The sequence below is a fragment of the Ruegeria sp. YTSC106 genome (assembly GCF_059609765.1).
In genome coordinates this window covers 57,672-272,806 of the sequence record NZ_JBXWMI010000006.1, presented here as the reverse complement: position 1 = coordinate 272,806, position 215,135 = coordinate 57,672, and the positions used below count along the sequence as shown (strand labels likewise).

General features: G+C 56.6%; 186 protein-coding genes and 2 pseudogenes. 86 read left to right on the top strand and 102 right to left on the bottom strand.

Features of this window, described 5'->3' with window-relative positions:
* Positions 1-260 precede the first annotated feature (260 nt).
* From tal to AC2FEB_RS10885, 19 genes are all read right to left on the bottom strand, one after another.
* The gene (tal, locus tag AC2FEB_RS10975; RefSeq protein WP_496884058.1) at positions 261-1,208 is read right to left on the bottom strand and encodes a transaldolase; all 948 of its coding nucleotides are present in this window, start codon (positions 1,206-1,208) and stop codon (positions 261-263) included.
* Positions 1,205-1,561 (bottom strand): transketolase-like TK C-terminal-containing protein, encoded by a 357-nt coding sequence (locus AC2FEB_RS10970; protein ID WP_496884061.1) that lies wholly within the window; start codon positions 1,559-1,561, stop codon positions 1,205-1,207. The genes tal and AC2FEB_RS10970 overlap by 4 nt, the downstream gene beginning before the upstream one ends.
* 214 nt (positions 1,562-1,775) lie before the next feature.
* A complete protein-coding gene (locus tag AC2FEB_RS10965) occupies positions 1,776-2,504 on the bottom strand; it encodes an SDR family oxidoreductase (protein ID WP_496884057.1) in 729 nt (242 codons plus the stop codon).
* Complete coding sequence (locus AC2FEB_RS10960; protein ID WP_496884056.1) at positions 2,501-3,229, bottom strand: AAA family ATPase; 729 nt, start codon at positions 3,227-3,229, stop codon at positions 2,501-2,503. Before AC2FEB_RS10960 ends, AC2FEB_RS10965 begins: the two co-directional genes overlap by 4 nt.
* Complete coding sequence (locus AC2FEB_RS10955) at positions 3,220-3,990, bottom strand: SDR family NAD(P)-dependent oxidoreductase (RefSeq protein ID WP_496884055.1); 771 nt, start codon at positions 3,988-3,990, stop codon at positions 3,220-3,222. The genes AC2FEB_RS10960 and AC2FEB_RS10955 overlap by 10 nt, the downstream gene beginning before the upstream one ends.
* Complete coding sequence (locus tag AC2FEB_RS10950; protein WP_496884054.1) at positions 3,983-5,077, bottom strand: ABC transporter ATP-binding protein; 1,095 nt, start codon at positions 5,075-5,077, stop codon at positions 3,983-3,985. The genes AC2FEB_RS10955 and AC2FEB_RS10950 overlap by 8 nt, the downstream gene beginning before the upstream one ends.
* A complete protein-coding gene (locus AC2FEB_RS10945) occupies positions 5,077-5,979 on the bottom strand; it encodes a sugar phosphate isomerase/epimerase family protein (RefSeq protein ID WP_496884053.1) in 903 nt (300 codons plus the stop codon). Before AC2FEB_RS10945 ends, AC2FEB_RS10950 begins: the two co-directional genes overlap by 1 nt.
* Positions 5,980-6,182: 203 nt before the next feature.
* On the bottom strand, positions 6,183-6,983 hold the full coding sequence (locus AC2FEB_RS10940) for a carbohydrate ABC transporter permease (protein ID WP_496884052.1): 801 nt from the start codon (positions 6,981-6,983) through the stop codon (positions 6,183-6,185).
* A 13-nt stretch (positions 6,984-6,996) separates the two neighbouring features.
* Positions 6,997-7,926, bottom strand: a complete 930-nt coding sequence (locus tag AC2FEB_RS10935; protein ID WP_496884051.1) for a carbohydrate ABC transporter permease — start codon at positions 7,924-7,926, stop codon at positions 6,997-6,999.
* Positions 7,927-8,015: 89 nt separating this feature from the next.
* A complete protein-coding gene (locus tag AC2FEB_RS10930) occupies positions 8,016-9,353 on the bottom strand; it encodes an extracellular solute-binding protein (protein WP_496884050.1) in 1,338 nt (445 codons plus the stop codon).
* A gap of 135 nt (positions 9,354-9,488) precedes the next feature.
* Positions 9,489-10,568 carry a LacI family DNA-binding transcriptional regulator gene (locus AC2FEB_RS10925; protein WP_496884049.1) on the bottom strand — a complete coding sequence of 360 codons (1,080 nt, stop codon included), beginning with the start codon at positions 10,566-10,568 and terminating at the stop codon, positions 9,489-9,491.
* Between the two features lie 468 nt (positions 10,569-11,036).
* Complete coding sequence (locus AC2FEB_RS10920) at positions 11,037-12,650, bottom strand: FGGY-family carbohydrate kinase (protein WP_496884048.1); 1,614 nt, start codon at positions 12,648-12,650, stop codon at positions 11,037-11,039.
* Between the two features lie 20 nt (positions 12,651-12,670).
* Positions 12,671-13,351 (bottom strand): class II aldolase/adducin family protein, encoded by a 681-nt coding sequence (locus AC2FEB_RS10915; protein WP_496884047.1) that lies wholly within the window; start codon positions 13,349-13,351, stop codon positions 12,671-12,673.
* Complete coding sequence (locus AC2FEB_RS10910) at positions 13,344-14,771, bottom strand: FGGY family carbohydrate kinase (RefSeq protein ID WP_496884046.1); 1,428 nt, start codon at positions 14,769-14,771, stop codon at positions 13,344-13,346. The genes AC2FEB_RS10915 and AC2FEB_RS10910 overlap by 8 nt, the downstream gene beginning before the upstream one ends.
* A 13-nt stretch (positions 14,772-14,784) precedes the next feature.
* Positions 14,785-15,633, bottom strand: a complete 849-nt coding sequence (locus AC2FEB_RS10905; RefSeq protein ID WP_496884045.1) for a sugar phosphate isomerase/epimerase family protein — start codon at positions 15,631-15,633, stop codon at positions 14,785-14,787.
* Positions 15,634-15,635: 2 nt separating this feature from the next.
* Positions 15,636-16,628 carry an ABC transporter permease gene (locus AC2FEB_RS10900; RefSeq protein WP_496884044.1) on the bottom strand — a complete coding sequence of 331 codons (993 nt, stop codon included), beginning with the start codon at positions 16,626-16,628 and terminating at the stop codon, positions 15,636-15,638.
* Positions 16,625-17,626, bottom strand: coding sequence for an ABC transporter permease (locus AC2FEB_RS10895; protein ID WP_496884043.1), 1,002 nt, complete (start codon positions 17,624-17,626; stop codon positions 16,625-16,627). The genes AC2FEB_RS10900 and AC2FEB_RS10895 overlap by 4 nt, the downstream gene beginning before the upstream one ends.
* On the bottom strand, positions 17,619-19,124 hold the full coding sequence (locus AC2FEB_RS10890; protein WP_496884042.1) for a sugar ABC transporter ATP-binding protein: 1,506 nt from the start codon (positions 19,122-19,124) through the stop codon (positions 17,619-17,621). The genes AC2FEB_RS10895 and AC2FEB_RS10890 overlap by 8 nt, the downstream gene beginning before the upstream one ends.
* A 63-nt stretch (positions 19,125-19,187) precedes the next feature.
* Positions 19,188-20,168 (bottom strand): substrate-binding domain-containing protein, encoded by a 981-nt coding sequence (locus AC2FEB_RS10885; RefSeq protein WP_496884041.1) that lies wholly within the window; start codon positions 20,166-20,168, stop codon positions 19,188-19,190.
* A gap of 132 nt (positions 20,169-20,300) precedes the next feature.
* On the opposite strand from AC2FEB_RS10885, the gene AC2FEB_RS10880 reads away from it, so the two are divergent.
* The gene (locus AC2FEB_RS10880) at positions 20,301-21,350 is read left to right on the top strand and encodes a LacI family DNA-binding transcriptional regulator (RefSeq protein WP_496884040.1); all 1,050 of its coding nucleotides are present in this window, start codon (positions 20,301-20,303) and stop codon (positions 21,348-21,350) included.
* A gap of 324 nt (positions 21,351-21,674) precedes the next feature.
* Here the strand turns inward: AC2FEB_RS10880 and AC2FEB_RS10875 are convergent, their stop codons facing one another.
* Together AC2FEB_RS10875 and AC2FEB_RS10870 are read right to left on the bottom strand one after the other, a co-directional pair.
* On the bottom strand, positions 21,675-25,043 hold the full coding sequence (locus tag AC2FEB_RS10875) for a hypothetical protein (RefSeq protein WP_496884039.1): 3,369 nt from the start codon (positions 25,041-25,043) through the stop codon (positions 21,675-21,677).
* Positions 25,044-25,082: 39 nt separating this feature from the next.
* Positions 25,083-25,766 carry an IS6 family transposase gene (locus AC2FEB_RS10870; protein ID WP_496677608.1) on the bottom strand — a complete coding sequence of 228 codons (684 nt, stop codon included), beginning with the start codon at positions 25,764-25,766 and terminating at the stop codon, positions 25,083-25,085.
* Between the two features lie 99 nt (positions 25,767-25,865).
* On the opposite strand from AC2FEB_RS10870, the gene AC2FEB_RS10865 reads away from it, so the two are divergent.
* A protein-coding gene (locus AC2FEB_RS10865) for an IS5 family transposase (protein ID WP_496884038.1) occupies positions 25,866-26,623 on the top strand; the annotation gives its coding sequence in 2 pieces (ribosomal slippage) (positions 25,866-26,202 and positions 26,202-26,623; 759 coding nt in all).
* A gap of 17 nt (positions 26,624-26,640) precedes the next feature.
* On the opposite strand, the gene betI is transcribed toward AC2FEB_RS10865, so the two are convergent.
* On the bottom strand, positions 26,641-27,285 hold the full coding sequence (gene betI / locus AC2FEB_RS10860) for a transcriptional regulator BetI (protein ID WP_496884037.1): 645 nt from the start codon (positions 27,283-27,285) through the stop codon (positions 26,641-26,643).
* 162 nt (positions 27,286-27,447) lie between these two features.
* On the opposite strand from betI, the gene AC2FEB_RS10855 reads away from it, so the two are divergent.
* The 8 genes and pseudogenes from AC2FEB_RS10855 to AC2FEB_RS10820 all read left to right on the top strand — a co-directional run.
* A complete protein-coding gene (locus AC2FEB_RS10855) occupies positions 27,448-28,521 on the top strand; it encodes a quaternary amine ABC transporter ATP-binding protein (RefSeq protein ID WP_496884036.1) in 1,074 nt (357 codons plus the stop codon).
* A gap of 9 nt (positions 28,522-28,530) precedes the next feature.
* Positions 28,531-29,493 carry an ABC transporter permease gene (locus AC2FEB_RS10850; protein WP_496884035.1) on the top strand — a complete coding sequence of 321 codons (963 nt, stop codon included), beginning with the start codon at positions 28,531-28,533 and terminating at the stop codon, positions 29,491-29,493.
* A 67-nt stretch (positions 29,494-29,560) separates the two neighbouring features.
* On the top strand, positions 29,561-30,553 hold the full coding sequence (proX, locus tag AC2FEB_RS10845) for a glycine betaine/L-proline ABC transporter substrate-binding protein ProX (protein ID WP_496673171.1): 993 nt from the start codon (positions 29,561-29,563) through the stop codon (positions 30,551-30,553).
* Positions 30,554-30,650: 97 nt separating this feature from the next.
* Entirely contained in the window at positions 30,651-31,475 is an 825-nt protein-coding gene (locus AC2FEB_RS10840) for a 3-methyl-2-oxobutanoate hydroxymethyltransferase (RefSeq protein WP_496884034.1), read from the top strand.
* 29 nt (positions 31,476-31,504) lie between these two features.
* Positions 31,505-32,533, top strand: coding sequence for a sterol desaturase family protein (locus AC2FEB_RS10835; protein WP_496884033.1), 1,029 nt, complete (start codon positions 31,505-31,507; stop codon positions 32,531-32,533).
* A 55-nt stretch (positions 32,534-32,588) separates the two neighbouring features.
* Positions 32,589-33,683 carry an alcohol dehydrogenase family protein gene (locus AC2FEB_RS10830; RefSeq protein WP_496884032.1) on the top strand — a complete coding sequence of 365 codons (1,095 nt, stop codon included), beginning with the start codon at positions 32,589-32,591 and terminating at the stop codon, positions 33,681-33,683.
* The gene (locus AC2FEB_RS10825) at positions 33,680-34,783 is read left to right on the top strand and encodes a mandelate racemase/muconate lactonizing enzyme family protein (RefSeq protein WP_496673182.1); all 1,104 of its coding nucleotides are present in this window, start codon (positions 33,680-33,682) and stop codon (positions 34,781-34,783) included. Before AC2FEB_RS10830 ends, AC2FEB_RS10825 begins: the two co-directional genes overlap by 4 nt.
* Positions 34,784-35,040: 257 nt before the next feature.
* Positions 35,041-35,316, top strand: a pseudogene (locus AC2FEB_RS10820) (IS110 family transposase); the annotation flags it as partial.
* Between the two features lie 52 nt (positions 35,317-35,368).
* Here AC2FEB_RS10820 and AC2FEB_RS10815 read toward each other — a convergent pair.
* From AC2FEB_RS10815 to AC2FEB_RS10775, 9 genes and pseudogenes are all read right to left on the bottom strand, one after another.
* Complete coding sequence (locus AC2FEB_RS10815; protein WP_496884031.1) at positions 35,369-36,328, bottom strand: IS5 family transposase; 960 nt, start codon at positions 36,326-36,328, stop codon at positions 35,369-35,371.
* Positions 36,329-36,718: 390 nt separating this feature from the next.
* Positions 36,719-36,943, bottom strand: a pseudogene (locus tag AC2FEB_RS10810) (hypothetical protein); the annotation flags it as partial.
* Between the two features lie 454 nt (positions 36,944-37,397).
* Entirely contained in the window at positions 37,398-38,042 is a 645-nt protein-coding gene (locus tag AC2FEB_RS10805; protein ID WP_496884030.1) for an IclR family transcriptional regulator, read from the bottom strand.
* Between the two features lie 11 nt (positions 38,043-38,053).
* Positions 38,054-39,322, bottom strand: a complete 1,269-nt coding sequence (locus AC2FEB_RS10800) for a substrate-binding domain-containing protein (RefSeq protein WP_496884029.1) — start codon at positions 39,320-39,322, stop codon at positions 38,054-38,056.
* A gap of 66 nt (positions 39,323-39,388) precedes the next feature.
* Complete coding sequence (locus tag AC2FEB_RS10795; protein ID WP_496884028.1) at positions 39,389-39,688, bottom strand: putative quinol monooxygenase; 300 nt, start codon at positions 39,686-39,688, stop codon at positions 39,389-39,391.
* Positions 39,688-40,257, bottom strand: a complete 570-nt coding sequence (locus AC2FEB_RS10790) for a flavodoxin family protein (RefSeq protein ID WP_298852728.1) — start codon at positions 40,255-40,257, stop codon at positions 39,688-39,690. Before AC2FEB_RS10790 ends, AC2FEB_RS10795 begins: the two co-directional genes overlap by 1 nt.
* Positions 40,258-40,430: 173 nt before the next feature.
* A complete protein-coding gene (locus tag AC2FEB_RS10785; RefSeq protein WP_496884060.1) occupies positions 40,431-41,111 on the bottom strand; it encodes an IS6 family transposase in 681 nt (226 codons plus the stop codon).
* Positions 41,112-41,773: 662 nt separating this feature from the next.
* Positions 41,774-42,883, bottom strand: a complete 1,110-nt coding sequence (locus tag AC2FEB_RS10780; RefSeq protein ID WP_496672561.1) for a ParB/RepB/Spo0J family partition protein — start codon at positions 42,881-42,883, stop codon at positions 41,774-41,776.
* Positions 42,880-44,187: an AAA family ATPase gene (locus tag AC2FEB_RS10775; RefSeq protein WP_117873962.1), complete on the bottom strand. Its 1,308-nt coding sequence runs from the start codon at positions 44,185-44,187 to the stop codon at positions 42,880-42,882. The genes AC2FEB_RS10780 and AC2FEB_RS10775 overlap by 4 nt, the downstream gene beginning before the upstream one ends.
* Positions 44,188-44,883: 696 nt before the next feature.
* Between AC2FEB_RS10775 and AC2FEB_RS10770 the strand changes: the two genes are divergently transcribed.
* From AC2FEB_RS10770 to AC2FEB_RS10760, 3 genes are all read left to right on the top strand, one after another.
* Complete coding sequence (locus AC2FEB_RS10770) at positions 44,884-45,339, top strand: DnaA N-terminal domain-containing protein (protein ID WP_496818349.1); 456 nt, start codon at positions 44,884-44,886, stop codon at positions 45,337-45,339.
* A 40-nt stretch (positions 45,340-45,379) separates the two neighbouring features.
* The gene (locus tag AC2FEB_RS10765; RefSeq protein ID WP_496672567.1) at positions 45,380-46,519 is read left to right on the top strand and encodes an aminotransferase class I/II-fold pyridoxal phosphate-dependent enzyme; all 1,140 of its coding nucleotides are present in this window, start codon (positions 45,380-45,382) and stop codon (positions 46,517-46,519) included.
* Positions 46,520-46,597: 78 nt separating this feature from the next.
* Positions 46,598-47,206: a helix-turn-helix domain-containing protein gene (locus tag AC2FEB_RS10760; RefSeq protein ID WP_117873956.1), complete on the top strand. Its 609-nt coding sequence runs from the start codon at positions 46,598-46,600 to the stop codon at positions 47,204-47,206.
* 53 nt (positions 47,207-47,259) lie between these two features.
* Here the strand turns inward: AC2FEB_RS10760 and AC2FEB_RS10755 are convergent, their stop codons facing one another.
* A complete protein-coding gene (locus AC2FEB_RS10755; RefSeq protein WP_117873954.1) occupies positions 47,260-48,030 on the bottom strand; it encodes a transporter substrate-binding domain-containing protein in 771 nt (256 codons plus the stop codon).
* Between the two features lie 121 nt (positions 48,031-48,151).
* Here AC2FEB_RS10755 and AC2FEB_RS10750 point away from each other — a divergent pair, with 121 nt between their 5' ends.
* Genes AC2FEB_RS10750 through AC2FEB_RS10735 form a run of 4 tightly spaced genes read left to right on the top strand, consistent with a single transcriptional unit; the run spans position 48,152 to position 51,061 of the window.
* Positions 48,152-48,892, top strand: coding sequence for an amino acid ABC transporter ATP-binding protein (locus AC2FEB_RS10750; RefSeq protein ID WP_117873952.1), 741 nt, complete (start codon positions 48,152-48,154; stop codon positions 48,890-48,892).
* A 9-nt stretch (positions 48,893-48,901) separates the two neighbouring features.
* Positions 48,902-49,660, top strand: coding sequence for an amino acid ABC transporter permease (locus AC2FEB_RS10745; RefSeq protein WP_496672572.1), 759 nt, complete (start codon positions 48,902-48,904; stop codon positions 49,658-49,660).
* A gap of 10 nt (positions 49,661-49,670) precedes the next feature.
* Complete coding sequence (locus tag AC2FEB_RS10740) at positions 49,671-50,006, top strand: carboxymuconolactone decarboxylase family protein (RefSeq protein ID WP_496884027.1); 336 nt, start codon at positions 49,671-49,673, stop codon at positions 50,004-50,006.
* A gap of 5 nt (positions 50,007-50,011) precedes the next feature.
* The gene (locus tag AC2FEB_RS10735; RefSeq protein WP_496672576.1) at positions 50,012-51,061 is read left to right on the top strand and encodes an aromatic ring-hydroxylating dioxygenase subunit alpha; all 1,050 of its coding nucleotides are present in this window, start codon (positions 50,012-50,014) and stop codon (positions 51,059-51,061) included.
* On the opposite strand, the gene AC2FEB_RS10730 is transcribed toward AC2FEB_RS10735, so the two are convergent.
* The gene (locus tag AC2FEB_RS10730) at positions 51,062-52,168 is read right to left on the bottom strand and encodes a hypothetical protein (protein ID WP_496672579.1); all 1,107 of its coding nucleotides are present in this window, start codon (positions 52,166-52,168) and stop codon (positions 51,062-51,064) included.
* A gap of 153 nt (positions 52,169-52,321) precedes the next feature.
* Between AC2FEB_RS10730 and AC2FEB_RS10725 the strand changes: the two genes are divergently transcribed.
* Positions 52,322-52,903: a carboxymuconolactone decarboxylase family protein gene (locus AC2FEB_RS10725; RefSeq protein ID WP_496672582.1), complete on the top strand. Its 582-nt coding sequence runs from the start codon at positions 52,322-52,324 to the stop codon at positions 52,901-52,903.
* Positions 52,904-52,952: 49 nt separating this feature from the next.
* On the opposite strand, the gene AC2FEB_RS10720 is transcribed toward AC2FEB_RS10725, so the two are convergent.
* On the bottom strand, positions 52,953-53,885 hold the full coding sequence (locus AC2FEB_RS10720) for a hydrogen peroxide-inducible genes activator (protein ID WP_496672585.1): 933 nt from the start codon (positions 53,883-53,885) through the stop codon (positions 52,953-52,955).
* Positions 53,886-53,992: 107 nt separating this feature from the next.
* Between AC2FEB_RS10720 and katG the strand changes: the two genes are divergently transcribed.
* Complete coding sequence (gene katG, locus AC2FEB_RS10715; RefSeq protein ID WP_496672588.1) at positions 53,993-56,173, top strand: catalase/peroxidase HPI; 2,181 nt, start codon at positions 53,993-53,995, stop codon at positions 56,171-56,173.
* Between the two features lie 210 nt (positions 56,174-56,383).
* Here the strand turns inward: katG and AC2FEB_RS10710 are convergent, their stop codons facing one another.
* The 13 genes from AC2FEB_RS10710 to AC2FEB_RS10650 all read right to left on the bottom strand — a co-directional run bounded on the left by AC2FEB_RS10710 (position 56,384) and on the right by AC2FEB_RS10650 (position 69,318).
* Complete coding sequence (locus tag AC2FEB_RS10710) at positions 56,384-57,898, bottom strand: malonate--CoA ligase (protein WP_496672591.1); 1,515 nt, start codon at positions 57,896-57,898, stop codon at positions 56,384-56,386.
* A 5-nt stretch (positions 57,899-57,903) separates the two neighbouring features.
* Positions 57,904-58,188, bottom strand: coding sequence for a malonyl-CoA decarboxylase domain-containing protein (locus AC2FEB_RS10705; RefSeq protein ID WP_496672594.1), 285 nt, complete (start codon positions 58,186-58,188; stop codon positions 57,904-57,906).
* A gap of 227 nt (positions 58,189-58,415) precedes the next feature.
* Positions 58,416-59,930: an aldehyde dehydrogenase (NADP(+)) gene (locus tag AC2FEB_RS10700; protein WP_496884026.1), complete on the bottom strand. Its 1,515-nt coding sequence runs from the start codon at positions 59,928-59,930 to the stop codon at positions 58,416-58,418.
* A 72-nt stretch (positions 59,931-60,002) separates the two neighbouring features.
* Positions 60,003-60,683 (bottom strand): GntR family transcriptional regulator, encoded by a 681-nt coding sequence (locus AC2FEB_RS10695; protein WP_117874114.1) that lies wholly within the window; start codon positions 60,681-60,683, stop codon positions 60,003-60,005.
* Between the two features lie 315 nt (positions 60,684-60,998).
* On the bottom strand, positions 60,999-62,024 hold the full coding sequence (locus AC2FEB_RS10690) for a trans-3-hydroxy-L-proline dehydratase (protein ID WP_496672599.1): 1,026 nt from the start codon (positions 62,022-62,024) through the stop codon (positions 60,999-61,001).
* Between the two features lie 7 nt (positions 62,025-62,031).
* Positions 62,032-63,135 (bottom strand): cis-3-hydroxy-L-proline dehydratase, encoded by a 1,104-nt coding sequence (locus tag AC2FEB_RS10685; RefSeq protein ID WP_496884025.1) that lies wholly within the window; start codon positions 63,133-63,135, stop codon positions 62,032-62,034.
* Between the two features lie 15 nt (positions 63,136-63,150).
* Positions 63,151-64,401, bottom strand: coding sequence for an NAD(P)/FAD-dependent oxidoreductase (locus tag AC2FEB_RS10680; RefSeq protein ID WP_496884024.1), 1,251 nt, complete (start codon positions 64,399-64,401; stop codon positions 63,151-63,153).
* 66 nt (positions 64,402-64,467) lie between these two features.
* Complete coding sequence (locus AC2FEB_RS10675) at positions 64,468-65,400, bottom strand: 4-hydroxyproline epimerase (RefSeq protein WP_496884023.1); 933 nt, start codon at positions 65,398-65,400, stop codon at positions 64,468-64,470.
* Positions 65,391-66,350, bottom strand: a complete 960-nt coding sequence (locus AC2FEB_RS10670) for a dihydrodipicolinate synthase family protein (RefSeq protein WP_117873928.1) — start codon at positions 66,348-66,350, stop codon at positions 65,391-65,393. Before AC2FEB_RS10670 ends, AC2FEB_RS10675 begins: the two co-directional genes overlap by 10 nt.
* Positions 66,351-66,389: 39 nt before the next feature.
* Positions 66,390-67,112, bottom strand: coding sequence for an amino acid ABC transporter ATP-binding protein (locus tag AC2FEB_RS10665; protein ID WP_117873926.1), 723 nt, complete (start codon positions 67,110-67,112; stop codon positions 66,390-66,392).
* Positions 67,109-67,771 carry an amino acid ABC transporter permease gene (locus AC2FEB_RS10660; protein ID WP_117873924.1) on the bottom strand — a complete coding sequence of 221 codons (663 nt, stop codon included), beginning with the start codon at positions 67,769-67,771 and terminating at the stop codon, positions 67,109-67,111. Before AC2FEB_RS10660 ends, AC2FEB_RS10665 begins: the two co-directional genes overlap by 4 nt.
* 11 nt (positions 67,772-67,782) lie before the next feature.
* Positions 67,783-68,412: an amino acid ABC transporter permease gene (locus tag AC2FEB_RS10655; protein ID WP_299638424.1), complete on the bottom strand. Its 630-nt coding sequence runs from the start codon at positions 68,410-68,412 to the stop codon at positions 67,783-67,785.
* Positions 68,413-68,517: 105 nt separating this feature from the next.
* Positions 68,518-69,318, bottom strand: coding sequence for a transporter substrate-binding domain-containing protein (locus tag AC2FEB_RS10650; RefSeq protein WP_299638427.1), 801 nt, complete (start codon positions 69,316-69,318; stop codon positions 68,518-68,520).
* Positions 69,319-69,584: 266 nt separating this feature from the next.
* On the opposite strand from AC2FEB_RS10650, the gene AC2FEB_RS10645 reads away from it, so the two are divergent.
* Together AC2FEB_RS10645 and AC2FEB_RS10640 are read left to right on the top strand one after the other, a co-directional pair.
* Positions 69,585-70,289, top strand: coding sequence for an ArsR/SmtB family transcription factor (locus AC2FEB_RS10645; RefSeq protein WP_299638429.1), 705 nt, complete (start codon positions 69,585-69,587; stop codon positions 70,287-70,289).
* Positions 70,290-70,368: 79 nt separating this feature from the next.
* A complete protein-coding gene (locus AC2FEB_RS10640) occupies positions 70,369-70,836 on the top strand; it encodes a YqfO family protein (protein WP_496672613.1) in 468 nt (155 codons plus the stop codon).
* A 61-nt stretch (positions 70,837-70,897) separates the two neighbouring features.
* Here AC2FEB_RS10640 and AC2FEB_RS10635 read toward each other — a convergent pair whose 3' ends face one another.
* From AC2FEB_RS10635 to AC2FEB_RS10605, 7 genes are all read right to left on the bottom strand, one after another.
* Complete coding sequence (locus AC2FEB_RS10635) at positions 70,898-72,133, bottom strand: Tm-1-like ATP-binding domain-containing protein (RefSeq protein WP_117873915.1); 1,236 nt, start codon at positions 72,131-72,133, stop codon at positions 70,898-70,900.
* A gap of 13 nt (positions 72,134-72,146) precedes the next feature.
* A complete protein-coding gene (locus AC2FEB_RS10630; protein WP_496672615.1) occupies positions 72,147-73,088 on the bottom strand; it encodes a phosphotransferase enzyme family protein in 942 nt (313 codons plus the stop codon).
* Entirely contained in the window at positions 73,085-74,380 is a 1,296-nt protein-coding gene (locus AC2FEB_RS10625) for an aspartate aminotransferase family protein (RefSeq protein ID WP_496672617.1), read from the bottom strand. Before AC2FEB_RS10625 ends, AC2FEB_RS10630 begins: the two co-directional genes overlap by 4 nt.
* A 15-nt stretch (positions 74,381-74,395) precedes the next feature.
* Complete coding sequence (locus AC2FEB_RS10620; protein WP_496672619.1) at positions 74,396-75,880, bottom strand: aldehyde dehydrogenase; 1,485 nt, start codon at positions 75,878-75,880, stop codon at positions 74,396-74,398.
* A 6-nt stretch (positions 75,881-75,886) separates the two neighbouring features.
* Positions 75,887-77,407, bottom strand: a complete 1,521-nt coding sequence (locus AC2FEB_RS10615) for a tripartite tricarboxylate transporter permease (RefSeq protein ID WP_170345164.1) — start codon at positions 77,405-77,407, stop codon at positions 75,887-75,889.
* A gap of 7 nt (positions 77,408-77,414) precedes the next feature.
* Positions 77,415-77,951 carry a tripartite tricarboxylate transporter TctB family protein gene (locus AC2FEB_RS10610; RefSeq protein ID WP_496672621.1) on the bottom strand — a complete coding sequence of 179 codons (537 nt, stop codon included), beginning with the start codon at positions 77,949-77,951 and terminating at the stop codon, positions 77,415-77,417.
* A gap of 63 nt (positions 77,952-78,014) precedes the next feature.
* On the bottom strand, positions 78,015-78,944 hold the full coding sequence (locus AC2FEB_RS10605; RefSeq protein WP_496672623.1) for a tripartite tricarboxylate transporter substrate binding protein: 930 nt from the start codon (positions 78,942-78,944) through the stop codon (positions 78,015-78,017).
* A gap of 108 nt (positions 78,945-79,052) precedes the next feature.
* Here AC2FEB_RS10605 and AC2FEB_RS10600 point away from each other — a divergent pair, with 108 nt between their 5' ends.
* Both AC2FEB_RS10600 and AC2FEB_RS10595 read left to right on the top strand, forming a co-directional pair.
* Positions 79,053-79,832 carry an IclR family transcriptional regulator gene (locus AC2FEB_RS10600; protein WP_496672625.1) on the top strand — a complete coding sequence of 260 codons (780 nt, stop codon included), beginning with the start codon at positions 79,053-79,055 and terminating at the stop codon, positions 79,830-79,832.
* Positions 79,833-79,866: 34 nt separating this feature from the next.
* Positions 79,867-81,219, top strand: a complete 1,353-nt coding sequence (locus AC2FEB_RS10595) for an aminotransferase class III-fold pyridoxal phosphate-dependent enzyme (RefSeq protein ID WP_496672627.1) — start codon at positions 79,867-79,869, stop codon at positions 81,217-81,219.
* 33 nt (positions 81,220-81,252) lie between these two features.
* Here AC2FEB_RS10595 and hpaR read toward each other — a convergent pair whose 3' ends face one another.
* Positions 81,253-81,693: a homoprotocatechuate degradation operon regulator HpaR gene (gene hpaR / locus AC2FEB_RS10590; RefSeq protein WP_117873900.1), complete on the bottom strand. Its 441-nt coding sequence runs from the start codon at positions 81,691-81,693 to the stop codon at positions 81,253-81,255.
* 105 nt (positions 81,694-81,798) lie between these two features.
* Here hpaR and AC2FEB_RS10585 point away from each other — a divergent pair, with 105 nt between their 5' ends.
* Genes AC2FEB_RS10585 through AC2FEB_RS10555 form a run of 7 tightly spaced genes read left to right on the top strand, consistent with a single transcriptional unit; the run spans position 81,799 to position 88,777 of the window.
* Positions 81,799-82,197, top strand: coding sequence for a 5-carboxymethyl-2-hydroxymuconate Delta-isomerase (locus AC2FEB_RS10585; protein WP_496672630.1), 399 nt, complete (start codon positions 81,799-81,801; stop codon positions 82,195-82,197).
* A 3-nt stretch (positions 82,198-82,200) separates the two neighbouring features.
* Complete coding sequence (gene hpaE / locus AC2FEB_RS10580) at positions 82,201-83,709, top strand: 5-carboxymethyl-2-hydroxymuconate semialdehyde dehydrogenase (RefSeq protein WP_496672633.1); 1,509 nt, start codon at positions 82,201-82,203, stop codon at positions 83,707-83,709.
* Positions 83,710-83,763: 54 nt separating this feature from the next.
* Positions 83,764-84,606 carry a 3,4-dihydroxyphenylacetate 2,3-dioxygenase gene (hpaD, locus tag AC2FEB_RS10575; RefSeq protein WP_496672636.1) on the top strand — a complete coding sequence of 281 codons (843 nt, stop codon included), beginning with the start codon at positions 83,764-83,766 and terminating at the stop codon, positions 84,604-84,606.
* A 58-nt stretch (positions 84,607-84,664) separates the two neighbouring features.
* Entirely contained in the window at positions 84,665-86,062 is a 1,398-nt protein-coding gene (locus AC2FEB_RS10570; RefSeq protein ID WP_496884022.1) for a pyridoxal phosphate-dependent decarboxylase family protein, read from the top strand.
* A complete protein-coding gene (locus AC2FEB_RS10565) occupies positions 86,059-86,913 on the top strand; it encodes a fumarylacetoacetate hydrolase family protein (RefSeq protein WP_496672641.1) in 855 nt (284 codons plus the stop codon). Before AC2FEB_RS10570 ends, AC2FEB_RS10565 begins: the two co-directional genes overlap by 4 nt.
* On the top strand, positions 86,910-87,710 hold the full coding sequence (gene hpaH, locus AC2FEB_RS10560) for a 2-oxo-hept-4-ene-1,7-dioate hydratase (RefSeq protein WP_496672644.1): 801 nt from the start codon (positions 86,910-86,912) through the stop codon (positions 87,708-87,710). The genes AC2FEB_RS10565 and hpaH overlap by 4 nt, the downstream gene beginning before the upstream one ends.
* A gap of 11 nt (positions 87,711-87,721) precedes the next feature.
* On the top strand, positions 87,722-88,777 hold the full coding sequence (locus AC2FEB_RS10555) for an aldolase/citrate lyase family protein (RefSeq protein WP_496884021.1): 1,056 nt from the start codon (positions 87,722-87,724) through the stop codon (positions 88,775-88,777).
* Positions 88,778-88,875: 98 nt separating this feature from the next.
* Here AC2FEB_RS10555 and AC2FEB_RS10550 read toward each other — a convergent pair whose 3' ends face one another.
* Genes AC2FEB_RS10550 through paaG form a run of 4 tightly spaced genes read right to left on the bottom strand, consistent with a single transcriptional unit; the run spans position 88,876 to position 92,024 of the window.
* Positions 88,876-89,472, bottom strand: a complete 597-nt coding sequence (locus AC2FEB_RS10550; RefSeq protein WP_299897484.1) for a TetR/AcrR family transcriptional regulator — start codon at positions 89,470-89,472, stop codon at positions 88,876-88,878.
* Positions 89,473-89,475: 3 nt separating this feature from the next.
* Complete coding sequence (gene paaK / locus AC2FEB_RS10545; protein WP_117873882.1) at positions 89,476-90,786, bottom strand: phenylacetate--CoA ligase PaaK; 1,311 nt, start codon at positions 90,784-90,786, stop codon at positions 89,476-89,478.
* A gap of 24 nt (positions 90,787-90,810) precedes the next feature.
* Positions 90,811-91,236 carry a hydroxyphenylacetyl-CoA thioesterase PaaI gene (paaI, locus tag AC2FEB_RS10540; RefSeq protein ID WP_496672943.1) on the bottom strand — a complete coding sequence of 142 codons (426 nt, stop codon included), beginning with the start codon at positions 91,234-91,236 and terminating at the stop codon, positions 90,811-90,813.
* Positions 91,237-91,238: 2 nt separating this feature from the next.
* Positions 91,239-92,024, bottom strand: coding sequence for a 2-(1,2-epoxy-1,2-dihydrophenyl)acetyl-CoA isomerase PaaG (gene paaG / locus AC2FEB_RS10535; protein WP_496884020.1), 786 nt, complete (start codon positions 92,022-92,024; stop codon positions 91,239-91,241).
* Between the two features lie 103 nt (positions 92,025-92,127).
* Between paaG and AC2FEB_RS10530 the strand changes: the two genes are divergently transcribed.
* The 6 genes from AC2FEB_RS10530 to paaZ all read left to right on the top strand — a co-directional run bounded on the left by AC2FEB_RS10530 (position 92,128) and on the right by paaZ (position 100,500).
* Complete coding sequence (locus AC2FEB_RS10530; RefSeq protein WP_496884019.1) at positions 92,128-94,161, top strand: FAD-dependent oxidoreductase; 2,034 nt, start codon at positions 92,128-92,130, stop codon at positions 94,159-94,161.
* Positions 94,162-94,231: 70 nt separating this feature from the next.
* Entirely contained in the window at positions 94,232-95,251 is a 1,020-nt protein-coding gene (locus AC2FEB_RS10525; protein WP_299897476.1) for a TRAP transporter substrate-binding protein, read from the top strand.
* A gap of 57 nt (positions 95,252-95,308) precedes the next feature.
* A complete protein-coding gene (locus AC2FEB_RS10520; RefSeq protein ID WP_496851081.1) occupies positions 95,309-95,812 on the top strand; it encodes a TRAP transporter small permease in 504 nt (167 codons plus the stop codon).
* A complete protein-coding gene (locus AC2FEB_RS10515; RefSeq protein ID WP_496851079.1) occupies positions 95,812-97,164 on the top strand; it encodes a TRAP transporter large permease in 1,353 nt (450 codons plus the stop codon). Before AC2FEB_RS10520 ends, AC2FEB_RS10515 begins: the two co-directional genes overlap by 1 nt.
* Positions 97,164-98,351 (top strand): cytochrome P450, encoded by a 1,188-nt coding sequence (locus AC2FEB_RS10510; RefSeq protein WP_496672660.1) that lies wholly within the window; start codon positions 97,164-97,166, stop codon positions 98,349-98,351. The genes AC2FEB_RS10515 and AC2FEB_RS10510 overlap by 1 nt, the downstream gene beginning before the upstream one ends.
* A gap of 118 nt (positions 98,352-98,469) precedes the next feature.
* Positions 98,470-100,500 (top strand): phenylacetic acid degradation bifunctional protein PaaZ, encoded by a 2,031-nt coding sequence (paaZ, locus tag AC2FEB_RS10505; protein ID WP_496672663.1) that lies wholly within the window; start codon positions 98,470-98,472, stop codon positions 100,498-100,500.
* Between the two features lie 325 nt (positions 100,501-100,825).
* Here the strand turns inward: paaZ and AC2FEB_RS10500 are convergent, their stop codons facing one another.
* Positions 100,826-101,278 (bottom strand): Lrp/AsnC family transcriptional regulator, encoded by a 453-nt coding sequence (locus AC2FEB_RS10500; RefSeq protein WP_171233299.1) that lies wholly within the window; start codon positions 101,276-101,278, stop codon positions 100,826-100,828.
* 115 nt (positions 101,279-101,393) lie between these two features.
* On the opposite strand from AC2FEB_RS10500, the gene AC2FEB_RS10495 reads away from it, so the two are divergent.
* From AC2FEB_RS10495 to AC2FEB_RS10450, 10 genes are all read left to right on the top strand, one after another.
* Positions 101,394-102,593, top strand: a complete 1,200-nt coding sequence (locus tag AC2FEB_RS10495) for a methionine gamma-lyase (RefSeq protein WP_496672666.1) — start codon at positions 101,394-101,396, stop codon at positions 102,591-102,593.
* Between the two features lie 14 nt (positions 102,594-102,607).
* The gene (locus tag AC2FEB_RS10490; RefSeq protein ID WP_496672668.1) at positions 102,608-105,043 is read left to right on the top strand and encodes a thiamine pyrophosphate-binding protein; all 2,436 of its coding nucleotides are present in this window, start codon (positions 102,608-102,610) and stop codon (positions 105,041-105,043) included.
* 333 nt (positions 105,044-105,376) lie between these two features.
* Positions 105,377-107,353 carry a DEAD/DEAH box helicase gene (locus tag AC2FEB_RS10485; RefSeq protein ID WP_496672671.1) on the top strand — a complete coding sequence of 659 codons (1,977 nt, stop codon included), beginning with the start codon at positions 105,377-105,379 and terminating at the stop codon, positions 107,351-107,353.
* Positions 107,354-107,577: 224 nt separating this feature from the next.
* Positions 107,578-109,635, top strand: coding sequence for an adenylate/guanylate cyclase domain-containing protein (locus AC2FEB_RS10480; RefSeq protein WP_496672674.1), 2,058 nt, complete (start codon positions 107,578-107,580; stop codon positions 109,633-109,635).
* A gap of 265 nt (positions 109,636-109,900) precedes the next feature.
* The gene (locus AC2FEB_RS10475; protein WP_117873857.1) at positions 109,901-111,484 is read left to right on the top strand and encodes an ABC transporter substrate-binding protein; all 1,584 of its coding nucleotides are present in this window, start codon (positions 109,901-109,903) and stop codon (positions 111,482-111,484) included.
* Between the two features lie 68 nt (positions 111,485-111,552).
* Positions 111,553-112,647 (top strand): M24 family metallopeptidase, encoded by a 1,095-nt coding sequence (locus tag AC2FEB_RS10470; RefSeq protein ID WP_496672677.1) that lies wholly within the window; start codon positions 111,553-111,555, stop codon positions 112,645-112,647.
* Positions 112,647-113,654: an ABC transporter permease subunit gene (locus tag AC2FEB_RS10465; RefSeq protein ID WP_117873853.1), complete on the top strand. Its 1,008-nt coding sequence runs from the start codon at positions 112,647-112,649 to the stop codon at positions 113,652-113,654. The genes AC2FEB_RS10470 and AC2FEB_RS10465 overlap by 1 nt, the downstream gene beginning before the upstream one ends.
* Positions 113,654-114,556, top strand: coding sequence for an ABC transporter permease subunit (locus AC2FEB_RS10460; protein ID WP_496672680.1), 903 nt, complete (start codon positions 113,654-113,656; stop codon positions 114,554-114,556). Before AC2FEB_RS10465 ends, AC2FEB_RS10460 begins: the two co-directional genes overlap by 1 nt.
* A 4-nt stretch (positions 114,557-114,560) precedes the next feature.
* Positions 114,561-115,538: an ABC transporter ATP-binding protein gene (locus AC2FEB_RS10455; RefSeq protein ID WP_496672683.1), complete on the top strand. Its 978-nt coding sequence runs from the start codon at positions 114,561-114,563 to the stop codon at positions 115,536-115,538.
* Positions 115,535-116,488 carry an ABC transporter ATP-binding protein gene (locus tag AC2FEB_RS10450; protein WP_496672685.1) on the top strand — a complete coding sequence of 318 codons (954 nt, stop codon included), beginning with the start codon at positions 115,535-115,537 and terminating at the stop codon, positions 116,486-116,488. The genes AC2FEB_RS10455 and AC2FEB_RS10450 overlap by 4 nt, the downstream gene beginning before the upstream one ends.
* Before the next feature lie 452 nt (positions 116,489-116,940).
* Here AC2FEB_RS10450 and AC2FEB_RS10445 read toward each other — a convergent pair whose 3' ends face one another.
* Both AC2FEB_RS10445 and AC2FEB_RS10440 read right to left on the bottom strand, forming a co-directional pair.
* Complete coding sequence (locus AC2FEB_RS10445) at positions 116,941-118,725, bottom strand: ABC transporter ATP-binding protein (protein ID WP_496672687.1); 1,785 nt, start codon at positions 118,723-118,725, stop codon at positions 116,941-116,943.
* A 453-nt stretch (positions 118,726-119,178) separates the two neighbouring features.
* Positions 119,179-120,114, bottom strand: coding sequence for a c-type cytochrome (locus AC2FEB_RS10440; RefSeq protein WP_496672690.1), 936 nt, complete (start codon positions 120,112-120,114; stop codon positions 119,179-119,181).
* 84 nt (positions 120,115-120,198) lie between these two features.
* Between AC2FEB_RS10440 and AC2FEB_RS10435 the strand changes: the two genes are divergently transcribed.
* Genes AC2FEB_RS10435 through AC2FEB_RS10425 form a run of 3 tightly spaced genes read left to right on the top strand, consistent with a single transcriptional unit; the run spans position 120,199 to position 122,596 of the window.
* On the top strand, positions 120,199-120,735 hold the full coding sequence (locus AC2FEB_RS10435; protein WP_496884018.1) for an RNA polymerase sigma factor: 537 nt from the start codon (positions 120,199-120,201) through the stop codon (positions 120,733-120,735).
* A complete protein-coding gene (locus tag AC2FEB_RS10430) occupies positions 120,732-121,469 on the top strand; it encodes a hypothetical protein (RefSeq protein ID WP_496672695.1) in 738 nt (245 codons plus the stop codon). The genes AC2FEB_RS10435 and AC2FEB_RS10430 overlap by 4 nt, the downstream gene beginning before the upstream one ends.
* A gap of 47 nt (positions 121,470-121,516) precedes the next feature.
* Positions 121,517-122,596 (top strand): helix-turn-helix domain-containing protein, encoded by a 1,080-nt coding sequence (locus AC2FEB_RS10425; RefSeq protein ID WP_496761306.1) that lies wholly within the window; start codon positions 121,517-121,519, stop codon positions 122,594-122,596.
* Here AC2FEB_RS10425 and AC2FEB_RS10420 read toward each other — a convergent pair.
* Complete coding sequence (locus AC2FEB_RS10420; RefSeq protein WP_496672700.1) at positions 122,569-123,459, bottom strand: LysR family transcriptional regulator; 891 nt, start codon at positions 123,457-123,459, stop codon at positions 122,569-122,571. The two genes, AC2FEB_RS10425 and AC2FEB_RS10420, sit on opposite strands and share 28 nt — an antisense overlap.
* A 107-nt stretch (positions 123,460-123,566) precedes the next feature.
* Here AC2FEB_RS10420 and AC2FEB_RS10415 point away from each other — a divergent pair, with 107 nt between their 5' ends.
* Positions 123,567-124,568 carry a sterol desaturase family protein gene (locus tag AC2FEB_RS10415; RefSeq protein WP_496672702.1) on the top strand — a complete coding sequence of 334 codons (1,002 nt, stop codon included), beginning with the start codon at positions 123,567-123,569 and terminating at the stop codon, positions 124,566-124,568.
* Between the two features lie 72 nt (positions 124,569-124,640).
* Here the strand turns inward: AC2FEB_RS10415 and AC2FEB_RS10410 are convergent, their stop codons facing one another.
* Together AC2FEB_RS10410 and AC2FEB_RS10405 are read right to left on the bottom strand one after the other, a co-directional pair.
* Positions 124,641-125,945 carry a UDP-glucose dehydrogenase family protein gene (locus AC2FEB_RS10410; protein WP_496672704.1) on the bottom strand — a complete coding sequence of 435 codons (1,305 nt, stop codon included), beginning with the start codon at positions 125,943-125,945 and terminating at the stop codon, positions 124,641-124,643.
* A gap of 372 nt (positions 125,946-126,317) precedes the next feature.
* Positions 126,318-127,205 carry a LysR substrate-binding domain-containing protein gene (locus tag AC2FEB_RS10405; RefSeq protein ID WP_496672706.1) on the bottom strand — a complete coding sequence of 296 codons (888 nt, stop codon included), beginning with the start codon at positions 127,203-127,205 and terminating at the stop codon, positions 126,318-126,320.
* A gap of 229 nt (positions 127,206-127,434) precedes the next feature.
* Between AC2FEB_RS10405 and AC2FEB_RS10400 the strand changes: the two genes are divergently transcribed.
* Both AC2FEB_RS10400 and AC2FEB_RS10395 read left to right on the top strand, forming a co-directional pair.
* Positions 127,435-128,790, top strand: coding sequence for an MmgE/PrpD family protein (locus AC2FEB_RS10400; RefSeq protein WP_117873830.1), 1,356 nt, complete (start codon positions 127,435-127,437; stop codon positions 128,788-128,790).
* An 18-nt stretch (positions 128,791-128,808) separates the two neighbouring features.
* Entirely contained in the window at positions 128,809-128,958 is a 150-nt protein-coding gene (locus AC2FEB_RS10395) for a hypothetical protein (protein WP_162896902.1), read from the top strand.
* 162 nt (positions 128,959-129,120) lie between these two features.
* Here the strand turns inward: AC2FEB_RS10395 and AC2FEB_RS10390 are convergent, their stop codons facing one another.
* The 8 genes from AC2FEB_RS10390 to xdhA all read right to left on the bottom strand — a co-directional run bounded on the left by AC2FEB_RS10390 (position 129,121) and on the right by xdhA (position 141,539).
* Positions 129,121-129,858 (bottom strand): maleate cis-trans isomerase family protein, encoded by a 738-nt coding sequence (locus AC2FEB_RS10390; protein WP_117873828.1) that lies wholly within the window; start codon positions 129,856-129,858, stop codon positions 129,121-129,123.
* Positions 129,855-130,922, bottom strand: coding sequence for a pyridoxal phosphate-dependent aminotransferase (locus AC2FEB_RS10385; RefSeq protein WP_117873825.1), 1,068 nt, complete (start codon positions 130,920-130,922; stop codon positions 129,855-129,857). Before AC2FEB_RS10385 ends, AC2FEB_RS10390 begins: the two co-directional genes overlap by 4 nt.
* Positions 130,919-132,583 carry a hydantoinase B/oxoprolinase family protein gene (locus tag AC2FEB_RS10380; RefSeq protein ID WP_496672710.1) on the bottom strand — a complete coding sequence of 555 codons (1,665 nt, stop codon included), beginning with the start codon at positions 132,581-132,583 and terminating at the stop codon, positions 130,919-130,921. Before AC2FEB_RS10380 ends, AC2FEB_RS10385 begins: the two co-directional genes overlap by 4 nt.
* Complete coding sequence (locus AC2FEB_RS10375) at positions 132,583-134,679, bottom strand: hydantoinase/oxoprolinase family protein (RefSeq protein WP_496672713.1); 2,097 nt, start codon at positions 134,677-134,679, stop codon at positions 132,583-132,585. The genes AC2FEB_RS10380 and AC2FEB_RS10375 overlap by 1 nt, the downstream gene beginning before the upstream one ends.
* 535 nt (positions 134,680-135,214) lie before the next feature.
* Positions 135,215-136,816: a xanthine/uracil/vitamin C permease gene (locus AC2FEB_RS10370; RefSeq protein ID WP_496672715.1), complete on the bottom strand. Its 1,602-nt coding sequence runs from the start codon at positions 136,814-136,816 to the stop codon at positions 135,215-135,217.
* A gap of 43 nt (positions 136,817-136,859) precedes the next feature.
* The gene (xdhC, locus tag AC2FEB_RS10365; RefSeq protein ID WP_496884017.1) at positions 136,860-137,738 is read right to left on the bottom strand and encodes a xanthine dehydrogenase accessory protein XdhC; all 879 of its coding nucleotides are present in this window, start codon (positions 137,736-137,738) and stop codon (positions 136,860-136,862) included.
* Between the two features lie 3 nt (positions 137,739-137,741).
* Entirely contained in the window at positions 137,742-140,060 is a 2,319-nt protein-coding gene (xdhB, locus tag AC2FEB_RS10360) for a xanthine dehydrogenase molybdopterin binding subunit (RefSeq protein WP_496672721.1), read from the bottom strand.
* Between the two features lie 15 nt (positions 140,061-140,075).
* Positions 140,076-141,539, bottom strand: a complete 1,464-nt coding sequence (gene xdhA / locus AC2FEB_RS10355; protein WP_496672724.1) for a xanthine dehydrogenase small subunit — start codon at positions 141,537-141,539, stop codon at positions 140,076-140,078.
* Positions 141,540-141,693: 154 nt separating this feature from the next.
* Here xdhA and AC2FEB_RS10350 point away from each other — a divergent pair, with 154 nt between their 5' ends.
* Entirely contained in the window at positions 141,694-142,596 is a 903-nt protein-coding gene (locus tag AC2FEB_RS10350; protein WP_117873814.1) for a LysR family transcriptional regulator, read from the top strand.
* 56 nt (positions 142,597-142,652) lie between these two features.
* Here AC2FEB_RS10350 and AC2FEB_RS10345 read toward each other — a convergent pair whose 3' ends face one another.
* Positions 142,653-143,885, bottom strand: coding sequence for a urate hydroxylase PuuD (locus AC2FEB_RS10345; RefSeq protein WP_496672727.1), 1,233 nt, complete (start codon positions 143,883-143,885; stop codon positions 142,653-142,655).
* A 101-nt stretch (positions 143,886-143,986) separates the two neighbouring features.
* On the opposite strand from AC2FEB_RS10345, the gene AC2FEB_RS10340 reads away from it, so the two are divergent.
* A complete protein-coding gene (locus tag AC2FEB_RS10340; RefSeq protein WP_117873810.1) occupies positions 143,987-144,907 on the top strand; it encodes a LysR family transcriptional regulator in 921 nt (306 codons plus the stop codon).
* A 5-nt stretch (positions 144,908-144,912) separates the two neighbouring features.
* On the opposite strand, the gene uraH is transcribed toward AC2FEB_RS10340, so the two are convergent.
* Positions 144,913-145,266, bottom strand: a complete 354-nt coding sequence (gene uraH / locus AC2FEB_RS10335) for a hydroxyisourate hydrolase (protein WP_117873808.1) — start codon at positions 145,264-145,266, stop codon at positions 144,913-144,915.
* Positions 145,267-145,394: 128 nt separating this feature from the next.
* On the opposite strand from uraH, the gene puuE reads away from it, so the two are divergent.
* The 3 genes from puuE to AC2FEB_RS10320 are packed head-to-tail and all read left to right on the top strand — an operon-like array spanning position 145,395 to position 148,785.
* Positions 145,395-146,825: an allantoinase PuuE gene (puuE, locus tag AC2FEB_RS10330; protein ID WP_496672732.1), complete on the top strand. Its 1,431-nt coding sequence runs from the start codon at positions 145,395-145,397 to the stop codon at positions 146,823-146,825.
* Positions 146,822-147,307: an ureidoglycolate lyase gene (locus tag AC2FEB_RS10325; protein ID WP_496672735.1), complete on the top strand. Its 486-nt coding sequence runs from the start codon at positions 146,822-146,824 to the stop codon at positions 147,305-147,307. The genes puuE and AC2FEB_RS10325 overlap by 4 nt, the downstream gene beginning before the upstream one ends.
* 53 nt (positions 147,308-147,360) lie before the next feature.
* Entirely contained in the window at positions 147,361-148,785 is a 1,425-nt protein-coding gene (locus AC2FEB_RS10320; protein ID WP_299897373.1) for a uracil-xanthine permease family protein, read from the top strand.
* Between the two features lie 166 nt (positions 148,786-148,951).
* Here the strand turns inward: AC2FEB_RS10320 and bhcD are convergent, their stop codons facing one another.
* The 4 genes from bhcD to bhcA form a co-directional block, all read right to left on the bottom strand.
* Positions 148,952-149,917, bottom strand: coding sequence for an iminosuccinate reductase BhcD (bhcD, locus tag AC2FEB_RS10315; RefSeq protein ID WP_496672738.1), 966 nt, complete (start codon positions 149,915-149,917; stop codon positions 148,952-148,954).
* Positions 149,918-150,033: 116 nt separating this feature from the next.
* Positions 150,034-151,197, bottom strand: coding sequence for a 3-hydroxy-D-aspartate aldolase BhcC (gene bhcC, locus AC2FEB_RS10310; RefSeq protein ID WP_496672741.1), 1,164 nt, complete (start codon positions 151,195-151,197; stop codon positions 150,034-150,036).
* A 27-nt stretch (positions 151,198-151,224) separates the two neighbouring features.
* Complete coding sequence (gene bhcB / locus AC2FEB_RS10305; RefSeq protein WP_496672744.1) at positions 151,225-152,193, bottom strand: beta-hydroxyaspartate dehydratase BhcB; 969 nt, start codon at positions 152,191-152,193, stop codon at positions 151,225-151,227.
* Complete coding sequence (gene bhcA / locus AC2FEB_RS10300; protein WP_496672747.1) at positions 152,193-153,383, bottom strand: L-aspartate--glyoxylate aminotransferase BhcA; 1,191 nt, start codon at positions 153,381-153,383, stop codon at positions 152,193-152,195. Before bhcA ends, bhcB begins: the two co-directional genes overlap by 1 nt.
* 169 nt (positions 153,384-153,552) lie before the next feature.
* Between bhcA and bhcR the strand changes: the two genes are divergently transcribed.
* A complete protein-coding gene (gene bhcR, locus AC2FEB_RS10295) occupies positions 153,553-154,401 on the top strand; it encodes an HTH-type transcriptional regulator BhcR (protein ID WP_496672750.1) in 849 nt (282 codons plus the stop codon).
* Here bhcR and AC2FEB_RS10290 read toward each other — a convergent pair.
* From AC2FEB_RS10290 to AC2FEB_RS10270, 5 genes are all read right to left on the bottom strand, one after another.
* Complete coding sequence (locus AC2FEB_RS10290; protein WP_299897355.1) at positions 154,382-155,251, bottom strand: bifunctional allantoicase/(S)-ureidoglycine aminohydrolase; 870 nt, start codon at positions 155,249-155,251, stop codon at positions 154,382-154,384. The two genes, bhcR and AC2FEB_RS10290, sit on opposite strands and share 20 nt — an antisense overlap.
* Positions 155,252-155,575: 324 nt before the next feature.
* Positions 155,576-156,709: an N-acetylglucosamine-6-phosphate deacetylase gene (gene nagA, locus AC2FEB_RS10285; protein WP_496672753.1), complete on the bottom strand. Its 1,134-nt coding sequence runs from the start codon at positions 156,707-156,709 to the stop codon at positions 155,576-155,578.
* Entirely contained in the window at positions 156,706-157,734 is a 1,029-nt protein-coding gene (locus AC2FEB_RS10280; RefSeq protein WP_496672756.1) for an SIS domain-containing protein, read from the bottom strand. Before AC2FEB_RS10280 ends, nagA begins: the two co-directional genes overlap by 4 nt.
* A 12-nt stretch (positions 157,735-157,746) precedes the next feature.
* Positions 157,747-158,502 carry a GntR family transcriptional regulator gene (locus AC2FEB_RS10275; protein ID WP_117873786.1) on the bottom strand — a complete coding sequence of 252 codons (756 nt, stop codon included), beginning with the start codon at positions 158,500-158,502 and terminating at the stop codon, positions 157,747-157,749.
* On the bottom strand, positions 158,489-159,376 hold the full coding sequence (locus tag AC2FEB_RS10270) for a glucosamine kinase nucleotide-binding domain-containing protein (protein ID WP_496884016.1): 888 nt from the start codon (positions 159,374-159,376) through the stop codon (positions 158,489-158,491). Before AC2FEB_RS10270 ends, AC2FEB_RS10275 begins: the two co-directional genes overlap by 14 nt.
* 164 nt (positions 159,377-159,540) lie before the next feature.
* Here AC2FEB_RS10270 and AC2FEB_RS10265 point away from each other — a divergent pair, with 164 nt between their 5' ends.
* The 6 genes from AC2FEB_RS10265 to AC2FEB_RS10240 all read left to right on the top strand — a co-directional run bounded on the left by AC2FEB_RS10265 (position 159,541) and on the right by AC2FEB_RS10240 (position 165,560).
* The gene (locus tag AC2FEB_RS10265; protein WP_496884015.1) at positions 159,541-160,458 is read left to right on the top strand and encodes an N-acetylmuramic acid 6-phosphate etherase; all 918 of its coding nucleotides are present in this window, start codon (positions 159,541-159,543) and stop codon (positions 160,456-160,458) included.
* Complete coding sequence (locus AC2FEB_RS10260; protein ID WP_496672765.1) at positions 160,455-161,705, top strand: ABC transporter substrate-binding protein; 1,251 nt, start codon at positions 160,455-160,457, stop codon at positions 161,703-161,705. The genes AC2FEB_RS10265 and AC2FEB_RS10260 overlap by 4 nt, the downstream gene beginning before the upstream one ends.
* 67 nt (positions 161,706-161,772) lie before the next feature.
* Positions 161,773-162,687 (top strand): carbohydrate ABC transporter permease, encoded by a 915-nt coding sequence (locus AC2FEB_RS10255; RefSeq protein WP_299897342.1) that lies wholly within the window; start codon positions 161,773-161,775, stop codon positions 162,685-162,687.
* A gap of 10 nt (positions 162,688-162,697) precedes the next feature.
* The gene (locus AC2FEB_RS10250) at positions 162,698-163,537 is read left to right on the top strand and encodes a carbohydrate ABC transporter permease (RefSeq protein WP_117873776.1); all 840 of its coding nucleotides are present in this window, start codon (positions 162,698-162,700) and stop codon (positions 163,535-163,537) included.
* Positions 163,534-164,568: a Gfo/Idh/MocA family protein gene (locus AC2FEB_RS10245; RefSeq protein WP_496672769.1), complete on the top strand. Its 1,035-nt coding sequence runs from the start codon at positions 163,534-163,536 to the stop codon at positions 164,566-164,568. Before AC2FEB_RS10250 ends, AC2FEB_RS10245 begins: the two co-directional genes overlap by 4 nt.
* Positions 164,565-165,560: an ABC transporter ATP-binding protein gene (locus tag AC2FEB_RS10240; protein ID WP_496672772.1), complete on the top strand. Its 996-nt coding sequence runs from the start codon at positions 164,565-164,567 to the stop codon at positions 165,558-165,560. The genes AC2FEB_RS10245 and AC2FEB_RS10240 overlap by 4 nt, the downstream gene beginning before the upstream one ends.
* A gap of 391 nt (positions 165,561-165,951) precedes the next feature.
* Here AC2FEB_RS10240 and AC2FEB_RS10235 read toward each other — a convergent pair whose 3' ends face one another.
* On the bottom strand, positions 165,952-168,183 hold the full coding sequence (locus tag AC2FEB_RS10235) for a CHASE2 domain-containing protein (RefSeq protein WP_496672775.1): 2,232 nt from the start codon (positions 168,181-168,183) through the stop codon (positions 165,952-165,954).
* Between the two features lie 57 nt (positions 168,184-168,240).
* Positions 168,241-169,182 carry a FecR family protein gene (locus AC2FEB_RS10230; RefSeq protein WP_496672777.1) on the bottom strand — a complete coding sequence of 314 codons (942 nt, stop codon included), beginning with the start codon at positions 169,180-169,182 and terminating at the stop codon, positions 168,241-168,243.
* 517 nt (positions 169,183-169,699) lie between these two features.
* On the opposite strand from AC2FEB_RS10230, the gene AC2FEB_RS10225 reads away from it, so the two are divergent.
* The 8 genes from AC2FEB_RS10225 to AC2FEB_RS10190 all read left to right on the top strand — a co-directional run bounded on the left by AC2FEB_RS10225 (position 169,700) and on the right by AC2FEB_RS10190 (position 176,780).
* The gene (locus AC2FEB_RS10225; protein ID WP_496672780.1) at positions 169,700-170,134 is read left to right on the top strand and encodes a hypothetical protein; all 435 of its coding nucleotides are present in this window, start codon (positions 169,700-169,702) and stop codon (positions 170,132-170,134) included.
* A complete protein-coding gene (locus AC2FEB_RS10220) occupies positions 170,131-170,796 on the top strand; it encodes a MotA/TolQ/ExbB proton channel family protein (RefSeq protein WP_117873767.1) in 666 nt (221 codons plus the stop codon). The genes AC2FEB_RS10225 and AC2FEB_RS10220 overlap by 4 nt, the downstream gene beginning before the upstream one ends.
* 25 nt (positions 170,797-170,821) lie before the next feature.
* Complete coding sequence (locus AC2FEB_RS10215) at positions 170,822-171,154, top strand: ExbD/TolR family protein (RefSeq protein WP_371415315.1); 333 nt, start codon at positions 170,822-170,824, stop codon at positions 171,152-171,154.
* 4 nt (positions 171,155-171,158) lie between these two features.
* Entirely contained in the window at positions 171,159-171,536 is a 378-nt protein-coding gene (locus AC2FEB_RS10210; RefSeq protein ID WP_117873765.1) for an ExbD/TolR family protein, read from the top strand.
* A complete protein-coding gene (locus AC2FEB_RS10205) occupies positions 171,533-172,681 on the top strand; it encodes an energy transducer TonB family protein (protein WP_496672785.1) in 1,149 nt (382 codons plus the stop codon). Before AC2FEB_RS10210 ends, AC2FEB_RS10205 begins: the two co-directional genes overlap by 4 nt.
* Before the next feature lie 199 nt (positions 172,682-172,880).
* A complete protein-coding gene (locus tag AC2FEB_RS10200; protein ID WP_496672788.1) occupies positions 172,881-174,803 on the top strand; it encodes a DUF3604 domain-containing protein in 1,923 nt (640 codons plus the stop codon).
* A 160-nt stretch (positions 174,804-174,963) separates the two neighbouring features.
* The gene (locus tag AC2FEB_RS10195; protein WP_496672791.1) at positions 174,964-175,794 is read left to right on the top strand and encodes a peptidyl-prolyl cis-trans isomerase; all 831 of its coding nucleotides are present in this window, start codon (positions 174,964-174,966) and stop codon (positions 175,792-175,794) included.
* Positions 175,791-176,780 (top strand): HupE/UreJ family protein, encoded by a 990-nt coding sequence (locus AC2FEB_RS10190; protein WP_496672794.1) that lies wholly within the window; start codon positions 175,791-175,793, stop codon positions 176,778-176,780. The genes AC2FEB_RS10195 and AC2FEB_RS10190 overlap by 4 nt, the downstream gene beginning before the upstream one ends.
* 162 nt (positions 176,781-176,942) lie before the next feature.
* On the opposite strand, the gene AC2FEB_RS10185 is transcribed toward AC2FEB_RS10190, so the two are convergent.
* The gene (locus AC2FEB_RS10185) at positions 176,943-177,890 is read right to left on the bottom strand and encodes a helix-turn-helix domain-containing protein (RefSeq protein WP_496672797.1); all 948 of its coding nucleotides are present in this window, start codon (positions 177,888-177,890) and stop codon (positions 176,943-176,945) included.
* 57 nt (positions 177,891-177,947) lie between these two features.
* Between AC2FEB_RS10185 and AC2FEB_RS10180 the strand changes: the two genes are divergently transcribed.
* The 4 genes from AC2FEB_RS10180 to AC2FEB_RS10165 all read left to right on the top strand — a co-directional run bounded on the left by AC2FEB_RS10180 (position 177,948) and on the right by AC2FEB_RS10165 (position 181,722).
* Positions 177,948-178,169 carry a hypothetical protein gene (locus tag AC2FEB_RS10180; protein WP_117873753.1) on the top strand — a complete coding sequence of 74 codons (222 nt, stop codon included), beginning with the start codon at positions 177,948-177,950 and terminating at the stop codon, positions 178,167-178,169.
* A gap of 4 nt (positions 178,170-178,173) precedes the next feature.
* Complete coding sequence (locus AC2FEB_RS10175; RefSeq protein ID WP_496672800.1) at positions 178,174-179,838, top strand: sulfatase-like hydrolase/transferase; 1,665 nt, start codon at positions 178,174-178,176, stop codon at positions 179,836-179,838.
* Positions 179,839-179,980: 142 nt separating this feature from the next.
* Positions 179,981-180,958, top strand: a complete 978-nt coding sequence (locus AC2FEB_RS10170) for an HlyD family secretion protein (protein WP_496672803.1) — start codon at positions 179,981-179,983, stop codon at positions 180,956-180,958.
* 17 nt (positions 180,959-180,975) lie between these two features.
* The gene (locus tag AC2FEB_RS10165) at positions 180,976-181,722 is read left to right on the top strand and encodes a porin family protein (RefSeq protein WP_117873743.1); all 747 of its coding nucleotides are present in this window, start codon (positions 180,976-180,978) and stop codon (positions 181,720-181,722) included.
* A 259-nt stretch (positions 181,723-181,981) separates the two neighbouring features.
* Here the strand turns inward: AC2FEB_RS10165 and AC2FEB_RS10160 are convergent, their stop codons facing one another.
* The 4 genes from AC2FEB_RS10160 to AC2FEB_RS10145 all read right to left on the bottom strand — a co-directional run bounded on the left by AC2FEB_RS10160 (position 181,982) and on the right by AC2FEB_RS10145 (position 187,518).
* On the bottom strand, positions 181,982-183,052 hold the full coding sequence (locus AC2FEB_RS10160; protein ID WP_496672805.1) for a DUF2793 domain-containing protein: 1,071 nt from the start codon (positions 183,050-183,052) through the stop codon (positions 181,982-181,984).
* 167 nt (positions 183,053-183,219) lie between these two features.
* Positions 183,220-184,659, bottom strand: coding sequence for a mannose-1-phosphate guanylyltransferase/mannose-6-phosphate isomerase (locus tag AC2FEB_RS10155; protein ID WP_496672807.1), 1,440 nt, complete (start codon positions 184,657-184,659; stop codon positions 183,220-183,222).
* Between the two features lie 69 nt (positions 184,660-184,728).
* On the bottom strand, positions 184,729-185,622 hold the full coding sequence (locus tag AC2FEB_RS10150; protein WP_496672810.1) for a UTP--glucose-1-phosphate uridylyltransferase: 894 nt from the start codon (positions 185,620-185,622) through the stop codon (positions 184,729-184,731).
* A gap of 660 nt (positions 185,623-186,282) precedes the next feature.
* The gene (locus AC2FEB_RS10145) at positions 186,283-187,518 is read right to left on the bottom strand and encodes a lytic murein transglycosylase (protein ID WP_496672946.1); all 1,236 of its coding nucleotides are present in this window, start codon (positions 187,516-187,518) and stop codon (positions 186,283-186,285) included.
* A 187-nt stretch (positions 187,519-187,705) separates the two neighbouring features.
* On the opposite strand from AC2FEB_RS10145, the gene AC2FEB_RS10140 reads away from it, so the two are divergent.
* From AC2FEB_RS10140 to AC2FEB_RS10115, 6 genes are read left to right on the top strand one after another with little or no spacing between them, the layout of a single operon-like run.
* The gene (locus AC2FEB_RS10140) at positions 187,706-188,665 is read left to right on the top strand and encodes a cytochrome ubiquinol oxidase subunit II family protein (RefSeq protein WP_496672813.1); all 960 of its coding nucleotides are present in this window, start codon (positions 187,706-187,708) and stop codon (positions 188,663-188,665) included.
* The gene (locus AC2FEB_RS10135) at positions 188,662-190,752 is read left to right on the top strand and encodes a cbb3-type cytochrome c oxidase subunit I (protein ID WP_496672816.1); all 2,091 of its coding nucleotides are present in this window, start codon (positions 188,662-188,664) and stop codon (positions 190,750-190,752) included. The genes AC2FEB_RS10140 and AC2FEB_RS10135 overlap by 4 nt, the downstream gene beginning before the upstream one ends.
* A complete protein-coding gene (locus tag AC2FEB_RS10130) occupies positions 190,749-191,381 on the top strand; it encodes a cytochrome c oxidase subunit 3 (protein WP_496672819.1) in 633 nt (210 codons plus the stop codon). Before AC2FEB_RS10135 ends, AC2FEB_RS10130 begins: the two co-directional genes overlap by 4 nt.
* The gene (locus tag AC2FEB_RS10125) at positions 191,374-191,700 is read left to right on the top strand and encodes a cytochrome o ubiquinol oxidase subunit IV (RefSeq protein WP_254683856.1); all 327 of its coding nucleotides are present in this window, start codon (positions 191,374-191,376) and stop codon (positions 191,698-191,700) included. The genes AC2FEB_RS10130 and AC2FEB_RS10125 overlap by 8 nt, the downstream gene beginning before the upstream one ends.
* A 34-nt stretch (positions 191,701-191,734) precedes the next feature.
* Positions 191,735-192,718: an HlyD family secretion protein gene (locus AC2FEB_RS10120; RefSeq protein WP_496672822.1), complete on the top strand. Its 984-nt coding sequence runs from the start codon at positions 191,735-191,737 to the stop codon at positions 192,716-192,718.
* Positions 192,715-194,238, top strand: a complete 1,524-nt coding sequence (locus AC2FEB_RS10115; protein ID WP_496884014.1) for a DHA2 family efflux MFS transporter permease subunit — start codon at positions 192,715-192,717, stop codon at positions 194,236-194,238. Before AC2FEB_RS10120 ends, AC2FEB_RS10115 begins: the two co-directional genes overlap by 4 nt.
* Here AC2FEB_RS10115 and crcB read toward each other — a convergent pair.
* Both crcB and AC2FEB_RS10105 read right to left on the bottom strand, forming a co-directional pair.
* Entirely contained in the window at positions 194,235-194,597 is a 363-nt protein-coding gene (gene crcB / locus AC2FEB_RS10110) for a fluoride efflux transporter CrcB (RefSeq protein ID WP_496672826.1), read from the bottom strand. The genes AC2FEB_RS10115 and crcB overlap by 4 nt on opposite strands.
* Positions 194,594-194,962: a fluoride efflux transporter FluC gene (locus AC2FEB_RS10105; RefSeq protein WP_496672829.1), complete on the bottom strand. Its 369-nt coding sequence runs from the start codon at positions 194,960-194,962 to the stop codon at positions 194,594-194,596. Before AC2FEB_RS10105 ends, crcB begins: the two co-directional genes overlap by 4 nt.
* Before the next feature lie 249 nt (positions 194,963-195,211).
* On the opposite strand from AC2FEB_RS10105, the gene AC2FEB_RS10100 reads away from it, so the two are divergent.
* A complete protein-coding gene (locus AC2FEB_RS10100) occupies positions 195,212-196,792 on the top strand; it encodes an FMN-binding glutamate synthase family protein (RefSeq protein WP_496672832.1) in 1,581 nt (526 codons plus the stop codon).
* An 86-nt stretch (positions 196,793-196,878) separates the two neighbouring features.
* On the opposite strand, the gene AC2FEB_RS10095 is transcribed toward AC2FEB_RS10100, so the two are convergent.
* The 4 genes from AC2FEB_RS10095 to AC2FEB_RS10080 are packed head-to-tail and all read right to left on the bottom strand — an operon-like array spanning position 196,879 to position 200,795.
* Positions 196,879-197,535, bottom strand: coding sequence for an ABC-type transport auxiliary lipoprotein family protein (locus AC2FEB_RS10095; protein WP_117873719.1), 657 nt, complete (start codon positions 197,533-197,535; stop codon positions 196,879-196,881).
* Complete coding sequence (locus AC2FEB_RS10090; RefSeq protein WP_496672836.1) at positions 197,532-198,848, bottom strand: MlaD family protein; 1,317 nt, start codon at positions 198,846-198,848, stop codon at positions 197,532-197,534. Before AC2FEB_RS10090 ends, AC2FEB_RS10095 begins: the two co-directional genes overlap by 4 nt.
* Positions 198,849-198,853: 5 nt before the next feature.
* Positions 198,854-199,669, bottom strand: a complete 816-nt coding sequence (locus tag AC2FEB_RS10085; protein ID WP_117873715.1) for an ABC transporter ATP-binding protein — start codon at positions 199,667-199,669, stop codon at positions 198,854-198,856.
* Position 199,670: 1 nt separating this feature from the next.
* The gene (locus tag AC2FEB_RS10080; protein WP_496672949.1) at positions 199,671-200,795 is read right to left on the bottom strand and encodes an ABC transporter permease; all 1,125 of its coding nucleotides are present in this window, start codon (positions 200,793-200,795) and stop codon (positions 199,671-199,673) included.
* A gap of 261 nt (positions 200,796-201,056) precedes the next feature.
* Between AC2FEB_RS10080 and AC2FEB_RS10075 the strand changes: the two genes are divergently transcribed.
* From AC2FEB_RS10075 to AC2FEB_RS10065, 3 genes are all read left to right on the top strand, one after another.
* Positions 201,057-202,589, top strand: a complete 1,533-nt coding sequence (locus AC2FEB_RS10075) for an alkaline phosphatase family protein (RefSeq protein ID WP_496672839.1) — start codon at positions 201,057-201,059, stop codon at positions 202,587-202,589.
* 128 nt (positions 202,590-202,717) lie between these two features.
* The gene (locus AC2FEB_RS10070) at positions 202,718-204,613 is read left to right on the top strand and encodes a PAS-domain containing protein (RefSeq protein WP_496672842.1); all 1,896 of its coding nucleotides are present in this window, start codon (positions 202,718-202,720) and stop codon (positions 204,611-204,613) included.
* Positions 204,613-205,314 (top strand): response regulator transcription factor, encoded by a 702-nt coding sequence (locus tag AC2FEB_RS10065; RefSeq protein ID WP_496672844.1) that lies wholly within the window; start codon positions 204,613-204,615, stop codon positions 205,312-205,314. Before AC2FEB_RS10070 ends, AC2FEB_RS10065 begins: the two co-directional genes overlap by 1 nt.
* Positions 205,315-205,456: 142 nt before the next feature.
* Here the strand turns inward: AC2FEB_RS10065 and AC2FEB_RS10060 are convergent, their stop codons facing one another.
* Genes AC2FEB_RS10060 through AC2FEB_RS10040 form a run of 5 tightly spaced genes read right to left on the bottom strand, consistent with a single transcriptional unit; the run spans position 205,457 to position 215,014 of the window.
* Complete coding sequence (locus AC2FEB_RS10060; protein ID WP_496672847.1) at positions 205,457-206,767, bottom strand: HlyD family type I secretion periplasmic adaptor subunit; 1,311 nt, start codon at positions 206,765-206,767, stop codon at positions 205,457-205,459.
* Complete coding sequence (locus tag AC2FEB_RS10055) at positions 206,751-208,898, bottom strand: type I secretion system permease/ATPase (RefSeq protein WP_496672850.1); 2,148 nt, start codon at positions 208,896-208,898, stop codon at positions 206,751-206,753. The genes AC2FEB_RS10060 and AC2FEB_RS10055 overlap by 17 nt, the downstream gene beginning before the upstream one ends.
* Positions 208,895-210,238 (bottom strand): TolC family protein, encoded by a 1,344-nt coding sequence (locus tag AC2FEB_RS10050; protein ID WP_496884013.1) that lies wholly within the window; start codon positions 210,236-210,238, stop codon positions 208,895-208,897. Before AC2FEB_RS10050 ends, AC2FEB_RS10055 begins: the two co-directional genes overlap by 4 nt.
* Positions 210,225-211,058: a SapC family protein gene (locus tag AC2FEB_RS10045; RefSeq protein WP_496672856.1), complete on the bottom strand. Its 834-nt coding sequence runs from the start codon at positions 211,056-211,058 to the stop codon at positions 210,225-210,227. The genes AC2FEB_RS10050 and AC2FEB_RS10045 overlap by 14 nt, the downstream gene beginning before the upstream one ends.
* 47 nt (positions 211,059-211,105) lie before the next feature.
* Entirely contained in the window at positions 211,106-215,014 is a 3,909-nt protein-coding gene (locus AC2FEB_RS10040) for an Ig-like domain-containing protein (protein ID WP_496672858.1), read from the bottom strand.
* Positions 215,015-215,135 lie beyond the last annotated feature (121 nt).

Below are 215,135 nucleotides of genomic sequence, written 5' to 3'. Positions count from 1 at the left end.
CTTCGGGTTCGAAACGGACTTCGGATGCGGCGCAGCATCTGCACATTGCGCAGCAAATTACCCGACAAGGACGGCCCAAAGGAGACGCCCAGAACATCATCTAGTTGCTGCGGGTGCAGCCCGCTTTCCGGACATTCGCCGCAACGGCAAGGTCAACGACATGTCGAACTTACAGATCGCGGGACTTACCAGTCGTTCGCCTGGCGGCTATGAATGGCTGCCCCAATTCTGTTGCGGCCTTTCACGTCCGATTGCCATGGCTACCCGCACAACCGCTTCGTCACCATCGAAATCAAGGTCGAGTGATCCTTATCGAAATTTCGGATTCCCTCAGCCAGTTTCTCAGTTGCCATCGCGTCACGGTTCAATTCCCACCGGAAAGAGGCTTCGTCCAATACTTGTGCCTCCACGTCTTGAACGCGATCAGACAACAGGGCCGGTTTCAGATCGCCTTCTTCATCTTTCAGCGCGTCAAGCAGTTTCGGCGCAATGGTGAGCCGGTCGCACCCTGCCAGCGCCTTAACCTGATCAATCGTGCGGAACGAAGCGCCCATCACGATGGTCTCAATCCCGTTCGACTTGTAGTAGTCGTAAATAGTCTTCACGGAAGCCACGCCGGGATCATCATCAGGCGCATAGCTGTCGCGCCCCTCTGACTTCTTGTACCAATCCGTTATGCGGCCGACGAATGGGGAAATCAGAAAAACACCGGCGTCCGCACATGCAATTGCCTGGGACAGCGAGAAAATGAGGGTTAGATTGCAGTCGATCCCGTCACGTTGAAGGATCTCGGCAGCCCGGATGCCTTCCCATGTAGCTGCCAGCTTAATGAGTATTCGGTCCTTTTCGACACCACGCGCGTCATAGTCCTCGACGATTTCATAAGCCCGGCGAACAGAGTCGTCGACGCGGAAAGACAGACAGGCATCGACCTCTGTCGAGACGCGGCCTGGCACGAGTTTCGCAAGCTCCGCGCCAATGGCAACTGAAAGAGTAGCCGCAGCTGCTTGCGCATCCCTTCCCTGGCTTCGACAGGATTGTAGTTCCTGAGCGATAAGGCTTTCGGAAACCGGGTCTTGGAATGCCGCAAGAACCAGAGACGGATTGGTCGTACAATCCTCCGGCCGCAACCGTCTTACAGCCGCCAAGTCACCTGTGTCGGCGACGATTTTCGTCATGGATTTGAGTTGGTCTAGAACCGATGTCATGGTGTGGTCTCCTCTAGGCCGTGAATTCGCTCGAGCGCACGGGCAACGATCGCCTCTTTGGTGACCTCGAAACGCGCGTAGAGCTGATCCGCTGGGCCTGAGGCTCCAAAGCAATCAAGTCCAATCACATCATCTTCGGTGCGTACGCAGCGAGTCCAACCAAATTTGGCGGCGGCCTCCACCGCAATGCGCGGTGCCGTGCCAAGCGTTTTGTCTCGGTATTTGGGCTCTTGTTTCTCGAACAGTTCCCAGCAAGGCATGGAAACGATGGCCAAGCCAAACCCTTCTTTTGCCAAAACTTCGGCAGCTTCGATTGCGAGTGCGACTTCGGTGCCTGTAGCCAAAAGTGTGATATCCCGGTGGGCGCCCCAGGGTGGCCTGACTGAGCAGCTTCGATGGCATCGATACTTGAGGCCCTAGTGCAATTAGCCAAGTCTCGGTTAGACAAACCGAGTTGTATTTCCTCCTCAGAAAAAGGGGCTCAGACATTTTCTAATCTCCTGTCCTCGAAACGCACGAGCAATCTCTGTTCGGTGTGGAGTGCCGCGACTTTTGCGCTCATGCTCATCAGATGTCGCAGCCCACCGGAAGGATCGTGATGTCACGCACAGCAACGCCGTCAGACCGGGTCACCATGAACATGACCGCATCAGCCACTTCCTTGCCCTCCATCAACGCTTTGGCTTCCATTGCCTCGGCAAGCTTTGCCTTCGGCCAATCCTCGATTAGCGGTGTGACGACAGGTCCCGGCAACACCGCCCCCATGCGAACATTATGCTCGATCAGCTGACGCCGCGTCGCATGCACAAAAGCCTGCACAGCAAACTTCGAGGCCGAATAGATCGGCTCCCAAACGACCGGAACCACACCTGCTACTGATGACGTAACTACGACGTCACCAGTTCTCTGGGCGATCAGACTTGGGAGAACGGCATGAATGGATCTGAATGCTGCATTTACGTTCAGGTTCAGCACGCGATCCCAAACATCAGGATCCCCTTCGGAAACCAATCCGCCAACATAGGCACCGGCATTGGCGTGAAAAATGTCGAGTTTGCCGACTCGATCAACGATGCCTGATGCCAAGGACGAGACACTGCCTGGATCGAATAGATCGATGGGGAAAGCGTGCGCACCCGTCCCAAGGTTGCGACAGACGTCCTCCAACCTGTCTACGTCCTTGTCGATCAGGACGACCTCGGCGCCAGCGGCGAGCATCGCCTCAGCACATGCCAACCCAATCCCCGAGGCGGCGCCGGTTATCGCCGCTGACTTGCCATCAAGGTTCCACGTCATCTGGTGATACTCCCTTTGCTCCGCACACTTCCTTCAGAGTTTTCGTTTCGATCAATGAGGTGAAGCCAGTTACTCTCTGCGATCATGAAGTCCGCCGGACGGCTGTTTTCTGCGGCATAGGCAGCGTTGAGGAGGTCGTTTCCTTCAACCTGCCATTCCATCTCTTGGGCTGAGAAACCAAGTTCCTTCCATCGCTCTTGAAGGCGCGCGCGGAGCTCACCCAGAGGCTCATCCAAGTACACGCTCAGAGCGAAGTGCCGACGGAGCTTCGTCCACGGCTCCTCATCCAGCAGCAGATAGTTGCCTTCAACAATGATGATATCGACGGCACGCGGAATGATGCGGGCAGCACCGCGCGAAATCTCAATTGCCCGATCAAAAACGGGAACCGCAACCTCTGGCGCGTCATTCTTGCGAATACGTGTAAGCATCGCGTCGAAACCGTCTACGTCGAACGTGAAGGGCGCCCCCTTTCTCGCACGTTGCCCCCGCTCTTCAAGAATGGTGTCGTCGTAATGAAACCCGTCCATCGGTAGTATCCGAGCGCGGTCCGGGCTGGCCCGGTTCAACCTTCGCTCCAGCAATTCCGAAAACGTCGATTTGCCTGACCCCGGGGGGCCCACCACCGCGACGAGCCGCCTGTTTCCAGGCTTCAATCCGTCTAGACTCTTCAAGAATACTGCAAGCTGATCGCTCTCTGTTGCGGACCGGTTGCCTACCAGCATGTGTAGCCGCCATCGGCGAGGACGACCGACCCGTTGATCAAACTTGCGGCATCGGAGGCAAGGAAGAGGACCACTGCGGCCACTTCGTCAGCCCGCCCCATTCGGCCAATCGGTGTGCCGCCGATCCAGTATTGCTGAAGTTCAGGCTTCTCGGCAAAATGCGAAGTCAGATCGGTCTCGATATAAGTCGGCGCAACAGCGTTCACACGCAAACCGCGGCCACCCCACTCCGCCGCTAGCGATCTCGTCAGGTGATGAACTGCCGCTTTTGATGCATTGTACTGGGCTTGCTCCTGCGGACGGTTGACGATTTCCCCAGACATCGAGCCAATATTGACGATCGAGCCGCAGCCCTTTTGGAGCATCTTTCGCCCAAAAGCGCGGCTACACCAGAACAAGCCGTTGAGGTTCACGTCCATTGTGGCGAGCCATTCGGTATCCTTCATGGACTCCGCTGGCAAAAAACTCTTTCCGATACCCGCGTTGTTCACCAGAATATCGATCGAGCCGTGGCGGTCTGAGACCTCGTCACTCAAGCGGTCCACGGCGTTGGAATCCGTGATGTCCAACTGTGTTCCATTGGCCTCTCGATCCATCGATTGTAGCCGCCCTGCGGCTTCAGTGGCCGCGTCAGCATCGATGTCTGCAATTTCGATCTTGGCGCCCGCTTCCGACAATGCCTCGGCTATAGCCCATCCAATGCCTTTGGCGCCTCCGGTGACCACGGCCACTCTGCCGTCCAAGCGGAACCGATCAAGCATCTGCAAGCTCCTCTTCTTCCGAGTGAGCAATCCGTTCGCCAGCAACGTCAAAGATATGACAATGAGGTAGGCTCGGCGACAGGTAGACTTCTTGTCCCGCGCTAATCCCTCGTTGGCCGACGCCACGCACGGTCAACTGGCCTATCCCGGGCACATCGACATACAGAAACGCGTCGCTGCCAAGTTGCTCTTCCAGTGCAACAATGCCTTTCCACAGGCCCTCTTTCACTGAGCATTCGATATGTTCGGGTCGTATCCCCAGCGATATTGGGTCAGATGAATAGTTGTGCCCCAGACCCGGAATCGGCAGTCTGTTGCCACCCTTGAGGATCAGAGTATCATCCTTGTGAGCCGTAACATCCAGAATGTTCATCTTGGGCGACCCGATGAATGTCGCAACAAATATGTTTCGAGGGCGGTCATAAAGCTCCAGCGGTGACGCATATTGCTCGACTCTGCCCGCATTAAGAACTGCGATCCTGTCTGCCATTGTCATCGCTTCGATCTGGTCGTGGGTGACGTAGACCATCGTTGTCTTCAGCGAGTTGCGCAGGCCAATAAGCTCAACCCGCATCTGCACCCTCAACGCCGCATCGAGATTGGACAACGGCTCATCGAAGAGAAACGCCTTTGGATCGCGCACGATGGCCCGGCCAATTGCTACCCTCTGCCGCTGCCCTCCTGAAAGTTCGCGCGGATAACGATCCAGAAGTTCACCGAGAGACAGTATCCGCGCAGCCTCCTGCACCTTTTCTTCGATGAGCGGTTTGGGCGTCTTGGCGACCTTGAGGCCAAAGGCGATGTTGTCGCGCACCGTAATGTGCGGAAACAGGGCATAGGATTGGAAGACCATTGCCAACCCTCGCTCCGAAGGACGCAAGTTTGTGACTTCCTGTTCGTCGATCAGAATTCGACCTCCGTCGATGTCTTCCAGTCCGGTGATCGAACGCAACAGCGTTGACTTGCCACATCCAGAAGGTCCAACGAAGACAACGAATTCCCCGTCATTGATTTCGAGGCACACGTCTTTCAAGACATGGACAGCCCCGAAATGCTTATTGAGGTGGTCAAGTACGATTCTGCCCATCAGCTCACCTCCTGAACTTCAAAACCTGCTCGAACAGCTTGCGTTTCGGCGGCAGCCTTCAAGCCGTTCCGAATGAACTCTACAGCGTGTCTTGCAAGGTCATCGCTGTCGTCCCAGAGGTTTCGCCATACGCCAAGTATGTCGCTCAGCGGCGGCCCGGAGACTGCCGAAGAAAAGGACTCAAAAGCGATTGGGCCATCATACCCGATTTCTGCCAGACTTCGGAAAGTATCGGAGAAATCAACGGAACCGCTCCCAAGGTATCCTCTATGACTTTCGCCGATGTGGAAGTACCCTAAGACGTCGCCCGTCCGCCGAATTGACTGCCCGGGGTCAGCTTCCTCGATGTGCATGTGGTAGGTGTCGAGATGAACCTTGGCGTTGGGAGCCCCGATACGTTCGCACATTTCGATCGCCTGAGCTGCGGTGTTCAACACGTTCGTCTCATACCGATTCACCACCTCAAGCCCGATCGTTATGTCGCTCTTCTGCGCCTCCTCGCAGACGCGCTGAAGCACATCGACCGCGCCGTTCAGGCCATCGCTCGTCACAGGATGCATGTATTTTTGAAATGCGGAATACAGAATTCCGCAGACATGCGTAGCGCCAATCTCCTGAGCGGCAGTCAGCGCTTCCATCAGGCGCGCCTCGCCGCGCTTGAGCGCATCCGGGTTCCCGCTTGAAATATCCGTTTCCGCGTCGAGGCCCAAAGACATTGTCGCACTCAGTCCAGCCTCTTCAAGGCACTTTCGGGTATGCTTGACGTCAAGGGAGTGAGGGTCCAGACCCGGGATTTCGATATGGTCGAAGCCCAGATCCGCAGACTTCCCAATGGATTTGGCCGCCCCATCCCGATCCCAACGTCCGGTCCAGACAAATGCGTGGATTCCTAGTTTATTCATTTGTTCATCTCCATTCCAGTCGGGTAAGGGATTGACCGTCCAATTCGGGCGCCGGACCCAATCATGTCATGCGATCCTGCCATCTTTGACGGAGGCACAAGGGTCGCTAGATGTTCCGCTCTCACGGTTCGTACGGATATCCAAAAATCTTGGTTCCGCGCTTTTCGATGAAGTCGCATTGCGTGTTCTCTTCTCGCAGTCGGCTAGCTTTTGACCGCGCCCATGGTGAGGCCGGAAACGATGTGTCGCTGCATGATGAGGGTGAAAATCACGGTCGGAATGGCCTGGATCACCGACGCGGCCGCGATCAACTCCCAGTAAGTGTTGCTCGTCGTGACGAACGACGAGATGACTACCGGAAAGGTCTTGGCCGCGCGCGTGGTCAGAAAGAGAGCCAGCAGCAACTCGTTCCAAGCAAAAATGAACACAAACGTCGCAACCGTTGCGGTACCGCTTTTGGAAAGGGGCAGTGCAACCTTCAGAAAGGTTTGAACAGAGCTACATCCTTCCAGCGTGGCTGCTTCAATGACTTCTTTTGGGACCTTCCGGAAGAAGGACATTGCAACCCAGACAGCGAATGGAATGTTGAAGCCCGCATAAATCACGATCAGCGCACCCATCGTGTCGATCATGCCCACACTGTTGACCGCCATGTAGAGCGGAACAGCAGCCGCAATGGGTGGCATCATTCTTGTTGAAAGCACCCAATCAGCGAAGAAATCTCGCCCCCTGAACTTGAACTGCGTGAGCGCGTAGGCTGCAGGTAGGGCTAGGGCCATGCATAGAGCGGTGGCTGAGACCGTTACGATGATTGAATTAAGGAGAAATTGCCAATTCTCCGTCAGCAGTTTTGTATAGTTGCTCAGGTTGCTGAAATCGGGAATCCAAACAGGTGGGATCGAAAAGATTTCGCTTTGCGGCTTGAAGCTGGCCATTAGCATCCAGATCAGCGGCGCAGCAAAAACAAACATGATGAAGAAACCGGACACAAGGCCAAGGGCCATTCCGCGTTGACGCCTAGTCATTTTCAACCCTCCTGAGGTAGCGGATTGCAAAGGTGGTAATCACAATACTGATCGCCAGGATGACCACGGCCGCAGCCGATCCGTATCCGATCTGGAAGTATTGAAAGTCCTGTTTGTAGGCGAAGAATGTGACAACTTCTGTCGCCGAACTCGGCCCGCCTCTTGTCGTCACATAGACGATGTCGAAGAGGCGAAGATTGTCGATGATCCGCAAAATAATCCCGACGATTACAATACTTCGGATCGCGGGGATCTCGATCCAGGCCGCGACGTGGTACCATTTCGCCCCGTCGACCTCGGCTGCCTCGTACTGTTCTTGGTCAATTGAGGTCAGCCCGGCCAGCATCAACAGCATCATGAATGGCGTCCACTGCCAGCTATTGACGAAAATCATGGTGATCAGCGCGATCTTGGGATCGCTGAACCATCCCAGCGGTTCAATGGAAGATTGCTCAAGGAGGTAATTCGCAACACCAAGTGTCGGGTTGAAAATGTAGGCGAATATAAGCCCGATGCAGATTGGTGTGATCATCATCGGCACAATTGAAATGGAACGAAAAAGCCCACCCACCCGTGTCGCCCTGATCGAAAAGAAGACTTTGGCGGCAATGAAGCCAAGAACAATTTCGAGAGAAATCGATGATACGGTCAAAACGGCTGTATTTCTGAGCGCATCTAGAAAAAGCCCGTCCGAAAAGAGATCCGCATAGTTCTCGAACCAAGCAAATTTCTTCCTGTGCAATGCCGTGAGCTTCACCTTGTGGAGGCTCAAATAGACCGAGTAGATGAATGGAAAAACCGTCAGGATGACCAGATAGATCCCGGCAGGAGCCAGAAAGATCAGCCGCTCTCGAGTGTCATGATCCAAAATGCGACCAGATCGCGAAATTGCGGCAGTGGTGTCCGCTTCGGCGGTTTTCATGGCACAGCCCCCTCTGGGTGGTGTCGAACGTGAAGATCATCGGAAATGGCGGGGCGGGAGCATGGAGGCCCCCACCCCTAGGGAGGTCCCTATTTCAGCAGTCCCGCGTCCGTCAGCATCTCGGTGACTTCTTCGGTGGCATCGGTCATGGCCTCTTCCGGAGAGACTTCGTCGATGATGGCCCGGTTCACGTGCAGGCCAACGGCATCGATCATCTCGAAGGTCAGCGCGTGGCGGGGTCGCAACTCTGTCCATGCCGCCTTCGCAGAGTCATAAAGCGTTGGAAGCCAAGGCTGCGCTTCGAGCACCTCCGCGTCCTGGAAGGTGGAGTGCCGGCTCGCCGGTGCTCCCATCATGACCCAGTCCTTATGCACTTCGGGGCTGGCGAACCAGCGCATGAAGTCCCACGCGGCGTCTTTCCGCTCGGAGTGAGCGTTGAGACACATGATCCAGCCGCCGACTGGAGGTACAGATTCCGCACCTTCCGCATGCGGGAACATTGTTACGTCCCATTTCCCCACGACGTTTGAGATGTCGGGATTGTTGAGCCCCGGTGTGCGCACCGACCAGGCGTTTATCATGGCCACGTTGCCCTGCGCGAAGGAATTGAACCGCTCGTCCCAGGCAAAGCCTTCGACGCCCGTAGGTCCATAGGGCACAATGTCTTCGAAGAACTGCAACATCGCGATGGATTCAGGGCTGGTCATTGTCGGAGTCAGGTCTGCATAGGCGTCTGCACTTCCGGGAAAGTTGCTCTCCCACGGTTTGCCGCCCGCGCTGTAGATCCACTCAAAGTACTGCTGCCCCGCGGCAGCGCCTCGCTTGAAGTTCATGGCATAACCCGAAACGTCGGGATAGTCAGAACTTTCAGTGACAGCCTTCGCGGCGGCCATGACATCATCGAAGGTCTCGGGAGGCGCGATACCCAATGCTTCGAAGATATCAGTGCGGTAGTGGAGCATGTGCCAATAGGCGCCCACAGGCAGACACTGACGCTGCCCATCCCACTCTGCCTGTCCGCGGAAGCTTTCAACATAGTCGTCCCATGCGATGATGGCCGGATCGGTCCCTTCGAGGCGGCCTTCTACCGGATCGAGGCACCCGGCCTCGACGAACTCGCCGATCCAGATCCCGTCGATGAACAGGACGTCGTATTGGCTGTCACGCTGTGAGCAACCGAGGATCTGTTTTTCGTGCAGCGGGTCGTACCCGAAACCGTCGACGGTCACATCGGCGGATGTGATTGCCGCGAATTCGCCGGAAATCTCGCGGAGCGGATCGATGAACGGGTCCGCGATCACCATCAGGTTGACTTCTGTACCTTCATGGTTTCCGAGAGTGGACCCCCAGTCGGTTTCAGCTTGCGCTGTCGCGGCCACCATCAGGGCACACGACGACACCGCCAGTGAACGTTTAAAAGTCGACATATTCATTCTCCTCCTATTGGATTATGTCGTTTTCTTATTGCCCCCGGCAAACCTCTCCCACCCACAGCAAAGGCCGTGCTGGTGCGAACTGGAAATCCTCGGAGGCTCTTGATGCTGCTGCGAAGCAGCACGTCTCTATTCCTCCGGGCTACCTCGGATATCGGAAGTCACGCTACCCTTGGAAACCGCGCTAACGGACGGACGGTAACCGAGGGTGGAAGCTCTTTCATGCAGCACACACTCGAATGCCACTGGAACTGGCATCCCTTCATCGCCCGCTATCCTGCGGGAAAGCTGCCGCCAAGCAGCTTCGACGATACAATCGACCGGTTGCGAAATTGCAGTGATCGGTGTCTTTCGGGCAGACATCCACGCGTAATCGTCGAAACCGACAAGGGCGAGGTCCTTGGGAATAACGATCTCGTTCGCAATAGTCGCAGACAATGCGCTCAAGGTCAGGATGTTGGTCATCGCCAGAATTGCGTCAGGGCGCTTGTCACTGGAAAGGTACTGACCCAGAACTTCCGTTGCGTTGGGATGGCTGGTCCCTGCCTCCACAATCTGGACCTGGTCTTGGCGGAGACCGCGCGCCCGGGCTGTTTCTTGAGCGGCCGCACAGCGCTCATGCATGTTGTGTGTACTCAGAAGAGACGCCGCAATCAGGATCTTCTGACACCCGATGTCCAACAGATGCTCGACGGCCAATCTTCCTGCCGAGCGATTGTCTACCGAAACCGTGTCCGCAAAGAGGGTCTTCGAAGTCCTATCTATGACGACGTAGGGAACCCCGCTCGCCTCGACCAGTTTTTGACTCGGGAAGTCGTCGCGCACTGGGATGACAAACAATCCAGCAGGCTGCCATGCCAGCATGGCCTTCAGACGCGATGCTTCGGTGGTTTCGTCCTCACCGGACGACGCCACAATTATCTCGTAGCCGTTTTCTCCGGCGAGCGCTTCAACATTGCCGACGACGGAAGAAAAGAAAGGGTTCTCGATCTCTGGCACTAGAACCGCGATAATTGGGACCTTGCCCGACCGAAGGTTGGCTGCGGCACGAGTGGGATGATACCCCAGAGCCTCGGCGGCCTTCTTGACGCGTTGAGCGATCTCGTCGTTGTCCGAACGCCGACCGTTCATGACATTTGATACAGTTGCCGTAGATACTTTCGCCCACTTGGCGACCTCTCGTATCGATGCGCGTTTCTTTTCTTGCACCACTTCCTCCCCCAAAGTGGATGGTTTCTGTAAAACGTTTTATGGTAAAACGTTTTATGGCGCAAGATAAAACGTTTTATGTGGCGATCTTCGGATCAGAAACGGCACAAAAAAATATCAGCGGAACGGCACGTTTTTTGTTTTCTTCCAATCTTTTACAGAGATCTTCGCTTTATGAGGCCAACGAACGATCGGGATTGAGATATGGCAGAACGACACTGACGGATCGGCGATGTGTTTTGCGCATGAGCTCTACAAATCGCCCGCAAGCTCCAAGCGAGTCAGGGCCAGCGGTCGAAGCCGCATAAACAGGCCGGACACACGACTGCTTCTGACAAATGCGCAAATCAGATCAAAAAAGTCTTGCTATGCAGGAGCCATCCACACATGACATTCGCTGCGTGAATGACGTCAATGCAAGTACGACATCAATTGACCAATGAATCGCTAATTTCGCACCGCAAAGCTTCAGGCTTTAATATCGGCTGCCTGCCGAGCGAGTTCCTGAAATCGTACGAATAGGGCAAAGCGCTTTCCGTGTTTTTCAACTGTCGGGCCGTCAGCCGGTCGGTATCTGTCTGCGACCCTGGACATCGCGGCCATACTCGCGGCCAAATCGCTGTAAAAACCGGCGGCGCAGGCGCCAAGCATTGCGGCGCCAAGAAGAACCGGTTCTTCGGAGTCGGGGCCGACAACTGCTATGCAAGTCGAGTCTGCGAGAACCTGTCGAACGGCGTCTTTCCGCCCCGCACCGCCAGATACTACAATGTTTGAAATCGGCGCACCTTGGCGGGCTTGCGTTTCGAGGATTTGTCGCAATCCGTACCCAAGACCGCAAAGCCCGGCAATATAAAGTGCGACCAGACTGTCGAGCGAAGTGTCCATGCCAAGACCCGCAATAACTGCTCGTGTGCGGGGATCCGCATGCGGTGCGCGATTTCCAAGAAACTCCGGCACGACATGAAGGGCATCCGCAAGGTCGACCAGATCACTGGCGGACCCGGCTTGCATCAATGCCCTGTCCATCAACCAGTCCGGCAGAGACTTTCCGTCCCGCCCTGCCAGTTTCGCCGCTTCAGTTGCAGCGGGATGCATGCCGATCAGTCTGTCGATGGCCGCCCCTGCAGCAGACTGGCCGCCTTCGTTCAACCACATGCCGGGGATCATCGCCGAGTGGTACGGTCCCCAGACGCCAGGAACGAACACCGCCTCGGACGTTGTTGTCATGGTGCAAGAGGACGTACCGAAAACGTAAGCCATATTCTCGGTCACCGGTCCGAGACCTGCGGCACCGACTGTACCGACACCACCGGCATGGGCATCGATCAGCCCCGCACCAACGGCTGTGCCCGGTCGAAGACCAAGCACTTCGGCTGCCTCCTCGGTCACACCTTGTCCCAGTCGTGTCCCCGGTTCGACAATCTCGGTACCGATGCGGCAAAACTGTTCATCAACAAATTCGCCAAGACCAATCTTACGAAAATACGTATCGCTCCACCCGCCCCTGCCCGCAACATAGGTCCACTTGCACGTCACAGTGCAGGATGACCGCGCAAGCGACCCAGTCGCCTTCCAGGTCAGGAAATCGGTCAGGTCCATAAAATGCCCTGCTTTCGCAAACGTCTCGGGCCGATGACGTTTCAGCCAGAGAAGTTTGGGGGTCTGCATTTCTGGCGAGATGGTGCCACCTACATAGGAAAGGACATCGTGCCCCGTGGCATTGATGTCTTCCGCCTCTGCAACGGCGCGGTGATCCATCCATACGATGATGTCGCGCTCTTGGTCCTCGCTTGGACCGACTGAAAGCGGTTCACCGAAGCTGTCCAGAACAACAAGAGAGCATGTCGCGTCAAACCCGACGCCGTCAATTTCGCGAGGGGCAATACCGGCGGCGGCAATCGCAGCGCGCGAGGCATTGCCGACAGCGGCCCAGACCTGCGTAGACGATTGTTCGACGAAATCGGCGCTTTCCCGAAAGACTTCGAAGTCGGACTTTCCAGTCCCAAGCAGCCGCCCGCTTTCGTCAAAAACGCCCGCACGCGCGCTGCCGGTTCCCACATCGATTCCCACGAAACAAGGCATCTTGTCCCTCCTCTTCCCGGTCAGTTGCGTGGGCGGGCAACGTCTTCACTGCCCTCCGGCTCCGGTCCGTGGCCGTAGCTCATGCGCTGCATCTGATCGATCACTCGCTTCATTTCTGTATCCGATAGGATCGGAGGATCACCCAGCGGAAGGGCCTGCACATAAAGCCGCGCCAGAGTTTCAACCTCGGTCGCCATCCAAAGCGCCGCATCAAATGTCTTGCCAAGTGAAATCTGCCCGTGTTGGCCCAGCAGGCAAGCAAGTCGCCCTTCAAGCGCACTAAGCGCCGTATCTGACAGCTCCTGCGTCCCGAAGGTGGCATATTCGGAACAACGAATGGTGGTGCCGCCCGCGATACCAACCATATAGTGAAAGGCGGGGATCTCGCGATGGTGACAGGCCAGTGTCGTGGCGTACACCGAATGGCAGTGCAGAACGATGTCGATATCGTTCCGGTTCTGCAGAATGTCGCAGTGAAAGCGCCATTCCGACGAAGGCCTGCGCCCCGAATAGGTGCCCGCAAAATCCATTTCCACAAGGTCGTCGGGTGTCATGGTGTCATATGGCAGCGAAGACGGCGTAATTAGAAAGCCATCACCACAACGGGCAGAAAGATTACCTGAGGTGCCCTGATTTATGCCGGTGGCGTTCATCTGCCTGCATGTTTCAACCATACGTTCCCGTAGTTCGGATTCAGTCATTCTCTGCTTTTCCTTTTCTTTCTGCGGCCTCGCGCCAGGATTCGAAGTACGTTGCCAGGCCCGGGATGGCGATGGGCTCGACCGGTTCAAGCGACACAGGCCGGGGTTTTGTCCGGATCTCGTGGTCGGCAAGACGGACGGCACCCGCAACAACGCCGTGCGGTTCATCCGAAAGAACGGTTTCTCTGGTGCCGCGCAAGGCGGCGACTAGTGGCGCGAAAAGCGGTTCTTTCAGGAAAGTTCCATCGAGGACGAGAGTTTCGCCACCATTTAACACGTCGGCACAGGTCGTTGTCAGAAGCGCGGTGTGCAGCAGGGCCAGCGCTGTACGCTCGTTCTGGTCTTCCGGCGGCGGACCCAGAATGCGGCCGCGGCCGCCGCTTCCGGGAAACTGGCCCTCGATATTGCTGAAGCTCGGAATTGCCATGGTTTTCCGGGCAACGAGCCGAGCCAGAACTTCCGCATCGGCGGGCACACCGCGCCAGTCCTTGCCGGCAATGGCCGAGAACTCGCGCCCTCCCATCACCAGCGCACCGCCAACGGGATTGCCGTCCAGGTCTGAATTGATCGTCATGCTTCGCGCTTCATCCAGCTCGGACAGATCGACTTCGAGCGAAAGTCCCACGATCCAGGTGCCGGTCGAGACCAGTGTAAAGTCGCGCATCCCGTCGGCGATGTATCGATAGAAATTCGCGGTGGAGTCGTGGGCCCCTGTCAGGACGGTGATGTCGTCCGGCAAACCGTACTGCCGGACAAGCGGCTGCCGTATCGTGCCGAGTGCTGACCAGGCCGGCCGAAATTCCGGCATCAACCGCTGCCAGTCCTGGCCCTCTACAATTGGGGTCCAACGGCGCTGGGGGACGTTCCAAAGTTGCGATTGTGCACCCATGGCCGAGTATTCCGACGCCGCCACTCCGGTCAGCCACCAACCCCAGTATTGCGCGATGTTGAGATAGTGGCGGGCCACTTTGAACCCCTCGGATTGGGCGCGTTCCATCCACAGAAGTTGCCGTGCGGCGTGGATCGAAGCCATCATCACAGGACTGCCGCGATCCTCGAACGAACCGGCCTTCTGCCTGTACTCCGCATCAATCTCGGATGGGCACGGCTGTTCGTAGTCGATCATCGGCAAAGCAGGACCCGTGCGTTCTGCATCCGCATCATCGCCCGTCAAGACGCCGCCCGAACCATGTCCTACGGGAACAACAACCAGGATCGGATGCTGCCGGCATAAATCGGCAAGCGTCTCCCCCACCCACACCGAAAGGGCAGAAATGTCATGATGATGCCAAGGCGGTCCTGGGACAATTCGGTTCGGCGTGGACCTATTCTCAAGCAGTGTACCGTCGGGAGCGGCCACCCACAGATCGACATTGGTCTTGCCGATATCGAGAACTGCGATTTCGCCGGTTTGAGTCACCTATTGCCGCCGTTCATATCAGTCGATATTGCGCGGCCTTGTTTCGCAGGAACGGCAGGCCCTTTTCCATTACTTCCTCGAAAGACGGCGCGACCGGGCGCCAGATGGCCAGACCATAAGCGATCTGCGGCGGCATGTTGATGAAGCTTTCCATTGCCAACCCGCCCTTGAACCCGATGGCCGCCAGCGTCGCGTAAATCTCATCCCAGTCGCAGGTTCCTTCGCCCGGTGTGCCGCGATCACTTTCCGACAGATGAATATAGCGCAGATGTTCACGCGCATCGAGAATGCCGTTGCCTGCGCCCTTTTCTTCGATGTTCATGTGATAGGTATCGAGGTGGACGAAAATGTTGTCAGCACCAACCTTCTCGATCATCTCGATCGCCTGCCGACCGGTGTTGATCAAATGGGTCTCGTAGCGATTCACAGGTTCGATCCCAAAGGCGATGCCAAGCGATTTCGCATGCTTTGCGGCGGCCTCCAGCGCGCGGGCGATATTGTCGTATTCGCCTTGGGTTGGCGGCACACCGGTCCGTTCTCCGATCCCGCCGTAGGTAACCCCGGAAAGCGCCTCTGCCCCCATTTCCTTAGTCTTGCACATGGCGTCGATCAGATGCTCGATGGCACCGTCCGGATTGACCGAAGCCCAGTTTTCCCGTGGCAAGCCAAGTGAGCAAACCGCACGCATCTCGTGCTCTGCCAAAAGGGCGCGGGTATGTTCGGCGTCAACGATACTTGTGTCCAAAAGCGCGATCTCGATGAAATCCATTTTGTAGGCAGCAGCAGCGGGTATCGTCCGCTCGGCCCCCTCGCGATCCCAATGCATGGTCCACATGCTGGTGTGTACGCCGAAACCTTCCATCGTCACGTTCCTTTTCGTAGTCTGTTTCGCCATCGCATCCCGACCCACCTGAGTGCCATGACGGCAATCAGAAAGAGGCCCCAGACGGCGGTAGAAAGATGCTGGTTTGCGCCGATCAGGTTCAGTCCCGACGACAGCGCCTGTAGAATGATCAAGGCGATGGCCACCGGCAGGACCCGCCCAAACCCGCCAAACGGGTCGATACCGCCAAGGAAGCAGGCCAGAACGGTAACAAGCAGAAGCGCCTCGCCATGGCCGACGCGGACAGAGTTGAAGCGCGCTGCCATCACGATCCCCGCCACAGCGCAGATCACTCCCGAAATGGCATAGATCAGCACAAGGGTTCTGCGGGTGTGAAGACCGGAGTACTCCGATGCCTCGATGTTGGAGCCGATCATGTAAACCGAGAACCCGTGGCGGGACCGCTTCAGCATAATGTGCCAGAGAAGCGCGGCAACGACGAACACGATCATCGGAACCGGGATGCCAAGGATGCTCCCGTGGCCGAGCACGTTCATATACTCGGGGAAACCCGAGATGTCGCCGCCCCGGGTCAGAAACTCCCCCAAACCGCGCAGGAAAATCATCATAGCAAGAGACACCAGAATGGGATGCGCGCCGACATAGGCGACCACCGCGCCCATGACCGCCCCCGAAGCGGCCCCGGCCAGAAGTGCAAGCATGGCTCCGAGAATGAAAGCAACCGGTCCCGCCTCAGGTCCGCCGAACTGGATCAGCACCCAGGCCAGAGCCAGCCCCGAGAAGTTGGCCTGAAAGATGATGGCAAGGTTCAGTCCGCCCGACAGGATCGGCACAAGCATCGCCAGTGTCAGCAACCCGAGCACCGGCATCTGAAAGGCCATCGAACGCAGGTTCGCCCCCGTCAGGAACAACGGCGTCGCCAGCGAGAACCCCAGAAAGACCACGCCGAGAAAAGCCAAAAGCGGCAGTGTCTCTGCTCCGAGCAGGGCGTATATCCTATCACGCAAGGTCATGTCGTGGCCTCCGACGGCCGGCGCGCTTTCATTCGGCTGCCAAAGCTCAGGTTCGAGGACGAGATGGCCACAAGTATTGTCGCGCCGATGATCATCTGGAAGGCGAAGGGCGAGATACCGAGCAGGTTCAGCCCGTTCTGCGCAATCGCCACAAACATGACACCGAGGATGCAGCCAACCACCGTCCCGCGGCCGCCTCCAAGCCGCGCCCCACCCAGAACGACAGCTGCCAGCACGTCCAACTCCCGGCCATAGAGGGCGTTCGGCACCACTTCCTGCGCGATGTTCACCTGCATCAACCCACCAATCCCCGCCATCATTCCGCTCCAGCCGAAGGCAACGATCTGCATCTGCCAGATGTTGACGCCGGCGCGGCGGGCACCCTCGGGATTGTCACCAAAAGCGTAAAGCTGTCGGCCAAGCGTCGTGAGGCGGATCAAAGCCCAAGTCGCCAGAACGCAGACGATCATGACCGCGACCGACAGGTTCAGTTCGGACCAGGTTCCGTCCGCCGCCTGCCGCTCGAAGATGAAAATGCGGTCAGTCCACCAGTCGGGCAGGTTGTAGATATTCCGGCCCTTGGTGAAAAACATCAGAAGCCCGAAGAACGCGTTAAACGTGGCGATCGTGATGACAATCGAAATCACCCGAAACCCGTGGATCAGGAAGGCATTCACCAGCCCAAGACCGATCCCGAGCGTCGCCGCAACAAGGAACCCGATGGCCCAGTTCCCCCCGCCAATACCGAGGAAAACCTGTGCTGCCACGTACTGAACGACCGACGCTGCGACGGCGAACGAGATGTCGATTCCACCTGCAATCAGAACGACCAGAAGGCCAACCGCCCAGATGAGATTGACCGCGTTGTTGTTCAGCAGCGACGTGATGTTGCCCATTGTCAGGAACGTGTCGGTGGTCAACGAAAGCCCAATGACGATCAGAAGCAGAACGACCGAAAGGCGGGCCTCGACGGGATATATGACGAAGACGTTACGCATAGATCCGCGCCTCAAGGTCAGGGACGCTGGTCGAATTTGGATCGTATTCGCCAACAAGCCTGCCATCCGCCATATGAAGGACGTGGTCTGCGTTGAAGACGACCTCGGTCACTTCGTCGGAGATCAACAAAATTGCCAATCCCTCATCAGCAAGCTGTCGCACGATGCGGAAGATGCCCGCCCGCGCGCCGACATCGACCCCCACCGTCGGGCTGTCGAGGATCAAAAGGCGGGGCTCCGTTGCCAGCCATTTGGCCAGTACGACACGCTGTTGGTTGCCCCCCGACAAGGTAGAGACCGCGTCCTCGGGCTGGCCGATCTTGACCGCCAGCTCACTGATCCAGTGTCGCACAAGATCGGATTGGCGGGAGGGTGAGATCAATCCAAAGCTTCCCAGGATACGGTCAAGAACGGAAATCGCTGTGTTGTCCGAGATAGACTGTGGCTGAATCAACCCAAGTGACAGCCGATCTTCCGAGACATAGGCCACGCCGCGCGCGATCGCGTCCCGAATTGAGCGCATGCGAACCGAAGACCCTTCCAATCGGATGTCGCCAGCGTCCGGCTGGCTCATACCGATCAGCGCATGAGCCAACTCGGTCCGGCCGGAGCCGATCAATCCGGTAAGCCCAACGACTTCGCCTTCCCGGATTGTAAGGTTGATATCCTCGAACTCTCCGTGCCGGGTAAGCCCGACGACTTCCAAAACCGGTGCCGCGTCCGAACGATCGCGCGCCGTTACCGCATGTTCGTGCAACGTGCCAGTCATCAATTCACCGAGGCGAAACTGGGTCATGCCCTCGGTCGGAAAAACACCGACCAGTTTGCCGTCCCGAACAACTGTGACGCGTTCTGACACATCGATCACCTCGGCCAGCCTGTGGCTGACGAAGACAACGGCGATCCCTTGCTCTGACAGCGTCCGCACCACAGCCAGCAGCGCATCCGTCTCGCTTTGGGTAAGCGACGCGGTCGGTTCATCCATAAACACCAGCCGCGCCTCGCCCATCAAGGCGCGTGCGATAGCAACGACTTGGCGTTCCGCGATGGGCAAGTCCAAAAGCCGCGCGTCCAGGTCAAGACCTACATCTAGCCGATCCAGCACAGCTTGCGCCTGCGCACGGTGGCGTCGGCCCAGATTGAGACGCGGCACAAGGCCGACCATCTCGTCGAAGGCGATGTTCTCAGCAACGGTCATGTGCGGGAACAAGGCAAGGTCTTGCCAAATCACCGCGATCCCAAGTGCGCGCGCTCGGGTCGGCGAAATCGTCGCGACGGTTTCACCGAAAAGTTCAATCTCTGCGCCCGGATCCGGTGTGTAAACCCCGGTCACGATTTTGATGAGCGTCGACTTTCCACACCCATTTTCACCGGCGAGGCAATGCACCTCACCTGGTCGCACCTCAAAATCCACTGATTGGAGTGCCTTCACTCCGCCAAAGGTTTTTGAGACGTTGCGAAGCCGCAAAGCAGCGGGTATTTCGGTATCTGATGTCATGAAAGTCTGCTCTTCAGTAGTGGGGACCCGCGGAACACGCGGATCCCTTTGACCAAGATGGCCTCAGAGGCCCTTGGCCGCCAGTTCATCCACGGTGCTCTTGTTAATCTCCAAGAGGTTGTCAGTGATGATGTTGGTGCCGGTCGGGCTGACAACGCCAAGGCCTTCGATCTCGGTGCCGTCGGAGATTTCTGCACCCTCGACCAGCATATTGCCCATGGTGACGAAGACACGGCCCGCTTCAGCCGGATTCCACATGAAGCCGCCCGAGATGATGTCATTTTTCAGAAGCTTCTGTCCTTGGCCTGGCGAGAACGGCCCAAGGACGTGGACCTTACCGCCGAGGCGGCGCTCCTCGACGGCGCGACCGGCCCCGATCGGACCTTGGCTGCCGAAGGCAAGCAAGCCGCGCAGATCAGGGTTGGCTGCGATCAGGTCAAGTGCCGTCGAGCGGCTGTCATCGACGCTTTCAGCCACACCATAACGGTCACCAACCGGCGTCAGCTTGTCGGCGCAGTTGTTGGCGAGCCACTCGATTCCGGCATCGGCCCAGGCGTTGTGCAGCGGCACGGTCAGCGAGCCTACATAGACCGCATATGTGCCGGGCTCCTCGGTCTTTTCGCAAAGCAGCTTCGCATGCGCTTCGCCAAAACCATCCGCCGAAGCGAGTTCGAAGTTCCAGTCGACATTGCTCAGACCGGGACCCTCATGCGCGATCACCTTGATCCCGGCATCCATCGCCTTCTTCAAAACGGGCTCAAGCGCCGCCTCATCGTTTGGCACAACACCGATCACATCGACGCCCTTGGCGATCAGATCTTCGATCGCGCGTACCTGGAGAGCCGGATCGGCGGAGGTCGGCCCGATCATCTCGGCGCTGACGCCCAGTTCGGCGGCACGCTCCTTGATCCCTTCTTCCATGGCGTTGAACCACGGGATGCCACCGATCTTGACCACGATACCCATGGTCGTTTCCGCGGCAGAGTAGGTCGCGGTCAAGGTGAATGCGCAGACGGATGCTGCAAGTATTGTTTTGAGTTTCATACTTTCCTCCCAGAGAACGCCACGCTGGAAAAGCGCGGCTATATATTTTGCACCATCGATTGTTTTTTGTTGCGCAATCGATGGTGCTGAAGTTATATGGAAACAGGCGATTCTGTCAAAGGGGAATCTTTTGTGGTCAAAAACGCGGTGAAAAAACAGGTCACGATCTACGATATCGCGGACCGCGCCGGTACGTCGGCAAGCACTGTGGGTGCTGTTTTAAACGGCAGTTGGCGCAATCGCCGGATCAGCGAAAGACGCGCCGAAACCGTGCGGCAGATCGCAAACGAGATGGGCTACGCCCCCAACATGCAAGCCCGAGCACTTCGAAGTGTGCAGTCGCGGATGATCGGCATGATTCTCCCGATGTATGACAACCGCTATTTCGGCGCCATCGCAGAGCGGTTCGAGGTTGAAGCCCGAGCCCGAGGTCTCTTGCCCATGACCTCCTGCACCTGGCGCGATCCGGAACTCGAACTCGCGACCGTGCGCCAGATGCTTTCTTACAACGTGGACCGCATCGTGTGCACCGGCGCCACCGATCCCGATGGCATCGCGCGAATTTGTGGAGAACAGGGCGTGCCGACGATCAATCTCGATCTGCCCGGCACTGCGGCAACCTCGATCATCTCGGACAACTACGCGGGCGCTTACAAGGTCACGGCAGCCCTAATCGAACGCGCAAATACTGACGGGCGGGAGTGGCAGGACAGCCTGCTTTGCGTCGGGGGACGGCCTGCCGATCACAACACGGGCGAGCGCATTCGCGGGTTCAAAGACGCTATTTCCGATGCAGGCGCGTCTCCGATCGACGACAACATCCTTGCCTGCGGCTATGCGGCGACCAAGGCGAAAGCGGCCTTTTCGGCCAAGGTCGAAGCGTTGGGACGCATGCCGACTGCCGTTTTCGTGAACTCCACAATCACGCTGGAAGGTGTGTTCGACTGGCTGGCGCAGAACGAGCGTTCGGCGCTGGACACGATCCTTTTTGGCAGTTTCGACTGGGACCCGTTTGCCCAGTACATGGCCCAGAACCTCTTTTCGGTTCGCCAGGACGTCGGGGCCATGCTGGAAGCCATGTTCCGAGTGATCGACAGCGAGCGCACCCATCCGCCAGAAGTCATCCAGATCCCGCCGATCGTGTTGGCCGAAGGCAAAGGCCGCAGAATACCGACTGGTTAGGGCCGAACCTCGACCAAAGCCACAGAGATCGCGAACCACATCCTGATACACCAAAGAACGGATAGGATTATTTCCCGACAAAAGGTTAGTCGCATTGGCAATCGCAGACGCAATTGAAACATGGACAAGTCGACCTGCTGCTGGAAAACGGCCCTCACTGGACCTTGGGCTACGTATACGGCGCTGCAGTGCAGCTTCCTAAAAGCAGTCGTTCGCTGATAAATGCCCTTTGACCGCCGCCAAGTCATCGAAAACTGGCGATTGCAAGCTCATCATACCTATTCACCTGACAAGTGCGCTTGAGAACGGACTTCCATTCGGATGTTAGTATCGCATGCGCCTACGGATCATTGCCTCATTGTCCTGCCACTCGGCCTCAGCGATATACTTGCGAACCATCTCATGCAGGATTCTCGCCATGCGTGGATGCTCGAACTCGCAAGCTTTAGCCCAGCCCTCGTATTGATCCGCCAGCTCTCGCTCTTGCGCTCCGCCTTCACCCCGCCAAGTCACACCGCGAGCATTGTAGCGCCCGATTGTGATGCCGCGCTCAATTTCGACGCTATAGAGATCATTGACGGCCTCCCGTACAGGTTCACAAGGCCATAATCCATCTTCTCCCAAAGGGGCGTGTGCGAGGATTTCCCCGATCTGATAATCAAGCATGGCGCGATGACCTGTTGGCTCACTGATGCGCCTTGCCTCGATAATCCATTCCTTCAGTTTCTTTGCTTGGATGACACCGTGTTCATCAACCCCAGGCACTGAAGAAAGAGCGTCAATAAAGGTGTTGGCGTTTCTGGCGGCCGTCTTCTCCTCATCGGTAGGTTCCGCATCCTTGGGTTCGTTCTTTCCCCTGTAGGCCATGCGAATGGCCTCGCAGAATAGAGACGGGTTGTCGTTTACCTCGGACTCAAGGTTAGGAATACGCCCTCTATCGAACCTAAAGACCTCCAGATACAGGAACTCCAGACCAGCCATCCTCTCGCGGCCAATTGTGCCGCGGGAATTGAGGATCTTGAACACCTCCTCAATGGAGTGTCGATCCATCGAGGATGCTCCCCGCTCAGCTTCGTCGCTTCGGGGAAGAGCCTGCAGGATTTCGTAGAGCTGCTCGGACTCGATGCTTTTCAGGTCCAGATGGACAAATTGCAGCGCCGTTAGACCGCGTCGGGCTTCAATTAGTTTTGTTACAGCGTAGCGTAGCTCTTCTTCTGTCTGCCTCGCCCAGTGTGCGGACACAGTCTTCCAGTACCCTTCGGACACTGCGCGGCTTGAAGTCTCCACAGCGTCCCAAACTGTTTGCCCAAACCGGCAAAGGCAGAACAGGCGCACCAGCTGATCATCGGTCAGTTCGCCGCGCAATCCGTTGATAAAGCCAACCGCATTCTTGTCACCCAACGAGAAAAAGAAGCCGTCCAGCAGGAACTGTAGCTTGGTCGAAGTCAGGAAGTCGGGATCGCCAACGATGCGCCGGATAAAGGCGAGCTGATCCGCCTCGGAGCTCATGATCTGCGCGAGGTTGTTACCCACTATGTGTGAAGCATTCCCAGAAAGAGCAAGGCGTACGGCACCAGCAACACCTTCCTGCGCCAACACAGCTTCGACGCCCGCCTTTCGTTGTTTGGCGATGCGCACGTCTCGCGCCTCGAAGTCGTGCTCATCGTCGTGAATATCTTCCCACGAGTTCTCTACCCATGAATTCTTGAACAGCCACGCGTGCTTCCAGACGATTTCACCAGGCTCCAACTCGTCATAGATATCGCGCGCCTTGTTTACCTTGGCTTTCGTAGCCGTCTTCGGCGCTCCCTTCTTGCTCAGGCGGCGGGCACTCCTGCTAACACCCACGCGAATTTGCTCCCTTAACCAAGACCGATCCTCGTCGGTGGCCGCTTTTGCCCAGCCGGCCACGCGATCCCACACGCGAGCGCGATAGTCGTCTCCAAAACCCTCCAGGCTATCGACCAAATCAGCAAGTTTCTCTCTTGTCATCGGTGTCCAAGAAAGGGCCAGCTCAAGGCAGTGTTCTTCGAATTTCCAGCGCTCTCCGTTGGTCACCACTTCTCCGCTACCAAAGGCATAGTCCCTCCATTTCGGCTTAACGCTGTAGTGGCCGGTCCGCGACCGTAAGTCATACTGGTCCCTCGCAACCGCCCATCCGACTTCGGGAAAGTGCTTAACCAATTGATCCAGGGCTGCAATCCGCTGCTCTACGTTGGCGGAGGTTTGGGGCATCCAGCTACGGAAGATCGAAAGCAGGCTTTGCATCGCGCTGTTGCCGCAACGATCGTCAGGCTCCAGTTCGCAAAGCCTTGCAAGCACATCCACGACACGAAGGAGGTATTCCGGCGACCATGCCAACAAATCCAGTGCCCACAGTAGGCCAACTCGTGGATTACTGGAGAACAGGGGGTCACCGACCGGGCGCATCAAGACTTGTGTGCTCGGATCATTTCTGGCCAAGTCCCGCTCGATAATCCCCAGGAACTCTTCCGGCGCGGCCTCAGCATACCGCTGGAATTCATCGGATTGAGACTCCATTGTCTCGCCATCCATGCTTGCGAAAAGCTTTCTCACCAGTAGCGTTGCCTGAGATTGCGTATCCACCCCCAGCTTGTTCCTGAAGAGCCCGTTGCCGTGCATCGCCAGAATAACCAAGCTATCGGCGATGCCTTCTCGCAACGCAGAAGATATGTCGCGGGTCTTGCCGTGGATACTCGCTGCCCAGCGTTCACTTTCTGGAAGTTCGAGTGAAGGATCGGGCTCCGAAAGCACAAGGTCAGCAGCCTGATAGAAGCGCTCAAGGTCTTCGGGCGTCACCCATTGATGCACCGCGTAGAGGGCGTCAATCTTGGACACGATCCCTCGGAAGGAACCTATCGACCAGACGGGCGAACTCTCGATTGGCAACAGATTGCCGAACTCCCTCTCGACCTCCGCATATCTGTCCTCACCCATCAAATGGCAAAGGACAATTCGGTCCGCTTCGTTGTCATTCTTCCATGCGCCTGCCAGCATGAAAGGAAACACTGAGCGTGCAAGCGCCTTGTCAGCGCTCCATGCCGGTGACTTGATTGCCTGATCCCGCGCCAGGCGGCGGCGCAGCACCGTGAGAGACCGGCCCGACTCTTCCTTGAGGCGTTCTATCGCATCGCCGCCCAACCCCATCGTTTCGAGGCCTTTGCGGAATGCTTCTCCGCTGAGGGGATCAAGAACAATATCAGCCTCGGTTTGTACCATCGTGCGCGGCACGATCGAAATCCCACCAAGACGCATTCCCGTCTCAGCCAGCTCAACCTCGGTTTCGCGGTTTGTAACGATCGGTATGAAGCGGGATGACTTGTTGGCGAGTTCGGTTAGTGGCCCGGCTTCGGAGAAGACGACCACGCGGTCGCGTATCGCTGAAAGTTCGGGGTCGTTTCCGCTCAACATCGCGCAAACAAACGCAAGACCTTCCAGCACGGAGTCCGACGCGATCCGAAGCGTTCGATCGTCCCCTCGCAAATGTGCAAGGAGCTTCTTGCCAGCAATAATCGACGCTTCGTCAAATATGTCCGGCGTAAAGGCTGGGTCACAATCCGCATTCCACTTCACCCAGCAGCGATCAAGTGACTTCGTGCCACGGAAATCTTTGCCGTTCTCGTTGGCGAACCAAACTTGAGCAGGAATAGACTGTTCCAGGTTCCGTCGCAAATATCTTTGAGAGCTGCATAGATGGAGCCGGAGAGTCGATTATACCGCTAGTTGTATGAACTGCTGAAACGGACGGAGTCCGGGCGTGAATTGACCTTTGCGGATCATATTGACCAATTCTATGCCTGCCAGGACAGACGCAGCTGAAGCGAAAGACTTGAATCCCAGCATGGGTCTGATCCTTCGTTTGATGAAACGGTGATCTTGTTCAATGATGTTGTTAAGATATTTCCTCCTGACCATTTCGATCGGGATCGGACAACCAAAGTTCTTGAGCATCTTGTTGATTGCCGTGATGCCAGCGGTGTTGGCACCACTTTTGTCGATGACGATCTTGCGTGGTAGACCGTTCACCTCAAGCGCGCGGGCGAAGAACTTCGTCGCAGCGGCTTTATTCCGGCGCTCGGACAACATGAAATCCAGGGTTTTCCCGTGTTTGTCGATGGCCCGATAAAGATAAACCCATTTGCCTTTGACCCGCACATAGGTCTCATCCATTCGCCACGAACGGTCTGCGGGACGCTTTCTGTACCGCGCTACTTCAGCAATGAGGCCGGCATATCGACTGACCCAGCGGTTCAGTGTTGCATGATCCAGATCAACGCCGCGTTCCGCCATGATTTCTTCCAGATCCCGGTATGAAACACCGTAGCGCAGGTAGAAGAAAACCGCGTGCAAGATCACGTCTTTCGGAAAATGTGCGCCCTTAAATGAAATCGTCACGGTCCGCTCCTGCCATGTTCCAGCACGCGTTACCAGAATTGCATTTAATCTGACAGGTTGGGGACGGAGTTTGCGACAGATCCGTTTCAGGGGTATATCATGAGCAATCTATTCTGGCTGAGTGACGAACAGATGGCGCGCCTTCAGCCTTACTTTCCGAAGAGCCATGGCAAGCCGAGGGTTGATGATCGACGTGTTTTGAGCGGGATTATCTTCATTAATCGCAATGGGTTGCGTTGGTCTGATGCGCCTCGCGAATATGGACCACCAAAAACCCTCTACAACCGATGGAAGCGGTGGAGCGATATGGGTGTGTTCGCTCGGATCATGACCGGGCTCGCTGCGGAGGGAACTGATCATAAGACCATCATGATCGCCGCAACCTACCTCAAAGCGCACCGCACGGCCTCCAGCCTGCGGTTGAAAAAGGGCGGCGTGGCAGGCTGATCGGACGCACCAAGGGTGGCATGAATACGAAGTTGCATGCCGTTACCGATAGTCTCGGACGCCCGATACGCTTCTTCATATCCGCAGGGCAGGTCAGCGATTACATGGGGGCCAGAGCTTTGGTGAATAGCCTTCCATCGGCTGATTGGCTACTGGGTGATCGCGGCTATGATGCGGATTGGTTCCGCGAAGCCCTTACAGACAAGGGAATAAAACCCTACATTCCAGGTCGAAAATCGCGCGACAAACCTGTCCGGTACGACAAGCGCCGCTACAAACGCCGTAACAGGATCGAGATTATGTTCGGGCGCCTGAAGGACTGGCGCCGTGTCACCACTCGCTATGACAGGTGCCCGAAGGTCTTCCTCTCGGCCATCGCACTCGCAGCTACAGTCCTGTTCTGGCTGTAATTTAATGAGTCTGGAGCCTAGTTGAAACCAACAAGTATGGTCTGGATATCGGCCATGCGCCGTTTGCCTGTTTCCCGATCTGGGGCTCCTGGGAACAGGGAACCGAGCAGGAAATCCAATTGATCCATTGCTTCTACCCGGCTCACCACTCCCGGCTCCGATGCGCAGCGCAGCCACAGCCCACGGATTGCCAGACCAATCATTTGGGCTACGGCATCTGCTCGGTCAGGTTCAGTGATTTCACGCAACGCAAAAACGAGATTGCTATTCATGCGTTTGGTCAACGCCTGTAGAACCCGGGTGAGCGTCTCGTTACCGGAGGCTTCGGCGCACAGATAGACATAGGCGCGCGTCACTTCGGGCAGGAAAAGAGATTTCGAGAAATTCGCCTCGATCACCGCGTATACCCTTTCCCATGGGGTTTCCGTGCGTTTCAGCAAGGCATCGACTTCTTGCGCGTAGCCGCGTGCGTAATGGCGGAAGGCGGCTTCGATCAGAGCTGTTTTGCTCTCAAAATAGTGCAGCACGTTCGACTTGGACACGCCGGCTTTTTTTGCCACCAGGTCGAACGTCGCATCGGTCACACCGTGCTCGTAGAAAACCTCGATTGCAGCTTCCGCAAATTCCTCGCGTCGTAATTTTTGTATGCGCGTCAAACCCATCCGACTGCCTCCCGAATTCAAAATCTCTTGACTCACTATAGCAAGTAGTCCAACGATATCAAATTTAGACCAAAGATATAAATTTTAGAATACCTGGTCGTTTTAGTGAATGAACCAGACGATCACCATTGGTGATACGAGGTCAGGGGGGAACAGTTCGGCATGAAGAAAGACGTCGTTATTGATTGCCACGGCTTGTGGAAGATTTTTGGAAAGAATGCTGACCGCGCGATAAGCGCCATCCTGAACGACGGACTGAGCAAGGCAGAGATTCAGTCACGGTTCGACAGTGTCGTCGGCGTCAAGGACGCAAGCTTTACAGTCGGCCGCGGCGAGGTGTTCTGCATCATGGGGTTGTCAGGATCAGGCAAGTCGACTCTGATCCGCCACGTGAACCGGTTGATCGAACCCACTGCGGGTCAGTTGTTCATCGAAGGGCAGGACGTGAATGCCCTGTCGGCACGCGACCTGCGCAAGCTCAGAGCCGATAAAATTGGCATGGTTTTTCAGAATATGGCTCTGATGCCGCACCGAAGCGTGCTGGATAATGTCTCCTTCAGTCAGGAAGTGCGCGGCTATGAAAAGAAAGAGCGCCGCGAAAACGCGATGCAGGCGATCGATGCCGTCGACTTGTCCGGTTGGGATCAGAAATACCCCGATGAGCTGTCAGGCGGCATGCAGCAGCGGGTGGGACTTGCTCGTGCTCTCGCCGCCGACCCATCAATCCTGCTGATGGACGAACCCTTCTCGGCACTCGACCCACTGATCAGGCGCCAGTTGCAGGACAAGTTCATGGCGCTGTCGAACGAATTGCACAAGACCACGCTGTTCATAACGCATGATCTGGACGAAGCAATCCGTATCGGTGACCGGATCGCGATCATGAAAGATGGCGAGTTGGTGCAGATTGGCACGCCCGAAGACATCGTTACCAATCCGGTCGACGATTATGTGGCCGACTTCGTCGCGGGCATTTCCAAGCTTGAGCTGATCTCGGCAGGAAAAATAATGGAGCCGGTAAGGGCCTTCGAACAACGCCACGGACCGGTAGATCACGACGTATGGCCCGAGGCGCATCCCGACCACTCGCTCGGCGATCTGGTGAACCTTTCCGTCGCCACCCAGCATCCGGTTCTGGTCAAATCCGACGGCACCGCAATTGGTGTCGTGACAAAAAACGCCCTGCTGCGCGGCATCCAAGGCGACATTGGTGACGACACGCGGGCAGAATACTGAGGGACGATTATGGCAGATGAACAGACTTTCAGCATTCTTGACCCGTTTTCCTCGGTGGATACCGGCTTCGAAGATGCTGCTGATGGCATCAAGACTTGGGCGATTGACAACCGTGACGTGATCCAGCCGTTCAAACGCGCCTTCAATGAAATCATAGTCAGCATCGACAACACTCTCAACGCCATCCCTCCGACAATCATGCTGTTAGTCCTCGTCCTGATTGCCTGGCAAGCGGCAGGGCGCCGGGTTGCAGTTATCGTGGGGGTGTCGATGCTAGCACTTGGCTTCCTGTCGCCTATCAGCTGGGGGCTGGCAATGACGACGCTGGCCATCGTGGCTTCATCGGTTCTGATGTGCTTCATCATCGGCTTGCCTCTCGGTGTGCTGGCGGGCAAGAGCGACCTTTTCGAAACCGCCATTCGCCCCGTGCTGGATACAATGCAAACCATTCCAGCCTTCGTGTACCTTGTGCCCGTCGTCATGCTGATCGGCATCGGAAACGTATCGGGTGTGATCGTGACGGTGATCTTCGCGCTGCCGCCACTGATCCGCCTGACCTCGTTGGGCATACGCGGTGTCAATCAATCGGTCACCGAAGCCGCTCGCGCTTTTGGCGCCAATCCGATGCAGATCTTGTTCAAGGTCGAACTGCCGCTGGCGACCCCGACCATTCTGGCAGGCGTGAACCAGACGATCATGCTGTCACTGTCGATGGTGGTGATCGCTTCGATGATTTCGGTCAAGGGTTTGGGGAACGAAGTCTTGCGCGCCATGGGACGGCTGGATGCTGGCAAGGCGTTGGTGAGTGGGCTGGGCATCGTGATTCTCGCTATCGTGTTGGACCGGATCACGCAGGGCATGGGCCAGTCAGGGCGCGACCGGGGGCATCGCCATTGGTGGCAGGTGGGCCCGATCGGAATCGTGATCAAGATACTTCAGAGACTTCGCCGAGACAGAACCAAGTCCGCGTGAGGCACCGCCGATTTGGGCAACCAGTCGGGCAATCCATCGTAAATATCCAAGAGGAGAGGAAAAACAAATGATCAAAGCAAAGTTATCCGCCGCATTTCTAGCCGGAACCATTCTTGCGGGCACTGCCGTGCAAGCCGCTGACATGCCAGGCGAGGGCGTCACCGTGCGTCCGGTCGTGCAAGCCTATGCCGAGGAATACTTCCAGGCCCGGATCCTGTTCCGCGCGCTTGAAGATCTCGGCTATACCGTTGCCGAACCCGAGGAAGTGGTCGCCCAGACCGCCCATCTGGCGCTTGGCACCGGTGACGCGGATTTCTTCACTGCGCATTGGAACTCGCTGCATACCACGTTCTTCGAAGAATCCGGTGGCGATGAGGTCCTCGAGAGGGTCGGCAACCTTTTGTCCGGGGCACTTCAGGGCTATCTGGTTAGCAAGTCGGCTTTTGATGCCGGCATTCAAAATCTGGGTGACCTCAGGGACCCCGCCAAGGCCGCGATGTTCGATGCCGACGGCGACGGCCTGGCCGATCTGGCGGGCTGTGTGCCCGGATGGGGTTGCGAGCGTGTGATTGAACACCAGCTGACCGAGTTCGGCCTGCGCGACACTGTCGCTCACAATCAGGGCGAGTATAACGCTATCATCGCCGATACAATTGCCCGGGAAGCCAATGGCGAAAACGTGCTTTACTATACCTGGACCCCGTACTGGGTTTCCGGTGTTCTGGTCCCCGGTGAGAATGTCGAATTCCTGGCAGTGCCTTACACATCGCTGCCTGACGGCGGCACGGCCAACACCGAATTCGAAGGTAAGAATCTGGGCTTCGCCGTGGACAGTATCCAGGTTCTGACAACCGATGCATTCCTCGACGCCAATCCGGCTGCCGCAAAACTGTTCGAAGTGGCGTCAATCAACATCAATGACGTGTCGATCCAAAACAAGAAGATCGCCGACGGCGAAGACTCCTCGTCAGACATAGACCGTCACGTTGACGAGTGGATCGAGGCCAATCGCGCCGCCTATGACGGTTGGCTCGAAGCGGCCCGCGCCGCAGCTGAGTAAGCACCTTACGGTGAGCCCTCAGGGCTCACCACCATTTATTGCCGCGTCAGGAAACGAGGATCGGATCCTACCGGCCACAGGATCACTGGAGTTCAACATGAAGAAGTTATTCACCTTTGGTCATCAGGCGGCGCAACGAAACTGGACCGTCGCGGATATGCGAGCCAACAAGGGCAAGCTACAACTTACCGAAGTTACAGCGATGAATGGTGAGCAAGCTTCAAATGCCGCCGACGCGGGAAGCGATACTCTGATTACCCGCTCGCAAATGTTGGCCGAGGTGCGTGCCGCTGCACCAACCACGTTTATCACCGCAGCATTGATGCTGGTAGACTATCCCACCGAGAAGGACGTTTTGGACGGTGCGATGCGGGCGATGGATGAAGGCGCTGACGCTCTCTATACAACGCGCAGCCTGCGCACCATAGAGATGCTGGCCGAGCTTCATTTTCCGGTCATGGGTCATGTCGAGTTGGTGCCCCCTTACAGCACCTGGATCGGTGGGTTGCGCGGCTATGCCAATACAGCTGAAGAAGCGATGATACTGTCGCAACGTTTCCGAGATATGGAAAATGCAGGTGCCTTTGCCGTTGAGGTGGAATTGGTACCCCAGCAAGTCTTAGAAGAGCTCAACAACCGAACCAATCTGATCACCTTTTCCATTGGGTCGGGATCAGGTGGTGATGTTACCTTTCTGTTTTCCGAAGACATCTGTGGCGAAACCGAAGAGCCCCCGCGCCACGCCTATGCATATGGCAATGTCTTGCGACTGCAAAAACAGATTCAGGAAGAGCGCATTGCTGCGCTGCGCAAATTCCAAATCGCCGTAAAGGATCAAAGTTTCCCCTATGCACATGTAACCAACCAGATGAAGCCGGACGAATTACAGGCTTTCCGCACCGCCTTGTCTGAAGAAAAATGAAACCCCTTATCCCGTGAATGGTGCCTATTATGACGACGGAAAGCACAACCACATCGAACAAACCTGAGCCCGAATATACGCTGCCGAGCAACCGGACCTGGAACTTCCACCCCGAGCTCCCCTTGCGTGACGTATCCCCTTTCAACTGGTCGCATGGGCCGATTAGAGCATTGAAAGTGCTTGTTAACTCCTGGCTGCCCATAACCGACCGTCTGATCGTGGTCGGCGTGTCGGTGTTGACCTGGGTTTTCCTATCACCTTCGTTTGAAACGGCTCGGACTTTTGCATTCGACTGGGTGGCAGCTGTCTATCTTCGCAATCTTATTTTGATGCTCCTGCTGGCGGGGGGAATGCACCTTTATCTCTATACGTTCAAACGGCAGAGGAACTACCTTCGCTATGACGCGCGCCCGTTTCACAAGAAGAATGCGCTTTTCACCTTCAACAGCCAGTTCCGCGATAATGTCTTCTGGTCCATCGCCAGTGGTGTCACCATCTGGACCGCGTATGAGGTTGTGGGACTGTGGGCCTATGCCAATGGCTATATGCCTACGCTGACATTCGCCGAAAGCCCGGTATGGTTCGTGCTGTGGTTTGTGTTCCTGCCGATGTATGGTGTGTTCCATTTTTACTGGATTCACCGTGTGCTGCATTGGGGCCCGCTTTATGCCAAGGTTCATGCACTACATCATCGCAATGTCAATGTGGGTCCCTGGTCGGGCATGTCGATGCACCCGGTTGAACATATCGGCTATCTCAGTTCGGTTCTGATCCACGTTGTGCTGGCGTCGCACCCGATCCATTTCATCTTTCAACTGCAACAGAAGGTGCTACTGGCGATCAGTTCGCATGCAGGTTACGAGGCCATCACGACCGGTGAAGGCAGCGACACCGGCTTGAAAGTTGGCGATTTCTTCCACCAGCTGCATCACCGCTATTTCGAATGTAACTACGGGGAACCTGAAGTTCCTTGCGACAAGTGGTTTGGTACGTTTCATGATGGCACCGAGGAAGCGACTGCGGTCACGCGGACGAGAACCAAGCGAATGCGAAAATAGCAAGGACGAGAGCCATTACGCTTGGATATGTGTCTATCAGAAGGAGCGGATGAGTATGGAAATTCCAAAAACAATGCACGCTGTCTTGCTAACAGGCCATGGTGGTCTTGATAAATTAGAATACCACACCGACGTGCTCACTCCGAAACCCATGCCTGGCGAGTTGCTGATCCGAATTGCGGCGGCTGGGGTTAACAACACCGATATCAATACCCGCATCGGCTGGTATTCCAAAGCTGTGGGGGAAGCGACAAATTCGGGTGGAACCGCAGGGTTTGAAAGCGTTGACAATGACGATGCCAGTTGGTCCGGCACACCGTTTTCGTTCCCGCGCATCCAGGGTGCAGATGTTTGCGGCTATGTTGTGACGGTTGGCGACGAGGTAAGTGAAAGCCGCATTGGCGAGCGGGTTTTGGTGCGAAATATGTTGAGAACATATGTCGATTACCGTCCTTATGAGTGCTGGACGATCGGCAGTGAGTGCGACGGCGGCTTTGCCCAGTTCGCAGTGGCACCGGCACGCGAAACTCACGCTGTCAACTGCGACTGGACAGACGCCGAGCTTGCGTCCATTCCTTGCGCCTACTCAACAGCGGAAAACATGTTGTATCGTGCAGGCGTCGGCGCTGAACGGGTGTTGATAACCGGGGCGTCAGGTGGTGTCGGCTCGGCTGCCGTTCAACTTGCAAAGCGGCGCGGCGCCCAGGTGATTGCACTGTCGTCACCCGCAAAAAAGCCTGGGGTTATGGCGCTTGGCGCAGATCAGGTTCTCGACCGCAACGCCGATCTTGTGGCAGAACTGGGCGCAGGATCAATTGATGTTGTGATTGACCTTGTCGCCGGGGAACAGTGGCCATCCTTTCTCGATGTGTTGCGTCGTGGCGGGCGATACGCGACAGCTGGTGCCATCGCCGGCCCGATCGCGCAGATCGATGTGCGAACGCTTTATCTCAAAGACCTGACTCTCATCGGATGTACATTTCAGGAAGATGAAGTGTTTGCCAATTTGCTTTGCTACATCGAAGCTGAAGAAATTCGGCCCGTTGTAGCCAAGACGTATCCGCTCCATGACATCGCCCAGGCCCAAGAGGACTTTCTGAGCAAGAAACATACCGGAAAACTGGTTCTGATCCCACCGAGTATTTCATGATGAAGATCGCTCAACTGCATATCTACCAACATGATCTGCCGATTAAGAACGGCCCGTACACGATGTCCTATGGTGAAGTTTGGGCAGTGGATACAACATTGGTGAAACTCGTCACTGACACCGGTGTCGTCGGATGGGGTGAGACCTGCCCGCTTGGGCCTGTCTATGCCGAGGCCCACGCCATGGGGGCACGTGCAGCCCTATCGGAAATGGCCCCCGGTTTGATCGGAACGGATGTCTTGCCGCTCAGTGTTCATCGACAGATGGACTGCCTGTTGAAGGGGCACACCTACGCCAAGACCGCCATCGATATTGCCGTGCATGACGCTTTGGGAAAATCACTTGGTTTACGCGTCGCTGATCTGTTGGGCGGCGCCCTGACAAATAGTGTGCCCTCTTACTATGCGATCGGGATCGAGACCCCTGATGATGCTGCGCGGATCGCCGCGGAAAAACGCGCAGAAGGTTACCCGCGATTGCAGTTAAAAGTGGGTGCGCAATCGCCAGAGGCCGACATTGAGGTCATTCGCAAGGTTTGGGAAGCTATTGAGGGAAGTGGTATACGGCTTGCGATTGATGCGAACAGGGGGTGGACCACGCGCGATGCAATACACATCAGCAATATGTGCTCCGACATCCCGTTCATCATTGAACAGCCCTGCAATACAAATGACGAATTGCGCCAACTAAGGCCGTTGCTGCGCCATCCGCTTTATATGGATGAGACGTCGTTTGACATAAACACGGTTGTAAATGTCGTTGGGTCCTTGTTGGTGGATGGCTTCGGGCTCAAACTGACAAGACTGGGCGGTTTGCAACCCATGACGACTGCTCGCGATATTTGCGCCGCGAGGAGTTTGCCGCATACATGTGACGAGTTTGGCGGTGATATCATTGCGGCTGCCTGTACGCATTTGGGGGCTACGGTGCACCCTGCATTGTTGGAAGGCGTCTGGCTCGCGGCGCCCTATATCGACGGCCATTACTGCCCCGAGATTTGCTTGGAAGCTATTGGTGGGCACATCAGTCTGCCAGAGGGCCCCGGACTTGGTGTCGTGCCCGATGAAGCGGCATTTGGCGCCCCGGTTATTGAATATTAGATTCCGATCCGGTTTGAGCCCAAGAAGGGCCGGACAAGTAGTTGAGCTTTGCATTTATCAGCAATACCGAATTTGCTGCACTCTGCTTGAATGGCTGAAATCATTGCCGCATTGGTCATGGATGTCCACGCCCGAGCAGAAAGTTTCATTCTGCGAGCGCACGCAGCATAAAAAACGAACTCACAGTAATGGGATGTACCGGCTGCTTCACCCAGCAGGTTAGGCTTTGCCTATTTCTGCAAACAGGAGAAGCAGTCATGAAACCCAAAAGCACTGAAGACGTCGGCGAGATCGCAGTGATTGGCATCGACATCGGAAAAGACACTTTCCATCTGGTCGGCTTTGACCACGCTGGTCAGCGCGTAGTGCGCAAGAAAATTAAGCGGTTGGCGTTGAAGCCGACGTTTGAGAAACTTCCTCACTGCGTCGTTGGCATGGAAGCCTGCATGAGCGCACACTTTGTTAGCCGCATGCTGCGGGAGCTCGGTTTCGAGTCCCGGATCATTCCAGCGATCTATGTGAAGCCATTCAATGACCGTGTTGCACGGATCGATGTTGGGGCGTAGTGACTTCATTCCCCTGCTTTCAGGCGACACGCACATAGGCCGCACGACCGAGCCGGGCCATGCGGTTGAGGGCGTTGGCAGCGATCCGGGTTTCGGTTGTCTGCGTCTCCATTTTGCGGCCGCGCAGGTTAGGCCCGATGACCTCCTTGTAGCGCCCAACCTGAGCGTCGCCACGTGACCTCTGACCGTAACCTGTGGCTTTCTGCCAAGCTATTCGTCCATGCCCGGTGATCATTTTGATATGGGCGTTGCGTGTATTGCAGTCACCTGGGACGGCATTCTTCGGCGGCGGGATGATCAGTTCGGCATCCGATCCCAACGCCTGCCGGATCGTCGCTGTGGTCGGCGCACCATCATAGGCGCCGTCGCCGACGAAACGATTAACAGGGCCTGCCACATCGGCCAGCAATTCGGGCAGAGCACCGGCGTCTCCGACGTGCTCGGTTGTCAAGCAGGAGGCCACAAGCTCCCCACTCTCGGGATCGAAGCCAATGTGCAGTTTGCGCCATGTTTTACGGGCCTTCGGTAGCCCGTGTTTCTCCTGCATCCAGTCTCGACCGCCGTGAACGCGCAGCCCTGTGCTGTCTGCGATCAGCGTCACTGGACCGCTCGTGGACCGAGCATTCGGTGTGATCCGAAGCAATTGTGCGCGTCGGCAGAGGGTGGAAAAATCCGGAACGGGAACGTCGATCTGCATGAGCCGCAGCAGACTGAGTACAAAGCCCTGCGTTTGGCGAAGGGGTAAGCCGAATACGACGCGCAGGGTCAGGCAGGTCTCAATTGCCAGATCAGAATATTGCCGCTGACCACCACGTTTCCCTGACCTTGGGGCGCACCACCCGGATACCGCATCCTCGCTAAACCAGACCGTAACATCACCACGCTGGCGAAGCGCCTTGTTGTACTCAGGCCAATTCGTGACCCGGTACTTGGCCTTCCCAAACTTGTCCCGTCGCGTCGCGTTGTGCTTGAAAGGCATCTCGCCATCCCGCCGTTAAATCAGGCAACTGGCTACGCTGATGAAACGATACGTGCAACACAGTCGGGTCACTACAACAACTCCTAAAAGCCCAATAACCTCATGAGCCAAAGCGGGATTGACAGCAAAGGTTTTCAGCAGTCACCCGATACAGGAAGGCGCTGGCAGCGCGATGGTCCGCGATGCCCTCATATCCGGTTTCCACACACTCTACGGATGCGATACGGTCGCGCCCTTCGCAAAAGGCGTCCGCAATGCCGCCAGACAGCATCGTTTGCGTTGAAGCATCCGCGAGCGCAGCCGCCGCTTCTGCAATAAATACCTCGGCCGCTGATCCCTCTGGCAGGAAAACGAGCCCTGGATTGGTGCATAATTGCCCTGCTCCCATGGTTAGCGAAGCCGCCCAGCCGCGCGCGATATCCGCACCACGAGCGTCAACGCCTCGGGCAGCAGGAACATCGGGTTTACCGACCCCAACTCACCAAAGAGTGGGTTCGGTTCCTCGCGAGCCGCACACAGATCGAACAAAGCGCGTCCACCGCGCTGGGATCCGGTAAAGCCCACGGCCTTGATGAACGGGCTTTGGACCAAGGCACCGCCCATGGCAATACCGCCGTCATGGACAACACCTTCAGATCCTAACGCCGATCATTCTGGATTGGCCCGAACGCAGGTTTGCAGCGGCCGCATTTCGAACGAAACTAAGACCATCTGCCGCCTTCAGGACTAAATATCTGGTCTTGCCGGAAACACGGCCTTGCCAGCCATCACGTAAGATGCTGTTGTAACGGACACGCCTGACCTGGCGACAACATCCTTCTAGCCAAAATACATTCACAGGCAGATAGCTGGCCAGTGCGTCGCAAGTCGGAACGTTTACAGGAAAAATCCGCAGCCGAATTCAAGCGATGTGAGCGGCACAAGAGCGGGACGCCTTCAGACCGTTACCAGGCGGGCAAGCAGGCCATTGTGGGCAGGAATTGTGTCCACGTTGATGATGGCAACAGCAAGCGGCAAGAAACGCCAGAAACCTTCAGCTTGGACTATCTGCATCGTTTTTCGCTGTCCCTCATTCTTGCCTCAACGCAACGCGAAGCCGGTGCGCCGTGTCGCTTAGCAAACCATGTTCATCAAGTTCACGAGCGTCGCTCGATGAAAGTGCAATTACCCCAAGTCTCAAGGACCCGAATTCGCGCTCTACAATGTCCTGCAGTATAAGGAATTCCATCTTGCTGTCACGATCTTGGGCTTCGAAGGTGTTTCCCCCAAACACGCCGCTTGTTGAGACAACGTATTGCCCACCAGCTGACAGCGAACGGAAGCTCAAACCTCTACTTGCCGAATAAGCGATAGCCTGCAATTTTCGGTCGGTCAGAACACCCAAGAAAGACGTCCTGCGAGACTGGATTCTCAAATAGCGCACAGTGGCGGCAGCGAACGGGCTGACATCTCCAAAACCCCAAGCCGAAAACCCAATGCGCCAGCCCAAATCACTGAATGTGATGTCCCCACTTGGCGCTCGGTTCGTGATCCGGAGCTGTTCCAACGTTTCAAATTGCCGGTATGCGGTACTCCTTGGAAGTTTGGCCCGAATGGACACCTGGTTAACACTCGAACCCTTTGCCGCGCTCGCACCATCTAACAGATCGGAAAACCTGGCGACCGCCCGATCATAACTGTTCTGGATTTGGTGGGGGAGCTGGCGATCACTCATCTTTCATTTTCTCACGACAAGAGCGCATCGTCAGGTAGGTCCCACCTCGTGTGATCTTCAGCCCAGATGTCCGCCTTAACGTTTTTTGTCTCATATCCCTTTGTCAGGATGACAGGCGTAGGAGCTTCAATGCGCCGCGTGGTCGATTCACCTCGAAGCAAAGCGATTACTGTATCAATTGCCTTGGCTCCCATCGAAGATGGATAGTCGATCGCACACAGAGGAATCCGGTTTTTTAAGGCAGCTCGATAGATACCGTTGACGTCGCCGCCAGTATGGGGAGGAATTGGTACGCGGGCGCTCAGAAAGGCGTCGATTGACCCCAGCCCCTGGAGGCCGCTATCCGACCAGACTCCATCCGGAATCTGATCAGATCTAGACAGAAGTTCTTCAATAGAGGAACGCCCTCCTTCTCTCGTCCATGTCGTATAGCGGTGAGCAGTGATGGCCACATTGGGCAGTTCTTCAAACACGGACAATGCAGCTTTCAGCCTGCGTTCTGTTGGGCTTGCACCACGCAGGCCAGACAAAAGCCATACGTTCCCTTCGCCCTTCAGATGTTCGGAAAGCCAAATAGCACTGAGCCGCCCAATCAGATCATCTGACGCGGTAACAAAAACGGTGTAGCAATCATCGCGTACAGGCCTGCGGTCCAATGCGACGACAGGCAAGCCACGTTTCATGCATCGACGCAAACTGGACGTCAACTTGCGATTAGTTTGTGGCGATGCACTGATGACCAGAGCGTCGATGCCGAGAGAAACCAACTCTTCAATTTGGCTCGCCTGCTGTTCGGCATCGTCTTCGGCATTCCTGACAATGACGTCCGAAACCCACGGCGAGAGGCGAGCGTGTTTTTCCGTCACACTGCGTTCCAATGCCACGCGCCAAGGGTTTGACCGCGACGCATTGGCGAACCCAATCTTCCATGGTGGCGAGGAGCCGACGGGCGGCAAGGAAACAAGGTCGAAGAGTTGAGGGTGCATTTTCAACCCTTCAGGCGCAGCGATCGTGGTCAGAGGACCGGCGCGCAAAGTTGCGCGATCCTCAACGCGGTCAATTGGCGCGAAAGGCAGATCTCGGCTCGCTGATCCAAGACGGTAGCCGCCCTCCACCTTTTCCAAGTAGCCTCTGTTCGTGAGCGCTGCCAAAAGCGCAAAGCCTGTAGATCGAGCAACTCCACTGCGGGCCAGAATATCCATTGGCTGCAAAGGCCGATTTTTGTGATCAAAAGCGGATAGGATAGCGACAATGCGTTCAATGTTGGGTGAATGTGTCAAAGGGCAGCTCCGTGATAGCCAACACTAGGCCCGATTGATGGGCGGTACAAACACGGAGCTGCGAATTCAGTCTTCGACGGATACCATTTTTCGTACGACGAGTGGCGTCGCCTGAGCGGCCTCCATGCGCGGTGCCCATTCGCTGAACCAGTCCATTGCAAGATGCTGATCCAAGGCTTCGGCAGAAGACCACACTTCGATGATGGTCATTCGCGATGGATTGTCTGCCTCACGCCACAATTCGTATTGTTCGCACCCGGCTTCCTTGCGGGAACGGGTCATGAATTCTTCGCGGAACATCTCCACAAACGTGCCCGCTTCATCTGGCGTTACATCCAGTTCAACAAGTAGTCTCGCTTTTCCCATTAGTCTGCCAGCTCCCAGAAACGTTCGTATTCAGCTTTCAGGGGGTGCAGGTCCTTACGGCTTTCCATGTAGTAACCAACCCATTCAGCAAGGCGGCGACCCGCGCGACGACAGACTTCCTTGGCGGGATCGGCACGAGGTTCCCCCGCGACGACAGCACCGTAATGGAGACTCTCTTTCTTAGCGACGTAGTCAGTGATGCCAAAGACGAAATAGCCCATGTTCATCATCATGATGCTCATCGCCATACATGCCAGCTCGCCGCCCCCACCAAGGCTACCGGCCGAGGTGAAGGGTACGGCGAATTTGCCGTCGGTCTTGAACCAGATATCGGGTGTGCGTTCGTCCCACCATTGCTTCATTTTCCATGAAACGCCACCAAGATGAGTTGGACAACCTATCGCGATGCCGTCGGCCCAGAACACGTCTTCGGTTTCAGCTTCATCGACATGTTTGACGCGGATCTCCATGCCGGAGACTTGTTCGATTCCCTCCTTGACAAAAGGTACGGCGGTTGAAGTGAACTTACGGTCGCTTTCGCTGTCGTAGATAATCAGGATTTTAGCCATTTGGTCCTCCCATTGGTTGCAATTTCAGAAGGAGCGTTTACAGATCATCCATTCAATCCCAATAAACTGTCAGACTTCCCATATTTTGGACTCTCAAGAAAATTCACATGAATACGTAAGGGTTTTGTTGCGAAGTTTTTTGCTGACCGAAGAGATCACGCCGAGCTAACGGGTTAAGCAGCCAGTTCCGCGAACTGTTGAAATGGACAGAGTCCGGGCGTGAGTTGACCGTTGCGGATCATGTGAGCCACTTCGATTCCGCTCAAGGTAGCTGATGCTGATACAAACGACTTGAAACCCAGCATTGGCCGGGTTCGTCGTTTGATAAAACGGTGGTCCTGTTCGACGATGTTATTGAGATATTTCCGCCTCACCATCTCGATCGGGATCGGACAACCAAAGCCTTTGAGCATCTTGTTGATCGCCTTGATGCCGGCAGTATTGGCGCCGCTCTTGTCAATGACGATCTTCCTCGGAAGGCCGTTGACCTCCAGCATCCTGGCGAAGAACTTTGTGGCGGCCGGTTTGTTGCGACGTCGAGAAAGCATGAAATCAAGCGCTTTGCCGTATTTGTCGACGGCTCGGTAAAGGTAAACCCATGATCCCTTTACCTTGATGTAAGTTTCGTCCATTCGCCAAGATCGATCACAAGATCCCTTACGTCTGCGCGCTGCGTCGGCAATAGCGCCTGAGTATCTTGTCACCCAGCGGTTCAGCGTGGTGTGATCAACCGATACACCCCGCTCGGCCATGATTTCTTCCAAATCACGATATGACACGCAGTATCGGACATAGAAGAATACAGCAAAGAGGATGACATCCTTGGGATACTGCGCGCCTTTGAAAGAAATCATGAACAAACTTTCGGTTTGATATTTCCGGAAGTCATTCACCGGCATGTGGACTGAGCGTCAACAGGCTAAAGTTTGCAACAGATCCGGATAACCAACCCGCCGGCTCCATCTATGCTGTTCTCAGAGAATTTTGCGACAGAACCCGCTTTTGTTCCATTTGGCTAACGACGTGTGAACCCCAATTTTTGAACGACGCAAACCCTCTACCCGCTTTACGCTCATAAAACGGCAATTATGATCGTTACCATTAGCGCATTTCCAATTCGCGATTAAGCTCGATAAGCACCTCTTATCAGGTGTGATCTACCTCGCCGAACATCTGGCGCAGACTGGCGATTATGTGACCTTGGCACCTTCCGTTCCATCCTTTGCAAGCGGCAAGCTCAAGCAGTTGCCGGAGACCCTTCGCCAACAAAAACATACTCGCGTCGACCTAAACTTTGTGTTGTTAGGCAGCTACAACATCCCGTGAAACCACCACTTCTGAACAAATGGCTGAAGCCTCGCGCTCTCAAGCCCCTCGTCACGCTCGCCCCGGGACACTGGATCAAACCTAGAAGTCTTGTGGGCAGGAAGCTTTTGTTGGTACCCGCTAGGCTTTTGCGAAAAGACTCAGGCGTCGGTTTGATCCGGCGCCCTTTTTCGAACCTTCGAACAGAATCTTACCCATGGGTAAGATCATCTTCCTCAGGGAGAGCAGCAATCAGAGCAGCAATCGCCGCCTCAAGTTTGCTGCGGTCGACACGCGTAAAGTCCAAATCGTATCGCAACTCAATTCGGCCGCTGGAAGCAGAGCATTTCGCGATCCCTGCCCGCCCAGATACCTGAAACGTGGTCTTTGCACGTCGTGGTTTGCCGGCACTTTCAACGGGAACCTTCTTTGCCACGCCTGTTTCCGGAGCGCCCAGAAAAGATCTGAGAATTGCGACTTCCCGCGCTCCGTCTCGGTCCGGCTCGCTCATGACCGCGTCACTCACCTGGCGCACCAAACCTGGCGTTGCATCCAGTTTGCGCTTCAGCTCTACGCCTACGTTGCGCGGAATTTCGTTCGGATGTTTCAGCACCTTGTCCAACATCATCAGCAAACTGGCAAATGATCTGATGTAACTCCGCTTTGTATAACTGGCAGATTTAAACAGCGTGGAAACCGCCTTGTCTACATCCGGGCAATCATTTGCCGGGTCTTCGGCATACGCGCGTGCGAGAGCGCCCATTTCAGCAAAAGAGATATCCTTGCGGACCAGGTTCTCATCCACCATGCGCCGGTAACTGGTATCGAGATCGCCCGCCTCTGAGATACCCGCCGGAATTCTGCCGTAGAACTCATCGCCCGTTTCTTCATACAAGGCCCGATAGGCTGACAGGCGTCGCATTCCCTGGATCAATTCAAATCGACCATCTGAACGACGCTCAAGTCGGATCGGGTTGGACAATCCGATTTCCCGGATTGACGCCTTTAGTTCGTCCAGTTCAGGATCCGGTCCCGGCTTGCGATCCCGCGTCAGCTTTTCAAAAAGGATGTCAGCCAATGCCACGCGCTCCGTTACCAGACCTTCGGACCGCAGGCGAACCAGTTCATGCGCAAGGCGATCATTCTCTGCACGAATTGATTCTTCCGTCGATTGCTGGTCGCGCAGCGCATCGGCATTTTCCGAAATGGCCGCAGCCATCGGGCCGCGCCGCTTTTCAAGAACCTTGTCCGGAACCTTGCCGACAGGAATATCATCCATTGCAGGTAGGTCGATATCAAACATTCTGCGCTTACGGCTCATGCGTCATCCTCCAGCTTGTCCCAGGCAGACAGCATCACACCCCGGAATTCCTCGTAAACATTATCAAAAGTCGAACGCGCCCGGCGCCAGGTTTCCCGGGTCATCTCGCGATAATCCATTTCGTAGACTGAGCTCAGAAAGCGGCCCGATTGTTCAACCGCGCGGGTCATTTCAACCGGATGCTGTGCTACGTGGTCCCCGAAAACTTTCTGAAAGGCATCAAACATCGCCAGATGCAACGCGTTGCCGGGCTCGTACCGCGTGAGCAGGAACCGCAACTCGCAGAACGTTTTGGGAAGGCCGATCTTACCCGTGGGTAAGGTTTTGTCGAACCCGTAAGCCAGATCCTCTAAAGCTTCGGCCAGCTGACCGATAAAGGATGTGGTCGAATCATATTCCCAATACCCTGGGCCGGACGGGATATACAACATGTCCGCTGCGAACACCGCGTTCATTGACTGATATCCAATGGCAGGAGGGCAATCGAACAGAATCAGGTCATAGGCATCATCAGGGATTTGATCCAGATAGCGGGACACCGCAGCAAAGAAAGACCATTCTGGGTTCAGATGGCGATATTGCGCCGAGGCGAACTCGACGAAGGCAGCGTTCGCACAGGATGGTATTGCATCGATGGTGGACCATGATGTCTTTCTGATGAAATCGCTGATCCGCAGGTCACCAAGCCCCATATCCGTAATCGCCGGCGGCAACTCCCGGTGGGGTAGGGCGGTTCCAGACTCCGCGGCTGCGGGCCGGTTGTTCATACGTTCCGTCTCGCGGATCAGGTCACGCGCCATGATCCCCCAGACAGTATAGTCTTCGGCCACATCGGTCAGACCCATCGAATGGCTCAACGTTGCCTGAGGGTCGAAGTCCACGACGAGAACGCGATAACCATCAAGCGCGGCCGCATGAGCAAGATGCAACGCTACGGTCGACTTGCCCGCACCGCCTTTGAAGTTTGCCACAGCCGCACGAATGGCACGTTTACCCTCGGGACGAGGTGGCATAAGGGACTTGCGATTCACTTTGAGCCGCCGTCGCAACTCATTCACTTCTTCCAGGCTAAACCAGCGCTGCCGTCCCTCGGGCTCAACTTCGCCACCAGGCAGAGATGGATCAGCGGCAAGCTTTCCGCGAAAAGTTGACTGGTTGACCCGGAAGATCAGCTCGGAAACCTCCCAGCTCGAGAACCGGCGGAGTGTCTTCTCCATCTCGGGGCTAAAAGTCTGCTGACGAATCCACCCCTGTAGTTTGAGAGATTGATTGCGCAATGCATTCAGGTCTTCGTGCGTGTACATGCCTCATGTCTCTTTGCTTGGAACGTAAATTTCTGTTCATTTGTTATTTACGCCTGATTTGCGCTTTACGCAAAAGAAAATATGATGAAACTACAATCTTACCCACGGGTAAGAAAACAAGGGCCTACAAGCCTGAATCCGATTCGGGCGGTCGAAAGTTGTAGGGCGACGATTCGCATGGAACCCTCAACCGCATTTAGGGGGGCAATTGTCCTGAAACGGCGACATATAGGGGGACATAATACAAGAATAAGGGGACACCTTGAATGTCCCCCCTCACCAATACTTCACCAGATTTCTTTTATTTTTTGATTTGGATTGGCGCAAGTTTCTGACCGTTTTCAGACTCTTCTTGACAGAATCGAAGCTTTGGACGCTAATTAGGCCAAGATGACGAAAAGCGTTGGCAAACAGCGCAAGATAGACGGGGCACACCCGTCCGAGGCAGACAGAGCGGTGAGAACGGGTATGCAGCTGGCTAAACCGGTCGGGCGAAATGCGGCGGCCTTAAAATACGATATATTATCGGCGCTCACCATTTACGCGTTGTCAGGCGACAAGCATCGACAGCGAAGTATACTGCGCATCATCGCCTTGATAACGACCCGATATAACTGGCGGAACAATGAATTATCGATTGGGCGTGAAGAAATTTCGCGCCTGTGGGCAGTGAACGAAAGGACCGTAAAGCGCGAAATGGCCAATTTTCGCGCATTAGGCTGGGTAACGGTAAAACGGCCTGCTGCACGGGGTCGGGTCGCTGTCTACGAAATCGACCTTAAACAGATCATGATTGATACGCAGGAGGTCTGGCCGATCATAGGACCCGATTTCCAGACCCGGATGAGTGAAGATTCCGAGCCCGTTACAAATGTCGTGCCTTTCGCGGCAAAGCCCGTGGGACCTGAAGTTGCGGCTGAAGATGTCTGGTCACAGGTGCAATCGATTCTCCACGGGCGTGATCCCGAGCTGTGGGCGAGCTGGTTTCGACACCTGTCCGAGGCGGAAAGGGCAGGGGGAAGCGTCACCCTGGTTGCGCCCTCGCGGTTTATGGCTGACTACATTGCACAGAAATGGACGGCGCGATTGCTGGCCGCTTACAGTCGCGTTGATCCCAGTATCAGAACGGTTCGTATAGAAGCGGCCGATTAAGGGCGGCGGGCACGAAGCCCACCCGAACAAAGGATGAGTCATGATCAACCGGAGTTTTCAGCCTTTTCTGGTCGAACAGTTCCTATCCGACACAGAGCACGGAGTGGTCTTCAATTTCTCGGAAAGCGGCGTACACCCTATGTCGCTCCAGGGATTGATGGATCTGGCACAGATTGATCTCGATACTCTGCTGACCACGATGATCGATTACCCGCAAGTCAATGGAAAGCAATCCCTGCGCGAAACCATCGCAGATTTTTACCCGGGGGCTTCTCCGGATGGGGTAATGGTCACGGTCGGGGCAACCGAAGCGAACACTCTGGTCACCAATACGGTGTTAGGGCCCGGCGACAATGTTGTGTGTTTTCGACCGACCTATGAGCAGATTTCAGGAAACGCCGCCAATCGTGGAAACGAGGTGCGCTGGGTCGATCTGATCGAATCCGCAGGGTGGGGCATTGACGCCGAGGCGCTTGAGCGGGCCGTCGATGACCGGACCCGCATCATTCATGTGGTCAATCCGAACAATCCAACGGGCCGAATTCTGGGCGAAGCGGACCGCGCGCGTATCGTGTCGGCAGCCGAGCGAGTCGGCGCCTGGATTGTTTCGGACGAGGTATATGCTGGAACCGAGCGGGAAGGAGATACTGAAACGCCCTCCTTCTGGGGGAGTACGGACAGGGTTCTTGTGGTGAACTCCATGTCCAAGGCCTATGGACTTCCGGGTCTGAGGCTGGGTTGGCTTGTGGGGCCGGAAGATATTATTCAGCAATGCTGGCGGCGGCACGAATATGCTTCGATCGCGGCATCCATGTTGTCGATGGAACTGGCGGACAAGGCACTTGCCGAACCAGCGCGATCCAAACTGAAAGCCCGCGCGCGCCGTCTGATCCGCACGGGGTTTGACGTTCTGACGGAAGAACTGGCGCGGCATCAGGGGGTGTTTTCGGTTGTACCACCTCAGGCGTCGGCCATGTCGTTCGTGCGGTTCAATCTACCGATCGCATCGGAGGAGTTCAGCATGCGCCTGTTGCGCGAGAAAGACGTGCTGGTCATTCCGGGGTCGCGGTTCGGGGTCGAGAACCATTTTCGGTTCAGCTCGGCCCTGCCCGAAGATCATTTGCGGGACGGGCTGGCAAAGTTGAATGATATTACAGGAGACATTCTGAACGGAGGCTAAGGGGTTGCCGTCGAATTTATGCGAGTGGTTCGATGACATTTCTTTTGCCTTTTTCATTCGTGTCGATAGATTTCGCAAATGGAAGATTCACCTGTTCTTTCCGCCGAAAAACCGCCTCTGGATCAACTGGTCGGGTCAGCAGTTAAGACTCACCGGACGCTGACAGGGTTGACTCTGGCCGAACTGTCTCAGCGGTCCGGTGTATCCACGGCGATGATTTCCAAGATCGAGCGCGGTCAGGTGTCTGCTTCACTGGCGACGCTTGAGGCCCTGGCAGGAGGAATTGGCGTTCCCCTGATCAACTTTTTCGCCGGTACGGTCGAACGCACGGACGTGTCATTTGTGGCCGCAGGCGAAGGCGTAACCGTTCAACGGTTGGGCAGCGGTTTTGGGCACAGTTACAAGCTGATCGGTCGGGCGGAAGCAAAACATGTCAGTTTCGAGAGTTTCAGCGTTACATTGGAAGGCCCGTTGGACGAACGTCCGCTTTACCAACACCAGGGTGTCGAATTCATCCATGTTACAGCTGGTGAGATGGTCTATGGTTGCGGTGAAGCGGCTTATCATATGCGTCCGGGCGACAGCCTGAGTTTTGATTCAAATGCCACCCACGGGCCGATCGAGTTGAAAACAGACAAGGTCAGCTTTGTCACCGTAGTTTCCAAAGCCGTGTCGGGCGACAATTGAAAACGCCCGGCAACAGGGCCGGGCGTTCGGGGAACAAAGCAATGTGAAAAGGGTCAGAGACCCCATTTCTTGCGATTTGCTTCGAAAAACCCTTGTGCCTTTTTCACTTCGATCCAGTTGTTCACATAGTTTATCCAGACCTGATCCGCCTGCGGCAGGATCATCGCGATGGGCGACGGCGAACGGGGGCCCGCGTTTTTGACGCGTACTATGGGAAACTTTTCCTCCAGGGTCGAACCTTCGATGTTCGACGTGATGAACACGTCGGCCCGACCGGCGATTACTTCCTGAAAACCGCGGGCCGGCGCCTCGACCACCTTGATCTCAGCATTCGGGAACCACTCGCGGACTCGTTTTTCGAATGTGGTGCCCAAAGTCGTTGCAACCGTCACTCCGGGTTGGTTGATCGAGTCATAACCGTCGAATTTGTCGGCCTTATCCTTCGTCGTGTATGGGAAGAGCTCCACTGAAATATAGCTGTCGGAAAAGCCCGCGACCTTCATACGCGGTGGCGAAATCGAAGCTGACCCGGTCAGGTGATACTTGCCTGCCACCACACCGTTGACCAGTGTTTTCCAGTCTGTAGGGACATATTCGACCTCAACACCCAGATCGGCGGCCAGCTCGTTCATGATGTCGATGTCATACCCCTTGTAGCTGTTGGTTGCAGGGTCGCGGAGGGACATGGGGTTCCAATCGCCCGTGGTGCCAACCTTGAGCACGCCGGAATCCAGCACCTCGTTTAGTGCAGATTGCGCGTTGGCAGCGCCTGACAATACAAGCCCAAGCGCAGCGGCTGCCGCAGCTTTCCAAAAAGTGTTCATAGGTTTCTCCCGTTGGTGGCGTTTCGACCTTGTGGCCGTATTCTTCATTGATTTAAGCCCAAAGGGAAAGATAACCTCAAGAAAATATTATACTGGGACTAAAACAGGGGCAGCTCAGCTTATGCCAGACGCCGCAATCGAACTTGTGGGCGTGAACAAGTGGTTCGACACGTTTCACGTTCTCAAAGATATCAATCTGACAGTTAACAGCGGCGAAAAGGTGGTGATCTGCGGACCGTCCGGGTCAGGAAAATCCACTGTTGTGCGATGTATCAACCAGTTGGAAAAGCACCAGAAAGGAACCATTCGCGTAGATGGGATCGAGTTGACGGATGAGGCAAAATCCGTGGCCAGAATCCGGTCCGAGGTCGGCATGGTGTTCCAGCAATTCAACCTGTTCCCTCATCTGACCGTGTTGGAGAACCTGACATTGGGCCCGGTCAAAGCGCGCGGTCTCAGCCGCAAAGAGGCAGAGGAAAAAGCACGTCATTATCTGGATCGGGTGCATATTCCCGATCAGGCCGAAAAAAAGCCCATTCAGTTGTCGGGCGGTCAGCAGCAACGCGTCGCCATAGCGCGATCCCTGTGCATGGAGCCGCGCGTCTTGTTGTTTGATGAACCCACTTCGGCGCTGGACCCCGAGATGATTTCGGAAGTGCTGGATGTGATGGTCGAACTGGCGAATGAGGGCATGACCATGGTGGTTGTCACGCACGAGATGGGATTTGCCCGCAAGGTGGCGGACAAGATGATCTTCATGGATGCAGGCGAAATTGTCGAGGAAGGCAACCCCGAACATTTCTTCACGGCACCTCAATCCGAACGGTGCCGCCAATTCCTCAGCCAGATTTTGCAGCACTGAGTTGAGCCGATGAAAAAAACCCTTCTGATTCTTCCACTTTTTCTGCTGGCAGGATGTTCGTCGTCCCAGACCTGGGGCTGGTACGTGATCGATCCGACCACAGAGTCGGGTTGGACCAATGTGAAATTCTTGATCTCGGGCATGGGCGCGACGATCCAGATTTCGTTGATCGCCGCCGTTATTTCGATCGCCATCGGGCTGCTGGTCGCCTTGCCGGGGTTGTCCGAGAAACGCGGCTGGCGGATGCTTAACCGAATTTACGTGGAGTTCATCCGCGCCATCCCTCTGCTGCCGATGTTGTTTTGGGTGTTTTACGGCTTGCCGATCGTGTTTCAGTCCATGGGGGTGAACATCCCCATTGATCCCTTTTGGGGTGCGATCCTTACGTTGGCGATTTCTGACAGTGCCTTTACTGCCGAAATCTACCGCGCGGGGATTCAGTCCATTGCCCGAGGCCAGCGCGAGGCGGCGCAAACCATTGGGCTGAACTATGTGCAGACCATGCGCTACGTGATCCTGCCACAGGCAATCCGGCGTATTCTGCCGCCGCTGGCAAACCAGTTCATCTACATCGTCAAGATGAGCGCCTTCGCCAGCGTCATCGGGATGCAGGAACTGACCCGCCGCGCGAATGAGTTGGTGGTGACGGAATACCGCCCGCTGGAAATCTATACCCTGCTGATTTTCGAGTATCTGATCCTGGTTCTGATCATCTCAGCCGGGGTGCGCTGGCTGGAGCGTCGTATGGGCGCGGACGAGCGCGGATAAGGAGCAAAAAATGGACTGGAAAGATTTCATGGCCGAGACCGAGGCCAATATCGGGGCCTTTTCAAAGGAGGTGCCTGAAACAGTGCGCGGCTTTGGCATCATGGGAAAGGCCGCCAAGACCGATGGCGCGCTGAGCGAGAAAACCAAGGAGTTCATGGCGCTTGGCATTGCGATCGCGACCCGCTGCGACAGTTGCATTGGATTTCATGTGCGTGCGCTGGTCCGGCTGGGCGCTACCCGCGAAGAGATGTGCGAGGCGTTGGCCATGGCCACCTATATGGGCGGAGGGCCGTCCTATGCGTATAGCGCCAAGGCGCTCAATGCTTTTGATGTGTTTTCGGAGTAAGAAACATGCGTCCTGATCTGGCCGGAGCAGAGGGGTTTATTCGCAACAGCTGGTATGTCGCCGGACGATCCGAGGATTTTGGCCGCAGCCTGAACGCCGTGCGAATGCTGGGCGAAGAGATAGTAGTCTATCGTGACACAACAGGTAAAGCGATCGCGTTGGAGGACGCTTGCCCGCATAGAAAGCTGCCGCTGTCTCGGGGCACCATTGAAGGGGACCATGTGGTTTGCGGCTATCACGGTCTGACTTTCGGCTGCGGCGGTGAATGCGTCAGCGCCCCCACACAGCTGGACAATCCTCCGCGCCGCGCCGCCGTGCATGCCTTCCCGGCCGAAGATCGCTGGGGGTTTCTGTGGCTCTGGATGGGAGACCCGGATAACGCCAGCACTGACGATATCATCGATATCCCCAATTTCGACAACCCGTCCTGGGGCAAGACCCGGACCGGAGCGATGGAGATGGCGTGCCACTACCTTTACATCATCGACAACCTGCTGGATCCAAGCCATGTGGCCTGGGTGCATCTGACCTCGTTTGCCGGGGCAGGGACCGACAACCGCCCGCTGGATCTTGAAGAAACCGAAAGCGGTGTCATTGTTTCGCGCTGGATCGCGGACGAACCCGCGCCGCCCTACTACGCGCCGATACTGCCGTTTGGGCCAAGTTGTGACCGCAAGCAGCATTACGAATGCCGTCTGCCGTCCACTGCGATCAACATGTCCGTTTACACTCCGACGGATGAGGGCGGGGCGGATCGACCGATGTCGCCCAATGCCTTTGTGAACATTTCGTACAATTTCATCACGCCGGTCGATGCGGAAACCTCTCGGTATTTCTGGTTCCAGCACCGCAACATGCACGCGGATGACGCAGCCATGTCGCAGCGCATGTTTGAGGGCGCGGTCATGGCCTTCAACGAGGACAAAGAGGTTCTGGAATACGTCCAAACAGGCATGGCACGGCGCAAGACCGGCTATATCAACCTCGGGCTGGACGCGGGCGCGATGCGCTTCCGCGCGCGGGTTGCAAAACTGATTGCGCAGGAGGCTGGCTGATCAACCGGCCGACAAGCGCCCGTTCGCGCCCTGGCCTACGTGTCGGGCCGGGTCGTCGAACACCGCTTTGATACAGGGATACTGTTCGAGGATTTCCGTTCCACCTGGCAACAGATCGGCCCGGAGAACACCGGCATCCCAGATTGCAACACCATCCACCCGGATCGTGGGATCCAGCACGTTGAGTGAAATCTCACCCGGCGCATAATGCCCGCAAGTGTGAAAGTGCACCAGGCGCGGATTGCCAAAGGCAGATCCGCTCCAACGTTCAAAGCTGCTTTGGGCAGGGGTGGTATAGGCGCAGCCCGGATGGATACCTGCGTGCCAGGAATGCATGGTCAGGGGATCAAGACCGAACATCCGACCGACCTTTTCGTAATGCATCTGCGCGCAATGCACATCCATGGGATGGCCGTCAAAATCGGTCAGGCGGTTGTTTTCGAACCGGATGGTCAGCGGTTCTCGCAGGTCACAGCCGTATGGTTCATAGAACTTCGATCCGGTGCCGACCAGAAACCCGTCCTGAACCAGCACACCAGAGAACCCCTGCGCGGGAACCGGGGCAAAAACCGACATCGGAAAACGCGTGATGCTGACATCCGTGGCACCTGATGGCGGGAAGGCGGCGCCCGGGCCAGCGAAGTTGGTGCCAAGCGGGCAGGTCACGTGGATGCGCCCGGCGTTGGCCAGCAGCGTGTTGACAGCGTTTTTCAGCTCGACGAACCCGGTGTAGTTGGCTCGCCCGAAACCCGACGCCAGCATTCCGGCGTCCAGCGCATACGACATGATGGGCCGAACGTCCTCCATGCCCGCGTCGAACCTTATCTGATCGCCGGTGCGGGACAGAAACAGGGTGCAGTCCGCCGACTTCATCGCCGATTTCAGCTCTTCAGGCACCAAGGGACCCATGGGTTCGAATGGGAGAGTTCGAACTGCGGTTTTGATCCGGTTCTGTCGGGCACAGTCGACGATAGCCCCTGTGATCTCGGCATCATAATAACCGTTGGCCGCATCTTCGCAGACCACAAGCAACTGGTCGCCCGCCGTCAGGCCACCGCATCTGAACAACAGGTTTTCAGCACCCGCCATGAGATCTGGACTGTGCATTTCCGCTGATCCTCAACAAATCCCCCGCGTTGGTGTTTTACATCTTTCACGTTTCTGTGATCCAGAAAAAATTTCACCTTAAGAAAAAAATTAACTGACATGCTTGAGGGCTTTGTTCATAAGCTGGGCCCGAACAGGACAGGAGACATAGCAATGAGTGCTTGGATCGAGATGATCTCGGACGGCAAGGCCGACGGCCGCCTGAAAGAGCTGCTGGACAAGGCCCGCACCCCTCATGGCACCGTTGACACTGTCATGCGTGTGCATTCATTGCGCCCCGAAACGATGAACGGGCATGTGACGCTGTATCGTTCGGTCCTGCATTCCGATGACAACAAGTTGCCATTCTGGTTTCTCGAGGTTGTCGCCAGCTATACTTCGATCCTGAATGATTGCACCTATTCACTGACCCATCACTTCATGAACGTGCGCAACCTGCTGAAGGACCAGCCGCGCAGCGACCGGATTTTTGTCGCGCTCAAGGCCCATCGGCCCGAGGATGAATTCGAAGGCAAAGAACTGGCGCTGCTGCGCTATGCCGCCAAGCTGACGACGGATGTCGGTAAAATGGTCAAGTCCGACTTCGAAGTGCTCAAGATCGCAGGCTGTGAAGACGGAGAGATCCTGGAGGTCAACCAGGTCTGCGCCTATTTCAACTATTCCAACCGATTGCTGAACGGTCTTGGCGCAACGACCGAGAATGATGTGATCGGCTTTTATACGGGTGACGACTGATGGGTTGCGGCGGGTCTGGTTCCGTGCCGTGGAACAACGTTTTGGGGGGTCAGCTGATAGCTTTGGGTTGCGGTGGTTTCATGCCCCACGTGTTTTCTTCCGCTGTTTTGCGGATGATTGCGCCGATCTTCAATAGATTTTCGCTAAGCGGGTTGGTCTTCCGCCAGATCAGACCAATCGTCCGCGTCGGCGGTGTGTCCTGAAACCGGGCAATGGACACATCCGCGGATCGGGTTTCCAGCCCAACCGCCATTTCCGGTATCAGAGTTACACCGATGCCGGCACCGACCATCTGAACCAGTGTAGAAAGCGAACTGCCCTCCATGATGTGCTGCGGTTCGATATTGCGGATTGAGCAGAAGGACAGGGCCTGATCCCTGAAGCAATGCCCCTCTTCCAGTAACAGCAGGCGCATGGTTCTGAGCTGCGAGGAACTTGGCATCGGCAGGTTGGCATCCTGCGCCGGGCGAACCAACAGAAAGTCTTCGTTGAACAGCGAGAATTCTCGGAGGTTGGGTTCCGAGACAGGCAGGGCAACGACGCCAAAATCCAGTTTTGAATCCAGTATTTCACCGATTAACGTCTTGGTTATCGTTTCCTTTGGTTCGATGGTCAGTTGCGGGAAACGTTGCGACAAAGCTTTGATGATCGAGGGCAGCAAATAAGGTGCAACTGTGGGAATGACCCCGATTCTGATGCGGCCGGACAAAGGGCCTGAGGGGGATTGCACCAAATTCCCCAAATCCTCCACCCGGGTCAGGATTTCGCGGCCATGTTTCAGCACGTCTTCGCCAAGTGCTGTCAGGCGGGTTTGACGGGCCGCGCGTTCGACCAGCGGCCCACCCATGATTGCTTCCAGCTCTTTGATTTGTATGGAAAGCGCGGGCTGCGATATCGCACTGGCCGCGGCGGCCTTTCCAAAGTGGCCGTGCGTGGCGAGCGCCTCGAAATAGCGCAGGTGTTTAAGCGTGAGTGCTTTCATATGAAAAACTAATCGCAACGATAGTAATTACAAATTTCCAATTATCGAAGCTGTAAGGTACGAGTCAAGATATCTGAACCCCTAGGTAAATACTCAGGAGATTTACAATGGACGGTACCCCCCACAATCACCAATCCGGCGGCTGCCCTGTCATGCATGGCGGCAATACTGGAACGGGCAATTCCGTTACCAAGTGGTGGCCGGATTCGCTGAATCTGGACATTCTGAGCCAGCACGACACGCGCACGAACCCGATGGATGCGGATTACAACCACCGCGAAGCGGTCAAAGGGCTGGACTTCAAGGCGGTTCGCGCCGATGTCGAGGCGCTGCTGACTGTCAGTCAGGACTGGTGGCCGGCAGACTGGGGTCACTACGGTGGCCTGATGATCCGTCTGGCGTGGCACTCGGCCGGGTCTTATCGTCTGGGGGATGGTCGAGGTGGCGCCGGTTCGGGCAACATCCGGTTTGCGCCGCTGAACTCGTGGCCGGACAACGCCAGCCTGGATAAAGCCCGGCGTTTGTTGTGGCCGGTGAAAAAGAAATATGGCAACGCGCTTTCCTGGGCTGACCTGATCGTTCTGTCGGGAACCGTTGCATATGAAGCCATGGGGCTGAAGACCTTTGGCTTCGGATTTGGTCGCGAAGATATCTGGGGCCCGGAGAAAGATGTTTACTGGGGGTCGGAAAACCAGTGGTTGGCCCCGTCCGAGAACCGATATGGCGATCTGGAAACTCCCAGTACGCTGGAAAACCCTCTGGGTGCGGTGCATATGGGCTTGATCTATGTGAACCCCGAAGGCGTGAACGGCAATCCGGATCCTTCCAAAACCGCGCTGCATATCCGTGAAACCTTTGCCCGTATGGCGATGGATGACGAAGAGACTGCGGCGTTGACCTGCGGTGGTCATACGGTCGGCAAGGCCCATGGTGCGATGCCAGGCGACAATATCGGCGCCGAGCCCGAAGCCTGCCCCGTGTCCAGCCAGGGTCTGGGATGGGAGAACCCTGATCAGAACGGTAAAGCGACCAACGCCTTTACTTCTGGGATCGAAGGGGCGTGGACGAAAGAGCCCCTGAAGTTTGACATGGGCTATTTCGACTACCTGTTCGGCTACGAGTGGGAGCTGGGCAAATCGCCCGCCGGCGCCCATCAGTGGCAGCCCGTCGACATGCCCGAAAACGAAAAGCCGGTCGACCCGACCGACCCGTCTGTTCGTCGCATGCCCATGATGACTGATGCGGATATGGCGATGAAAGTCGACCCGACCTACAACGCGATCTGTCAGAAGTTCATGGCGGATCCGGACTATTTTGCCGATACATTTGCACGTGCCTGGTTCAAGTTGACTCACCGTGATATGGGTCCACGCGTCAACTATTATGGTCCAAACGTGCCGTCAGAAGACCTGATCTGGCAGGATCCGATCCCGGCTGGTTCGACAGATTATGACATAAATGCCGTCAAGGCGAAGATCGCAGACAGCGGCCTGACGGCAGTCGAGATGATCACCACAGCCTGGGACAGTGCCCGCACCTTCCGTGGCTCGGACAAACGCGGTGGCGCAAATGGGGCGCGCATCCGACTGGCGCCGCAAAAGGACTGGGCAGGCAACGAGCCCGAGCGTCTGGCAAAAGTGCTGGGTGTGCTGGAGCCGATCGCAGCGGAAACCGGTGCCTCGATTGCCGACGTGATCGTTCTGGCGGGCAATGTCGGACTGGAGCAGGCAATCAAGGCCGCAGGCTTTGACGTGGCGGTTCCGTTCTCGGCCGGTCGCGGCGACGCGTCGGACGAGCAGACCGATGTGGACAGTTTCTCGGTGCTTGAGCCGCTGGCGGACGGGTTCCGCAACTGGCAACTGAAGGAATACGCAGTATCTCCTGAGGCAATGATGCTGGATCGCGCGCAACTGCTGGGTCTGACCGCAGCCGAGATGACCGTTCTGGTCGGTGGCCTGCGTGTGCTGGGTGCCAACCATGGCGGATCGCCACATGGTGTCTTCACTGACCGGCTGGGTCAGCTGACAACAGACTTCTTTGTCAACCTGACGGATATGGCGCTGAGCTGGCATCCGGTTGACGGCGGAACCTACGAACTGCGCGACCGCGCCTCGGGTAAGGTCAAGTTCGCCGCAACCAGCGCAGATCTGGTCTTCGGCTCGAACTCGATCCTGCGCGGTTATGCAGAGGTTTATGCTCAGGACGATAACGCCGAGAAGTTCGTACGCGACTTTGTGGCGGCATGGACCAAAATCATGAACAACGACCGGTTCGATCTGGTTGCCTGACTCATGAAAAAACCAGGCGAGGATACCCTCGCCTGATTATCTTTTCAGGGGGCTGCATCCGCTAATGCCCGCTATGCCGCAATCATGCTCCGACAGACCGTTGTCGACGCGATACACCACTTCGGATGCTGTCACGTTTTTTGCGTCTTTGCCGATCACGACATCCAGTTCGGCTCAGGACCCGTAGATTTCCGTTTTGCGGAGACTCACTCACACGGCCATGAACATGTCTTTGTATCGGTCACGCAAAATGTTCTTTTGAACCTTGCCCATCGTGTTGCGGGGAAGTTCATCCACAACGATCAGCTTGCGCGGATGCTTGAACCGCGCCAGACCTTCGCGTACCACCCCTGTTATCGCATCCGGATCGGGAGTCTGGCCGGGCTCTGCCACGATGATACCAACAACCGTTTCACCGAAATCTGGGTGCGGCACGCCGATCACGGCGCTTTCCAATACACCGGGTTGATCATCGAGAACCAGCTCGATCTCTTTGGGGTAAATGTTGTAACCGCCCGAGATGATAAGATCCTTGTTGCGACCAACGATATGGACGTAGCCATCGTCGTCGATGCGGCCCAGATCACCGGTGATGAAAAAGCCATTGTCGCGCAGTTCGGCAGCGGTTTTTTCAGGCATCTGCCAATAGCCTTTGAAGACGTTGGGCCCACGCACCTCAATCTCGCCGATCTCGCCCACGGGCAGGGTATTGCCGTCTGAATCACAGATCTTCAGTTCAACCCCGGGTAGCGGGTGCCCAACCGTTCCGGCGCGCCGATCGCCGTCATAAGGGTTTGACGTGTTCATGTTGGTTTCAGTCATGCCGTAGCGCTCAAGGATGCGATGACCCGTTCGTTTCTCGAACTGCACATGGGTTTCCGCCCGCAGTGGTGCCGATCCCGATACGAACAGGCGCATATGGGTGGCCAGTTCCTTGGTAAAGCGGCGGTCGTCCAATAGGCGCGTATAGAAGGTTGGGACGCCCATCATCGACGTGGCATAGGGCAAATTGTCTATGATCTGATCCAGATCGAATTTTGGTAGCCAGATCATGCATCCGCCCGCGGCCAGCATGATGTTGGTCGCGACGAACAGCCCGTGGGTGTGGAAGATTGGCAGGGCATGCAGAAGCACATCCTGCGAGGTGAAGCGCCATTCCTTGATCAGTGTCTGTGCATTCGACAGCAGATTATTCTGGGTCAGCATGGCCCCCTTGGACCGGCCTGTGGTTCCCGATGTATAGAGGAACGCGGCCAGGTCCTCGCCATCGCGGGCGACGGTTTCGAAACTTGTCGGCATGGTTGCGGCCTGATCTGTCAGGGACCCGCTGCCATCCGCGTTGAGGGTCTCTATTCGCGCCCCCAGCTGCGCGCCGACAGGGGTCAGTTTTTCCTCACTTTTGGCGTCACAGATAATCAGTGCGGCTCCACTGTTTTCTATGAAATAGGTTAATTCATCTACCGTGTAGGCGGTATTGAGCGGTAGGAACACCAGACCGGCTTGGGCGCAAGCTGCATAAAGCGCCAGCGCCTCGGGTGACTTCTCAACCTGCGCCGCAACGCGATCACCGGGATTCAGACCCAGACGCGTGGCGACATGCGCGATCTGCGCCGCGTTGCCGAGAAAGTCCTGATGGGTGATTGTTGTCCCATCCAGCAGCCGCAAAAAAGGTGTGCGTTTGCCAGCATGAATGCCGAACAGGCCGTCATAGAGGGGGTTAGCCATCAGGTTTACCTTTCTTGAAGCATGGAGAGAGAGGTGGATGCAGCGGAGAATTTTGTCTCGGTTGAGGCGGTCATCTCATGGGTTTTGGTGAATTGTTCGTGGTTCAGGGCCACGCGGGTCAAGTCATACAGGTAGTTGACCATGGCGCCAACGCACTGAGCGGTGTCTGCGTTAGCATGCAGCGAATGAGTAAGCGCACTGTTACCCAAATGAAACTGCGCAATCGGATCGAAGGGCGTGCTCCCTTTTCCTTTGGCGTTCATCAAGCAATTCGGTGCCAAAGCTCTCATTTGGTCGGACTTTCCCGGTTGATCGGACGCAACACCAGAATACCGTGGTTGAACATGCAGGCTTAAAGGTGGCGGTTCTGCCCCATCCTTTTTACGCGGGCGCTGAAACAGAAAGGATGAACCAAGATCGCTCGGCAGAGGTTGACGGTTGGCTTCAAATGCAACCGCCAGCCTCTGCAGTGCTTATTGCTCTCACAGTGTCGGCGAGCGGGCGTTCCCCCGAAGCTCTACGAGAATCGTTCCGGCAACAAGGCATCCGGCAGGTTCTGATAGCAAACAGGACGCAGGAAACGTCGGATCGACAATGTGCCGACAGATGTGGCACCGAAATTGGTCGAAGCCGGGTAGGGGCCGCCATGGACCATGCTGTCGCACACCTCGACCCCCGTGGGGAAGCCATTGGACAACACGCGCCCGGATTTGCGTTCAAGGATCGGCAGCAGGGACCGGGCCATGTCCATGTCGGCCTCGTCCATTTGCAGCGTGCAGGTCAACTGACCGTGCAAACTGCGCGCGACGTCGCGCATCTCGTCGGATGTTTCGGCGGTAACGATGATGCCCAACGGGCCAAACACCTCTTCTGCGAGGGTTTCGTTGGCCAGCCATGTCGAGGTGCTTGTTCGGTAAAGGAAGGGGGCTGCGTTGCGCTGGTCGCATATCGACGTCAGAACCTCCTGAACGCCACCGGTTTCCGCGACGCGGGCCTGACCGTTGCGATAGGCTTCGGCGATGCCGTCGGTCAGCATGGTCTGCGCCGGAACTTCGGTCAATGCGGTCCGTGCGATCTCGGCGAAACGGTCTGTTGCTTCACCTGCCGGTATCACGACGACGCCCGGGTTGGTGCAGAACTGACCTGCGCCCATGGTCAGCGATCCGGCCCAGTCTTTGGCGATGTCTTCGCCCCGGTTCGCGAGTGCCGCACCCAGAATGAACATGGGGTTGACCGATCCGAGCTCACCAAAAAACGGAATCGGTTCGCGGCGCGCGGCGCACAGGTCGAACAGGGCGCGACCGCCTGTAAGCGACCCGGTGAACCCGACTGCCTTGATCAGAGGGTGCTGCACCAAGGCTGAACCCACAGCCGGCCCGCCGTCCTGGATCAGGCTGAAAACACCGGGATGAATGTTGCAACGGCGGGCAGCAGCGAAGATTGCTTCAGCGATGATCTCGCCGGTGCCGGGATGGGCGCTGTGGCCTTTGACGACAACCGGGCAGCCGGCAGCCAGTGCGGCGGCGGTGTCCCCCCCGGCGGTGGAAAACGCCAACGGGAAATTTGATGCGCCGAACACTGCAACCGGGCCGATCGGACGCTGGATCATTTTCAGATCGGGCCGGGGCAGGGGTGCACGGTCCGGCAGCGCGCCGTCGTGGCGCCGGTCCAGATAATCGCCGCTGATGATATGCGTTGCAAACAGCCTTAGCTGCCCCGACGTGCGGCCTCGCTCACCTTGCAACCGAGCTTCGGGCAGGCCGGTTTCCTGTGTGCCAATCTCGGTGATTGCATCGGCGCGCGCTTCGATCTCGTCGGCAATGGTGTTCAGGAAGGCGGCACGTTCTTCCCGAGTGGAATAGCCATAACTCCAAAAGGCATCTTCCGCGGCCTGCGCAGCGGCATCGACGTCTGAAATGCGACCTTTCGAATAGTCATGCGATAGCCCATGTGCGGGTTGTGATGCAAAGAAATCGTCACCTGCAATCCAGTTGCCTGCGATCAGATGCTTGCCATGCGGAGTAAAGTTCATTTGGGCCTCGTATTTCATGATGTCCAGTCTAATGGATAATGTATCCAAAATGACAGGACATGCAAGACCGCCTTAGGGTTCGTCTGTCCCGCGCTTCGAGGCGATCATTTCCAGAAGCTGTTCCTTCGTCCGGCGTATGTGCTGCGTCAAGACCTCGCATGCTTTGTCCACCTTGCCTTCCCGGGCCAGCCGCAACAGATCACGATGTTCCTTTTTTGCGGGTTCGCGCTGTTTCATCACGCTCAGGTGCATCCTTACATAGCGATCCGATTGCAGGTTGACGCGGTCCAGCAATTCGTTGGTCAGCTTCCGCTGTGAAGCCGCATAAAGCGCCGAGTGATATTGATAGTTCAGTATCCCCCACTTGCCGACGTCATTTTCATCGTATGACGCTTCCATCTGCTTGAGTATCTCGTCGCAACGAGCAAATTCCCTTGGGCCCATATTAGGGATGGCTCGGCGAAACAGATCCACTTCGATCAGGATGCGAAGATCGAAAATCTCACCGATTTCGTCGAGGGAGTGTTTGGTCACCGAGCCGCCGCGATTGTTGGCCCATTGTACCAGGCCTTCGGCATTCAGGCGTTTCAGCGCCTCGCGGATTGGCATACGCGAGACATCATATTCCTCGGCCAGTGCTTCCTGCCGGATCGTCTCACCTTCGGCGAGTTCGCCGCTCAGGATACGTTCACGCAGATCATTTGCGATGACGTCCGGTAGGCTTTGTTTCGTGATCGCGCGTTTTCCTGCCATTTCCAATATCCCGCCGCGGTTTTTTGGATACAATTACCCGTAATCACCGACTTTTCCAAGCCGAACTTGGATTTCGACCCATTTCAGAGAGTTTGAAAAGTATGGATCTGGTGATGAATCCATCATCCAGGATGTATCAATCCCACCTCTGTCAAAGTGAAGGCAAGCAGGTTTGAAACAAGATCAACCGTCCTTAACCCTAAGTGTTGGTGGGGCGGTTATCGGCGGCCAGGGCCTTGAGTTATCCCGAACTACCAAACTCGGGTCGCGGATATGCAGACTTTGCCATCAACGAAAATTGCGCGACATCAGATCTCAGACACCCCAGGTGTCAGACAGTCGATAACCACCCGGCCACGGGTCGTCAGGGTCCAGCATGTGCTGATGAATTCCGGTGATCCAACCGCGACCGCTGATTTCAGGAACGATTGCCGGGCGGCCACCTATCTGCGCTGTGTCAAGGATCCGACCGGTAAATCGTGATCCGATGATCGAAACCGCCTCGAAGGTCTGGCCGGGTTTCATCAACCCTTTGGCTGCCATCAGCGCCATGCGGGCAGACACCGCGGTACCCGTCGGCGAACGGTCAACCTTACCCGGCTGGATCGCCACGGCGGACTTGCCGCTTAGACCGGTTTCCGTCTCGCTCAGCGGTCCGCAAAAGGCGCAGAACGATATATGATCCCAGTCCGGGTTCTCGGGATGAGAGAACCCAAGCTGTTCATTGGCGGCGTTTGTGATCTTTACCCCCAACCGGGCTATGTCGCGGGCCTCATGATCGACGATTGCAAACCCAAGCGTCTGCGCATCGACGACCACAAAGCTGTCGCCGCCATAAGCGGTATCTACCGTGATCGTGCCCAGTCCGGATACCTCGAGCGGGACCGACAGCTTGTCGGCAAAGCTGGGCAGGTTCTGGACAAAGATGCGTTGTGCCTTGCCATCGCGGCATTCCGCACGTACCCGGACCAGCCCTCCCGGTGCCTCCAGCACCATATGAGTTTCCGGCTCTTTCATCGGAATGATCCCACTATCCAGTAATACGGTTGAGACACAGATTGAGTTGGACCCCGACATGGGCGGCGTGTCTTCGGGTTCCATGATGATCCAGGCGGCATCCGCCTCGGGGTGTTTTGGCGGAACCAGAAGGTTGACATGCCGGAACACACCGCCGCGCGGTTCGTTCAGAACAAAGTTGCGCAGGGTTTGATCCCGCGCGATGAAGCTTCGCTGATCCCAGAGAGTGTCGCCCGGCGGTGGGGCGACACCTCCAACGATGACATCTCCAACCTCACCTTCGGCATGGGCCGAGATCACATGTACGGTTTTGCTGCTGCGCATGTTTACCTCAGCTATATTGCGCGACAGGGGCACCCAGCGCGTCGAAGATCGGTGTCACGCCCAGACCGGGACGATCTGTTGCGGTCATCCGGCCATTGACACGCTTTGGTGCGCCTTCGGCGATGTCCACGGTACCATAGGAATTGAAATCGGTGGCCGAGAACGTGAACTCGGACGGTGTTGACCGCGCCAGATGGGCGATGGTGGCTGTGGTGATGTCGCCGCCCCATGTGTCCTCGATGGTCATGGGAATACCGTGCGCCACGCACAGATCCCGCATCAGTTTTGCCTTGGTCAAACCACCGACCTTGGAGATTTTCAGATTGATCACATCCATAGCGTCGTCGGCAATGCCGCGAACCAATGTGTTGGGAGTGTCGATGACCTCATCCATCACAAACGGCAGCGCAGTACGGCGGCGGATCGAAACGCATTCCTCATAGGTCAAGCAGGGTTGTTCCACATAGACATCCAGACCCGAGACCGCGCCCACGACACGAGCAGCCTCGTGTCGGGTCCAGCCAGTGTTGGCATCTGCCACCAGAAGATCGGTCTTTTTCAGAACCGCGCGGGTGGCGTGAATGCGGTCGATGTCGTCATTGGCGTCGCCGCCCACTTTCAGTTGAAACTTCGTGTAGCCTTCGGCTGCATAGCCTTCGATCTTTCGCGCCATGATGTCCGGCGCTTCCTGACTGATCGCACGATAAAGCACCACATCCTCCTGTGCCGCGCCGCCCAAAAGGGTGTAAAGCGGTTGCCCGGTCGCCTTGCCCAGAAGATCCCAGCAGGCAATATCAACAGGAGCCTTGGCATAGGGGTGGCCACGCAGGGCAGCATCCATGGTGCGATTGATCTGGCCTATATTAAGCGGATTCTGCCCGATCAGATGTGGCGATAATTCGGCCAGCCCGGCCCTGACGCCAAGTGCGAAGGACGGAAGATAAGCCGATCCCAGCGGGCAGCATTCGGCATAACCCTTCAGACCTTCATCCGTGATGATCTCGAGAACGGTGCTGTCGAAGACTTCGACATAGTTGCCATTGGACCAGTTGTAACGACCTTCCTTCAGCGGCAGATCCACCTGATATACGTTCAGTGCGGTGATTCTCATGTGATGTTCTCCAGATCAGAAGCGTGTGGATGCGTAAGGCTTCATGTCGAGCGCGGGCTTGGCGTTCGTGACCAGATCCGCGACCAGATCCGCCGTGCCTGCGGATTGCGTCAGGCCCAGATGTCCGTGTCCAAAGGCATAAAAAACCTGTGACGCACGGGGCGAGCGATCGATCACCGGCAAACTGTCGGGAAGCGATGGCCGGAACCCCATCCATTGCGTACCGCCTTCTAGGTTCAGATCAGGCATGAAGCGCCCGGCCTTTGCCAGCAGCGTGTCGGCCCGCTTGTAATTGGGCGGCAGTTCCAGCCCTCCCAACTCGACCGCACCACCGATGCGCACACCGCCGTTGATCCGTGTCACCACGAACCCATGTCCACCAAAGGTCAGATGGGTGCGCAGGTCAAAGGCCCCTTCGGGCAGGGTGGTGTTATAACCGCGCTCGGTTTCAAGAGGGATGCGATCGCCCAGGGTTTTCACGAGTTGGTGAGACCAGGCCCCGGCGGCCACGATCACGTGTCTTGCATCAATTTCACCGATCGAAGTCGTCAGGTGTACGCCTGCATCCATCGGTGTGAGCGCGTTGATTGCCGCGATTTGAACCTGACCGCCACGCGCAGTGAACCGGGTGGCCAAATGTCTTGTCCAACTGGCCGGATCGACCGTGTTCATCCAGGTGGGCGTAAATCCCGCGTGGGTAAATCGTCGGTGAAGCCCGGGCTGGATTTCCGCAATCGCGTCGGGGCTATCCAGCAGGTCAAAGGGGATGCCGTGATCCTTGCGGATATCCCACGTGGGAAGACTGGCGCGGAATTCGCCTTCACTTTCGAACAACTGCAACTGGCCTTCGCGTTGCATTAGCGCTTCGCCGTCGACATCCGCAATCTGGCGTTCCAGCGCCGCGCGGCTGTGATCCATCAAAGCAGCCTGTGCAGACAGAGCAGCAGCATAGCGATCCTGCCAACTGGCCCGCCAGAACCTCAGCATCCACGGTGCGATGTTCAAAGCGTAAGAGGGGGGGATTGAAAGCGGACCCAATGGATCAAACAGCCATTTCGGAGCTTTGCGCATGATCCCGGGGGTGGCCAACGGCACGATGTCGGTAAAGGCAAAAGCTCCGGCATTCCCTTTCGAGGCACCAGCTCCTACGCCTTCGCGATCCAACACCAGAACCTGTTTGCCGCGCTTTTGCAATTCCAGTGCCGTGCTGATCCCAATGATACCAGCGCCGATCACAACAATATCCGTCAGGTTGTCTTGCAGCATGGCCAGATCTTTTCAAACTGTGGTTCGGTACCGGGGGCCGGATTGCGCCAATCCCCGATAGTTTTGTCAAAGAAGGATCCCACTGCGGAACGGATCGTTTTGCGCGAAAATCATTTTGCCCTGGGCCATGATATGGGCCTGCCCGGTCAGGGTCGGGATGACGCCGCCATTGGGGCCGGGCTGATAGCTTAGTCGGTAAGAACTGCCGATCACGCTTTCCTGCACGATCTCTCCTCCGGGAACCAGAACCCCATCCGCCGCCAGACAGGCCAGACGCGCCGAACTGCCGGTCCCGCACGGGGATCGGTCGTATTGATCGTCCGGGCACAGGACAAAGTTCCGGCTGTGAACGTTTTCGTCAGGGGATTTGTCCTGCAAGATCACGTGGTCCACCGGTTCCCCGTTTTCACCACGCAGGTTTTGCGCGATGCAGGCTTCGCGTATTGCAATGGTCAGGTCAGTGAGGGCTCGGATGTTGCCGGGGTTCACTTCTATCGGACTGGGATCGACAATGAAGAACCAGTTGCCACCATAGGCCAGATCGCCGGTCACTTTTCCATGGCCGTCGACATCAACAGATACAGAGGCCCTGACCCGGCGACTTTCGATATTGGTGACGCGCACGGTGTTGGCGTCCAACAGGTCAACCGAGATGACGCCGGCCGGCGTTTCAACCCTGTGCGTCCCCGGCCCAATCCGGCCCAGATGCGCCAGAGTGACCCCAAGCCCGATGGTGCCATGGCCGCACATGCCCAAAACGGCGTCGGCATCGAAATAGATCACGCCGGTCTCACAGCCTGACGTTTCCGGGGTGACAAGAAGCGCCCCGACCATGCCGGGTTGACCGCGCGGCTCCAGAAGGACCGATTTGTAGAAAGCCTCATGCTCGGTGGCCAGGCGTTGTGCGCGCTCGGACAGCGGGCCCGACCCCAGATCGGGGCCGCCGTCCAGGATAACCCGCGTGGGCATGCCTCCGGTATGGCTGTCGATCACATGCATTCAGCGATGACCCCACCCTGGCTGGACCAGTCGGCAAACCAGGTGCGAAACAGGCTGTATTGCTGTTCGCAATAGTTGCGCTGGGCATCGGTCAGTTCGTCGGTTTCGTTGAAGTGCAAACGGTATTCCTCTTCGCCGTTCAGGACCAGCAGGTGTTTGTAATACAGCACCAGATCGGTGCCTTCGTCAAAGCTGGCCAGCACGCCAAAGGCTTCTTCAAGCTCACGCGCGCGCAGGCGCGCTTCGGTATGACCCGCCGCCGCTTTCTGACACAGGGCAGCCAGCAGAAGTGCCTCTTTGGGCAAGGCGGTACCGATACCTGTAATCGAACCCGTGGCGCCGCAATTGACGAAGCCATGATAAACTTCGGTATCCACGCCCACCATCAGTGTCACCTGATCATCTTTCGAGGTGATGTGTTCCGCCGCATAACGCAGATCGCTTTTGCCGCCGAATTCCTTGAATCCAACCAGGTTCGGATGATCCGCACGCAATTCCAGGAACAAATCGGCGCGGGTGGCGAAGCCGTAAACGGGGCTGTTGTAAATGATAGCCGGGATATCCGGTGCCGCTGACAGGATTGCCTTGAAGTGGTTACGCTGTGCCGCGATGGACGATCCGCGCGACAGCACACGTGGGATGACCATAAGCCCTGCCGCGCCGACCTTTTGCGCATGCGCAGCCAGGGCCACGGCAGATTTCGAGTTTATCGCACCTGTGCCGACGACGACGGGCAGGCCTGCCTCGATCAAGCGTTCGACGCCTTGCATGCGTTCGGCAACTGACAGCAACGGCCAGTCGCCCATAGAGCCGCAATACACGACGGCCGACATGCCTGCCTCGATCATTTCCTTGCCCTTTTTGACCAGAGCATCGAAATCCGGTGTCCGGTCGGCTTTGCAGGGGGTCATCAGGGCTGGCATGGTGCCGGTGAAGATATTCTTGGACATGAAGTTGATCTTCCTCGTTGTTTCAGGGGACCGGTGCACTTAGCGCACATTGGCCAGGAACTTACGGGTGTTTTCGGATTGCGCATCACCGAATACTTGCCCGGGTGGGCCAATCTCTTCCATCACACCCCGATGGAAATAAGCAACCCGGTCCGATACATCGCGTGCGAAACCCATCTCGTGCGTGACACAGATCATGGTCATCCCTTCTTCGGCCAAAAGGCGCATCGTGTCGAGAACCTCGCCCACCAGTTCGGGATCCAGCGCCGACGTCGCCTCATCAAACAGCATGTATTCCGGTTCCATCGCCAGCGCGCGGGCGATGGCCAGACGCTGTTGCTGGCCGCCGGACAGGGCCGAGGGGTAGGCGTTGAGCTTTTCGCCCAAGCCGACGTGGGTCAGTTGTTTGGCCGCGACATCACGGGCCTCTTGCTTTGACAATCTTTTGACGATTTTGGGGGCGAGCGCGACGTTTTCCAGCGCTGTCAGGTGGGGAAAGCTGTTCCATTGCTGAAATACCATCCCCAGCTTTGTGCGCAGCTTGTTGATGTCGGTGCCCTTCGCATGAACATCGGTGCCATCGACCCTGACCGAGCCTTGCTGGATCAGTTCCAGCCCGTTGATGCAATAGAGAAGGGTCGATTTGCCGGAACCCGACGCGCCGATCACCGACAGGACCTCACCTTTCTGCACATCCAGATCGATACCTTTCAGCACATGCAGCGCGCCGAAATACTTGTGCAGGTCGCGAATTTCGATCATTGGGCCCACCTTTTTTCAAGAGACGCGGAATAGCGCGAAATTGGATAGCTGAGCGCGAAGTAGAACGCGCCCGCGATTGTCAGGATCAAGAAGGGTTCCTGCGTTCGGGTGATCAGGATCTGGCTAGCCTTGAGCAATTCGACGTAGCCCAATACCGACACCAATGCGCTGTCCTTCATCACACCCAGTGCAACACCGACCCATGCCGGGAACACTGCGCGTCCGCCGATAGGGAAGACGACATAGCGCAAGTCCTGCCAATAGGTCATGCCCAGACTGCGCGCGGCACGGCGCATCGGCGCGCCGACGGCCTCGATCCCGCCGCGCGCGACATTCGCAACCAAAGCCGCAGTGTAGATCGACAGGATCACCACGCCCGAGGCAAACGGGTCTAGGTTAAGCCCGACAATGGGCGCAAAGTTGTAGAACAGCACCAGTTGGATGATCAACGGCACCGAACGAAAAATGTCCAGAAACGGGGCCACTGTCAGGGTGGCTGCCAGTTTGCCTTCGTAAAGGATCCACCCGCACACCACTCCAAGAAACGTTCCGATGGTTATTGACAGAACTGAAATCCAGAGTGTCCGCAGGGCGGCTTCGGCCAGAAACCACAGATCATTGATGTTGAAGCTGCTGAAAAAGCTGACAGTGGGTTGCATCCGAGCGTCCTTCAGTAGCGAAAGAGCCGGGTCGCCAGCAGGCGTGAGGCTCCGAGAATGATTTTGACGATCACGTAGTAGATGACCGCCGTGACGGCGAAATATTCGAAGATGCGGAAGGTGCGTGAGGCAAAGAACTGCGTCTCTCCTGACAGTTCCCGGAAGCCGACCAGCATGCCCAGCGATGACATGAGCACGGCCCAGACCATCTGGTTGGTGATTGGGTGATAGACAATGCGAAACACCTGTGGGATCACCACGCGTGTGTAAGCCTGCCACGCAGTCATGCCCAGAGAACGAGAGGCGCGTAACTGAGTCTCGGGAACGGCCTGAAAGCCTCCGCGAAAGTTCTCGGCCAGATAGCCGGCACAATTGAATGTCAACGCGGCCAGCACAATGAAGTAAGGCGACAGGTGCAGGCCGAATGCGCCAAGCCCAAAGCCGAAAAAGAACAGCTGGAACAAAGCAGGTGTATTACGTGCCAGTTCGACCCAGGTTGAAGCAAACCAATACATCGGCCCCTTCAGGTGCATGCGCGTCAATGCCAGACACAGGCCGATGATGATGCCGAGGATCATCGCCATTACCGCGACTTGCAAGGTCAGCAGCGATGCCTCAAGCAAGTCCGGCAGGCTTTTCATGACCGGCCGCCAGTGGAAGTTATAATCGAACACAGGTTTCTTTTCCGAAGTTACCCAGCTCTTTCGCCCGGCAGAAGCCCGGCGAAAGAGTGTTTGGGAGTGGGATCAGTACATCACACCGGGAATGCGCAGCTCGGGTGTTTCGCCTCCGACATATTTGCCCCACAGTTCCTGATAACGGCCCGAACGCACCTGATGTGTAACAAACAGGTTCAGGAAGTTCAGCCAGGTGACGTCCTGTCTTTTGCCAACGACCGAGGTGTAATCGGTGGTCCAGGGCATACGCGGACCGGCCAGCACGGTTTCATACTGCTGGGTGATCGGCAGAACGGCGGTGTTGGTGGTGATACCGATATCGGCCTTGCCCTGTGCGACCGCCAGAAACACCTCGTTTTCCGACTGGTAGCCCTGATAGTTGCCTTCTTCACCCCATTCGGCAGCGATCTTTAGCCATTCCTGCTCTGGCACTGTGCCAATCGCGGCGGCGACCCGTTTACCGCGGATGTCTTCGAAGGTTTCGATCCCACTGTCCGCGTTCACGACGCCCTGCGCGTAGTAGATTGCATAGGGAATGGAAAAGCCTACGGTCCGCGCCCGTTCGAGGCTGTCCGAGGTCGCACCGAACACGACATCTGCGCGCCCGGTCACGATGACCGGCAGGCGCTCGGCCCAGGTCAAAGGCAGGATTTCCGCCTCAACTTCAAGCGCCGCAGCCAGATCATTGCAGTATTCCACGTCAAAACCCGCCGGTTCGTTGTTGGCGTCGCGATACCCGATCGGCGGAAAGTCCAGAACAACGCCACATCGAAGAGTGCCGCGATCCACGACATCGTCGAGCGTGTCCGCCATCGCAGGGCCTGTTGTGAAAGTAGTGAAGGCCGCCAGTGCGACGAGTTTCTTGAGCATGTGATCCTCCCTGAATCAAAAGATGTGAACACGAATAACGGATATTGTATCCAACATCCACAAAAAAGTTCTATCGGGCCTAATCGGCATGCGCCTCTACCCGGCTATCGGACGGAACAATTATTCAAAGAACGCCTGGTCGCTCATTGATTGTCTTGAGGTTTCGCTGTTCGATCCAAACTCAATGACCTCCGTTCCTCGTTCAGTTCGACAATCACCGAACAACGAAACATGTGCCAAACAGGTTGTTTCGGTTAAGCTGCGGCATGTCATATGAACCCAGGCTGGATATTGTCGGCGCTGCACTTGCGGATTCAAGCAGGACCCGCATTCTGTGCGAGTTGATGGATGGTCGGGCGCACACCGGAAAAGAACTGGCATCCGTTGCCGGGATCGCCCCGAACACCGCAAGTGAGCACCTGTCGAAACTTCGGGGTGCAGATATGATCGTCGCCGAGAAAAGCGGACGGTGCGTCTATTACCGCATCGCCAGCGATGAGGTCGCGGAAACTCTTGAACAGCTGTCTGCATTGTCGCCCACCGATCATCTGTACAGAGGTCGAAACGGGGAATGTCCGCCTGATTTGGTGGCGCGGACCTGTTACAACCACATCGCCGGTCGTCTTGGAGTCGTCTTGGCCCGGCGACTTGTGGACCAAGGCTGGATGTCTGTCGAAGGGACAAGCGCGCGCCTGACCCAAAGCGGAGGTGCGCATCTGAAGCGTATTGGAATTCTGTCTGACGCTGCATCATCTCTACCGGTCAAATGCTGTCTGGACTGGTCCGAGCGTCGCCACCATTTTTCCGGGCCGTTCGGGGTCAATCTTCTCGATCAGGCACTGTCAAGGAAATGGGTAACCCGCCCGCGCAACGGCAGGGCTTTGTACATCGAGCCGAAAGGTCTTGCTGCTTTCGAGCTGTATTTTGGCATCTCCAAAGACATGTTGTTTCGTAGCTTTGAAGTCACTTGAACTTCGGCCGGAGGCGAACTGTTCATAGTAGCGAAGGCCGGTGTCCCCGACCATGACTTGCCAAAACTAAGGGGACACCATGATCTGGCAAATCCAATCCAATCGTTTCGACCTCGAAGCGGGTTTCGAAATTACCGTGCAGGTTCCGCAACCACATGCAAAAGCTCTGCTTCAGGCTGTTTACCAGGTGACCGCGCTTGACTATGGCGACTACGACCATGTTTCTTTTCAGACTGAGGTCGGCACTCAACGGTTTCGTTCCTTACCGGGAGGGCGAAACGCTGCGACCGATCAAGTGGTCGAAGTGCCTTGCGTCGAACTCTCGTTCTTCGTTGCCGATCATCAAATCGTTAAAAACGTTGTGGAAACGCTTTTTGCACAGCATCCCTATGAAGAGCCGGTCATTCTGATCCGGTCCGCGTGGCGCACCTTGCACCGGGCCGGGATGGACGAAGACAACCCCAACAAGTTCTGGAACCGTCCGTCTGAAGACTGGGTGCCAGAGGTTCACAGAATCAAGCCGCACAAATCCGGCCAGGTCCCATAATACGTTTATCAGACAATGCGCAGGGTGTCTTTTTCCCCTTTCCCACTACTTCCAATGGCGTTCAGTCTGTTCTGACAACCCCGGTTTCAACCCACCTGTCAAACCGGGACAGAACTGCTTCGCAGAAAGCCGCGTCGTTGATGTGAACGTCCAGTTCTGTCATCGGCACCCGACCGGGCATGACCTTGCGCGCTTCATCCACCATTTCGGCCAGTGCCTTTGGATCATGCGCTTCTTCGCCTTCCTTGTCCCAATCCTCGACGCCCTGAACGGGCAAAAAGAAATGCACGGGCCCGGTTGCGGCTTCCAGCCGGTTCGTGAGTTCCCGAATCCAGGAACGTCGTTCAGCCCCGTTGAAGACCGAGCTTTTGATCAGGCGGTTGTGTTCATGGAACGGGCGATCAGCGTATTGCTCGGGGATATCCTGCCAACCCGCAAAGTCCAATAGATCCAGCGCACCTGGGGCCACCATCTGTGGTGTTCCTACACGTCCGGCATTGGTGACACGGTCATCGCCGCTGGAGACAACGGAACCCGCCATCAGGTTGCCGAATTCCTGCATGCAGAAGTCCATCACGCAGGCAAACGCGCCTTCGCCTGCCAGTTTTTCATAAGCCATGCCGCCCATGCCGGTAGAGTGGAACACGGCCACTTCAAACCCGCGGTCTTCCAATGCCGGTTTCAGAGTTTTCATGTAACGCAGGCAGGACGAACCAAGGCTGGTCATACCGATCAGAGGTTTGCTGCGATCGGGGGCGGTCGCCGCTTTGGTTGCGCCCACGACGGCCCCGGCAGCTTGGCTGAGCGAAGACTTGCAGATCGAGTTCATGCCATACAGGCCGCCGGCCCAGAGGATCATCTGAATGTCAGGTGCAAGCCGATGCGGAGGAATCAGAGGTGAGAAGCTGACCGTTGATACGATGTATTTGGGAACGCCCATCGGCAGCGCCTGCGCACAATCCAGCGCAAGGTCCGTGCCCATGGTTCCACCCGTGGCAAGCATTCCGTCAAACCGACCTTCTGAATAAGCCTTTGCAACGACCTTTGCTGCCCCGGCCGACATTGCGCGAAAGGCTTTGTTTTCGTCTCCTTGCGCGATGACTTCTTCAATGGTCATGCCACCGGCTGCGGCCACGTCGTGCTTTGAGATATCAGTTGGATCGGACGGATCACCCAGAACCGAGACATCCATGGTCAGGACGTCGGCACCCTGCGCTCTGACCGCCTTTTCGATGAACCGCATCTCGGGCTCTTTGGTGTCATAAGTACCAATCAGCAGGATTGTCTTTTTGGCCATTGGTTCCTCCCGTCTAAGTGTGGCGTTCGAGGTATTTGGTCATCAACCCTCGGGCGGTTTCAATGAACCGCACATTGCGTATGTCCGATCCTTCTTCATTCAGGCGGGATGCAACCCATCCCACATATGTTGCCGCGCGAAGTGCCGTGAACAGGTCAAGTTGCGCGGTGCAGATCGTTCGTTCCGATCGGTACCCGGCCAGCAAAGCATCGTGCAACTGGTTGAAATCCGGTTCGCGCAGATTCTTGAGGAGTATTGTCGCGATATCAAACAGGCGAAAACCGAAACCGGAATCGTCGAAGTCGATAAGCCACAGTTTGTCACCATCAACCATGATGTTTTCGCGGACAAGATCGGCGTGGATCAGCCCGTAATCCAACTGCTTTTCCACGCGCTGAAGGTCACGATCTGCGACGTCTCGGAACGCCAGGAAAAGTGATCGGTCCGTTTTCCCAAGCGTTGGGTTCTCCCAGAATCGACCCCAGAGAGGGGTGTCTCCAAGCAGCCCGCTACGATCCCATGACCAACGCGTGAAGTCGTGCGGACGAGTCCATTGGTCACTGATGTCATGCAGTCGCGCCGTTTCTCTGCCAATTGTGTGGAAGACGCCGTTTCTGTCGCGCTGCTCCAAGGCTGATCCGGTCGCACCCAAAGGGCTGCCCGGCAACCAGTTGAGCATGTCGACCTGAATGCCGTCCACCAGATGCAGATAGCGTCGATCTGCGGCCGGGACAGGAGTTGGAACTCCGACCCCGTTTTTGCCGAGAACGGCCATCCATTGTAGCTCTGAACGGAGTTCGACATCCGTTCGCAGCCCTTTGCGATGCAGTCGCAGAGCATAGGCGGTCTGGCCTGCCTGAACGCGATAGACGCAGTTTTCGCGAGCAGCCACGAGAGACCATTCGCTATCGACCAGTTCCCAAAGGGTCAGCGCCTGTTCCACGATCTGCTTCATGCGACCAGCGGCGTTTTCGCCAAAACTTCGTCCAGCGTGTCAAAGAGAAGATCCGCGTTTTTGATAGAGAATGGCATGGGTGGTCGAATTTTCAGAGCATTCTTATGGCGTCCAAGCTTGGAGTGAATAATCCCGCGCTGGCGCATGGCGTTGATGATACGGTCAGTGAATTCACTGGCGGGCTGCTTGCTGTCGCGATCAAGGACCATTTCGGCCCCGAATATCAGCCCCGAGCCGCGTATGTCTCCGATGACGTCATACTTTTCTTTCAAAAGCTTCAGTCGTTTTCGCGCATGGTCGCCAACGGATTTGGCATGTGCGACCAGGCTCTGGTCTTCGATCTCTTCCAAAACCGCCATCGCGGCAGCACAGGAAACAGGGTTTCCGCCAAACGTGTTGAAGTACCGATATCCCTTGCGGAACGCCGAAATGATCTCGGAACGTGTGACCACGCTGCCCACCGGATGGCCGTTGGCCATGGGTTTGCCCAAAGTCATGACATCCGGCACAACGCCCATCTTCTGATGCGCCCACATATGGGTGCCGGTTCGGCCAAAGCCTGATTGCACCTCGTCGCAGATCAACAGGCCGCCGGCCTGGCGTACGACCTTGGCCGTGGGTGCCAGCCAACCGTCCGGATTGTCTGGAAAGCCTTCGTTCAGAAAATAAGGGCAGACGATCAATGCGGCAAAACCGGTGCCGGCCTTTTCGTGCTCGGCAATCTGTTCCGCCACGGCATCGGCGAATTTTGACCCGTCCGGGTCGGGATCGCGATAGCTGTCGGGTGCGCCGACAAAACGGAAATACTTGCTCAGCCCGAAGCCGACTGTCGGGATGTTCGATTTGCTCAACTGGCTGACCAGCGCTGTATTTCCATGATAGGTGGCGTCAGTGGCAATGATCCCTCGTTTTCCGGTCATTGCCTCTGCCATTCGCAAAGAAATGTCATTTGCCTCGGAACCGGTGCAGGTGAGGATGGCCGTATTCAGCGCTGCATCCATCGTCCCGGTCAGTTTTTCCACATAGTCCAGAATCCCGTCGTGCAGATACCGGGTGTGCGTGTTGAGCGTGCGCGCCTGACGACAGATCGCCTCGACTACGCGCGGATTGCAATGCCCCACATGTGGCACGTTGTTGTAGCAATCCAGATATTTACGCCCGTCCGCATCCCACAACCAGACGCCTTCGCCTTTTACAAAATGAACTGGCTCGTCGTAGAACGTCGACACGTTAGGGCCCAATAGCCTGGCCCGGCGCTCAATGAGTTCAACAGATTTCGCTGGAAGAGTCATGAGGTCGGCCTTCTCTCAGAGTTTTATCCAGGCGGTTTTCAGATCGAAGTATTTTTCCAGTGCGTGCAGAGATTTGTCGTGCCCATTGCCCGACTGGCGAACCCCGCCCAGCGGCACAGTCAGGTCGGCACCGCCATATGTGTTGACGTGCACAACACCGGCGCGAATGTCGGCCACCATGCGATGCGCGCGGCTGAGGTTCGAGGTCCAGACACCGCCAGCCAGCCCATAGACCGTGGCATTGGCCAGACGGATCGCTTCGTCTTCATCCTTGAAAGGCGTAACCGCCAGTACAGGGCCGAAGACTTCGTTCTGGAACAGGTTGTCGGTCTCTTTCACGTTGGCCATTACGGTCGGCGCCATGTAATAGCCTCCGGTCTCTGTCAGGATGCGGGTGCCACCGGTGCAGCGCTCGGCGCCTTCTGCTTCGGCTTTGGTCACGAAATCCAGATTGGCCTGAAGCTCTGGCAGGCTGTGTACCGCGCCGATCTGGCTGTTCAGGTCCAGCGGGTCGCCGACGCGGAAGCTTTCAGCATGGCGGCTGATCTCGGTCACGAAGTCCTCATAAATCTCTTGCTGGACCAGCAGGCGAGATCCGGCGACACAGACCTGACCAGAATTGCGGAAGATGCCAGCGGCTGAGACCTTGGCCGCTTCGGACAGATCAGGGGCGTCGGCAAAAACGATATTCGGGGACTTGCCGCCTAGTTCCAGATAGCAGCGTTTCAGGTTCGACCGAGCGGAATACTCCAGCAGCCGCCGTCCGGTTGTGCCCGACCCGGTAAACACCATGATGTCGACGTCCATCGACAGGGCCAGAGCCTCACCCACGACCGAGCCACGCCCGGTCACGACATTGAACACCCCGTCGGGCACTCCGGCTTCCGCGGCAAGCTCGGCAATCTTCAGCAGGCTGAGTGAGGCGCTTTCGGCAGGTTTCAGGACGACGGAATTGCCTGCGGCCAGTGCCGGTGCAATTTTCCAGCTGCCGATCATCAGTGGAAAGTTCCACGGTACGATGGCCCCAACAACCCCGACCGGAGCGTGATGTACAAGCCCCAGAACATCACCGCTTGTCGGGGCGATTTGTCCATAAATCTTGTCGATCGCCTCGGCGTAGTACCGGAAAGTAGCAGCCGCCGAGAGTGCCTCGGCCTTGTAAGCCATGGTGATCTCGGTTCCGTTGTCGCGCACGCCCAGCACGGCTAGCTCAAGCGTGCGTGCTTCGATCAGGTCAGCCAGTTTCAGCAATACTTTCTTGCGGTCGGCAGGGGCCATGCGCGACCATCGCCCATCCTCGAACGCTAGGCGCGCCGCACGAACGGCTGACTCGACATCCGCAGGCGTACCCTCGGCGATCAGCGCCAGAGGTTGACCGTTGATTGGAGACAGAACTTGATGCCGGGCCCCGGTTTCGCCATCCTGAAAGCGGCCGTTTATGAAATGCCCGCGCGGAGCAATGTCCTGCGCACGCAGCGCATCAATTGAGGATTGGTCCATGGGGGGTTATCCTTGCTGAGTTGAGTCTTCGTCGAGAACCGGTTGCGGTGTGATGCGTTCCTTGTGTTCCTTGATCAGCGAGCGAACGTGGAGCAGAATGATCCCAAGGATCATGATGAATAGTATTGCGGCAATCGGCCGGTCGATGAAATCAAGTGGTGTCTTCACCCGCGCCATGGCGCTGCGCAGTTTGACTTCCATGATCCCGCCCAGAACCATGCCCAGAATGATCGGAACAATGGGCAGGTTCAGGCGCTTCAGGATCAGCCCGAACACGCCGAACCCGGCGGCAATGGCGCAGTCCGTGACTGAGTTGCGCAGGCTAAATACACCGACAAAGGAAAGCGTCAGGATCATGATCCCCAGAAAGCGCGTCGGGATCTGAATGATCTTCAGCAACAGATTGGTCGAGAACAACAAAAAGACCAGAACGATCACATTGAGCAGGATCAGCGACATGTACAGTGCCATGACAAAATCCATCTGATCGGCAAAAAGCTGTGGTCCGGGAATGACGTTGTGAACATAGAAGACCGAAAGCATCATCGCGGTCAGCGCTTCGCCAGGAATACCCAGCGCCAGCAGCGGAATCATTGCGGCCCCAGGAACGGCATTGTTGGCCGCCTCGGACGCCACCAGACCTTCTGGTGACCCATCGCCGAATTTGTCGGGGTCTTCAGAGGTTTTCTGTGCGTATGTGTATGAGAGGAACTGTGATGTGAATTCGCCTGTGCCCGGTACCATGCCCATGAGCACACCCAGCGATGACGACACCGTTGCGATGCGTTTCAGGCCCAGTAGTTCTTTGAGGCCCGCGAAGATGCTGCCGCGCACATGGGCTTCGCCCGGCGCGTGTTCCTTGTCGACCAGCAACAGCAGCGCCTGACTGATGGCGAACAGCCCCAGAACCACCACGATCAGATCGACACCTGACGAAAGCCAGGTTTGGTCAAAGGTGAAACGTTTGGTGTATTTGACGGGTTCCAGACCGACGGTGCTGAGGAAGATGCCGAAGAATGCCAGCATCGCGGCCGAAAAGGTCTGTCCGCGATGGGCCAGGATCACCAGAAGGATGCCCATGAGTGCGGCCAGAAAAATCTCGCGGCTGCCGAAATGCGGGGCAACCCAGGCCAACACGGGTGACAGGATGATCAGACAGAGAATCGAGAAGATGCCGCCGAAAAACGACGCCGAATAGGCCAGCGACAGGGCTCGGTGTCCCTCGCCGCGCTTGGTCATGGGATAGCCGTCATAGGTGGTCAGTGCGTTGACGGCCGTGCCAGGCGTGTTGATCAGAATGGCAGGAATTGCACCGCCATACATGGACGACCCGTAAATGCCCAACAAAAGGGTCAGGCCGACGATGGGCTCAAACGCGAAGGTGGCGGGCAGCAGAATGGCAATTGCCACAGCAGCGCCGACGCCGGGCAACGCGCCGATGATGACGCCGCCCACCGATCCGATGATCAGCGCCACGACGACCTGCCACTGCGCCAGAATTGCAAAGCCGGAAATCAGATTGTCCATCTTGGCCTCACAGGTAGGTCAGCGCAAAGGCGCGCAGCCCATCGGGCAAGAATTCGTATATCCGACCGGCAGGAATGTTCACATGAAGCAGTGCGCGGAAGACGACGGCCACGACCGCGCCGAAGGTAAGTGCAACGCAAAAAGCCCCAGGCAGTCGAAATCCCAATCGTATCGTCAGCAGGGCCGCAAAAAGCATGGTGGAGGGCAGATACCCAAGCCACGGAACCGCCACGACATAGATCAGGAAGTAGGCAACGTATTCGAGAGACATCAACCAGAACGTCACCTCTCGCAAACGTCCGGGAATGCGCGGGGACAGGAAAGAGCTCAGCAAGTGGAGGCCGCTGAACAAAACCATGCCCCAGATCGCGATCTGGGGCCAAAGGGCGGGCTGGGCAAACCACTTGGTTCGTTTGACAGCCTGAGTCTCAGTGCCGATCTGGCTGAGAAGGAACAGGGAGAAACCGAAGAAAAGAAAGGCAAAGACAATATCGCCAGGACGTCGATAACGTCGGAACATGTCTTGCAGCGTCTTTGCTATCATTTTGGCCTCCTGTTTGAAAGAAAAAGGCCCGGCGTTGTTCGACCTTGCCGGGCCTTCTTCGGACTATTCGCCCAGAATCGCTTCGATCTTGGCAAAAGAGGCTTTGTCCTGCTCGATCTGAGCATTGGATGCGTCCGGGTCCTGCCAGTAGATCAGTGCGCCTGTTTCCTCAGCCAGCTTCTTGGCTTTGTCCGAGGACAACGCTTTCTGGGCGGCAGCCGAGATCTTTTCACGAGCGTCATCAGGCGTGTCTTTGTGCACAAACAGCCCGTTCCAAAGAGCCAATGGCAGGTCCGGATTGAGTTCCACGATCGTCGGCGTATCCGGAACCAGTGAAATCCGCTCGCCACCGATGCTGGCAAGGACGTTCACCTGATCAAGGCAGGGAAGGATAAGCTGTAGCGTCGTATTGATTACATCCACGTCGCCTGAGGCCAGCGTGTTGCAATCCAGGGCGTCAAATGCCGCTTCGCTGGCAAAGTCGAACCCGCTGCTGACGGCTGCTGCAAAGGTGACCTGAGTGGGCGGCAGAACCGATCCGAAATGGCCAAGCGCCACGTCATTTTCCTTGCCGTATTCGGCCAGTTCTTCCCAGCTTGAAAACGGTGCGTCTTTGCTCGCTGCGATGACGAAGGGATAAGTCAGGAAGATGCCAATTGGATCGAAAGGATTCGGGTTGAGTTCGGGAATTCCGATCTCGGGGCCAATGACGGGTACTCCGATGACGAAAGAGCCGATGGTGTAACCATCCGCCGGAGCGGTTGCCACCTCGACAGCGCCGGGGAATGGGCCACCGCCACCTCCGGGTTTGTTCACGACAGCAGCAGGCACACCGTACATGGCCTGGAATTCGTCGGCGATCATCCGGGTAAGGACATCTTCCAGATCGCCCGGAGGCCAAGGTACGACAAAGCTTACCGGCTTCTCAGGGTACTCTGCCAGTGCGACAGTGGCCGAAGCTGCAAAAGCGGCGGCTGTTAGAAATTTCTTCATTGACACCTCCCGTTAGTGGTTCAATATTTGAACCGCGTTAACAATAATAATGTTGCTTTGTTAAGTTAGTTCTGTCAAGTATTACCTGAGCAAGAGGACGATACGCACATGGGCACAGCCCTTAACGCCCTAAAAATGCTGGATTACTTTTCCAATGCCCGCCCAGAGATCGGGCTGAGTCATCTGGCGCGGTTGTCCGGGCTGAACAAGGCAACGGCATTGCGCCACCTGCGCGCGCTTGAGGAGTTCGGGTTGATCGAACAGAATCCGATGACAAAAACTTATGCCATCGGGCCGGCGGCATTGCGTTTGGCCGCACTGCGAGAGATCGCCAGACCCGGCATTGAGGGCGCGCGCCAAAAAATGCAGGCCGCAATGCAGATGGTCGGTGAATCCCTGCATCTGTCCTTGCTGGAGAAAACGGGATTACAGACAGCGCTGGTGGTGGAAACAACGCGGCACAGTGTCCGGGTCAGTCTTGATCCCAGCGAGATGCTTCCGCTCAATGCGACGGCTTCCGGTCTGTGCATGCTCAGTTTCGGACCGGCTCACCTTTTGGAGCAGTTGGATCAGGACGTGCAGGCACGGTTTACACAAGCCACGCTTACTGATCCGAAGCTCATCAAAGAGCGGGTCGCAAAGATCAGAGTTTCAGGCTGGGCCGACAGCCGCGGCAGTTACGAAGAAGGTGTTTTTGGATATGCCGCGCCGATCTTCGGCATCGATCAGATTGCACTGGGAACCATCGCAATAGCTGTCCCTGAAACCCGGGCAACCAACGACCGCCTTCCGGCAATACTGTCAACTTTGCATTCACTTTCGGCTGATCTGACTGCTGGTTTTGGCGGCCAGTTGCCCGACTCCTTTCCAACCGAATTCCACCCGTGACCAAGGGCGGATTCAACACTCGGAGACCCGCGACATGAAAGACTCCAACTTTCTGAAGGAAAACAACGCCCGATACTTCTGGCACCCGATGGCGCATCCCGCCGACAGCCGGAAGAACCCGCCGACCATTCTCAGCGGTGGTGAAGGGGTCAGCATCATTGATGTCGATGGCCACAGGGCGCTGGACGCCGTAGGGGGGCTGTGGAACGTCAATCTGGGCTATTCCTGTGAACCGGTGAAGCGGGCCATAGCGGATCAACTGAATGCGTTGCCCTACTACTCCACCTTTCGGGGCACCAGCAACGACAAGGCGATTGAGCTGTCTTATGAACTGGCTCAGTTCTTTGAGCCTGACGGGCTGACCCGCGCTTTCTTTACGTCGGGTGGGTCGGATTCTGTCGAAATAGCTCTGAAACTTGCACGCCAGTATCACAAAGTCCGGGGTGAAGCCGGACGTACCAAGTTCATCAGCCTTAAGCAGGGCTATCACGGCACTCATTTTGCTGCCGCCTCTGTCAACGGCAACCAGAAGTTCCGCGCGGTGTATGAGCCGATGATGCCGGGCTGCTACCACGTGCCGGCCCCCTGGACCTATCGCAATCCGTTTGACGAAACCGATCCCGAGCGTCTGGCGCAGCTTTGTGTCAAGGCGCTTGAGGCCGAGATCGCATTTCAGGGTGCAAGCACTGTTGCGGCCTTCATCATGGAGCCGATTCTCGGGGCAGGAGGCGTAATCCCGCCGCACAAGAGTTTCATGCCCATGGTGCGCGAGGTCTGTTCCAGGCACGGCATCCTACTGATCTCGGACGAGATTATCACCGCTTTTGGTCGCACCGGCAGTGAAAGCGGTGCGCGGCACTGGGGCGTCCAGCCGGATATTATGACGACGGCAAAGGCGATCACCAATGGGTATTTCCCTTTTGGCGCGGCCATGATTTCGGGCGCGGTCGCAGAGGTTTTTGAAAGTGACACCACGGGTCTGGCATCCGTCGATCAGGGGTATACCTATTCCGGCCATCCGGTCGGGGCGGCCGCAGCTTTGGCTGCCCTGTCCGAGATCAACCGCCTACGGATCTGGGAAAACGCTGCCGCGCGCGGGGATGAGTTGTTTGCCGGCTTGCAAAAGCTGGCCGACAAGCATGACGCGATCGGGGACGTGCGGGGCGGTGAGGGCCTGATGTGTGCATTGGAACTGGTCTCGGATCGGGCGACCAAGGCACCTATCGCAAAACACCTGCCGCTACAGGTTCAGAAAGCTGCATATGAAGACGGCGTGATGGTCCGCGTATCAGGCAACAACATCATTCTGTCGCCGCCGCTGATCGTCACTTCGGAAGAGGTGACTAAAATTCTATCGGCTTTGGACGCTGGATTGGGGACCCTGTAAGTATTCAAACAACCCCGTCCTGTTGGGGCGGGGTCAGGCTTTGATGGCCTGCAATTCCTCGAGCAGGTCCAGCAGTTGATCCAGCTTCTCGGTGCCCATCTGCGCTTCGATATTACTGGAGATGGCGAGTGATGTGGCCAGGTTCTCCTTGAGGATAGAGCGGCCTGAATCCGTGATTTTGACCATGGTGCGGCGCTTGTCGTCGCTATCCTGACGGCGGGTGATCTGGCCATCGGCCTCCATCGTGCGCAAAATGCGGGTCACGCTGGGTAGCAGCAGGCATGCCTCATGCGCGATGGTGCTTTGTTCCACTTCGCCCAGCTCGTCCAAAACACGCAGGATGCGCCATTTCTGCTCGGTCAGTTGGATGCCTTGCAGCATGTCCCGGATCGGAGCCATGACGGTTTCGCGGGCTCGCAGCAGCGCAATCGGAAGGGACCGGGCGGTGCTTTTGGAATGGCTTTGAGTGTTCATGCGGCCTTCTAGAATGTCATCTCGGAAATTGCAAAGATTAACAAAGCAATCTCTTGACAGGGAACGCATTAAATACTAAACATGTTAACTAATAGAGGAGAAACCATGCCCCACTTCCACGTCGAATACTCCGGTAATCTGGAAGACAGGATCGACATGGATGGCCTATGCGAATGCATTCGGGCAACGGCAGCTGAGATTGAGACCTTTCCGATGCCGGGCATTCGTGTGCGCGCGACGCGGGTCGATCATTACGCCATAGCGGACGGCAACCCGGCGCATGGGTTTATTGATATCTCGATCCGCCTGCGGGCAGGCCGGCCCGCTGATGTCAAACACGACGCCACCCAGCGCATTTTTGAGGCGGTCAAAGCATATCTGGCGCCGGTTTTTTCACAGCATTCCATCGCGCTCTCGCTTGAGATGCGTGACATCGACCCCAAGCTGTCGCCCAAGGCTGGTACGATCCGCGACCACTTGGATGCGACCACGCAGGAGACCTGACGCATGAGTGCATTGGACACAAACATCGAAAAGCTGAACGGCTTTCTGGACCGGTTCCGGGAAACGGGCATCCGCAACCGTATAGCGGGTGAAGATTGGGACGGATCTGCCGGAGTGTTTCAGTCTGTCTCGCCCGTCGATAAATCCGTGATCTGTGATGTTGCCCATGGCACGGGTGATGATATTGACGCGGCAGCCAAGGCCGCTCATGCAGCCTTTGCAGAGTGGCGAGACATTCCCGCCACCGAACGCCGTCGCATTTTGTTGAATGTGGCTGATGGCATTGAAGCCCGCGCCGAGGAAATAGCACTGTGCGAGTGCTGGGACACAGGGCAGACTCTGCGCTTCATGTCAAAGGCAGCGTTGCGGGGCGCAGAGAACTTCCGGTATTTCGCGGATCAGGTGATTCAGGCACGGGACGGGCAGCACCTGAAGTCTCCGACACTGATGAATGTTACGACCCGTGTGCCAATTGGCCCGGTTGGCGTGATCACCCCGTGGAACACGCCGTTCATGCTGTCGACCTGGAAGATCGCGCCTGCGTTGGCTGCAGGTTGCACGGTGGTTCACAAACCCGCCGAGGATTCCCCTCTGACGGCTCGCCTGCTGGTGGAAATCGCCGAACAGGCAGGGCTGCCCAAAGGTGTGCTGAACACGGTCAACGGATTTGGCCCCGACGCTGGCAAGGTTTTGTGCGAGCATGAACTGATCAAGGCCATTGCTTTTGTGGGCGAAAGTCGTACCGGCAGTCTGATCGTCAAGCAAGGCGCAGACACCCATAAGCGCAACCATTTGGAATTGGGCGGAAAAAACCCCGTTGTCGTGTTTGACGATGCAGATCTGGACCGCGCGTTGGATGCCGTGATCTTTATGATCTATTCGATCAATGGCGAACGCTGCACCTCGTCTTCGCGACTTCTGGTGCAGGACACGATCAAGGAAGAATTCGAAGCCAGACTGATTGAACGCGTCAACAGCATCAAGGTGGGCCACCCCTTGGACCCGGAGACCGAGATTGGGCCGTTGGTGACTGAAGAACACTACAACAAGGTTACGAGCTATTTCGACGTCGCCAAGGAAGATGGAGCAACTGTCGCCGCTGGCGGCGTCACGGTGGGGGATGCGGGCTACTTTGTCCGGCCGACCCTGTTCACCAATGCCACCAACCAAATGCGCATCGCACGGGAAGAGATATTTGGCCCTGTCCTGACCTCGATCCCGTTCTCGACCGAGGACGAGGCGCTGGAGATCGCCAACGACACACCTTATGGCCTGACCGGCTATGTCTGGACTAATGATCTGACCCGCGCGCTTCGGTTTACAGACAGGCTGGAGGCTGGAATGATCTGGGTGAATTCGGAGAACGTACGTCACTTGCCAACGCCGTTCGGAGGGGTCAAGGCGTCCGGCATCGGCCGGGATGGCGGCGACTGGAGCTTTGAATTCTATATGGAACAGAAACACATTGGCTTTGCCACCGGTCAGCACAAGATCATGCAGTTGGGTAAGTAGATCTCATAGGCCGACCCCGGCTGGGGCAAGCCCATTTCACGAGGAGGAATTGCCATGGGAAAGATAGTACAGGCCGCAAAGATTACGCATGTACCCAGCATCTGGATGTCCCACACGATGCCAAAATACAAAGGCATCCGGCAATCTGCCATTGATGGGTATGAACGCCTGCGTCAGGACGCGATAGATCGCGGGGTCGAGACGTTCATTGTGTTCGACACCCATTGGATCACCAATCAAGGGTTTCACCTGAATACGAAAGAACGTCACAAGGGTCGATTCATCAGTCACGAACTGCCGCATATGTTGGCGGATATGGAGTTCGATTATCGCGGTGATCACGAACTGGGGGAAACCATCCTTGACGTTCTGCGCGAACGGGGAGAGCGGGCGCTGGGCCATTCGCACCCCGACATGGGCATGGAATACGGCACCCTGCTGCCGATGCATTTCATCAACGATGGTGTGAATGCCCGGGTATTGCCGGTGGCAGTCAATCAATTCTCGTCGATTGCAGAAAACCGGGCCTGGGGCGAGGCCATTGCCGAAGGCATCCGACGTTCGGACCGCAATGTTTCCATTCTGGCGTCCGGCTCGCTCAGCCACGACTTCACGCCGAATGAACGCTCGGTCGACGGGTTGAATGCAGTGAATGGCGAGTTCAACCGCCAGATGGACATGCGCGTTCTGGAGTTGTGGCAGCAGGGCAGGTTTGAAGAGTTCCTTGAAATGCTGCCGGACTATGCAAAGAAATGCACTGGCGAATGCGCCATGAATGACACCGCTTTGCTGTTTGGTGCGTTGGGTTGGGGAAGCTACAAGGGTGAAATTGACATTTACACCCCGTATTTCGGCAGCTCTGGCACCGGTCAGGCAAATGTCAGCTTTTCGGTGTGACGCAAGCAACGGAACACGAGGATTTGGCGGTGATCCCGTCACAAAGGAAAGTCAGTAGATGAACTGGGACACGTTTTCGTATTGGGGTCAGCACATCTCGAAATGGGCGGCGGATTATCACAAGACACTTGCTGAACGTCCAGTGCGGGCGCAGACCGCGCCGGGGGAAATAGCGGCCCAGCTTGTGCCAGTACCACCCGAGACAGGCGAGCCGATGGACGCCATCATGGCCGATTTCGAACGGATCGTGATGCCGGGCATCACCCATTGGCAGCATCCACGCTTCTTTGCGTATTTCCCGGCCAATGCCGCGCCCCCGTCCATGTTGGCAGAGATGCTGGTGACGACTATCGCAGCGCAATGCATGTTGTGGCAGACATCGCCTGCCGCGACCGAGGTTGAAGGCGTCATGGTCGAATGGTTGCGGCAGGCCCTTGGATTGCCTGAGGGCATGACCGGCGTCATTCAGGACAGCGCCTCTTCGGCTACGTTATCAGCAGTGCTGACCATGCGGGAACGGGCCACCGGCTTTACCGGCAACCGAGAAGGTCTGAACGCGAAGGGTGCATTGCGGATTTATTGTTCGGATCAGGTGCATTCGTCGATTGACCGGGCCTGCTGGGTCGCTGGGATTGGTCAGGACAATCTGGTCAAATTGCCGACACAGGGGCCGAACTTCGGGATTGTTCCCTCGGCGCTTGAGGCCGCCATTCAGAATGACATTGCCGCCGGGCATATTCCGGCCGGGATCGTTGCCATTACCGGCGGCACAGGAGTGGGGGCTTGCGACGACCTTATGGCCGTAGCTGACATTGCGAAAAAATACGACCTCTACACCCATCTCGACGCCGCCTGGGCGGGATCGGCTATGATCTGCCCGGAATTTCGCAAGGCTTTGTGGCAGGGGGCCGGTCGCTATGACAGCATTGTCTTCAACCCGCATAAGTGGATGGGCGCGCAATTCGATTGTGCCATCCAGTTCCTGCTAGACGCCGCGCCCCAGCTCAATACGCTGAAAATTGAACCGGAATACCTCAAGACAACCGGTGCAGAGGTGACAAATTACTCTGAGTGGACCATCCCTTTGGGCCGCAGGTTCCGGGCGTTGAAAATCTGGTTCCTGTTGCGGTCATACGGGTTGGAAGGATTGCGCGAACGCATCCGCAACCACGTGACATGGGCCAGCGAACTGGCGGAAAAGATCGGTTCGATCGAGGGGTTCGAGATAACAACCGGCCCGATCCTCAGCTTGTTTTCCTTCCGCTGTCCCGGGGACGACGCCCAGCAACAGCGTCTGGTGGACGCGCTGAATGACGATGGCCGGATTTACCTGACCCAAGGCTTGTTCGATGGCCGCAAAATCATCCGCTTTCAGGTCGGGCAGTTCGATACCACCCGCGATGACGTGCTGATGGCGGCGGACGTGATCCGGGACGTGTGGGAGACCATTGAATGAAGTTTGCTACTTTCTTTTCGGGTGATGAGCGTTTTTTTGGGGCAATCACCGACGGTGGTGCAATTGCTTTGAATCCGGTCTTCCCCGAATACGCCAGCCTCTACGAGGTGATCGCTGCCGGTGCATTTGATCAACTGGCAGAAGCCGCCGACGGCAAACCTGTCACCCATTCCGAGTTTACATATGACATGGTGATGCCGGATGCGCGACGTATCCTTTGCGTCGGGGTGAACTTTCCCGACCGGAATGCGGAATACAAGGATGGCAGCGTGCAGCCAAAACACATGTCGCTGTTCCCGCGTTTCGCCAGTGGGTTTACCGGCCATAACCGGCCTTTGATCCGCCCGCCGGAAAACCACACGCTGGATTACGAAGGCGAAGTGGCCATCGTGATTGGCAAGGCTGGCCGTCGCATTCCGCAGCAGGACGCGTATGACCACATCGCCGCGCTGACGCTGTGTAATGAAGGAACCATTCGCGACTGGGTTCGGCACGCCAAGTTCAATGTCACCCAAGGCAAGAACTGGGACCGCTCTGGGGCCATCGGCCCGTGGCTGGTTCCTTTCACGGATGCGGCCCAGCTGGATGAGGCGCGTCTTCAAACCCGCGTGAATGGTGAGCTGCGGCAGGATGATACACTGAACCGCATGATGTTCCCGATCCGGCGCGAGATTGAATATATTTCGACTTTCATGACGCTTCTGCCCGGCGATATCATTGTGACCGGTACACCTACCGGGGCGGGCGCGCGGTTCGACCCGCCGAAATATCTGGCACCCGGTGATGTGGTCGAGGTCTGGGTCGAAGGCATCGGTACGCTGCGAAACACGGTTGAGGATGAAAAGGTATGACGCCCGAAGACCATGTGCGCGCGGCCGCTGACCTTTTGCAGGCAGAACGCACGCATGAACAGATTGGCCTACTCAGTCTGCGCCACCCCGAGATGGACATGGATGACGCTTACGATGTGCAGAACGCCATCTATCGCCAGAAACTGTCCGAAGGGCGCAAAGTGATTGGGTGGAAGATCGGCCTGACTTCGAAAGCCATGCAATACGCGCTGAACATCGACATTCCTGATAGTGGGATTCTGTTTGACGACATGGTGTTTGAACGGGGTGCCACCGTTCCGGCCGGGCGATTCATTCAGCCCCGGATCGAGGCTGAAATTGCCTTGGTGATGAAATCGGCCATTGGCGGAGAAAACGTGTCCCGCGAAGAAATCATCGCTGCGACGGATTACGTCGCGCCGTCCATCGAAATTCTGGATACACGGATTCAACGTGTGGATCCTGAAACCGGCAAGGCCCGCACGGTGTTTGACACTATCAGTGATAATGCCGCCAATGCAGGTATCGTTCTGGGTGCAGAACGTCATCCGGTCGATGCTTTTGATCTGCGATGGGTTGGTGCGCTGACCTTCCGCAATGGCGAAATCGAAGAAACCGGTCTGGGCGCGGGGGTGCTGAACGATCCGGTCGAAAGCGTCGTCTGGCTGGCGCGCCGCATGGCGCAATACGGTCAAAGCATCGCGCCGGGCCAAGTTATTCTGTCAGGCAGCTTTATCCGCCCGGTCGAATGCCCCTCGGGAACAGAAATCCACGCGGATTTCGGGCCGTTCGGCTCAGTCGATATCAATTTCGCCTGAAAGGTTCGCCAATGCCCGCGCCAAGCAATACGTTCAAGGCCGCGCTGACGTCGGGAACCCCTTTGATCGGGTGCTGGGTCGGCTTGGCCAATGCCTACACCGCCGAGATCGCCGCGACCGCGCAATTTGACTGGCTGCTGGTCGACGGAGAGCATGCGCCAAACGATCTGCGCTCGATCCTCGAGCAAGTGAGGGTGATTGAAGGATCTGGCAGTACCCCCGTCGCACGCCTGCCGATTGGCGAGACCTGGATGATCAAGCAATACCTTGATGCCGGCGTGCAAAACATTTTGGTGCCGATGGTGGAAAGCGGCGATCAGGCGCGCGAACTGGTGCGGGCCGTGCAGTATCCACCTCGTGGCGTTCGGGGTGTGGGTTCCGCCTTGGCGCGGGCCTCGCGTTTTGCGGCTATCCCGGATTATCTGAAAACGGCGGACGAGCAGATCTGTCTTTTGGTGCAGGTCGAAAACAGGCTTGGGCTGGGGGCGCTGGGCGACATTCTGGCGACCGAAGTCGATGGGGTGTTCGTCGGCCCGTCGGATTTGGCCGCTGATATGGGCCATATCGGCAATGCCGGGCACCCGGACGTGATCGAGGCCGTGCTGGATGCGATCCAGCGCATCGTTGCGGCAGGCAAGGCAGCAGGGATATTGTCGCTGGATCCGGTCATGCAGCGAAAATGTCTGGATCTGGGGGCAACATTCGTGGCCACTGATATCGATGTGACCTTGTTTGCCAAGGCGATCCGGGTCGCTGCCGCTGATGGGCTCAGCCTGCTGCCCGATCAGGTGGCTTCGGGAATTGCGCAGACAGGCGCGGCGTCGAAATACCTGCAACAGCTTTGCAAACACTGGTCGCACAAGGCCCAGGTAACATTCGATGAAACGCGGGGCAGTGTAAGCTTTCCGGACGGGAACCGCGTCACCCTTTCAGCAGGCGCTACCAGCCTGGCCGTAACCGCCGCCACCCGGGTGCGCGGTGATCTGGCCGGATGGCAACGGGTAATTGAGGCTCATCTGGTGCGTTTTGCCTTTCGGGAAGAGTTCCGCATTGACTGGTCAGGATGAGGAAAACGCGTTACGGCCCTGAAACTGGCACTGTGGCAACGGGACAAAGGCAGGCAAACCTGCGATAGATTTCGAACAGCTTTGTCCGAAGGCCACAGCTAAAGCTTGTGGATACCATGGACGGTCAGAGTGCTGACCAGATCAGCATAGTCTTCGCGGGCCCTGGACCCTGCTCCGGTGTTCCACATGTAATACCAGTTCAGCATCCCAAAAACTGACATCGTGGCGCCGCGCAGCTTGTCCCTGTTGTCGTTGAAGGCTTCCGGAGACAGTTCCTTCAGGATGTCGCGCACAAAATTCACCAATTCCAGCTGATACCCGCGCAGAAGCTTCTGTTGTTCTTCGGTCAATGCGCTCATGCCGCTGATCTGCACCCGGTGTTCGTCATCTGCGCCTTGGTAGGCAAACAGGATTTCGCGTATCGCTTTCCGCAGCTTCTGCTCAGGCGTGAGACCATTCAGGTCCACATTGCAGATGCGGTCGCGAAGCTCGCGCAGGTAGGTTTCGAGGATGTCATACAGGATGGCATCCTTGCTGTCATAGTAGTGGTAGATGTTTGCCTTGGAAATCCCGCACTCTTTTGCCAACAGGGTCATGGAGGCGCGATCAAACCCTTGGTCGGCGAACACTTTGGCTGCCGTTTTAAGGATTTGTTCCCGCTTCTGGTCGTGGTCTTTAGCGATTGTACGGGCCACGGCTTATTCCTTATCGCGATTGTCGACGACGCGCTTCGCCTTGCCCTGAGAGCGTTCGACGTCGCCGGGGTCACCTACAACAATTTCCGTTGAGACGCCAACGACGTCCTTGATCCGCTTCGTCAGCATCCGTGCTGCGGCTGTCTTGGACAGTTCGTCGGTGGAATCCGGGGACGATTCAACAAAAACCCGCATGGCGTCCATGCGGCCGGATTTGTACAGCTCGATCTGATAATAAGGGGCAAGGCCCCCTGTTGCCATGACCTGTTCTTCAATCTGGCTGGGAAAGACGTTGACACCGCGCAGGATCATCATGTCGTCGCTGCGACCGGTGATCTTGGCCATGCGGCGCATGGACCGTGCTGTACCCGGCAGCAGGCAGGTCAGGTCGCGGGTTCGATAGCGTATCATCGGCAAACCCTCCTTGGTCAGGGTCGTGAACACCAACTCGCCGGTTTCGCCATCGGGCAAGACCTCTCCGGTTGCTGGATCAATGATTTCAGGCAGGAAGTGATCTTCCCAGATCACCGGCCCGTCCTTGGTTTCAACGCATTCATTGGCCACCCCGGGCCCCATGATTTCGGACAGGCCATAGATATCGACCGCGTGCATATCAAACGCAGCCTCGACTTCGGCACGCATGGCGTCAGTCCAGGGTTCAGCACCGAACACACCAACCTTCAGCGAGCTTTCACGCGGGTCGAGTCCCACCTTGTGGAACTGCTCAAGGATATTGAGCATATAGGAGGGCGTAACCATGATCCCGTCGGGCCGGAAGTCGTTGATCAGGTTGACTTGCTTTTCGGTTTGCCCGCCGGACATGGGGACGACTGTCGCGCCAAGCCGCTCGATCCCGTAATGAGCGCCAAGACCGCCGGTGAACAGCCCATAACCATAGGCGTTGTGCACCATGTCACCTTTACGCAACCCCGATGCGCGCAGGGACCTTGCGCCCAGATCCGCCCAATTGTCGATGTCGTTTTTTGTGTAGCCCACCACCGTCGGTTTGCCTGTCGTACCGGACGAGGCGTGCAGACGAATGATCTGGCTGCGTGGAACGGCGAACAGGCCGAACGGATAGTTGTCACGTAGATCATTCTTGTACGTGAACGGAAACTTCGCCAGATCCGAGAGCTGCTGAAGATCGTCAGGATGCACACCGGATTCGTCGAACCGTTGCTTGTACATCGACACGTTTTCATAGGCGTGGCGTACGGACCATTTGAGGCGTTCAAGCTGCGTCGCACGGATTTCGTCGACCGAGGCGATCTCGATCGGGTCCAGATCCGCTTTGTTTGGGGAAAGGTCTTCCATCGCGTCACTCCTCCAGTCGCGAAGCTATTCCTGAAAATTCTGCCCGCCAACCGCGCGGGACATTCCGCGAAACTCGGCGATCAGGGTGTTGTCTTGATTGGTGACGCGAACGTCATAGATGCCACTGCGGCCGGTGACGGCAACCTCTGTCGCGGTTGCGGTCAGAAGGTCCCCTTTTTTTCCGGGCGCGAGATAGCTCATCATCGTATGCTGGCCGACGGTTGCCACGTTGCGGCTGTTGCAGGCGAAGGCAAAGGCGCTGTCGGCCAGGGCATGAGTGACGCCCCCGTGGCAAATGCCGTGCCCGTTGCAGTGATGGTTCGCGACTGTCAGGGTCAGGACTGCACGGCCTTCGTCGACTTCGACCAGATCCATCCCGAACCATTTGCTGGCTTGGTCATTCGCCCACATCGCTTCAGCGGATCTCGTGGCACGTTCCTTGGGTGTCATCATCAGCGCCCCTGGAAATTCGGTGCCCGCTTTTCAAGAAAACTGGATACGCCTTCGGCGTAATCCGCGCTTTCCCCGCAGGTCTTCATTGCGTCCGCTTCGATCTCAAGCTGATCCGAGAGGGACGTGGTGGCAGCGGTTTGAATGCACTGTTTGGTCAGCCCGAGCCCAAGGGTAGGGCCGTTTGCCAATTGCGCGGCAAGAACGCGCGCTTCGGTCATCAATTGATCGGCGGCCACTGCCTTCCAGATCAACCCCCAATCTTCGGCTTGTTTGGCCAGAAGGGGTTGGGCTGTCAGGGCCAGCCCCTTGGCGCGTGCCTCGCCCAACAGACGCGGCAAGTGCCAACTGCCGCCCGTGTCCGGAATCAGGCCCACCTTGGAAAAGCTCTGAATGAATTTAGCACTTTCCGCGGCCAGAACCATATCACAGGCCAGCGCAAGATTTGCACCCGCTCCGGCTGCTACTCCGTTCACGGCGCAGATCACCGGGATATTCATCGACCGGATCAAACGGACAAGAGGGCCATAGAACGTGCGTACCGTCTTGCTTAAATCCGGCGGGCCATCCATTTTCGACGGATCGCGATCACCGAGGTCCTGACCAGCACAAAAGCCACGCCCGGCACCGGTCAGCAATACCGCGCGGGCGCCGCCGTCGCGCGCGGCTTTCAGTGCATCCTGCAGCGCCATGTGCATTTCTTCATTGAACGAGTTCAACTTGTCCGGGCGGTTCAGGGTGATTTCGACCCAGTTCCCGTTGTCTTGTACAAGAATCGTATCGTTCATGACTGTCTCATCTGTTATCGTTTCAACTTAATCATTGCATTAACCGAACGGTTGGTCAATATATTAACCCGAACCGAATCTGAACCGATCAAAGGGATTGCAAATGTCGCAGTCGTCGCTGGTGAGCGTTGAATTTAAGGGCGACGTGGCGTGGGTCACAATTGACAACCCGCCGGTAAACGCGACGTCGACAGGTGTTCGCCAGGGGCTGTCTGACGCGGTTGATGCGGTCAAGGGCGCGCGCGTGGCCGTGCTGTGTTGCGCTGGTAAAACCTTTGTCGCGGGCGGCGACATGTCCGAATTCGACGCACCGCCGGTCGAGCCACATTTGCCTGACGTGGTTCAGAAAATCGAAGACAGCGAGGTTCCGTTCATCGCTTGCATGTATGGCAACGTGCTGGGTGGCGGGTTCGAAATCGCCATGGCCTGTGCATGGCGGATCGCAGCGCCGAGAACAGGTTTTGGCCTGCCGGAAGTCAATGTGGGTTTGATCCCCGGGGCAGGGGGCACACAACGATTGCCGCGTCTGGTCGGGATGCGGGCTGCAATTGACATGGCCTGTTCGGGCAAAATTCTCAAGGCAGAGACACTGGCCGAGCTTGGCGGCGTCGACCGCGTCGCCGAAGACCCCAAGAGTGCTGTTCTGGACTTGGTTGCCGACCTGCACGAACGCCCAATACCTGTCAGCCAGCGTGCTGTGGCGGAATTTGCGCCGGATCTGTTGAAGGCGAGCCGCCAGGCTTTGAAGAAGCGCGCCAAGGGTCAGAAATCGCCGTTGGAAAACCTGACGGCGCTTGGTTGGTCGGTTGAGCCATTTACCACCGCACAACCGAAAGAGCGCGCGCGCCATCTGGAGTTGCGCCAAAGCCCGGAAAGCCGCGCTTTGCGCTACGCGTTTTTTGCTGAACGTGCCGTGTCCAAACCTTCGTTGATCAAAGGGGTGGCCGCCCGTGACATAACACGGATAGCCGTTGTCGGAGGAGGATTAATGGGGGCAGGGATCGCAACTGCGGCCCTGAACGGCGGGCTGTCCGTGACGTTGATCGAGCGAGACGCGGACGCCGCGGCGGCAGCGCACGATCGGGTTGAGAGTCTGCTGCAAGGCTCGGTCAAGAGAGGTAAGATGTCCGAGGCGCAGCTTCGGGATCGCCTTGCTTCGTTTCGTGCGGTGAACCGGTATTCAGAAGCTGCGGATGCTGAACTGGCGATCGAGGCTGTTTTTGAAGACCTGTCCGTCAAGCAGCAGGTATTTGACGAGCTGGCCAGGCATATGAGCAGCGATGCGATTTTGGCCACCAATACGTCCTATCTGGACCCGCTCGAGATTTTCGCGGGCGTCGTTAATCAGACCCGTTGCATAGGTCTGCATTTCTTTAGCCCGGCCCATGTCATGAAGCTGCTCGAGGTCGTGCACACTCCGCAAACGTCTCCCGAAGTTGTCGCAACGGGATTCGCGCTTGGGAAAAAGCTCCGCAAGGTTTCGGTGCTGTCGGGTATCTGCGATGGGTTCATTGGGAACCGCATGTTGGCAGCCTATCGGCGCGCGGCCGATTATCTGCTGGCAGATGGGGCGCTTCCCTATCAGGTGGATCATGCGATGCGGGCGTTCGGGATGCCCATGGGTCCTTATGAGCTTCAGGACTTGACCGGTCTTCAAATTGCCTGGGCGAACCGCAAACGCAATGCAGCACACCGCGACCCGAATGAACGCTATGTCACCATCGCAGACCAGCTTTGTGAGATGGAGCGTTTTGGCCAGCGTACTGGCAAAGGGTGGTATCGCTACGAAGAAGGCAGTCGCGACCCAGTTCGGGATTCCGAAGTTGAGGCATTAATCGAAGCCTATTCTGACCAGCAGGGCATCACCCGGCGGGCTTTTTCGGACGAGGATATCTCTTCAAGACTGCTGGCGGTTCTGGCCAACGAAGGCGCTTTGATCATTGAAGAAGGGACCGCGGAAAACGCAGAAGCCGTCGATATGGTTCAAATCCATGGATACGGCTTCCCGCGCTGGAGAGGAGGGCCGATGAACTATTGCAATGAAATCGGAAACAGCCGGTCCAACGCAAATATGCTAACCGTAGCGAAAGAAAGCCCCGGTTCGTGGCGTGTCGCGGGTCGATCCGAAAACTATTAACATGTTGATGGTTACAAAAGTGACCATTAACGCATTCTCGAGTCATGTTTCACAGGGAGGAGACAAAACCATGAAATTCACCAAGTTGAGCACTCTTTTGGCCTCGGCCGCGATGGCCGTATCGGGCACAGTGGCACTGGCGGCGGATTATACGCTGACGATTTCCAGCTGGGCACCGCCAACCCACGGCATCAACGCGAAGATGTGGCCGAAATTCGTGGAAATGGTCGAAGAAGCTACCGACGGCAAAGTCACTGCAGAATTGAAGCTGGGAATTGCCCCGCCGCCGGCGCAGATGGACCTGATCATGGATGGCGCAGCGGATGCTTCGATCATCTTTCATGGATACCAGCCCGGTCGTTTCGTTACCACCAAGATGATTGAGCTGCCCGGATATGAGGGCTCGGCCGAAGCGGCCTCGGTCGCGTATTGGCGTACATACGACCAGTATCTCAAGGCGGCGGACGAACATCGCGGTGTTAAAGTGGTCGCGCTGCACACCCATGGCCCGGCACAGCTTCACTCCAGTAGCCCGGTGACCACGCTTGACGAAGTGGCGGGTCTCAAGGTTCGTATCCCAGGTGGTGTGGGCGGCGACGTCGGCACGGCGCTGGGCGCAACCGGAATCCAGGTACCTGCGCCGAAAGTATACGAGACACTCGCTTCGAAAGCTGCTGATGGTGTCGTCATGCCGTTTGAATCCCGCAAAGGCTTCAAGCTGACCGAAGTGGCGCAAAATGTCTATGAAGTTCCGGGTGGCCTGTATCGCGGGTCGTTTGCGTTTATCATGAACGAAGACACGTTTGCGGATCTGCCCGCCGATGTGCAGGCTGCTTTGGAAGAAAAGGTTTTCGGTGAACCGCTGAGCCGCGAAATCGGTAAAATCTGGGATGAGATCGACGCGATCGGCCGTGAGGCGACCGAACAGACCGAGGGCAACGCGATCAATGCAGCGTCCGCTGAAGATCTGGAAAAGTTCAATGCGATTGCTGCCGATGTGCGCGCCACGGTCATCGAAGAGGTCAATGGCACCGGTGTTGATGCGCAAGCCGCATATGACATGATCGTTAACGAAATGGCTGCTCAGTAACGCAGCCCGGCTGGCGGGGTTGACCCGCCAGCCATCTTCACCCGTTGGGGGCCAATCATGCAATCTATCGTGACCTTAGCGCGTCGCGTCAGTATCATTCCGACGGTGCTGGCCTGTGTGGCGCTGTTCATCCTGATGGTGATGACCTTTTTTGACGTTATCCTGCGCTCTGTCTTCAATGCTCCGATCGAGGCGGCAACCGAACTGACGCGGATTCTGATGGCGATCCTTGTGTTCTCGGTCTTGCCGATGATCTCGGCAGGGAAAGGGCAAATCGCAGTCGACCTGACGGATGGAATTTTCTCACGCTTGCGGCTGAGCAGAGCGCGCGATGCGATCGTCTATCTGGTGTCCGGCATCATGCTGATCTGGCCGATTCAGCGCGTCTGGATTTTGGCTGAACGTGCACGGGATTACGGCGACGTTACCGAATACCTTTCAATCCCGGTCTTCTATGTTGGTTGGTTCATCGCCGCCTTCACTGCAATCACGGCCGTTGCGATGTTCATCACCGGTCTTTTGTACATTTTTGCCCCCCAAACCTTGTCGGAGCACTCCTAATGACTGCCGCACTGATCGGTTTCGCCCTTGTCCTGGTTCTTGTGTTGGTACGCTTGCCCATTGTGTTTGCGATGGGTCTAGTGGGGACGCTTGGGTTTGCATATGAGCGCGGTGGCAGCATCCTGTCCGAGCGCGGACTGAAGGCCGCGATGTCGATGGTGGGTCGTCAGATTACGGACACGGCACAGGACTACGGCCTGTCGGTCGTGCCACTGTTCATCCTCATGGGCCTGTTCGTGAACAAGGGCGGGCTCGCGCGCGAACTATACGCGGTTTCAAACGCTTTTCTGGGTCACTTCCGCGGTGGTATCGCAATGGCGACGGTCGCCGCGTGCGGTGGCTTTTCGGCCATTTGCGGATCCTCGCTGGCAACGGCTGCGACCATGTCCAAAGTCGCGATGCCGGAAATGCGCCGCTATGGGTACGCGGATGAGCTGTCAACGGCGTCGATTGCCGCCGGTGGCACGCTGGGCATCCTGATCCCACCGTCGGTTATTCTGGTGATCTACGGCCTGCTGACCGAAACCTCGATCGGCAAACTTTTCGTTGCTGGCATCATCCCAGGCGTACTTGGTATCCTCTTTTATCTGTTCGCCGTGCGCTGGACTGTTTGGCGCAGGCCCGAGTCCGGCCCTGCAGGTGAACGCCACGGCTGGGGCGAGCGCCTTACGGCGTTGCGCTCGGTCTGGGCCGTGTTGCTGCTGTTCTTCCTGGTGATCGGCGGTTTGTACGGAGTGTTCGATTTCTATCCTCTGAACCTGACGTTCAGCCCGACCGAGGCTGCCGGTATGGGCGCGATGGGTGCATTCCTGATTGCATTGTCGCGCGGTGGGCTGACCCTTGGTTCGACCTTTGAAGTGCTGAAGGAAACCAGTTTCACCGCCGCGGCGCTGTTCTCGGTTCTGATCGGGGCGCAGATCTTCTCGAATTTCATCAACCTGGCTGGTCTGCCCGAAGCGTTGATCGCTCTGGTCACCGCGTATGAGGTGGAACCCTTCGTCGTGATCCTGATGATCCTCGGGATCTACATTATTCTGGGATGCGTCTTTGAATCGCTGTCGATGCTGTTGCTTACGGTGCCGATCTTTTTCCCATTGGTCACGTCAATGGGATATGATCCGATCTGGTTCGGCATTGTCGTTGTCGTCGTGACCGAGATCAGTTTGATCACGCCGCCCGTGGGCCTGAACGTGTTCATTCTGAAAGGCGTGGTCGGGGACGTATCGACCGGAACAATCTTCAAAGGAGTCACCCCGTTCTGGGTGGCAGACATCTTCCGTCTGGCCCTGATTGTTCTGGTGCCCTGGCTGGTTCTGGTCCTTCCCGAACAAATGGGAGCGATGGGTCACTGATGTTCTCTCTGACAGCGCTCCCGGACGGGTTTCATACGGATCCCTATCCAACCTACGCCGCGTTGCGCGAAGACACGCCCGTCTGCTGGCAGCCCGACGGATCGGTGATCCTGTCGCGATATGATGACCTGGATCTGGTTTACCGGGATACGGTGCGTTTCATATCGGATAAAAAGGCGGTTTTCGGCCCAAAATACGGGATCGACAGCCCGCTGTACGAACACCATACCACCAGCCTTGTGTTCAATGACCCGCCCCTGCATACCCGCGTCCGCAAGGTCATGGTTGGCGCGATGAACCCACGGGCGCTGGGGCAGATGGAACCGGGCCTGGTTCAACTTGTCGATGGGTTGCTGGACGAGATGCAAGCCAAGGGCCCGGTAGAATTGATCGAGGATTTCGCCGGGGCCATCCCGATCGAGATCATCGGCAACCTGCTTGGCATTCCCCGATCAGAACGCGGGCCTTTGCGGGATTGGTCTCTGGCCATACTGGGCGCATTGGAGCCTCAGTTGACGCCCGAGCAGGAAGAGTGGGGCAACCGCTCGGTTTCTGATTTCAAGGACTTTCTTCGGCACATCATTGAAGATCGCCGGGCCAACCCCGGAGATCCTGCGATGGATGTCCTGACACGGTTGATGCAGGATGACACCGATGGTGGCCTGACCGAGGTCGAGCTCTACCAGAACTGCATTTTCATTCTGAATGCGGGGCACGAGACCACCACCAACCTGATCGGCAACGCATTGGAACTGTTGGAACGGCACCGCGACAAACGGGCCGAGCTGCTGGCCAATCCGGATCTGATCAACACGGCGGTGGACGAGTTCCTGCGGCTGGAAAGCCCAAATCAATTTGGCAACCGTCTGACCACTGAAGATGTGACGTTCCATGGTCAGACCATTCCAGCAGGTACAGACATTCACCTGTGCATCGGCGCAGCCAATCGCGATCTGCGGCAGTTTGAACAACCTGATGAAGTTGTATTGGATCGACGCCCCAACAAGCATCATGCGTTTGCCGGAGGCCCCCATACCTGCGTTGGCCTGACCTTGGCGCGTATGGAGGGACGCGTGGCCGTCGGACGGTTTCTGGCGCGATTTCCGACCTATCGCATCACTGACGGCGCTGAACGAGGCGGACGCATTCGGTTTCGGGGTTTCGCGCGACTGCCAGCGCAAGTCTGAGATGTACGGTTTCGATTCCAATTCGCCAATTTATTGACCGACCGTACGGTTTATATTATGATTTCGTGAGACGGGCATACGGCCGCGCGAAGATCACACAGCAGATGAGGAGACGCTCATGACAATCCAACAGATTTCCAGCTTCGCAGCCGGTGAATGGGTTTCGCCCGGTGCGGGTGCCCGCAATATTACAAGCGCGGTCACAGGCGAGGTGATCGCCGCGGCCGGCAATAGCGCCTTGGATGTGCAGGGGATGCTGGACTATGCGCGCAATGTCGGTGGGCCGGCGCTGCGGAAGATGACGTTCCATGAACGGGCCAAGATGCTCAAAGCACTGTCCATTCATTTGGGTCAGCATAAGCAGGCAATGTATGACCTGTCTTTCAGCACAGGTGCTACACAGTCGGACCACTTGATCGACATTGACGGCGGCATCGGCACGATGTTCGTCTTCGCTTCGAAAGGCCGACGTGAGATGCCGGACGGACATGTCTACCTGGACGGTGAGGTTGAGCAACTGTCCCGCAACGGCACCTTTCTGGGGCAACACATCTGCACCCCGTTGCACGGCGTGGCGGTTCATATCAACGCGTTCAACTTTCCTGTCTGGGGGATGTTGGAAAAGCTGGCCCCGACACTCTTGGCAGGCGTTCCGGCCATCGTAAAGCCGGCAACGAACTCGTGCTACGTAACCGAACTATGCGTCCGGCTGATGCTGGACTCCGGCATTTTGCCTGCGGGCGCGTTGCAGCTGGTTTCGGGTGGTTTGGGCGATATGCTGGATCGTCTGACCATGCAGGACGTAGTCAGTTTCACCGGATCTGCAGAAACGGCGTCAAAACTGCGTTCCAACCCGGTGATTCTGGAGAATTCAGTTCGTTTCGTGGCCGAGCAGGACAGTCTGAACTGCTCGATCCTCGGCCCTGATGCCGAACCGGGCACGCCGGAATTCGACCTCTTCGTCAAAGAAGTCCAGCGCGAGATGACCACGAAGGCTGGGCAGAAATGTACCGCAATCCGTCGGATCATGGCCCCAGAGCCTCTGGTGCAGGCGGTGATCGAAGCCCTGTCCGCGAGGCTGGCCAAAACGGTCATCGGTGACCCTAGGCTGGAAACGACACGCATGGGTGCGTTGGTCTCGAACGGTCAGAAACGCGATGTCCTGGAAAAGGTGGCAATCATCGGGCAAGAAGCCGAACGCGTTTTCGGAAACCCTGATGATTTTGTGGTTGATGGGGCAGATGCCGAGAAAGGCGCGTTCCTGCCGCCGATGCTGTACCATTGTGCCAATCCGGATGCGGCCCGGCGTGTCCACGAAACCGAGGCTTTTGGCCCGGTCAGCACTGTGATGGGCTATCGCGATCTCGACCATGCGATCGAACTGGCAAATCGCGGGCAAGGGTCGCTGGTGGCGTCGGTCATAACCCGTGACGCCGATGTGGCACGGCACGTTGCCATGGGGGCAGGGGCTTATCACGGGCGCCTGTACTTCAACAATCGCGACTCGATGAAGGAATCTACCGGCCACGGCTCTCCGCTGCCGCATATGGTTCACGGCGGTCCCGGACGCGCTGGTGGCGGCGAGGAGATGGGCGGTGTGCGTGGCGTGAAGCATTACATGCAAAGGACAGCCATTCAGGGATCGCCCGATCTGCTGACCGCAATCGGGAACACATGGGTTCCCGGCGCGACCGAGGTCGAAGGACCAGCCCATCCGTTCACGCGCCGGTTCCATGAGCTGGCGATTGGCGAGACCATCCACACAGCGCCCCGTACAATCACGATGGAAGACATCGAACACTTTGCCAATTTCACCGGCGATACGTTCTACGCGCATATGGATCAGGCAGCGGCGGAACGGAACCCGTTCTTCCCGGGCCGAGTGGCCCATGGCTACCTGCTTTTGTCATTTGCAGCCGGATTGTTTGTTGAACCGAACGAGGGCCCGGTTCTGGCAAACACTGGCCTCGACGGATTGCAATTCATGAAGCCTGTCGAGGCGGAGGATACCATCAAGGTGCGGTTGACGGTCAAGGCCAAGACCAAGCGGAACGAAGAGTACGGCGAAGTCCGCTGGCATGTCACCCTGACTCAGCAGGATGATGAAATGGTCGCGGAATATGAGCTGTTGACGATGGTCGCCTACTAGGCCCGGAACCCATTGAATTTGGCAGGTCAGCGTGTTCACGGTTCGAAAAACGAGCGGTGAACATGTCTGATCTCTGGGATGCGCGCCTGAATCCAGGGTCGCAAACAGTGTTGGTTGCCTGCGAAGCACACCCAGCGGCCCAATCGCGTCAAGGCCATGTTTTACAGGCTCAAGGACTGGCGGCGTGTCGCAACCCTGTGCCACAGAGGCTCAAAGATCCACTCGCCCGCGTCGCCATCGTCATCTATTGGCTGTGAATCCTGATCCCAGCGCCTGTTAAACATGCACCTCAGCCTGAGTTCGCAGATTAAGCGGACGCGTTCCGTCAGGGCGGAAAAACAGCGGTCTTCTTTACCGTTCCATAAACAAAGCTTGTGTCGATCGAGGCAATCCCACCGATCGGGTGAATTCTGTTTCGAATGAACTCCTCATATGCCTCGAGATCCGATACCAGCACCCGCAACTGGTAGTCCATCGCCCCGGTCAGCACGTGGCATTCGAGAACTTCGTCGATCATCCGAACGCGTTTCTCGAAATTCTGAACGTCCGTTTCATTGTGCCGCTCCAACCGGATCCGGACAAAAACGGTAATGCCTATGCCGTACGCGGCGGCGTCCACATCTGCGCTGTAACCCTTTATGATTCCGCGAGCCTCGAGGTTCTTGACCCGGCGCAGACACGGCGATGGAGACAGGTTCACCTCGTCGGCAAGATCCTGGTTCGTCATGCGCCCGTCCTTTTGCAGCGCCCGAATGATTTGTCTGTCTTTATCGTCCATTTCAACCTCAATCTTGGCAGAAAGTGCCAATATTAATCGTATTCTTGGTATTATTTGCAAGCAAAAGCCCAAAGTAAAAGCTCAAACTGGCGTCAGCTTGAAACAGGAGCTTGCAATGACTCGTTCAACCGGATTTGCCACCCGCGCCATTCACCACGCTTATAACCCTTTGGAAAATGACGGCGCGCTTACGCCACCGCTGCATTTGACGTCCACGTTTACCTTCGAAACCGCAGAGGCTGGTGGAGAGATGTTCGCCGGTGAACGCGCAGGTCATATCTACAGCCGTATTTCGAACCCCACATGTGACCTTCTAGAACAACGCATTGCCGTGCTTGAAGGTGCCGAGGCCGGACTGGCCCTTTCCAGCGGCATGGGGGCGATAACGGCAGTGCTTTGGACCCTGCTGTCGCCAGGGGACGAAGTCATCGTGGACAAAACACTCTATGGCTGCACCTTCGCTTTCATGCGCCACGGTTTGGCAAAATGGGGGGTCAAAATCACCCATGTCGACATGACAGACCCCGAGAACCTGAAAGCGGCGGTTTCCGAGAATACCCGCGTTGTCTATTTCGAAACTCCGGCCAACCCGAACATGCGTCTGGTGGACATTGCCGCCAGCGCCGAGATTGCGCATTCGGCAGGCGCAACGGTTGTCGTCGACAACACCTATGCCAGCCCCTATCTGACCCGCCCAATCGAGCACGGGGCGGATATCGTTCTGCACTCTGCCACCAAATATCTCGGCGGGCATGGCGATGTGGTCGCCGGTCTGGTTGTTGGCACCGCCGAACAGATTGCCGAAATCCGCCTGGTCGGTATGAAGGATATGACCGGTGCGGTCATGGCCCCTTTCAACGCGATGCTGATCCTGCGCGGACTGAAAACACTGAACCTGCGTCTGGATCGTCACTGTGCGTCCGCCAGGGTCGTTGCAGATTTCCTCGAAGCCCATCCCGCCGTCGCCGAGGTTTATTTCCCCGGGCTGAAAAGCTTTGCCCAGCACGACGTCGCGCAGCGGCAAATGTCCCATTCCGGCGCCATGATCGCGTTCGAGATCAAGTCCGGCCTGTCCGGTGGGATTGAATTCATGAACCGCCTCAACATGATCCAGCGCGCGGTGTCCTTGGGCGATGCCGAAACGCTGATCCAGCACCCTGCATCCATGACTCATTCGACGTATACTCCGGAAGAACGGGCCGAACATGGGATCAGCGATGGTTTGATCCGTTTGTCCGTCGGGCTTGAAGATGTCGAAGATATCCTCGCAGACCTGGATCAAGCTTTGCCCTATCCTGCCCGCAGCGCCGCCTAAACCAGGAGACCGCCATGCACATTGATCCCACCCAGTTGAAGATCGTCGAACAGCGCTTGCTATGGTTGTCGCATTGGATGATCCACCATGCCAACCACATCCGGCCAAAGGTGGATGGGATCAAAGTTGGTGGCCATCAGGCATCGTCTGCTTCGATGGTGTCGATCATGACCGCGCTCTATTTTTCAGCGCTGCGCCCTGAAGACCGGGTGGCAGTCAAACCCCATGCCTCTCCGGTTTTTCATGCGATGCAATACCTCATGGGCAATCAAACCCGCGAGAAGATGGAAAATTTCCGTAGTTTTGGCGGTGTGCAAAGCTATCCCAGCCGGACCAAGGATATCGACGACGTTGATTTTTCCACCGGCTCGGTGGGTTTGGGTGTCGCGATCACCTCGTTTGCCTCGATCATTCAGGATTACATCAAGGCCAAAAGCTGGGGGGCAGACGCGCCAATGGGGCGAATGGTGGCCCTTGTTGGCGATGCCGAACTGGACGAAGGCAATGTGTATGAGGCTTTGCAGGAAGGCTGGAAGAACGACCTGCGCAATACGTGGTGGATCATTGACTACAACCGACAGTCACTGGACGGTATCGTCCGTGAAGGGCTGTTCGAACGGATCGAGAAAATCTTCGATGCGTTCGGTTGGGATGTCGTGCGCGTGAAATATGGGGTTCTGCAACGCGCGGCCTTTGAAGAACCGGGCGGCGAGCGCCTGCGCGACTGGATCGACGCGTGTCCCAATCAGGACTACTCGGCTTTGACCTTCATGGGTGGGGCGGTCTGGCGGCAGCGCCTCATGGATGATCTGGGTGATCAGGGGGATGTGACCGCTCTGATCGAACGGAGGACGGATGCCGACCTTGCGGCGCTGATGGAAAACCTTGGCGGCAACTGCGTCGAGACCATGGCACAGACATTTGCCGCCATCGATCATTATCGCCCGACATGTTTCCTTGCCTACACCGTCAAAGGATGGGGCACACCCATCGCGGGCCATAAGGACAATCACGGCGGGCTGATGAACAACAGTCAGTTCGCCGCGTGGCAGTCGCATATGGGCGTGCCAGAAGGCAAGGAATGGGAGCCGCTTGCGACAGTACAGAACCCAGAAAAGCTCAAGGATTTCCTCACGAATACGCCTTTCTTTGCCAAAGGTCAGCGCCGTTATTTTGATGACAAGTTGGATGTGCCACGGATCGAGGTCGACACCAGCCGTGAAATCTCGACCCAGATGGCGTTTGGCAAGATTCTTGACGATCTGTCAAAAGGCGACGGCCCGCTGGCAGAGCGCATCGTGACAACCTCCCCGGATGTCACCGGCACAACAAACCTGGGACCCTGGGTAAACAGGCGTAAGCTGTTTGCCCGATCCACGCAAGCCGACGCCTTCATTGAACACCGTATCCCATCGACTGCGAAATGGGAGTTCACGCCGGAAGGGCAGCATATCGAGCTTGGGATCGCCGAAATGAACCTGATGCTGCTTCTGGGCGCGGCGGGTCTGTCGCATTCCCTTTTCGGCAAGCGATTGATTCCGATTGGCACCGTGTACGACCCCTTTGTCAGTCGCGGCCTCGATGCGCTGAACTACGCCTGCTATCAGGATGCACGCTTTCTTCTGGTTGGAACGCCGTCGGGCGTCACGCTGGCGCCTGAAGGAGGCGCGCATCAATCCATTGGCACTCCGCTGATTGGGATGAGCCAAGACGGGCTGGCCGCATTCGAACCGGCCTTTGCTGATGAACTGGCGGTGATCATGGAATGGGCCTTCGACTATTTGCAACGCGACGGTGAAGGACAACCGGACGAGCGCACTTGGCTGCGAGACGAAACCGGTGGCTCCGTCTATCTGCGTCTGACGACCAACCCGATTGAACAACCGGGCAAACGCGTGGATGACGAGTTTCGACAGGGCGCCATTGACGGCGCATACTGGTTACGGAAACCGGGACCAAGTTGCGAAGTTGCAATCGTCTATCAGGGAGCGGTCGCGCCCGAAGCAATCAAGGCCGCTGGCATGATTGGTGAAGGCCGTCGCGATATCGGCGTAATGGCCGTGACGTCTGCGGATCGGCTGAATGCAGGGTGGACGGCGGCGCAACGCGCGCGCTCACGCGGCAACCCGGCAGCACTTTCCCACATCGAAACCCTGATGTCTGGCCTGCCGCCGCACTGCAATCTGGTCACCGTGATTGATGGGCACCCTGCAACATTGTCGTGGCTGGGCGCTGTGTGCGGTCATCAGACCATTCCGATGGGCGTCGAACACTTTGGTCAGACAGGAACGATCGGTGATCTCTATCGCCACCACTGTATTGACGCCGATGCCATCGTCGAAAAAGTGAATGGCTTGACCCGGGGTAGAGTTCTTTATTGGGCGACGGGGACTAGAGTTCGGTTCAATAAGATCAAGAACGAGCCCGCTCCGACCCTGTTTGGTCCGTAGAGGGTCGAAGAGGGCCGTGTCATCGAAGTGATCGGCATGATCGTGAACGTCCGGGGCGGAATTCTGACGTTCGACGTCAGTCATCCGCCGTCAATAATGTTAAACATTGAGACGGCGTTGCGGGAAAATTGACGCTGTCTGGTTCTGTCGGGGGGCGCGGCGTCCGATCCGCCTCGGTGTTCCCAACTGGGAAGCTTTTCGGCGAAAATGTCCGTATTCCTGTCTATACAATAGGGATGGCAACCGGTATGGGGCTGTCTTTACCCTTGGATGATCCGCTGATCGCAATTCCGCACAGCTTCTATCACCTGGCCGATACAAAGAACCACCACCGTGAAACAAACCATTGCAGATGCGCTAGCGCGCAAGGGCTATGAAACATTGACCCAAGTTCAGCGTGCTGTCACCCAGCCCGAGCTGGAAGGGCGTGACATGCTGGTATCGGCCCAGACCGGATCAGGGAAAACCATTGGGTTTGGACTTGCGATTGCGCACAGGGTGCTGGGGGAGGAAGAAACGCTCGGCAAGCCCGAAGCGCCGTTGGCGCTGGTTGTTGCGCCGACCCGGGAACTGGCACTGCAGGTGAAGCGGGAACTTGGCTGGTTGTATTCGGGGGCAGGTGCGTTTCTGGCCTCCTGCGTCGGGGGTATGGACATTCGGGATGAGCGTCGCGCATTGGCCAGAGGCGCCCATATCGTTGTGGCCACTCCGGGGCGACTTCGTGACCATATCAATCGGGGTTCAATCGATTTGACCGCTATCCGCGCGGTTGTACTGGACGAAGCCGATGAAATGCTGGATCTGGGGTTCCGCGAGGATCTTGAGTTCATCCTTGATGAAACACCTGCAGATCGTCAGACGTTGTTGTTTTCTGCCACTGTGCCACGCGCAATTGCCAATCTGGCCAAGCGGTATCAGCGCGACGCAGCGCGTGTGAGCACGGTCAGCGAACAGACACAGCACGCGGATATCGAGTATCGTGCCATGATGGTGGCCCCGCGTGACGGTGAAAACGCGATTATCAATGTGCTGCGGTATTACGAGGCCCCCAATGCCATCGTTTTCTGCAACACCCGTGCGATGGTTTCGCGCCTGACAGCGCGCCTGTCAAACCGGGGCTTTTCAGTCGTGGCCCTGTCCGGTGAATTGACCCAGAGCGAACGATCCAACGCGTTGCAAGCAATGCGCGATGGGCGAGCCCGCGTCTGCGTGGCAACCGATGTTGCGGCCCGCGGCATCGATCTGCCCAACCTTGATCTGGTGGTCCATGCCGAACTGCCCAACAGCCATGAAACACTGCTGCACCGTTCTGGCCGTACAGGCCGCGCTGGGCGCAAGGGTGTCAGTACACTGATCGTAGAGCCATCATCGCGCAAAAAGGCGGAGCGTATTCTGAAATTTGCCAAGCTGACAGCAGATTGGGGATCGGCCCCGTCCGCCGAAGAGGTGAACGATCGCGATCAGGCCCGGATGTTTGCATCAGAGGACTGGCAGGCTGAACTCACGGAAAGCGAACGCCCGTCGGTTGAGAAACTGATTGAAAGTTTTACGCCCGAACAAATCGCAGCCGCCTACCTCAGGCAATACAAACTGCGCCATTCCGCCCCGGAGGAGCTGTCAGCGGTCGATCAACGCGCGCCAAAACCGCGCGCATCTTTTGGCCCCAGCGTCTGGTTTTCAGTGTCCGAGGGGCGCAATCAGAACGCATCCCCACGTCACATGCTGCCGATGATATGCAAGGCGGGCGATCTCACGAAAGATGATATCGGAGCCATCCGGATTGCCGATGATGTAACCTATGTCGAAATCCGCGAAGGCAGTGTCGACAGATTTCTGACCAGCCTTGGTCCAGATATGAAGATAGAAGGGACCAAGGACCTTGTACGGTTGGACAAGGCACCAGACCTGTCGTCAACCGGTCGGCCCGGTCTTGATCGCAAGTTCAAAGGCAGGCCTTCGGGACAGAAAAGGGACGCTGCTCCGGCTGAGCGGAAAGCCCCTCGCCGCCAGCCCAAACCCGAGGCCCAGTCGGCAAAGACCGTGCGCGCAACAGAAACCCTCCGAGCGTCGGACGACGATACAAAAAGTAAGTTCAAGGCTTCGGGCGCAAAACCGAAAAAGCGCAAGGCCGGGAGCGTAGAGAAAAAGAGTGGTCACGCCAAGCCAGCCGGAGATGCCCCGAAAGGCCCACCGCCGCCGAAGGGCAAGCCAAGCAGCAAGAAGAACCGTGCACGCGCTGCGGCCACAAAGTCCGCCAAAGGTGGCAACGCAGTCCCCAAACGTCGCAAATCCCAGTCAGAAGGCTATTGAATTGAGGCACGGCCAAGGTCTGGCCTCTGGGCTTTGGCTAATGGCCGTCTGCGTGGATCATACTTCCCCTCGGATGAGGTGACCAACTGCTCTGAATTCCTGTCGGGGAAGACACATTAGCTTAACAGTTGCGTGATTTTGCAGGGCTGGAGCAAAGTAAGCTTTGCTCTTCTTGCGATCTCAATCGAATACTGTGGTACAAGTCAGGCTTTTGCGGGGTTTTCATGCGGTTTAGCGTCGGCATTGCTGTATCTATGCTGGTCGCCGTATCCATCGGTGTGTCGACATTTGTTGTTCATTCGCTGTGGTGGACGACCGCGCGTGACAACAGCCGCATGCTTGCAGCTGAGATCAACAGCCAGATTGCGAATGCCGTTCGCATCGAAGTCGGGGCAACCCTCAGATCCGCCGAAGCTGCATGGTCGGCGGTGCGCACGATCTTTGTACAGAATGTCATCGCAACACGGCAGGCCGATAAGCGAGAGTTCGTTTTTTTATCTCAGTTACAGGCGCAGCCGAATATCTCCTGGATTTTCTTTGGTTGGCCGGACGGCAATTTTTTCGCGTCGCATCGGTTGGGCGACAGCGGGCTTGAGATGATAGAGATCGACAAGGATATCCGCGACCGGAAACTGCGAACCGATCGGTATATTTTTATCCCCGGGGATATCCAGTTCGAAGAAAGGAAGTTCGCTCAGACGTCCTATGATCCTCGCGATCATGCCTGGTTCAGTAATTTTATGTCTCTGGACACGATGGGATGGATCGAAGCGCGCGATCTGCCGGGCAGTGACAAGACTGTATACGCATTCGCAGGACCGATTGATGCAAGCAGGACACGGCAGGGTGTCCTTGCGGTCGCAATCGAAACCGACCGTTTGTCACGGTTTCTGGCGACGCTCGAGCCTGGCGAATTTGGAGCCGCCTTTATTCTGGATGCCGATGGCAAAGTAATAGCTGTTCCCGACGCAAAAGCGGACGAAGTTACACCTGCGCGCATGGGCGAGGGCGAGCTATACGAGGTTGCCAAGATCTCGGGGGAAAAACTGTTGGGTGACCCGGATGGCAAAACTGCGGGCAGTTCGACGAAACGCGTGGTGATCGATGGCGTTCCTTATGCGGTAGCCCTTACGCCTTTGGGTTTTTACGGGTGGCGCGTCGCAACGGTCATTCCGGAATCGGCCTTCTTGTCGGGTATCGATGAAACCTTGATAGACTTGATCTATATCCTGATCGGGGTCGTGATCGTCTCAACCGCTCTGGCGATCTGGTTGATCCGTAGAATTGTGGCCAACCCATTGGCGCGCATCGCAGAAGACCTGAGCAAAATCGAACGCTTTGATGTCGAACACATTTCACGCAGGCCTTCCAACCTGTCCGAGCTGGCCAATCTGTCAGCAGCCACTGCCAGCATGGCCGCAGGGTTGTCCGCGTTCCGAAAATATGTGCCTACCGATCTGGTGAAGATGCTGGTCGCCGAGGGTATCAAGACACAGCCGGGCGGCGATATGAAGCAGATCTCCGTGTTGTTCTGTGATGTGACCGGATTCACCGGGTTGTCGGAAAAGCTCGGCCCCAAAATCATCCAGTTGATGGAGCCTTTTTTCACGGCGGCAGCCGCAGCCGTCGCGCGCCATGATGGGACGATCGATAAATTCATGGGTGACGCGGTTATGGCGATCTGGGGGGCGCCGCGTATGGATGCCCTCCATGCCGAGAATGCCTGCCGCGCGGCACTGGATCTTGTCGCGACCGTGGAAGATGCGGGCATCGAGGACGAGGCAGGAAATTCCCTGCGTGTCAGGATCGGGCTAAACAGCGGTGAAGCTTTGGTTGGCAACATTGGGTCAGAACAGCGGTTGAATTACACCGCTATAGGTGACGTTGTGAATGTTGCCAGCCGTTTGGAAGGGGCGAACAAGGATTATGGCACACGCATTCTGATTGGTCCCGAGACGAGGCGCGAAGCGGCGGAAGCAATTGTCGTGCGAGAGCTGGACACGCTTACAGTTTTCGGACGGACCGAAGAACTGGTCGTCTATGAACTGATTGCGATGGCCGATAGTTTTGAGGGATCATTTGAGTGGATTGAGACATACGAAAAAGGTCTTGCGTATTATCGAGCAGGCCGCTTCGAGCAGGCCATAGCATTGTTTGAGGTGGCCGATGAAGAACGGGGCGGGGATCCTGCGTCCGCAGCCATGAAGGGGCGCGCAGCAAAGCTTTTGGCAAGCCCTCCTTCACAAGATTGGCGCGCGGTTACTCATACAAACAAAAAGTGAGCGCTCGGACAATGAGTGTCTGCGATCACCACCCACGGAACAGAATAGGCTAATTGCGTATAGGAGATAAGAATGAAATTCCGGACACAGTTAGCGGCGGCAGAAACGGTCGTCAGAGACATCCGCAGAAAGACACTGTTGACATTATATTTTGTATTTTGGATACATTAAGCAGAAGGATCGCAACGACCTATGCTGTCACTGAATGCTCTGACGACAAAGAGCCATGCGATTGTCTTGAAAAGTCCTTTTCTGGGAGAAAATCATGAAACTCAAACTTCTGGCCGCAACCACTGCGATCGCTCTGACGGGTGCCGTGGCGCAGGCTAATACTCTGGTTTATTGTTCCGAAGGATCGCCTGAAGGGTTCGATCCTGCACTATACACCGCAGGCACAACCTTTGATGCCTCTTCACATCCGATCTACAATCGGTTGCTTGAATTTGAAACTGGCACGACCAATGTGGTCCCCGGTCTGGCTGAAAGTGTCGAGGCCAGCGATGACGGTCTGGAATACACTTTCAAATTGCGTCAGGGCGTCAAGTTCCATTCGAACGAAGAATTTACTCCGACCCGCGATTTCAATGCGGATGACGTGATTTTTTCGTTCATGCGTCAGAAAGACGAAACCCATCCTTATCATCAAATATCGGGTGGAACCTGGGAGTATTTCCAGGGAATGGGGATGCCTGATCTGGTCGAGTCCATCGAAAAAATCGATGACTACACAGTGAAATTTACTCTGTCCAAACCAGAAGCGCCATTTGTCGCCAATATGGCGATGGACTTTGCTTCGATCGTGTCCGCGGAATATGCCGAGGCAATGATGGAGGCCGGAACGCCGGAAAAACTGAATACAGCACCCATCGGTACCGGACCATTCTCGTTTGTGGCTTATCAAAAAGACGCGGTGATCCGTTACGCGGCCAATGGCGAGTATTGGAAAGACCCGGCGCAGGTCGAAAACCTGATCTTTGCCATCACACCGGATGCATCTGTGCGTTATCAAAAGCTGAAAGCCGGCGAATGTCACGTGATGCCCTATCCGAACCCTGCTGACATTCAGGCAATGAAGGATGATCCGGACATAAGCATGTTGGAACAAGAGGGCCTGAACGTCGGATATCTGGCCTACAACACCACGATGGCGCCGTTCGACAATCCGAAGGTGCGTAAAGCGCTGAACATGGCGATCGACAAGCAGGCGATCATCGACGTGGTCTTCCAGGGCTCGGGCCAGGTGGCCAAGAACCCGATCCCGCCTACCATGTGGGGCTACAATGACGCCATCGTGGACGATCCCTATGATCCCGAAGCTGCCAAAGCGATGCTGGAGGCCGAAGGTATTTCGGACCTGTCGATGAAAATCTGGGCAATGCCTGTCCAGCGCCCCTACAACCCGAATGCCCGTCGTATGGCCGAGCTTATCCAGGCGGATTTCGCCAAGGTCGGTGTGGGTGTTGAAGTCGTCTCGTACGAATGGGGTGAATACCTGTCTCGCTCGAAAGAACTGAACCGGGACGGTGCCGTTCTGCTGGGCTGGACCGGGGACAATGGCGACCCGGATAACTTCCTGGCGGTTTTGCTGGGCTGTGACGGGGTCGAAGCATCCAACCGGGCGCAGTGGTGTCACCAGCCCTTCGAAGACCTGATCCTGAAGGCCAAGCAAAGCACGGATCAGGCCGAGCGGACCAAACTGTACGAAGAAGCGCAGGTTGTGTTCAAAGAGCAGGCTCCGTGGGCAACCATCGCGCATTCAGTTGTTTACATGCCGATGAGCAACAAGGTGCAAGGCTATAAAGTGCACCCGCTGGGCGGCCACATCTTCTATGGTGTGAGCGTCGAATAAACCACCACTCACCAACCGGAGCCGCCTGATTGGTGGCTCCGGCTTTCTTATTGAGGAGGTCGGGCTGAATGCCGGATTTGTCCGAATACCGCCAATTGGCAATGGATATGTCAGTGGACGCAGTGGCCCTGGTGCCCGGTCCGAATTTCACCCGTGCATTGGGCAAATCCTTCATGAGCCACGAGCGCCCTTTTGTCGTGGTGATTCCGGCCGTGGGTGATCCGGCGGCGATCGTGCCCAATCTGGAACTCGCCTCATGGGATCTGGTCGGATTTGAGGGTGCCGCGTTCGACTGGCGCGATCAGACCGGCTATGACGCTGCCTTTTCCACGCTGGCAGCGCATAATCCGATCAGATCGTTGGCTGTCGAAGGTCAGGTGATGCGGGTTTTCGTGTCAGACGCGTTTACCCGCGCAATTCCGGATCTGCGGATTGTGGACGCCGAACGCGAAATCTCAGGCCTTCGCATCATCAAAACCGAAGAAGATATCGCCGCGCTGCAAGCGGCCATCGATATTTCGGAACGCGCGTTGGAGCGTGTGGTTGCGGGTGTTCGTGCAGGTCAGACCGAAAAACAGATCGAGCAGTCGCTGATACAGGCGCTTTTTGCGGAAGGCGCCGAGTCGCTGGCCTTTTCCCCCATCGTGGCTGCGGGGGACAACTCGGCACGACCGCACGGAAAGGCGCGCGCCGACTACCGGATCAAGGCAGGCGACGCCTTGCTGTTCGACTTTGGCGCTCGAAAGCATGGTTTTGCGGCCGACATCACGCGAACTTTTTTCGTTCAGGACGTCCCGGACGAAGGCCGGGACGTCTACGACACGGTTTTGCGCGCCAACAAAGCCGGGTTCGAAGCCTGCCGCCCCGGCGTGACAGCGCATGACATCGACGACGCCGTCACAAGCGTGCTTGAGGCCTCGCCCTTTGCCGATCGTATCCGGACCAAGACAGGTCACGGTCTGGGCCGGGATGTGCATGAGGCGCCGTATATCATGCGCGGCAACAGTCAGATAATCCTGCCGGGCATGGTCTGGACCAACGAACCCGGTCTGTATGAATTGGACAAGTTCGGCGTTCGCATAGAAGATGATGTTCTTGTCACCGGGGATGGCTGTCGGTCACTGACCCGCTTTCCCAAAGAACTTACAATTATAGGTCGCTGATGCTTGGCTATTTCCTTACCCGTCTTGGCCTGTTTGTTCCGACATTTCTGGGCGTGACGCTGATTTCGTTCATGTTCATCCGGGTGCTGCCCGGCGATCCGATCATCGTGATGGCCGGTGAACGCGGCATGACGGAAGAACGTTATCAGGAAATGGTCGAAAAGCTGGGTTTCGACAAGCCGGTGTTGCAGCAGTATTGGGAATACCTCACCGGAGTCCTTCAAGGTGATCTGGGCGAAAGCTTTGTCACCAGGAAACCCGTATGGGATGAGTTCTTTTCGCTGTTCCCCGCAACGCTGGAGTTGTCCCTGTGCGCCATGATCTTCGCCGTTGCGCTGGGTCTGCCGGCAGGTGTGATCGCGGCGGTGAACCGAGGGAAGTTCTTTGACCGGGCGCTGATGTCCTCGGCGCTAGTCGGATACTCGATGCCCATCTTCTGGTGGGCGCTGCTGTTGATCATTGTATTCTCGGGCAATCTGGGCTGGACGCCGGTCTCGGGTCGGATCGACCTGTTGTATTACTTTCCCAGCGTCACCGGCTTTATGCTGATCGACAGCCTGTTGTCGGGTCAGGAAGGGGCATTCGGATCAGCCGTGCGCCACCTGATTTTGCCGACGATTGTGCTGGGGACTATTCCGCTGGCGGTTATCGCACGCCAGACCAGGTCGGCGATGTTGGAAGTTCTGGGCGAAGACTACATCCGCACCGCGCGCGCCAAGGGTTTGTCGCCAACGCGGATCAACGGGTTGCACGCGCTGCGTAACGCGCTGATTCCGGTTGTCACGGTGATCGGCCTGTCGGTGGGCACGTTGCTGGCAGGAGCCATCCTGACCGAAACCATCTTCAGCTGGCCGGGCATAGGAAAGTGGATGGTCGACAGCATTTTCCGCCGAGACTACCCGGTTGTTCAGGGCGGATTGCTGATGATCGCGGTGATCGTGATGCTGGTGAACCTGCTGGTCGATGTCCTTTATGGCATCATCAACCCCAAAATTCGGAGGCGGTGATGGCCGAACTATCCTCAACTCCGCCCAGAACGGAAGACCGCCCCAGCGCCCTGCGCGAGTTTTGGTATTACTTCAGCGAAAACCGCGGTGCTGTCATTGGGCTGTGGGTTTTTGCCGCTTTTGTATTCTGCGCCGCTTTTGCGCCCCTTCTGGCCCCATATGACCCAACCGAACAGTTCCGCGACCACATCCTGCAGCCGCCTGCATGGCAGCAGGGCGGAAGCTGGGCTTTCCCGTTGGGTACGGATCCGCTGGGTCGCGATATGCTGTCGCGCCTGATCATGGGCTCACGCTATTCCTTCTTTGTCGGGATCGTTGTCGTCTGTGTGGCCGTGTCTGGCGGCGTGATGGTGGGCCTGCTGTCGGGCTTTGCCCCCAAATGGATCGATACGCTGATCATGCGGGTGATGGATATCGTTCTGGCCTTTCCGTCGCTGCTGTTGGCACTGGTGCTGGTGGCCATCCTTGGCCCGTCGCTGACCAACGCGATGATTGCCATCGCCATTGTTTTCCAACCCCACTACGTGCGCCTGACCCGCGCGTCGGTTCTGGCGGAACGTCAGAAGGATTATGTCACTTCGGCGCGTGTGGCCGGTGCTGGCAGATCACGGCTGATGTTCATCACCGTGCTGCCCAATTGTCTGGCACCCATCATCGTACAGGCGGCGTTGTCCTTCTCGACAGCGATTCTGGACGCAGCCGCCCTGGGCTTTCTGGGCATGGGCGCACAGCCGCCCACGCCGGAATGGGGCACCATGCTGGCCGAAGCGCGCGAATTCATTCTACGCGCCTGGTGGGTGGTTACCTTCCCCGGTCTGGCAATCCTTGTCACCGTACTTGCCATCAACCTGATGGGCGACGGCCTGCGCGATGCGCTGGACCCGAAACTGAAACGGAGCTGATCGCATGAGCCTTTTGCAGATCCGCAACTTGACTGTTGAATTCGCCACAGCCTCGGGCAAGTTCCGCGCCGTGGATGGTGTAGATCTGTCGGTGGACAAGGGTGAGTTGCTGGCCATCGTGGGTGAAAGCGGCTCGGGTAAATCGGTGTCGATGTTGGCACTGATGGGGTTGTTGCCCTGGACCGCGACGATCACCGCTGACGAGATGCGCTTTGAAGGGCTCGATCTGGCCGGTCTTTCGGCCCGTGAGCGCCGCAAGATCATCGGCAAGGACATGGCGATGATCTTTCAGGAGCCGATGTCATCGCTGAACCCCTGTTTTACGGTGGGATTCCAGATCAAAGAGGCTTTGCGCATCCATCTGGGTTTGAACCGCAAGGACCGCCACCAGCGCGCGATTGAGCTGTTCGAACAGGTCGGCATCCCCGCGCCTGAAAGTCGCCTTAACACCTTTCCACATCAGATGTCGGGCGGCATGAACCAGCGCGTCATGATCGCGATGGCAATTGCCTGCAAGCCCAAGCTTCTGATTGCAGATGAACCGACCACGGCGCTGGACGTAACCATTCAGGCGCAGATTCTCGACCTGCTGGTTCGTTTGCGTGACGACAACGACATGGGCCTTGTACTGATCACCCATGACATGGGGGTGGTGGCCGAAACCGCCGAACGGGTTCAGGTGCAATATGCCGGACAAAAAGTCGAAGAGCAGCCCGTGCGTGATTTGTTCCGCACGCCGCGTCATCCCTACACATCGGCCCTGCTGAGCGCTTTGCCCGAGCGCGCGACCTCAAAGGTCCTTCCGACGATTCCCGGCGTTGTGCCGGGGCAGTTCGATCGCCCCAAAGGGTGCCTGTTCAGCCCGCGATGCCGGTTTGCCGATGCAACTTGCGCGGAAAAGCCACCGACCCCTCATGCCGAGGCCTTTGGCAAAGCACGCTGCCACCACGTTGAAAGAATTGCTGCCGGAGAATTGGCATGACCGACCCAATCGTTCAGGCAGAAGATCTGACCCGGTTTTACACGGTGAAGGGCGGGTTGCTGTCCAAGTCAGCGACGGTAAAGGCCCTTTCGGGGGTGGATTTCGAATTGAAACCGGGAAAGACACTGGCCATCGTCGGAGAGTCCGGCTGCGGCAAGTCAACGTTGGCGCGATTGGTAACGATGATTGAAGAACCGACGTCGGGCAGCCTGACGATTGACGGTGTCGACATTACCCCGTCGCAATGGAGCAAGATGCGAGAGACGGTGCAAATCGTGTTCCAGGATCCTTATGGATCACTGAATCCACGTCAACGCATCGGTCAGATCTTGCAGGAGCCGCTGATCATCAATCGTCCGGACATGTCCGCCGCAGACCGCGAGACACAAGCGCGCGACATGATCCAGATGGTCGGCTTGCGCCCCGAGCATTATGACCGCTATCCGCATATGTTTTCTGGCGGGCAGCGTCAGCGGATCGCCATTGCACGTGCGCTTATGCTGAATCCCAGGGTCCTGGTCCTGGATGAGCCGGTTTCAGCACTGGACGTCTCAATCCAGTCGCAGATCCTGAACCTGCTTGTGGATTTACAGGAACGGCTTGACCTCGCCTATCTGTTCATTTCGCATGATCTTTCGGTGGTCCGGCATTTTGCCGACGAAGTGATCGTCATGTATCTGGGGCGCGCTGTTGAAAAAGCGCCCAAAGAGCAACTGTTCGCCGCGCCGCGTCACCCCTATTCAAAGGCGTTGTTGTCCACGACTCCCCGGGCCGATCCTACGGCCCGAAAAGAACGGATCAAGCTTGAGGGCGAACTGCCTTCGCCGATGAATATTCCAAATGGTTGCGCCTTCGCGCAAAGATGTTGGTTGGCAACTGATCAGTGCAGGGCAACATTGCCCGAACTGGACGGAGAAACGCATCAGGTTGCGTGTCTGTACCCGCTATAGTGCAACAGGTTTGCTTTGTTCGTGCTGTGACGGTGGTCAATGCGGCAGTGTCTATCTGCGCCACGGTTTTTAACCTCTCCGAAGCGCCGATATGAGCGGCGCGCGCGTGCGAAGTACTTCTTAAGGTTTGATGTAAAGGCGCTGGCTCTGAATGCGACTGATCGATCATGTCCCCAAGTTCAATTCGGTGCCGCCGAAGATCACCACCTCTGATCCTGTGTGCATAAGGGCCGTTCGTCTCATAAGGGGAGCAGCGCGAGTCTCCCGCATCGCAGAGGCGTTTTTGGCCCACCAGTTCCGTTGGAAGAACTCATATGTCGAAATACATAATGTGCATTTCCTTGCGTCGCGCGGACCAAAATATTGGCCCGGAGTTCTGGAGGTACATGTGCCCATTTTCCCGGACAGGTCATGCCCGGGAAAAAAATCGAATACCGGACCAAAGACCGGGGTTACTCGGCCACTTCCGCCTTGGGTTCGTGTTTTTTGAATTGCTGATCGAAAAGGTTGCGGAAACTTCCGTTCTTTTTCATCAACTCTTCCAGACTGCCCTGTTCCACGATAGAGCCATCCTGAACCACGAAAATTTTGTCCGCTTCCAGAACAGTCGACAGACGGTGTGCAATGACAACGACGGTGACATCCTTCGTCAGGGTGTCCAGCGCCTTTTTGACCAGAGATTCCGACTCGGCATCCAATGCGCTTGTGGCCTCATCCAGAAGCAGAATTTCTGATTTTCTCAGAATAGCGCGCGCAATTGCAATTCGCTGTTTCTGACCACCTGACAGGAAGGTTCCGTTTTCACCGACTTGCGTTTCGTAACCCTGTGGTAGTTCCATGATGAACTCATGCGCATGTGCGGCTTTGGCTGCGGCAACAACGTCTTCATCCGAAGCGTCGGGGGCCGAGCAGCGCAGGTTGTCCATGATCGACGTCGAAAACAGGAACGTATCCTGCCCGACATAAGAGATTTTTTTTCGCAGGGACGCAAAGCTTACCTCGCGCAGATCCTGACCATCGATCTCGACGCTGCCCTCATCTGGATCGTAGAACCGCATGATCAGTCCAAACAACGTAGACTTGCCACCGCCGGACTGACCGACGAGCGCCGTGGTTTTACCGGCCTCGAACGTGACATTCATATCTTCGATCACAGATACGGCACCCTGGTAGCCGAAAGTTACATTGCGCAACGTGATCTGGCCGGGGCCTTCGATCAGGTCATGGGCTTCTGGGCTTTCCACCATTGTGTCGTCCTGATCCAGCAGGCCGAACAACATGCCGACACCAACCATGTTGGTTTCGATCTGAACACGCATTTTCGACAGCCGCTTGGCCGGTTCATAGGCCATCAGCAACGCCGTGATAAAGGACATCAACTGGCCTGCGCTGGGCTGTTCGGTGCCTGCGATGCCCATCGTGCTGACCACAAGTACACCTGCCACGGCGAGGCCAGCCAGAAACTCCATAAGAGGGCTGGCAATGGACTGCAACTTGGCGATGTCGTTCGAGCGTTGTTCAACTTTCCGGATGGCGGTATCCATGCGGTTGATCATCCGGTCTTCGAGTGAGAACACTTTGATGACCTTGATCCCTGCCGAGGTCTCCTGCAGCACCCGAATGATTTCCGCCAGCGACTTGAATTCGGCCTGCATGATCGTGCGCACGCTCTTCAACAGATAGCGAACGCCCAACAAGGCAATCGGACCCACTACAAAGAACAAGACGGACAAAACAGGTTGCTGATACACCATGACCGCAACAAGCCCGACCAGAGTCAGGGAGTCGCGCACAAACCCGGTGACCAGCACATCGATCAGGTTTCTGGCCGCCTGTGCGCCATGGGTGGTGCGCATCAGAAGGTCCGATGATTCATTGTTCGAAAAGAACGAGACGCCATGTCTGAGCAGTTTTCGGTAAACCTTGTCCTGTTGCTCTGCCACGATCCGATTGCCTGCGCGGGCAAGGTAGATTGCCTGAATATAGGATGCGATCGCTTTGACCAAAAACAGGAGCACGACCCCCAGCGCAATGACATGCGCCCAGCCCTGCAAATCGGGGCTGGTCATGGCATCGACAATGTACTCCATCATGTATGCGGAACCGGCCGTTGTGACGGCCACGGCAATCATAGCCAGAATCGCAACACCATACAGCCTGCCTTGCGCGTAAAAGCTTTCACCTACAAGACGGCCCATATAGCCTGATCGCCACTTGTTCCAGGCGCGCTTCATCATTGCGTTCTCCAAATCGTGAAACTGTGCGCACGCTCAGATAACCTATATTTTGTCGGGCCTAAAGGACAGATTCCACGCTGCGGCAGAGCGGCCCATCCCGACTATCTGAGATGTACCCTCGCTAGATAGTAGCTGGTTGAAGATCGGACAAGAGCGGGAGGTCGCGATGGACATCGCGATTTGCCCCGTTGTATGGGTGCGGACAAGATTGGTGCATGCTTGGATTTGCAAAAAAACCGCAAAATGTGATTTGCCCCGCAGCAAAGGATTCGCAACGTTCGGCAAGAATCCGCTAACAGAGAGCTCTGTTTTCTGGATATCGGACTACTTTGAATCCTTACTGGTCCAGAAAACAGACAGGAGACGGGCGCAGGCCAGGTATCTGACCTTTACTAAGTCCAGTTGTTTGACGTCGATATTTGGCGCAAAGACCATATCTCTTACGGGTCGCTGTCACCCCTCTCCCTGCAAATATGCCAGAAGGTCGACAATATCCTCGTTCTTTTTCAGGCCGCGAAACTGCATTCGATTGCCTTGAAGATAGCCTTTGGGATCCGCCAGGAACACGCTCAGGGTCCTATGCGTCCAGACGATGTCGGAACCTTTCAGTGCTGTCGAGTATTTGAATCCCTCTGCCTGACCAGCCTTTGTGCCGAGGATACCGTGCAAGGACGGACCGACGCCATGGCGGCCTTCTTCCAGTTTGTGGCAGGCGCTGCACTTGCGAAAGACCTTTTTGCCGGCTGTTGCGTCACCTTGGACAGTTGCGGCAGCAACAACAGCCGTTGCATTCGATGCCGCTGCGGCCTGTTCCTCATCGCTGTGAAAGATCAGCCGGGCCGTGATTGGTACCGTTCGGGTGATACCGGGTAAGTCTGCCAGCTCCATAAGCGTGTCCACGCCCGTGTTGACACCGGCGTCTTCCGTACTGAGAAACACCATGTCGTTTGTCGAAACAAGTACCGAAGTTTCAGACAAGCGCGCGACGAACATTTCTGCGTCAAACTCAACATCCGTGCCGGCCAGCGAAAGCACGGATGCAGCATCTACCGTCGTAGTTTCACCGACGGCCAGGTCTGAAACCTTTGCCATATCGAATTCGGCGGTCAGGGATGCAGTGGGTGCCTGGCGAAAGACAAATTCGATCATTCGTTCATTGCGAATATCGATATTGGTTTCGACCGAAGACAGGTCGATTTCGATTTCAGCCATGCCATCCCGGACGTGCCCGTTTAGGTTGGTGAAACTGTTGACCTCGCCCACCGAGTCTTTCTTGATCGACCCATAGGCCAGATGCGAGCGTTCGGAATCCAGTAGCCATCCTTCCGCCCAAATGGGTGTTGCAACAATTGCCGACGCAAACGTGACAGCCTTCAACAGAAGTTTCATTTCTTTCCTCCGCAGTTTATGTCAAATCTGGCCCTGCGGGCCGGGTCCGTTACTGACAAACACACACAGGTCGCATTTTATTCGATGAGTGCCGAGAAGACTTCCGAACAGGCCGTCAGAGAAGCGGTGCAGGCGCATTCAAAACGCGTCTGGCGGTTTGCTCTGGCTTTGTCGGGGGCATCGGATGTGGCGGACGATCTGGTGCAGGCCACATGCCTGCGTGCGCTTGAGCGACATCATCAAGTGACGTCGCATGATCGTCTGGACAGTTGGCTGATGACGATCTGCCGGTCAATCTGGTTGAACGAATTGCGGTCTCGATCTGTCCGGCGGGCACAGGCGCTGTCGGTGACGCCGGAAGCGGAACTGGTCGCAATCGGGCCGGATTCAGAAACGAATATTTTTGCGGCTGAAGTGTTTACTCAAGTGATGCAGCTGCCAGAAGCGCAGCGGGAAACGGTCATGCTTGTGTTCGTCGAAGGGTACAGCTACCGCGAAGCCGCTGCTCTGCTGGACGTTCCCATCGGCACAATCATGAGCCGGCTGTCGAATGCCCGGCAGAAACTGAAAACCGTGATGCAGTTTGATGCGGCAGTCGCCGCGCGACGGAGTGGCAAATGACGTTTTCCGACGAGACGCTGTTGGCGTATCTGGAAGGCACACTGGATGAAGCTCAGAGCTGCGCCATCGAGGCTGCAGTTGAGGATGACGTTGAGCTTGAACGCCGCTTGATGGCGCTGGATCCGTTCGCGCCTGTCGTTCAGGACGTTTTTGAGAAACTGCCCACCGAGGCGCCGAAGGTCGATTTTCCGGAACCCGTGGCGCATCACGCCAATGGCGGATTTTTGCGCCTTCTGGCCGTGGCCGCGAGTGCCGGGGTCGCAGCCGTCGCCCTGACGTTCTGGGCAACGCGCCCGGCAGAACTGGGCTGGGCGCAGCAAGCGGCGATCTATCAGTCGCTTTATGTGCCCGAGACGATTGTCTCGCTGGACAGTTCCGAGGCATCGCTGGACAAACAGTTCGCGATGGCCGAGGCAGCACTTGGCAGGTCTCTGAACCGTGAAGCGCTGGAATCCCTGCCGGGTTTGGCGCTGAAGCGTGCACAGGTTTTGTCGTTCAAGGGAAAGCCCTTGGTTCAGGTCGTTTTCGCCGATGAGCAGGGTCAACCTTTTGCCTTCTGTGTTATCCGTCAGGGGCCAAACGCCCCGAAGGCAGAGGTCAAGCAGGCCGTTCTGAGTGGTTTGGCAACAGCGACCTGGGCACAGGATGGCTATGGTTACATGCTGTTGGGTAGCTCTCCGCAGACCGATTTAAGTGGCGAACTGGATGTTCTGACCCGAACCTTTGCGGGCTGACGGAATACCCCTTGTGAACCGACAGGAATGTCCGAAGAATGCGCGGTATGACGCCGAAGAAACCCTTGCCCCTTCCTGAAGACGAGGCCGAAGATCTTGGCCCCGCCAGTATATTTGACGGGGATCCGTCCGAAGAGGACGACCTTTGGTTCTTGCCACCGGATGAAGACGTGGCAGACGATGATTTCTTCCTGCCCGGACCGCGGCCCGAACAGCGCCTGCTGTTCGATCCGCGCGATTGGCGTGCCGCGCAGTCCGAACTTTCTGCGGAACTTGCCGATCTGACCCTGACTTTTGGGGCGCTGGACGAAAGGCTGCGGGCAGGTCCCGAAGGGTGGACGCACCGCTTGGCATTGATGGAGACATCCGATCTGGGGTGGTGGACAGGAGACCGGATCAGCGTTGATCGGTTGGCTTTGTGGACAGGTTTGCGGATCGGTGCGACGCATGACGACGTGCAGGCGTTGTTCCGGGCGGGATGGGCGGTTCGGCGCCTGAGTTCGGGTGCAGCACCTGCCGCCGGCGGCTGGGAAACTGGTCTGACTGCGTTTCTTGACAGGCTTGCTCAGGGGGCCGACGCCACCCCTGAATCTATTGTTGATCTGGCTGAGGTCATGCAAAACGCGGACGGGTTGCATCCCGTGACGCAGTCAGCAATTGCGTTTCATGCGTGGCGGGCGGTGTCACAAGGCATCGGACAGGACACGGAAGCAGCCGTCATTGCCGCGCGGCATGCAGCGTCCATGGGGCGTGGCGGTGCGCTGTTCATGCCGTTGGCCTTGTCCGGGCCCGGCGCGCTGCGCGGATCGGGGGACCCGACGGAAAAACTGAGTGCTTGGATTCTTGGGGCAGGGCAGGCTGCCCTTGCAGGGTTGTTGCATCTGGACCGGATCAGCGCCTGGGAGGACAAGGCCAGAGAGGTCACGCAGGATCTGAGCGGTCGCACCCCACCGCGCCTGATCGACGCTTTGACAGCTTGGCCCATGGTGTCAGCGCCGTTGGCCGAAGAACTGACCAAGGCTTCTCGTGCGGCGGTACAGCGCAACTTCGACCTGTTCGCGCAGCGGGGTCTGGTTCGCGAGGTCACCGGGCAGGGGCGTTACCGCGTCTGGACGGCGGGGCTGTAGTCCATCAGCCAATCGCGAAACGTACGCGCTGCCGGGCGCAGCGCCGTTCGGGACGGGTAGACCAGGTGATAGGCTTCTTGCCCCGGACATGAGATGTCTGGCAGGCAGGAGATCAAACCGGACAGCTTCATAATCCGATCTGATGCCGGCGCGCGCGCCAATGCAATGCCGCATCCGCTGGCGCAGAGCTCTGCCGCCATCACCGAATTGTCGGCAAAGAAGTATCGTGCCTGTCCCGCTGGCAGCCGCAGGTGTTCGAACCAATGCGGCCAGCTTGCACGGTGCGTCGAAACTTCGACCAAGGTGAACTTGAACAAGTCCTCTGGTGCTTGAATCTGAGCAGCAATCTCAGGTGGGGCAATGGGATAGAGATGTTCGCGCATCAACTCGTCACTTTCCGAGCCGAACAGAGCAGGGTTACCGAACACGATCTGAAGGTCAGTAAACCGATTCGCAAAGTCCGACACAACATTGCCCGTCGAAAGCGAAAGGTTGATCTGAGGATGCGCCGCCTGAAATTCAGGAACGCCCCCGGCCAGAATGCCATGTGCAAAAAGCAGCACCGACTGCACGTAAAGCCTCTGCTCGCGGGTTTCGCCAAACAGACCGGTGGTTGCTGTTTCAAGCATGAGCAATGATTGCTGTACCGACGGCAGATAGGCGCGCCCGGTCTCGGTCAACGTAACCGCATGCGCGTGACGGTGAAACAAGGGTGTGCCCAGTCTTGTCTCCAACGCCTTGACCTGCTGGCTGACGGCAGCAGGTGTCATGTTCAACTGGGTCGCGGCGCGAGCAAAGCTTTCGGTCCGGGCCGCAGCCTCGAATACTCGCAGCCAGTTGAGGGAAGGGACACGGGTGTTCATTTCAGCAGGCTAAGCAAAACTTAGCCTCACCGGCAAGACATTATGGTCTGAGCTTTTGATCCTTGGCCTTAGGCTTGTGATCAGTGAACTGATGAAATGAGCCCACTATGTCAGACCCCGACCTGCCGCCACGTGCCAAGCGCAAGATCTGGAACTACACGCCCCAGCTGCCGATTCAGACTGCGCCCTACTGGGATTGGCCGATGAAACCTCTGGCCGCGTTGAAATACCTGTTGCAAAGCTGGAACCCACTTGCATTGCGGGCGCTGCTGCTGGTCTTTGCGGTCATCACCTGGACCTATCTGACGCCTTCATTGAGCAGGATTGAGACCTTCGGCTGGGGCTGGGTTGTGGAAATCTGGTTCCGTAATTTCTGCATCCTGATGGTGGTCGCAGGCGGCTTGCACCTGGTCCTTTGGAGGTTCCGCACGCAACAGGACGAATACCGCTATGACATGCGCCCGATGATGAAGGGCGCAAAGGCATTCACGTTCAAAAACCAGGTCTGGGACAATATGTTCTGGACCTTGGGCCCGGCGTTGACGTTCTGGACGTGCTGGGAATGTCTGATCCTGTACTCCTATGCCAATGGCTGGATCACGATGATCACACTTGACAGCAACCCGATCTGGTTCATCGCCGTGACCGTTTTTGTGCCGGTCTGGGCCGGGTTCCATTTCTACTGGTTGCACAGGCTGCTGCACGTGGGTGTGCTCTATTCAAAAGTCCACGCTTGGCATCACCGCAATATCAACACCGGCCCTTGGTCGGGGCTTGCGATGCATCCGGTCGAGAGCTTTTTCCTGATGTTCGACACGATGATCTTTTTTCTGCTGCCGTCGCATCCGATCCACGCCATTTTCCTGCTGTTCAATCACGGCATCGGTGCACCAACCTCTCATGCCGGGTTCGAGCATGTGAAGTTCGGCAACAAGGCCAAGTTTCAGGTCGGGGATTTCTTTCACCAGCTGCACCATCGGTTTTTCGATTGCAACTACGGCACCTGGGAAACCCCTTGGGATGAATGGTTCAACACGTTCCACGACGGCACCGATGAAGGCAATGAAATGGTCAAGGAACGCCGCCGCAATATCTGGGCCGCCGAATAGCCCGTGAAAGCTGAGCCCTGCCGGACCCAAGCTGGTCCGGTGGGCGTGTTTGATCCAACAGGCGGTGTGCGTTCAGCGTCCAACGCCGACATAAGTTTCAAAGCCGGATTTCAGCGCCTGTGACTTCGAATAGATATTGCGCAGATCTACCATTCGGGCAGAGTTCATGGAACCGGCCAGCTCGGTCAGGTTCAACGCGCGGAACTCGTTCCACTCCGTCAGCAACACCACAACGTCAGCCCCTTGAACTGCTGCATAGGGGTCGTCGCACCATTCGACTCCGGGCAACAGTGCATCGCCTTCCGCTTTGCCCTGCGGATCGACGACGCGCACTTTGGCCCCTCCACCGATCAAAGCGGGAATGATGGACAGTGATGGCGCGTCGCGCATGTCGTCCGTGTTGGGTTTGAAAGTGACACCCAGAACCGCCACCGTCTTGCCGTTAAGGCGGTCGTCGCAGGCGTCGCGGATTTTCTCGATCATCCGTTTCTTGACCTCGTCATTCACCCGAATGACGGTTTCCGTGATCTGCATCGGATATGCATGATCCTGACCGATCCGCGCCAGCGCGGCGGTATCCTTCGGAAAACAAGAGCCACCATAGCCCGGCCCGGCGTGCAGGAACTTGTTGCCAATTCGTCCGTCCAGACCGATGCCGCGTGAAACTTCCTTGACATCCGCACCGACCTTTTCACACAGACCCGCGATTTCATTGATGAAGGTGATCTTGGTCGCCAGAAATGCGTTGGCAGCGTATTTGATCATCTCGGCGCTTTCCAGATCGGTGGTCAGGATCGGGAAGTCACGCAGATAGAGCGGTCGGTAGATTTCGGCCATCACTTCGGCGGCGCGATCGTTTTCCACACCGACCACGACGCGATCCGGGCGCATGAAGTCATCGATCGCAGCACCTTCGCGCAGAAATTCAGGGTTCGATGCCACGTCGAATTCGGCTGTGGGGTTGGTAGTGGTAACGACCTCCTGAACTCTTCTATTGGTGCCCACCGGCACGGTCGATTTGGTGACAATGACAGTGTATCCGGTAACCGCTTGGGCGATTTCTTCCGCCGCGGCCATCACATAGGTCAAATCCGCGTGGCCGTCCCCTCGTCGGGTCGGAGTTCCGACAGCGATGAAAACCGCATCGGCGCCATCAACTGCTGTCTTCAGATCGGTTGAAAAACTCAGGCGACCCGCAGCAACGTTTTTGGCCATCAGCACATCCAGGCCCGGTTCATAGATCGGCACTTCTCCGGCCTTGAGCATGTCGATCTTTTGCTCAGCCTTGTCGACGCAAATCACGTCATGACCAAAGTCCGAAAAGCATACACCGGACACTAAGCCAACATATCCGGTGCCGATCATTGCAATACGCATCCAAAAAATCCTTCTTACCAATTACCACGGACGGCGTGGGCACAATCAAAGAAACTGACGCCGGTTTCAATGGCTGCCAGCAGTTGCGTGATGCATTCCATAGATTCTTGCGGATTTTGAGGCAATATGAACGCAGATTGTGCAAAGCCCTTCGAAACCGCGATCATGTCCGCTTTGTTCAACGGAACCGAGGACCAGGAAGAACCGGTTGGTGTCTAAATTCGGTTTAACAGAGGGTGCTGTTGATGACTGGAATAGCCCCTTCTTTAAGTATTGATGACGCGCGGAAGTGATTGCGCGTTCTCGCCACCGACAAGACGGCGTAAGGGATAAAAGGAGCCGCCTGAAATACCCCGGCGAATACCCTTCCGGTCAGGTGTCCATTTCAGCGGCGGCTTGCAACAGCCAGTTCTGAAACAGCCGTACCGGTGGCGAAACTGGTTTTTCCTTGAGACGCATGAAATAGGTCCAAGGGCTGTTCAGATCGAACTGGAAAGGCTCGATCAGCAGCCCCCGCTCGACATAAGACCGAGCCAGAGACCGGGGCAGGACGACGCACCCCAGTGACTTAGCCGCCATTTCCATCGCCAGATTCGAGGCATTTGTCCGCAAACCGTCCTTCTGGCTCAGGTCGGACAATCCGAAATGCCGTGCCGCATGCTCCCAATAGGAGGGGCGGCCCAGGATATGGATCAGCGGTGCATCCTGCAATTGCTTGGGGTCGGTAAGCGGAATGCCATCGACCAGAAAACCGGGTGCACAGACCAGGGCCAGCTTTTCGACCCATAACTGTTGTGTGTCCGTCGTAACATCGTCGATATGATTGATTGTCAGCGAGATATCCGAAACATTTTGTTCGACATCCGCCCAGACAGTGCCATGAACCGTCAGATCAATATCGGGATGCACCGCATTGAAACCGCGGATCACTTCCGGCAACCAGTTCTCGGCCAGACTGACCGGGCAAGATACCACCACTTTGCGGGTATGCGAGCGTACGATGACCGATTGCGTTGCGGCGTTGATTTCCTGCAGGGCATGGCGCACTGACGGCAGATAGGCCTCTCCCACATCTGTCAGCGACAGGGATCGGGGATGGCGCACGAACAGGGGGCGCTGCAAAAACTCTTCCAACGAGCGGACATGATTGCTGACGGCAGATTGAGTGCAGTTCAACTCTTCGGCAGCAGCGGTGAAGCTCAGGTGCCGTGCCGCCGCTTCGAACGAACGCAGAAAGGTCAGGTGTGGAAGATTCATCATGACAGGCTTTTCTCAGGCAAGGCACATCGCAAAGAATTAAAAAGCCCAGAGCTTGCTGTCTTGCCCATGAGCGACTCACAAGAATGGTTCTGACTCGAAATGCGATCTGGTCCTAGTCACAAATAATCCGGGGCCATTGCCCCATGATTGTTTTCGTGCCGCTATGCGCAAACTCACATAGGCTTTTTCTTGTAACCGGAACCCGAAAGAAAAACCTCGACTGGACACCGTGACAGATACCTTTCAGACCGTTGCAGATTTTACGCTGGGTCGTGCGGCGCAGGATTTTCCCGAAACAGCCCGTAAGGCTGCGGCGTTGATGCTGCTGGATACGCTGGGGATCACCATAGGATCGGGCCCAATGCAGGCCGGACGGATTGCGCGCGAGAGTGCGGCAGCGCTGTTTGGCGTGGGCGACCCGGGGCTGAGCGCGCGTATACTTTTCGACGGTCGCCGCGTCAGTGTCGCGGGCGCGGCCTATGCAGCAGCCACACAGACCGACAATCTGGACGGCCATGATGGATACAATCCAACCAAAGGCCACATCGGAGTTGCCGTTATTCCGGCATTGGCGGCACTGGCTGAAACTGTTCAAGACTTCTCGGGGGCCGAAGCATTGGCGGCGGTGATCGTTGGATACGAGATCGCGGGACGAGCGGGTATTTCTTTGCATGACACTGTCAGCGATTATCACACATCCGGAGCTTGGAACGCGCTTGGCGTGGTGGCTGTGGCGGCGCGCATGCGCGGATTTACGGCTGAGCAGATGCGGCAAGCCATGGGGATTGCCGAATACCACGGCCCGCGCAGCCAGATGATGCGCGAGATCGCCAATCCCACAATGCTACATGACGGTTCGGGCTGGGGCGCGTTGGTTGGCATTTCTTCAGCGGTTTTGGCCGAAAAAGGTTTTACCGGGGCACCAGCCATCACCATCGAAGCGGCAGACGTTGCCCCGCATTGGCAAGATCTGGGCCATTTCTGGCAGATGGAACATCAATATGTGAAACCCTATCCGATTTGCCGCTGGGCTCATGCGGCGATTGACGCCACCCGGGCGCTGATGCGTGAAAACGACCTAGCGCATCAGGATATTGCGGCGATCCAGGTAAACACGTTTCGGGAAAGCGCCTGCCTCTTTCAAGGCATGCCGGATGATACGTCCAAGGCGCAGTATTCGCTGCCGTTTGCCGTCGCCACGATGGTTGCGCATGGCCGGATCGGGGTCGAAAGCATCACCGGGGCGGGTCTGGCCGACCCTTTGGTCGCCTCGGTCGTCGAGCGTATCTCGGTTGCAGAGGCAGCACGCCATTCCGACCGTTTCCCCAAAAGCCGGTTTGCCGATGTCAGCATCACCCTGACCGACGGGCGGATACTTGAGTCGGGCGACGTACACGCACGCGGCGGACCCGAGGCACCAATGGACGAGGCAGAAGTGATCGACAAGTTCATGGAATTTGCGACACCATCGCTGGGTGCATCCCGTGCTGCCGCCATTTGTGATGCGGTTCTGGGACTGAGTGCGCCAGGTTCGAAATTCTCTGACCTTGGCGCGTTGATCTACGCCCCCGCCGACCAGACGTAAAATCTGCCGAAGATGCCGTTGAAACGTATTCCGACCAGCACATCGGCACCCTGGATCCTGATGGCGGCGATGACCCCGGTCTTGCTGCCCGCTGCACAGGTAGAACAGAACGCCAAGGCGCTATTTGGAGCCGCCTACAGGATGTCACGCTTCGAAACAGGGGTTTGAAGACCGATGCTGTGCGACTGGCTGCTCCGGGAAATCTGGGCGGCTGCTTCGGTCAAGAACACGCCGCGGCGCGCAACTGAAGCTGGCAACAAGCCTAGCTGATCCAAGAAGTGTACGAGGTGAGCTTGCTCCTTTACACTGTCGCCTTGCGCCCTGATCCGTTCAGAGCAGGTCGAACAATCGCCCTGGAAGCGCGTCGCGACGCGGCAGGTTCAGAGCCCGCATAAGGCAGAACATCATCGCCTGATTTGAGGTGACCACCGGCTTGCCAAGCGTTGCTTCAATCCGGTCGATCGCCTCGACCGCGCGCATGTCGGTGCAGCTGAGAATTATGGCCTGCGCCTGCGGGTGATCGGCCTGACAGGCCAGATCATAGACTTCATCCGGTGTCAGCTCGCCCTGACCGTAATTGCCCAGCTTGCGGCCCACATCGGCGCATCGAACGGTCTGGATTCCGTTCTGGGCCATGAAATCCATCGCCTGTACGTTTATTTCGCCCAGATAGGGCGAGGAAAAGCCGACCTTTGTGGCCTCCAGCGTTTTGATTGCGGCGATCAATGATCCGGCCGCGGTCAGCGACAGCGCCCCGGATCCGGATTTGATCTGTTGCGCCAGCTCAGCGTCGAAAGACGGTCCATGGGTCAGGGTGGCCGAGGTGCAGCCGTACAGCACCACATCGGGCCGCACCCCTGAGATCATACGCAGATCGTGGCTGATATCTGAAGCGCCCAAACCTGCCATTTGATCCGAGCCGGGAATTTCATCCACGTCATAGCCGCCCATGCGCTGGAAATGGATAGTGGTGTTTGGCGGTCGCAGCATCTCCATATCCGGTTCCAGATTGGTGTTGGTGAAGGGCACCAGAACACCGATCTTGGCGGCTGTGCGGGTCTCGGTCATCTCAGCGTTCCTTTCAACACGTCGCGGGCCTTGTCCATCACGCCGGGCGCACAGATTGTGGCGCGCAAACAGTCCGACAAACCATAGCCGTTCATGCCGCGCATCAGCAGGCCTTCCGCCCGCAGGGCCGCATCGGCGCATTGTGCCTGCGCGGTCGAGGCAAAGCGGATCAGCACGAAATTGGTGTGGCTTTTCGGCACGCTCAGGCCCAGTTCGCGGCATGCCTGCGCAAACCGGTCCCGAATTTCGCCTGTCCGTGCGACCACGTTGCGCATATGGGCCTGATCGCGCATCGCCGCCGCCGCTGCTGCCTGCGAGGCAATAGAGATATTGTTGGGATTCAGAAGTTTGCGGACCCCGCCCGAGATTTCGCTTGGGAAACAGCCCCAGCCGGCCCGCGCCCCAGCCAGCCCGTGGGCTTTGGAAAATGTACGCGTGATCACGGTGTCGCCCCGGTCCATCAGCGCAAAGATTTGCGCGGGATCGTTCGTGGCATCGGCAAATTCCGCATAGGCCTGGTCCACCACCAGCAGTGTCTCGCCGGGCAGATCCGATCGGAGGCGGACAATTTCGTCATTCGGGATCAGCGTGCCGGTGGGGTTGCCCGGATTGCAGACAAACACGATGCGGGTGGCAGGTGTGACGGCTGCCAGAAGCGCGTCCACCGATACGGTCAAATCGACCTCGGGCGCTGCCACATATTCGGCCTGCGCCTGTGCTGTAGCCGAGGCGACAAAGGCATAGCCATATTGTGTGCCCAGCACCTGATCTCCTGGCCCGGCAAAGGCGCGGATCAGACAGCCAATCAGTTCCATTGAGCCTGCCCCACATAAAATGTGCGCCGGGTCGAGCTTGTGTATTTCGGCAATGGCCGAGCGCATTTCGGCCCATTCCGGATCAGGATAAAGGGCCAGATCCGCCAGCGCTGCCTGCCCAGCCGCAATGGCGGCGGGGCTTGCGGGAAAGGCGCTTTCGTTCTGCGCCAGTGAAATCGTACCTGCGCCGCTCGGATCAGCCAGCGCATAAGCGCCCATGGCGCCAACGTAAGGAACCGGTCGGATCATGCGTCACCTCTGTAAGTCTTGGCACCCTCTTCGCTCACCAACCCTCGTTTGATGTCCAGCGCCAGCGCATCCGGGTCGCGTTCGGCGGGGTCACCAAGGCCGCCACCGCCCGGAGTATCGAAGATCAGGTAATCATCTTGTTCCACCCGCAATTCGCCTTTGCCCGGAATATCGTTTGCACCGTCCCTGAAACGGATGCGGCCGGGCGCGCCGGGTTTGCCGCCCATACGGCCAAGCGCCGGGTATTTCAGCCGTTCAACCGACAGGAAAACGATAAAGGGTGCACCGTTGGACGAGGTTATCTCGATCCTTTGCCCCAGACCGCCGCGATACTTGCCCGCGCCGCCGGAATCGGGGCGCAGTTCGCGCCGCCAGATCGTCACAGGTGCGACGCTTTCGGTGATTTCGACCTGACTGCCGAACACGCCGGACGGGTAGGCCGTGGCCGACAGACCGTCGGCATGAGGTCGCGCGCCGGTTCCGCCATTGTGCACGGGTTCCACAGCGAATTCGCGACCGCCTTCTCGTGCGACTTCAGGGGCATGGCGCATGGGCAGGTCGAACATGCAGCTTGCGCCTTCGGCGGGGACCGCATTGGGCAGGGCCTGATGCAGGCAGCCCAGAACCAGATCGGGCGTGACCTGACCCAGCGTGTGCCGCATCGCAACTGGCACCGGGCGCTGCGCATTCAGGATGCAGCCTTTGGGCCCGTCAACGGTAAACGGCTCCAGTGATCCCGCATTGTTGGGAATGTCCGAGCCGACAATGCAGCGCAAGGCAAACACCGTGTAGGCGGTGGCATAGTTCAGCGGCACGTTGATGCCCTTGCGTGAACAGCCCGAGGTACCGGAGAAATCCACATGCATGCCATCCTTCTTCACGGTCAGGGTGGCGTGCAATTCCAGCTCATTCTCATAACCGTCCATTTTCAGAACATTCTTGTAGACACCTTCGGGCACTTCGGCGATGGCCTCCAGCGTACCGCGGCGCGACGTGTCGATGATGTAGGCGCCGAGCGTGCCCAGATCGTCGAGGCCAAATTCCTCCATCATCGACAGCAGTCTTGTAACACCGGCCTCGCAACAGGCGATCAGCGCATAGATGTCGCCATCATTGGCAATGGGCTCGCGGCTGTTGGCACGGATGATGTCCAGAAGCAGAGCGTTGGGAGTGCTTTCTTCAACCAGCTTGCAGGGCGGGATCAGAAGACCCTCGTCATAAATATCGGATCCTTCGGGGCCCATGCCCAACCCACCCAGATCAACGAGATGCGAGGTGCAGGAGGTGAAGCCCACCACCCTGCCATCCTTGAATGCGGGCATCATCAGCAGGAAATCGTTCAGGTGTCCCGAGGCCAGCCATGGGTCGTTTGTCATGTAGATGTCGCCCGGCTTCATGGTCTGAACCGGGAAAACCCGGCGCAGGTGCTGCACTGCCTCGGCCATGGTGTTGATGTGCCCCGGTGTGCCGGTCACGGCTTGCGCCAGCATTCGGCCATCGGCATCAAAAATCCCGGCGGAGATATCACCGCATTCGCGTACAATCGGGCTGAAGGCGGCGCGGATCAGGGTTTGGCCCTGTTCTTCGACCACCGCCAGAAGACGATTCCACATCACTTGCATTCGGGCGGGCGACAGATCATGTGAAAGATCGGCTGACATCATGCGCCTCCTTTCTGGTCCTGAACGAGGACGAGGTTTCCAAGGGCATCCACATGCACCGAGAAGTCGGCGGATACGAGCGTGGTTGTCTGCGGCTCGGTGATCAGTGCGGGGCCGTGAAGGTGGTCGCCGGGCTTCAGATCCGCTCGCGCGATGAAGGCCGCTGGCTTTGATACTCCGTCCACGTCACACGTGATCGGACGGGTTTCCGACACCGAGATTGTCTTCAACCGGGGCGTTTCAGGAACCGCCGGCACGACGCTGTCACAGGTCGCGACCCGTACTGCCCAATTGAGAATCTCGATCTGCATTCCCGGTACCGGGCGCGAGAATTGCTTGCGGTATTCCTGTTCGAATGCAGCGGTCAGCGGCACGAAATCTTCGGCGGTCAGGGGGCGGTCAGGAAGGGAGATCTCGATCTCGTGTCCCTGTCCGTGGTAGCGCATGAAGGCAGTACGCGACGTCTCGGTCGGGGCCTCACCGGACCCTTGGAAGACGACGTCGCTTGCCTCGGAAATCATGGCTTCGAACAAAGCGTTGATTCCGTTCAGCTCCATGCTGCCCAGCAACGAATAGCGCGAGCGGACGATCTCGAAAGACACCGGAGCGAACAGGAAACCGACAGCCGAGCCGACGCCCGGATTGGGTGGGATCACTATGCGGCTGACCCCGGCGGATCGCGCCACCCGGCTGGCGTGCAATGGCCCGTTGCCCCCAAAAGCAATCATTGTTCGTGGGCCAAGGTCCTTACCGGATTCCACCGCGTGCATCCGCCCCGCGCTGGCCATGCTTTCGTCGACGATACGGCTGACGCCATCGGCGGCTCCGACGGCATCCAGCTCCAGCTTCGACCCGATCAACCGGCTCAGCGCCTGTTTCGAGCCTTCGGAATCAAGCTGAATATGCCCCTCGGCAAACGTGTCCGGTACGATATAACCCAGTGTAATATCACTGTCCGTCACCGTGGGTTCGGTTCCACCGCGCATGAAGGCGACGGGGCCGGGCTCGGATCCCGCTGATTTTGGCCCCACGGTCAGCCGTCCCAACCGATCAACCTCGGCGATCGAACCGCCTCCGGCGCCGATTTCGATCATATCGATGACCGGTATACGTACCGGCATTCCGGATCCTTTGATGAACCGGGCGGCGCGGGCAATCTCGAACTGGCGTGAAGTCTGCGGATGGGCGTTGTCGATCAGGCACAGCTTGGCGGTGGTGCCGCCGACGTCAAAGGACAGTACCTGATCTAGACCGGCGCGGGCGGCGACGCGGGCGGCTAGAATGGCTCCGCCGGCAGGGCCGGATTCTAAAAGCCGGATCGGAAACCGCGCGGCGGTGTGCAGGGTGCACATTCCGCCACCTGCCGTCATCATCAGGATCGGACAGGTGACGCCCCGGGCCTCGAATTGTTCGACAAACCGGGCCAGATACGTCTCCATCAGAGGCTGGATATAGGCGTTGGCGACTGTCGTGCACAGCCGGTCGAATTCGCGCGCCTCGGGGCTGACGTCCGACGAGATGGAGACGGTCAGATCGGGGCGCCTGTCCGCCAGTCTATCGCGCAGCCTCCGCTCGTGCTCGGGGTTTGCATAAGCATGCATCAGGCAGGTGGCGATGGCTTCCGCTCCGCTGGCGTCGATGTCCTTCAGCAACGCGTCGACGGCTGTGCCTTCCAGCGGAATCAATACCTTGCCATCCGCCGAAACGCGTTCTCGGATTGTCAGCGCGCGCTCACGTGGGACCAGCAGATCAGGTTTTTCCAGATTGATGTCGTATTGCGAATAGCGCCGCTCGTAGGCGATTTCCAGAATGTCCCTGAACCCTTCGGTGGTCACGGTTGCCACGACCGCACCGCGTTTTTCGATCAGTGTGTTGGTGGCCAGCGTGGTGCCGTGAATGAAACCGGTGACCTCGCTCAGATGGTGCCCAGTCTGTTGCATTACGCGCGCTGCGCCTTGCATGGCGCCGTCGGCGGGGTTGTGATGCGTGGTCAGGGTTTTGGTCGAGGCAAGTATCGTCTCTTCGCCAGAGACAAGAACCGTATCCGTGAACGTGCCGCCAATATCGATGGCCAGGCGCAGCGCTTGAGTTGTCATGAGGTTATCCGAAAAATCCGTAGTCACAGCCTGATGCATATGGGCCAGGGGCCCTGAAATCAGGCTAGGATCACAAGGTCACAGCCGGTGGCACGGCGGTCCATAGGATTTGGAAAACAACTCTTCATAAGCAGGTATTCTTGTTCATACCAGCTTGCCGCGACAAGCGGGAAAGCGACAGAAAAGCCTGCAAACGACAAAATTCGCCACGTTTGATCGGCTGACGGCCGATTGCGGGGCCCACAGTTGAGGCTCATAACCTCGCACAAATCACTTGCGGTCGTTTGTTTTATGTAACCTCAGCCAAGGCTTTGATCGTGTTCATGATGGACGGAGTCAAGGCGGTGCAGTTGTGTTGTGAGAAACCGCCATGGGTGATCTGCTGGAAGACCCTTCCGAACCACATGCCGTCGCCCGGAGAAAGGCGAGAGAAAGATCAGCAAGCTGTCGCAGAGCAATCTCTGCCTCGCGAACGACCTTGATTGAACGGGACTGGAAGGTTTTTGGGGCAGCCGTGCGACTGCCCCGCTGTCGATCAGGCTTGTTGAGCGGGTGAATCGTCATCGATGAGATCGGGCTCATCCGGTACGATGATACGATGTTCGAGATCCTCTTTAGGTGCGAACATCGGGTAGACATAGAGGAATGCGCCGATGATCAGATAGCCGATGGTTATCCCGTCGAACTGAGGCATCTGTAGCGTGTAGGAATGGATGATGCCGATCGAAGACATCAGCCCACCTGCGACGGCAAACGCGCCGGCCATCCGGAAGCGTCCGTCAATCACATCGGCCACGATGGCGCCCCAGACCAGCCCGGTGATGATCGCCCCCTGACTCAGGGCAAGGTGTCCCTCGTAATGAGCCCCTTCCATGAGAAGGGCCGAGGTCAGATTTGCATCTCCCAAAGACGGCAGCCCTTCGACACCGCTGCTGCGCAGGGCGTTCATCAAAGATCCCCATTTGACCATCAGGAAGGCCGAGATATGGGGCAGGATCGCAAAGGATACCGCAGCCATGTGCATCGGTTTGACAGCCCATGCCGTGTTGGTGATCAGGCTGACTGAGACAAAGACCAGTACTGGTGCAGCTGCGGCGATCGGGATAAGGCCAGCAAGGAACGACAGGAATCCAAGGAAGGCGGCGGCGGCAATTACAACGGCCACACCGACAATATACCCCGCATGCGCATCCAATCGTTTATAGGCCGGATGGCCGATGTACACGGTTGTCGGGAATGGCGACCCAAACAGAGCACCCAGCATCGTGCCCGCGCCGTCCGTGACCTGGCACAGCCCAACCGGGTAGTGATCCCCCGCGGCCTCGGCCGATTCCACGTTGTTCATGGTTTCGATGAAGTTGTATATCTGCACCGGAATCAGCACCAGAAACAGCTCAGGGTTGGCGAAAAGGTATTGCACGCCGGCAATTAGGTCCCCGATGTAAGGGATTGGCGGGTAGAACCCGATGCCGCTGACATCAATCCTTGACTCACCAAGGATGATGGCAATCACCGTACCAGCGGCAATTGCAACCAGACCGGCCGGTACGTTGCCGGGAAGACGGAAGCGCCCGATCAGACCCCAAAGGATAAACAGCAGCGATGTAAAGCCGATGACGGGGTTCTCGAACACTTCGGCCAGCGGGACGGAGCCGATGAAAACCAGAGCGATCCCGCAAAGCGTTCCCAGCATTCCTGCGCGGGGCGTGATCTTCTTGAGGTATGGCCCCACGATTGCGCCTAACGCCGCAACAATGCCGCCCATGAATCCGGCTCCGATACCGACTTGCCAAGCCAGCATCGGATCGTTGGTTGCCCAATAGATGGGACCGATCACACCGAACAGGTAGACGAACATTACCGGCGTCGAGATGCCGTAGGGCAACGCGGTTACGTCTTTACCTTGAGAATTTGCCGCCCATTTGGCGAGGTATGTGTAGACCGCGACACCGGCCAAAATCGCGATGGCGGCGCCGGGTACGATGCGGCCAAAGACGATTTCCGCTGGCATTTGGAACACGAACTGGCAGACCCCCGACAGGATTAGCAGGTTTACAAGGTTGTCCGTGAACAACGCCCAGAAAGCGCTGAAGTCGCTGCGGGTAAACAGCTTGTATTCATAGGTCCTCCCGTCCATGACGGTCTCCTCCTCTGATATGACCGGGTTGGCCCGACGGGTGTCAGGCCGATCTCCCTTTCCGGTCGTGATGGTGGGCCCGCAGGGGCGCCTGGTTTGCCCCGGTCAGGGCGGCCGCGGCAGTTTCAGAGGTCAATTCAGCCATCACTTCGGCCGCCACGAAGGCGGCGATGACGCTGGGCCGCTTGTCGCGGCTACCGCTTGCCCCGATGGGGCAATTCAGTTGTTCGACGGATAGTCCGTCACAGTGTTTCTGCGCCCAGTTCCTGAGCTTTACCTGCTTTGTTGCGGAACCGATCATCCCCACATAAGCGGCATCCTTTCGTTCCAGCGCGGCGGTCGTCAGCAGGAAATCCAATCCGTGATCATGGGTCAGAACGATAAAGGCGCTGCCTTCGGGTGCGCGCCAGATTTCGGCTTCGGGGATTGCACTGACCCGGGTTTCGACATTTGCGGTGCAAAGCTCAATCTCTTCGGGCCGGGTGTCGACGAGGATGCAGCACACCGGCAGGTACTGAAGCAGATTGGCCAGAGCCCGACCAACGTGGCCCGCGCCCATGACGTAGACTTTGGGCAAAGCGTCTTCGCGCCGGGCGGCGCGTTCTTTTGCCGCCCGTTTGTCTGAGGCCCGCATGCGGGTCAGTTTCAGTTCGACCCTGCCACCGCAGCATTGCCCGATTTCCGGGCCCAGAGGCACATCCATGTCCCGATGCAACGCTCCATCACGCAGCATGTCCCGCGCGGCGTTGATGGCAATAAACTCCAATTGCCCACCGCCAATGGTTCCCCACAACGATCCGGGTGCCACGAACATCTCTGTTCCCTCATTGCGCGGCGAAGACCCGCGTACACGCGTCAACGCAACGCGGATCACACAAAGCTGCGCGGAAAGAAATTCGCTCAGAGAACGCGGTGCTGCCATAGTTCAGGGCCCCGCTTGCAACCGCGCAACGGCCATCAGGACGCGTTCGGGCGTGGCCGGTGCGTCGAGGCGCGGGCATTCCCGGTAATCAGCAACAGAAGCCACGGCCATCGACAACGCCTCGAACACCGAGATACCGAGCATAAACGGCGGCTCGCCAACAGCCTTGGAGCGTTTGATGGTCAGTTCCCGGTTTTCCGACCAATCGGCGAGGTTCACATTGAAGATGCGCGGGCGGTCTGATGCGAGTGGGATTTTGTATGTTGATGGGGCATGGGTGCGCAGACGACCGGCATCGTCCCACCAAAGCTCTTCGGTGGTCAGCCATCCCATCCCCTGAATAAAGGCGCCTTCGACCTGACCTTTGTCCAGCACAGGGTTCAGCGAATGTCCGACGTCGTGCAGTAGATCCGTCCGATCCACGTGGTATTCACCGGTCAGAGTATCAATTGTGACTTCCGAACAGGACGCACCATAGGCGAAGTAATAGAACGGGCGGCCTTGCCCCTTGGCTCGGTCCCAATGGATTTTTGGTGTCTTGTAGAACCCGGCCGCCGACAGTTGTACGCGCGCCAGATAGGCCTGTTTGATGAATGCATCGAAGGCCAGAACGTCTTGGCCGATTTGCACCTGATTGGCGTGGAATGCGACTTCCTCAGGAGCGACTTTCCAGTTTTCAGCAGCGAACTTCACCAGACGTTCCTTGATCTGTTCGACCGCGTTCAACGCTGCCATGCCATTCAGGTCGGTCCCGCTGGACGCCGCAGTGGCCGAGGTGTTGGGAACCTTCTCGGTCGTTGTCTTGGTAATCTTGATCCGGTTGAAATCGACCTGGAAGGCCTCGGCGACGACCTGAGCAATCTTGGTGTTCAGGCCCTGGCCCATTTCAGTGCCGCCGTGGTTCAGGTGGATTGATCCGTCATTGTAGACGTGCACCAGCGCGCCGGCCTGATTGTACCAGGTCGCGGTGAAGGAAATGCCGAACTTGACCGGGGTCAGCGCGATGCCTTTTTTCAGAACCGGCGATGTCTTGTTGAACGCGATGATATCCTGACGGCGCTGGCGGTATTCCGATGTTTCTTCCAACTCTCCCACCAGCCGGTCGAGAATGCTGTCTTCGACTTCCTGGTGGTACGGGGTCACGTTGCGGTCCGTGGCGCCGTAGAAATTCGCCTTGCGAACATCCAACGGGTCCTGCCCCGTGGCATAGGCGATCTCTTCGATCATCCGTTCCGCCGCGATCACGCCCTGCGGGCCGCCAAACCCCCGAAACGCGGTATTCGACACGGTGTTGGTTTTCATCGGGTGGCTGTTCAGGCGTACATTCGGATAGAAATAGGCGTTGTCGGCGTGAAATAGCGCCCGGTCGGTGACAGGGCCCGACAGGTCTGCCGAAAAGCCACAGCGCGCAGCAAAACTGCCTTCGACCGCCTGAATGCGGCCCTCGTCGTCAAATGCGACATCATAGTCGATCACGAAGTCGTGGCGTTTGCCGGTTGCGGTCATGTCCTGATCCCGGTCGGGGCGGATTTTGACGGCGCGGTTCCACTTTTTGGCAGCCATGGCCGCCACTGCGCAGAACAGGTTCATCTGGCTTTCCTTGCCGCCAAATCCCCCACCCATGCGACGGACATTGACCACGACCGCATTGGACGGCACCCCAAGGACATGCGCCACCATATGCTGTGCCTCGGACGGGTGCTGGGTCGAGCAATGCACCACCACATCGTCGTCTTCGCCCGGAATCGCAAAGGCGATGTGACCTTCAAGGTACATGTGATCCTGACCGCCAACGCTCATCCGGCCTTTGACCCGGTTGGGCGAGGCCGCCTGAGCCGGTGCGACGTCTCCGCGCTCCAGCTTGAGGGGCGCTGTGACATGCGGATAGCCTGCTTTCTTTGCTGCAATCGGATCCAGCGCATGGGGCAGGGTTTCGAAGTCGATCTTTGCCCGTTCCGCAGCGCGGCGCGCGATGTCGCGGGATTCGGCAACCACCGCAAACAACGGCTGGCCGTGGAATTGAATGGCGTCGGTCGGGAAAACAGGTTCGTCGTTCAGATGTGTCGGGCTGATATCATTGGCCCCCGGCACATCATCAGCGGTCAGCACACCGATCACGCCGGGTGTGGCGAGAACATCAGTGAAATCGATGTTCACGATCTTGGCGTGTGCGACGTCTGACACGCCGAGATACGCGTGCAGCGCGCCTTCTGGCAGCGCAATGTCGTCTGTGTAATCGGCCTGCCCGGTGACGTGCTTGATCGCGCTGTCGTGGATTACGTTGGTATGGGCCGATCCAATGATGGAAACGTTGTCTTTCATGTTTTCGTCTCCTGATCAGGCACAAGCCAGTTGAACGGGGATGTCGGTTTGGCTGTCCTTTTCAAGGAAGAACCGACGCAGCAGGTTCTGGGCAGCGAGCATTCGGTAGTCAGATGATGCGCGCCAATCGGTGAGAGGCGAGAAATCCTCGGCCAGTGCTTCAGCGGCAGCTTCAAAGCCTTCGCGTGCCCATGGCTGACCGTTCAGCGCCGCCTCGGCTTTCGATGCGCGCTTTGGCGTGGCAGCCATGCCGCCGAACGCGATACGGACATTGTTGATGATGCCGTCCCTGACGGTCATGTGGATGCCAGCGGCCACGGAAGAGATATCCTCGTCACGGCGCTTGGAAACCTTGTAAGCCGCGTTCAGATCATTGGGCCCGGGCAGGGGCACGCGGATGCTTTCTACAAACTCGTCGGAACGGCGGTCCTGCTTGCCGTAATCGATGAAGAAGTCCTCAAGCGGCAGCGTCCGGCTTTCGGTGTTACGGCGCAGCGAGATTTCGGCGCAAAGCGCGATAAGAACCGGTGGCGTGTCCCCGATGGGAGAGCCATTGGCGATGTTCCCGCCGACGGTTCCCATATTCCGCACCTGCCACCCTGCGATGCGATCCCAGTAGGAGGACAGGTGTGGCAGGTGTTCAGACAGGAGGTCCTGGCAATCGGTGTAGCTGGCGCCGGCACCGATCAGGAGGAGGGACCCCTGTCTTTCAACTGTTTTCAGGTCTTCGAGATGACCGGTGAAGATGGCGGGGCCAATGTCGCGCAGGAACTTGGTCACCCAAAGGCCCACATCGGTGGCTCCGGCCACGATCGTGGCGTTTGGATAAGCTTGCAGACATGCGGCAAGATCATCAACGCTGGACGGGAGAATGCTCAGGTTGTCTTCAGGACCGGACACCACGCGCCGCCCGTCTTTCAGGGCCGCCAGGCGCGCCGTCATGGTTTCGCGTTCGGTGTTCAGATGGTCAGAAGCCGGGGTGCCGTAGCGGCTGACGGCAATGGCCGCTCGGATGATAGGCTCATACCCTGTGCAGCGGCACAGATTACCCTGCAATGCGGTTTGAACCTGCACTTCGGTTGGTTCCGGAGTTTGCATCCAAAGCGCATAGAGGGCCATGACGAAGCCTGGCGTGCAGAACCCGCACTGGCTGCCATGATGATCGACCATGGCTTGTTGAACCGGGTGCAGTCGGCCTTCAGGTCCGGTCAGGTGTTCAACCGTCACGACATGACAGCCGTCGACAGAGGCAAGAAACCGGATACAGGCATTGACCGGAGCATAGTGCAGGCCCGTGCGCCCAAGCCGTCCGACAAGCACGGTGCACGCGCCACAGTCGCCTTCGGCGCAGCCTTCTTTCGTTCCTGTCAGTCGACGTTCCAGGCGCAGGAAATCGAGAAGTGTCTGGCCTGCTGAGACGTTTGGGACGGAGACATCCTTGCCGTTCAGGACAAATCGGATGTGGGTGCGATGCGTCATGGAATTCTCCCTCTGCCCTGCCTTCCGGAGGGCGGTCACTGGAACCATAGGTGCAAAGATTGAGTCGGAAAATCGCCGCAAACGGCAAATACTTTCAACATATCGTTGAAAAAGATAGGGCCATGACGCATTCTTTCGCTGCTGGGAGGTTCCAATGTCTTACATCGAAAGTCTGCGTGTTTTTGTCCGAGTGATGGAACTGGGCAGCATCACGTCTGGCGGGCGTGATCTTCGGTTGACCCCGGCGGTGGCCAGCAAACGGTTGAAAGAGCTTGAAAACCATCTGGGTGTACGGCTGTTCAACAGAACGACCCGGTCGATGACACCAACCGAAGTGGGGACGGTTTTCTACGATGAAGCCAAGGCGGTCCTGCTGGCGCTTGATCACGCTGAAGCGCGTGTCGCCAGCTTTTCCGACGCGCCTCGGGGGGCCATCCGCATCACCGCGCCTTTGGGTGTCGGGCGCAGAATCGTTGCGCCACTTGTCCCGGAATTCTCTGATCGCTACCCGGAAACAGAGATTCGCATGCGTTTGTCCGACCGTAAGGTGGACATTCTGGCCGACGGTCTGGACATAGCCTTTTTCATTGGTGAGCCCGGTGATTCAACCATGAAACTGCGGAAGTTCGCGGATTGTGATCGTGTTCTGTGCGCTTCGCCCGATTACTTGTCGCAGTTTGGCACGCCCAAAACACCAGACGATTTGTTGCACATGCCCCATAACTGCCTGTTGCTGCGTTATCCAAGGTCTCCGGAATACTACTGGACGCTCCGCACTGATATGGGTCCGCGAAAACTTGAAGTTCGCGGTAAATACGACGCGGATGATGGTGATGTACTGACAGACTGGGCCTTGGCGGGCAGGGGGATCGTCAACAAGCCGCGCTTTGACGTACGGGAGTTTCTAAAGGATGGGCGACTGGTCGAAGTCCTGCCCGAGACGCCCCCATTGCCAACGATTTTCGGATGTCTTTATCCGCACAAAAAGCTGCAAGACCCCAAGGTGCGTCTGTTTGTCGAACACATCGCGCAGCACAGCAAACGCTTTTTCGCATAAAGAAAAAAAACCGGGCTTACGACCCGGTTAACAATCTTCGTTTTGCGCGCAGGCGTCTATTGGTCTCTGACCTCACGCACCCATGCGATGATGGTTTGGCGTGCCTCTTCATCCATTTGCACTGCAGATGGTGGTGGCATTGCATGGCTGATGCCGGCTTGCAGATAGATTTGGTCGGCGTTGCGGGCGACATCGCCGGGTGTCTCAAGATAAACCTTCTTCGGGGCCCGTTTCATGGTGCCGTACACCGGCTCGCGGGCGTGGCACATCGAGCAATTCCCCAAGACCGTGTCATAGGCGTTTTCGAAGCCCGCGGCTGACGCAAATTTCTGTTCGTATGGCGTCAGGTCACGCGCTTCGGCGTCCTCCCATGTCTCAGTGTTTCTCACCGAAGACAGCCAGGCGATCACGACCATTAGCAGAACCGTCACCCCCCAAGTCCAGTGCGGGCCTTTCCCGGTTGCATGCATCGAGTTGAAGTAGTGACGGATGGTGACGCCCGTCAGAAAGATCAGGCTGGCGATGATCCAGGAATACTCGGTGCCGAAAGCAAGCGGATAGTGGTTCGACAGCATCAGGAAAACGACCGGCAAAGTCAGGTAGTTGTTATGCGTGGATCGAACCTTGGCGATCTTGCCGTATTTGGCATCAGGCGTCCGACCGGCCTTGAGGTCTTCGACCACAATCCTTTGGTTCGGCATGATCTGAAAGAACACGTTGGCCGTCATGATTGTCGCAGTGAAGGCGCCAAGATGCAAAAGCGCGGCGCGACCGGTGAAGATCTGGTTGTAACCCCACGACATGATCACCAGGATCACGAACAACAGCAGCATTAGAACGGTCGGGTGATCACTCAGCTTCGATTTGCACATCTGGTCGTAGAGCAGCCAGCCAATGGTCAGCGATCCGCCAGAAATCAGGATCCCCTGCCACAGCGCCAGGTCCACTTTGGTCGGATCAAGCAGGAACAACTCGCCCCCGACCCAATATATGATCATGAGCAACGCCGCGCCCGACAGCCAGGTCGTGTAACTCTGCCATTTGTGCCAGGTCAGGTGCTCGGGCATGCGCGAGGGCGCAACCAGATACTTGACGGTGTGGTAGAAACCGCCGCCATGTACTTCCCATTCTTCGCCGTAGGCCCCGTCCGGCAAGGCAGGGTTTGGCTTCAACATGAGGTCCAGCGCGATAAAGTAGAATGACGCACCAATCCACGCCATCGCGGTGATCACATGCAGCCAACGGACGGAAAAGGCGATCCACTCCCACATTACGGCCAAGTCATACATGGCTTTGCTCCTAAGATTCTATAGTTCCGGTTACTCTATGCGAGTGTGTTTTGTTCTGGTATTGCTGGTAAAGACCAAGCAGTATCAAAAAATGCAAAAAAATGTCCTACCTTGATAACATCAGAACCTTTGTCCGGGTCTACGAACTGGGCAGCATGTCTGCCGCGGGCCGTGATTTGAGGGTTTCGCCAGCTGTTACGTCGGCGCGTATATCGCAATTGGAAGAGCATCTTGGCGTGCGTTTGTTCCAACGCACGACACGCAGCCTGACGCCCACCGAGCAGGGGAAATCTTTCTATCGTGGCGCAGCAGAGATTCTAGAAGCAGTCGAAAGTGCCGAAGCCCAGATCGTCAATCTTACCGAGAACCTGAAAGGGTCACTCTATGTCGCCGCGCCCCTGGGAGTTGGGCGTCGGTTGATAGCACCGCAGGTCCCAAAGTTTCTTGCCGAGTACCCCGAGGTGAACGTCAGGCTGAGGCTGACGGACCGAAAGGTTGATCTGACAACCGAGGGTCTGGACCTGGCTTTTTTCCTAGGTCAGCCAGAAGACAGCAACTTGCGTATTCGCAAGATCGCCGATGTCGAAAGGGTGCTTTGTGCATCTCCGAAATACATCAAAAAACGTGGGATGCCCGAAAGCGGCGACGCGTTAATCGCTGATGAGCACGAGTGTCTCAATTTGCGGTTCCCCGGCGCGACCGAGTTTCAATGGCTCTTGAGGACCGATGCGGGGCCAAAACGGTTCCGGGTTTCCGGACGTTTCGAGTCAGACGACGGCGACGTGCTGACAGACTGGGCGCTTGGCGGGCATGGCATCGCGTTGAAGCCGAAATTTGAGATTGCGCAGCATCTCAAGGCGGGAAATCTGGTTCCGGTGGCAGAGAAGACGCCGCCGGAACCAATTCAGATGGCATGTCTGTTTACGCACCGCCGTATGCAGGACCCCAAAACGCGGCTTTTCATGGAATTCATAATAGAACGCATCGGGTCGTCGATTGCGGCAGCAAATACGTCCCGGTAGGATGCTCAGCTGCCGCGATAGGTCGCGTATCCGAAGGGTGAAAGCAGCAGAGGCACGTGATAATGCGAGTGTTCGGACATTCCAAAGCGGATCGGGATGACGTTCAGAAAGCGTGGGTTTTCAGGCGGTGTGCCAGAGGCATCAAGGTAATCTCCGGCATGGAAGACAAGTTCGTATTCACCTGTTGAAAACTCTGCCTCGGGCAGAATTTGTTTGTCGGTCCTGCCGTCGTCATTGGTGACCAGAGTTTTCAGCAACTCGCGGTTTGCACCTTCAATGCGGAACAGTTCGATCTTCAATCCTTCGGCGGGACACCCTCGCGCCGTATCCAGAACATGTGTTGTAAGGTAACCGGTCATTTGCGCTACTCCTCAAGTTATACAGTTACTAGTCTGTTTTCGCCCCAAGGGGCAAAGGCAGTCTGTGGGAAGCTGCTTTCAGTATTTTTTGAAAAACATATTTGATTATCTGGGGTATTGATCAACTCATGAAGAAGGAAACCGATGTGAAGCCTTATCCACGAGACATGACCGGTTACGGTGGGCAAGTTCTCAAAGTAAACTGGCCGGCCAATGCCAAAATCGCAATTCAGATCGTGCTGAATTACGAAGAGGGCGGTGAAAACAACGTTCTGCACGGCGATGCCGCATCCGAAGCGTTTTTGTCCGAGATCACCGGAGCCGCCCCTTGGCCGGGGCAACGGCATTGGAACATGGAATCGATCTACGAATACGGCAGCCGCGCGGGGTTCTGGCGCGTGCATCACCTTCTGCAGGATCTGCCTGTTACAGTCTATGGCGTTGCAACCGCCTTGGCCCGTGCTCCTTCTCAGGTTGCGGCGATGAAGCACGCAGGATGGGAGATAGCCAGCCACGGTTTGAAATGGATTGAACACAAGGACATGGACGCCGAAGAAGAGCGCGCCCAGATCCGCGAAGCAATCCGGCTGCACACAGAGGTTACGGGTCAGCCGCCCCGTGGTTGGTATACGGGCCGCTGTTCGATGAAAACGGTCGAACTGGCCGCCGAGGAAGGCGACTTTGCCTATATCGCCGACAGCTACGCTGACGATCTGCCATACTGGACCAAGGCAGGGGGCAAGGATCAACTGATCATGCCCTATACACTGGACTGCAACGATATGCGCTTTGCAATCCAGGCTGGATTCACCAATGGGGAACAGTTCGAAAGCTATCTGAAAGACAGCTTTGACATGCTCTATGCCGAAGGTGAGGCGGGCGCGCCCAAGATGCTTTCGATCGGGTTGCACTGCCGTCTGATTGGTCGCCCAGGTCGTGCCATGGCGCTGAAACGCGCACTTGACTACTTCAGGAAACACGACGGTGTCTGGTTCGCAACGCGCGAGCAGATTGCCGATCATTGGGCCAAGGAACACCCACCTGTGCAAGGTTTGACCCCGTCCGAAATGGATCGACCAACCTTTGTGTCAGAATTCGGTGGCGTGTTCGAGCACAGCCCGTGGATTGCCGAAGGTGCGTATGAACTGGAATTGGGCCCGACGCATGACAATGCTGCTGGTGTCCACAACGCGCTGGCGCGTATATTCCGTTCTGCCTCGTCCGAGCAGCGCCTTGGCGTTCTGACAGCCCACCCGGACCTGGCGGGCAAGCTGGCCGCCGCCGGCCGCCTGACCAAGGAAAGTACTGCGGAACAGGCCGGTGTGGGCCTGGACATGCTGACCGATGAAGAGCGCGCGACGTTCACGGCGTTGAACGAAGCCTACACAACCAAGTTTGGCTTTCCCTTCATCATCGCGGTCAAGGACAACACGAAAGCCAGCATTCTGGAAGCCTTTCGCCGTCGTATCGACAATGACCGTGACAGGGAATTTGCCGAAGCCTGCCTTCAGGTTGAGCGCATTGCCGAATTGCGGCTGATTGAGAAGTTCGGGGAATGACGGCTGTCTTGAAGCTCCGACCTTTGACGCCAGAGGCATTTGCACCTTTCGGCGATGTCATCGAGGCGGCTGGCCAGGTGGACAAACTTATTAATCAGGGTAAATGCGCGCGCTATCACGACCGGGCCGCGTTGGATTTCCATGATGGGCACGCGGGTATCAGCGTGTTTCAGTCCGAAGTCTTCTGCTTGCCGATCAAATTGGAAATGGTGGAACGTCATCCTGATGGCAGCCAGGCCTTTTTGCCTTTGTCGGATAAACCTTTTGTCGTGGTTGTGGCCCCGGATGAAGACGGCACGCCGGGACAGCCAATCGCCTTCAAAACAGCGCCCGGACAGGGTGTGAATTATCATCGCAACACTTGGCATGGCGTTCTGACCCCGCTTCATGCGCCCGGACTTTTTGCGGTGGTCGACCGAATTGGATCCGGGCCCAACCTCGAAGAGCATTGGTTCGAGGAGGCTTTTGAAATCACAGAATGAGGTGCGTTGCCGGATGAGGAGCCGGCTGCGAACTTCAAGGGAGGAAAGACCAAATGTCAGATGCATCCATCGGAACGCCGGAACAACTCCGCGATCCGAATTATACTCCGCCGCTGCTAAAGGCGGTGCCACTGGGAATTCAGCATGTACTGGCGATGTTCGTGTCAAACGTCACGCCAGCCATTATCGTTTGTGGTGCAGCTGGTTTCGGTTTTGGCTCGAACAGCCCCGATTTCCCGCAGATGATCTATATGATCCAGATGTCGATGTTCTTTGCGGGTGTCGCCACGTTGTTTCAATCTGTTGGCATGGGCCCGGTCGGTGCCCGGCTGCCTATCGTGCAGGGAACATCGTTTGCCTTTATCCCGATCATGATTCCACTGGTGGTGGGGAAGGGCGTTGACGCCATTGCCGTCCTGATGGGCGGGGTTGTTGTCGGTGGTTTGTTTCACGCCTTCCTTGGGCTGTTCATTGGACGCATTCGTTTTGCTCTTCCGCCACTGGTTACGGGCCTTGTGGTGACCATGATTGGCTTGGCACTTGTGAAGGTCGGCATTCAGTATGCCGCGGGGGGTGTTCCTGCGATTGGGACCGAGGAATACGGCTCGGGTCTGAACTGGTTCATGGCCGGAACTGTAATCGTGGTCACGCTTGGCCTGAAATTCTTTACACGGGGCATGCTGTCCGTGTCGGCTGTTCTGATCGGTCTGCTGGTCGGATACGCCGTGGCGTTCCTACTTGGCCAGGTCCACCTGGGCAACGTCGGGAACGCGGCATCCTTTGCGCTGCCGAACCCGTTGCATTTCGGTATTGAATTCTCGGCAGCGGCCATCATCGGTTTCTGTGCAATGTCCTTTGTTTCCGCAGTTGAAACCGTTGGGGACGTATCCGGTATCACCAAAGGGGGCGCTGGGCGAGAAGCAACCGACAGGGAAATTCAGGGCGCGACCTATGCTGATGGTCTTGGCACTGCGATCTCTGGCCTGTTTGGAGCGCTGCCAAACACGTCGTTCAGTCAGAATGTCGGATTGATTGCGATGACCGGCGTCATGAGCCGAATGGTCGTGACCATCGGTGCGGTTTTCCTGATCGTATGCGGGCTTATTCCCAAAATCGGGGCGATAATCTCGTCCATTCCGATTGAGGTTCTCGGTGGGGGCGTGATCGTGATGTTCGGCATGGTTGTGGCGGCAGGTGTCTCGATGCTGTCGGACGTGAACTGGAACCGGCGCAACATGGTGATTTTTGCAATCGCCCTGAGTCTTGGGCTGGGTTTGCAGCTGGAACCCAACGCGTTGCAATACTTGCCCGGCACATTGAAGGTTCTGGCGACATCAGGAATCCTGCCCGCCGCCGTCATCGCCATTGTATTGAATCTTGTTCTTCCCGAAGAACTTTCCGACGAAGCGACGGAAGAGGTCTCGGGCGGCATGGCCGGTCATGGTCTTGGGTCCATCGAGCAAGACGACCACGTCTGATGCGTTCGACCTGATACACTGATCGTCCTGGAAAAAACATGAAGCGGCGCGCCTTGGCGCGCCGCGTTTCATTGTTTTGTCACCATTTAATGGAGATCTGCTGTCAAAAGCTCTTCGCCCAAAAGGACCGCCGAGACAATGCCCAAGGAGGTGTTGCCGTTCGGCTTCAGAAATCGACCTCGATCGCGATCCCTTTCCGAACGGCGAGGTCAACCACGGACGCGGCGACCGCAAGATCTTGAAGGCCCACACCCGTGCCATCGAACAGCGTGATCTGATTCTCCGATATCCGGCCCGGATTGGTGCCGTTGATGACCGCGCCAAGCTGCGCCACATCGCTTTCTTGGATCAGGCCTTCGGCCACGGCGTGCTGCGCTTCGCCGATGCTGACGGATTGCGCGACTTCGTCCGTGAACACGCTCGCCTTGGCCAGAAGGGCGGTTTCAACTTCCTGTTTTCCTTTTGTGTCCGTGCCCATGCAGGCGATATGAGTTCCGGGGCTGACATGGTTCGCCATCAGTGAGGGTGCAAAGGCCGAAGTGATCGAAATAATCACATCCGCCTCAGTCATTTCGTCAAGCTTGACCGCCTGGAACGGAACACCTGCTTCATTGGCGACCTTTTCGATATTCGGCAGCATTTCGGGGTGGTAGTTCCAACCAATGACCTTGTCAAAATCGCGCTGCTCCAATGCCGCGCGAAGCTGAAAGGCTGCCTGGTGGCCAGCGCCAATCATGCCTATGACCCTGGCGTCCGTACGTGCGAGATGCTTGATCGATACCGAAGATGCTGCCGCCGTTCGAAGGGCCGTCAGAAGGTTGCCGCCGACCATCGCAGATGGCTTGCCAGTGTCGGGGTCGAAAAGAAAAACCGTGGACTGGTGGTTGATCAGCCCGCGTTTTTCCAGATTGTTTGGCCAATAGCCGCCCGCCTTCAGTCCAAGCGTCAGGCCAGCGCGGTCAAATCCCCCCTTGAAGCCGTATAGTGCATCTTCGTGCCCGATGGCTTCACGCACGACAGGGAAGTTGTAGGCGTCGCCGGACGCCATTGCAGCAAAGACCTGTTCGACCGCGTCAAAAGCCGCTTGTCGGGTCATAAGGTCAGCGATCTCACGCTCGGGTACGATCAGCATTTCTTTCTCCAATCAAACATTCGTGCGCCCGCGTGCCCCTGCCGGAAGGAGAGCATACACGCGGGCGGCTGTCTGGCTGTTTCCGAGCCAGCCCTCCCAAACAGAGCAAGTTCAGATCAATAAGCGCGTCCGCGGGCGGACACGGGCCAGACAGTCTCGACCTTGCCGTTGCGAACACCGACATACCAATCGTGTACATTTGCGGTTGGGTCGCAGTGTCCCGGAACCAGCTTGAGCTTGTCGTTGATCTTCAGCGCACCGTTCGGATCCATGACGATGCCGTGTTCGTCCGAACATTTGATGTATTCGACATCGTCGCGGCCAAAGACAACCGGCAGGCCGCTGTCCACCGATTGAGCCTTGAGGCCTGCATCGACGATCGCCTTATCCGCCTTGGTGTGGCTCATGACGCTGGTCAGAATGAAGAAGGCGTTTTCCCACTCGCCCTGATCGATCCGGTTTCCATCCTTGTCCAGGATGCGGCCGTAATCGGCATCCATGAACGCGTAGGACCCGCATTGCAGTTCGTTGTACACGCCCGAGTTGGACTCGAAGTAGTATGAACCGGTGCCACCGCCCGAGACCAAATCGCACTCGATGCCTTCAGCTTTGAGGCCCTCGACGGCGTCTTTCACCATGGCGATGGCGGTGTCGAGCTTTTCCTTGCGCGCTTCATAGCTGTCAAGGTGCTGCATGGCCCCCTGGTAGGCCTGGATCCCGGTGAACTTCAGGTTGTCAGCAGCTTCTACTGCTTTGGCAATCTCGATCACTTCCGGGGTCGTTGTCACGCCGCAACGCCCGGCACCGCAGTCGATCTCGATAAAGACTTCCAGCTGTGTTCCATGATCCACCGCCGCGCCGGAAAGGTCTGCAACGTTGTCCAGATCGTCGACGCAAACGATGATGCGGCTGCCCAGCTTTGGCAGGCTGGCAAGACGGTCGATCTTGGCGGGGTCACGCACCTGGTTCGACACCAGAACGTCCTTGATGCCACCGCGCACGAACACTTCGGCCTCTGAAACTTTCTGGCAGCAAACGCCAACGGCGCCTCCGATCTTCTCCTGCAACTTGGCCACGTCTACCGATTTGTGCATTTTTCCATGCACGCGGTGCCGCATGCCATGCGCCCTGGCATAGTCGCCCATCTTCTTGATGTTGCGTTCTAGCGCGTCGAGATCCAGAATCAGGCTGGGAGTCTGGATATCTGCTTCATCCATTCCGGGCTTGGCCGGAATGTCAAAGCCTACTTCGAAATTGTCGAGATTGGTCATATCTTTCATTTCCGTATTCCTATGTCGGGATTGATGTTACGCGTTCAGCCAGGGCAGCTTGTCCAGATCGACATTGCCCCCGGTTATAATCAAGCCGACCCGCTTGCCTTTGAAAGCGTCCGGGTTTTTCAGGATCGTAGCCAGCGGAACGGCCGAAGATGGCTCCATCACGATCCGCAGGTGTTTCCACGTCAGTTTCATCGCGTCGATGATCTCTTGCTCGGAAGCCGTGTAGATTTCGGAGACGTGGTTCGACACGAAATGCCAGGTGAGGTCCTTGAGCGGAACCAGCAGCCCGTCGGCAATCGTCTTGGGTGCGTCATCCGCTATGATGTGGCCGGCCTTGAAGCTGCGATAGGCATCGTCGGCCTGTTCAGGTTCTGCGGCGATGATCGCGGTTTCTGGGGCCAGAGTAGACAATGTCAGGCAAGTGCCTGATACCATGCCGCCACCACCGATGGGGGCGACCACCGCGTCCAGACCATCGGTCTGTTCGATGAACTCGCGCGAGCAGGTGCCTTGCCCGGCTATCACGCGCGGATCATTGTAGGGGTGGACAAAATCCCCGCCCGTGGCGGCCTGAACCTCGGCAAACGTGGCCTCGCGCGACGAGGTTGAGGGCTCACATTCCGTGATCTTCCCACCATAGCGCCGCACCGTGTCTTTCTTGGCCTGCGGCGCTGTGCGTGGCATGACGACGTTGCACGGTATGCCCCGCTTCATCGCCGCATAGGACAGGCACGAGGCGTGGTTGCCCGAGGAATGGGTTGCAACGCCTTTCCTGGCTTGTTCGTCGTCAAGGCCAAACACGGCATTTGCTGCCCCACGCACCTTGAAGGCACCCGGTTCCTGAAAGTTCTCACATTTGAAGAACAGCTGCGCCCCGGCCAATTCATTCAGGTAGTCCGAGGTTCGGACCGGGGTACGGCGGATAAAGGGCTCGATCCGATTGTGGGCTTCGAGCATGTCCTCGTAGGTTGGGATGTACATGTTGCAGTCCTTCATCACGCAGCATCCTTCTGAACTGCGCCGGGATGACCGCGATAATATTCCTGCGCAGCCGCCACGCCGGAGCCCAGCTGGATGTTCATGCCCAGGTCGACCATGCACATTTCAGCGGTGGCAATCCCGGACAGAGCCATGACATCCGTCAGGCTGCCCAGATGTCCGATACGGAAAACCTTGCCTGCGACTTCACCAAGGCCGACACCGAAGGCAACGCCGTATTTTTCAGCGGCATGGGTGACTATACCCGTCGCATTGAAGCCGTTTGGCGTTCGGATCGCGCTGACGGTGTCAGAGTATACCGACGGGTTCGCCGCACAAAGGTCCAGCCCCCACGCACCCACGGCGGCACGCACTCCTTCGGCAATACGGTGATGCCGGGCAAAGACGTTTTCCAAACCTTCACTCAGCAACATATCGCAGGCCTGGTTGAGGCCATTCATCAAACCAACGGCAGGCGTATAGGGATAGGCGTTGTTGGCGTACCCCTGGGCCATGTCATGAACATCAAAGAAGGTGCGGGGCAGGGTGTCCGCCTTGGTCGCGTCCATTGCTCTCTGGCTAAACCCGACGATGGCAAGACCCGCAGGCAGCATGAACCCTTTCTGCGAACCCGTGACGGCCACGTCGACGCCCCATTCGTCAAAACGGAAATCCATGGACCCGATCGATGAAACACCATCGACGAACAGCATGGCAGGGTGACGGGCGGCATTCAGCGCCTTGCGTACAGCCGCAATATCCGATTTCACACCGGTTGCCGTTTCGTTGTGCGTGGCAAGAACAGCCTTGATTTCGTGGCTTGTGTCCGCGGTCAAAATCTCTTCGTAACGATCAGCTGGCAGCCCGTCGCCCCAAGGGGTTTCGACGATCTCGACATTCAGACCGTGACGCTGGCACATATCGATCCAGCGATGGCTGAACATGCCGTTGCGCGCTGCCAGAACCTTGTCACCGGCCGACAGGGTATTTGTCAGTGCGGTCTCCCAGCCTCCGGTTCCGGTCGACGGGAAGATGAAGATTTGGGCGCTGTTGCTCTTCAGGACTTTCTGAACGCCAGCACGCGCGGGGTGCAGGATTTGCCCGAACAGCGGCGAGCGATGGTCGATCGTGGGCATATCACAGGCCTTGCGCAGGCTTTCCGGGATGTTGGTCGGACCCGGGATGAAAACGGGGTTTTGAAAGCTCATGGATGGTCTCCTTCCGTCGTTGACCACACGATAAACACCCATCACTCAGTCTGATATATTTTTGAAAAAGACTTTCAAAACGCCACGCTTCGAATATAATTTATAATTGTCAGTGCCTTATATTTTTCATATGGTGAATTAGTCTTTCACGAATAATCAAAGGGTTTTTATGGATTCTCAAGACAATACTCGCGAAGTCCGCAGAAAAGCCCGTGGAAGACCAAGGGGATGGGACGACAAGACAACGCAAAACACGATCAAGTCTCTCGACCGTGCGATGGAAGTTTTTGAGTATTTGAGTGAAGCGCAGGGCAAGGCGTTAACCGCGCTATCCGACGAAATGGGCCAGTCGCCCGCCACAGTTTACCGAATACTCGTTACACTTGAGGGCAGGGGCCTTGTCGAGTTCGATCACTACGAGCAGGTCTGGCACATCGGTCCTCGTGCGTTCGTAATCGGCTCGCGCTTCCTGCGTCGCACCAGCCTTGTGGACCGGGCCCGACCCGTGATGCGAAAGCTGATGGAGGCCACCGGCGAGACCGCAAACCTGGGGGTCGAGAAAGAAGGAATGGTATTATTCCTGAGCCAGGTGGAAACCCATGCCAGCATTCGCGCGTTTTTCCCTCCGGGCACGCTTTCTCCGATGCACGCGTCGGGCATCGGGAAAGCTTTGTTGGCATATATGGATGAAGATCGGTTGGACCGGCTGTTGGCCAAGACAGAACTACAGGCCTTCACGGACAGGTCGATTACCAGCCCGACCGCGCTGAAAGAAGATCTTGCCATGGTTCGGGTACAAGGCTTCTCGATAGACAACGAAGAAAAGAACGCGGGAATGCGGTGCATTGCTGCGCCGGTCTTCGATACCAACCGAGAGGCGGTTGCCGGGATTTCAGTGTCCGGACCGACAAGTCGCGTCAGCGAAGTCGAGATTCAGCGACTAAGCCGCCCCGTCATCGAGGCGGCGCATCAGTTAACTCTGGCCATCGGCGGGACTATTACTCCGCCGCTGTCCTGAGACGCCGGTGCTGCGGGTAAGCGGCTGGACCTGGCCGCAGTGCCATATGGCGGTTCACGTCTTTGTATAGCAAGTAACGGAACTTACCCGGGCCACCTGCATAACAGGCCTGTGGGCAGAACGCGCGCAACCACATGTAATCGCCGGCCTCGACCTCTACCCAGTCATTGTTCAGCCTGTAAACGGCCTTTCCCTCAAGAACATACAGACCATGTTCCATCACATGTGTTTCAAGGAAAGGAATGACGGCGCCGGGCTCGAAAGTCACCACGGTCACGTGCATATCGTGCCGCAAGTCACTTGGGTCGACAAAGCGAGTCGTGGCCCATTTGCCGTCCGTTCCGGGCATCGGCGTCGGCGTGATCTCGTTTTCGTTGAGAACCAGAACGTCTGGGCGGTCAAGCCCTTCTACCGCTTCATAAGCCTTTCGAATCCAATGGAACCGCAGGATTTCGCCGCCTCGGTTTCGTAAGGTCCAATTGCATTCAGCGGGCAGGTAGGCATAGCCGCCGGGCGTCAGCTCATAGGTTGTGCCGTCGGCAGTCAAGGTCGCTGTGCCTTCGACCACGAACAAAACGCCTTCGGCTTCGGGATCGGTCTCGGGTCGGTCAGAGCCACCGCCGGGTTGAACTTCCATGATGTATTGCGAAAAGGTTTCTGCAAAGCCGCTTAGCGGGCGTGATATCACCCACAAGCGGGTGTCTTCCCAAAACGGCAGAAAACTGGTCACGATATCCCGCATCGTTCCCTTTGGGATCACTGCATAAGCGTCAGTAAATACGGCGCGGTCAGTCAGCAATTGCTCCTGACCAGGATGCCCACCGTGTGGCGAAAAATACTTGGCGGTCATGCATGCTCCTGAAAAATGTCCTATGTCTGAAATATGCGCTGAGAGATCGGTGCGGACCACCCGCAAAAAGGTGACAGCTCTATTCGCGAAGTTTTGAAAAATCAAAATTTGGCCGCCAGTAAACGCACGCAGCGCTGACATCGCGCACGCGCTGCACGACCGGTCGGATCAACGATGATTTGGGCCGGTTGACGCCGATCTTGTTATCAACCCGTCTCACGCCAGTTTGGTCCAGTCGGAAATCGGCTGAATGTTACGCGGGCTGGACGTTCGGTTCATCCGTTTCATTCTTGGAACATGCGATTTTGTCGGCTCCGGAAGTGATCAGGGTTGCACAGGTCTGACCCGGGACAAATCCGGGGAAATCAGTATCATCTGCGAGAGCGTTGGCTTTTGTCCTGTACTCTTGTCGGAAATCATCGCTAACGGAACGCTTGTTGCTGCTGCGAGTGCTTCTTGAAACGGGATCTCCGCTTGGTCCGTCAGAACCTGTACCGCTGTTGTCAGGCACAAATCGGCCCCGGCCAGAGTGCCATCCTCTAACGTCAGCCTGCCGTTTTCCCGCCGGATGGGGCGTCCTTCCAACTGAAACTCCGCCAGTGACGTGCCAGCGACCGCCATCGCATCGCTGACAAGAAAAATCCGGCCAGGTCCGCGCTTGGCGGCCCAGGCAATCCGCATTGTGTCGGGATGAACGTGGATACCATCCGCGATCAAGCCCGCCGATAGCGATCCGCAGGATAGCGCCGCGCCAACCAGTCCGGGTTCTCGGCTGCCAAGCTGGCTCATCGCATTGAACAGATGCGTTGCGCACTGCGCCCCGGCCCTTGAGAACGCCAGGCAGGTCTCAAAAGGCGCGTCCGTGTGGCCCAAAGAGACGATCACCCCCGCGCGCTTCAATGCTTCAACTTGTTGCAGTGTTGTACTTTCGGGCGCCAGCGTCACCATCAACGCAGGCAGGTGTTTTGCAGCATCGATCAAAGTTTCCAGGTCGGTTTGCCGCATCGGGCGGATCATCGCAGCATCATGTGCGCCCTTGCGCCGCTCAGACAGGTGAGGACCTTCCAGATGCAGGCCCGCAATACCGGAAACACCCGTCTGAACGGCCTTGATGGCGGAATCAATAGCGGCTCGGGTTTTCTCGGCCGTGTCAGTGATCAGGGTGGGCAGGATGCTCATCGCACCCAGCGCGCGATGAGCACGTGCGATTTGGGTCAGTGACTGAACCGATGGATCGTCGTTGAACATCACGCCACCACCGCCGTTCACCTGCAGATCAGCATAACCAGGGCTGAGGATGTCGCCATGCAGATCCTCGATCTGGTCGTCATGCGCTATCTGATCCAAGGGGACCAACGCATCCAACAGCCCGTTTCTGAACCGTGCGGCGTATCCTTCACGCAATTCAGTGCCATCGAAGATCGGGCCGCCCGCAAAGGTGATGGTAGAACTGGTCATACCGTTTCCGTTACTTTTTTCAGGTGGCGTGGTGTGTCCGGGTCAATCCCTCGTTGTGTGGCAACCTTCTCCACCATTCCATAAAACGACGCAATTGTTGGTATGGGGTCCGTCATCCAATGGGACGTTCGGACATGCGGCAGTTCTGTTGCGTGCTTCACGCGGCCGGTTGTGGCGAAAACCACAGCGCCTTTGGACGCCAGTGCGTCTGCAACTTCAGCCAGATTGTCCTCTGCTGCATCCCCGGACGACAAGGCAAGCACAGGAAAGCCCTGATCCACGATGGAAACAGGGCCGTGCAGAACCTCGGCTGCCGAATAGCTTTCCGCGTGAATCTGGCAGGTTTCCTTGAATTTCAACGCGGCTTCGTTGGAAATTGCCAAAGACATGCCGCGCCCCAGTGTAAACAAAGAGCGACCATCCACCGCGTCCGCCACGGCGCTCCAGTCGCAGGCGATTGCAGTCGACAAACTGTCCGGCAGCCCATGGATGGCGCGTAACAAATGATCATCGCGCTTCACCTGCGCAATCAACCACAACCCGGCGACCAGAGACGTCACGAATGTCTTCGTCGCCGCCACGCTCAGTTCGGGGCCCGCGTGAATTGGCAGCGTTGCCGTGGCTGCCTCGGCCAGTGCAGAGGCAGTGTTGTTCGTGATCGCGACCGAGTAAGCTCCGCCGGATGTGAGCGACTGCGTGAGTTGCACGATATCCGGGCTCTGGCCGGATTGTGAAACAGAGATGCAGATCGCATCCTCGCAGTGCATGTCGACACCGTAGATAGACTTGACCGACGGTCCGACCGAAGCCATCGGCAAGCCAAGTAGCAGTTCCGAGGCGTATTTCAGAAAGCTGCAGGCATGATCCGAGGATCCGCGCGCCACCGAGATCAGAAACCGCGGGTTGCGGGTCTGGATCTCGTTGGCGGTTTGCGCGATCAAATCTGCGCCCTCGGTCAGAAGGCGGTCTACGGCGTCGGGAATCTCATTGATCTCCTGCCGCATTTGAGTGGTTGTGTCAGACATTTTCCCAGGCTTTCAATTTGACAGGCGCAGCTCAGCCACGAAGTCATAGGCATCACCGCGGTAGATCGAGCGGGTCAATTCAGCGACCCGCCCGCTTTGCAGATATGAGGTGCGTTGAATCCGAAGCCCGGCCGTACCTTCCGCAACGTCCAGAAGCTCTGCCTCGGGCGCTTCAAGGTTGATCGCCGAGATTTTCTGGATAGCGCGCACCGGTCGCAGACCAGATTGTTCAAGAACAGAGTAAAGCGACCCCGTCACTTCAGTGGGGTTTGGCAGGATATCCAGCGGAAGGGCCGCTTTTTCCAACGCCATCGGGCGTCCTCCTGCCTCTCGCAGGCGGTAGATACGTGCAACCTGTTCGTTTGCCGACAAGCCCAATGCCATCATTTCTTCCGGGGATGGCAGGAAAATCCCACGCTCCAGCCATGTCGAGGTCGTCTTGAGCCCGCGCCGCTCCATGTCTTCGGTGAAAGATGTCAGGTGGGACAGCGACTGTTCAACTTTCGCCACGGGTTCCCGAACAAAAGAACCAGACCCCTGCCGTTGTTCGATTGCACCCTTGCGCACCAATTCATGAATGGCCTTGCGCACAGTCACACGCGACAGGTCGGTGATCTCGGCGATTTCTCTTTCGGGGGGCAGCGAACTGTTGGGAGGCAGGATACCGTCCTTAATCCCTTGTTCGAGGCGCTGACGGAGCTGTACATAGCGCGGGCCCGAGCTTTGCCCCAACCATCCTTCGGGCCGCAGGAAATCAGCTATGCTCATGTTCGATTTCCTCCAGATACGCCTGTGCCAATGCAAGTGCGCCGGACAGTGGATCGCCCGCAGGCTGGACCAGAACAGATTGCATGTCTGAAGGCAGGTGCGGCGCGTAAAGGGGGCCGATGCCCCCGGTCAGACAAATTGGCAGGCCAACGTTCCAGCCCATTTTCTTCATCACCTCGATCAGATAGTCCGCACCGTCCCGCAGGATTGATCTGGCCAAATCGTCCCCGCGATTGGAAAGCTCGGTCACAAGCGGGGCGAGGGCGCCAAAGTCAGATGGCGTCATGTCAGCGGCGGCCCGTACAATTCCCGCGGCATCGCCGAATCGAGACAGCAGATCCTGCGCCAATTCTGAAGGGCCGGTCATACCGTCTGTGTGCTCCAGCGTCTTGGCCAGCGCCCGTTTGCCAACCCATTGCGCGGAAGCCTGATCGCCCAGAACAGGACCCCATCCGCCGGCAAGCTTCATCACGCCACCCCTTTGCATTGCGACAAAAGAACCGGTGCCGCAATGTGCGACAAACCCGTCTCTGGCCCCCAATGCTCCGCGCAAAGCTGCTGCACGATCGTCTTCGATCCGAACGTGCTGAATTGGCAATGCCGCTGCGAGTTTTCTGGCGATCGCATCACCTGTTATCCCGGCCAAGCCCAGATAGGTGGGCGCTCGTGCAAGCTCCTCCGCCGAACGGCCCGTCTGAACTGCCAGAGCTTCCAGGCCACGCCGCAACTCGATGCAAGTAGCGTCGAAATCAGTAGACACGTTTGCCGCGCCAACTTCGACCCTGTGTGTTTTGCCATCAACAAAAGCGGCGACGCGGCAGCGCGTTCCACCCCCGTCGGCGGCCAGGAACATGAGTTTTGATGACTTTACCATATAAAGACCTTTATAATACCTTTTGTGTGTTTTGAAGTCCTAATTGCGACCAAAGCGGAGATTATCGCGCTAAAACGCCCAAAAATATGAAAAAAAATAAATCGTAGACTAATGGTATTTAAAAGGTATGATATCGAGAGTTCTTGGGGGAGAATCACTTGATTATGCCGGCGACAGAACAATTGCATCAGGATGCGCATGGGCTTGATACCCGACCGCTGGCAGAAGTGGCCAGCCTGCTGGCGCGGTCGCAGGTGTCAGCGGCGACGGCAGTGCTTGATGCACTTGGTCCGATTTGCAGCGGGGCGACGGCCATGGCCCAGACGATCCGGTCGGGCGGCAAGCTTCGATATCTTGCGGCGGGGTCTTCCGGCCTTATGGCGGCCTCGGACGCGCTGGAGCTTGGCGGAACGTTCTCAATTCCCTCGGAACAGATCCGCATTCATATGGCCGGTGGAATGCCGACCAAAGCAGACATGCCGGGGGATGTAGAGGACGCTGTTGATGGGCTCGCACGTGAAATGTCGGATATGCATGCCAATGATATGCTCATCGCGGTCTCGGCCAGCGGCACCACACCCTACACTGTTGCAGCCGCGAAACTGGCGCGCGACAAGGGAGCGCCCGTGATCGGGATTGCAAACAATGCGGGTTCGCAATTGTTGCAACTGGCGGACCATGCCGTTCTGCTTGCGACCCCTCCGGAATTGATCTCGGGCTCAACCCGGATGGGGGCCGGTACTGCGCAGAAAATAGCCCTCAATACGTTGTCGACGCTGATGGCCATCGAGCTTGGGCATATTCAGGACGGCATGATGATCAATCTTCGGGCGGACAATGAAAAATTGCGCGCACGCGCCAACGGAATCGTGTGCCAACTGACCGGCGTATCACCTGAACGTGCTGATGATGCCCTGAGGGCCGCGGATGGGAACCTGAAATGCGCGGCACTTGTCGCCGCGGGTGCCGTATCGGCCGAGGATGCTCAAAAGCGACTGGCTGAAACGAATGGCCGTTTGCGTCATGCGATGAACCGGCTGAATGAAAATAACGAACATAGCAACCTGGGAGAAACCAAATGAAACGCAAAGTTCTGAGCCTGGCTCTGATGAGCACGGCGCTGGTCACAAGCGCCTATGCGCAAGACGCTACGCTGACAATCGAAAGCTGGCGCAACGATGACCTCGCTCTCTGGCAGGAAAAGATCATCCCCGCATTCGAGGCGGCCAATCCAGATATCAAAGTTGTTTTTTCGCCTTCAGCCCCGGCAGAGTACAACGCCGTTCTGAACTCCAAGCTGGAAGCCGGATCCGCCGGTGATCTGATCACCTGCCGCCCGTTCGATGCTTCTCTGGCGCTTTACGAAGCAGGCCATCTGACCGACCTGTCCGATCTGGATGCGATGAACAACTTCTCGGACGTTGCCAAATCCGCGTGGCAGACAGACGATGCGTCGGCCAGCTTTTGTGTTCCGATGGCATCGGTGATCCACGGTTTCATTTACAACAAGGACGCGTTCAACGAATTGGGTCTGGACGTTCCGACCACCGAGGCAGAATTCTTTGAAGTGTTGGACAAGATCAAGGAAGACGGCACCTATATACCGATGGCAATGGGCACGAATGACCAGTGGGAAGCCGCAACGATGGGCTATAACAATATAGGCCCGAACTACTGGAAAGGTGAAGAAGGCCGACTGGCATTGATCAGGGGCGAGCAGAAACTGACCGACCCTCAGTGGGTCGCGCCCTTTACCACTTTGGCGAAATGGGCCGATTATCTGGGTGACGGATATGAGGCGCAGACCTATCCCGACAGCCAGAACCTGTTCACATTGGGCCGCGCCGCAATTTACCCGACAGGCAGCTGGGAGATTGCAGGTTTCAACACACAGGCTGATTTTGAGATGGGCGCTTTCAAGCCGCCGGTCCAAAATGCCGGTGACACCTGCTATATCTCGGACCATACCGATATTGGCATCGGCCTGAATGCTGCCAGCGAAAACCAGGAGGCTGCCCGTACGTTCCTGGCCTGGGTCGCAAGCCCAGAATTCGCCAGCATCTTCGGCAATGCGGTTCCCGGTTTCTTCCCTCTTTCCAACACCCCGGTTGAATTGGAAGATCCTCTTGCCAAGGAAATCGTCGGGTGGCGGGATGAGTGCGAGAGCACCATCCGTTCGACTTATCAGATCCTGTCACGCGGCACACCCAACCTTGAAAACGAGACCTGGGGTGCATCCGTTGCAGCCATCAAGGGCACCGAAAGCTCTGAGGCTTTGGGCAAAAAACTGCAAGATGGTTTGGCCAGCTGGTACGCACCGCATCAGTAACATCTGAACCACTCTCTCCGGGTGCGGCCCATCGCGCCGCGCCCGACACTTTTCCCCGGAGAATCCCATGCAGACGCGCCGCATACGCTGGCACATCGTCGTTTTCCTTGCACCTGCGGTGCTGGTCTACACGGCGGTGATGATCCTGCCCTTGTTCAATACACTGCGCTTCGCGCTGTTCACCGAAGTCGATCAGGCACGTGTGTATGTGGGGTTGGAGAATTTCCGAACCTTGTTCTTTGATCCGCTGTGGTCCGAGCAATTCTGGAATGCGTTGGGCAACAACTTCTGGTTCTTCCTGATCCACATGCTGGTGCAGAACCCCATCGGAATCGCTCTGGCCGCGATCCTGTCACACCCGAGGCTGCGCTTTGCCGCACTGTACCGGTCGGCCATTTTCATTCCGACGATCCTGAGCTTCGTGATCGTGGGTTTTGCCTGGAAACTGATCCTGTCTCCGCTTTGGGGGATTGCGCCCTCGATGCTGGACGCTGTTGGCCTGAAATCCCTGTTTGCTCCGTGGTTAGGCAAGGAAGAATACGCGCTGACAACTCTGGCGCTCGTCTCGGTCTGGCAATTTGTCGGCATCCCGATGATGCTGATATATGCGGCCCTGTTGTCGATCCCTGAAGAAATTCTTGAAGCCGGCGAGATTGACGGGATCACCGGAGCTTCGGCTTTCTGGAAAATAAAACTGCCGCTGATCCTGCCCTCGATCGGGATCATCTCGATCCTCACATTCGTGGGCAATTTCAACGCATTCGATCTGATCTATGTTTCTCAGGGCGCGCTGGCGGGGCCAGATTTTTCGACCGACATCCTGGGCACTTTCATGTACCGCACGTTCTTTGGCTTCCAGCTGCAATTGGGTGATCCGTATATGGGCTCCGCCATTGCCGGTGCCATGTTCGCCATCATCCTTGTCGGTGTTTGCATTTACCTTTTCGGCATCCAGACCCGGATGCGCCGGTATCAGTTGTGAGGGCTCTGCAATGAACAAAGCACGCTCGAATCCGCTGAATACCGCCGCAATGCATGGAGCGTTGATCCTTTACACTCTGATCGCCCTGTTCCCGGTTTTCGTGATCATCATCAACAGCTTCAAAACGCGCCGTGCCATCTTTCGCGAACCGCTCGCATTGCCTGATGCCGAAAGCTTTTCCCTGATCGGCTACCAGACGGTGATGAAGCAGGGGGATTTCTTCCTCTACTTTCAGAACTCGCTGATCGTCACCGTGGCTTCACTGACCTTTATCTTGCTGTTCGGTGCCATGGCGGCCTTTGCCCTCAGCGAATACCGGTTCAAGGGCAACATGTTGATGGGACTCTATCTGGCACTTGGGATCATGATCCCAATCCGCATCGGCACAGTGGCGATTCTGGAGATGATGGTCGCAACGGGGCTTGTGAACACGCTCTGGGCCCTGATCTTCGTCTACACGGCACAGGGCTTGCCGTTGGCCGTGTTCATCCTGTCCGAGTTCATGCGCCAGGTCAGTGATGACCTGAAGAACGCAGGGCGCATCGATGGGCTTTCGGAATACACGATCTTTTTTCGGTTGGTGCTGCCTCTGGTTCGGCCTGCCATGGCAACCGTCGCTGTTTTCAACATGATCCCTATCTGGAACGATCTCTGGTTCCCGCTGATTCTGGCACCCGCTGAAGAGACCAAAACCCTGACGCTGGGCAGCCAGGTCTTCATCGGCCAGTTTGTCACCGACTGGAACGCAGTTCTTTCCGCACTCAGCATGGCGATCCTGCCGGTTCTGGTGCTCTACGTTATCTTCTCGCGCCAGCTGATCCGTGGCATCACTTCAGGAGCTGTCAAATGACCCGGGTTCTGATCGCTGGTCTTGGCAACATGGGCCTGAGCCATGCCTTGGCCCATCATCGTCACCCCGACGCGCAGCTCGTGGGACTGGTCAACCGCTCAGGTCGAGTGGATCATACCGATTTGTCAGGCTATCCGGCCTATCCGGATTTTCAGGCGGCACTGGCCGAAACAAACCCCGATCTGGTCGTCGTCGCAACCTATTCCGACAGCCACGCCGACTTCGCCTGCGCCGCAATGGAATCAGGCGCGCATGTCTTTGTTGAAAAACCACTGGCCACGACGGTTGCGGACGCCAGACGCGTGGTCGCAAAAGCAGTGGAAACAGACCGGAAACTGGTGATCGGATACATTCTGCGGCACCACCCCTCTTGGATGCGCCTGGTCGCGGAGGCGCGCGAACTCGGGGGACCATATGTCTTCCGTCTGAACCTGAACCAGCAAAGCAGCGGGGCCGAATGGGAAACGCACAAGGCCTTGATGCAGACGACGTCCCCTATCGTCGATTGCGGTGTGCATTACGTCGATGTGATGTGCCAGATCACCGACTCCGATCCCGTCCGCGTGCATGGCATGGGTTTGCGTCTGAGTGACGAGATTTCCGAAGATATGTATAACTATGGCCAGTTTCAGGTGATCTTCGAAGACGGCTCGCTCGGCTGGTACGAAGCCGGCTGGGGCCCGATGATGTCCGAAACCGCGTTCTTCGTGAAAGATATCATCTCACCCAACGGCTCGGTCTCGATCACTGATGGCAACAAAGGCGCATCGGCCGATATCGACGGTCACACTAAGGTCGGTGGTCTTCTGGTTCACCGCCCCGAAGGTGACCAGACGATCGACCTGCCCGATGAACCCGGCCATCAGGACCTCTGCGACGCCGAGCAAGCCTATATGCTGCGCACCATCGCCGAAGATATCGATCTGACCCGCCACATGAACGACGCGGTGCAATCGCTGGCCATCTGCCTGGCCGCTGATGAAAGCATCCGTACAGGCCAACCCATTTCGCTGAAAGAGGCACGCATATGACCGCCCTGACGCTGCAAAACGTGAACAAGTCCTTCGGCACCGTCGAGGTCCTCAGGGATATCAACATCGAAGTTGACGAGGGCGAATTCGTCGTCTTTGTCGGCCCATCGGGTTGCGGTAAATCCACCCTTCTGCGTGTCATCGCGGGGTTGGAGGATGTGACGTCGGGCGACGTGTGCATCGGCGGTGAGGTCATGAACCTCACCCCGCCCTCAAAGCGCGGTATCGCAATGGTGTTCCAGAGCTATGCTCTCTACCCCCACCTGAACGTGCGCAAGAACATGTCATTGGCGCTGAAACAGGAGGGCCAGAGCAGGCAGGTCATCGAAGAGCGTGTTGCCAAGGCAAGCAAGATGCTGAACCTCGAACTTTACCTCGACAGGTATCCTTCCGAACTGTCCGGTGGTCAGCGCCAGCGCGTCGCCATCGGTCGCGCCATCGTGCGGGAACCGAAGCTGTTCCTGTTCGACGAGCCTCTGTCCAATCTCGACGCGGCTCTGCGTATGAATACACGGTTGGAAATTGCGAACCTGCACCGGCAGCTTGACGCTTCGATGATCTACGTGACCCATGACCAGACCGAGGCAATGACTCTTGCCGACAAGATCGTCGTTCTGCGCGACGGGCGTGTGGAACAGGTCGGCAGCCCGATGGAGCTTTACAACAACCCCGCCAACCAGTTCGTGGCCGGTTTCCTTGGGGCGCCGTCGATGAATTTCTTTCCCGCCAGCATGATTGGCGAAAGCGCAAACATTACAACGGGAATCCGCCCGGAAGACCTGTTTTTGTCTGATGATGGCCCGGTTGTCGCAAACGTCACCCATGTCGAGCATTTGGGCGGTGACACCAACGTGATTGCCATGATGCAGGATCACCAGATCACCGCACGCCTGTTCGGGCAGCATCAAGTTGAGGCCGGTCAGAGCATCCGGTTTGGGTATTCACCGAGCAGGGTCTACCGCTTCGACCCTCAGGGTTCCCGTCTCGAATAACAACCGATGATGAAGGGTTTGTGTGTTGGGTTTTTTTATGAGTTGCCGAAGTCAGGCGGTATTCATCGCACGGGCCTTGTGGTGAGATCTGAAAGTTCAATCAGCGGTCTTTTTCCTGCCACGCCACCTTGTTCAAGTTCAGCATTGCACAATGTCGGCGTTTTTGGGTCCGAATATGGCGATCTTCCATGAGTGGGTTTGTTGCTCATCGTGACCTGTCACGAGGTGGGCAACTAAGTTGAACGCGAGTATCGCGAGCCTGCGGCTCCGGCTTATGACCAGAATTGCTATCTGGCCAGCAAGGCCCCATGCATACCACGCCCGGAACGAATGTGTTTGTTTGCATGGGACGGAACGCAAAGCTTCGGATTAAACAGGGGCGGAACGCCGCCTATCCAGATCCCTTCATTCGATTGTATCGGGTGAACATGGCTTGCCCTGATGGTGAATCTGTTCTGAAATCAGCTGCACGACCGGGCAGGGCGCGATAGAACTGGCGTAATCCGGGTTCGATATCTTCTGCGAGTTTTTCGCAGCGCGGAAACAAACGCGCGATGTCACCCTGAGGCTTTCGGGTTCTCAGCGCTGAGATCAAATCACTGTGCTGAGCAAGGAGATTTTGGAATGCAGTGGTCTTCCGCAAAGCGGAATCACCTACAAGAACAAAAACAGGTTCAGGGTTGGCTTTTCCTTTAAGATCAACGTGGCCTGCCTCCAGAAACGCCAGGTCATCTTGTCCAGCTTGAAAAACCCCGTTTGAGACGACGATGTCATAATCAACTGTTCGACAGGATTGTTCGATACGTGCCGAAACATTCACGACATCTCCGATAACTGTATAGTTGAACCGTTTCTGCGATCCTATGTTGCCGACGCAGGCCTGCCCTGTGGCAATTCCTGTTGCCAGCGCTATCGGCTTTCGGTTCCGCATGATGTCGGATGCATTGAATTGTGCCAAAGCACCCCGCATCCTGAGCGCGGCAAGCGCTGCGCGGCATGGATGGTCGGCAACGGGCAAAGGTGCGTTCCAGAAGGCCATGATGGCGTCACCGATGAACTTGTCGATCGTACCACGCTCATGCAGGATCTGATCCCCAAGCTTGGAAAACAGCGCATTCAACAACGAAACAAGTTCTGTGGCCGTTGCGGATTCGGACAGAGCCGTGAAACCGCGGATATCCGAAAACAATACGGTGATTTCCTGACTTTCACCGCCCAATTGCAGCTGGTGACCCGTATTCTCCATTTCATCAAGGATTTCCGGGGCCACGTAATGCGAAAAGACTTTTCGAATTTCGCGCTTTTCGCGCTCGGTCGATACGAAAAGATACCCCGCCAGCAGACCAAAATTTGCGATTCCTCCAATCAGGGGAAAGGTGGCATCGAAAAGGACCGACTGGTTTTGAAAAACCAGCCAGCTGATGGCAAGAACAGCAGCGGCTGCCATGCCACCGGCGATAAAGGATGCAATGGCGCCAAAGCTGGACATGACGGCAATCACGACAAGCCCGAGAAACGCAAAGGCCAGCAATTCCTGCGCTGCGGTCACGTCGGACCGGCTGAGCATTTCATCGGTCAGGATTTGTTCGATCATCTGAGCATGAATTGAAACACCTGGGACGCTTTCGCCCAGTGCCGTCTGATGAATATCGAATAATCCGGCAGCGGACGTTCCGATCAGGATTATTCTGCCTTCGATTTCAGATCGCAGCTCGGGGTTTTCCGAGCCTTCCAGAACATCCTTGGCTGAAATGTAGAGGTCGGGGGTGTCCCGCCGGTATTTCAGCCAAAGCTCGCCATTCTCGGTTGTAGGCAATCGATATCCGGCGATTTCGGCGGCCAGCATGATGCCTGCTTCGTCAGGCGCGCCTTCCACGAAAATACTGGTCTCACCCAAGGCAACCCTGAGGGCTTCGATTCCAAGGCTTGGCAGCGGACCGTCCGGACCGTTCCAAAGAACCGGTGCACGTCTCACGATGCCGGTTCCACCGATGGGTGAGACATTGACCCCACCAACACCCGCAGCTGCCCGACCCAACGGTGGCGCGATTGGCGTCCAATGAGGGACCGAGATCAGCCCCTCGGTAGGGTTTTCCCCGAATTCAATGATTCCGGCCTTAGCCGCAATGGGTTCCCCTTCAGCTGACAATCGCGCAGCCACGCCCAGAACTACGGGCCAGTAGGCCATTTCCATCCCCAGCACGACGTCATTGTCCAGCTTTTCGGCATGGCGTTCCACTGTCAAAATACCCGCCAGCGATGGGTCGTTCAGAAGGTGAGATGGCGAATACCGGTCAGGTTCGGCAAACAGCATGTCGAAAGCAATCGTAGCGGCGCCATAGTCACCCAGATTTTGAACCATCTGCGCAACCAATGTTCGGGGCCAGGGCCATTGCCCCCAGCTGGCAAGCGAGGCCTCATCGATATCCACAACGCGCACGGGGAGTTCGGGATTAAACTCTCGCGGAGACAGTCGTTGCAAAACGTCGAAATATATCAGACGCGTCATTCGAACGGGGTACGGGTCCCACGCTCGGATGATGCAACCCAAGAGGATCAGGCACAGCCCCACGAGGCGGAAGGCCCATCGGCCATTCTTGGATTTCCGCACCTTGTCGCTCACACCATCCTCCAGATAAATGGAACCGGGCCTGCGTACGCAACAGCAGTTCTTGAGCAATTAGAGGTCAGTCTCTTCCCGCTCGGGCTCTTCCTGTTCGGGTTCTTCCTGCTCAGGTTCTTCCCGCTCTGGCTCGTCAGGTTCCGGTTCTTCTCTATCGGGCTCTTCCTGCTCAGGTTCTTCCTGTTCGGGCTCCTCGCGACCCGGCTCTTCTCTTTCCGGTTCATTGTTTGCGGAAGGCGAAGGTCCGGCGCCCGTATTCTGGGCTTCTCGCTGCTGAGGAGGGTCTCTACGGGCTTCCGACCGGTCAGGCTCGACACGCCGTATGGGGGCTCCATCACCTGAACACCCTTCGACTCGCACCTGCAAAGGGGGCAGCAGTCCTTCCTGAGACTCAATGAATGGAAATCCGCTTTTCAGTGCTTGTTCGTATTGGGCCTGATCGGCAGGCTGACCGACACCTCCGTTTCCGCTTGTTGCGTACATGCTGCATTGACGTCCCGAAGATCTGCACGAGCCCTGGCTGCCGCACATGCGGACCGTGCCCTGCAGGACAAGCATCGCGCTTTGTTTTTCCGACACGACCCACATGTCGAAGGTCGTGCCGCGCACGGCCATTGTCGCCGACGGAGTCCTGATCGAGTAGGCTCTCTTTCGGCTTTTCCCGGAAATAAACCGAAAACTGCCACCCAAGGCCTGAACAGCAAAGCTCTTGGCCTTGCGGTTACTTCGCAACATGGTCACATCCAGCACCATGCGCGCGTTGGGGCCAATGGCAATCTTGGTGTCATCCACAAAAACGATTTGAATTACGCCTGTCCGATCAGTGGTGAGTGCGTCGCCCGACACAACCTCCATTCCCGAATACACAGGTTGTACTTTTCCCGCTCGCGTGATGTGAGCGCCTTGTTTGACGCTTATTACTTTTCCAATGTTGGCGATGGTCTGCGACGGTATGATTACGACAACGCATAGAACCAGAATAATCTTTAACAACGACAAACTCGAGCCCCTTCCCCCAATGGGTCTTGATACGTGCAAATTGCACTGTGCCCGACATTTGCCCCTCAAAAAGCATAGTTTTATTATTAATAAGCATCAGGAATATAGGCAAATATGCATGACTTTTCGCATTCTAAGCAAGTTTTATGTGAAAACGGCGTTCAAACAGCGTTTTAGGCACACTTCCCTGAAGACCCGATTTGGCGCAGTTTCGTTTCTTTTTTGCGTGTTAAGCACCCGTATCAAAAAAGTGCGAGAGTTGCTGGCTTTTCAGATTTGACCCGACAATATCTTCCTGCTTGTGCTGAAGCGCGGGGCAGTCTTGGACGGAGTTGAAATTCTTATCGAGCAACGTATGTCTTACCGTGTGTGTATGTACATCAACACACGCTACGATCCTTTTTCTATGCCACCCTTCGCGGCTCTTTAATGTGACATGCCCCTCAGGTAGAAACGCAGATGGGCAAGCTGACGGTCGCTGCCTTATTGTTCCAGCGCTGCAACACGGAGTCTGTTCATGCTGTTTCGTCGCCTTACTGTCGCGGCCATGTTTTCTGGCTGTTTGTTGTCCACAGCATCTGCGCAATCTGGCGCCGAATCCTCTGCTCGACTATTTGTGGAACTGAACTCGGCTGAGGATGTCGCCGGCGCGTGCAGATTGACGTTTATGGTCAAGAATGAGACCGGGCAGCAGATTGATGGCGCTGTTTTTGAAACCGTCATTTTCGACACCGAAGGTGGTGTCTTGAACCTCTCGCTGTTCGATTTTCGCGACTTGCCGGCCAGCCGACCCAGGGTGCGCCAGTTCGACCTTCCCAACAGAACATGTGACGCAGTTGGGCAAGCCTTGATCAACGGCGCAAGCTCCTGCGTTGTGGATGGTTTCGAAAGCGACATATGCGACAGCACCCTGACGCTGAGCAGCAGGGTGGAAATGGAGTTGTTGGGATGAGCCCTCTAGCCGCACTTCGCGAGATTTTTGAACTGGGCGGGCCAGTTGTGGCGATATTGATCGCAATGTCGGTTTTGACGCTGGCGGTCACTCTCTACAAGCTCTGGCAATTTGCAGCCTGCGGTGTCGGGCGACACAAGGTGCTGTCTGAAGCTCTGGCTGCCTGGGATACAGGAGATCAAGGTGCTGCACGTGCAAGACTGGCGGACAGCAGCAGTTATCTTGCCCCCATTGTAGGCGCGGCGATGAACGCAACGGGGGTTCCCGGGGCCGATGACCGGCTGGATGCCGAAGCGGGTCTGGCGCTTGCCGGGTTGGAACGCGGTTTTCGATTGTTGGACACCGTAGCGCAGCTGGCGCCTTTGCTGGGTCTTTTTGGTACGGTGCTGGGTATGATCAGTGCCTTCCAAAGCTTGCAAACCGCGGGGTCATCGGTTGATCCATCGCTTTTGGCCGGGGGGATCTGGGTGGCCCTGATAACCACCGCTGTAGGTCTGGCTGTTGCGATGCCGACATCGATGGTTTTGTCCTGGCTTGAAAGTCGAACCGCACGCGAGCGTGTTTTTGCGGACAAGGCTTTGCGTACGGTTCTGGTCCCGGGTCATTCCATCCAAAGCACAGAGGCGGCCGCACAAGTCCCGGTCGCCCCAGAACATGCGTAACACTGCGCCTTTTGTGCGGCGACGCATGTCGATGACGCCTCTTATCGACGTGATCTTTCTGCTGTTGCTGTTTTTCATGCTGTCCTCAACGTTTTCGCGATTCAGCGAGATCGAGTTGAGCAGCGCAGCCACAGGCAGGAAAACCGACGTTGAGCCGCCCGAGCGCCTATTCGTGCAATTTGGTCCGGCACGTGTGGTCCTGAACGGTCAACCCTTGTCGCTTGAGGAATTGGTGGATCAGGTCCAAGCCGGTCAGGTTCTGGTAAGCCTTGATCCTGAGACAACCGCGCAACGTCTTGTGGACCTGCTTGCTCCATTGCGTGGGCGCGAAGGTTTGACGGTCAGAGTGTTGGAGTGAGGCAATGATCCGCTACATCCGACCCGGTCGAAATCGAGATTCCACCATTCCGCTGATTAACGTCGTCTTTCTGATCCTGATCTTTTTTCTTATTACAGGTACGATCGCACCGCCGTTGGATCCTGATCTGAATTTGGTGAACACTGCGGATCTTGAAGGCCGTGAGCCGCCAGATGCGCTTGTTCTTCATCGGGACGGAACGCTGAGTTTTCGCGGCAATCCGATCGAGGCAGAAGCTTTCATGGCTGCGCATGAATCGGGACCCGTGCGGATCGTTCCTGACAGGGATGCGTCGGCCCCTCGATTGATGGAGGTCACCAGCAGTCTGCGCCGGTTGGGTGCGCCATCCGTATTCCTGGTGACCGAACAGGCTCTCGAATGATCAGGCGGTCGGTTTTCGTCGCAATCTTTGCGATTTCGATTTCCGTGCTGGTGCATCTCATGGGCCTGATCTTTACAGTGCCAGAGTTGTCAAATCAGGCTTCGGGCGAAAACAGTACAGACACAATCGAACTCAGCAACGCGTTCGAAGAGTTTGCCGATACCAGGATTGAACCCGTTCGGCCCGAGCCGAATGAGCCGCCGACACCCCCGGTCGAGCCGCCAACCCGGCCGCAAGAGGCGGAGATTCCGACAAGCGATGCCCGCGTTGCATCGCCGAACCCGCAGGAGACTTACGCACCGGACACTGGCGATTCAACGATCATTCAGCCGAGGGCACCGGATGAAGTCATCGTAGAACCTGTAGAACAGAACCAAGAGGAGAAGGGCGAACCCGATGAGGCTGGCGGAGCCACCTCCGCAGAGCCTGAAACAGTGGCCGAAACACCTGAGGTGCCGGCTGGCGAGACGGTTGCTCCAGTTGAGCCGACTTCTGCTGAAGAACCGGTGACCGAGGAACAGCAACAGATTGCCGCGTTACCGGTTGAAGTGGTTCCGGTTGCTCCGGAAAACACGCCACCACTTGAACCTGTGATACCGGATGAAGCATCGGAACCCTTAGACGAAGACGCCGAACTGCCCATACCCGATACGGAAGCGAATGAATCCAAACAGGCCGTGGATTCGTCACTCCGGCCACGTCTTCCAGACCGCCGTCCGCAACCAGCATTGCGCGGGGCATTGAATCCGTCGAACAACTTTGAAGCTCTTCGCTTTCCGGAACAAACGATTGAATCACCTCTGGCGACGTATCAAAGAGAGGGTATCGACGCCTTCCGACAAAACCGCGGCGGCACCCGTTCAGGCGGGCGGGGGCCGGGAAACTCGGACAGCACGAACTATGCAGGTCAGGTTCTTGTTCATCTGAATCGAGCGCCAATCGTTTACGTTGCCGGTCGCGGCTATGCGCGTGTGTTTTTCCAGATTGACCCGGATGGTTCGTTGGCTTGGGTTGATGTCGTTGAAAGCTCTGGCTCGCCGGAAATAGAGCGCGCAGCCAAAGAACAGGTTCGAACTGCCGCACCTTTCCCGCGCCCGCCTGGGGGCGTCAGCCGGAAGCTTTCATTTTACTATCAGATAAGGTGATCCGACGGGTCTTGTCAGGTGAACACGACTCGCGATCACCTTAGCGGCTTGCGCCAAATTTCCTGATTGCGCGGGTTTGCAGCTCTCAGATTAAAAAAACCTGTTGTTCGATAGAATGTGATATAAGAAAATGGGAATATAACAATGGCGCGATGAAATTCGCCCACACCGCTAAGTATTCCTGAACTGGGAGGTCACTTTGTTTCGGAAATCTGCTTGCATAATCTCACTCGTATTGGTCCCTGCTGCTGCTGTCGCTGACGCCGTACCCAGCGAAGATGCTGCTGAGGGATTGTTTTCTGATCAGCCCTATTCCCCTTACGCCCAACGCACGTTTCCTGAACGCCCATTATGGGGGGACACTCACCTTCACACCGGGCTTTCGCTGGATGCGGGTGCTTTCGGGAACACCTTATTACCGGATGAGGCATGGCGTTTCGCCAAGGGTGAGCAGGTCATTTCTTCAACGGGTCAACCTGTAAGACTGTCACGACCGTTGGATTGGATGGTTCTCACGGATCACACAGATCTGATGGGGTTTGCGCCAGATTTGCAGGCCGGTAAGCCGGGCGTTCTTTCTGATCCGAAAGGACTGGAGTGGTACGAGGGGTACAAAGCCGGCGGGGAAGAAGCCGGTAAAGCAGCTTTCGACATCATTACCAATTTTTCGCAAATGACACTGCCAGAAGTCCTGTTAGAGTCGTACAGCCCTGGTGCCGATGCTTTTGCGTTTACCTGGGAAAGCATTGTCCTAGCGGCCGAGCGGCACAATGATCCCGGCAGCTTTACTGCTTTCATCGGCTTTGAATGGACCTCGGTGCCGAAAGGGTTCAACTTGCACCGGAATGTCATGCTGCGCGATGGGCCAATCAGGGCGCTTCAAATGGTGCCACCGGTCACGCAGCCTCCCTACGGTGATACGGATCCAAAGGCGCTATACGCTTGGCTTGAAGAGTATCAGGAAAAAACGGGGGGGCGTGCAGTGGCCTTTGCCCATAACGGAAACCTGTCGAACGGATGGATGTTCCCAACCGAAGACACGTATCACGGCGGCAAGGTTGACGAGGAATATGTCGCGGCCCGCGCGAAATGGGAGCCCCATTACGAGGTCACGCAGATCAAGGGTGACGGCGAAGCGCACCCTTTCCTGAGCCCGGATGACGAATTTGCGGACTATGAGAACTGGGACGTCGGCAATCTGGATATTACCGAGTTGAAGACCGATGACATGCTGGCTGGTGAATACGCTCGCGAGGCGCTGAAGCGCGGTTTGATGCTGGAAGAAAAGTTTGGCGTGAACCCATACAAGTTCGGTATGGGCGGCGCGACGGACAGCCATACCTCTTTGGCCACCGCCGAAGAAGACAATTTCTTTGGAAAATCCGTCAGCGTCGAGCCCTCAGCCTCGCGTATCAAGCATCCGTTCATAGCCAATGACCTTGGTGAAATTCCCGGTGACCTGCTCGTCGCCTCCGGATACACGGCTGTCTGGGCTACCGAGAATACGCGCGCGGCGATCTTTGATGCGTTCAAGCGCCGCGAAACCTACGCAACGACCGGCCCCCGGATCGGTCTGCGGTTCTTTGGCGGATGGGATTTCAGTGACGCAGATGTTGAAACCCGTTTCCTTGCCAATGTTGGCTATACCAAAGGGGTGCCTATGGGCTCGGATCTGCGCCCGCGCGAGGGTGAGGGTGCGCCAAGCTTCCTGATCGCCGCCCTGCGCGACCCGGTTGGTGCCAATCTGGACCGTGTTCAAGTGATAAAAGGATGGCTCGATTCCGAAGGTGTCATGCAGGAGAAGGTCTATGACGTCGCGTGGTCGGATAACCGTGAAGTTAATCAAAACGGCAAGGTCCCTGCGGTCGGGAACACTGTGGACGTGGACACCGCCAGCTGGACCAACACAATCGGAACGGCCGAACTTGTCACCGTATGGTCAGACCCGGACTTCGATCCGAACGCGCGCGCATTTTATTATGTCCGCGCCATCGAAATTCCGACCCCGCGTTGGATCCTGTACGACAAGCTGAGGTATGGTATCGAATTGCCCGAGGATGCAGTGCTTACCCATCAGGAACGCGCATATTCGTCCCCGATCTGGTACACACCGGCAGAGTGATCTGCTGAACAAACGAATTGAAAGCCGAGGCGGTGATCTCCACCTCGGCGAGTTCACCACGTTTCCGGAACACCTGGACTGCTCATTTTCTTGCAAAACCCAACCGGTTGATGACAGCATCTGTACGTAGAACCTGAGCACGTTTTACGCAGGAGACTCCATGCGAATACTGAAAGAACCTCTGTTCCATTTTTTCTTGATTGGAGCGGCTATTTTTATTTGGTTCGATATTGTTGCACCGGACAACGAGACCGTCGAAGATCTTGAGGTGATAACAATCGACGAAAATGACGTCGCATTATTGTCTGCTCGGTTCGAAGCGCAGTGGAAACGCCCGCCAAGTAAAGCGGAGTTAGAAGCTTTGGTCGGTGCATCAATTCGGGAAGAGGTTCTGGTCAGGGAAGCAAGAAAGCTTGGTCTGGATCGCGGAGATACCTTGATAAGAACCCGGTTAAGTCAAAAAATGGACTTTCTGACCGAAGCCATTGCAACGTCGGTAGTTCCGGAGGACGAAGATCTGGAGGCATTTCTTCAGGAAAACGCGGAACGCTATGCAACGCCTGTCATGGTTGCCTTTAATCAGGTCTTTCTTGGAGAGAATCCCGGAGAGGCCGAAATCGAGAAAGCACTGGCCACCCTGCGCGCGCATCAAGACTTTTCCGATTTGGGCGGTCCGACATTGCTGCCGGCGTCAATGCCCTTGTCCGCGACGCGGGTTATCGAGTCGGTCTTTGGAGGAGGTTTTTCGAAAGGCATCACAGAGGTCGAAACAGGTCAGTGGACGGGGCCGATCCAATCAGGTTACGGCATTCACCTTGTTGAGGTCGTTGCTATCGAGGCCAGTCAAACACCTCCTTTGGCTGAAATCCACGACGCGGTGCTGCGGGATTGGCGTCGGGAAATGAGTGAAGCTCTGGCGCAAGCGCAATACGACTCTCTTACCGAAAACTACGAGATTGTGGCGCCCGATCTTTCAGGCCCTGCCAAATGAGAGCCGCGATTTGCTTGCTGTTTGCGCTGCTGTTCGTGTGGTCTGCAAATTTCGCCACTGCGCATGCGCTTGATCCGGGATATCTGGAAATTCGTCAAATCGCCTCCAATACCTGGAGCGTTCATTGGCGAAAGCCTGATGTGAATGGTCAACCGATGGCGATTGACGCCATATTGCCAGATGGCTGCACTCCGGCGCGTGGCCCTGATCCTGTTTCCGACAGCCGAGCGTGGATTTCATCCTGGATCGTCGAGTGCCACGCGGATATCGCGGGTCAACCCATTGCCATTGAAGGCCTTGAGACCCAGAGAAACGATGTGTTGGTGCGTTTACACCCTCTGGATGCTGAACCTGCGACGCTTCGTTTTACCCCGGATGTCAGTGTTCAAATCATACCTTCTGAACAGTCGACATGGTCAGTGTTTGCAGCATATTCTCAGTTGGGTTTCGAGCACATACTGGAGGGTTGGGATCACCTTCTGTTTGTCTTCGCGCTGTTTGTCCTGGTCCGCGATCCGTGGAAACTTGTGGGGGCAGTAACAGCGTTCACACTTGCGCATTCAATAACATTGGCGTTGGCAACGATTGGCGTTTTGAATGTTCCCGGACCACCGGTCGAGGCCGTTATCGCACTGTCCATCGTGTTTCTGGCGATGGAGATTGTCAAAGGCGGTAAAGGACGGTTCCGGCTGTCAAAGCAGAAACCCTGGATCGTCTGTTTCGGGTTCGGTCTTTTGCATGGCCTTGGTTTTGCAGGGGCTTTGGCTGACATCGGACTGCCCTCCAACGATATTCCCGCGGCATTGCTGGCCTTTAACCTCGGTGTCGAAGCTGGGCAGCTGAGTTTTATTGCTGCTTTGACTTTGCTTTTGGCGGCCTGGCGGCTGGTAGCACTTCCAGTAGGAAGAAATGCCACGGTTTTGACCGCGTATGGGATCGGGTCAGTGTCAATGTACTGGCTGATAGAACGCGTAAGCGGGTTTTGAACTGCGGCGAAGTCGCGAGAGTTGAGCAAGACATTGTAGATCATGACGGCGCACGTGCCTGAAGAGGAATACAGCCAGAGCCTGGCTTGCAGAACTTTTACGCCGTTTTGGGTTTGATGTCATGAAAAGCCATGGTCACAGACAACACAAAGACAATGGTGCTCAATCGACAGTAGCCGATGGTAATTCGCCGAAACATTTTCGGTAATCCTGTGAGAACTGTCCGATATGCCAAAAGCCATATCTGTTTGCAGCGTCAGAGATTGATATTTCGCTGCCCTGCTCTACAAGCAACCTACGAACCCAGTTGAGGCGGAGTCTCGTGTAATATGCCTTTGGGCCGATTCCGAATTTTTCGTTGAACGCGCGTTCCAATGTTCGCAAAGATACACTGATATCCCCGCAGATCTCGCTGATGGGGACGTTTTCGTCTGGGTTCGCCGTCATCCGATCGACTGCCGCAGAGAGTGCCAGAGTTTTTCGGTTAATCCGCGGTTCTCTGCGATCCGCCCCGCCCCCCGAAGCGATCCGGAGCAACTCCTCGATCAAATGGGTTTCGCCCTGTTCCGACGAAATTGGGTTCGCCAACAAAGCCTGAATGTCGTTCAGAAGCGCAGCTGAGCGATCAGGTGGCGTTGCAGGTAACAAAAATGCCCCAAATTCTGTATCAGAGGCTGTGATCCCCAACTTTTCAACGATTTTCATCGCATACTCAGTTTCAACTGTCATCGTATATCCGCCGAACCCGCTGTCGCTGATACAGTCGAACTCATCGCCGCTGCCGAAGGACAGAAACGGTGGTGTTTCAATGCAGATACCGTTCCAGTCCGTTAGTTTTGATTGGGTAGGGATGCCAAACGTGAGATGGCCTTTCGGAGACGCGCCGATCTGGTGCACACGTCGAGAGAAACCAAACTTTACAACGGAAACAAGTGGGCCGGACCTAACTTTGAAATCCGCCTGCATTTCGCCGTCTTCGATTTGACGGAAGTCCATATCCCATTTGGATATTGCGGCGATCTGGTTCGGATCCCGAAAAGTGGCTTCAAAAAACCGGGGTGCTTCTGGCAGCGCAAAGTCTTGTTTTGTCGATTTTTTGATGCGGTCCAATATTTCTCCCCTGTAGTTTGCATGAAAAGCTTAGTCGAAACATAGGAATATGTTCAAATGAAATTGCCCGATCCGCTTGCCTCGCCCAAACGTGGTCGCCCTCAGCTTCCGAAAGCGGAAGTGCGGTCCGAACGGATCGTGACCCTTCTTACACCCTCACAGCGTCACAGGCTCACACGTCTTGCGGAGTCTACTGGTCAGACACTTTCCAGTGTCGCCCACGATCTTATCGCACAGGGTCTGGAGCGAGAAGAAAACCCAAGAAAAAAGGATATCTAAAGAAATGGATCTAAAGTTTTTTTTGCTCGGCTCTCTGGCGATCAGCGCACCAGCCTACGCGCAGAATGCACCCATTGCGCATGATTCCGAATTCTATATCCTTCAGGCCCAGAACAAGGATGCCTGGGAGCAGGATGATACCGCCGTTGATCAGGCTCTCGCGGCGTTTCGTGAAGAGAACGGCGGCAAACCTCCGAACATCATAAGTATTCTGGTCGATGACATCGGTTTCGGGGATATGGGTATCCCAGAATTGAACGCGGTACGCGGTATCAGCACGCCGAACATCAACGATTTCTCTGACGAAGCGATGCGCATGGTGCGCATGTATACAGAGCCATCCTGCACCCCGACCCGTGTGGCCCAGACGACCGGTCGTCTGCCGGTTCGGATCGGAATGGGTGATACGACCGTCGACATCGCCGGTTTCGGTTTGCCCGGAGAGGAAGTGACGCTTGCCGAGGTTCTGAAGGCCGAAGGATATGCCACCTCGCATGTCGGCAAGTGGCACATGGGTGACATTGCCGAGAGCTGGGCAATGAACCAGGGGTTCGACTATGCGCAGCACGCCGTTCATCAGCAGGGTCAATTGACGATTTTCAATGACGATGCAATCCGCGAACAGGTTTCGGTTGGAATTGCAGATTTCGACGACGATTACACGATCGACGACTGGTTCCGTCCCGACGCATCGGCCATGGCCACGGTGATCGAAGGAAATGCCGGCGGACCTGTTCGTGAAATCCGAATGGAACCGGGTGCACGTTGGAACGCAGCCAAATATGACGAGATGAACCAAGCTTTTCAGGACAAAACCCTTGCTGAACTGGAACGCTTGGCTGGCGGCACTGAGCCATTCTTCCTGCAGTACTGGCCGATGATCCCACTGGACAACACGCGGGCTGGACGGGACGGACCGGAAAGCGTGAATGGCGGTCTGTACGCCGACAAACTGCAAGAGCTGGATACGTATTTGGGTGAAATCTTCACGCGCATGGACAAGCTTGGTGTGGCGGAAAACACGATTGTCGTGTTGATGGGCGACAACGGCCATTTCACCAAGTATTCGCCGGAATCCGGCTTTACGCCAATGGTCTATCGCGGAGGCAAAGGCGATACGACCGAGGGCGGGGTTCGCGTGGACGCTTTCATAAGGTGGCCGGCTCTGATTGAACCAGACAGCATGATCAACAACATTATTCATGTGTCTGATCTTTATACGACACTGGCTCGGTTCGGCGGCGCGGTTCAGCATATTCCCCGAGACCGGTTGATTGACGGTGTGGATCAATCTGCCTCGATCCTGTTTCAAGATGAAAGCAAAGGTCGGCGTGATCATGTGATTATCTATTCGGTGAGTACTCCGAAGGCGATCGTCAAGGACAAGCTGAAGCTCAACCTGCCCGGGCCGGGTCAAAATGCGATCATTGCAGATTTCTTTGATGTGATGCGCGACACGCACGAAAAGTACCCGGTTTCAACCGAAGTTGGTGCGTGGGGCGGGCAGGAGTTCATCCGTATACTGGGACGCCACATGGCGAGAAAAGAGCTGTATCCAGATACTGGCCCTGCCACAGGTATGCCGTATGAAGGAATTGGAAACCTGCGACCGGAAACTCAACAGGCAGTCGAGGCTTTCATGGTCAAACGATCTTCGGTGCAACAATGAAACAGGGCCGCGCGTATCAACAGAAATGCGCGGTCATGCGACTGACAAGTTAGGGGGCAACATTGGCGTACTATTCCCGCTGCATCCATAACCAAAACTGCAACTCACTGGTATCAGCAGCTCTGCGCACCGGAGTAAGCGTATGCTTTTTGTTTTAGGGCTCTATTTCGGAGTGATCTGGGTGGTGTTTTCCAAGCTCGGGCTGCTTCCATGGAACCGGTTCTGGAAATCTGTAGTCTACGGGGGCGCCGCAATCATTGCTCTGGTTGTAATCGGGGCCCTCAACCACACCACGCCGACCGGTCCTTTTTCAGCGCAGGGTGTTGCCACCAACATTGCCCCTAATGTGTCAGGTACCGTCATTGACGTTTCAGTTCGCCCCAATGAGCGGGTCGCGAAAGGGGATCCGCTGTTCCGGATCGACGATACGCCTTTTCGGATTGAGGTCGCCCGCCGGACGGCCAGTCTTGAATCTGCTCGTTCAGCGGCAGATCAGTTACAGTCCGACCTGGAAGCGGCGGAAGCCGACATTGAATCCCTCACCGCGCAATTGAACTTTGGCGTCCAGCGCCGTGACGACTTTGTCGATCTCGAAAAGCGAGGGGCAACGACAACCTTCCAGTTGCAGGAAGCTATGTCTGCCATCGATCAACAGTCCGCAAATCTGCGCGCGCCCGAGGACGGCTTTGTCACAGCCGTTTCTCTACGTCCCGGAAATCGTGTGTCCATTGCACAGGGGGCTATTTCTTTTATTGTCCCCGATGACCGCTATCTGATCGCAAGTCTACCGCAATCAAGCCGTATGAATGTTGCCGTCGGCAGCAAGATACGCCTTTCTCTGCGAACCTTGCCGGGCAGCGAGATTTCTGGGACAGTCGTATCGCTGCCCGTGGGAGCGGTAGAGGGAGCTGTCGACTTGCGTACGGGCCTCCCATCACTGCGTGATCTGGCCGGTGTGTCCAGTTATCCGGTGTTGATCGAAATTCCGGACCAGTTGAATATCGATGAGCGCCCGTTAGGAACCTCTGGCACCACGCTTGTGGTAACGGACAAGGCCGGCGCAATTGGTGTGTTGGCGGAAAACCTGTTCTGGATCACTAAGAAGTTGAATTACATCTGAAATACTGGAGGGACGAAATGAATATAGAATATGGGATTAAAGGGATCGGTTTAGCCTTGGTTATGGCGACTGGAACAACCGCTTCCGCGCAGCAAAGCGATTGGTCCTATGAAGCTACGGTTTATCTTTTCATGCCTGAAACAGAAACGTCTATCGAAACGCCGTCGGGGACATTGGACGGAACGTTGAGTTTTTCTGACGCTTTGAGCAACCTGGATTTCGCCTTCATGGGCGCGTTTGCGGCATCCAATGGGCGTTGGAGCTTGCTGGCAGACTACAACTATACAAATTTATCTTTTAGCAACACCGGATCCGGTCCGGCTGGATCCAGTCTCGACACATCATTTACCACCCAATTTCTCAGTGGATACGTGGCTTATCGGGTCTATGAAGATCCTACTGTGAAACTGGACATTGCTGGTGGTTTCAGATGGTTCAGCACCGAAACAAATTTCACGCTGACGCCCAGCTCGGCACCGGGGCGTACGACTACAGTTGACGGCGATTGGGTCGATCCGGTCATTGGCGCAAGGGCACGTTTCGTCTTCTCTGAAAAATGGACGGGAACCGGGTTCGTTGACTATGGCGGCTTCCGCAACGGCAGCGAAACTTGGCAGGTTCTGTTGACGGCAGATTATGCCATCAATGATAGATGGGTGATCCGCGGCGGATATCGCTATATCGCTTTCGACCATGAGATCGGCGGCAACGATTTCGAGTTCAGTCAGTCCGGGCCGGTGATCGGGGCGACCTACCGATTCTGATTGATTGTAAACGAATATTGTTTGCGGTCTCGACCTGGCACGAGACGTCAGACGGGCAGATCGCGCAAGTATGCTGGGTGCAACCTCCCTCTATGCGTTGTTTGCTGCATTCCTTAAGCGGGAGTTCCAGCAACCATCAAGCTTTTTCCGGAGTGGTGAAAGGCTGCAAACCCGGTGATGCGGGGATGGCGCGGAACGGGTCGCAACCGATCTTCGGTCGGAATGGCCGCCTGATCCGGTATCCAGGCGGCCCTGCCTGTCAGAACCAGCGACCAATGGCTGTGACGGCCGGCGTCAGGGCTGCCGAATCCGAGATCGCCGAGAAGACAATGAATGTCGATTGGGACGACGAAGGCGTATCAAACCCGGTAAACCGGGTCGCAACGCCTCCAGAGCCGTTCAGGTTCGGGGGCGTCGAAAAGTCAGCCGGAAAACCCCAGGTTATTGGGCCGCTTTTGAAAAGAGTACCCTCAGCAGTCGTGCAGGCCACGGGAGCAAGCGTGGCCGTACAGATCTGAGTACCGTCGGCAAACCGCACGTAATCTCCTTTGGCGTTGCTGCCGCGCTCAATGACCGCTCCGGTCGGAACACCAGCGTTTTCCGTCACTGTTCCAAGAAGGTTGCCGGGTCCGTATCCGTAATCGGCGCGCATCAGGCGGCCTGTGGTTGTATCACTGGCATCTGCCTGAACAGCTGTCCCTGACACGGTTCCGGCAACAGGATCAAAGGTCATCACTTCCGTCCAGTTACTGCCATCGGGAGACACTTTGATGGAAAATCCAGTGCCGCCAGACAGTCCCATTTCGGCGTGACCGGTCCAGTTCGATTGAAACAACAGCGATGCTGTATCACCTGCGCTGGCTTTGTTGATCTTTAACTGATGTCCGCCACCTTCGTGGCTCAGCAAGGTCGCAGGGCTGCGAACGGACAGGCGGTTCGTACTGTCAGAATTTGTAGCCACCCCGACTCCGTCAAGGTTCTGAGTGCTGACTGGCAGGGGGGCCCAAGTTGTTCCTGTCCAGTATTTCAGAACTCCGGTCGCTTCATCCCAGGCGCGCCAGCCGATGCCGGGGGTCACGAAATGCCAGGCGTTGTCCAACCAGGCGGCAAGTTCGCCGGCATGCCCTGCCCAGTCTCCGGTCGGGTTGGCTCCAAGAGCATGAACTTCGCCTTGCGCGGGGACAACAGGCGGGGTTCCGGAATCCGTTGACTGTACCGAGAGTTGCACGACCAGATCGAGCTGTCTCAGAGCTTCGTTGTGGGTAACATGTTTTTGCGCTTGTGCCGGTTGCAGCAAAGGCAGGTTCAATCGGGGGGATGTTTGTGACACGGGGGTCCTCCTGTGGCGTCGGTCCGAAACTTCGGTTGCGCGCTACCCTGCCGTGAATAGCGTCAATCCTGTCTGACCGGGCCGACCGCCCAGGAAATGTTATGCTAAGTTTTGGTCCTCAGCTTGTAAACCGCTACTGAATAGGCGCGCGTTAGGATCGCCCAGAATTAATCCCGGGCGTAAATGTCCTCGTATCGGATGATATCGTCTTCACCCAGGTAGGTGCCGGTCTGAACCTCGATCAAAACCATAGGAACTTTCCCAGGGTTTTCCATTCGGTGCGTGGCTCCCAGTGGAATATAGACTGACTGGTTTTCGGTTACCAAACGCTCCTGATCATCGATAGTGACCTTGGCTGTGCCTTCGACCACGATCCAATGCTCGGAACGATGATGGTGAGACTGCAGGCTGAGCGACGCGCCAGGATGAACATGGATGCGCTTGACCTGAAACCTGTCGCCGATCACTAGGCTTTCGAACCAGCCCCATGGTCGATGATCCACAGGCAATGATTCAGCCTGTTTCACCCCTTTGGCCTTTAGTGCCGTAACGGCCTGTTTCACGTCCTGGGCCTTGTCCATGCTCGCGACCAGAACCGCATCGGGCATCGCAATGGTGATTACGTTTTCAAGACCCATTGCTACGACTTCCAGCGCGGGCGACTCGGATCGTATCAACACGTTGCGGCAGTCGATTGCGGTTACTTCTCCGTTGGTTGCTACTCCGTCTTCATCGGGGTTCGATAGCTCTTGAACCGCGGTCCAGCTTCCGACATCAGACCAGCCGGCAGAATACGGCACCACGCTTAGGTTCGAGGCTTTTTCCATCACTGCGTAGTCTATTGAAATGTCGCCGACACCCGCCCAGGCTGCTGGGTCCAGTCGGAGAAAGCCCAAATCTGTTTTTGCCTCTGCAACGGCCTTTTGAACTGGTGGGATCAGTTCGTTCGCGTGCTGTTCAAAAGCTGCTATGATATCGCGAACTGCAAACAGGAAGATGCCTGAATTCCAAAGATAACTTCCATCCGACAGCATCGCCTCGGCCGTTTTCAGATCAGGTTTTTCTACAAAACGATCCAATGGGACAACTTCATGGGTCGATTCCGGAGGATGGCGAAGTTTGAGATAGCCGTAACCGGTTTCCGCGTGTGTCGGAGTGATGCCAAAGGTAACCAGATCGCGCCGTTCACTTATTGTCCGTACGCCTTCAGCAACGGCTTGATGAAAGGCTTCCATGTCCGGAACCACATGATCTGACGGCGCCACAAGCATGATGCCCTCCGGATCACGCGCTGCCAGAAACAAGGCTGCGGAAAGAACGGCGGGGGCCGTGTTGCGCCCTTCGGGTTCGATCAGAATGGGGCCAGGGTCAATTCCGACGGCCGTCAATTGTTCCGGGACAATAAAGCGAAATGCCTCGTTGGTCAGAATCAGGGGCTTTGCATATGGCGCTTGAGATGGTCCGAGCATCCGTTCCGCGCAGTTTTGCAGCAGGCTTGTTTCACCGACCAGCTGAACGAATTGCTTGGGATAGCTTTTGCGTGACAGGGGCCACAAACGTGTTCCCGATCCACCGCAAAGAATGACGGGGTAGACTGTATTGGTCATGCACGTGCCTTCGAGCTTCGGGTGACTGACGGTATTGCCATGTTTTTAGTCAAGTGAAACCACCCATGGCTACTGAGCAGCTTTCCCAGTGGCGACAATGTCGTTCAGATATTGGCTCAGATCATCGCGCAGGTCTTCGCGGGCAAGAGCAAAGGCAACGGTGGCTTGCAGAAAGCCTGATTTTGAACCGCAATCAAAACGCTGACCGTCGAATTTGTAACCGAAGGCAGGAACGCCGGCGGCAATGTCCTGGGCGATGGCATCGGTCAGCTGGATTTCACCGCCACTTCCCGTTTTTTTTGCGTTGAGGTTGGTCAAAACGGAAGGCCGAAGCACGTAACGGCCGATGACCGCCAGATTGGAAGGTGCTTCAGATGGTTCGGGCTTTTCAATCATGCCTCTGGTGGGGACGACGGATCCGATATTGTCGCCAACATCGAGTACGCCATAGGAACTAGTCTTTTCCTTCGGAACTGCCATCGCCGCGACCATGTTGCCACCAGTGTCTTCGTATGCCTCGATCATTTGTTGCAAACAAGGCTTGTCGGCGGCGATGACATCGTCAGGCAGCATCACGGCAAAAGGTTCATCGCCGATCAGCCGTCGGGCACACCAGACGGCGTGTCCCAGTCCCAGTGCTTTGTGCTGGCGGATATAAGCGATCGCCCCGCTTTCCATATTTGTCTTGTTCAGGATTTCCAGAAGCTTGTTCTTGCCTTTGGCTTTCAGCTCTTGCTCCAGAACTAGGTTGTGGTCGAAGTAATCTTCAAGCGCGGATTTTCCGCGTGATGTCACAAAAATGAATTCCTTGATCCCGGCGGCGCGGGCTTCGTCAATTGCGTACTGCACCAGCGGACGATCCACCAGCGTCATAATCTCTTTCGGTACGGATTTGGTCGCGGGCAAAAAACGCGTCCCCATGCCCGCTACTGGAAAAACCGCTTTGGTGACTTTGCGTGTCATGGTGCCTCTCAATATATAAGTTTTGCCAGAAGAGCAGGAAATGTCCGGAGTGTCCTCATAGGCTGCAATACCCTGTCAATCAATGATGCCTGATGGATCAGGCATGTAATCAGTCAAATCGTGCCACCTTGCCAAGGAGGAGTCAAAAGCCTGGTCGGATGCGATATGCATACAATACTTGCGCATCAGGTGCTTGGATAGTTGGTTGTTTACCTCCTGTAGAGGGAGGCAAATCATGGTCAGTCCATCACGAAAACTCAATTGCATTGTCCTGATTGCAGTATCCTTCAGAGTATCACTTTCTTAGGAACGATCCGACTGTGTTGCGGTTCCACGTATCATGCTATTTTTATGCGGTTTTCCCACTTGGAAGACGCAGTTCTCTTAAAGCCGCGCATACTGTCCGCATTCGGGTATCAATGGTCTAAAGGACAAACCGTGCCAATGGCTATTTACGGACCGAGGGTTTTCCTTTGCGAAAGGGCTGCTAGCTGCCCTTCGCAACTCACCTAAGTTTTTAACTTGCCCCTCACGCGCTGTTTTCGAATGGGCAACAATTGATGCATGGTTTCGACGATAGGTTCTGAAAGCGCCTGTTCTAGGCGCAAAGGATCAATGAACGGGCAGGGTGGCAGAGTCTACTGATCACTCTGGTTTGCCTCACGGGGCCAAGCTTGTTTTCATCGGCGCGTCCGGAAAACAGGTCGGTGCGATCCCCAGGTTCTCTTGCCATCGACCTATCGAACGACGTGTTTTGTAACCCGGTAGCCCATCAACCCCTCCGACATCATGCCCTTGTTTTTCCAGCGCCTCCTGCATTTTGGCGATATCGGATCTGTACAGCCCGCCGACCTTCCCCCAGGAGTCACTGAAATCGCCCATACCGTATTGAATACGGTCGCCGATATGGCCGACAAACAAGGCATACAGGTCGCTTTTGTTGTATTCCTTGAGAACGTAGAAGTTTGGCGTAACAAGAAAAGTCGGACCATGTCGTCCTGCGGGCATCATCAAATACCCGTCACCACGTAGCTCATGGGCTGGAAAGGGTTTGCCCGAGACGCGACGTATCCCCATCTCAACCCATTCCTGAATAGGTCGCCCTTGATCGGGGCCTTCTAAAGCGCATGAGACATTATTGGGCACGAAAACCTCGAATCCCCAGTCCCGTACAGAAACCCAGCCGTGTTTCATGAGGTAGTTTCCGATTGAAGCTATCGTATCTTCAGGTGACCCCCAAATATCAGCCGCACCATCACCGTTGCCGTCAGCAGCATACGACAAGTAGTTGGACGGCATGAATTGAGGCTGACCCAAAGCGCCAGCCCAACTGCTTTTCATTTGCCGCGCGGGCTGGTGCCCTGCTTCCGCGATTTGCAGGGCAGCAACAAGCTCAGCGGTGAAATAGTCTGCACGGGTACTCATGAAAGCCTTGGTCGACAGTACCCTGAAAGCATCATGCCGGATCGGAACCTGTCCGTATCCGCTCTCTCTTCCCCAGATCGCCAGAACAATGCGGGCAGGAACGCCGGTTTCGGCTTCGACCGCCGCCAGAGTTGCGGCATGGCGCCGTGCCATTTTCCGTCCTGCCGATGTTGCGCCTTGTACCGACCCCGGATTGAAATAGCGACCGGGTGAGCCAAACTCGGCCTGTTTCTGGACCTTGGGAGTTTTGCGTGCGCTACCCGGCGGCACCAGATCCGGCAAGTTCCACTCAAGGGTCACGCCAGAGAGGGCTGCTTGCATTGTCTCGCGTGTCACACCCTTGGCCTCTGCCCGGGGCCAAATGGTTTCCTGCAACCACAACTGAAACTGGCGTTCGATCGCCGCACGATCCTGTGCCAGCGTGGGCTGACAAAGGAGGATTAATGCCAAAGAGAAAAACAGAATACGCATCATTGTTTTGTCTGTCCCGGCTGGGAATGCAAGTCAACGGGAACATACCGCGCATCCCTGGACCCGTTACACCCGAAATTGAATTGGGGACTGACCCGGACAATTTGTGGTTTGGAAAAACTCTTGAGAAAATTCACACACTTGCCGATAGTCGAATGGAAATTGTTTGAGGAAAGGGCAGTCTGTTATGGCACAAGTCAATATGCCCAACCCAATCCCTCTGCTCATGGTGGCCGTGATCCTGTTGGTGTCGATGTCGCAAACGGTGGCGGCCAGCGACAGTTTCATGGATCCGCAAGGGCCCATTGCCGCCATCCAGAAAACGCATCTGCTGCGGGCGACCGCATTGATCATGGTGGCCGTTGTCCCTGTTCTGGTATTGGTGCCGCTGATCGCACTCCGATATCGCCGGCGAAAAAACAGCAGTGCAGCTTATCGTCCGGAATGGGATTTTTCGGCAAAGTTGGAATTCCTCATGTGGGGCGTGCCTGTTTTGATTGTGGCACTGCTTTCGTTCTACCTTTGGAAGGCCACCCATCGGCTTGATCCGTACTCGACGGCTTTTGGTGAAGATCCGGCCTTGCGTGTGCAGGTTGTCGGACTGGATTGGAAGTGGCTGTTCATCTACCCCGATCTTGGCATCGCCAGTGTGGGCGAATTTGGGATTCCCACCAAACGACAGGTGGCGATGACACTGACCACCGATACCGTGATGCAGTCTTTCATGATCCCGGCACTGGCCGGCCAGATTTACGCGATGCCGGGCATGACCACCCAACTGCATCTGGTCGCAGACGCGCCCGAAGTCATGCAGGGCGAGAACACGCAGTACAACGGGCGGGGCTTTACCAAACAGAAATTTCGCACCGTAGCGATGCACAATGATGAGTTCGAAGCATGGGTCCAAAAAGTTCGTGACAATGGTATCCAACTAAACCCTGCAACTTATCAGACGCTTGCGATGCGGACAGACAGGGATGAGGTTCAGGCTGTGCTGGGCACTGCAAAGATGCCGAAGGATGCGTTGTACTTCACAATGGAAGAGGATTTGTTTCACAGCATTCTGCACCGTTATCACGGGGGCGAAGCAGTTCTGGTGGATCAACAGCCCGGAACGGCGTCATTCGGGCTGGAGGCGCAGAAATGACTTCACCGGGTACAGGGTTCTTTGGCCGCCTCAACTGGGATGCGCTTCCGGTCACAGGGTTAATCCAGAACCCGAACGCAAATGAGATCGTTGCCAACGCCGCTGCCGCAATCGTCTTGGTTGGCGTTGTCGTCGTGGTCGGCCTGCTCAGCTGGTTTCGGTTGTGGACGCCCCTTTGGCGCGATTGGCTGACCAGTGTCGATCACAAGAAGATTGGGATCATGTATGTCGTCTTCGCCATCGTGATGTTGGCGCGTGGCGTGTTGGAGGGCGTCGTCATGCGCGCGCAGCAAGCCGCCGGACCAGGCGATGGCTTCCTGGAGGCTGAACACTTCGCCGAGTTGTTCAGTACCCATGGCACGATCATGATTTTCTTTGTCGCGGTGCCCTTTGTCTTTGGCATCGCGAACTACGTAGTTCCGCTGATGATCGGCGCGAGGGACGTGGCGTTTCCTCGGTTGAACCAGATCAGCCTGGGCCTGACAGTGTCCTCTGGCATGATGCTTATGGTTTCGCTGGTGGTGGGTCGGTTCTCGACCGGTGGCTGGACGGCCTACCCGCCGTATACCGGTGCAGCCTTCAATCCGGGCGTTGGGCCGGACTACTGGATTTGGGCGATCGTTGTTTCGGGTGTTGGCACAACGCTCACCGGGATCAATTTCGCTGTTACGATCTACAAGATGCGCGCGCCGGGAATGACGTTCATGCGGCTGCCGATGTATTGCTGGACCATCATATGCAGTTCGATCCTGATCGTCTTTGCCATGCCGCCCTTGGGCGTCGCGGCGCTGTTGTTGGCCGCTGATCGCTATCTGGATTTCCACTTTTTCACCAACGACCTCGGCGGCAACATGATGAATTATGCCAATCTGTTCTGGCTGTTCGGACACCCCGAAGTCTACCTGCTGGTTCTGCCTGCTTACGGTATCTACTCCGAGGTTTTTGCGACCTTTTCGGCCAAGCGGCTCTACGGCTACAATTCGCTTGTCATCGCCACGATGTCGATAGCGGTTCTGTCGTTTACGGTCTGGCTGCACCACTTTTTCACCATGGGGCAGAGCGCCCTGATCAACGCTGTATTTGGTATCGCAACGATGCTGATCGCCATTCCGACCGGTGTAAAAGTCTATGACTGGATGGCGACTCTATGGCGGGGGCGCATCCGGTTCTCGGTGCCGATGTTGTATGGCTTGGCGTTTTTGATGTTGTTCGTGATCGGAGGCCTGAGCGGGGTGATCCTAGCGAATCCGACCGTGGATTATCAGGTGCACAATACGCTGTTTCTGGTGGCCCACTTCCACAACGTACTGTTGCCGGGGGTGCTGTTTGGTCTTTTGGCAGCCTATAACTACTGGTTCCCCAAGGCGTTTGGCTTTCGTCTGAACGAGTTCTGGGGCCGCGTCACGGTTGCCCTCTGGACCGTAGGGTTTTTGCTGACTTTCATGCCGCTCTATTTCGTCGGACTCATGGGGATGCCGCGCCGTTCTTTCAGTTACGATGACCCATCCTTCCATCCTTTCATGATAGTGGCGATCGTTGGGGCGCTGGTGATTACCTGCGCGTTGTTCTCGGTTCTGATCCAACTTTGGGCCAGCATCCGCGACCGCGAAAAGACCCGCGTTCCAGTTGGGGATCCATGGGATGGGCGCACGTTGGAATGGTCAATCCCGTCGCCGCCGCCTCCGTACAACTTTGCGATCATTCCAACCGTTACGGATCGGGATGATTTTGCGGCAGCAAAGGACAAGGGTGCAGCCTACCCAACGCCTGACGCTTATGAAGATATCGAATTGCCGCGCAATACAGGCATCGGCTTTGTCCTGTGTGTTCTGAGCGGCGTCTGGATGTTCGCGCTGGTCTGGTGGATCTGGTGGTTGGCAGCATTGATGACGGTTCTGATGATCTTGGTGGTGATCGTCTGGACGTTCGATGACAGCACCGAGCTGACCATACCAGCGGAAGAAGTGCGCAAGGATCACGAAGCCTGGCTTGCACGGGTTCACGGCGAAAAAGCGGTGGATCGCGATTTCGAGACGTCTCCGGAGAATCGCGGCCTCGCCCGCCCCGATCTGGAGGTGATCACATGAAGCGTGCGCCCACCCACAGCTACCCAGGGATCAATCTGGGGGAACGCCACGCGAGTGCTCATAAGGCGACCGAGGTTGTCACCTTCGGGTTCTGGGTCTTTTTGATGAGTGACCTGGTCTATTTCGGCCTGATGTTTGCGACTTACATCACGATGATCGATGCGCAGGCCGGTGGTCCCGGCCCGCACGAGCTGTTTGATCTCAAAAGCGCCTTTGCACAGACGCTTATCCTGTTGACGAGCAGCCTGACGGTTGGCCTTGCCATGCTGGCGCTGAAATATAATCTCCCGCGCGGTCGCATTGTTTTGTGGTTTGGCGTCACGCTTTTACTGGGGATCAGTTTTCTGGTGCTTGAGGTGCGTGATTTCATGGCCATGGCGGGAAAAGGAGGCATTCCGCAGCGCAGCGGTTTCTTGTCGGCCTTCTTTGGGCTCGTTCCTCTGCATGGTGTGCACGTCGCCGCAGGATGCTTGTGGCTGATCGTTCTGGGTATCCAACTTCGCGTGAAAGGGATGACGGATGTTGTTATCTCCCGCGTGGTGCGGTTGGCACTGTTCTGGCATTTTCTCGACCTGATCTGGATCGGGATCATCACCATCGTTTATTTCGGAGGTCTGACCTATGGATAAGCGCTCTGAAATGCACCGTCGCGAGCGTCGGCGCTATGTGATCGGATACGGTGGTTCGCTTTTGCTGACGGTGGCAATGTTTGGCGCAGCCTACCTGTTTGGGATCGAAACAACCGGTGTTTACCTGACCATTGGATTGCTAGGTCTGGCCCAACTTGTTCTGCAGCTTGTTTATTTCCTGCACATCGATCGTCGGCGCAGCAGCCGGGAAGACCTGCACCTGGTCCTGTTTTCAACCATGGTTTTGTTGATCATGATCCTTGGAACGGTCTGGGTGTTGGGAAATCTGGCAATAAGAATGCACATGCATGTGATGTGATGCTCATGGGTCGTGTGCAGAAAGGGATAAGAAAATGAAGCCACTCAAAATCGCAGCCGTGGCTTTGATACTTGCAGCAATTGCAGTCGGTCTTGTTCTGTTCTGGAGGCACGAAGAGCGGTACCCGTCCACTAAGGATGCATATCTGGGCGCGAACATCATCTATGTCGCTGCGCAGGTGACAGGGCAGGTGGCAGATGTACATGTGATCGAAAACCAGCCCATGAAAAACGGCGATCTGCTTTTCACGATCGACGACACTCAATTCAAGGCTTCGGTGGATGCAGCCAAAGCCAATCTGGATAGTGCGATACAACAGGCCAAATCCTATTCCACACAGATTGCTGCGGCTGAGGCTTCGGTGGACAGCGCCCAATCGGCCTACGATACTGCATTGAAGAGTTTTGAACGTGCGAAGGCATTGTTTGCATCAGGCGATGTCGCACAGGCATCGCTTGATCAGACGGCATCGGAATTCGCGCAAGCCTCTGCAAGGTTGACGACCAGCCAGTCCAGCCTGTTGGCACTGAAAAGCGGGTTGCAAGCGAAACAGGATGATATCCTGTCTGCGCGGGCACAGCTTGAAATAGCGGAAACCAACCTTGCCTGGACCAAGATCCATGCCGCGGCCGACGGATGGATCGCCAATCTGACCCTTCGCCCCGGATCCTCGGTGTCCGCCAACGCTCCGCAATTTTCGATTGTCGAATCGTCCGATTGGTGGGTGGACGCGAACTTCAAAGAAACCGCATTGGCGCGCATTCGTCCGGGGCAGCCGGTCACGATACGTGTCGATATGCTCCCTGGGACGACGCTTACAGGTAAGGTGGCGTCAATCGGGCGAGGGTCCGGGGACACGTTTTCCTTGTTGCCCTCGGAAAACGCGAGCGGGAATTGGGTCAAGGTCACCCGGCGATTTCCGGTTCGGATCGAGCTTGACCCGACCGATGCGCCCTTGCGTGTCGGAGGCAGCAGCAAAGTTGTCGTAGATACAACAGGTCCGGTGGACGGCAAATGACCCCTGCGGCGTCCGGCCATGTGAACATGGTGATCGTGATCGCCGTTGTTCTCAGCGCCATTCTGGAAGTCCTAGACAGTACGATTGTCAATGTGGCGTTGCCGCATATCCAGGCCGCATTTGGGGCGACGACCGATCAGGCGACATGGATTCTGACCAGCTATATCGTTTCTGCGGTGGTCATCATGCCGTTGACAGGGTTCGTCGCCCGACGCGTGGGCCGACGACGGTTGATCCTGACGGCGGTGACTGGTTTTGCCGTCATGTCGATGATGTGCGGCATGTCGTGGAGCCTTGAGGTCATTGTTGCCTTTCGGCTGGCTCAGGGCATGTTCGGCGCTTTCCTGATCCCTTTGTCACAGTCCATTCTGTTTGATGCCTTCCCGCGGGAAAAGCGCGGACAGGCAATGGCCATCTTCGGTCTGGGCGTCGTGGTGGCGCCGGTTCTGGGGCCAACGGTCGGTGCAATCCTGACCGAATATTTTTCCTGGCGGATGGTCTTCTTCGTCAATCTTCCCGTGGCGGCCCTTGCACTGCTTCTGCTGGCCGGAGAATTGCCGGAAGACAAAACCGAGGAGGTCCAGATCGATTGGAAAGGCCTTGCTCTGCTGGCTGTTGGAATCGGGTGCCTTCAATTCGTTCTGGATCAAGGCGAGACACTGGACTGGATGTCGTCCCGCGTCATCCAAGTGGCCGCGATTGCAGCAATTCTCGGGGCGTTTGGATTCATTTTTCACGCGTTGACCTCTCGCAATTCGGTTGTGGACCTGCGTCTGTTCGCAGATCGAAACTTTGCCCTTTGCAATCTGATCATCGCGGGTTTTGCCGTGTCTCTGTTCGGGGGCATCGCGATTTTGCCGACGCTTGTTCAAAGCCTGCTGGATTTCCCGGTCATCGCGTCGGGCCATCTGTTCATTCCGCGTGGCCTGACCGCAGGGCTGTCCATGGTTCTGACCGGCGCAGTTCTGGTAAACCGCTTTGATCCGCGCCTGCTGGCGGGCATCGGTCTGTTGCTGACGGCGATCGGGAATTTCATGATGGGGGCCATCAACCTCAATGCCGGTTTTTGGGAGCTCGCGTGGCCGGGGGCCATCAGCGGCCTCGGTATGGGTCTTGTGTTCGTGCCGATGTCGATACTGGCTTTCGAGAGCATCAGTAAAGGCCGGCAGGACGAAGCCTCTGGTCTGTTCAATGTGACAAGGCAATTGGGATCGTCGGTTGGCATCTCGCTGGTCGGCACCTGGGTTGTACGCGGGTTGCAGACCAATACGGCGGTGCTCAGCCAGAATGTGACGCCTTATAACCCCGCGGCCCAGGTGTATCTGAGCCCGCTTGGCCTTGCGCCAGACAGCGCTGAAGGTGCTGCCATTCTGGGCCAGGAAATCATGAAGCAGGCCGAGATGATTTCCTATTTGACCGTATTCAACAATCTGGGTCTGCTTGCCTTGGCGACAATTCCATTGCTTTTCTTTTGTCGCGCTCCGAAGCCCGGGTCACATGTTGCCGCTCATGTGCATTAGCGCGTCAAGGTCAGCCCAAGCCACAGGGCGAACCAGCACAGCGCCAGGCTGATCAGGATATTGCCAGCTGCCAGAACCAGAGTGCGCTCGCGCCGAAGTTCAAGAGATTGGTAGGCAAAGCTGGAGAACGTGGTAAACCCACCGCAAAAACCAAATACCAGCCGTCTTTGGTCTTCGGGGATGTCGACAGGGCCACCCAGATAGCCGATCCAGAGCCCAAGCAGCAGGCTGCCCACTACATTCACGAACAGCGTTGAAAAGGGCAAATCGTGCCGCACTTTCAAAGCCAGCCAATGACGTAGGACCGCCCCCAGGCCTCCTCCCAGTGCGAACATCGCATGAAGATAGAGATCATTCATGACGGTGACCTTTCGGAATGAAAATGGTTGCCCAGCTTTTCTCCGACCAGCGCAGCGCCAATGCCGAAAGCAATTTCCAACCCGACGGCAACAGGGACGGCCCACAGATCACCTTCGGCAATGCGTTCCAGATCAGCTACAAAAGATGAAAAAGTGGATAACCCACCACAAAACCCGACTGCGCCCAAATGCAGCACATGAGCGTGCACCTTGTGACGTATTGAATACAGCCATCCCAAGACAAAACAGGCCGTCACGTTGATGCCGAAAGTCGACGTGAGGAAACTGAGGCCAGGGATTTCCAGTGCGAATACTTCGCGCAACAACGATCCCAGCGCCCCTCCGGCAAAGACAGCGAGAAACATAAGGCTCTTTCGGTCGCGCCGGGGTTGGGAATGCGTCTTTGTCAAGTGTGTGCCTGTCGTCTTCTGGTATGCGTGGCATATCCACTGGCGACACCCTGTTCAACTGTTGAGAGGCCGTAACGCGTTTTCACGTTTTCGTCTTTGCGCGGATTAATTCTCTCAAAAGCTTGCAATTAAAAATCAATCTGTTTCACGTTGAGTGCTGTTGGAACGCGCAATGGCCGGTCGGAAACACGAGGAGACAGGAACATGATTGTACGCAGGATCTACTATTTTCTGAGCTATGTCTGCCTGCCACTTGTGTTGCTTTTGGGTTTTTTCTGGCCCCCTGCACACTGGCTTTTGGTCCTTTTGGTGCCCTACGCGGTCATTGGTCTTTATGACATTTTGACAACCAAACACAATGTGCTGAACAACTACCCGGTTCTGGGGCATTTCCGTTATATGCTGGAATTTGTCAGTCCGGAAATTCGACAGTATTTCGTTGAAACCAATGAAAGCGGTCGACCTTACAACCGGATCGTTCGGGGGCTAGTTTATTCCCGCGCAAAGGGCCAGATGGACACGCAGGCCTTCGGGACCCAGTACGACATTAACGAGGTTGGTTATCACCGCGCAAATCATTCACTTGCGCCCAAACACGTAGACGAAAGTGAACTCCGCGTGATGCTGGGGGGACCGCAATGCACACAACCTTACAGTGCCTCGCGCCTCAATGTTTCGGCCATGAGTTTCGGTGCGCTGAGCGCCAACGCCATCCGCGCGCTGAATGGCGGGGCAAAGGACGGAGGGTTCGTCCACAACACCGGTGAAGGCGGATTGTCTCCTCACCATCTGGCCGAAGGCGGCGACATCATCTGGCAGATTGGGACGGGCTATTTTGGATGCCGTACGCCTGAAGGCGGATTTGACAAAGACAAGTTCGCCGACAAGGCCACAAAGGATGTGGTCAAGGCGATTGAGATCAAATTGTCCCAAGGTGCCAAGCCAGCGCATGGTGGAGTTCTGCCGGCTGCCAAGGTCGATGCTGAGATTGCCGAAATCCGTGGGGTGCCCGAGCATCAGGATGTGATTTCCCCTCCAACACACAGTGCATTTGAAGGGCCCTCGGGGTTGATGCACTTTGTTCAACATCTGCGCGAAATGTCTGGTGGCAAACCAGTCGGCTTCAAATTGTGTATTGGCAACCCGTCCGAGTTCATGTCGATCTGCAAGGCCATGCTCGAGACAGGTATACTGCCGGACTTCATCACCATTGACGGATCAGAAGGGGGTACGGGCGCGGCCCCAGTCGAGTTCACCAACCGTCTGGGCATGCCCCTGAACGAGGCGCTGATTTTCGCAAACAATTGCCTGCGTGGCGTTGGGCTGCGTGACAAGATCCGGATCATTTGTGCGGGCAAAGTGGCGACCGGATACGACATGGTCGAGAAATTCGCGCTTGGTGCGGATATGTGCAACGCCGCGCGGGCGATGATGTTTGCGGTTGGCTGCATTCAGGCCTTGCATTGCAACACGAACCGTTGCCCGTCAGGGGTCGCCACCCAGGACCCAGTTCGGGGGCGCGCGGTGAACATCCCGCAAAAGCGGCAGCGCGTTCACCGGTATCACGACGCTACACTGGAAAGCTTCCGTGAACTCTTGGGTGCGATGGGGAAGGAAAAAGTGTCCGAACTGCATCCACGCGACATTCTACGTCGTACGGCGGACGAGCAAGAGCGCACCTATGGCGAACTTTACACCTATTTGGAGGATGGTGCGTTGCTGGCGGATGTTGTTCCCGAGGAATTCGCGGCGGATTGGAAACGCGCTTCGGCATCTCGTTTCTGAGGCTAGATCCGGAACAAAAAACCGTTTACCCAGAACACGTGTGGGCGAACTGCGCCCGCGCGCACCGTTTTGACATGTGGCTTAGCTTAACTGGGGTTCGATCTGGGATTGTTGGCCACATGCGTGTTGATCCTGCGAATGCTCCATTCAACGGCATCCCGCATCGCGCGCCCCAAAGCTAAATCAAACGCCTTGATCAGATCTGATGTCTGGTCGCTTGCGGCAACGACATTTTCCTGAAACGAATTCGAAGCGATGATCTTGTCGTCGTATTCATCAATGACCTTTATGTTCATGCGTACTTCGATACGGATTTTGTCTCCGTTCTCGGGGTCCGCGACAACAATGCCCTGAAACTCGCGCAGGTCTGGTGCGATCACATAATCAGCGCGCAATCCAACCGTTGACCGGCCAACGGCAGCGACTTTGCCAGAGTTCTCAAAGCTCTCGATTAACAGCGTCTGAACGATCAGAGGTGCGCGATCCACCCAACGCGCCCGTGGCAAATACTGAACCTGAAACGGGGTGGGCTGAATGGCGATCTGATCCGTGTTCACAGCGGCGGTTGCTGTTGGTTCTTCAACAACGATCTGTTTCTGTATTCGCGGCAGCGCCGACGAAAACGTGCTTTTGGGTGTCAACAGATACAGATCGTTAGGTTTCGCGGCTTGTTTCAAAGTGCCCAATCCGGCACATCCACCGACCAATGCAAACGTCAGTATTGCAATTGCAGGCTTGATCATTGACGGAACTCCGATGCTTGGGTGCCCAGCAGAAACCGCGCAGGATCACGTTCGACTTTGTCCACCAGACGGTCGAGGCTGATCACAAGACGTTGGGATTCTTCGACGAAGCGGATAAATTGCGGCAGACCAACCCGCAGGAAATCCGAAACCTGGCGGCGGTTGGTCTGAACGATGCCGTCAATTGTTCCCAGCAGCTCTGACGCAGAATTCGATGCGCTCAGGACATCGTCCGAAATTTGATCGATCTTATCTGTGATGTTCGAGACTGTTTCGGTTACCTGGTTGGCTGCCTTTCGGATATCTTCCGCAACGGGTGCCACATCTTCTTCCATGACGCGATTGGCTGATTCAAAGGCTGTTTCTGCCGAAGACAGCGCGCCTTTGGCTGTGTCCATTGCAGTTGTTATCGAACCAAGTGTCGTGTTGGCGTTCAACACGGTTTCATTCACAATTCCAAGTGTGACGCTGCCCTCATCCGACAAGACGGTCAACCGTTCGGCCAGTTGCGATCCGCGCTCGATGAAAGGTTGAATGTCTTGCTGCAGGATGCGGTCTGCTGTCTCGATCGTCGTTTTCGCTTCGTCCAGCGCGGTCTTGGCTGACTCGGACGCGGACTTAACTGAATTGAGCGTCTCCGTGCCGGTCTTGAGGGTCGTCTCGGCCGTTTCGATCAGAGGGTCCAGACGTTTTGAAAACTCTCCAATATCTCGGGCTGCGCTGCCTATGTCGCTGGCCACGGAGTCAAAGCTTGTCAAAGTCTTGTCCAGCCGGCTGGTTGCAGAGGCAAGGTTATCCAGAATGCCGCTCACGGCTTGCCGGTTCTTGTCGTCAACGACCTTGTTCAGGCTTTCCAGAAGTGTAACGGCCTCGTCCAGCACCTTCGGTGCGCCTTCAAACAAAGACTGGATGGTGCTGCGCTTGCTTTTGATCACGCCGTCCTGCGGCAATCTTTTGGCGGTCGGTGACCCGCCGGTAAGTTCGATGTAACCTACGCCGGTTACGCCCAACGATTGAAGCTGGGCGATCGTTTCTTCGGTGATCGGAATATCTGCATCCACTTCTATACGCACCCGAACCTTGGACGGATCGTCCTTGTCCAGGTTCAAAGAGAGCACCTGCCCAACAGGAAGGCCGTTGAAATTTACCCCACCCGCCGCCGAAAGCCCCGAGACGTTATCGAATAATACGTCGTAATAAGCGTATTGCCGGGTCACTTCGAATTTCGCCAACCACAGGAAAAAGCCGAAAACGCCCAACAGCCCCGCAAGGGTAAACGCGCCGATCAGGATGTAATTTGCTTTGGTTTCCATCGCCTTTACCTGTCCTGACCCTTCTGTTGCGCCGCGCGGGCTCGGGGGCCTGTGAAATATTCCTGCACCCAAGGATGGTCCACTTTGGTCATGTCCTCAATCGGACCTTCAACCAGCACGCGTTTTTCTGCAAGCACTGCAATGCGGTCGCAGATGGCGTAAAGGCTGTCCAGATCGTGAGTGACCATGAAAACCGTCAACCCAAGTGCCTGCTGCAATTCGCCGATCAGTTCATCATATGCAGCCGCGCCAATCGGGTCCAACCCGGCAGTCGGTTCATCCAGAAAAACGATCTCGGGATCGAGCGCCAGTGCCCGTGCCAGCGCGGCGCGCTTTCGCATTCCGCCCGACAGTTCCGATGGAAACTTGCCGCAACTCAGCTGGGGTAGACCCACGAGGCTGATCTTCAACGCGCCCAGCGATTCCATCAGCTTTTCACTAATGCCCGTGTGTTCTCGCAGTGGGGCCATCACGTTTTGCAATACGGTCAGCGATGAAAACAGCGCACCATCCTGAAAGGCTACGCCCCAGTGCCGTTCTATCCTGCGGCGATCTTCTTCGGGGCCGTTCAGGACATCGACGCCCAGCACTTCTATACTGCCCGCCGCAGGTTTGTTCAGACCCACAATTGTACGAAGTAAAACGGATTTTCCGGTTCCGGACCCGCCAACAATACCAAGAACCTCGCCACGCCAGACATCAAGGTTCAGGTCGTCATGAACCACCTGTGTTCCGAATTGGTTCCTGAGACCGCGAACACGGATCACGGCGTCACGCTGCGCTGTGGTGTGTGCCGCCTTGTGCTGGATGCCATCGTTCATGTCAGATTCCGATTTCTGAAAAGAAAATCGAAAACAATGCGTCGATTGCAATCACCATGAAAATGGATTGCACGACCGAAGCTGTCGTACGCTGCCCGACACTCTGGGCAGACCCTTTTACCTGCATGGCCTGCCAACAGGCTATAACCCCGATGACCAATGCAAAGAACGGTGCCTTGATCAAACCAACTGCAAGTTGCCAGACATCGGTGTTTTCTTTCAAACGAGTGACAAACATGCCCGGGCTTACGCCCAGATCGATCCAGCTCATAAGGGCCCCGCCGAACAGGCCGGCAACATCTGCGACAAAGCCAAGAATGGGCAGCATTATCAACAACGCCAAAACACGTGGAACGACCAGAACCTCGATCGGGTCAAGACCCAGCGTCCGCATGGCGTCAATCTCTTCCTGTACTTTCATCGAACCAATCGAGGCCGTAAATGCGGAACCCGAGCGGCCGGCAACGATAATGGCGGTCAGCAAAATTCCCAGCTCTCGCAGAATAGAGATCGAAATCAATTCGACCACAAAGATTTCTGCCCCGAACTGTTTCAGCTGTGTCGCACCCTGAAAGGCCAGCACGACACCGATCAGAAAACCCATCAGGGCCACGATGGGAAGGGCTTTGACCCCAGTTTCCTGCATATGCGTCACCAATGCCGCTTTTCGCAGGCGCCACGGTATGACCAGGGACCGAAACAAGCGGTGCAAGGTAAGGCCCAGAAATTCGAGGATCGATAGAGTATCCTTCCAGGCTCCGAATGTGCCCTGACCCACATGAGCGACCCAGTCCAGAAATCCACGAGGTTCCTCGAGCTTTCCGGGTTTGTCCGGGATACTGCGGGTTACAGTGTCTATCAGCGCCGCATGTGCGGGTTTCACACCGTGAAACTCCAGTGTGGCACCGTTTGACGTGAACCTCCGGCCAAGGTCTGCAACCAGCCAGGCTCCGCCCGTATCCAGTGCTTCGACGCCGGACAGATCAAAAACGACCTTGCCCCCGAAAGGTTGGACTGCAGCAAAATCACGCTCCACAGTTTGCAGGGATTGGGTGACCAACTCACCAGAAATGCGCACTTGATTGCCGCTGGCGTCGCGCTCTGATGTTATCGTTGGCTGCGTCATGGTGCCATGTGAAGTAAAACACTCAATGCCCGCAATGACTTTGTGCCATTTGGTCTGGTTTTTGCCGCGAAGGATGGCCTTGGCGTCACGCCGGGTCGTGAGTAGGAACACTCGAAACTTGAAATGGGAGCGTTGTTTTTCTCGGGTCAAATTAGACTGGAAGAGAAAACGCAGGACTGTTCGACTAATCGGTTGCGCGAAGATCGGAAGCGGGACACATTCCGCAGCGGAACCCAGGGTGCGAATTTCGGAGAAGTCGGTATGCATCACGCCAAGAACGTTCTGTTCATCATCATCGACCAATTGAGGGCAGATTGCCTGAGCGGCGCTCTGGCCGATAACGTAAAACTACCGAACCTGCGGGCCTTCACGGATGAGGCTATGACCTTTACGCGCCATTTCTCTGTCACCAATCCCTGTGGACCATCCCGAGCATCGATTTTGACCGGCCAATACGCGATGAACCATCGTTCCGTGCGAAATGGTACGCCGCTGCGTCATGACACTCCGAACATTGCTACGGAAATGCGAAAGGCGGGTTATATGCCAATGCTGTTCGGGTACACAGATACATCTGCCGACCCCCGAGTCCATGATCCCAACGATCCCGTGCTCAAATCTTATGAGCAATCGATGAACGGGTTCCTTGAAGTTGTCGAAATGCGCCTGGAAGAGTCATATCCCTGGCAATCATATTTGATGAAAAATGGCTACACGTTCGAGACATATTGGGATGTCTACAAGCCTGTCTCTCCGGATGGTCAGGTTCCCAAGTTGAACGACCCGGCCATGTATCGGGCTGAACACAGCGACACGGCCTTCCTGACCGATGCGTTTCTGGACGGGATTGCACCTTATCGTGGCCAGGGGTGGTTTGCTCATCTGACTTACATCCGTCCGCATCCACCTTTGGTCGCACCTGCTCCGTATAACGACATGTACGATCCGGCGGATATCCCGCTGCCGCAGCGCTTGCCGAGTGAAACCGCTGAAAAGGCGCTTCACCCATTTTTTGGGCCAAAGCTGGATTCTTATACCGCAAATAAGTTTGTTCATGGCTTCGATGATGTTGAGCCAACAGATGAAAACGTTCGCACTTTGCGAGCTGTTTATCTGGGATTGGCGACCGAGGTCGATCACCATATCGGGCGCGTTGTTCAGTATCTCAAGGACAGTGGGCAATACGACGATACCATGTTGGTCATAACGGCTGATCATGGCGAAATGCTGGGCGATAGGTACAGCTGGGGCAAAATGACTGTGTACGACGCGGCCTATCACACTCCGCTTATGATCCGCGTGCCGGGGAACGAGGCAAGGGCCGGCGCAAAAGTCACCGTTCCTACCGAATCCGTTGATGTGACGCCGACAATCCTTGATTGGATTGGGCAGACTGCCCCAAACGCCATGGATGGCCGATCTTTGCTGCCCTTATTGCATGGCGACGTCCCCGATGACTGGCGCAGCTATTCCTACAGCGAGCTGGATTTCTCCGAACCCGAAGAACCGACCCTATGGCAACAGCGGTTGGGAACGGGCAACAGCGATTCATGTCTGGGAATATTGCGGGACGAACGATTCACGTTAATCGAATTTGCAGCTGACCTCCCGCCGATCCTGTTTGATCATCAGGGCCGGGGAGAATTCGAAAATCTTGCGGAAAACCCCGAGTTTTCTGCTGATCTTGCCCGATTGGGCAGACAGATGCTGCGCCACCGGATGCGAAACATGGATCATACCTTGTCGTTGCACTCCATCACCTCCGAAGGCGCGAAGTCCCGTTCCAGGTATTAGGATCACTGCACGCTTTTGTCCTCTTTTCTGTTGGATAAGGCAAATTGCTTTGGACATTTTGTCGTTCATCAATTCCACTACCGGCGCATGAATTCTGATGGTACCCATGGGTTGTGGAGAGGACCAACTTGGACATCACCGAACAGCGCATAAAGGCGATGACGACTGCCGGGCTGAACCTCATCGGTCAGGCGCTTTCGATCTATGACAGTAAGCTGAAACTGGTGTTGAGCAATCGTCGGTTCAAGGAAATGTTCGACCTGCCGGATGAACTGGTCGAACGCGGAGCCTTGTTTCGGGATACCATCCATTTTCTCGCCAGCCGTGGGGAATACGGTGACGAAGAAAGCGTGGAGGAAATGGTCAACCTGCGTGTAGAGCAGGCTTTGGCGTTTGAGCCTCATTATATGGAACGAGTACGACCCAACGGGCAAGTTATCTCGATTGAAGGCGCGCCACTGCCGCAGGGCGGATGGGTTGCGGTCTACACCGACATAACCGGCACCCGGCGTGCAGAAAACCTGCTGCGGGCGCGATCGGAAGAATTGTCGGAACAATTGCTCGGCCACGCCGAAGAACTGTCTGCAACCAACCGAAAGCTTGCGGCCACGATCACGGCATTGGAAGAGGCCAAACGCGAGCTGACCGAGATTGAAGCCCGCACACGCATGATGACTGAAATGATGCCGGCTCATATCGCGCATTTGGATAGCACTGGTCGATATGATTACTCCAACCGCCGTTTGAGCGCTGTCTTGCCCGGACGTCCGTCCGAAATTTTGGGGCTTCACATATCTGAAGCGCTTGGTGCCGCCGCGTTTCAGAGGGTCGAAACGCATCTGGCAAAAGCATATGACGGAGAAACCTCCGTATTCGAGTTCAACGAGGATCAGGATTCCCGCCGCATCCGGGTTTCATTCACTCCGGATGACGCCGGAGGCGTGTATGTGATGTCGGTTGACATCACCGAAGAAACGCAGGCGCGCGTTGTCTTGCAGCAAACACGCCGACGGGCGATGGCCGCCCAAATGACCAGTGGGTTGGCACACGACTTCTCCAATTTGCTGACGATCATCCTTGGGATGCAGTCCAAACTGAACAAAATGGACCTGTCGGATGAGGCGCACGAGCTTGTTGCCGCGACTCAGCAAACCGCGCGTCGGGGTGGGCAATTGCTGAACCGGATCGCGGACATGACCGGGAACCGTACGCCACAGCCTCAGGCCACGGATATGAGGGCACTTTTGGAAGACCTGAGAATTTTGGCCTCGCCTTCTTTACCGCGCGGCGTCGGTTTGTCAGTGGTCAACACTTTACCGGACCGGGCTTTGATGCTGGACCCGGGAATGGTACAGGATGCATTGCTGAATCTGGTGCTGAATGCGCGGGACGCCTGCGGCAGTTCGGGCCAGATTACAATCAGCGCGCATACTATCGGAGAAATTTGGATTGAAGTCACCGTATCAGACACTGGCCCGGGCTTTACACCAGAGGCGCTGGAAAAGGCGTTGAATCCATTCTTTACCACCAAGGGAAGCGACGGGTCGGGGCTGGGTCTCCCCATGGTGTATGACACTGTGAAGCTCGCCGGTGGCGATTTGCATCTCAAAAACACGCCATCAGGCGCGTCCGTTGTTTTGCGGCTTCCATTTCGACCTGCTCCGCCCGTGCAGAACGGTTTGGTACTTCTGGTTGAAGACAGTGAAGATCTGCGGGGTCAGTTTCGGGATATGCTGGTAGAGCTGGGCTTCGCCGTCATCGAGGCCAATTCGGTAGATGAGGCGCTGGCGCTGATAAACAGCGTTGAAGACATTTCTCTTGTTCTATCTGACATTCGTCTGGAAGGAAGTGGGACCGGTCTGGACATATTGCGACAGGTGAAGCCGGGATTGCCATGTATCCTTATGACATCACTGCCCAGTTCGGACCCGTTGTACCGGCGCGCCCTTGCGTTGGCCCCGGTGTTGCGTAAACCGTTTTCGCAGGCTCAATTGTCAGACCTAATCCAAACCGAGGCCGCCTGATGACGCAACCGCTGGTTACCATCCTCGACGACGAACCCGAAGTCCGACGCATCCTGACGGACGCCCTGGAGGATGCCGGTTTCCGAACGCAGAGTTTTTCCCGCGCGCGAGAGTTCGAGGCTGCGCTCAATCGTGTGACGCCTGATGTCTGTCTGGTCGACCTGTCCTTGCCGGACACGGATGGGCTGGCGTTGGTTCATCGTCTGGCGCTGGAACAAGGTGCGGCCGTGATCATTATTTCAGGGCGTGCGCAGGTGCAGGATCGTGTTACAGGATTGGAGCTTGGTGCAGACGACTATATTACAAAACCGTTTGACCCTGCGGAAGTCGTGGCGCGGATCAGGGCAAGATTAAGAACACCCCGCACTCAGACCTCACATTCGGATACGGCAGAATTCAACGGCTGGACCGCACATTTTGACCGATACGTTCTTGAAAGTGAATCAGGTGACGAAACACCTTTCAGCCATGCTGAGGGGGAAGTCCTGCGTCTGTTTCTGGAAAGCCCCAAGCGGCTGATCAGCAGGGGGCAAATGCAAGAGTCCCTGGGCGGTGCAGCCGGAGACAGTTTTGACAGGGCGATGGATGTTCGGATTTCCAGGTTGCGTACCAAGCTGGGAGAGGATCCCAAGAACCCGCGGTTGATCAAGACGATCTATGGAGCAGGGTATATATTCTTGGGTGACGTTGGTTGGAAGTAGGCGCTGATCCAATCGGCCGAAACTTGGTCAGATGAGTTGTTTTCCATATCTGTTTGGTCTCTTCGAGCACTCAATGCTGAAGCTGCTGACAACTTGATACCCGTGTTGGAACTGACTCGTCGAACATAAATCGTCCCTTCGCTTATTCGCGCAACGCCTGATCTTTTATCTTCACAACCGGTTGCAGAATGTAATCCAGCACTGATTTGCGGCCAGACAGGATGTCCACTTCAGCGATCATGCCTGGTATGATTTCGACTGCTATGCCATTGCCATCAAGCATGGTGTTATTGGTTCGGATTTCCACAACAAAGACCTCTTCATCATTACGCTCTGATCGTGTGATCGTGTCTGCGCCGATGCGAATGATTTCACCATCCAGTGCCCCGTATCGTGCAAAATCATAAGCCGTGATTTTGACTTTCACAGGCTGACCCGCGTGCAAAAACGCGATGTCCTCAGGCTTTACATAAGCTTCGACAAGCAATGTGTCGTCCAGCGGCACGATTTCAACAAGGTCCTCTCCGCTACGGGCAAGGCCGCCGATAGTTGAGCGATGAATTCGGTTTACAATGCCGCGTACCGGAGACCGAACCTGCGCTCTTGAGGCCCGGTCGCGCAAAGCGGGCAAGGCGGGTTGCAAAGCAGCCAGCTCGGCAGTGGCAAGCGCCAGATCCGTCAGCGCTGCGCTGCGAAACCGGCTTCGCACCGCCTGAATCCGATCGTCGATTTCGTCCAAGCCCGTTTGCAAACTGTTGGTTACAGCTTCTGCCCGAACCTTGCGACCACGCCATTCGGCTTCACTCCGCCGCAACGCAAGCAATGTTGTTGCAGGCTCCATTTGACGCTCGACCAGCGGAGCCATGATCGCCCTCTCTTCGGCCAGGACCAGTAGGGTTTCGTCTGCCGTCACTTGATCGACCAGGCCTTCCTCAAATTCTCTTTGCTTTTGTTGACGCTGACGCTCCAGGATGGCGATTTCTGCCTCCAATTCAGCCCGTCGCCCTTGGTACAGTGCAGTTTCAGATTGTACGAGGGTCAGAGCGCCATTGATCAGTTGGACATCGAACTCCAGTTGTGTCCCATCTATTTCGGACCGAAGACGTTGGACCCGGGCCATAAGTCCGAATGCGCGTTGTTGTTCCTGACTGAGCTGACTGTCAATCTGGGTCGTGTCGAGTTCCATCAGCAATGCACCTTTGTCGACCAATTGACCTTCGCGAACATGCAGCGACTGCAATACGCCGGGCTCGGTGGCTTCGATCAACTGAATGTCCCCTGAAGGCACGATTCGGCCGTCCACACGCGTGACATCGTCCAGTTCAGTCAGATATGCCCACAATCCGGCGGCGATCAGGCAGAACAGGATCACCTGCAGCAGCAACGAACTCCGGACAGGAGAGCGCCCCTGCATCTCTCTAGCCAGTGCGGCCAGGTCAGGATGCTGCGACATTCAGGTGCCTCCCTGTCGGACGAACATGTTGTGTCAGCAGGCTCTTGGGACCATCTGCTGCGATTTTCCCGTTTTCAAGGATTATGACTCTGTCAACAAGCTCCAACAGGCTGGTTCTGTGCGTTATGACAACCATGGTTGAGTCCGCAGAGCATTTTTTCAGACGCTGGATAACCTGGGCTTCGGTTTTGACATCCATCGCGCTTGTTGGTTCATCAAGCAGGAGAACCGGCGGACGGCCGATGAGTGCTCTTGCCAGGGCAATAGCTTGCCGTTGTCCGCCAGAGAGTCCTTCGCCACGTTCCGCGAGTTGAAGATCGTAACCGCCTGGATGGGTGGCCACGAAATCTTCAACCCCGGCGGTGCGGCCTGCCTCGATCAGTTCCTGATCTTTTGGCCGGATTGCGCCACTTGCGATATTGTCCCGGACGGACCCGGAAAAGAGCCATATGTCCTGTAGGACAGATCCGATGTTGCGGCGCAGATCGCCAGGATCGATCTGGCGGATATCAAGGCCGTCGAACGTAACAGATCCAACACGCGGCGCGTACAATCCCAGCATCAGGCGTGCTATGGTGCTTTTCCCACAGCCAATCTGACCCAGGATCGCCACTTTTTCACCCGGTTTGATCGTGAATGAAACGCCTTGCAGGGTATCTTCCCCTCGGTCAGGGTAGGAAAAATACACGTTGTTGAAGGCGATCTCTCCTTTGAAATCGGGCCGGTTGACCCATGTTCGGCCTTGTGGGCGTTCGCTTTCCGCCATCATCAGAGTGTTGAGGTTTCGGTATGCACTTCGGGCTTGGTTAAGCCTTGTCAACGTCTGAGCCAGCTGCCCCAAAGGTGCCAGTGCCCGCCCCGTCAGCATCACCGAGGCAACCAATGCACCCATGCTGGTCTGACCGTCTGTGATCAGAAAAACACCATAAAAAACGATCAGCACCTGAGCGGATTGTTGTGTAAAACCGGTCAGGTTGAGAGCAAATTGTGTAACGGCCCGGCTCTGAGCGCCATGCGAGGATTGCCGTTCTATCGCCTGCTCCCACCGAGAACGCATTTGTCGACCGGCAGCGGTCGTCTTTATCGTTTCGAGACCCGAGACAGCTTCCACGAGTACTGATTGTTTAGATTGCCCGTCAGACAGGCTTTTTTCCGCCATGCGAGACAGGATCGGCTGCACCGCCAAACCCGTCAGCAGAACCACAGGTACTGCCAGAGCCGGGACCAATGCCAGTTGCCCGCCGACCAGATAAATCACAAATATGAACAACCCGATGAACGGAAGATCAACGACAGCAACAAGCGTTGCGGACGTGAAGAACTCGCGCAGGGTCTCGAACTCACGAATGGTATTGGTCATAGCGCCAGTAGAACCCGAGCGCGACTTCATCTGGATATTCAGAACTTGGTCGAAAATTCGCCGACCCATGAGCAAGTCGGCGTTTTGCCCGGCCTTGTCGATAAACGCTGCCCGCAGCAGTTTTAGCGCGAAGTCAAAAAGAAGCGCCAGAGCCACGCCTGCCGTCAAGGCAATGAGTGATTCGGTTGCCTCATTGGGCAACACACGGTCATAGACGACCATAATGAAAATTGACGTTGATAAGCCGAGAAGGTTTGCCAGCGCCGCAGCGAGCCCGACCTGTATGTAAGTCCATCGATTGGCGGATAGTGCCGCGCGAAACCAATGACCGCGGTAAGGCGCGTTACCAGCGTCCAATTCATCTGTATGATTTCGGCGGAACAAGACTGCGTAACCGGTGTAGGTTTCAGTCAACTGTTTTTCCGAGACTTCACCGATTCCTTCACCAAGATCCGGGTCAAAGATCAGCAAGGCCCCGTTTTTTGCCCGGCCATGATACACAACAGCCTTGTTTTCGACCATCAACAACAAGGCTGGAGCCAACGTCTCGTCAAATTTCGTGATGCGCCGCTCGCCATATCCCGCCTGTAAACCAGTGTTTTGCGCTACGGCGACGATGTCACGAATTGTCAGATCCCCGTCTGCGCCTGTCTGTGCCGCCTGTATTGTTGCGAGGGTGAGGGGGCGTTCAAGTGTAGCGGCAATATTCAAAAGGCAGGCTTCGAAGCTTGTCAAACGAGGGCGGTCTTGCATTGATTTCAACGTGCTCATTTCTCCTCGCTCCAGTTGCCGGGCGATATGCCGAGCAGATCCAAAATGTCTCCGGTGAGGCTCAGAGCTGCGTAGTTGGTCAGAAAAAAGCTCTGCTCGGCCAGGATCAGGCGTTCTTGCGCATTTACGTAATCGTGCTGAGCGTCCAGGATTTCTATCAGGCTGCGACGCCCAATTGAGAACTGCGCGCGGGATGCTGTAACACTGTCGGCATTGGCGGTCGCCGCAATACGGGCCGCACGCAGTCTTTCCGCTCCTGCTTTTTGATCGGATCGAATAAAGCCCAGTTCCCGCATGATTTCGCGAACCAATTGTTCTCGTGCAAATTCCGCTTCTTTCACTTCCGCTTCAGCTGCTGCGATGGCGGCACGGCGTTGACCAGTACTATCCAATTCGTAGTTGAATGAAAGATCCACGCCGAAATTTGCATCCCGAGTGTCATCCTGGTTGGCAAATGCTGCGACCCGAACGTTCGGTTTACGCCGTGCCTGAGCTGCTGACCACTCGGCTTTGGCCGCCAACAAGCCAGCGTCAGCCCTGCGTATCTGAGGGGTGTTCATCACAATCTGGGCGTCACTTCTATTCAGCGGAGGAGCGGGCACGGGTGGGGGTAATAAGCCGGGAAAAGTCCCGAACACTTCGCGGAATCGCGCTTCGGCCCGATCAGTTCGTGCTCGTGCATCCGCCAGTCTTGTGCGCGCATCTGCCATTCTGGACTGAGCGGTCAGAACATCTGCATTTGAACCCGCCCCACCCGCTGTACGGTCTGAAATTTGACGTACCAGTTCTTCATGGACCGAGACATTGTCGGCTGCGATACGGAGTATCTTCCTTTGATCAAGGACAAGTACATAGGTCTCAACGGCCGCCAGCGCCGTGGCCGATGCCGTTTGAATCTGATCACCCCGGCTTTCCATAACGCGTGCTCGCGCTGCCGTCAGATCCCCTGATGCGGCCCCACCGTCATAAACCAATTGCGAGATTCTCAGATTAGGTGAAACATCTGCAATATCCGATTCAACCCGTTCAGACCGCGCATTTATCCCCAACGATATCTGCGGAAGAAATGCGCCTTCAGCTGCATCTCGATTGGCTGATGCGACATCCATTCTGGTATCGCTTTGTGCCAGTGTCGGGCTTGTCTCTACCGCCTGGCGCACGCGTTGCCCGAACGCGCTTTGACTAAGTTCTGCCGATGGCTTTGTTGCACCGGCACCGGTGGTCCCGGGTGCAAAGGATACTGCCACAGAAGACAAATCAGGAGAGTGTGTGCAGGCGGACAGCAGTATCGCAAACACAGCGAACGCAACCCAAGATAGCATTGCCTTACTGGAACGCATGGAGACCCTCCTGCCTGCAACGGTCCATGGCTTCTTCTTTCTGTTGCGCCGCAACCAACGCGTCCAAAAACCCTGAAACACCGGTGGTCTTTTGTGTCAGAGAACCATCAGTTACTCGATGCGCGCGGGCATGAGCATGTGCCAGCCAAATACAATGGGTCAGCGAAATCTGATGAGCGTGAATCAGTCGCAAGCCCCCATTCGACGTAAGCAGTGACAAGTGCGCCCGGGGAATTTTCTCCAGAGTGTTCTGCTTGACGCCATAATGCCCGCATGGGACCTCAACCCCCTGGAAGGAGGTAAGCGGACTAAACAATCCCATGTCAGCAAGAACACGACATAGATGAGTTGTGTATCTCATCGACTCTTTCAGGGCGCGAAGGAAAGCTGCGACTTTTTTCAGTTCCGGCGAAAGTTGCCCTGATTTGTCGAAGAATACTTCGTCATCCGGATTGTCAGTGATGAGCCCAGACGTTTCGTCGACAAGCAAATCGTCGCTGCCGTCACCGTCCGGTTCAATCAGTTGGGGCCGGAACGGAGCGCAGCGCAAAGCGGATGGGACGTAAGTCGCAAGCCAATTGCCCTGCGCCGATACAAATGGTGTAGGCGGGTCTGGTTGCATGGACAAAACAGCCATTGGGTAATACCCGTATTCAGATTTCCGAAAAATGATTGGAAAAGTGGCTGCGGCCTGAAGAATTTCGGCTTCAACAACGGGGCAATCTGCCATATTTCGCGCGAAATCGAATGAGGTAAACCTCTTCCAGAACCGATGACCATGTCGTCGAATACTGACTGGAGTTAAGCCATTCTGTGCCATAACCGCCTCTTGATGTTGAATTCCGTCCGTTCGTACGCCGGGTCGGGTTAAGCCGTTGCCCCAGTTGGGTCGGTGTGCAGGATGTTATCTGCGGTCAGGCCGCTCAGATCGCTCAGGTCTTGGAACGTGGCCACGGTTTCAACGCTGGCATCGTCCGGCGCCTGGAAATCTACCTTGACCAGAACACTGTTTGTTCCGTCGGTTGCCATAACGTAAAGCTCATCGCCTGCCATGGCTCCGGTGAAACTCTCGACAGCAGCTTCGATTGTGCTGGGGTTGAGGTCGGTGAGTACTGTGTCAAGACCGACAAATCCGGTGTTTGTGCCCAACATGTTGCCAGCGGAAAGCAATTCGAATCCGGTGCCATCACCGCGAAGCGCATTGGTGTCCAGCCCGTGGAACATCAGTGCGTCGGTTATATCCGCAGCCGGGCCAATCGTGAAGCCAGTCACAGTGTCTGTACCATTGCTGGCCGGGTCTGCTTCGAAGACGACGATGTCTCGTCCTGCCGCAGAAACATCAATGGTATCGTCGCCATCACCGCCGCGAGTGATGGTGTCCGTATTCGCGGCGACGAGTGTGTCATCACTATAGGTGCCAAACTGAACTGTCGTTGGTCCGCCATCAGACGTTTTGATTGTCAGCTCAATAGGCTGGCTGACGTCCTGGATTGTCATCGTGAAGATGACAAGCGGTTGAGAGAGATCTGTAAAGGTTGTCGCGGCGCCGGCAAAATTCATCGTGTCCCCGGCGCCCGGGCTGGCCAAAAACAAATCGAAGGCGTTGTTTTCCGAAACCGACGCGCTGTTGAATGTGGCAACTGAAGAGTCAAATCCGAGTTCTGCCGTCAAAGCCAAACCGTTGGAGATATCGCGTTCGGCTTCGGTGTAGATTGCGAACGTCACCGTAGATCCTGTGCGCCCGACTTCAGAGATCACGTAAGCGGCGGGTTCGTGCGCAACGGCTTGCTCGGAGACTGGTTGTGGATCCGGGCCACCCGCAACTGTCGCCTGCGCCGAAAAAACAAGGTCTTCACCGGCCTCTACAGCCGAAAAGTCAGACGCTGCGACAGACAATGTCCAGGATCCGTCTGCGGTCACTGTTGCTGATCCGACCGAAGTTCCGTTCAACGTGACATCCACCGACTGGCCGTTTGACAGTCCGTCGGATGAACCGCTGAGGGTAATACCGGAGGTTTGAGCATCGTCCAGAGCAATCGAATTGTTGACCCCGATATCGTTCAACGTCAACAAGGGGCGAAAATCTGTGGAGAGTGAGCTGTTCGCGGCTGCGGAGCTGTTTCCGGCAAGATCGTCAACAGTGGCGGAAATGGAATAGGTCGTTCCGTCAGAGAGCAGTCCAAGATCACTGGTGGGAACGGTAACTGCCCAAGACCCATTTGATGCAACGCCTGTATAGGTTTGCCCACCGAATGTAACCGAAACGGTCTGGCCATCTTCAGCCGTGGTTGTGCCCGAGATTGCAAGATCCACGCCCCTCTCGGTCACGTCCAACACGGCACCCACAGGCAGACTGTTAATGGCTATTGAAGGTGCTGTGAAGTCAGTGGCAAAGCTTGTTGTGGTTTGATTGTTGTTTCCCGCTGCGTCCGAGATCGACGCATTGATATTGTAAGTCTCGTTGTCTTGCAGGGCAGACAAATCTGTCACGGTTGCCGTATAGGTCCAGATGCCCCCGGTTACCGTTGCCGTTCCGGTAACGTCCGTAGTGCCGTCAGTGCGCGTGATCTCGACGGTAACAACTGTTCCGTCCGGCGCATCGGAAGTTCCTGACACTGTCAGGTCGGTTCCTTGTTCAACGGCGTTCATGACAGCCCCGTCGGATACGGTTGAAATTCCAATCGTCGGTGGCGTGAAATCGGTGGTAAAGCTGTTGTTGGCTTGTGGAGCTGGATTCCCGGCAGCGTCCGAGACATCCGCTGTTACGGTGATGGACGCCGCGTCAGAAAGACCTGTCAGATCCGAAGCAGGTACAGTCGCGCTCCAACTGCCTCCAGAAACCGTTGCAGTATAGGACTGCCCGTTCAAGCTGACAGTTACGATTTGACCGTCTTTTGCTGTCGTGCTTCCCGAGACGGAAAGATCTGTAGTCCGCTCGGATGCGTTCATGACAGCTCCGTCCGAGAAACTGTCGATGCTGAGTGTCGGCGCGGTCACATCCTTGGAAAGTGTCACTTCAGCCTGCGGTGCCGTCACGCCGCTGGCGTCGTCGACATCCGCTGTAACAGAGAAGTTGCCCCCATCCGGCAGAGACGCCAGATCCCCAGTTGGCACAGTCACGTTCCAGGCCCCGCCGGATACTGTTCCGGAATATGCTTGACCATCGAGGGTTACGGTAACTTGTTGACCATCCTCAACATTTGACGTCAGCCCGCTGATGGTCAAGTCGGATCCGGCTTCGGTTGCGTTCAGTACGGAACCAACAGGAAGCGGTGATATCGAAATGGAAGGGCCGGTCAGGTCCACGGGAACCGATACAAGAAGCGGCACTGCCGGATTGCCCGACACATCTTCGACGGCAACCAGAATCGATGCAGGCACTCCGGTGGAAAGACTGCCCAGATCGGAATTGGGGATCGTTACACTCCAGCTTCCGCCAAAAGCGGTGCCTGTATGCACTTGTCCGTTGAACGTAACGATGATGGTCTGACCGTCCTCTGCCGTGGTGGAACCGGTCAAGGCCAGGTCGCCGGCTACGTCGATCAGTTCTATCGAGCCGCCAGCCACGGGATCCAGAGAAACAGTTGGTGCAGTAAAATCAGTATCAAAGCTTCCGCTAGCCTGTGGTGCGGAGTTTCCCGTCGCGTCGGCAACATCAGCGGTAACGGCAATCGTCGAGCCATCAGGTAGGGCCGAGAGGTCTGCCGCCGGGGCAGTAACGCTCCATTGTCCGTTGGATACTGTGCCCGAATAGTCTTGCCCATTCATTGAGACGGTAACGGTCTGCCCGTCTTCTGCATCGGTCGTTCCGGTGACTGTCAGATCTGTTGCCTGTTCGATCGAATTCAAAACAACGCCATCGGAAAACCCGGTGATCGACAGGGTTGGTGGAATTGTATCAATATCGAACTGAACGGATTCGCTTGACAGTTCCGTGCCTGAATCGTCCAGATGTCTGACTGTCACCGTAGAGACGCCTTGCGGAAGCGCATTTGCTTCGGCAGCAGTGAGAGAAACGCTCCAACTGCCGTCATCGTTGGGCGTTACGCTTTTGACAAGCGAACCTATCGTGACCTCAACCGTCGATGTTCCTTCAGGAGCGGTGGCATTGGTAATGGCGCTGTTCAATGCCGTTGCCTGAAGTTCGGCCAGGTTCAGGCTGGTGTAGCTCGATTCTGGTTGGGGTTGGGGTTCAGGCTTTGGCGCGACGGGTTCAGAGGAATCGCCGCCACCGCCACCTCCGCCTGCGGCGGCAGCCGCACCGGCCAGACCAAGGCCACCCAGTGCAGCCCCTGCACCGCTGATTCCACCAGCTGCCGCTCCGGCTTCAGCTGCGCTGAACTGGGCGATTTGGGCAACCGCCTCTTCTGCGATCATGATTGCGCCGCTGTCCAAAACCTGTACGTTTTCCGCCGCCACGATCATCGTCCGACCGTCAGCCATTTTCAGAAGAACATCGCCGTTTTTCAGCAGTTTGGCGGATCGCACACCCGGAATTGTTTCTGCGAACTGGAAGGCGTACAGCTCCTCGACGGTTGCTTGCGACAACGCGGGCAAAGCCATCAATGTGGACATAAGGCCGCCAGCCGCGCCTCGACCCGCCCAACGACCAAGCTTTCCATTGATCCATTGTTGAACTTGAGATTTGCGATCTCCGTCCGTTGAGTCAGCCGCCGGACGATTGTTGGCCTCAGGTGCTATGGTCATCTTGCCCTCGCATGTGGTGTCCGCGATCATCGCAACAGGAAAGGATGTGCTGTTTGGCGTTTTGCTCATCTGTCTTTCCCATTTGTTGCCGTTGCGATCGGACCTGAAAAAATTGAGTTAAACTGAAACCGAACTTCTCGTTTTCACCACAATTCTGCTTTGGTTTCGGTCTGCTCATCTGGTCATCTTG

What these genes read in the sequence shown, in the direction of transcription:
- tal (WP_496884058.1), bottom strand. Translation starts at nt 1,208, where the DNA reads ATGACATCGGTTCTAGACCAACTCAAATCCATGACGAAAATCGTCGCC.
- AC2FEB_RS10965 (WP_496884057.1), bottom strand. Translation starts at nt 2,504, where the DNA reads ATGACGTGGAACCTTGATGGCAAGTCAGCGGCGATAACCGGCGCCGCC.
- AC2FEB_RS10960 (WP_496884056.1), bottom strand. Translation starts at nt 3,229, where the DNA reads ATGCTGGTAGGCAACCGGTCCGCAACAGAGAGCGATCAGCTTGCAGTA.
- AC2FEB_RS10955 (WP_496884055.1), bottom strand. Translation starts at nt 3,990, where the DNA reads ATGCTTGATCGGTTCCGCTTGGACGGCAGAGTGGCCGTGGTCACCGGA.
- AC2FEB_RS10950 (WP_496884054.1), bottom strand. Translation starts at nt 5,077, where the DNA reads ATGGGCAGAATCGTACTTGACCACCTCAATAAGCATTTCGGGGCTGTC.
- AC2FEB_RS10945 (WP_496884053.1), bottom strand. Translation starts at nt 5,979, where the DNA reads ATGAATAAACTAGGAATCCACGCATTTGTCTGGACCGGACGTTGGGAT.
- AC2FEB_RS10940 (WP_496884052.1), bottom strand. Translation starts at nt 6,983, where the DNA reads ATGGCCCTTGGCCTTGTGTCCGGTTTCTTCATCATGTTTGTTTTTGCT.
- AC2FEB_RS10935 (WP_496884051.1), bottom strand. Translation starts at nt 7,926, where the DNA reads ATGAAAACCGCCGAAGCGGACACCACTGCCGCAATTTCGCGATCTGGT.
- AC2FEB_RS10930 (WP_496884050.1), bottom strand. Translation starts at nt 9,353, where the DNA reads ATGTCGACTTTTAAACGTTCACTGGCGGTGTCGTCGTGTGCCCTGATG.
- AC2FEB_RS10920 (WP_496884048.1), bottom strand. Translation starts at nt 12,650, where the DNA reads ATGCCTTGTTTCGTGGGAATCGATGTGGGAACCGGCAGCGCGCGTGCG.
- AC2FEB_RS10915 (WP_496884047.1), bottom strand. Translation starts at nt 13,351, where the DNA reads ATGACTGAATCCGAACTACGGGAACGTATGGTTGAAACATGCAGGCAG.
- AC2FEB_RS10905 (WP_496884045.1), bottom strand. Translation starts at nt 15,633, where the DNA reads ATGGAAGGTTTCGGCGTACACACCAGCATGTGGACCATGCATTGGGAT.
- AC2FEB_RS10900 (WP_496884044.1), bottom strand. Translation starts at nt 16,628, where the DNA reads ATGACCTTGCGTGATAGGATATACGCCCTGCTCGGAGCAGAGACACTG.
- AC2FEB_RS10895 (WP_496884043.1), bottom strand. Translation starts at nt 17,626, where the DNA reads ATGCGTAACGTCTTCGTCATATATCCCGTCGAGGCCCGCCTTTCGGTC.
- AC2FEB_RS10890 (WP_496884042.1), bottom strand. Translation starts at nt 19,124, where the DNA reads ATGACATCAGATACCGAAATACCCGCTGCTTTGCGGCTTCGCAACGTC.
- AC2FEB_RS10885 (WP_496884041.1), bottom strand. Translation starts at nt 20,168, where the DNA reads ATGAAACTCAAAACAATACTTGCAGCATCCGTCTGCGCATTCACCTTG.
- betI (WP_496884037.1), bottom strand. Translation starts at nt 27,285, where the DNA reads ATGGGTTTGACGCGCATACAAAAATTACGACGCGAGGAATTTGCGGAA.
- AC2FEB_RS10855 (WP_496884036.1), top strand. Translation starts at nt 27,448, where the DNA reads ATGAAGAAAGACGTCGTTATTGATTGCCACGGCTTGTGGAAGATTTTT.
- AC2FEB_RS10850 (WP_496884035.1), top strand. Translation starts at nt 28,531, where the DNA reads ATGGCAGATGAACAGACTTTCAGCATTCTTGACCCGTTTTCCTCGGTG.
- proX (WP_496673171.1), top strand. Translation starts at nt 29,561, where the DNA reads ATGATCAAAGCAAAGTTATCCGCCGCATTTCTAGCCGGAACCATTCTT.
- AC2FEB_RS10840 (WP_496884034.1), top strand. Translation starts at nt 30,651, where the DNA reads ATGAAGAAGTTATTCACCTTTGGTCATCAGGCGGCGCAACGAAACTGG.
- AC2FEB_RS10835 (WP_496884033.1), top strand. Translation starts at nt 31,505, where the DNA reads ATGACGACGGAAAGCACAACCACATCGAACAAACCTGAGCCCGAATAT.
- AC2FEB_RS10830 (WP_496884032.1), top strand. Translation starts at nt 32,589, where the DNA reads ATGGAAATTCCAAAAACAATGCACGCTGTCTTGCTAACAGGCCATGGT.
- AC2FEB_RS10825 (WP_496673182.1), top strand. Translation starts at nt 33,680, where the DNA reads ATGATGAAGATCGCTCAACTGCATATCTACCAACATGATCTGCCGATT.
- AC2FEB_RS10815 (WP_496884031.1), bottom strand. Translation starts at nt 36,328, where the DNA reads ATGCCTTTCAAGCACAACGCGACGCGACGGGACAAGTTTGGGAAGGCC.
- AC2FEB_RS10805 (WP_496884030.1), bottom strand. Translation starts at nt 38,042, where the DNA reads ATGAGTGATCGCCAGCTCCCCCACCAAATCCAGAACAGTTATGATCGG.
- AC2FEB_RS10795 (WP_496884028.1), bottom strand. Translation starts at nt 39,688, where the DNA reads ATGGGAAAAGCGAGACTACTTGTTGAACTGGATGTAACGCCAGATGAA.
- AC2FEB_RS10790 (WP_298852728.1), bottom strand. Translation starts at nt 40,257, where the DNA reads ATGGCTAAAATCCTGATTATCTACGACAGCGAAAGCGACCGTAAGTTC.
- AC2FEB_RS10785 (WP_496884060.1), bottom strand. Translation starts at nt 41,111, where the DNA reads ATGATTTCTTTCAAAGGCGCGCAGTATCCCAAGGATGTCATCCTCTTT.
- AC2FEB_RS10780 (WP_496672561.1), bottom strand. Translation starts at nt 42,883, where the DNA reads ATGAGCCGTAAGCGCAGAATGTTTGATATCGACCTACCTGCAATGGAT.
- AC2FEB_RS10775 (WP_117873962.1), bottom strand. Translation starts at nt 44,187, where the DNA reads ATGTACACGCACGAAGACCTGAATGCATTGCGCAATCAATCTCTCAAA.
- AC2FEB_RS10770 (WP_496818349.1), top strand. Translation starts at nt 44,884, where the DNA reads ATGGCCAATTTTCGCGCATTAGGCTGGGTAACGGTAAAACGGCCTGCT.
- AC2FEB_RS10765 (WP_496672567.1), top strand. Translation starts at nt 45,380, where the DNA reads ATGATCAACCGGAGTTTTCAGCCTTTTCTGGTCGAACAGTTCCTATCC.
- AC2FEB_RS10760 (WP_117873956.1), top strand. Translation starts at nt 46,598, where the DNA reads ATGGAAGATTCACCTGTTCTTTCCGCCGAAAAACCGCCTCTGGATCAA.
- AC2FEB_RS10755 (WP_117873954.1), bottom strand. Translation starts at nt 48,030, where the DNA reads ATGAACACTTTTTGGAAAGCTGCGGCAGCCGCTGCGCTTGGGCTTGTA.
- AC2FEB_RS10750 (WP_117873952.1), top strand. Translation starts at nt 48,152, where the DNA reads ATGCCAGACGCCGCAATCGAACTTGTGGGCGTGAACAAGTGGTTCGAC.
- AC2FEB_RS10745 (WP_496672572.1), top strand. Translation starts at nt 48,902, where the DNA reads ATGAAAAAAACCCTTCTGATTCTTCCACTTTTTCTGCTGGCAGGATGT.
- AC2FEB_RS10740 (WP_496884027.1), top strand. Translation starts at nt 49,671, where the DNA reads ATGGACTGGAAAGATTTCATGGCCGAGACCGAGGCCAATATCGGGGCC.
- AC2FEB_RS10735 (WP_496672576.1), top strand. Translation starts at nt 50,012, where the DNA reads ATGCGTCCTGATCTGGCCGGAGCAGAGGGGTTTATTCGCAACAGCTGG.
- AC2FEB_RS10730 (WP_496672579.1), bottom strand. Translation starts at nt 52,168, where the DNA reads ATGCACAGTCCAGATCTCATGGCGGGTGCTGAAAACCTGTTGTTCAGA.
- AC2FEB_RS10725 (WP_496672582.1), top strand. Translation starts at nt 52,322, where the DNA reads ATGAGTGCTTGGATCGAGATGATCTCGGACGGCAAGGCCGACGGCCGC.
- AC2FEB_RS10720 (WP_496672585.1), bottom strand. Translation starts at nt 53,885, where the DNA reads ATGAAAGCACTCACGCTTAAACACCTGCGCTATTTCGAGGCGCTCGCC.
- katG (WP_496672588.1), top strand. Translation starts at nt 53,993, where the DNA reads ATGGACGGTACCCCCCACAATCACCAATCCGGCGGCTGCCCTGTCATG.
- AC2FEB_RS10710 (WP_496672591.1), bottom strand. Translation starts at nt 57,898, where the DNA reads ATGGCTAACCCCCTCTATGACGGCCTGTTCGGCATTCATGCTGGCAAA.
- AC2FEB_RS10705 (WP_496672594.1), bottom strand. Translation starts at nt 58,188, where the DNA reads ATGAGAGCTTTGGCACCGAATTGCTTGATGAACGCCAAAGGAAAAGGG.
- AC2FEB_RS10700 (WP_496884026.1), bottom strand. Translation starts at nt 59,930, where the DNA reads ATGAACTTTACTCCGCATGGCAAGCATCTGATCGCAGGCAACTGGATT.
- AC2FEB_RS10695 (WP_117874114.1), bottom strand. Translation starts at nt 60,683, where the DNA reads ATGGCAGGAAAACGCGCGATCACGAAACAAAGCCTACCGGACGTCATC.
- AC2FEB_RS10690 (WP_496672599.1), bottom strand. Translation starts at nt 62,024, where the DNA reads ATGCGCAGCAGCAAAACCGTACATGTGATCTCGGCCCATGCCGAAGGT.
- AC2FEB_RS10685 (WP_496884025.1), bottom strand. Translation starts at nt 63,135, where the DNA reads ATGAGAATCACCGCACTGAACGTATATCAGGTGGATCTGCCGCTGAAG.
- AC2FEB_RS10680 (WP_496884024.1), bottom strand. Translation starts at nt 64,401, where the DNA reads ATGCTGCAAGACAACCTGACGGATATTGTTGTGATCGGCGCTGGTATC.
- AC2FEB_RS10675 (WP_496884023.1), bottom strand. Translation starts at nt 65,400, where the DNA reads ATGCATGTGATCGACAGCCATACCGGAGGCATGCCCACGCGGGTTATC.
- AC2FEB_RS10670 (WP_117873928.1), bottom strand. Translation starts at nt 66,350, where the DNA reads ATGTCCAAGAATATCTTCACCGGCACCATGCCAGCCCTGATGACCCCC.
- AC2FEB_RS10665 (WP_117873926.1), bottom strand. Translation starts at nt 67,112, where the DNA reads ATGATCGAAATTCGCGACCTGCACAAGTATTTCGGCGCGCTGCATGTG.
- AC2FEB_RS10660 (WP_117873924.1), bottom strand. Translation starts at nt 67,771, where the DNA reads ATGCAACCCACTGTCAGCTTTTTCAGCAGCTTCAACATCAATGATCTG.
- AC2FEB_RS10655 (WP_299638424.1), bottom strand. Translation starts at nt 68,412, where the DNA reads ATGAAAAGCCTGCCGGACTTGCTTGAGGCATCGCTGCTGACCTTGCAA.
- AC2FEB_RS10650 (WP_299638427.1), bottom strand. Translation starts at nt 69,318, where the DNA reads ATGCTCAAGAAACTCGTCGCACTGGCGGCCTTCACTACTTTCACAACA.
- AC2FEB_RS10645 (WP_299638429.1), top strand. Translation starts at nt 69,585, where the DNA reads ATGTCATATGAACCCAGGCTGGATATTGTCGGCGCTGCACTTGCGGAT.
- AC2FEB_RS10640 (WP_496672613.1), top strand. Translation starts at nt 70,369, where the DNA reads ATGATCTGGCAAATCCAATCCAATCGTTTCGACCTCGAAGCGGGTTTC.
- AC2FEB_RS10635 (WP_117873915.1), bottom strand. Translation starts at nt 72,133, where the DNA reads ATGGCCAAAAAGACAATCCTGCTGATTGGTACTTATGACACCAAAGAG.
- AC2FEB_RS10630 (WP_496672615.1), bottom strand. Translation starts at nt 73,088, where the DNA reads ATGAAGCAGATCGTGGAACAGGCGCTGACCCTTTGGGAACTGGTCGAT.
- AC2FEB_RS10625 (WP_496672617.1), bottom strand. Translation starts at nt 74,380, where the DNA reads ATGACTCTTCCAGCGAAATCTGTTGAACTCATTGAGCGCCGGGCCAGG.
- AC2FEB_RS10620 (WP_496672619.1), bottom strand. Translation starts at nt 75,880, where the DNA reads ATGGACCAATCCTCAATTGATGCGCTGCGTGCGCAGGACATTGCTCCG.
- AC2FEB_RS10615 (WP_170345164.1), bottom strand. Translation starts at nt 77,407, where the DNA reads ATGGACAATCTGATTTCCGGCTTTGCAATTCTGGCGCAGTGGCAGGTC.
- AC2FEB_RS10610 (WP_496672621.1), bottom strand. Translation starts at nt 77,951, where the DNA reads ATGATAGCAAAGACGCTGCAAGACATGTTCCGACGTTATCGACGTCCT.
- AC2FEB_RS10605 (WP_496672623.1), bottom strand. Translation starts at nt 78,944, where the DNA reads ATGAAGAAATTTCTAACAGCCGCCGCTTTTGCAGCTTCGGCCACTGTC.
- AC2FEB_RS10600 (WP_496672625.1), top strand. Translation starts at nt 79,053, where the DNA reads ATGGGCACAGCCCTTAACGCCCTAAAAATGCTGGATTACTTTTCCAAT.
- AC2FEB_RS10595 (WP_496672627.1), top strand. Translation starts at nt 79,867, where the DNA reads ATGAAAGACTCCAACTTTCTGAAGGAAAACAACGCCCGATACTTCTGG.
- hpaR (WP_117873900.1), bottom strand. Translation starts at nt 81,693, where the DNA reads ATGAACACTCAAAGCCATTCCAAAAGCACCGCCCGGTCCCTTCCGATT.
- AC2FEB_RS10585 (WP_496672630.1), top strand. Translation starts at nt 81,799, where the DNA reads ATGCCCCACTTCCACGTCGAATACTCCGGTAATCTGGAAGACAGGATC.
- hpaE (WP_496672633.1), top strand. Translation starts at nt 82,201, where the DNA reads ATGAGTGCATTGGACACAAACATCGAAAAGCTGAACGGCTTTCTGGAC.
- hpaD (WP_496672636.1), top strand. Translation starts at nt 83,764, where the DNA reads ATGGGAAAGATAGTACAGGCCGCAAAGATTACGCATGTACCCAGCATC.
- AC2FEB_RS10570 (WP_496884022.1), top strand. Translation starts at nt 84,665, where the DNA reads ATGAACTGGGACACGTTTTCGTATTGGGGTCAGCACATCTCGAAATGG.
- AC2FEB_RS10565 (WP_496672641.1), top strand. Translation starts at nt 86,059, where the DNA reads ATGAAGTTTGCTACTTTCTTTTCGGGTGATGAGCGTTTTTTTGGGGCA.
- hpaH (WP_496672644.1), top strand. Translation starts at nt 86,910, where the DNA reads ATGACGCCCGAAGACCATGTGCGCGCGGCCGCTGACCTTTTGCAGGCA.
- AC2FEB_RS10555 (WP_496884021.1), top strand. Translation starts at nt 87,722, where the DNA reads ATGCCCGCGCCAAGCAATACGTTCAAGGCCGCGCTGACGTCGGGAACC.
- paaK (WP_117873882.1), bottom strand. Translation starts at nt 90,786, where the DNA reads ATGGAAGACCTTTCCCCAAACAAAGCGGATCTGGACCCGATCGAGATC.
- paaI (WP_496672943.1), bottom strand. Translation starts at nt 91,236, where the DNA reads ATGACACCCAAGGAACGTGCCACGAGATCCGCTGAAGCGATGTGGGCG.
- paaG (WP_496884020.1), bottom strand. Translation starts at nt 92,024, where the DNA reads ATGAACGATACGATTCTTGTACAAGACAACGGGAACTGGGTCGAAATC.
- AC2FEB_RS10530 (WP_496884019.1), top strand. Translation starts at nt 92,128, where the DNA reads ATGTCGCAGTCGTCGCTGGTGAGCGTTGAATTTAAGGGCGACGTGGCG.
- AC2FEB_RS10525 (WP_299897476.1), top strand. Translation starts at nt 94,232, where the DNA reads ATGAAATTCACCAAGTTGAGCACTCTTTTGGCCTCGGCCGCGATGGCC.
- AC2FEB_RS10520 (WP_496851081.1), top strand. Translation starts at nt 95,309, where the DNA reads ATGCAATCTATCGTGACCTTAGCGCGTCGCGTCAGTATCATTCCGACG.
- AC2FEB_RS10515 (WP_496851079.1), top strand. Translation starts at nt 95,812, where the DNA reads ATGACTGCCGCACTGATCGGTTTCGCCCTTGTCCTGGTTCTTGTGTTG.
- AC2FEB_RS10510 (WP_496672660.1), top strand. Translation starts at nt 97,164, where the DNA reads ATGTTCTCTCTGACAGCGCTCCCGGACGGGTTTCATACGGATCCCTAT.
- paaZ (WP_496672663.1), top strand. Translation starts at nt 98,470, where the DNA reads ATGACAATCCAACAGATTTCCAGCTTCGCAGCCGGTGAATGGGTTTCG.
- AC2FEB_RS10500 (WP_171233299.1), bottom strand. Translation starts at nt 101,278, where the DNA reads ATGGACGATAAAGACAGACAAATCATTCGGGCGCTGCAAAAGGACGGG.
- AC2FEB_RS10495 (WP_496672666.1), top strand. Translation starts at nt 101,394, where the DNA reads ATGACTCGTTCAACCGGATTTGCCACCCGCGCCATTCACCACGCTTAT.
- AC2FEB_RS10490 (WP_496672668.1), top strand. Translation starts at nt 102,608, where the DNA reads ATGCACATTGATCCCACCCAGTTGAAGATCGTCGAACAGCGCTTGCTA.
- AC2FEB_RS10480 (WP_496672674.1), top strand. Translation starts at nt 107,578, where the DNA reads ATGCGGTTTAGCGTCGGCATTGCTGTATCTATGCTGGTCGCCGTATCC.
- AC2FEB_RS10475 (WP_117873857.1), top strand. Translation starts at nt 109,901, where the DNA reads ATGAAACTCAAACTTCTGGCCGCAACCACTGCGATCGCTCTGACGGGT.
- AC2FEB_RS10470 (WP_496672677.1), top strand. Translation starts at nt 111,553, where the DNA reads ATGCCGGATTTGTCCGAATACCGCCAATTGGCAATGGATATGTCAGTG.
- AC2FEB_RS10465 (WP_117873853.1), top strand. Translation starts at nt 112,647, where the DNA reads ATGCTTGGCTATTTCCTTACCCGTCTTGGCCTGTTTGTTCCGACATTT.
- AC2FEB_RS10460 (WP_496672680.1), top strand. Translation starts at nt 113,654, where the DNA reads ATGGCCGAACTATCCTCAACTCCGCCCAGAACGGAAGACCGCCCCAGC.
- AC2FEB_RS10455 (WP_496672683.1), top strand. Translation starts at nt 114,561, where the DNA reads ATGAGCCTTTTGCAGATCCGCAACTTGACTGTTGAATTCGCCACAGCC.
- AC2FEB_RS10450 (WP_496672685.1), top strand. Translation starts at nt 115,535, where the DNA reads ATGACCGACCCAATCGTTCAGGCAGAAGATCTGACCCGGTTTTACACG.
- AC2FEB_RS10445 (WP_496672687.1), bottom strand. Translation starts at nt 118,725, where the DNA reads ATGATGAAGCGCGCCTGGAACAAGTGGCGATCAGGCTATATGGGCCGT.
- AC2FEB_RS10440 (WP_496672690.1), bottom strand. Translation starts at nt 120,114, where the DNA reads ATGAAACTTCTGTTGAAGGCTGTCACGTTTGCGTCGGCAATTGTTGCA.
- AC2FEB_RS10435 (WP_496884018.1), top strand. Translation starts at nt 120,199, where the DNA reads ATGAGTGCCGAGAAGACTTCCGAACAGGCCGTCAGAGAAGCGGTGCAG.
- AC2FEB_RS10430 (WP_496672695.1), top strand. Translation starts at nt 120,732, where the DNA reads ATGACGTTTTCCGACGAGACGCTGTTGGCGTATCTGGAAGGCACACTG.
- AC2FEB_RS10425 (WP_496761306.1), top strand. Translation starts at nt 121,517, where the DNA reads ATGACGCCGAAGAAACCCTTGCCCCTTCCTGAAGACGAGGCCGAAGAT.
- AC2FEB_RS10420 (WP_496672700.1), bottom strand. Translation starts at nt 123,459, where the DNA reads ATGAACACCCGTGTCCCTTCCCTCAACTGGCTGCGAGTATTCGAGGCT.
- AC2FEB_RS10415 (WP_496672702.1), top strand. Translation starts at nt 123,567, where the DNA reads ATGTCAGACCCCGACCTGCCGCCACGTGCCAAGCGCAAGATCTGGAAC.
- AC2FEB_RS10410 (WP_496672704.1), bottom strand. Translation starts at nt 125,945, where the DNA reads ATGCGTATTGCAATGATCGGCACCGGATATGTTGGCTTAGTGTCCGGT.
- AC2FEB_RS10405 (WP_496672706.1), bottom strand. Translation starts at nt 127,205, where the DNA reads ATGATGAATCTTCCACACCTGACCTTTCTGCGTTCGTTCGAAGCGGCG.
- AC2FEB_RS10390 (WP_117873828.1), bottom strand. Translation starts at nt 129,858, where the DNA reads ATGACCGAGACCCGCACAGCCGCCAAGATCGGTGTTCTGGTGCCCTTC.
- AC2FEB_RS10385 (WP_117873825.1), bottom strand. Translation starts at nt 130,922, where the DNA reads ATGATCCGACCGGTTCCTTACGTTGGCGCCATGGGCGCTTATGCGCTG.
- AC2FEB_RS10380 (WP_496672710.1), bottom strand. Translation starts at nt 132,583, where the DNA reads ATGTCAGCCGATCTTTCACATGATCTGTCGCCCGCCCGAATGCAAGTG.
- AC2FEB_RS10375 (WP_496672713.1), bottom strand. Translation starts at nt 134,679, where the DNA reads ATGACAACTCAAGCGCTGCGCCTGGCCATCGATATTGGCGGCACGTTC.
- AC2FEB_RS10370 (WP_496672715.1), bottom strand. Translation starts at nt 136,816, where the DNA reads ATGGACGGGAGGACCTATGAATACAAGCTGTTTACCCGCAGCGACTTC.
- xdhC (WP_496884017.1), bottom strand. Translation starts at nt 137,738, where the DNA reads ATGGCAGCACCGCGTTCTCTGAGCGAATTTCTTTCCGCGCAGCTTTGT.
- xdhB (WP_496672721.1), bottom strand. Translation starts at nt 140,060, where the DNA reads ATGAAAGACAACGTTTCCATCATTGGATCGGCCCATACCAACGTAATC.
- xdhA (WP_496672724.1), bottom strand. Translation starts at nt 141,539, where the DNA reads ATGACGCATCGCACCCACATCCGATTTGTCCTGAACGGCAAGGATGTC.
- AC2FEB_RS10350 (WP_117873814.1), top strand. Translation starts at nt 141,694, where the DNA reads ATGTCTTACATCGAAAGTCTGCGTGTTTTTGTCCGAGTGATGGAACTG.
- AC2FEB_RS10345 (WP_496672727.1), bottom strand. Translation starts at nt 143,885, where the DNA reads ATGTATGACTTGGCCGTAATGTGGGAGTGGATCGCCTTTTCCGTCCGT.
- AC2FEB_RS10340 (WP_117873810.1), top strand. Translation starts at nt 143,987, where the DNA reads ATGTCCTACCTTGATAACATCAGAACCTTTGTCCGGGTCTACGAACTG.
- uraH (WP_117873808.1), bottom strand. Translation starts at nt 145,266, where the DNA reads ATGACCGGTTACCTTACAACACATGTTCTGGATACGGCGCGAGGGTGT.
- puuE (WP_496672732.1), top strand. Translation starts at nt 145,395, where the DNA reads ATGAAGAAGGAAACCGATGTGAAGCCTTATCCACGAGACATGACCGGT.
- AC2FEB_RS10325 (WP_496672735.1), top strand. Translation starts at nt 146,822, where the DNA reads ATGACGGCTGTCTTGAAGCTCCGACCTTTGACGCCAGAGGCATTTGCA.
- AC2FEB_RS10320 (WP_299897373.1), top strand. Translation starts at nt 147,361, where the DNA reads ATGTCAGATGCATCCATCGGAACGCCGGAACAACTCCGCGATCCGAAT.
- bhcD (WP_496672738.1), bottom strand. Translation starts at nt 149,917, where the DNA reads ATGCTGATCGTACCCGAGCGTGAGATCGCTGACCTTATGACCCGACAA.
- bhcC (WP_496672741.1), bottom strand. Translation starts at nt 151,197, where the DNA reads ATGAAAGATATGACCAATCTCGACAATTTCGAAGTAGGCTTTGACATT.
- bhcB (WP_496672744.1), bottom strand. Translation starts at nt 152,193, where the DNA reads ATGAAGGACTGCAACATGTACATCCCAACCTACGAGGACATGCTCGAA.
- bhcA (WP_496672747.1), bottom strand. Translation starts at nt 153,383, where the DNA reads ATGAGCTTTCAAAACCCCGTTTTCATCCCGGGTCCGACCAACATCCCG.
- bhcR (WP_496672750.1), top strand. Translation starts at nt 153,553, where the DNA reads ATGGATTCTCAAGACAATACTCGCGAAGTCCGCAGAAAAGCCCGTGGA.
- AC2FEB_RS10290 (WP_299897355.1), bottom strand. Translation starts at nt 155,251, where the DNA reads ATGACCGCCAAGTATTTTTCGCCACACGGTGGGCATCCTGGTCAGGAG.
- nagA (WP_496672753.1), bottom strand. Translation starts at nt 156,709, where the DNA reads ATGACCAGTTCTACCATCACCTTTGCGGGCGGCCCGATCTTCGATGGC.
- AC2FEB_RS10280 (WP_496672756.1), bottom strand. Translation starts at nt 157,734, where the DNA reads ATGTCTGACACAACCACTCAAATGCGGCAGGAGATCAATGAGATTCCC.
- AC2FEB_RS10275 (WP_117873786.1), bottom strand. Translation starts at nt 158,502, where the DNA reads ATGAGCATAGCTGATTTCCTGCGGCCCGAAGGATGGTTGGGGCAAAGC.
- AC2FEB_RS10270 (WP_496884016.1), bottom strand. Translation starts at nt 159,376, where the DNA reads ATGGTAAAGTCATCAAAACTCATGTTCCTGGCCGCCGACGGGGGTGGA.
- AC2FEB_RS10265 (WP_496884015.1), top strand. Translation starts at nt 159,541, where the DNA reads ATGCCGGCGACAGAACAATTGCATCAGGATGCGCATGGGCTTGATACC.
- AC2FEB_RS10260 (WP_496672765.1), top strand. Translation starts at nt 160,455, where the DNA reads ATGAAACGCAAAGTTCTGAGCCTGGCTCTGATGAGCACGGCGCTGGTC.
- AC2FEB_RS10255 (WP_299897342.1), top strand. Translation starts at nt 161,773, where the DNA reads ATGCAGACGCGCCGCATACGCTGGCACATCGTCGTTTTCCTTGCACCT.
- AC2FEB_RS10250 (WP_117873776.1), top strand. Translation starts at nt 162,698, where the DNA reads ATGAACAAAGCACGCTCGAATCCGCTGAATACCGCCGCAATGCATGGA.
- AC2FEB_RS10245 (WP_496672769.1), top strand. Translation starts at nt 163,534, where the DNA reads ATGACCCGGGTTCTGATCGCTGGTCTTGGCAACATGGGCCTGAGCCAT.
- AC2FEB_RS10240 (WP_496672772.1), top strand. Translation starts at nt 164,565, where the DNA reads ATGACCGCCCTGACGCTGCAAAACGTGAACAAGTCCTTCGGCACCGTC.
- AC2FEB_RS10225 (WP_496672780.1), top strand. Translation starts at nt 169,700, where the DNA reads ATGCTGTTTCGTCGCCTTACTGTCGCGGCCATGTTTTCTGGCTGTTTG.
- AC2FEB_RS10220 (WP_117873767.1), top strand. Translation starts at nt 170,131, where the DNA reads ATGAGCCCTCTAGCCGCACTTCGCGAGATTTTTGAACTGGGCGGGCCA.
- AC2FEB_RS10215 (WP_371415315.1), top strand. Translation starts at nt 170,822, where the DNA reads ATGTCGATGACGCCTCTTATCGACGTGATCTTTCTGCTGTTGCTGTTT.
- AC2FEB_RS10210 (WP_117873765.1), top strand. Translation starts at nt 171,159, where the DNA reads ATGATCCGCTACATCCGACCCGGTCGAAATCGAGATTCCACCATTCCG.
- AC2FEB_RS10205 (WP_496672785.1), top strand. Translation starts at nt 171,533, where the DNA reads ATGATCAGGCGGTCGGTTTTCGTCGCAATCTTTGCGATTTCGATTTCC.
- AC2FEB_RS10195 (WP_496672791.1), top strand. Translation starts at nt 174,964, where the DNA reads ATGCGAATACTGAAAGAACCTCTGTTCCATTTTTTCTTGATTGGAGCG.
- AC2FEB_RS10190 (WP_496672794.1), top strand. Translation starts at nt 175,791, where the DNA reads ATGAGAGCCGCGATTTGCTTGCTGTTTGCGCTGCTGTTCGTGTGGTCT.
- AC2FEB_RS10180 (WP_117873753.1), top strand. Translation starts at nt 177,948, where the DNA reads ATGAAATTGCCCGATCCGCTTGCCTCGCCCAAACGTGGTCGCCCTCAG.
- AC2FEB_RS10175 (WP_496672800.1), top strand. Translation starts at nt 178,174, where the DNA reads ATGGATCTAAAGTTTTTTTTGCTCGGCTCTCTGGCGATCAGCGCACCA.
- AC2FEB_RS10170 (WP_496672803.1), top strand. Translation starts at nt 179,981, where the DNA reads ATGCTTTTTGTTTTAGGGCTCTATTTCGGAGTGATCTGGGTGGTGTTT.
- AC2FEB_RS10165 (WP_117873743.1), top strand. Translation starts at nt 180,976, where the DNA reads ATGAATATAGAATATGGGATTAAAGGGATCGGTTTAGCCTTGGTTATG.
- AC2FEB_RS10155 (WP_496672807.1), bottom strand. Translation starts at nt 184,659, where the DNA reads ATGACCAATACAGTCTACCCCGTCATTCTTTGCGGTGGATCGGGAACA.
- AC2FEB_RS10150 (WP_496672810.1), bottom strand. Translation starts at nt 185,622, where the DNA reads ATGACACGCAAAGTCACCAAAGCGGTTTTTCCAGTAGCGGGCATGGGG.
- AC2FEB_RS10145 (WP_496672946.1), bottom strand. Translation starts at nt 187,518, where the DNA reads ATGCGTATTCTGTTTTTCTCTTTGGCATTAATCCTCCTTTGTCAGCCC.
- AC2FEB_RS10140 (WP_496672813.1), top strand. Translation starts at nt 187,706, where the DNA reads ATGGCACAAGTCAATATGCCCAACCCAATCCCTCTGCTCATGGTGGCC.
- AC2FEB_RS10135 (WP_496672816.1), top strand. Translation starts at nt 188,662, where the DNA reads ATGACTTCACCGGGTACAGGGTTCTTTGGCCGCCTCAACTGGGATGCG.
- AC2FEB_RS10130 (WP_496672819.1), top strand. Translation starts at nt 190,749, where the DNA reads ATGAAGCGTGCGCCCACCCACAGCTACCCAGGGATCAATCTGGGGGAA.
- AC2FEB_RS10125 (WP_254683856.1), top strand. Translation starts at nt 191,374, where the DNA reads ATGGATAAGCGCTCTGAAATGCACCGTCGCGAGCGTCGGCGCTATGTG.
- AC2FEB_RS10120 (WP_496672822.1), top strand. Translation starts at nt 191,735, where the DNA reads ATGAAGCCACTCAAAATCGCAGCCGTGGCTTTGATACTTGCAGCAATT.
- AC2FEB_RS10115 (WP_496884014.1), top strand. Translation starts at nt 192,715, where the DNA reads ATGACCCCTGCGGCGTCCGGCCATGTGAACATGGTGATCGTGATCGCC.
- crcB (WP_496672826.1), bottom strand. Translation starts at nt 194,597, where the DNA reads ATGAATGATCTCTATCTTCATGCGATGTTCGCACTGGGAGGAGGCCTG.
- AC2FEB_RS10105 (WP_496672829.1), bottom strand. Translation starts at nt 194,962, where the DNA reads ATGTTTCTCGCTGTCTTTGCCGGAGGGGCGCTGGGATCGTTGTTGCGC.
- AC2FEB_RS10100 (WP_496672832.1), top strand. Translation starts at nt 195,212, where the DNA reads ATGATTGTACGCAGGATCTACTATTTTCTGAGCTATGTCTGCCTGCCA.
- AC2FEB_RS10095 (WP_117873719.1), bottom strand. Translation starts at nt 197,535, where the DNA reads ATGATCAAGCCTGCAATTGCAATACTGACGTTTGCATTGGTCGGTGGA.
- AC2FEB_RS10090 (WP_496672836.1), bottom strand. Translation starts at nt 198,848, where the DNA reads ATGGAAACCAAAGCAAATTACATCCTGATCGGCGCGTTTACCCTTGCG.
- AC2FEB_RS10085 (WP_117873715.1), bottom strand. Translation starts at nt 199,669, where the DNA reads ATGAACGATGGCATCCAGCACAAGGCGGCACACACCACAGCGCAGCGT.
- AC2FEB_RS10080 (WP_496672949.1), bottom strand. Translation starts at nt 200,795, where the DNA reads ATGACGCAGCCAACGATAACATCAGAGCGCGACGCCAGCGGCAATCAA.
- AC2FEB_RS10075 (WP_496672839.1), top strand. Translation starts at nt 201,057, where the DNA reads ATGCATCACGCCAAGAACGTTCTGTTCATCATCATCGACCAATTGAGG.
- AC2FEB_RS10065 (WP_496672844.1), top strand. Translation starts at nt 204,613, where the DNA reads ATGACGCAACCGCTGGTTACCATCCTCGACGACGAACCCGAAGTCCGA.
- AC2FEB_RS10060 (WP_496672847.1), bottom strand. Translation starts at nt 206,767, where the DNA reads ATGTCGCAGCATCCTGACCTGGCCGCACTGGCTAGAGAGATGCAGGGG.
- AC2FEB_RS10055 (WP_496672850.1), bottom strand. Translation starts at nt 208,898, where the DNA reads ATGAGCACGTTGAAATCAATGCAAGACCGCCCTCGTTTGACAAGCTTC.
- AC2FEB_RS10050 (WP_496884013.1), bottom strand. Translation starts at nt 210,238, where the DNA reads ATGCGTTCCAGTAAGGCAATGCTATCTTGGGTTGCGTTCGCTGTGTTT.
- AC2FEB_RS10045 (WP_496672856.1), bottom strand. Translation starts at nt 211,058, where the DNA reads ATGGCACAGAATGGCTTAACTCCAGTCAGTATTCGACGACATGGTCAT.
- AC2FEB_RS10040 (WP_496672858.1), bottom strand. Translation starts at nt 215,014, where the DNA reads ATGAGCAAAACGCCAAACAGCACATCCTTTCCTGTTGCGATGATCGCG.